This is a genomic window from Bacillus sp. SCT118, assembly GCF_058566435.1.
The window spans coordinates 2189701-2420386 of sequence record NZ_CP191225.1; the positions used below are offsets into that span (position 1 = coordinate 2189701).

Annotated in this window: 173 protein-coding genes and 2 pseudogenes (2 of these 175 running past the window's edge); 13 read left to right on the forward strand and 162 right to left on the reverse strand. The window is 43.8% G+C overall.

Going from position 1 to position 230686, the window contains the following annotated elements:
• Positions 1–137 carry the 3' end of a contact-dependent growth inhibition system immunity protein gene (locus ACQVGT_RS11405; protein ID WP_015483256.1) on the forward strand. The gene continues 163 nt to the left of window position 1, outside the view, so only the last 137 of its 300 coding nucleotides appear in the window; its start codon lies beyond the left edge, outside the window; its stop codon occupies positions 135–137.
• Positions 138–175: 38 nt separating this feature from the next.
• On the opposite strand, the pseudogene ACQVGT_RS11410 reads toward ACQVGT_RS11405, so the two are convergent.
• The 6 genes and pseudogenes from ACQVGT_RS11410 to spoVK form a co-directional block, all read right to left on the reverse strand.
• Positions 176–328 (reverse strand): annotated as a pseudogene (locus ACQVGT_RS11410) (peptidoglycan-binding domain-containing protein); the annotation flags it as partial.
• Between the two features lie 76 nt (positions 329–404).
• The gene (gene glnA / locus ACQVGT_RS11415) at positions 405–1739 is read right to left on the reverse strand and encodes a type I glutamate--ammonia ligase (RefSeq protein ID WP_003231737.1); all 1335 of its coding nucleotides are present in this window, start codon (positions 1737–1739) and stop codon (positions 405–407) included.
• A 58-nt stretch (positions 1740–1797) separates the two neighbouring features.
• Positions 1798–2205, reverse strand: a complete 408-nt coding sequence (gene glnR, locus ACQVGT_RS11420; protein WP_014476884.1) for a transcriptional repressor GlnR — start codon at positions 2203–2205, stop codon at positions 1798–1800.
• Between the two features lie 109 nt (positions 2206–2314).
• Complete coding sequence (locus tag ACQVGT_RS11425; protein WP_003231742.1) at positions 2315–3580, reverse strand: methionine gamma-lyase family protein; 1266 nt, start codon at positions 3578–3580, stop codon at positions 2315–2317.
• A 17-nt stretch (positions 3581–3597) separates the two neighbouring features.
• Positions 3598–4860, reverse strand: a complete 1263-nt coding sequence (gene hflX, locus ACQVGT_RS11430) for a GTPase HflX (RefSeq protein WP_015483254.1) — start codon at positions 4858–4860, stop codon at positions 3598–3600.
• Between the two features lie 132 nt (positions 4861–4992).
• Complete coding sequence (gene spoVK / locus ACQVGT_RS11435) at positions 4993–5961, reverse strand: stage V sporulation protein K (protein ID WP_003231746.1); 969 nt, start codon at positions 5959–5961, stop codon at positions 4993–4995.
• A gap of 637 nt (positions 5962–6598) precedes the next feature.
• Here spoVK and cwlC point away from each other — a divergent pair.
• Positions 6599–7366 (forward strand): sporulation-specific N-acetylmuramoyl-L-alanine amidase, encoded by a 768-nt coding sequence (gene cwlC / locus ACQVGT_RS11440; RefSeq protein ID WP_015383726.1) that lies wholly within the window; start codon positions 6599–6601, stop codon positions 7364–7366.
• A gap of 63 nt (positions 7367–7429) precedes the next feature.
• On the opposite strand, the gene ACQVGT_RS11445 is transcribed toward cwlC, so the two are convergent.
• The 9 genes from ACQVGT_RS11445 to ACQVGT_RS11485 all read right to left on the reverse strand — a co-directional run bounded on the left by ACQVGT_RS11445 (position 7430) and on the right by ACQVGT_RS11485 (position 14306).
• Positions 7430–8050: an enzyme involved in deoxyribonucleotide synthesis gene (locus tag ACQVGT_RS11445; RefSeq protein WP_015383725.1), complete on the reverse strand. Its 621-nt coding sequence runs from the start codon at positions 8048–8050 to the stop codon at positions 7430–7432.
• A gap of 49 nt (positions 8051–8099) precedes the next feature.
• Positions 8100–9089 carry a class 1b ribonucleoside-diphosphate reductase subunit beta gene (nrdF, locus tag ACQVGT_RS11450; RefSeq protein ID WP_003231754.1) on the reverse strand — a complete coding sequence of 330 codons (990 nt, stop codon included), beginning with the start codon at positions 9087–9089 and terminating at the stop codon, positions 8100–8102.
• A 17-nt stretch (positions 9090–9106) separates the two neighbouring features.
• Positions 9107–11209, reverse strand: coding sequence for a class 1b ribonucleoside-diphosphate reductase subunit alpha (gene nrdE, locus ACQVGT_RS11455; protein ID WP_014476877.1), 2103 nt, complete (start codon positions 11207–11209; stop codon positions 9107–9109).
• Positions 11169–11561: a class Ib ribonucleoside-diphosphate reductase assembly flavoprotein NrdI gene (gene nrdI / locus ACQVGT_RS11460; RefSeq protein ID WP_003231758.1), complete on the reverse strand. Its 393-nt coding sequence runs from the start codon at positions 11559–11561 to the stop codon at positions 11169–11171. The genes nrdE and nrdI overlap by 41 nt, the downstream gene beginning before the upstream one ends.
• Positions 11562–11804: 243 nt before the next feature.
• Positions 11805–12035, reverse strand: coding sequence for a hypothetical protein (locus tag ACQVGT_RS11465; protein ID WP_003245262.1), 231 nt, complete (start codon positions 12033–12035; stop codon positions 11805–11807).
• 81 nt (positions 12036–12116) lie between these two features.
• Entirely contained in the window at positions 12117–12392 is a 276-nt protein-coding gene (locus ACQVGT_RS11470; protein WP_015383723.1) for a YmzC family protein, read from the reverse strand.
• A 195-nt stretch (positions 12393–12587) separates the two neighbouring features.
• Complete coding sequence (gene hfq / locus ACQVGT_RS11475; RefSeq protein ID WP_003221097.1) at positions 12588–12809, reverse strand: RNA chaperone Hfq; 222 nt, start codon at positions 12807–12809, stop codon at positions 12588–12590.
• A gap of 39 nt (positions 12810–12848) precedes the next feature.
• Positions 12849–13793 carry a tRNA (adenosine(37)-N6)-dimethylallyltransferase MiaA gene (miaA, locus tag ACQVGT_RS11480; protein ID WP_015383722.1) on the reverse strand — a complete coding sequence of 315 codons (945 nt, stop codon included), beginning with the start codon at positions 13791–13793 and terminating at the stop codon, positions 12849–12851.
• A gap of 99 nt (positions 13794–13892) precedes the next feature.
• On the reverse strand, positions 13893–14306 hold the full coding sequence (locus ACQVGT_RS11485) for a YmaF family protein (protein ID WP_003231769.1): 414 nt from the start codon (positions 14304–14306) through the stop codon (positions 13893–13895).
• Between the two features lie 88 nt (positions 14307–14394).
• Between ACQVGT_RS11485 and ymaG the strand changes: the two genes are divergently transcribed.
• The 3 genes from ymaG to ebrB all read left to right on the forward strand — a co-directional run bounded on the left by ymaG (position 14395) and on the right by ebrB (position 15496).
• Positions 14395–14676, forward strand: coding sequence for an inner spore coat protein YmaG (gene ymaG / locus ACQVGT_RS11490; protein WP_014664059.1), 282 nt, complete (start codon positions 14395–14397; stop codon positions 14674–14676).
• A 135-nt stretch (positions 14677–14811) separates the two neighbouring features.
• Positions 14812–15129: a multidrug efflux SMR transporter subunit EbrA gene (gene ebrA / locus ACQVGT_RS11495; protein WP_015483253.1), complete on the forward strand. Its 318-nt coding sequence runs from the start codon at positions 14812–14814 to the stop codon at positions 15127–15129.
• Between the two features lie 13 nt (positions 15130–15142).
• A complete protein-coding gene (gene ebrB / locus ACQVGT_RS11500) occupies positions 15143–15496 on the forward strand; it encodes a multidrug efflux SMR transporter subunit EbrB (RefSeq protein ID WP_014476870.1) in 354 nt (117 codons plus the stop codon).
• A 13-nt stretch (positions 15497–15509) separates the two neighbouring features.
• Here the strand turns inward: ebrB and ACQVGT_RS11505 are convergent, their stop codons facing one another.
• The 3 genes from ACQVGT_RS11505 to ACQVGT_RS11515 form a co-directional block, all read right to left on the reverse strand.
• Positions 15510–15962, reverse strand: coding sequence for an OsmC family protein (locus ACQVGT_RS11505; RefSeq protein WP_015383720.1), 453 nt, complete (start codon positions 15960–15962; stop codon positions 15510–15512).
• Between the two features lie 69 nt (positions 15963–16031).
• Positions 16032–16739: a poly-gamma-glutamate hydrolase family protein gene (locus tag ACQVGT_RS11510; RefSeq protein ID WP_003245758.1), complete on the reverse strand. Its 708-nt coding sequence runs from the start codon at positions 16737–16739 to the stop codon at positions 16032–16034.
• Positions 16740–17018: 279 nt separating this feature from the next.
• A complete protein-coding gene (locus ACQVGT_RS11515; RefSeq protein ID WP_014476869.1) occupies positions 17019–17252 on the reverse strand; it encodes a hypothetical protein in 234 nt (77 codons plus the stop codon).
• A gap of 224 nt (positions 17253–17476) precedes the next feature.
• Here ACQVGT_RS11515 and aprX point away from each other — a divergent pair, with 224 nt between their 5' ends.
• From aprX to ACQVGT_RS11535, 4 genes are all read left to right on the forward strand, one after another.
• Positions 17477–18805, forward strand: coding sequence for a serine protease AprX (aprX, locus tag ACQVGT_RS11520; protein ID WP_015483252.1), 1329 nt, complete (start codon positions 17477–17479; stop codon positions 18803–18805).
• Between the two features lie 112 nt (positions 18806–18917).
• Positions 18918–19742, forward strand: a complete 825-nt coding sequence (locus ACQVGT_RS11525; RefSeq protein WP_015483251.1) for an MBL fold metallo-hydrolase — start codon at positions 18918–18920, stop codon at positions 19740–19742.
• A gap of 78 nt (positions 19743–19820) precedes the next feature.
• Positions 19821–20177 carry a protein YmzB gene (ymzB, locus tag ACQVGT_RS11530; protein ID WP_015383717.1) on the forward strand — a complete coding sequence of 119 codons (357 nt, stop codon included), beginning with the start codon at positions 19821–19823 and terminating at the stop codon, positions 20175–20177.
• Positions 20178–20395: 218 nt separating this feature from the next.
• Complete coding sequence (locus tag ACQVGT_RS11535; protein WP_015483250.1) at positions 20396–21613, forward strand: cytochrome P450 family protein; 1218 nt, start codon at positions 20396–20398, stop codon at positions 21611–21613.
• A gap of 44 nt (positions 21614–21657) precedes the next feature.
• Here the strand turns inward: ACQVGT_RS11535 and ACQVGT_RS11540 are convergent, their stop codons facing one another.
• The 16 genes from ACQVGT_RS11540 to ACQVGT_RS11615 all read right to left on the reverse strand — a co-directional run bounded on the left by ACQVGT_RS11540 (position 21658) and on the right by ACQVGT_RS11615 (position 98290).
• Positions 21658–29292 (reverse strand): beta-ketoacyl synthase N-terminal-like domain-containing protein, encoded by a 7635-nt coding sequence (locus ACQVGT_RS11540; RefSeq protein WP_015383715.1) that lies wholly within the window; start codon positions 29290–29292, stop codon positions 21658–21660.
• A gap of 14 nt (positions 29293–29306) precedes the next feature.
• Positions 29307–45776, reverse strand: coding sequence for a non-ribosomal peptide synthetase (locus tag ACQVGT_RS11545; protein ID WP_080030729.1), 16470 nt, complete (start codon positions 45774–45776; stop codon positions 29307–29309).
• Positions 45777–45843: 67 nt separating this feature from the next.
• Entirely contained in the window at positions 45844–58632 is a 12789-nt protein-coding gene (pksM, locus tag ACQVGT_RS11550) for a polyketide synthase PksM (protein WP_015483248.1), read from the reverse strand.
• A gap of 15 nt (positions 58633–58647) precedes the next feature.
• Entirely contained in the window at positions 58648–72273 is a 13626-nt protein-coding gene (gene pksL / locus ACQVGT_RS11555) for a polyketide synthase PksL (protein WP_080341610.1), read from the reverse strand.
• A complete protein-coding gene (pksJ, locus tag ACQVGT_RS11560) occupies positions 72257–87388 on the reverse strand; it encodes a polyketide synthase PksJ (RefSeq protein WP_046340234.1) in 15132 nt (5043 codons plus the stop codon). The genes pksL and pksJ overlap by 17 nt, the downstream gene beginning before the upstream one ends.
• 44 nt (positions 87389–87432) lie before the next feature.
• Complete coding sequence (locus ACQVGT_RS11565) at positions 87433–88182, reverse strand: polyketide synthase (protein WP_015383709.1); 750 nt, start codon at positions 88180–88182, stop codon at positions 87433–87435.
• A gap of 39 nt (positions 88183–88221) precedes the next feature.
• Positions 88222–89001 carry an enoyl-CoA hydratase/isomerase gene (locus ACQVGT_RS11570; protein ID WP_015383708.1) on the reverse strand — a complete coding sequence of 260 codons (780 nt, stop codon included), beginning with the start codon at positions 88999–89001 and terminating at the stop codon, positions 88222–88224.
• On the reverse strand, positions 88989–90251 hold the full coding sequence (gene pksG, locus ACQVGT_RS11575) for a polyketide biosynthesis 3-hydroxy-3-methylglutaryl-ACP synthase PksG (RefSeq protein ID WP_015383707.1): 1263 nt from the start codon (positions 90249–90251) through the stop codon (positions 88989–88991). The genes ACQVGT_RS11570 and pksG overlap by 13 nt, the downstream gene beginning before the upstream one ends.
• Positions 90252–91499, reverse strand: a complete 1248-nt coding sequence (pksF, locus tag ACQVGT_RS11580; RefSeq protein WP_015483245.1) for a polyketide biosynthesis malonyl-ACP decarboxylase PksF — start codon at positions 91497–91499, stop codon at positions 90252–90254.
• On the reverse strand, positions 91477–91725 hold the full coding sequence (locus tag ACQVGT_RS11585; RefSeq protein ID WP_003231809.1) for an acyl carrier protein: 249 nt from the start codon (positions 91723–91725) through the stop codon (positions 91477–91479). The genes pksF and ACQVGT_RS11585 overlap by 23 nt, the downstream gene beginning before the upstream one ends.
• A 61-nt stretch (positions 91726–91786) precedes the next feature.
• Positions 91787–94090 carry an ACP S-malonyltransferase gene (fabD, locus tag ACQVGT_RS11590; RefSeq protein WP_015383704.1) on the reverse strand — a complete coding sequence of 768 codons (2304 nt, stop codon included), beginning with the start codon at positions 94088–94090 and terminating at the stop codon, positions 91787–91789.
• A complete protein-coding gene (locus tag ACQVGT_RS11595; protein ID WP_015383703.1) occupies positions 94087–95061 on the reverse strand; it encodes an acyltransferase domain-containing protein in 975 nt (324 codons plus the stop codon). Before ACQVGT_RS11595 ends, fabD (ACQVGT_RS11590) begins: the two co-directional genes overlap by 4 nt.
• Positions 95062–95565: 504 nt before the next feature.
• The gene (fabD, locus tag ACQVGT_RS11600; protein ID WP_015483244.1) at positions 95566–96432 is read right to left on the reverse strand and encodes an ACP S-malonyltransferase; all 867 of its coding nucleotides are present in this window, start codon (positions 96430–96432) and stop codon (positions 95566–95568) included.
• Positions 96429–96695: a hypothetical protein gene (locus ACQVGT_RS11605; RefSeq protein WP_120363368.1), complete on the reverse strand. Its 267-nt coding sequence runs from the start codon at positions 96693–96695 to the stop codon at positions 96429–96431. The genes fabD (ACQVGT_RS11600) and ACQVGT_RS11605 overlap by 4 nt, the downstream gene beginning before the upstream one ends.
• 110 nt (positions 96696–96805) lie before the next feature.
• Positions 96806–97483, reverse strand: a complete 678-nt coding sequence (locus ACQVGT_RS11610) for an MBL fold metallo-hydrolase (protein WP_015383701.1) — start codon at positions 97481–97483, stop codon at positions 96806–96808.
• Between the two features lie 189 nt (positions 97484–97672).
• Entirely contained in the window at positions 97673–98290 is a 618-nt protein-coding gene (locus tag ACQVGT_RS11615; protein ID WP_015383700.1) for a TetR/AcrR family transcriptional regulator, read from the reverse strand.
• Positions 98291–98410: 120 nt separating this feature from the next.
• Here ACQVGT_RS11615 and ACQVGT_RS11620 point away from each other — a divergent pair, with 120 nt between their 5' ends.
• Positions 98411–98968, forward strand: a complete 558-nt coding sequence (locus tag ACQVGT_RS11620) for a hypothetical protein (protein ID WP_015483242.1) — start codon at positions 98411–98413, stop codon at positions 98966–98968.
• 154 nt (positions 98969–99122) lie between these two features.
• Entirely contained in the window at positions 99123–99578 is a 456-nt protein-coding gene (locus tag ACQVGT_RS11625; RefSeq protein WP_015483241.1) for a regulatory YrvL family protein, read from the forward strand.
• A 399-nt stretch (positions 99579–99977) separates the two neighbouring features.
• Here the strand turns inward: ACQVGT_RS11625 and mutL are convergent, their stop codons facing one another.
• From mutL to ACQVGT_RS12165, 108 genes and pseudogenes are all read right to left on the reverse strand, one after another.
• Positions 99978–101861, reverse strand: a complete 1884-nt coding sequence (gene mutL / locus ACQVGT_RS11630) for a DNA mismatch repair endonuclease MutL (RefSeq protein WP_015483240.1) — start codon at positions 101859–101861, stop codon at positions 99978–99980.
• 15 nt (positions 101862–101876) lie between these two features.
• Positions 101877–104453 (reverse strand): DNA mismatch repair protein MutS, encoded by a 2577-nt coding sequence (gene mutS / locus ACQVGT_RS11635; protein ID WP_015483239.1) that lies wholly within the window; start codon positions 104451–104453, stop codon positions 101877–101879.
• 132 nt (positions 104454–104585) lie between these two features.
• Positions 104586–105131, reverse strand: a complete 546-nt coding sequence (gene cotE, locus ACQVGT_RS11640) for an outer spore coat protein CotE (protein ID WP_003231833.1) — start codon at positions 105129–105131, stop codon at positions 104586–104588.
• A 261-nt stretch (positions 105132–105392) separates the two neighbouring features.
• Positions 105393–105824, reverse strand: coding sequence for a regulatory iron-sulfur-containing complex subunit RicA (gene ricA / locus ACQVGT_RS11645; RefSeq protein WP_003231834.1), 432 nt, complete (start codon positions 105822–105824; stop codon positions 105393–105395).
• 1 nt (position 105825) lies between these two features.
• The gene (gene miaB / locus ACQVGT_RS11650; RefSeq protein ID WP_015483238.1) at positions 105826–107355 is read right to left on the reverse strand and encodes a tRNA (N6-isopentenyl adenosine(37)-C2)-methylthiotransferase MiaB; all 1530 of its coding nucleotides are present in this window, start codon (positions 107353–107355) and stop codon (positions 105826–105828) included.
• A 147-nt stretch (positions 107356–107502) separates the two neighbouring features.
• Positions 107503–108681, reverse strand: coding sequence for a glycine C-acetyltransferase (locus tag ACQVGT_RS11655; RefSeq protein ID WP_015383694.1), 1179 nt, complete (start codon positions 108679–108681; stop codon positions 107503–107505).
• A gap of 12 nt (positions 108682–108693) precedes the next feature.
• Positions 108694–109737: an L-threonine 3-dehydrogenase gene (gene tdh, locus ACQVGT_RS11660; protein ID WP_015483237.1), complete on the reverse strand. Its 1044-nt coding sequence runs from the start codon at positions 109735–109737 to the stop codon at positions 108694–108696.
• A gap of 264 nt (positions 109738–110001) precedes the next feature.
• Positions 110002–110262: a stage V sporulation protein SpoVS gene (gene spoVS / locus ACQVGT_RS11665; protein ID WP_003154135.1), complete on the reverse strand. Its 261-nt coding sequence runs from the start codon at positions 110260–110262 to the stop codon at positions 110002–110004.
• Positions 110263–110461: 199 nt separating this feature from the next.
• Positions 110462–111256, reverse strand: a complete 795-nt coding sequence (gene ymdB / locus ACQVGT_RS11670) for a 2',3'-cyclic-nucleotide 2'-phosphodiesterase (protein WP_003245138.1) — start codon at positions 111254–111256, stop codon at positions 110462–110464.
• 68 nt (positions 111257–111324) lie between these two features.
• Complete coding sequence (rny, locus tag ACQVGT_RS11675; protein WP_003221010.1) at positions 111325–112887, reverse strand: ribonuclease Y; 1563 nt, start codon at positions 112885–112887, stop codon at positions 111325–111327.
• 275 nt (positions 112888–113162) lie between these two features.
• Positions 113163–114338, reverse strand: coding sequence for a serine hydrolase domain-containing protein (locus tag ACQVGT_RS11680; RefSeq protein WP_015383692.1), 1176 nt, complete (start codon positions 114336–114338; stop codon positions 113163–113165).
• A 167-nt stretch (positions 114339–114505) separates the two neighbouring features.
• Positions 114506–115552, reverse strand: a complete 1047-nt coding sequence (gene recA / locus ACQVGT_RS11685) for a recombinase RecA (RefSeq protein ID WP_003245789.1) — start codon at positions 115550–115552, stop codon at positions 114506–114508.
• Between the two features lie 172 nt (positions 115553–115724).
• Positions 115725–116975, reverse strand: a complete 1251-nt coding sequence (locus ACQVGT_RS11690) for a competence/damage-inducible protein A (RefSeq protein ID WP_003231847.1) — start codon at positions 116973–116975, stop codon at positions 115725–115727.
• Between the two features lie 17 nt (positions 116976–116992).
• Positions 116993–117574, reverse strand: coding sequence for a CDP-diacylglycerol--glycerol-3-phosphate 3-phosphatidyltransferase (pgsA, locus tag ACQVGT_RS11695; protein WP_003244753.1), 582 nt, complete (start codon positions 117572–117574; stop codon positions 116993–116995).
• A 50-nt stretch (positions 117575–117624) separates the two neighbouring features.
• Positions 117625–118539 carry a cell shape determination protein RodZ gene (gene rodZ / locus ACQVGT_RS11700; RefSeq protein WP_003244699.1) on the reverse strand — a complete coding sequence of 305 codons (915 nt, stop codon included), beginning with the start codon at positions 118537–118539 and terminating at the stop codon, positions 117625–117627.
• An 18-nt stretch (positions 118540–118557) separates the two neighbouring features.
• Positions 118558–119349 carry a DUF3388 domain-containing protein gene (locus tag ACQVGT_RS11705; protein WP_003220998.1) on the reverse strand — a complete coding sequence of 264 codons (792 nt, stop codon included), beginning with the start codon at positions 119347–119349 and terminating at the stop codon, positions 118558–118560.
• A gap of 129 nt (positions 119350–119478) precedes the next feature.
• Positions 119479–119736, reverse strand: coding sequence for a DUF3243 domain-containing protein (locus ACQVGT_RS11710; RefSeq protein WP_003245199.1), 258 nt, complete (start codon positions 119734–119736; stop codon positions 119479–119481).
• Between the two features lie 80 nt (positions 119737–119816).
• Positions 119817–120545, reverse strand: a complete 729-nt coding sequence (gene ymfI, locus ACQVGT_RS11715; RefSeq protein WP_015483236.1) for an elongation factor P 5-aminopentanone reductase — start codon at positions 120543–120545, stop codon at positions 119817–119819.
• Between the two features lie 54 nt (positions 120546–120599).
• Positions 120600–121886 (reverse strand): EF-P 5-aminopentanol modification-associated protein YfmH, encoded by a 1287-nt coding sequence (gene yfmH, locus ACQVGT_RS11720; RefSeq protein ID WP_015383690.1) that lies wholly within the window; start codon positions 121884–121886, stop codon positions 120600–120602.
• Positions 121883–123163: an EF-P 5-aminopentanol modification-associated protein YfmF gene (gene yfmF / locus ACQVGT_RS11725; RefSeq protein WP_015383689.1), complete on the reverse strand. Its 1281-nt coding sequence runs from the start codon at positions 123161–123163 to the stop codon at positions 121883–121885. The genes yfmH and yfmF overlap by 4 nt, the downstream gene beginning before the upstream one ends.
• A 167-nt stretch (positions 123164–123330) precedes the next feature.
• Positions 123331–124542 carry a bacillibactin exporter BcbE gene (gene bcbE / locus ACQVGT_RS11730; protein WP_080109055.1) on the reverse strand — a complete coding sequence of 404 codons (1212 nt, stop codon included), beginning with the start codon at positions 124540–124542 and terminating at the stop codon, positions 123331–123333.
• A 138-nt stretch (positions 124543–124680) separates the two neighbouring features.
• On the reverse strand, positions 124681–125406 hold the full coding sequence (locus ACQVGT_RS11735; RefSeq protein WP_003245732.1) for a GntR family transcriptional regulator: 726 nt from the start codon (positions 125404–125406) through the stop codon (positions 124681–124683).
• Between the two features lie 143 nt (positions 125407–125549).
• Entirely contained in the window at positions 125550–127913 is a 2364-nt protein-coding gene (gene spoIIIE / locus ACQVGT_RS11740; RefSeq protein WP_015483234.1) for a DNA translocase SpoIIIE, read from the reverse strand.
• A gap of 130 nt (positions 127914–128043) precedes the next feature.
• Positions 128044–128256, reverse strand: coding sequence for a YlzJ-like family protein (locus tag ACQVGT_RS11745; protein ID WP_003231871.1), 213 nt, complete (start codon positions 128254–128256; stop codon positions 128044–128046).
• The gene (gene tepA, locus ACQVGT_RS11750) at positions 128253–128990 is read right to left on the reverse strand and encodes a translocation-enhancing protein TepA (protein WP_003245712.1); all 738 of its coding nucleotides are present in this window, start codon (positions 128988–128990) and stop codon (positions 128253–128255) included. Before tepA ends, ACQVGT_RS11745 begins: the two co-directional genes overlap by 4 nt.
• A 115-nt stretch (positions 128991–129105) precedes the next feature.
• On the reverse strand, positions 129106–130773 hold the full coding sequence (gene rnjB / locus ACQVGT_RS11755) for a ribonuclease J2 (RefSeq protein WP_003231875.1): 1668 nt from the start codon (positions 130771–130773) through the stop codon (positions 129106–129108).
• A gap of 177 nt (positions 130774–130950) precedes the next feature.
• Positions 130951–131823 (reverse strand): 4-hydroxy-tetrahydrodipicolinate synthase, encoded by an 873-nt coding sequence (gene dapA / locus ACQVGT_RS11760; RefSeq protein WP_014476832.1) that lies wholly within the window; start codon positions 131821–131823, stop codon positions 130951–130953.
• Positions 131824–131853: 30 nt separating this feature from the next.
• Positions 131854–133068, reverse strand: coding sequence for an aspartate kinase (gene dapG / locus ACQVGT_RS11765; RefSeq protein ID WP_015483233.1), 1215 nt, complete (start codon positions 133066–133068; stop codon positions 131854–131856).
• 91 nt (positions 133069–133159) lie between these two features.
• Positions 133160–134200 carry an aspartate-semialdehyde dehydrogenase gene (asd, locus tag ACQVGT_RS11770; protein ID WP_015383686.1) on the reverse strand — a complete coding sequence of 347 codons (1041 nt, stop codon included), beginning with the start codon at positions 134198–134200 and terminating at the stop codon, positions 133160–133162.
• Between the two features lie 125 nt (positions 134201–134325).
• The gene (dpaB, locus tag ACQVGT_RS11775; RefSeq protein ID WP_015383685.1) at positions 134326–134928 is read right to left on the reverse strand and encodes a dipicolinate synthase subunit B; all 603 of its coding nucleotides are present in this window, start codon (positions 134926–134928) and stop codon (positions 134326–134328) included.
• 2 nt (positions 134929–134930) lie between these two features.
• A complete protein-coding gene (dpaA, locus tag ACQVGT_RS11780) occupies positions 134931–135824 on the reverse strand; it encodes a dipicolinic acid synthetase subunit A (protein ID WP_003231888.1) in 894 nt (297 codons plus the stop codon).
• A gap of 185 nt (positions 135825–136009) precedes the next feature.
• A complete protein-coding gene (locus ACQVGT_RS11785; RefSeq protein WP_003231890.1) occupies positions 136010–136267 on the reverse strand; it encodes a YlmC/YmxH family sporulation protein in 258 nt (85 codons plus the stop codon).
• A gap of 77 nt (positions 136268–136344) precedes the next feature.
• Positions 136345–137574 carry a M16 family metallopeptidase gene (locus tag ACQVGT_RS11790; RefSeq protein WP_003245717.1) on the reverse strand — a complete coding sequence of 410 codons (1230 nt, stop codon included), beginning with the start codon at positions 137572–137574 and terminating at the stop codon, positions 136345–136347.
• Positions 137575–137613: 39 nt separating this feature from the next.
• Positions 137614–138573 carry a polysaccharide deacetylase family protein gene (locus ACQVGT_RS11795; RefSeq protein ID WP_015383683.1) on the reverse strand — a complete coding sequence of 320 codons (960 nt, stop codon included), beginning with the start codon at positions 138571–138573 and terminating at the stop codon, positions 137614–137616.
• A 117-nt stretch (positions 138574–138690) separates the two neighbouring features.
• Positions 138691–140808: a polyribonucleotide nucleotidyltransferase gene (gene pnp, locus ACQVGT_RS11800; RefSeq protein WP_003231897.1), complete on the reverse strand. Its 2118-nt coding sequence runs from the start codon at positions 140806–140808 to the stop codon at positions 138691–138693.
• A gap of 172 nt (positions 140809–140980) precedes the next feature.
• Positions 140981–141250: a 30S ribosomal protein S15 gene (gene rpsO / locus ACQVGT_RS11805; RefSeq protein WP_003220957.1), complete on the reverse strand. Its 270-nt coding sequence runs from the start codon at positions 141248–141250 to the stop codon at positions 140981–140983.
• 156 nt (positions 141251–141406) lie between these two features.
• On the reverse strand, positions 141407–142357 hold the full coding sequence (gene ribF, locus ACQVGT_RS11810) for a bifunctional riboflavin kinase/FAD synthetase (RefSeq protein ID WP_015383682.1): 951 nt from the start codon (positions 142355–142357) through the stop codon (positions 141407–141409).
• An 18-nt stretch (positions 142358–142375) separates the two neighbouring features.
• The gene (gene truB / locus ACQVGT_RS11815; protein WP_015252083.1) at positions 142376–143305 is read right to left on the reverse strand and encodes a tRNA pseudouridine(55) synthase TruB; all 930 of its coding nucleotides are present in this window, start codon (positions 143303–143305) and stop codon (positions 142376–142378) included.
• 75 nt (positions 143306–143380) lie between these two features.
• The gene (gene rbfA / locus ACQVGT_RS11820) at positions 143381–143734 is read right to left on the reverse strand and encodes a 30S ribosome-binding factor RbfA (RefSeq protein WP_009967251.1); all 354 of its coding nucleotides are present in this window, start codon (positions 143732–143734) and stop codon (positions 143381–143383) included.
• Positions 143735–143750: 16 nt separating this feature from the next.
• Complete coding sequence (locus ACQVGT_RS11825; RefSeq protein ID WP_003231905.1) at positions 143751–144029, reverse strand: DUF503 domain-containing protein; 279 nt, start codon at positions 144027–144029, stop codon at positions 143751–143753.
• Positions 144026–146176: a translation initiation factor IF-2 gene (gene infB, locus ACQVGT_RS11830; RefSeq protein WP_014479801.1), complete on the reverse strand. Its 2151-nt coding sequence runs from the start codon at positions 146174–146176 to the stop codon at positions 144026–144028. The genes ACQVGT_RS11825 and infB overlap by 4 nt, the downstream gene beginning before the upstream one ends.
• A gap of 19 nt (positions 146177–146195) precedes the next feature.
• The gene (locus ACQVGT_RS11835) at positions 146196–146498 is read right to left on the reverse strand and encodes a YlxQ family RNA-binding protein (RefSeq protein WP_003220946.1); all 303 of its coding nucleotides are present in this window, start codon (positions 146496–146498) and stop codon (positions 146196–146198) included.
• A gap of 1 nt (position 146499) precedes the next feature.
• Positions 146500–146775 carry an RNase P modulator RnpM gene (gene rnpM / locus ACQVGT_RS11840; RefSeq protein WP_009967250.1) on the reverse strand — a complete coding sequence of 92 codons (276 nt, stop codon included), beginning with the start codon at positions 146773–146775 and terminating at the stop codon, positions 146500–146502.
• Positions 146776–146788: 13 nt separating this feature from the next.
• Complete coding sequence (nusA, locus tag ACQVGT_RS11845) at positions 146789–147904, reverse strand: transcription termination factor NusA (RefSeq protein WP_003231912.1); 1116 nt, start codon at positions 147902–147904, stop codon at positions 146789–146791.
• Positions 147905–147938: 34 nt separating this feature from the next.
• Complete coding sequence (rimP, locus tag ACQVGT_RS11850; protein WP_003231915.1) at positions 147939–148409, reverse strand: ribosome maturation factor RimP; 471 nt, start codon at positions 148407–148409, stop codon at positions 147939–147941.
• A 329-nt stretch (positions 148410–148738) separates the two neighbouring features.
• Positions 148739–153052 carry a PolC-type DNA polymerase III gene (locus ACQVGT_RS11855; protein WP_015483232.1) on the reverse strand — a complete coding sequence of 1438 codons (4314 nt, stop codon included), beginning with the start codon at positions 153050–153052 and terminating at the stop codon, positions 148739–148741.
• 108 nt (positions 153053–153160) lie between these two features.
• Positions 153161–154855 (reverse strand): proline--tRNA ligase, encoded by a 1695-nt coding sequence (gene proS / locus ACQVGT_RS11860; RefSeq protein ID WP_015383678.1) that lies wholly within the window; start codon positions 154853–154855, stop codon positions 153161–153163.
• A 32-nt stretch (positions 154856–154887) separates the two neighbouring features.
• Complete coding sequence (rseP, locus tag ACQVGT_RS11865; RefSeq protein WP_080109038.1) at positions 154888–156156, reverse strand: RIP metalloprotease RseP; 1269 nt, start codon at positions 156154–156156, stop codon at positions 154888–154890.
• Positions 156157–156162: 6 nt separating this feature from the next.
• Positions 156163–157314, reverse strand: a complete 1152-nt coding sequence (gene dxr / locus ACQVGT_RS11870) for a 1-deoxy-D-xylulose-5-phosphate reductoisomerase (RefSeq protein ID WP_003245155.1) — start codon at positions 157312–157314, stop codon at positions 156163–156165.
• A gap of 61 nt (positions 157315–157375) precedes the next feature.
• Positions 157376–158185: a phosphatidate cytidylyltransferase gene (cdsA, locus tag ACQVGT_RS11875; protein WP_003231924.1), complete on the reverse strand. Its 810-nt coding sequence runs from the start codon at positions 158183–158185 to the stop codon at positions 157376–157378.
• A gap of 3 nt (positions 158186–158188) precedes the next feature.
• On the reverse strand, positions 158189–158971 hold the full coding sequence (uppS, locus tag ACQVGT_RS11880) for an undecaprenyl pyrophosphate synthase (RefSeq protein WP_015383676.1): 783 nt from the start codon (positions 158969–158971) through the stop codon (positions 158189–158191).
• Positions 158972–159101: 130 nt separating this feature from the next.
• Positions 159102–159659 carry a ribosome recycling factor gene (frr, locus tag ACQVGT_RS11885; protein ID WP_003231927.1) on the reverse strand — a complete coding sequence of 186 codons (558 nt, stop codon included), beginning with the start codon at positions 159657–159659 and terminating at the stop codon, positions 159102–159104.
• Position 159660: 1 nt separating this feature from the next.
• Positions 159661–160383: a UMP kinase gene (pyrH, locus tag ACQVGT_RS11890; RefSeq protein ID WP_003220923.1), complete on the reverse strand. Its 723-nt coding sequence runs from the start codon at positions 160381–160383 to the stop codon at positions 159661–159663.
• 145 nt (positions 160384–160528) lie between these two features.
• Positions 160529–161410, reverse strand: coding sequence for a translation elongation factor Ts (gene tsf, locus ACQVGT_RS11895; protein WP_003231929.1), 882 nt, complete (start codon positions 161408–161410; stop codon positions 160529–160531).
• A gap of 101 nt (positions 161411–161511) precedes the next feature.
• Complete coding sequence (rpsB, locus tag ACQVGT_RS11900; RefSeq protein ID WP_003220918.1) at positions 161512–162252, reverse strand: 30S ribosomal protein S2; 741 nt, start codon at positions 162250–162252, stop codon at positions 161512–161514.
• Positions 162253–162395: 143 nt separating this feature from the next.
• Positions 162396–162899, reverse strand: a complete 504-nt coding sequence (gene swrB / locus ACQVGT_RS11905) for a swarming motility protein SwrB (protein ID WP_014476819.1) — start codon at positions 162897–162899, stop codon at positions 162396–162398.
• A gap of 28 nt (positions 162900–162927) precedes the next feature.
• Positions 162928–163692, reverse strand: coding sequence for an RNA polymerase sigma-28 factor SigD (sigD, locus tag ACQVGT_RS11910; protein WP_003220911.1), 765 nt, complete (start codon positions 163690–163692; stop codon positions 162928–162930).
• A gap of 22 nt (positions 163693–163714) precedes the next feature.
• The gene (gene cheD / locus ACQVGT_RS11915; protein ID WP_003244852.1) at positions 163715–164215 is read right to left on the reverse strand and encodes a chemoreceptor glutamine deamidase CheD; all 501 of its coding nucleotides are present in this window, start codon (positions 164213–164215) and stop codon (positions 163715–163717) included.
• On the reverse strand, positions 164212–164841 hold the full coding sequence (gene cheC / locus ACQVGT_RS11920; RefSeq protein ID WP_003231935.1) for a CheY-P phosphatase CheC: 630 nt from the start codon (positions 164839–164841) through the stop codon (positions 164212–164214). The genes cheD and cheC overlap by 4 nt, the downstream gene beginning before the upstream one ends.
• 18 nt (positions 164842–164859) lie before the next feature.
• Entirely contained in the window at positions 164860–165330 is a 471-nt protein-coding gene (cheW, locus tag ACQVGT_RS11925) for a chemotaxis protein CheW (protein ID WP_003231938.1), read from the reverse strand.
• Positions 165331–165351: 21 nt separating this feature from the next.
• Positions 165352–167370, reverse strand: coding sequence for a chemotaxis protein CheA (cheA, locus tag ACQVGT_RS11930; RefSeq protein ID WP_015483230.1), 2019 nt, complete (start codon positions 167368–167370; stop codon positions 165352–165354).
• A 5-nt stretch (positions 167371–167375) separates the two neighbouring features.
• Positions 167376–168449 carry a protein-glutamate O-methylesterase CheB gene (gene cheB, locus ACQVGT_RS11935; RefSeq protein WP_041517856.1) on the reverse strand — a complete coding sequence of 358 codons (1074 nt, stop codon included), beginning with the start codon at positions 168447–168449 and terminating at the stop codon, positions 167376–167378.
• A gap of 1 nt (position 168450) precedes the next feature.
• Positions 168451–169347, reverse strand: a complete 897-nt coding sequence (gene flhG / locus ACQVGT_RS11940) for a flagellum location/number ATPase FlhG (RefSeq protein ID WP_080030667.1) — start codon at positions 169345–169347, stop codon at positions 168451–168453.
• Positions 169338–170438, reverse strand: coding sequence for a flagellar biosynthesis GTPase FlhF (gene flhF / locus ACQVGT_RS11945; RefSeq protein ID WP_015383670.1), 1101 nt, complete (start codon positions 170436–170438; stop codon positions 169338–169340). The genes flhG and flhF overlap by 10 nt, the downstream gene beginning before the upstream one ends.
• Positions 170438–172471, reverse strand: coding sequence for a flagellar biosynthesis protein FlhA (gene flhA / locus ACQVGT_RS11950; protein ID WP_003231947.1), 2034 nt, complete (start codon positions 172469–172471; stop codon positions 170438–170440). Before flhA ends, flhF begins: the two co-directional genes overlap by 1 nt.
• Positions 172472–172503: 32 nt before the next feature.
• Complete coding sequence (gene flhB / locus ACQVGT_RS11955; RefSeq protein WP_015483227.1) at positions 172504–173586, reverse strand: flagellar biosynthesis protein FlhB; 1083 nt, start codon at positions 173584–173586, stop codon at positions 172504–172506.
• Positions 173586–174365, reverse strand: a complete 780-nt coding sequence (gene fliR / locus ACQVGT_RS11960; RefSeq protein WP_015383669.1) for a flagellar biosynthetic protein FliR — start codon at positions 174363–174365, stop codon at positions 173586–173588. Before fliR ends, flhB begins: the two co-directional genes overlap by 1 nt.
• A 7-nt stretch (positions 174366–174372) precedes the next feature.
• The gene (gene fliQ, locus ACQVGT_RS11965; RefSeq protein ID WP_003220888.1) at positions 174373–174642 is read right to left on the reverse strand and encodes a flagellar biosynthesis protein FliQ; all 270 of its coding nucleotides are present in this window, start codon (positions 174640–174642) and stop codon (positions 174373–174375) included.
• Between the two features lie 14 nt (positions 174643–174656).
• The gene (gene fliP / locus ACQVGT_RS11970) at positions 174657–175322 is read right to left on the reverse strand and encodes a flagellar type III secretion system pore protein FliP (RefSeq protein ID WP_003245692.1); all 666 of its coding nucleotides are present in this window, start codon (positions 175320–175322) and stop codon (positions 174657–174659) included.
• The gene (gene fliZ / locus ACQVGT_RS11975) at positions 175315–175974 is read right to left on the reverse strand and encodes a flagella biosynthesis regulatory protein FliZ (protein WP_015383667.1); all 660 of its coding nucleotides are present in this window, start codon (positions 175972–175974) and stop codon (positions 175315–175317) included. The genes fliP and fliZ overlap by 8 nt, the downstream gene beginning before the upstream one ends.
• 14 nt (positions 175975–175988) lie before the next feature.
• Positions 175989–176351 (reverse strand): chemotaxis protein CheY, encoded by a 363-nt coding sequence (gene cheY / locus ACQVGT_RS11980; protein ID WP_014476812.1) that lies wholly within the window; start codon positions 176349–176351, stop codon positions 175989–175991.
• Between the two features lie 25 nt (positions 176352–176376).
• Positions 176377–177513: a flagellar motor switch phosphatase FliY gene (gene fliY / locus ACQVGT_RS11985; RefSeq protein ID WP_014479788.1), complete on the reverse strand. Its 1137-nt coding sequence runs from the start codon at positions 177511–177513 to the stop codon at positions 176377–176379.
• Entirely contained in the window at positions 177503–178501 is a 999-nt protein-coding gene (gene fliM, locus ACQVGT_RS11990; RefSeq protein ID WP_003220879.1) for a flagellar motor switch protein FliM, read from the reverse strand. The genes fliY and fliM overlap by 11 nt, the downstream gene beginning before the upstream one ends.
• 33 nt (positions 178502–178534) lie before the next feature.
• Complete coding sequence (fliL, locus tag ACQVGT_RS11995) at positions 178535–178957, reverse strand: flagellar basal body-associated protein FliL (protein ID WP_015383666.1); 423 nt, start codon at positions 178955–178957, stop codon at positions 178535–178537.
• Complete coding sequence (gene swrD / locus ACQVGT_RS12000; protein ID WP_015383665.1) at positions 178954–179169, reverse strand: swarming motility protein SwrD; 216 nt, start codon at positions 179167–179169, stop codon at positions 178954–178956. Before swrD ends, fliL begins: the two co-directional genes overlap by 4 nt.
• A gap of 39 nt (positions 179170–179208) precedes the next feature.
• Positions 179209–180003: a flagellar basal body rod protein FlgG gene (gene flgG, locus ACQVGT_RS12005; RefSeq protein WP_015383664.1), complete on the reverse strand. Its 795-nt coding sequence runs from the start codon at positions 180001–180003 to the stop codon at positions 179209–179211.
• A gap of 21 nt (positions 180004–180024) precedes the next feature.
• Positions 180025–180447: a flagellar hook assembly protein FlgD gene (flgD, locus tag ACQVGT_RS12010; protein WP_015383663.1), complete on the reverse strand. Its 423-nt coding sequence runs from the start codon at positions 180445–180447 to the stop codon at positions 180025–180027.
• The gene (locus ACQVGT_RS12015; RefSeq protein WP_015383662.1) at positions 180444–181907 is read right to left on the reverse strand and encodes a flagellar hook-length control protein FliK; all 1464 of its coding nucleotides are present in this window, start codon (positions 181905–181907) and stop codon (positions 180444–180446) included. The genes flgD and ACQVGT_RS12015 overlap by 4 nt, the downstream gene beginning before the upstream one ends.
• A 12-nt stretch (positions 181908–181919) precedes the next feature.
• Positions 181920–182534: a MotE family protein gene (locus ACQVGT_RS12020; RefSeq protein WP_015483226.1), complete on the reverse strand. Its 615-nt coding sequence runs from the start codon at positions 182532–182534 to the stop codon at positions 181920–181922.
• 11 nt (positions 182535–182545) lie between these two features.
• Positions 182546–182989, reverse strand: a complete 444-nt coding sequence (gene fliJ, locus ACQVGT_RS12025) for a flagellar export protein FliJ (protein ID WP_003231977.1) — start codon at positions 182987–182989, stop codon at positions 182546–182548.
• 2 nt (positions 182990–182991) lie between these two features.
• On the reverse strand, positions 182992–184308 hold the full coding sequence (gene fliI, locus ACQVGT_RS12030; RefSeq protein ID WP_015483225.1) for a flagellar protein export ATPase FliI: 1317 nt from the start codon (positions 184306–184308) through the stop codon (positions 182992–182994).
• Positions 184305–185057, reverse strand: a complete 753-nt coding sequence (fliH, locus tag ACQVGT_RS12035) for a flagellar assembly protein FliH (protein WP_015383659.1) — start codon at positions 185055–185057, stop codon at positions 184305–184307. The genes fliI and fliH overlap by 4 nt, the downstream gene beginning before the upstream one ends.
• Positions 185050–186066 (reverse strand): flagellar motor switch protein FliG, encoded by a 1017-nt coding sequence (gene fliG, locus ACQVGT_RS12040; protein ID WP_003231981.1) that lies wholly within the window; start codon positions 186064–186066, stop codon positions 185050–185052. The genes fliH and fliG overlap by 8 nt, the downstream gene beginning before the upstream one ends.
• Before the next feature lie 12 nt (positions 186067–186078).
• A complete protein-coding gene (gene fliF / locus ACQVGT_RS12045) occupies positions 186079–187689 on the reverse strand; it encodes a flagellar basal-body MS-ring/collar protein FliF (RefSeq protein ID WP_015483223.1) in 1611 nt (536 codons plus the stop codon).
• Positions 187690–187734: 45 nt separating this feature from the next.
• Positions 187735–188055 (reverse strand): flagellar hook-basal body complex protein FliE, encoded by a 321-nt coding sequence (gene fliE, locus ACQVGT_RS12050; RefSeq protein WP_003238544.1) that lies wholly within the window; start codon positions 188053–188055, stop codon positions 187735–187737.
• Positions 188056–188065: 10 nt separating this feature from the next.
• Positions 188066–188518 carry a flagellar basal body rod protein FlgC gene (flgC, locus tag ACQVGT_RS12055; RefSeq protein WP_014479779.1) on the reverse strand — a complete coding sequence of 151 codons (453 nt, stop codon included), beginning with the start codon at positions 188516–188518 and terminating at the stop codon, positions 188066–188068.
• The gene (gene flgB, locus ACQVGT_RS12060; protein ID WP_003245656.1) at positions 188518–188907 is read right to left on the reverse strand and encodes a flagellar basal body rod protein FlgB; all 390 of its coding nucleotides are present in this window, start codon (positions 188905–188907) and stop codon (positions 188518–188520) included. Before flgB ends, flgC begins: the two co-directional genes overlap by 1 nt.
• 379 nt (positions 188908–189286) lie before the next feature.
• Entirely contained in the window at positions 189287–190066 is a 780-nt protein-coding gene (codY, locus tag ACQVGT_RS12065; RefSeq protein ID WP_003220850.1) for a GTP-sensing pleiotropic transcriptional regulator CodY, read from the reverse strand.
• Positions 190067–190105: 39 nt separating this feature from the next.
• Positions 190106–191509, reverse strand: coding sequence for an ATP-dependent protease ATPase subunit HslU (hslU, locus tag ACQVGT_RS12070; RefSeq protein ID WP_014476801.1), 1404 nt, complete (start codon positions 191507–191509; stop codon positions 190106–190108).
• A 16-nt stretch (positions 191510–191525) separates the two neighbouring features.
• Entirely contained in the window at positions 191526–192071 is a 546-nt protein-coding gene (gene clpQ / locus ACQVGT_RS12075) for an ATP-dependent protease subunit ClpQ (protein WP_003238555.1), read from the reverse strand.
• A gap of 12 nt (positions 192072–192083) precedes the next feature.
• The gene (gene xerC / locus ACQVGT_RS12080) at positions 192084–192998 is read right to left on the reverse strand and encodes a tyrosine recombinase XerC (RefSeq protein ID WP_015383656.1); all 915 of its coding nucleotides are present in this window, start codon (positions 192996–192998) and stop codon (positions 192084–192086) included.
• A gap of 67 nt (positions 192999–193065) precedes the next feature.
• Positions 193066–194373 (reverse strand): FADH(2)-oxidizing methylenetetrahydrofolate--tRNA-(uracil(54)-C(5))-methyltransferase TrmFO, encoded by a 1308-nt coding sequence (trmFO, locus tag ACQVGT_RS12085; protein ID WP_003244725.1) that lies wholly within the window; start codon positions 194371–194373, stop codon positions 193066–193068.
• A gap of 75 nt (positions 194374–194448) precedes the next feature.
• Positions 194449–196524 (reverse strand): type I DNA topoisomerase, encoded by a 2076-nt coding sequence (topA, locus tag ACQVGT_RS12090; RefSeq protein ID WP_003245599.1) that lies wholly within the window; start codon positions 196522–196524, stop codon positions 194449–194451.
• A gap of 187 nt (positions 196525–196711) precedes the next feature.
• A pseudogene (dprA, locus tag ACQVGT_RS12095) lies at positions 196712–197553 on the reverse strand (DNA-processing protein DprA).
• Positions 197554–197613: 60 nt separating this feature from the next.
• Positions 197614–198516, reverse strand: a complete 903-nt coding sequence (gene sucD, locus ACQVGT_RS12100) for a succinate--CoA ligase subunit alpha (protein ID WP_003238566.1) — start codon at positions 198514–198516, stop codon at positions 197614–197616.
• Positions 198517–198544: 28 nt separating this feature from the next.
• Complete coding sequence (gene sucC / locus ACQVGT_RS12105; RefSeq protein WP_003244732.1) at positions 198545–199702, reverse strand: ADP-forming succinate--CoA ligase subunit beta; 1158 nt, start codon at positions 199700–199702, stop codon at positions 198545–198547.
• Positions 199703–199874: 172 nt separating this feature from the next.
• On the reverse strand, positions 199875–200156 hold the full coding sequence (locus tag ACQVGT_RS12110) for a FlhB-like flagellar biosynthesis protein (RefSeq protein WP_003232001.1): 282 nt from the start codon (positions 200154–200156) through the stop codon (positions 199875–199877).
• Positions 200153–201883: a hypothetical protein gene (locus ACQVGT_RS12115; protein WP_015383652.1), complete on the reverse strand. Its 1731-nt coding sequence runs from the start codon at positions 201881–201883 to the stop codon at positions 200153–200155. Before ACQVGT_RS12115 ends, ACQVGT_RS12110 begins: the two co-directional genes overlap by 4 nt.
• A 31-nt stretch (positions 201884–201914) precedes the next feature.
• A complete protein-coding gene (rnhB, locus tag ACQVGT_RS12120) occupies positions 201915–202682 on the reverse strand; it encodes a ribonuclease HII (RefSeq protein ID WP_003245658.1) in 768 nt (255 codons plus the stop codon).
• Positions 202683–202752: 70 nt separating this feature from the next.
• A complete protein-coding gene (ylqF, locus tag ACQVGT_RS12125) occupies positions 202753–203601 on the reverse strand; it encodes a ribosome biogenesis GTPase YlqF (protein ID WP_015383651.1) in 849 nt (282 codons plus the stop codon).
• A 142-nt stretch (positions 203602–203743) separates the two neighbouring features.
• On the reverse strand, positions 203744–204091 hold the full coding sequence (rplS, locus tag ACQVGT_RS12130) for a 50S ribosomal protein L19 (RefSeq protein ID WP_003220825.1): 348 nt from the start codon (positions 204089–204091) through the stop codon (positions 203744–203746).
• A gap of 139 nt (positions 204092–204230) precedes the next feature.
• Positions 204231–204962, reverse strand: a complete 732-nt coding sequence (gene trmD, locus ACQVGT_RS12135) for a tRNA (guanosine(37)-N1)-methyltransferase TrmD (protein ID WP_015383650.1) — start codon at positions 204960–204962, stop codon at positions 204231–204233.
• Positions 204959–205483, reverse strand: a complete 525-nt coding sequence (gene rimM, locus ACQVGT_RS12140; protein WP_003232013.1) for a ribosome maturation factor RimM — start codon at positions 205481–205483, stop codon at positions 204959–204961. The genes trmD and rimM overlap by 4 nt, the downstream gene beginning before the upstream one ends.
• Before the next feature lie 4 nt (positions 205484–205487).
• Entirely contained in the window at positions 205488–205874 is a 387-nt protein-coding gene (locus ACQVGT_RS12145; protein ID WP_015383649.1) for a YlqD family protein, read from the reverse strand.
• Positions 205875–205995: 121 nt separating this feature from the next.
• Positions 205996–206241, reverse strand: coding sequence for a KH domain-containing protein (locus ACQVGT_RS12150; protein WP_014476792.1), 246 nt, complete (start codon positions 206239–206241; stop codon positions 205996–205998).
• A complete protein-coding gene (rpsP, locus tag ACQVGT_RS12155) occupies positions 206241–206513 on the reverse strand; it encodes a 30S ribosomal protein S16 (protein ID WP_003220815.1) in 273 nt (90 codons plus the stop codon). Before rpsP ends, ACQVGT_RS12150 begins: the two co-directional genes overlap by 1 nt.
• A 105-nt stretch (positions 206514–206618) precedes the next feature.
• Positions 206619–207959 (reverse strand): signal recognition particle protein, encoded by a 1341-nt coding sequence (ffh, locus tag ACQVGT_RS12160; RefSeq protein WP_014113771.1) that lies wholly within the window; start codon positions 207957–207959, stop codon positions 206619–206621.
• Positions 207960–207972: 13 nt separating this feature from the next.
• Positions 207973–208305 carry a putative DNA-binding protein gene (locus tag ACQVGT_RS12165; protein ID WP_003238590.1) on the reverse strand — a complete coding sequence of 111 codons (333 nt, stop codon included), beginning with the start codon at positions 208303–208305 and terminating at the stop codon, positions 207973–207975.
• A 177-nt stretch (positions 208306–208482) separates the two neighbouring features.
• Here ACQVGT_RS12165 and ACQVGT_RS12170 point away from each other — a divergent pair, with 177 nt between their 5' ends.
• Entirely contained in the window at positions 208483–208968 is a 486-nt protein-coding gene (locus ACQVGT_RS12170) for an Ig-like domain-containing protein (RefSeq protein WP_003245834.1), read from the forward strand.
• Positions 208969–209003: 35 nt separating this feature from the next.
• On the opposite strand, the gene ftsY is transcribed toward ACQVGT_RS12170, so the two are convergent.
• The 13 genes from ftsY to ACQVGT_RS12235 all read right to left on the reverse strand — a co-directional run bounded on the left by ftsY (position 209004) and on the right by ACQVGT_RS12235 (position 224068).
• Positions 209004–209993 (reverse strand): signal recognition particle-docking protein FtsY, encoded by a 990-nt coding sequence (ftsY, locus tag ACQVGT_RS12175; RefSeq protein ID WP_015383647.1) that lies wholly within the window; start codon positions 209991–209993, stop codon positions 209004–209006.
• 19 nt (positions 209994–210012) lie between these two features.
• Entirely contained in the window at positions 210013–213573 is a 3561-nt protein-coding gene (gene smc, locus ACQVGT_RS12180) for a chromosome segregation protein SMC (RefSeq protein ID WP_015383646.1), read from the reverse strand.
• A gap of 100 nt (positions 213574–213673) precedes the next feature.
• Complete coding sequence (gene rncS, locus ACQVGT_RS12185) at positions 213674–214423, reverse strand: ribonuclease III (RefSeq protein WP_003232030.1); 750 nt, start codon at positions 214421–214423, stop codon at positions 213674–213676.
• A 139-nt stretch (positions 214424–214562) separates the two neighbouring features.
• Positions 214563–214796: an acyl carrier protein gene (gene acpP, locus ACQVGT_RS12190; protein ID WP_003154310.1), complete on the reverse strand. Its 234-nt coding sequence runs from the start codon at positions 214794–214796 to the stop codon at positions 214563–214565.
• Between the two features lie 83 nt (positions 214797–214879).
• A complete protein-coding gene (gene fabG / locus ACQVGT_RS12195) occupies positions 214880–215620 on the reverse strand; it encodes a 3-oxoacyl-[acyl-carrier-protein] reductase (protein WP_015383645.1) in 741 nt (246 codons plus the stop codon).
• The gene (fabD, locus tag ACQVGT_RS12200; RefSeq protein ID WP_015383644.1) at positions 215613–216566 is read right to left on the reverse strand and encodes an ACP S-malonyltransferase; all 954 of its coding nucleotides are present in this window, start codon (positions 216564–216566) and stop codon (positions 215613–215615) included. Before fabD (ACQVGT_RS12200) ends, fabG begins: the two co-directional genes overlap by 8 nt.
• Before the next feature lie 18 nt (positions 216567–216584).
• The gene (gene plsX / locus ACQVGT_RS12205) at positions 216585–217586 is read right to left on the reverse strand and encodes a phosphate acyltransferase PlsX (RefSeq protein WP_003232041.1); all 1002 of its coding nucleotides are present in this window, start codon (positions 217584–217586) and stop codon (positions 216585–216587) included.
• Positions 217587–217599: 13 nt separating this feature from the next.
• Positions 217600–218166, reverse strand: a complete 567-nt coding sequence (gene fapR, locus ACQVGT_RS12210; RefSeq protein ID WP_003232044.1) for a transcription factor FapR — start codon at positions 218164–218166, stop codon at positions 217600–217602.
• A gap of 108 nt (positions 218167–218274) precedes the next feature.
• The gene (gene recG, locus ACQVGT_RS12215) at positions 218275–220323 is read right to left on the reverse strand and encodes an ATP-dependent DNA helicase RecG (RefSeq protein WP_015383642.1); all 2049 of its coding nucleotides are present in this window, start codon (positions 220321–220323) and stop codon (positions 218275–218277) included.
• Positions 220301–221203 carry an L-serine ammonia-lyase, iron-sulfur-dependent, subunit alpha gene (gene sdaAA / locus ACQVGT_RS12220; protein WP_003232049.1) on the reverse strand — a complete coding sequence of 301 codons (903 nt, stop codon included), beginning with the start codon at positions 221201–221203 and terminating at the stop codon, positions 220301–220303. Before sdaAA ends, recG begins: the two co-directional genes overlap by 23 nt.
• Positions 221204–221227: 24 nt before the next feature.
• On the reverse strand, positions 221228–221890 hold the full coding sequence (sdaAB, locus tag ACQVGT_RS12225; RefSeq protein ID WP_003232050.1) for an L-serine ammonia-lyase, iron-sulfur-dependent subunit beta: 663 nt from the start codon (positions 221888–221890) through the stop codon (positions 221228–221230).
• Between the two features lie 138 nt (positions 221891–222028).
• The gene (locus tag ACQVGT_RS12230) at positions 222029–223690 is read right to left on the reverse strand and encodes a DAK2 domain-containing protein (RefSeq protein ID WP_015483218.1); all 1662 of its coding nucleotides are present in this window, start codon (positions 223688–223690) and stop codon (positions 222029–222031) included.
• Between the two features lie 15 nt (positions 223691–223705).
• A complete protein-coding gene (locus ACQVGT_RS12235; protein WP_003232054.1) occupies positions 223706–224068 on the reverse strand; it encodes an Asp23/Gls24 family envelope stress response protein in 363 nt (120 codons plus the stop codon).
• Between the two features lie 276 nt (positions 224069–224344).
• On the opposite strand from ACQVGT_RS12235, the gene rpmB reads away from it, so the two are divergent.
• A complete protein-coding gene (gene rpmB / locus ACQVGT_RS12240; protein WP_003221548.1) occupies positions 224345–224533 on the forward strand; it encodes a 50S ribosomal protein L28 in 189 nt (62 codons plus the stop codon).
• 72 nt (positions 224534–224605) lie between these two features.
• On the opposite strand, the gene spoVM is transcribed toward rpmB, so the two are convergent.
• From spoVM to rlmN, 7 genes are all read right to left on the reverse strand, one after another.
• Entirely contained in the window at positions 224606–224686 is an 81-nt protein-coding gene (gene spoVM, locus ACQVGT_RS12245; RefSeq protein ID WP_003221545.1) for a stage V sporulation protein SpoVM, read from the reverse strand.
• A 72-nt stretch (positions 224687–224758) separates the two neighbouring features.
• Positions 224759–225403 (reverse strand): thiamine diphosphokinase, encoded by a 645-nt coding sequence (locus ACQVGT_RS12250; protein WP_015483217.1) that lies wholly within the window; start codon positions 225401–225403, stop codon positions 224759–224761.
• Positions 225404–225475: 72 nt separating this feature from the next.
• Positions 225476–226129 carry a ribulose-phosphate 3-epimerase gene (gene rpe / locus ACQVGT_RS12255; protein ID WP_015383636.1) on the reverse strand — a complete coding sequence of 218 codons (654 nt, stop codon included), beginning with the start codon at positions 226127–226129 and terminating at the stop codon, positions 225476–225478.
• 4 nt (positions 226130–226133) lie between these two features.
• Positions 226134–227030, reverse strand: a complete 897-nt coding sequence (gene rsgA, locus ACQVGT_RS12260; RefSeq protein ID WP_015383635.1) for a ribosome small subunit-dependent GTPase A — start codon at positions 227028–227030, stop codon at positions 226134–226136.
• A 14-nt stretch (positions 227031–227044) separates the two neighbouring features.
• On the reverse strand, positions 227045–228991 hold the full coding sequence (gene prkC / locus ACQVGT_RS12265) for a serine/threonine protein kinase PrkC (protein WP_015383634.1): 1947 nt from the start codon (positions 228989–228991) through the stop codon (positions 227045–227047).
• Entirely contained in the window at positions 228985–229749 is a 765-nt protein-coding gene (gene prpC / locus ACQVGT_RS12270; RefSeq protein ID WP_015383633.1) for a protein-serine/threonine phosphatase PrpC, read from the reverse strand. The genes prkC and prpC overlap by 7 nt, the downstream gene beginning before the upstream one ends.
• A gap of 6 nt (positions 229750–229755) precedes the next feature.
• Positions 229756–230686, reverse strand: partial view of a dual-specificity RNA methyltransferase RlmN gene (rlmN, locus tag ACQVGT_RS12275; protein ID WP_014476780.1) — the 3' portion only. Its footprint extends 161 nt past the window's final position; 931 of the gene's 1092 nt are visible here — the last part of the coding sequence; its start codon lies off the right edge, out of view; its stop codon occupies positions 229756–229758.

A 230686-nucleotide genomic window follows, 5' to 3' on the forward strand; every position in this document is an offset into this window, starting at 1 on the left:
ATTATTCAGAAGAAGACAAGAATGAATTTATAGAGGAAGCAGCGGATGGTATATACTTTCCTGAAGATGATATAACACCCTTAGAATGGCTTAAGCAAGTCACTGAACAAATTAGAAAACACCTTAAAACAACATAGTTAGAAAAAGAGCCCTCTTTTAAGAAGGGCTTCTTTTATTAATTCAATTTCGCTTCAAGTTTTACTTTTGTCTTAGGTCCATAAATGCCCTCAGCAGAAAGGCCACTTACTGACTGGGACTGTTTGACCGTATTTGCTGTTTTTGGTCCATACACGCCGTCAATGCCGTTATTCTTCGCCCCTTTGTCTGGTGTTACAGGATCTTTATTAAATTGTTTAACAAATCAAAAAATCCCTTGGCACTATTGGTGTCAAGGGATTGAAAGATTAATACTGAGACATATACTGTTCGCGTTCCCAAGGATGTACTTGCGTGCGGAACATATCCCATTCGATTTCTTTTGCTTCGATGAAGTGTTCGAATAGGTGCTCGCCCAGCGCTTTGACCATGACTTCGTTTGATTTGAATTCTTCTAGTGCTTCCGCAAGTGTTGCTGGAAGGTCAACGATTCCGTTTTCCATGCGCTCTTCTTTGCTCATCACATAGATGTTGCGGTCGATTGGAGCCGGCGCTTCCAGTTTGTTTTTGATTCCGTCTAATCCTGCAGCAAGCAATACGCTAAGTGCAAGGTATGGGTTTGCAGCTGGGTCTACGCTGCGTACTTCAACACGTGTGCTGATGCCGCGAGAAGCCGGGATACGGATAAGCGGGCTTCTGTTTTGCGCGCTCCATGCTACATAGCAAGGTGCTTCATAGCCAGGAACAAGACGTTTGTATGAGTTTACTGTCGGGTTTGTTACTGCTGTAAAGCTTGTTGCGTGCTTCACGATACCTGCAATGAAGTGTTTCGCTGTTTCACTTAACTGAAGATCTGCGTTTTCGTCAAAGAATGCGTTAACACCATTTTTGAAGAGTGATAGATTGCAGTGCATACCTGAACCGTTCACACCGAACAATGGTTTTGGCATAAATGTCGCATGCAGGCCGTGTTTGCGGGCAATTGTTTTGACAACTAGTTTAAATGTTTGGATGTCATCACAAGAGCGGACTGCTCCAGCATATTTAAAGTCGATTTCGTGCTGACCAGGTGCTACTTCGTGGTGAGACGCTTCGATTTCAAAGCCCATCTCTTCAAGCTCAAGTACGATATCGCGGCGGCAGTTTTCTCCTAAATCAGTTGGAGCTAAGTCGAAATATCCGCCTTTGTCGTTTAGTTCAAGCGTTGGCTCGCCTTTTTCGTCCAATTTGAATAAGAAGAATTCAGGCTCAGGTCCAAGGTTAAAATCACTGAAGCCGAGGTCTTCCATTTCTTTCAGAATCCGTTTTAAGTTGTTTCGCGGGTCACCTTCGAAAGGTGTGCCATCCGGATTATAAATATCACAGATGAAACGTGCTACTTTACCTTTTTCAGCTGTCCATGGGAAGATAACAAATGTATTTAGATCTGGATACAGGTACATGTCTGACTCTTCGATACGAACGAATCCCTCAATAGAAGAACCGTCAAACATGACTTTATTATCAAGCGCTTTTCCAAGCTGGCTTACAGGAATCTCAACATTCTTGATTGTTCCAAGAATGTCAGTAAATTGAAGACGGATATACTTCACGTTTTCTTCTTTTACTAATTTTTCGATATCTTCTCTAGTGTACTTTGCCATTTGGTAAAATTCCTCCTCTTAAAAGGTAAATGTATATAGCAAAACAGTTGCTAACGGATTAATGAAAGAAGCGGGACATGTCGCCTTGACGGAATGTATTCCCTCTTTGAAAACGGCCGGCTTGCATGAGCTCGTTTTTCAGGAGCTGTCTCAGTTCGTCATCGGACAGATCATGTTTCATTGGTTTTTTCGTCTTCTCGCTTTGTTTTTGCTCTGGCTCGGCTTCGGCTTTCGCCAGAATCTGTTTAATTCCTGCCATGTTTACACCTTGTTCTATCAGGTGCTTGATTTCTAACAGTTTATCTACATCATGAAATGAAAATAATCGTCTATTCCCTTCACTTCTGGCTGGAAATATCAGTCCATTTTCCTCATAATATCGAATTTGTCTTGCTGATAACTCAGTTAACTGCATGACAATTCCTATTGGAAATAAAGGCATTGAGCGGCGAATATTATCACTCATCTCAATTTCCTCCTTTTCTTAACTTAGTTTCATTATAGGTGATGTTATATTTTGTGTCAATACGATGTAAGGATTCTTAACATCAAATCCAGAGAAATTTTTAAAAAATTTAAATTAATTGCTTTTCCATCAATGAATCCACTGCACTGCATATGGCATTCTTCACATGCGAATAGGTTAATCCTCCCTGAACATACGCTACATACGGCGGGCGGATAGGGCCATCAGCTGATAATTCGATGCTTGCTCCTTGAATAAACGTCCCTGCTGCCATAATGACATCATCCTCGTATCCCGGCATGTAGGCTGGATAAGGCGTCACATGAGCATTGATTGGCGATGCATATTGAATAGCCTGGCAAAAAGCAATCATCTTTTCTCTGTCTGAAAACTCAACGGATTGTATTAAATCCGTTCTTTTCGCATCCCATTTCGGGTTTGAAGTGAAGCCGAGTTTTTCAAGGAATCTCGCTGTAAATACCGCTCCCTTTAAGCTTTGAGACACAACGTGAGGAGCCAAAAAGAAGCCTTGGTACATTTCTTGAAGCGAGTAAAGAGATGCCCCTGCTTCTCTGCCGATACCGGGTGACGTCATACGGTATGAGCAAGCTTCAATCCATTTCGCTTTTCCGACGAGGTAGCCGCCTGTTTTCGCAAGGCCGCCGCCCGGATTTTTTATGAGAGATCCCGCCATCAGATCGGCTCCGACATGGCAAGGCTCAAGCTCTTCCACAAATTCTCCGTAACAGTTGTCCACAAAGACGATCAGGTTTTCATTGATTTCTTTTACAAAACGGATCATTTCTTTTATTTCACTAATTAAGAAAGAAGGGCGATTCGCATATCCTTTTGAGCGCTGAATGCCGATTACTTTGGTCTTCGGATTGATCGCAGCTGCGACTGCATCATAGTCTATCTTTCCGTCTTTCGTCAGATCAACCGCATTATAGCCGATTTGAAAATCCTTTAACGATCCAGCGTTTTCTCCACCCCTGACGCCCACAATTTCCTCTAGCGTATCATACGGCTTGCCCGTGATATAAAGGAGCTCGTCCCCCGGTCTGAGGACACCGAACAAAGCAATTGAGATGGCATGTGTGCCTGAAATGATTTGCGGCCTTACAAGCCCCGCTTCTCCGCCAAACACATCCGCATATATGCTTTCAAGCGTGTCTCTTCCGATATCATCATAGCCGTATCCAGTAGACGGCGTGAAATGAGTGTCGCTTACTTTGTGTTTTCTATAGCTTTGAAGCACTCTCCACTCATTTCGCTCGCTGATTTCTTCTATTTGTTTATGAATGCCGGCAATGTCCGCTTCCACTTCCATTGCCGTTTTCTTCAATAATTCTCCGTGTGTTAATGTGTCAAACATGTCTTTATATTTCCTTCCTACATATACTTCTTTAATTCACCGATGATACTTTGCTCTTCTTGGACATAGCCGGATATGTCATACTGTTCATTTTCTTCATTAAAATAGAAGCGGTCTACCATCGTTTCCGATTTGATTCTGGAAAGGAGCTTCCCTTCACTTGCCGGCACGTGTGCTTCAAAAGACGTTAACAGTTCTTGGCGCAAATAGCGCTGAATCGCTTCTTTAAAGGCTGCAGCGTCGTCCTCAAATTTCGCACTGACCATAATGTGATCCCTTCCGGCGGACGGTATAAAATCAGGCAGTTTTTGATCACGTTTATTGTAAGCCGTCAGCATCGGGATATCATCTGCTTCAAGCTCCTCAAGCAGCCGAAGCACTGTTTTTTCATGTCCCGCATAATCCTCATTTGAAGAATCAATTAAATGCAGAATTAAATCCGCTTCTTTTACTTCCTCAAGCGTTGAGCGGAATGCAGCAATCAATGTCGTTGGAAGATCCTGAATAAATCCTACTGTATCTGAAAGAAGAACACTGTAGCCGCTTGGCAGGACCATTTTTCTGGTCATCGGGTCCAGCGTGGCAAACAGGAGGTCTTCTTCATAGCTGTCAGCACTCGTCAGGCGGTTGAACCATGTTGATTTCCCTGCGTTTGTATAGCCGACAAGCGCAATTTGAAGCACACCGTTTTTCTTTCTTCTTTCACGGTATCGGCTTCTATGGCGAATGACAGTGGAAAGCTGTGTGTTGATTTCATGAATGCGATTTCTGATATGGCGGCGGTCGGTTTCCAGTTTCGTTTCCCCGGGACCTCTTGCCCCAATTCCTCCGCCTTGCCGGGAAAGGTTGATCCCTTGTCCCGTCAGACGCGGCAGTGCATATTGCAGCTGAGCCAGCTCAATTTGAAGTTTGCCTTCTCTCGTTCTCGCCCGCTTTGCAAAAATATCTAATATCAATTGCGTGCGGTCAATCATCTTCACTTCAATTGCTGTTGCCAATGACTTCAGCTGACTTGGCGACAGTTCATCATTAAAGATGAGGAGATCAGCTTCAAGCTCTTCCACCAGTGCCTTCAGCTCTTCTACCTTCCCTTTTCCTATATATGTAGCGGCGTCAGCCCTGTTCCGTTTTTGTGTGACGCTGGTCAGTACTTTTCCGTCTGCTGTTTTCGTCAGAGATGCTAGCTCTTCCATAGAATTTTCAAAATGCTCATCCGTGATATGCGGCAGCTGACATCCGACTAAAATGGCTTTCTCCTGAATCGTTTCTTGTTCGTTCAAATGGATGTTCCTTTCTTTTGCATATTGGGCAGTAGTATTATCATACCAAACCCTGCATGTGTATACCACAAATCGATTGCTTTGAAAAGCGGAAATACGAGCAAAAAACAGACCTCTCACAAACTGAGAGGTCTATGCAGATCCAGATGCTTCTTCTTTAATGGAAAGATCTTGGCTTTTGATGGTCATCAAGTCGCTTTTTAAGTATTGGTCTCCCATTAAAAGCCTCATGGCTTGTGCTCTGATCGATTTTTCGATCACATTTCTGACAAAACGTCCATTGCTGAATTTAATGGGACTTGTCGTGCTTTTCACTGTCATTAAGTAATCTTTCAATTTCCATTCAGCTTCTTGACTGAGCTGGTATTCCCTTTCATCGATCATTCGTTTCGCAATCTCCATGAGCTGGGTCACAGAATAATCCGGAAAATCAATGGAGATGGGAAATCTTGATTGGAGTCCGGGATTTAACGAGAGAAAATGATCCATTTCCCGTGAATATCCGGCGAGTATCAAAATAAACTCATGCTGTTTGTCTTCCATATGCTTGACAAGTGTGTCGATCGCTTCTTTCCCAAAGTCCTTTTCGCCGCCTCTTGCCAGCGAGTAGGCTTCGTCTATAAACAAAATGCCACCTAATGACTTTTTGATTAAATCTCTCGTCTTTTGGGCGGTGTGTCCGATATACTCCCCGACCAGGTCAGCCCGCTCCGCTTCTATTAAGTGACCTTTTGACAGGACATTCATTTCAAAGAACAGCTTGCCGATGAGCCGTGCAACCGTCGTTTTTCCCGTTCCCGGATTTCCTTTAAACATCATGTGCAGCGCTTGCTTTCCAACCTTCAAGCCTTGCTCCGCGCGTTTTTGATTCACAAAAATCCAGGCGTATATTTCCTTGATGTTGCGTTTCATTTCCTCCATCCCAACTAATGCGCTCATCTCTTTTTCGATTTCCTTCAAAATGCCGTGCTTTGCTTCGTTTTTTTGCAATGCAGCCTGATATTCCGCCTCTGCCTCAGCATTCGTCAGCACCTGCTTTTGCCCGTTCAGAATAATGTTGATCTGTCCGTTGTTTTTATAAGTCACAGCGCGCTCCAACATCTTCACCTCTCTGTTCTCTCTATATGATATTCAAGCGGATGCCGATTGTGACAAACGCCTATCATGTGTCGAAACAATTGCTTTTTTCGGGAACAATAAGGAATCCTGCGCTTTCCCGAGAAATACTTTATTTCTTATTGTATTCACGGACATGGAGTGGACAAACCATGAGATTTTGTTTTTAATCATTTTGTCAGAGTATTATGGTGAACTTCTTTCTCATTATTTTCTCCATTCGCCAATCCATTTTTCATGCAACGGGCTGTTTTTTGTACGAAGCGTATTACCCGCCTTAAGATACCTGAAGTGTTTTTCTTTTTTTATTTATAAGTGGTGTCTTTAATGAAAGGAGCTTTTCTCATCAATTTACGTTTCAAATGCTTGATTTAATATGAACGCAAAGCTTAAAACCAGCAGGACTCAGTGCAGATTAACCGAACCCATAGTACATACAAACATATGGCATATGCACATATTTCATGTCGGACCGTATCTGTTGTCGCTTCATGTTGGATTGTGCGCTTTCCCGAGAAATAATTTCCGTATTTGAAAGGGTTATTTCCTCATTTTTCAGTTGAATGATAATCGTACAAGCAGAAGCCGTGTTTTTTCATATCCTGTAATGAGGTGATGAAAAATGGTTAAAATTTTTATTGATCCTGGCCATGGCGGGTCTGATCCAGGCGCAACAGGTAATGGCCTTCAGGAAAAAACGTTAACCCTGCAAATCGCTTTAGCCTTACGTACGATATTAACTAATGAATATGAAGGCGTTTCTTTGCTGCTGAGCCGGACAAGCGACCAATTTGTCAGCTTAAACGACCGGACAAATGCCGCAAATAACTGGGGAGCAGATTTCTTTTTGTCCATTCACGTTAATTCCGGGGGAGGCACAGGTTTTGAAAGCTATATTTATCCAGGTGTAGGAGCCCCGACGACGACTTATCAATCGACAATTCACTCTGAAGTGATACAAGCTGTCGACTTTGCCGATCGCGGCAAAAAAACAGCGAACTTCCACGTCCTAAGGGAGTCGGCAATGCCTGCCCTCTTGACCGAGAACGGCTTCATTGATACCGTTGCCGATGCAAATAAGCTGAAAACGAGCAGTTTTATTCAAAGCTTAGCGAGAGGACATGCAAACGGGCTGGAGCAAGCCTTTAACCTTAAAAAGACTTCCAGCTCAGGGTTATATAAGGTTCAAATCGGCGCATTTAAAGTCAAAGCGAATGCCGACTCGCTCGCAAGTAAAGCCGAAGCCAAAGGTTTTGACTCGATTGTCCTTTTAAAGGACGGATTATACAAAGTGCAGATTGGCGCATTTTCATCCAAAGACAATGCAGACACCCTCGCTGCCAGAGCGAAAAATGCCGGCTTTGACGCTATTGTGATCCTAGAATCATAGCCGAGACGGGGACGAGCGTCTCATAAAAAAACCCGGCTCCTCATCGCGAGAAACCGGGTTTTTTTATTCAAGAATATCAACAACAAACTGTGACCATGTTTCCAGACGGTTATAGATGTCATCCTGTTTTAATTCAGAGACTTTCATCCATTTACCCGCAATTTGTTCTTTTTCCTTCACTTCCACTTGTGCGCCAGGCTTTAATTGAAGCGCAGAAAGAATACCGATATGTACTTTGCCAACACTGTTTTCATCATCATTGATTAATCCCAGTGTGACTATCGCCTGTTTATCTTCTTCATTTATTTGCAGTTCTTCCTCAAGCTCACGGTCTGTGTTCAGCTTTAAGACTTCAGCAAATGAAGCTGTCCCATCGATGGCGTTCATATGGCCGCCAAAGCCGAGAGAAAGCTTGTTGTGCAGTCGTGATTCACCGCCGCCAGCCAGCCGCTCGTAAAGAAAAACTTCATCTTCACGCTTAATGACGACATAAGGTATCGGCTGCTTGAAACGCGGATCTTCTTCTGCGTCCCCTCTTCTCATTTCACGATAAGCCGCTTCAATCTGAGCCATGATTTCTGCTACTCTGCTATCTTCACTGTACACGCCCTGGAAGGTTAAGCTTTCTTTCTTAAACACATCATCGCGCGGGGCAACTAAAATCATTTCGTCCATTTTTCCCATGGGTACTGCGTCCTCCTCATTTGAACCTTCAAGCCGAAAAGAGCAGATATTATATCTGCTCTTTTTCATCTTCAAAATAAAAGTCATCATCTTTGAGCGGCTCAACTGTCGCTTTTTTATAACCATTCCCCTTCATAGAGAAGAAGTCATGTGATTTTGTTTTTGTGTTTAATCCGTTTAAAACGATCGGATTAATGTCTTCCTCTTCGAAGTATGGATCAAATCCAAGGTTCATCAGCGCTTTATTCGCATTATAGCGGATGAATTTCTTTACATCGTGTGAGAGTCCGACTTGATCGTACAAGTCCTCTGTATATTCAAGCTCATTTTCATATAACTGATTCAGAAGGTCGATCGCAAATTCACGAAGCTCTGCTTTTTTCTCTTCTGTCTGTTTATTATAAATTTCCTGAGCAAGGAGACCGACATACACGCCGTGAATCGCTTCGTCACGAAGGATCAGGTTAATGATCTCACCGCTTTGCATCAGTTTTCCTTGTCCGTAGAAATATAACGGATAATAGAAACCGCTGTAGAAAAGGAAGCTTTCCAGATAGACGGAAGCAACCATCGCTTTGAACAGTGAAATTTCATCATCTTTTTGAATGGCTTTGTAAAGCCCGACAATCATTTGCGCTTTTTTCTGCAAATATTTATTTTGTTTAACCCATTCAAATACTTCATTGATCGTTTCAGTTGGTGCAAGGGTCATGAAAATATTAGAGTACGACTTCGCATGGACAGCGTTCTCCATCATCGCCATAAAGTTCAGCACCGCTTTCCGCTGATGGCCATCTACGTGTTCAGCCACGATCGGCATTCCCGTATTCCCCTGCTCTGTATCAAGAAGCGTAAGTCCGGCCAGTACCTTCATATAAGTGTCCTGCTCGTTTTTCCCGAGGTACTTCCATGTGAGGAGATCGCCGTTTAAAGCAATCTCTTCCGGAAGCCAGAACTGTTTCACGTTTTGGTTATAGAACATTTGGGTAAAATCGTCTTCATGCTTTGACCAGTTTGCTGCGTCATAAATTTTTGTCACTATAAACTCTCCTTTAATCAAACAACACAAGAAAGGCAGCTGTCTTGCCCAGTATCTTTCGTTCTTGCATAGTAAATGGTTTTAATTCCTCTATGATGTGCATACAGATCGATTCGGTTTAAATCACGGGTCGTCATTGTGTCTTTTAAGAACAATGTAAAGCTGATTCCCTGATCAATGTGCTGCTGGATAGTGGCGATCATATCCACAACCTTGAACATGTCCATATCGTAGGCTTCTTTATAGAAGAACCAGTTATTAGATGCAAGCCCAGGCATTGGGTAGTACGTTTTTGAGTTGCCGTATGTTCGTTCTTCAATGCGTTCCATAATCGGCATAACAGACGCCGTACTTGATTGGACGTATGAGATAGAGCCTGTTGGCGCAATGCATAATCTGTAGCTGTGATACATACCGTGTTCAGCCACAAATGCTTTTAGCTTTTTCCAGTCCTCTGTCGTCGGGATATGCATACCTTCAAACAGATTAGCGATTTTTTCATATTTCGGTGAGAAATCAGTAGAAACGTATTTGTCAAAGTATTCACCTGTCGCATAGGTTGAGCCTTCATATTGATCAAACGTTTCGCCCTTCTCTTTTGCGATTTCCGCAGAACGCTGGATGGAGTAGAAGTTCACCATCATAAAGAACGTGTTTGCAAAGTCACGCGCTTCCGGACTTTCATACGCAATGCCGTTTTGCGCAAGGTAGCCGTGAAGGTTCATAGCACCGAGGCCGATTGATTTCATCGCTTTGTTTGCCCGTCTTACAGCAGGCGCATTACGGATGTCAGTTGTTTCCGACACGTGTGTTAAAGAGTCTGTCGCAAGCTTGACTGTCTTTTCGATTGATTTATGCTCCATGACATTGAGAATGTTAAGCGAGCCCAGGTTGCAGGAAATATCCAGACCGATTTCATCTTCTTCATCATAGTCTGTGTATGAAGAAACTTGAGATGCCTGCAGCACTTCAGAGCAAAGGTTAGAAAATTTGACCTTCGAAATATGGTTATTCGCATGCACTTTATTGACGTTATCTTGGAACATGATGTATGGATAGCCTGATTCAGAACGAAGCATCGCCAATTTTTCAAGCAGTTTCCGCGGGTTGATTTTTTCCTTTTTCACCCGAGGGTTGTCGACAAACTTGTCGTACATTTCGTTCATGTCCATCTCATCCATGTGCTGGCCGTACTCTTTATAAATCGTGTGCGGGTAGAATACATAAGCCGCTTTGTCCTCGCGTGCAAGCTCAACGAACTTATCCGGAATGACAACACCGATCGAAAGCGTTTTGACACGTACATCTTCATCCGCAGAAATCTTTTTCGTATCAAGAAAATCATTGATATCGCGGTGGAAAATGTTTAAATACGCCGCGCCGGACCCTTGTCTTTGTCCCATTTGGTCAGCATAACGGAACGCGTTATCAAGAAGCTTCATGACGCCTACAACGCCTTTTGTCGCATTCTCAACATCTTTAATGGCTTCACCTTTCGCGCGAAGCTTGGACAGGTTAAGAGAAACCCCTCCGCCCAGTTTAGAAAGCTGCATGGAGATATCGATCGCTCTTGAAATGTCATTTAAAGAATCATTAACTTCGAGCAAGAAGCAGCTCACAAGTTCACCGCGGCGTTTTCTGCCGGCGTTCAAAAATGTCGGTGTGCTCGGCTGATATTCCTGATTGATCATCAGGTGCACATATTCCTTTGCTTTCTCAGTGTCGCCGTTTGCGAAGAACAGCGCAACAATTGAGATCCGGTCCTCATAACGCTCGAGGATTCTTTTCTTGTCATTCGTTTTCAAAGCATAGTCATTATAAAATTTAAACGCACTCATGAAGGAAGGAAAACGAAACTTCTTTGCGTAAGCTGTCTTAAACACTTCTTTAATGTCTTCAAAAGAATAAAGGCTTAAGAACTCCTCTTCGTAGTATTGGTTTTCAATCAAATAATCCAGCTTCTCTTTTAAATCGTGAAAGTACACTGTGTTTTGATTGATATAGTCTACAAAATAGCTATGTACAGCCTCTTTATCCTTATCAAACTGGAATTTTCCATCTTTTTGGATCATGATTTCGTTATTTAACTGGATCCATTTTGGCACTTGATTTTGTGACAACTCTTTCTACCTCCTGAGTAAACAATTCAACGTCTTTAGATGTGCCGCTGAGTTCAAATTTGTGCAAGATCGGCACCTGATATTGTCTTGAAATGGTATCGGCGCTTTTTGCAAAGTTATCGCCCCATACTTTGTTGCCGCTCGCAGCGACACCTAATAAGAGATGGGCGTATTTTTCGAGAAATGATTGTGTTGATGCCGGTACCTGACCGAAGTTTGTCGTGTAGGTGACCAAAACAAACGGAGTGTCCACGTGGTCCATTTCGTCCACCTTGCGTATCTGCTGAAAGCCTGTTTTATTTACAAACCGCTGAACATTCCCTGTTTTCGAATCAAATATGATTTGTACCACGTTTTATCACGACCTATCAAAAAATATGAATCTCTCATCACTAACACTATATATAGTATACTACCCTCTAGCAAAAACACAATATATAGATTCGTTTTTATGAAAAATTCATATTTTGATCAAATCAGGCAAATGGGCAGACTCATTAGGGCCCAAAAAAGAGAGCAGAACGAGAATCATCTCTCGTCCTACTCGGGGTGTCGTTTTTTAGCCGATGTATATCATAACATGAAAAAAAACTGCTTAGTAGTCTAGATTTTTTTTTCTTAAGCTATCACAGCATTTTTCGCTCTCTACTGTTTCTTCTATTTCAACATCCGCGCCGATCTCTTCTAAAACCGCCTTCAAAGCAGTGATAATTGACGCTTCTCTGATTAATTCTTTTCCGTTCACAATGATACTTGTTCCGTATTCATAGCAAGAATCATCTTCGCAAATTTCTTCCCAATGATTCACGATCACTTTATGCTTCATATTTTCACCCTCTGTTTGATCTGTGTCTGTATTTAGTTTAGCGGCTGGCATCCGCTTTGTAAATTCGGATGCTTGTGAATTTTATTCAAGTTCATCATCCGTGTCGTATTCTTTCTTCAGCTTTACCTCATTGCTGGACTCATTATACTCATAAATTTTAATATAGCCGTCCTCCATAACGCCAAAATGATTATGTTCAAGCGGAAACGAGGTGGGCTGAGGCGTTTCATAGTCTGAATTGCCGCTGTCTGTTTCAATAATGGTTTCTTGATTCCCGCACGCCCCGAACAGTAAAAAAACAGCTATCCATACAAGTGCAATCCTAATTCGTCTCAGTTCTGCTTCACTTTCAAACAAGGTCGATCACTCCCAAATTCATTTTATACATAATATACCATTTTTACTTCCGTATGTTGTTCTCATAAAAAAAGACCGTGCCTTGGCATGGTCAGCTTACACAAAAAGCTTGTAGCAAAAGTGGATTCATGTTAAAAATGGCCGCCGGGAACCCCCGGCAGCCTTTCCTCATGTCTTGACATGGCATTTTTTGATCTATTCGAGTTCAAGCTGGACGTTTTTTTGCGGCGCAAACGTTGAGATCGCATGTTTATATATAAGCTGCTGCTTACCTTCCGATTCCAACAATACGGTAAAGTTATCAAAGCCTTTCACCTGGCCCCGCAACTGAAAGCCGTTCAGCAAAAAAACAGTGACATACGTATTTTCTTTCCGGATTTGATTCAAAAACTGATCCTGAATATTAATCGGTTTCATGTTTCGTCCTCCTTGATTCTCTATATCATACAGTTTCGATTAAAGTTCGAGTTTTCCTGCTATATGTGTGAAAATTTCCTTTTTTTTCAGCTCCATATCAACAGGCGGTGTCATATCGAACCATGTGACCTGCATTTTGTTGCGAAACCACGTCAGCTGGCGTTTCGCATACCGCCTCGAGTTCTGCTTTAGCTGTTCGACAGCATCGGAAAGTGTCACAAAACCGTCAAAATATGCATACAGCTCTTTATAGCCTATCGCCTGTATTGATTGACAGTCTCTCACGTTCTTGTCGTATAAGCGTTTCACTTCCGGGAGAAGGCCTGACTGCATCATCATATCGACCCGCTCATTAATTCTTTCGTAAAGTGTGTCTCTATCCATTGTCAGGCCGATTAACACTGCATTGTACAGAAGTTCTCGTTTTTGTTCCTTCAAATGCTGGGACATCGTTTTTCCGGACGTATGTAAAATTTCCAGTGCGCGAATGACTCTTCTTGTATTATTCGGATGAATCGCAGCTGCTGCCTCGGGATCTGCTGCAGCAAGTTTGGCATGAAGAAAGTCAGCGCCTTCCCGCTCAGCAGCCATTTGCATGCTCTCTCGAAACACGGGATCATTTGCCTCTTCCGTAAATGTATAATCGTAAAGCACAGATTGTATATAAAGCCCTGTACCGCCGACAATCATCGGAAGCTTTCCTCTATTTGCAATCTCGCTGATTTTATTTCTTACTAAGCTTTGATAATCGGCAGTAGAGAAAGAGTCTTGGGGATCTAAAATGTCAATCAGATGGTGGGGCACTCCCTCCATCTCCTGTTCGGTAATTTTAGCTGTTCCAATATCCATCCCTTTATAAATCTGCATCGAATCTCCGCTGATAATTTCCGCGTTTAAGGATTTGGCTAGCTGAATACTTAAATTGGTTTTCCCCACTGCCGTCGGTCCGACTAAAATGACAACGGGCTGCTTCGTATTATTCAATATGTATCACTCTCTTTTATAAATCTCCCCCCATTATAGCATTCAACATGGATAACCACCTATCCATTTTGCCCTTTTTTTGCATCGGTAAACATCCTTCTACCAGCCGAGCGGCTCATTGCCGACAATTTCCCTTGTCTTTCCTTTCAGGGTATGACGATGCGTTTTTCTTCTGTCATCTCCGGGATCGTACACAACCCCTCCGTACTGGATCTCAATCGGCTCGTTATAGGCCAGATACGTCGTTTCTTCGATTTCATGATAATGTGTGCCATCTGCTAAGGGAATCGCCGGCCCTGAGATTCCGTAATACCGATGAAAATGGCCGTTTTCAAATGAAGTGATCCCTGTATAGTAATGTGTATGCTGATCGGTATTTGATCCGTTTGCCGGCTGAGTAAACCCTTCAATGAGATGATAATGGCCCTGTTCTCTCGTTGTTTTGACATGATAAGCATGTGCGTGGGGCGGTGCTTTTGACCAGTCAGACTGATACAGGCCCAATGTGTTCACATCCTCCTTTTCCTCGATTCGCCCAATCAAATCCGGGCAGGCTGAATACACTGCATCATCTACACTTTATTACAGGAGGAAAGAAAACATGAACGAGTTAGAAAATTTCAGCCCTGAAGATACAAGAATATTTGGAAGACCGTTCGGATTCGGGAGACCATTTGGGTTTGGAAGACCGTTCGGGTTCGGTTACGGGTTTGGAAGACCCGGATTTGGTTATGGATTTGGTTTTGGCCGGCCATTCGGATTTTTTGGAGGACCGTTTATCGGCGGCCTTGCAGGCGGGCTTATAGGAAGCGCTTTATTTAATCCTTATTTGTATGGCGGATACCCCTATTATCCGTATGCCCCGTTCCCTTATTATTATTAAACGCAAAAGACCCCTTAAAAAGGGGTCTTTTTAAGTGTGTGAAAATGAATCTCTTGACTCATACATAGGCATACACTAATATTTTTCTAGCTGAAGTTTTTTTCTAATCTAAAAATATAGTGAGGAGAATTCATGATGTTGATAGGATATATATTCCTCACGATTGCCATATGTTCAGAATCGATAGGAGCAGCCATGCTGAAAGTATCTGATGGCTTCAAAAAGTGGAAGCCAAGTGCTTTGGTCGTTATTGGCTATTCCCTCGCCTTTTATATGCTGTCCCTGACTTTAAACCATATTCCCCTGAGCCTCTCCTATGCGACTTGGAGCGGGGCGGGCACGGTGCTGACGACAGTGATCGGAGTAAAATGGTTCAAGGAAGATCTGAATGCCAAAGGGCTTATCGGGATTCTTTTATTACTATCAGGGGTCGTGTTACTTAATTGGCAGTAAAGGAGTGATGAAGATGAGAGGATTGCTTTATTTGGCTCTCGCCATTGTATCTGAAGTGTTTGGGAGCACGATGCTGAAGCTTTCAGAAGGATTTACACAAGCCTGGCCCATTGCCGGAGTCATAGTCGGATTTCTTTCTGCTTTTACGTTTCTAAGCTTTTCTTTAAAAACAATTGACTTATCAAGCGCGTATGCAACATGGTCGGGCGTTGGTACCGCGCTTACAGCAATTGTCGGTTTTTTGCTTTTTGGCGAAACCATCAGTTTAAAAGGTGTATTCGGTCTCACGCTTGTCATTGCAGGCGTGGTCGTGCTAAATCAATCGAAAGCCCACGCTGAAGATAAAAAACAGACGGTCTGTGAGTGACCGTCTGTTTTCTTTATTCTCCACCCAGTTTCACAGAGGCTTCAAGCTGCAGCTCGACATTTCCTTGAATTGCACGCGAAATCATGCATGACGCCTCCGCTTTTTTACAAAGCTTGTGAGCCAATGCGACGTCATCTTGTGAAGCATCATGTTTAAGCACGACAGAGGGACGGTGAATGATCTTTTTGTATGTAAAGACTCCTTTTGTGACGTCGACAATGCCTTCTGACTCCATCTGTAAGTCTTCTTTTTCCAGCCCGCTTCTCTCCATCATCGCTGCAAGTGTAATAATGTAACAGGTCGCTGCCGCCCCGAGAAGCATTTCATCTGGGTTGGTCCCTTCTCCCGGGCCATCCATTTCTTTAGGAATGGAAATCGATGTGATCAGGTTTCCGCTTTCAATCGTACCGACATCATTGCGGTTACCCGGCCAATTCGCTTTTAAATAAAAATGATGATCTGCCATTGTTTCGCCTCCTTTTTTATCCTATTTCAGTCTACTGATCTTCTCTTATTTTGTCTTCTGATCTGCTTGTTACGAATACTCTTTTTCCAGGACACCTTTGATCGCACTGACATAAGCATAAAATTCACTATTCTTTGTGTATTTTCTATTTTTATAATAAAAATCATCAAAAAATGCTTCTCTCTGCTCACGGCTGATTTCCAGCTGGATACTTAGCCCCGTTTCCCCTTGGTTATTAATGTTTTCGGCATTCAATCCAGCAAGACCGCTTTTAGACGACGCTAACTCAGCGGAAAACCCTCTCCGCTCAAGGGCTCTCACAATCATTTTCGCCCGCTTTCGGTCTGTTCCCCCTACAAGCGTATTCTTGTTCTCTCCTTTATATCCGTGAAAAGCCACCACATATTGATGCTCCTTGATTTTCTTTTTTGCCAATGGCTCATCAAAGTTGGTGCTTGTAATGTGCAGCGTTTGGTTATCGTGGGACTTCAACCCTTCAAACAGGTATGTAGAGTATTCATTATTGAAATAACGAACAAGCTCACTTACTCCGCCTTCAATTCTTCCGCCATGCGGAGACATAATTAAGACTTTGCTTCCTTTTTTCTCATTATATGAAATATCGTAATCGGCTGGGCTCTCATTCTCTGCCAAGCTGCTGAAATTTGAATATGTATCTGGCTGATTTGATGGTTCAGGTTCCAATGAGTAATGAACATATCTCAAGAACAAGACAATGGCTAAGACTAATATGACATTTAGTAAAAATCTTCTCATGTTTAACTCCTTTCATAAGAATGGCGCGGTTCATTATATGAGGTTTAGCCAATAGGTTTTATCTTACCATTGTATACACAATATCATCAGTGAAAAAGTTCCCGGTTTCAAAAAATCAATTGATTGTCACGGTTATTAGCGGTTCATTTCAAATAAGAGTGAAAAAAGGTTGAGAGGAAAGACAAAAAAGGTAGGAACAACCTCACTTGGCAAATAAATGTATATAGGTTTAAGGAGGGTTTTAGTAACAGGCTGCCCGGTTGCTGAGACGGACAGCTGTTACCGGCCTGCAGAATAGAGATTTTGCTTATTTGTTCTCACAAAGTCACAGGAGAGGATAGAGTCCAATAAAAATGTTCTGATCTGTTGTTTCGAAAAACAAAATGCTTTGATTTTCGTTTTGCTTTTCTGTCTTACAATAATCGTTCTTTTACTAATCGTTCCGTCTTTCTTCATATATATAATGCTGATTGGCATTTGGCTTTCCAATGATCGGTGCAAGTAGAAATTCATACGGTTGCTCTCCCCTTCCCAGTTTGATATGATCACATTATAATACGAACAAATGTTCTTTTTCAATCCCCAATGATTTCCTCAACTTCTGAATCTATCGTATCTAATGCGAAAGATTCAGAAAAACAAACTCTTGTCTGTCTCTTACAGAGGACAAACAAACTTACCAAACCTATCATCTGTTCATAGAGTATACAGAGAACCTTATAATAGGAGGAAAATACATGTTTGGGTACTCTATGGTACAAATGGTGAGAGCAAATGCTCACAAGCTAGATTGGCCGTTACGGGAAACCGTATTGCAGCTTTACAAGCCCTTCAAATGGACTCCTTGCTTCTTGCATAAATTTTTCGAAACCAAATTGCAAAACAGAAAAAAAATGTCAGTCATTATCGAATTTGAGGAAGGCTGTCACGAGACCGGCTTTCAAATGGCTGGAGAGGTGCTGCAAAAAGAAAAACGCAGCAAGCTAAAAAGCCGCTTCAACAAAATCAACTGCTGCAGCGCCGAGGTTACTCCTTCAGCATTACATTCCCTTCTCTCTGAATGCAGCAATATCCGTAAAGTGTATTTAAACCGCGAAGTCAAAGCGCTTTTAGACACGGCAACCGAAGCAAGCCATGCGAAGGAAGTCGTCAGAAACGGGCAAACCCTGACAGGAAAAGGCGTTACTGTCGCTGTTGTCGATACAGGAATCTACCCGCATCCTGATCTAGAAGGCAGAATTATCGGATTCGCGGACATGGTCAATCAAAAAACAGAGCCGTACGATGATAATGGTCATGGCACACACTGTGCAGGTGATGTCGCAAGCAGCGGCGCATCCTCTTCCGGTCAATACCGCGGACCTGCACCGGAAGCCAATCTCATCGGCGTAAAGGTATTAAACAAGCAGGGTTCAGGAACGTTAGCAGATATTATAGAGGGTGTTGAGTGGTGTATTCAATACAATGAGGACAACCCCGATGAACCGATTGATATTATTAGTATGTCGCTTGGGGGCGATGCCCTTAGATATGATAATGAACAGGAAGATCCGTTAGTCAGAGCGGTTGAAGAAGCGTGGAACACAGGGATTGTCGTCTGTGTCGCTGCCGGAAACTCAGGCCCTGATTCGCAGACCATTGCAAGCCCGGGCGTGAGCGAAAAGGTGATTACAGTAGGTGCGCTTGATGATAACAATACTGCAAGCAGCGATGATGATACTGTCGCTTCCTTCTCAAGCCGCGGCCCGACAGTATACGGGAAAGAAAAGCCCGATATTTTAGCGCCGGGTGTTAATATTATTTCCCTTCGCTCTCCCAATTCTTATATTGATAAGCTTCAAAAGTCAAGCCGTGTAGGGTCTCAGTACTTTACAATGTCAGGAACCTCGATGGCAACACCGATTTGCGCAGGAATCGCAGCTTTAATTCTTCAGCAAAACCCGGATCTTACCCCTGATGAAGTAAAAGAGCTTTTGAAAAACGGCACGGACAAATGGAAAGATGAAGATCCGAATATCTACGGAGCGGGCGCTGTCAACGCAGAAAATTCCGTTCCCGGCCAATAAAAAGCACCAAAAAGCCGGCAATTCTCTCTCAGCAGAAACTGCCGGTTTTTTCGTTTGAATATTCATAATCATAAGGTAAAATAATGGAAAATAGATGAAGGAAGTGAAGAAAGTGCCATATTATATCTGCAATACATGCGGTGTGCAACATGCACAGACTGTAGATCCGCCCAACTCGTGTCTGATTTGCGAGGATGAAAGACAGTATATTCATCCCGATGGACAAACTTGGACAACCCTTGAAGACATGCGTGAGAAAGGAAACCTTCAAAACATCCTCCAAAAAGAAGAAGAGCATCTTTACAGCATCAAAACTGAACCAGAGTTTGCGATCGGACAAACAGCCCATCTTATCCAGCATAAGGGCTTCAATGTGCTGTGGGATTGTATGACATATCTTGACCAAAAGACAATTGACCAAATCAACGAATTAGGCGGTATTCAAGCCATCGCCTTGTCTCATCCACATTATTACTCTACTCAGGTTGAGTGGGCTGAAGCATTTCAGGCCCCGATCTATATCCATGAGGATGATAAAGAATGGGTGACAAGGCCAAGCAATCACATTCACTTCTGGTCAGGGGAAACGCTCAATATGAAGCCGGGACTGGACCTTTACCGACTGGGCGGACATTTTAAAGGCGGTGCTGTTTTGCATTGGAGCAAGGGCAATGAAGGGAAAGGCTGTCTATTGACCGGAGATATCATTACGGTTGCGGCGGACCGAAACTGGGTCAGCTTTATGTACAGCTACCCAAACCTCATTCCCCTTCCCGCCTCCAAAGTTGAAGAAATGGCAGCCAAAGTAAAACCGCTTCAATTCAACCGGCTTTACAATGCTTTTTCTAAAGTTGTCAAAGAAAATGCCGGCGAAGCGGTCCAGCGTTCTGCCGTACGCTATATCAAGGCTCTCAACAGCGAATTGTTTCATACATAAAGAGTGAGGCGGCTCTTTTCCGTGTAAAAGATGCAGCAATTGGGAATAGTATCGTGTAGATCAAAAGGAGGAATATTGATGGCACACACGAATACACAGCTTTCTCAATGGCTGGAATCAAAAGTCGGCCAGACGCTTGATATTAGAAAAGGTGAATTGACCCATGATGAAGAGATATCAGACTTGGATCAGATAGTTCTCCACCTTCAAAAAGTGGCTATACGCAGTACGAATCATCCTGATGATTATGTTGCGAAAGAAGAGCTGGTTTTAGAAGGCGAAGGAACAACATTCACTGAGGACGGAAACGTACCGCTTCCGCAAAATGCCTATGAGATTCCTTTATTAGGTGAAATACATATTCACCAAGAAAACGAAGGATTGAAGGTCATAACAGATCGTGCAGTATATACAATTGATATCCAGCACAGCTGACAATCACTTTCATCAAAATAATACAGCGTAGCGCCTTTGAGCTTTCGTTCAAAGGCGCTGCGTTTTTTCACTTTTTTCGTTCTTCACCCTATTGAATGACTCCTAAAATAGATATATAGTTTTAGAGACAGGATTACATTTCAAATCATTCTGTTTTTTGTAAACTAGTTCAGCAATTTGATTCATCCTATTTACCCTATTAGGCGAGGAGAATGCAAATGGAAAAATTGATGTTTCATCCGCATGGTAAAGAGTTTCATCACAATCCTTTTTCAGTTTTAGGACGATTTAGAGAGGAAGAGCCCATTCACCGATTTGAATTAAAACGGTTCGGAGCCACATATCCGGCCTGGTTAATTACCCGATACGATGATTGTATGGCCTTTTTAAAAGACAATCGAATTACAAGAGACGTAAAAAATGTGATGGACCAAGAACAAATCAAAATGCTCAACGTTAGTGAAGATATCGATTTTGTATCCGATCATATGCTGGCAAAAGACACACCTGACCATACCCGCCTGAAATCACTTGTTCATCAAGCATTTACTCCCCGAACCATTGAAAATCTGCGCGGCAGCATTGAACAAATTGCTGAACAGCTTTTAGATGAAATGGAAAAAGAAAATAAAGCGGATATCATGAAATCCTTCGCTTCCCCTTTGCCTTTTATTGTTATATCTGAATTGATGGGAATCCCAAAAGAAGATCGGTCACAGTTTCAAATCTGGACCAATGCGATGGTTGATACCTCTGAAGGTAATAGAGAGCTGACAAATCAGGCCCTTCGTGAATTTAAAGATTATATCGCCAAGCTGATCCATGACAGAAGGATAAAGCCAAAAGACGATTTAATCAGCAAACTTGTGCATGCTGAGGAAAACGGCAGCAAGTTAAGCGAAAAAGAGCTCTATTCGATGCTGTTCTTGCTCGTTGTAGCCGGCCTTGAGACAACTGTTAACTTACTCGGCTCAGGCACACTCGCATTGCTGCAGCACAAGAAGGAATGTGAGAAGCTCAAGCAGCATCCTGAAATGATCGCTACAGCGGTTGAAGAATTGCTGCGATACACCTCACCTGTCGTTATGATGGCAAATCGGTGGGCCATTGAAGACTTTACATATAAGGGGCATTCGATCAAAAGAGGAGACATGATTTTTATAGGCATTGGATCTGCCAATCGCGACCCGAATTTTTTTGAAAACCCCGAAATATTAAATATAAATCGGTCGCCTAACAGACATATTTCTTTCGGTTTTGGCATTCATTTCTGCTTAGGAGCGCCTCTTGCCAGGCTGGAAGGCCACATTGCATTTAACGCACTTCTGAAGAGATTTCCTGATATTGAACTTGCGGTTGCACCTGAAGACATTCAATGGAGAAAAAATGTCTTTTTAAGAGGATTAGAAAGTCTCCCTGTTTCACTTTCAAAATAACATTCAAAACGCCCCCTTTTAAAAGAGGGGGCGTTTGTGTTTTCTCAGCGCTTCACCAATTCATCTGTTTCTTTTTCTTCCCTCGCTTCATGTTTCTTCCGGAAAGCCTTAAGGAAATTCGCATTCACTACTCCCCTGTTTGAATAGAGCTTTTCGCAAAATTCTAACATGGCTGTTGACGCTTTCGGTTCGGTTAATATCATGAAGTGGTTGCTTGAATCGACATCCACCAGGTGGAAATGGGGAATTTGCCGCTCCCATTCCTCCCAATAGGTAGCTTGATCAAACGGTTCTTTTTCATTTGATAGAGTGAAATAAGTGTCTAAATCACCAAAGAAAGACCTGCTTTTGTTGCGGAAATAATAACATTTTACCGTCTCAGGATCAGGGAGAGGCTTAACAGTGTACGACTCCAAATCATAGGCGCGCTGTGTTTTCATCATTTGCTGAGCCTGCGTACGTATTTGCTTATCTGGTTTGTTTAGCCCTCGTTCTTTTGCCAAGTCAATCAACTCAGACAGGAATTCTTCATCCTCTAAGCTTATGTCCACCTCTTCACGGCTGATGAGAACATCCGTAAGCTTTTCCCGTTTCGCAATCGATGCCAGCATCGTATTAATTGTTTGCAGCATTGACGTTTTCATAGATGCCTCATTCTCTTTTGTCTCAGAACGATATGGGGAGTCAACCATCACCATGCTTTTGACAGCAAGGCCTTGGCTTTGCAGCTGGCGAGTGACTTCATATGCAATCATCCCGCCTAAGGAATATCCGCCTACATCATAAGGACCTTCAGGCTGTATGGATTGAATGATCTCTATATAATAGGAAGCCATTTGTTCAATTCCATGCAAAGGCGCAGAATCAGTCATGAATCCTCTGGCTTGAATGCCGTAAAAAGGGCGCTGGCTCTTTTGTGCAAATTGCTGATAGATTTCAACTCCTCCTACTCCGCCATGGAACCAAAAGACAGGGCGCCCCCGCTTGCCGTCATTTAACGGTATCAATTCCGGAAACGTGCGAGCTTGATCATTTTGTAAGGATGTATCCTCCTGTTTCTTTGCGATCAAGTCCATCATGTCCTGAACAGTATGGCATGCTTGAAGCTCCGTCAAGGCAATGAGAGGGTCCACCTTTGATTGCAATTGCTGTAATAACTGTATGCAAGAAATTGAATCAAATCCATACTGCTGCAATGGCTTATGAGGCTGCAGTTCATCTGGATCCATCCCTAGTACAGTTGCTAATATGTGATGATCACTGTTGTTGTTGATAAGCTCATCCTGTGAAACAGAAGGCGTACTCTCTACTGCTTGAAAGCCGTTCCAGCAGCTTCTCTTTTCAAATGGATAGGTTGGCAACGGTATTCTGCGGGCACCTTTTCCTTTATAAAGCTTCTCCCACGGGATTTGCACCCCTTTTGTCCAGCAAAACGCGATCTTTTCAAGGTTGTTTTCAGACAACAAAGTCTCTATCACCATTTCTCTTAATGGACCATCCAGCAAGGCTTCGAGATCTGACGAGCCATTTTCTGCATTTCCGCTAAAGACAGGTACAGAACTTTTCGGCTTATCGCCTTTTTCCGCAGCTAAGCAGTCTTGCAAGCCGATTACCAGTTCTTCTTTACTGCGGACGACGAGCGCCAGGCGGTCTTCCATTTCCTCTCGGCCGGTTTGGAGTGTATAAACATAATCTTGTAATGACAGTGCTTGTTGTTTATTCACATAGTCAAGCTGCTGTTGAACAATTGCTTTTAGCCTGTCTTGATTCTTTGCAGAAAGAACCACAATGTGGGCACCATTCTCACTCATACTAACAGGTGGTTTTGGTAAAGGAATATATTCTTCTAAAATGACGTGCGCATTTACGCCTCCAAAGCTATAGCTGTTGATACTCGCTCTGCGCGGAATTTTTTTGCCTGCATCGTCACTTAAATTCCCCCATTGCTGATTCTCGGCAGTCACTCGGAAACGGGTGCCCTTTAATGACACCTGGTCATTCAAAGACGAAAATCCGGATATGCCTGGTATTGTTTGATGCTTCATCGCCATGCTGACCTTCATAAGAGCAGCCATGCCTGAGACGAGTTCACCGTGACCGATGCTCGGCTTTAAGCTGCTGATATAACATGGCGCTTCCTCCCGTACTTCCTGTGGAAGTTCCAATTCGAGCTGACTGCAGCCTGACTTTAACGCCTCTATTTCTATCGCGTCTGCCAATGGAGAGGCGATCCCATGCGCTTCTATATAGGTCACCGTTTTGGGATCAATTTGCGCTCCTTGATAAGCCTTCAGCATTGCATCCTTCATGCCGGCCGGATTTGGCGCGTGAAGTGACATTCCCCTGCCGCCATGCGATACACCTGAACCTTTAATAACCGAATAAATATGATCAGAATCTTCAATGGCTTTTTGCAATGGTTTAATGATGAGAACTCCTGCTCCTTCACTTCTGACAAAGCCATTTGCATCTGCTTGAAAGGATTTGGCCTGCCCTTTCTCACTCAAATAGCCCATTGAGTCGAAGCCAATAAAGCCTTTTGGTGAAAGCAGCAAATTCACAGCCCCGACAATGGCTTGCTCACATTCGCCGTTTCGAATGGACTGTATAGCTCTGTGCAAAGCCACTAGAGCTGAGGAACAGGCAGCTTCATAATATTCACTTGGCCCTTTTACATCAAGCGCATAGGATATACGGTTTGGAATTAGGGAAGGAACCACAGCTGTATCCGTATTGCCGGCTGCGACAAATACTCCTGTCGGGCGGCTGGATACACTCTGCCCTGTTAAGCCTGCATCTTCCATCGCCTTCCATGCATGTATCAAGAGCAGAAACTCCTGTGGGTCCATATTCGCCGCTTCTTTAGGCGATATGCCAAAAAACAGGGGATCAAACTCACCTATTCCTTCTATAAAACCGCCCCATTGAAGGCTTGATTGCCCTTCCTTATCAGCTGCGGCATGTTTGCGCCAGTCCCAGCGTTCTTTCGGCACTTCAGAGACACAGTTCTTTCCTTGGATAAGGTTATCCCAAAATTCTGTTACGCTGTTTGCTTTCGGAAACTGTCCCGACATACCGATAATGGCTATGCCGTCTGCCGCGTGTTCAATTGTTTTATCCGTGTTCGTCTCGTATGCCGGAATCTGTTTCATTTGGTTTTCGATTTGAGCTGGGCGTTCTTCCTGCTGATGAGCTTCACCAAACAGCTGAGCAAAAGATGCTTCATGTTTGTCCGCAAAAAAGTCGATTAGCTCTTGAATAGTCGGATATTCAAAAAACAGAGTCGGATTTAATTCGATCTTTGTCTCTGCTTCCATCTCCCTTGTCAGTGCAACCAATTGAGAAGAATCGATTCCAAAATCCATGATATGCGCTTTTGCAAGAGTCAATTTTGACGGATCGGCCATGTTTACTGCCAGTTTATCTGTTACATAGCTTCTAATACGATCTTTCAGATTGCTGGCTTTGATGGCCTTATTTTGATTTCCTCTTTGATTCGAAATACGAAGCTGTTTAAGCGAGTAGCCCGAGTAGTGCAGCACTGTTTCTGACGACTCATTGATCACATCTACATCAAACAGCAGCATGTCACCTGTATTCTTAACCAATGTAATCAAAAGCCAGCAATCCCCTTTTATCGTTTGCTTTGTAAACTGGATATCATTGATTCCAAACGGCAGGAAGCCGCCTGTCATGTCAAACTGCTCTAAGAAACTGAGGATAGCCAAGTACGCGCTGTTTGTCATCAATGGGCTTACAGTGTAATGGTGCCCGTTTGCCAGCCCGCTTTGGGGCAGGCGAATTTTTGCCAGTATAGACTTGTGATCTCTGTAGAGATGAGTAATTGTCTTAAATAACTCTCCCCATTCAGGACCGTTTCCGGTTTTATACATCTGATCGATGTGATGAAGCTTAGTTAATGAATGCTTAACGTTCTCGATATTGACTTTTTTGGGCTCAAAAGAACCGATTCCGCATTGTCCGATTGCGGCAGGCTTCCACAAACCAGAGGACGGCTCGCGATACATGATTTGCAGTTCTATGACTTGATCTTTTTGCAGCGGCTTTGCCTGAAGTTCAACGGTCTCGCCTTGTTTGATGACAATTGGACTGATATAACTTAATTTGCTGATACGGCCGCTGTTTTCCTCAGGGAACAGGTTAAAAAATGCTTCAATGGCCAGACTGCCATATGTGGCACCGACAAGCACCCGTTCATTGTTGAAGACGTGTCCTTGAACGTAAGGCTCATCATAAGTGAATTGATCTTGAATGACCGGCTGATTGATATTGTCTTCAACATCTGACGATTTCTCATTGATAGACGATACATCGAAATGAAATGGTGTATTATGGTCAAATGCATAGTGAGGCAGATGAACCCAGCCTGATCGGTTCCCTATATCAGCTTCTTTAAAAGCAATCGAGGCCCCTTGTGCCCATTGCTCTGCTGCGTTTATTTCTCTATCCCTAGATGCTGATTCCGCACATGGCTGTAAATCGAATGATGTATAGATGCCTTGCTGGAGTGAGCTTTCTCTTGATGTTCGGAACACCTTTAGTTTTTCGATCAGCTCTTGAGTCGATGTCACTGTAAATGCAGCCCTATGCTCTAAATTATGGTTTCTCCTGTGTAAAGCCTGTACAACGGGTTCAATATCCAGAGAAGCTTCCTTCTCTAAAAACAATTGCATATTTTCTAGATATCTAAGCAGGCTCCATTTTGTTTTGGCTGAAAAAACGGCAGTGAATTCCTGCTGGCGGGGAGCGATATGTTCTTTCTCAGGGGCCGTCTCCATATATTCTTCTATAATAAGATTGGCATAGGCTCCCCCCGCTCCGAAGGAATTGATCATGCTTCTGCGTGGCAATTGTTTTCCAGTTTCAGGATCATTCAAGCGATGCCATGGCTCTGTTTCTTCCTGAAGATAGAAAGCCGTGTGTTCCAGCTTAATATTTGGATTGACAGGCATCGCATTAATTGTCGGCACCAGCGTCCCTTTCTTCATCTGCAGCAGCACTTTTGTCAGCTGAGAAATACCGGAAGCCGCCTCTAAATGCCCCAGATTGGATTTGACAGAGCCTATCGCACAAAACTGTTTCTTGTTTGTATATTGTTGAAACGCGTTTGTTAAGGCAATTACTTCAATAGGATCGCCCAGCGCCGAACCATTTGCCGCCGATTCAATATAGCCGATAGTCTCTGGATCAATGCCCGACTGCTGAATCGACTTGACAATTAACTTTGCTTGCTGTTTCGGGTCCGGAGCTGTATACATCTGTCTTCCGCCGCTATGGTTGGCAAAACTGCTTTTGATCACAGCGTAAATATGATCCTGATCTTCCATTGCCTTCGAAAGCGGTTTTAACAGGACAGCTCCGATGCCTTCCCCGGGAATAAGCCCGTTTCCTGTGCCAAAACTTTTGCTTTGATTGCCGCTTCCCAGCAGATTGGCACGTTCCAAAGAATCATATTTAGAGAGATCGAGTGTTAAATTGACACCCCCAGCAATCGCCATTGAGCAGTTTTTCAATTTCAGGCTTTCACACGCAAGATGTATGGCGTTTAATGAACTAGAGCATGCTGAGCTGACAGCGATACTCGGTCCGGTCAGGTTAAAAAAGTGGGAAACGCGATTTGCAATGTGCCAGTCTCCCCCATTTGAGCTGAGGACTGCCTGCTCTAAAGATGGGATATTCCAAAAATACTGGTTATACATATTCCCTATAAAAACACCTACTCCGTCATCATCCCGCAATTTATCCAGCCGGGTTAGCGTATAGCCGCCGTCCTCAAACGTTTCCCAGACGGTTTCTAAACATAAACGGAGTTCCGGTGTCATTTCCATCACCCGGTTTTGCTCCACCTCAAAAAGCTGATGGTCAAATGCCTCTATATCTTGTAAAAATCCGCCATAGCGTTTCTTATTTGCCGGCTTTTTTGGATCTTTTGATAATGTTTTCAATAAAGATGTGCGCCATCTGGATTCCGGTGCCTCTGTAATACAATTGTCTCCGGCGATTAAATGCCCCCAAAGCTCTTCTAAACTGTTAGACATCGGATAGCGCCCGCTTACCCCGATTATTGCGATATCTTCTGTACTAGAATCATTAAAATGTGTTCCTTGCAAATCACTTGTCTTTTCTATTTTTGGTGGTTCAGTATTTGCTAGCTGAGTTTCCGTGACTTCCTGCTCTGTAACAAAGCGGCGTGTATGAAAAGTAAATGGCTTATTAGGATCTGTACGCTCTGTTTGAAGTGGAGCTTCATTTTTTGCAGGCTTCGTTTTTTCCTTTAACAATGCTGTCCGGAGCTTATTTTCATGCCCCTTTACTAAATATTCGACGAGTTCTTTTGTGTTGTTATGTTCAAATAAAATGGTTTTTGGAAGCTCTCCCGTCACTTTTTCTAATTCACGAATGAAATTCACCTGCAAAATCGAATCAATTCCATACTTCTCAAATGTCGTATCTTCGTGAATACGTTCTGGTGATAGTTTGATTGATTTTGCCAGCGTATGCTTCACAAATTGTGCCGTTTGTTCGATGAGAGAATCGCTTTCCTGTGAATGATCGATTTCAGCATTCATTTGTATATGGCTTGGATCTTCTTCTGCCTCCGTTCTCTTCTTTTGACGGACGACTCCGTTACTTTCAGCGGCAATGATCTGCTGGCCGAGCTGATGCGATTGTTCAGCCATAAAGGAAACATAGCGAAATCCCTCACTCTCAAGCACCATTTTCCAAGTGTCTGGATACAGGCCCGGGCAGCCCGGTATGCGGAGATCAGAGTCCTCATACAGCCACCAGCCTTCCAAAAGGCCGAACGTCAAATGCGAATATATATTATGATCACTTATTTCATTTAAAAGGAGCAGCCCGTTTTTTTTCAAAACTGCTTTTGCATTTCGCAATGTCTGCCGGATATTTTTTGTGGCATGAAGCACATTTGCCGCGATGACCGCGTCGTAGCCTCCCGCATCAATATGCTGTTCAGACGCCGGCTCCTCGACATTAAATCGTTTATATGTCAAATATGGATTGTCAGGACCATACTTATTTTCTGCATGCATTAAAAAAGCTTTAGACAGATCTGTATAGCAATATTCTTTTATATGTGTCTGCCATGCTTTCAATTTTTGAAAAACAGCCGCGCTTGTCCCGCCGGTCCCGGCTCCGATTTCTAATATTCGAATCTTCGCCTCAGGCTCTTGCTTCAGACGTTCTTGCAGATAGGCTGTTAACGTATCTGCAAGCACATCATTAAAATAGTCTGCGACTTGATTGTTTTTATAGACCCCTTCTACTAAATCCATAGATGAATTCGGAAACAGGATATTGGTGGCTGACGCCTTGCCGGTCAGAATCTCCGGCAAGGCTTTAAGTGCTGTCTCCACCAATGTCACCATGGCTTTCATATTATTGTCTTGAAGCAGGTCAGATTTTTGTTCATTCCATTCTTTCCACAGCTCGCTCATGGTGCCTATTGAGCGTGTTGGAACATGTCCGTTCTCCGTTCGCTTCAAAAATTGATGCCGTTCTAAAATCGATTGGCTTTCTTCAAACCATCTGCCATAGAAATTCTCCAATACCGGCTGGGATTTACTTTCTGTGAAAAACCCTATGGACTGTAATTGTGCGAAAAGCATTTTACAGAGAATGTCTTCTGTGTTCAGCATTGGCGCTTCCCCTCCTATAACAGTTGTTGAATCTTTGTGCTGTCACCCGGGTGATAGCTTCGCAGCTTTTGAATGGCGGAGCCGTGAGTTTCCGAGTACACTTCAATCGTTTCTTCTGTCTGTTCCGCTTCATCATTCGTTTCGTTTGCCATTTTCATCATCACTAGCTGCTTTAGCGGTCCCCCAAGCAGCAATTCCAAAGCTTCCATTGCTTCAGGGGCTTCAATAGAGCCAATGCCTGCCTGAGCCATTCTCTTCTGGTAATCCGGTGATGAAACAACACCAATGCTCCCCCAATAACTCCAATTCATCACAGCCACTGTACAAGGCCATACTTGAGACAGCCGCTGTGCAAAAGCATCCTTAAAACTGCAGCCCGCAGCGTAATTGCTTTGTCCGGAAGCTCTTGCAAACGATTGTACGGAAGAGAAAAACAAAACAAAATCCAGTGGTTCATGCCGGAAAACTTGTGCCATTCGCACGCTTACATCAACTTTTGCAGCAAGAACGTTTCTGAAACATTCCTCACTCATATTCATCAGGCTTCGGTCTTGTAAGACAATCGCAGAATGAATGACACCGTTGATTTCTCGATGCGTTTGTTTCATTGTTTCATACGCGCGTTCTAATTCCTCTCGGTTAGCCGCATCTGCTTGAATGTAATACGGGGCTGGCCCTAGACGTGCAAGTCTGTCCAGCTTGCTTTGAATGGCTGCATCCTTTTTCCTTCTGCCAATCCAAACGATCTGCGCCTGATATGTTCTGATCATATATTCACTCCACGCCTCACCAATACCGCCAGCTCCGCCTATGACAACATAAACGCCTCCGTGCTTATACTTCGTGTGCACCGGTTGATTGTTGTGTACTGGAATCAAACGAAGCTTATGCCAGACCTTGTCTCGATAGGCCCACGTATTCCCTTCTTGATCGGCAAGCAAGGAAAGGAGTTGAGATAACGGCAGGTCTTCGTATTTTTTAACATCGATCAGCTTTGTCTGCCAATTTGGATATTCTTTTGACATTGAACCGATCAGGCCGTGCACCCCGGCATCGACCGGATCGACAATATCATGCTGATCAACATATTGTGTGTTCACCGTCACGACCGTCCAGCTTATCTCCTTCTGTCCATAGCCTAAAGAAAGCATTGCCTTAATGAGCCTATACATTTGAATGACGCCTTGATCTTGGGCTTCAATCATTTCATCGCCGACTTCGCACTCAGTCACACGAGAAGGAGACATCCACACGATGTGGTCAAACGATCCGAGTGCTTCAAGCTGTCCTGCAATTCTATGAATTGATGCGTTCGGCTCAATGTACAGCTCCTTGGCAAATGGGATCTGCCTTTGAACAGCTTTTCTGCTGTTGTCATCCCCTCCGAGGATGACAACACGCTCATCAGCAGGCGAAATGATCCTCTTCTCCAGCTGCACTCGATCCCATATCGGCGCCATAAGAAGCGCTCCGTTAAGAGTTGCTTTGGAGTTTCCTAGTGATGTCGGCCCGTCTGGCGGTTGTATGCCTTCTTCCAGCAGCCTTGAGGTAATCCCCTTGATTCTTACACACACTCGGCCTTGTTCATCACACAAATCAATATCCAGTCTCTGTATTTTGTCCTCATTAGGACGAGATGTCACAGACACCCACATTTTATTTGTACACGGGCTGAATATTTCTAGCTCTTGCAGCGCAAAAGGCAGAGAAAGCTGCTCGTCACCGGAATTCAGCTTTAGCCCGATCGACGCTTGTAAAGCAGAATCGGCCATACTTGGATGAAGAACGAATTCATTCAGTGTGTGAGTTACACCAGCAGGCAGAGAAAGCTCTGCCAAGGCTTGATCGCGGCCGATGTAAAGCCGATCTATCCCTTGAAAACCAGGTCCGTAGTCAATGCCGATCGCCTTAAACAATTCATAACACTGGTCGTGTGAGAGTGTGCTTAAACTGCATTGATCTTGAAGCACGCTGATATCCTGGACTGGAATGTCTCCTTCCCCGCGGATTGAAGCACTGCCTTGACAATGTATCTTTCGATCATTATGTGCAGCCTCTGTATAGACGTTAAAAGCAATCTCGCCGTCCTGCTGGGGATTTAGACTGATATCCACTTGCACAGGCTGGCCGTCCGCCACAATCGGCTGCACCCACACAACATTTTTGATGTGAATAACAGATTGTTGATCTTCGGTTCTTCTCACTGCTCTTGTAACGGCAGCATGAACCATCTCAAGATATGCCACGCCCGGCATAACCGGTTTTCCCTTCACCTTATGATCGGCGAAAAAGAACTCAGCACCTGTAAAGGCCGAGCTGAAACGCTGCTCTGACAAATCAGATGTGTTGACATGTATCAATGGATGCAAAGCTGCTGATTCGACTGTTTTTAAAGCTGTTTGATGGGCGGCTGCCTCCTCTTTCGTATCCGTTATCCAGTAGCGTTCTTTCGCAAATGGATAGGTAGGGAGGCTGATGCGTTTCGGCTGTTTGCCGTCATACAGTTTACTCCAGCCTATTTCCATGCCTTTTACCCATAAATCAAGCAGTCTTTCATATATGTGAGGCTCCCAGCTATTGTTGAGCGTTTTCTGTACTTCGTCATCTGATCTCAATGTTTGTGCGATACCTTTTTCTGCTCTGCCTCTGTACATGTACTTCGCATTGGTGCCCCCTTCTATAAAGAGGTTCAGTTTTTCCAGCAAGTCCCCAGTCGAGACAGCGATGATCCCTAATCTCTCCTCCATTGCATCACGCCCCTCTTGGAGTGTATAAGCAATATCAGTGAGGTCACGAGCAGTGATAGATCGCTTGCTGATAAAGTCTGCTAATTGCCGGGCTTGGTCTTTCAGACGATCTTCATCCTTTGCCGACAAAATAAAGATGCCCGGGTGCTGTGCTGTCACAGCTGGTGCTGTTGCAGGATGGGTTGTTTCTTTCGGAATGTATTCCTCAATGACCACGTGGGCATTGACGCCGCCTATCCCGAACGAACTGATACCTGCGCGGCGCGGCAGCTCTCGGCCGGCTTCATCCCGAAGCGCCTGCCATTCTCTCGATTCCTGCACAATATAAAACGGGCTGTCATCCAGTCTGATATATGGATTTACAGTTTCACTGTACAGACTTTTGACAAGCGTTTTATGCTTGAGCTGCAATAACACTTTAATGACACCCGCCACACCGGCCGCCAGCGATAAGTGACCGATGTTTGTTTTCGCTGACCCAAGTCCGCAATGGCTGCCATGAACAGCCGGGTCCCCCGTTTTTTCATACAGCTCTTTAAATGCCGCTTTTAAGCCGTTGATTTCTACTGGATCGCCCAGCTCGGTTCCAGTCCCATGCGCTTCAATATAAGTTACGGTTCTTGGATCAATTCCCGCTTTTTCATATGCTGTTTTTACGACATCCGCCTGAGCTTTCGGATTAGGAGTCGTTAGAGAATTTGCGCGGCCACCGTGGTTTACCGCACTTCCTTTAATGACACCGTAAATATGATCACCGTCTCGTTCAGCCGCTGTCAGCTTTTTCAGAAAGAGAATGCCGGCACCTTCACTGACTGCGAATCCATCGGCTTTGTCAGAAAATGTTTTGCATCTTCCTTCTTTGCTCAGCGCCCCGGCCTTATCATAGGCGATATGGCCTTGCGGAGTTACGACCGTGTTGACCCCTCCCGCAATCGCCATTTCACAGTTTCCATTTTCAATGGCGCAAACCGCATGATGAATGGCGACCAAAGAGCTTGAGCACGCAGTGTCGATCGGTTCACTCGGTCCATGAATGTTCAGGAAATAACTGACTCTATTCGGTCCTGCAGAAGGACTCATATTCGCAGCCGCTGAGCCTTCGATGTCTACATTTGACAAAAGTGAACTGTACCCTGTGTTTCCTGTCCCGATGAAGATGCCCGTTTTGGTTCCTGCCAGGCTTCTCGCTGAGTGTCCCGCTTCTTCTACCGCCTTCCACGCATAGGTCATTAACAGGCGCTGCTGAGGCTCCATCTGCTCAGCCTCCAGCGGAGATATGCCGAAGAACAATGGATCAAAGTCAGCTACTTCATCAATAAAACCGCCCCATTTGACGTTTGTTTTATTCGCTTCTTTCAGAGGGTCTCCGTAATACTCCTGCCAATCCCAGCGGTCTTTTGGAACCTCTGTAATACAATCTGTGCCCGAAGACAGGTTCTTCCAATATTCCTCAACGTCTTTTGCCTTTGGGAAAACGCCGCTCATCCCCACAATCGCAATAGGCTCAGGCTTGTGATCAGCTTCCTTTTGCATTGGTGTTACCGAAGGTTTTACAAAGCGGTTTTCAGTCGAAAACGTCATATTTTTTATATTCTGTTCGACAGGCTGCATCAGCACCCCAGCTTTGGCAGGCGTTTGAGCTGTAAAAGCATTTGGATATTCTTCTGACAGATACCCTGCAAATGCATAAACAGTTGCGTGCTCAAAGAAGATCGTAGGCGTAAGATCCAGCTTGTACTTCTCATTCAGTGTATTTGCGAATTCAGTTAACGTAATCGAATCAAATCCATATTGATTAAACTCCATGTCCGGGTCAATCTCTTCAGGTTTGATTTTGAGCAATTGAGAGATTGTTTGCTTTAAAACTTCTTGAATGTGGTCAAACATATTCCCTTGATCCATTCTCGCTTCAGATGTCACCGGTACTTGCACTGTTTTCATTGGTACATCATCAGAAGACGGCTTTTGAGTCAGCTTTTCCCTCATCATGTCTTTGATTCCTTCCATGACGATAACTTGATCTTTGCGAAATGCCAAACCTTTATACAGCGCTTGAATGCCGGTCTCGGTCCGCATTGGAGTCACACCTGTGTTTTTCAACGTCATGTTTTCAATTTCTTTATTCGCGCGCATGCCGCCTTCTTTCCAGAGCGGCCAATTGATTGACAACGTTTGTCCGTGCCTGTACATGGCGGTTACAAGCGCATTTCGATAAGCAGCATAACTGTCCATAAATGCATTAGCCATTGCATAATCGGCCTGTCCCGCGCTGCCGGCAACACTTGATATTGAAGAAAAGAGGATAAAGAAATCTAACGCAAGATGCTCGGTTGCCTCATCCACATTCACAAGCCCTTTCACCTTAGGAGCGAGAACTTGTGTCAGCTCTTCATTGGTTTTGCTCATAAGATAGTTATCTTTAATCAGCCCAGCGCTGTGAATGACACCATTCAAGTCTTCGTAATCAGACGTAATGCTTGTGATAAGCTCGGAGGCTGCTTCCGTTTGTGTCACGTCAACCTGCCTGTATTCTGCGCGTGCCCCTAATTGCTGAAGTTCGTTAAGCTCCGCCTGCTGATCCGCATTCAACGCGGATCTGCCTGTCAGAATGAGCACAGGCTGTTCGGCTTGACGAGCAATCTCTTTTGCAAAAATAAACCCAAGTCCTCCTGCGCCACCCGTGATGAGATATACACCTTTATCTCTCCACGGCATGCTTATTTCCCGATCATCTATTTGCATTTCATCCAGATCATTGATGTACCGTTTGCCTTTTTCATATTTGATGTGCTGATCTTCTGTGTGCCTTTTATTCTCTTTCAGTTTTTCTATTACACTTTCAACATTTTCATGTGAATCGATTTCAATCGTCTGGCCGATTAGTTTTTTATTCTCCAGGCCGGCGGTTTTAAGGAGCGCCGATAGCCCTGAGAATGAGTACTGCTTTCTTTGTGCAGAGGTAAGCAGCTGGATCAGAACATTGCCCTGAGGTCTGCTTTTGAGAAGACCCTGGACCGTCTCAAGCGCTTGTTCGGCATAATCTTGGAACCTCTCTGCAAGTCCTTCGCGGAATGACTCCAAAACGATGCATTCCGCTCCTGTCATTCTTGATTCAATGCGATCTTTTGAGAGGCCATTCATGTCGCAAAGCATGACAATGTGCCGTTCGTAATGAGGCTCAGGACTTTCTTTTTTAAAATCCTTAGGCACCCATTTTTCTTCAAACATCAGGGTTTCCAGCGTTTGATCAGATTCCGCCGATCCAGAGCCGCCTTCTGCTGCTCTGAAAGATAATCCTTTCATCCGTACGCAAACATTGCCGCTCTCATCTAAAATATCAATATCGCGCTTTTGCACCTTATCAGTTGCCTTGCTGCCTTGGCTGTATCTTGCGTATACCCACATTTCTGAAGAACATGCTCCGAAGACTTCAAGCTCCTGCACCGCAAAAGGCAGTGTCAGCTGGTTATCCCCGGCGCCTGTCAAAATGCTTGACGCCTGCAAAGCAGAATCCATCAGCCCAGGGTGCATGTTGTACTGGCTGAGCGTATCTGCAGCTGACGGATGCAATGACAATTTTGCCAAAACAAATTGTTCAGCTGTATAGATTTTTTTCACTCCGCGATAAGCAGGACCATATTCAAATCCAATCATTCGATAGGTGTCGTATACTTCGTTTACGCTGAAATGACTTTCCTGACACTGCTCCCGCAGAGATTGCAAATCAACCGCCGGCAGATTTTCAGCAGGATTCAATACCGCGCTGCCTTGACTGTAGACGATTGACTGTTCGCCAGTAACGTCTGAATGACCATAGATTTCATAAGAGATCTCACCATTTTCTCCCGGTAAAAGCCTAATGTGTACTTGCTGCGGCTGATCCTCTACAACAATAGGCCGCACCCACACCGCATTCTTTAGCTTCATGATGCGCGGTACATCTTGTACCTCTGCGGCCTGCTCAACAGCTGCCCGCGCCAATTCAAGATGAGCCACTCCCGGCAAAATCCGTTGGCCTTTCACAACATGATCAGCAAAGAAAAACTCTTCTCCCGTATAAATAGAGCTAAACCTTTGTTCCGAGAGATTCGATGTGTTTTGATGCATTAATGGATGCAGCATGGCTCCGCCAAGGCGGGAGGCTGCTTGATTTGCATCAATGCTGCCGCTTTTTTCAATATGATCAGAGATCCAATAACGGTCTTTTGCGAAAGGATACGTCGGCAAGCTGATGCGCTTTGGCAGATTCTCGCCATACAATTTCGTCCAGTCTACATCAAGCCCCTTTACCCATAATTCAAGCAATTTTGCATACTTTCCCCGTTCCATCCATTTCTCGACGGCTTCTTGAATCTCTTCGTCCTCTGTCAGCATTTGGAGTGTGCCTTTATCAATCCTGCCTTTAAATACATCCTCCACACCGCTTTTGCCTGCTGCAAAGTCTTTTAACTTTTGCTGTACATCCTCAATGGAACCGGAAATAATCCCGAGACGTTCTTCCATCGCATCCCGTCCGGCTTGCAGTGTATAAGCGATTCGGGCGAGATTTACGTCACTATATGTTTGCTTATCAAGCGCATCTGCCAGCTGCTGTGCATGTTCTTTTAGCCGCGCTTCATTTTTAGCCGATAAAACGAAGATACCCGGATGTTCCGGCGTGATGGATGGTATATTCTCATCGGATGCTTCCGGAATATATTCCTCGATAATCACGTGGGCGTTTACCCCGCCGATTCCAAATGAACTGACACCTGCCCGGCGAGGAAGCTCTTCTCCCCGTTCATTTTTCAGCGCTTTCCATTCTTCCGTTTCCCGTACGATATAGAACGGACTGTTTTTCAGCTGAATGTATGGATTCACGTTTTCGCAATGCAGACTTTTCACTAAGGTTTTATACTTAAGCTGCAATAATATTTTAATAACTCCTGCTGCACCGGCTGCCAGCGATAAGTGGCCGATGTTTGTCTTTACAGACCCTAATCCGCAGTAAGGATTGGCTGATGTGTCTCCTTCATTTACACCCAATGCTTTAAAAGCTGATTTCAAACCGTTAATTTCAACCGGGTCTCCAAGCTCCGTCCCGGTTCCGTGGGCTTCAATGTAGGTCACGGTTTTCGGATCGATTCCCGCTTTTTGATATGCCGACTGAATAACATCTGCCTGCGCCTTCGGATTGGGAGTCGTTAAAGAGGCTGCACGGCCGCCGTGATTGATTGCACTGCCTTTTATGACTCCGTAAATGTGGTCTCCCGCTTCTTCAGCCGCTTTTAATTTTTTCAGGAACAGTATGCCGGCACCTTCCCCATGCGCAAAACCATCGGCTTGATTTGAAAACGTCTTGCATTTTCCTTCTTTGCTCAGTGCTCCCGCCTTATCAAAGCTGATATACACCTCAGGAAGGATAATCGTATTTACACCGCCGGCTAATGCCATGTCACAAGTGCCTTCCTCAATTGAAGAGATGGCATGGTGGATCGCCACTAGTGAACTTGAGCACGCTGTATCAATCGGTTCGCTCGGCCCATGCAGATTAAGGAAATAACTGACCCGATTCGGACCGACCGATGGGCTCGTATTGGCTGCCGCTGATCCTTCTATTGCCGAGTTCGCTTTAGATAGAAGAGAGCTGTATCCTGTATTTCCCGTTCCGATGAAGACGCCGGTTTTTGTGCCTGACAACCTTTTCGCCGAATATCCTGCATCTTCGATCGCTTTCCAGGCGTAAGTCAACAGTAAGCGCTGCTGAGGTTCCATTTGTTCAGCTTCACGCGGGGAAATGCCAAAGAATAATGGATCAAAATCTGCAATACCGTCAATAAAACCGCCCCATTTCACGTTCGTTTTATTGACTTCCTTCGCCGGATCACCTTCATATTCACGCCAATCCCAGCGATCTTTCGGGATTTCCGTCATGCAGTCTTTGCCTTCTTTTAAGATGTTCCAGTACGCCTCAACGTCTTTCGCCATAGGGAAAATCCCGCTTATGCCCACAATGGCAATTGGCTCAGGCCCAGCATCACTCTGTATGGCGTTTGGCAGCATGACTTGCTGCTTTCTGCGTCTTTTAGCTTTGGCACGCACGGCTTGTTCCTGTTTCGCAGCAGGCTGAAGCTGAGCCGATGCAGCGCGCACAGCAAATGTCTTCGCAAATACCGATTGATATTCTTCTGACAAATGCTTGCCAAACGCATGAATCGTCGGGTGGTCAAAAAATACGGTTGGCGTCAGCTCTAACTGATAGGCGCGATTGATATGGTTGGTGAATTCAGTCATGGAGATAGAATCAAAACCATACACCGTCATCTCGGCATGATCATCAATTGTTTCAAGCTTGACCTTTAACAGCTTGGCGATCTCTCGCTTTAACATCGCCTTTACTTTATCCAGCAAACTGTCTGTATCAATGCTATTTATTTGTTCAGTCATGTGTTCTGCTTCCTTCTTTTCCATAGGTGCTGAGGCGTTTTTGGCCAGCATGTTTTGTTTTATTTTCTGCACATCGCCTTCGATCACCATTACTTGGTTTGCCTCTGAATGAAGTGCTTGATATAATGCCTGAATTCCTTTTTCCGCCCTCATAGGAACAATACCGGCCAGTTGCACAAGCCTTTTCTCAATTTCTTGATCGACCTGCATGCCTCCATCTCTCCATAAAGGCCAGTTTACAGAAAGCGTCTTCCCATGCCGCTGGCTGAGGCCGGCAAGCCTATTTCGATAGCCTGCATACATATCCATAAATACATTGGCTGCCGCATAGTCAGACTGGCCAATGCTCCCTAAACTTCCTGAAAGAGATGAAAAGAGAATAAAGAAGTCTAAAGGCAAATCCTTGCTCGCTTCGTCTAGATAAACAAGCCCTTTTACTTTAGGCGCCAGTACATCGTGCAGATCTTTTGCCTGTTTATTAACCAGGTAGCTGTCCTTGATGATTCCGGCACTATGAAGAATACCGTTCAGACGGCCATATCTTTTTTGAATGTCGTCAATAAGCTGATAGACTTCAATTTTATTGGTAACATCTGTTTGCCGGTAGGTGATGTCAGCCCCCTTGCTATGAAGCTCTTCCAGCTTTTTGCTTTTGCTTTCGCTAAGAGGTGAGCGGCCTGCCAGAATGACTGTCGCATTTTTCGTTTGTTCCGCAATTTCCTTTGCAAAAATATGACCTAGTCCGCCGGCACCTCCTGTAATGAGATAAACGCCATTGTCTTTCCACGGTTTGCTGGCGTCTCCTTTTGCCTGTTTGATTTCACGCCAATCAGCAATATACCGTGTCCCGTTTTGATATTTGACATATGAATCGCTGCTCATTTGATTTTCTAACAGTTTGCCAGCAATGCTTTCTCCACTTTCTTCACTGCTGACTTCAATCATTTGGCCGGTTAGTTTGGCATTTTCCTGACAAGCTGTTTTCAGCAGTCCTGTCAACCCTGAAAACAATTGCTGTTCTCCCTCTGCAGAGGTTACGATCTGAACGAGAATGCCGTCTTTCGGTTTCGTACGAATGATCTCTTGTACCTTTTTAAACACTTGTTCTGTATAAGAATGGAAACGCCCATCTACTGAAGAAGGCCTTGCTTCCAGGCTGTATACACGGACACCCTCGATGGCTGCTTCAATTTGTTTTCTCGTCTCATGATCATATTCACAGAGGAACACGAGATGCTCTGCATATTTTTTTGCTGCCGCGCCTTCAGCTGCCTTTTGTTCTTGCCAAACGGGCTGAAGCAATAAAGTTTCAGTGTTGACTTTTGATGGTTCGGTTTGTATATCAGCCTCCATCACTCTCGTCGAAAATCCTTTCAGCCGCACGCAGATCATGCCATGCTCATCGCATAGGTGAATATCGACTTTCTGTATCAAATCCCCGGGTTTGTTTTTCGAGTTGAATTGAACATAAACCCACATGTCAGAAACGCACTGACGAAAGACCTCAAGTTCCTCCAGGGCAAATGGCAGTGCTGCCTTAAAGTCTTCACTGTCTGAAAGTTCCGCTCTGACGACATTTTGCAAATATTCAGCAGCCTGTAACGCCCCGTCCATTACACTTGGATGAAGAACATAATTGTCCAACGTATGTGAAACAGATTCCGGCAGTGATAATTTGGCAAGCAGCTGGCCGTCGCCTTTATATACGGCCTCTACACTCTTGTAACCTGGACCGTAATCGGCGCCGATCATCCCTTCATAAAACGAGGCAGCATCCATTCTGCTTTGATCACATTGTTTCTTGATCTTAGAAAGATCCAGTGCTTTTTCTTGCTTTAACTGAATCAATTCCGCTTTACCTTGGTTATATACAACTGGTTCTGCATCAGCGGATTCCGGATCACCATACATCCGATAAGCAATGTGTCCGCCATCTTCATCGTAAAGTCCGATATTTACCTGAACCGGCTCACTTCCTGCTACAACCGGGCGAACCCACACGACATTTTTCAGCCTGATTCCAGTTTCATGATCTTCCAATCCGCCAATTCCTTGTTCTATAGCGGCTCTTGCCATTTCAAGCGTGACCGCCGCCGGCAATATCGCCATGCCTTTAATGATATGCTCGGCAATAAAATACTCTTGTCCTGTGAAAATGGAGCTGAAACGCTGCTCTGACAGAACCGATGTATTATGGTGCACCAAAGGATGCAAACGAGATGGTTCAATTGTTGTGATAGCGCCGATGCTGCTTTCAGGCCAGTATCGTTCTTCGGCAAAAGGGTATGTCGGCAAGCTGATGCGGCGTGGCTTTGTATTTGGATAGAGCCTGCGCCATTCAACGTGAAAGCCATTTGCCCACATCTCGGCAAGCTTTCTCAATTCTTCTTTTGATATCCGTGATGAAGCCATATCATCTGCTTCAGCATTTCCAAGCAGCTGTTCAGCGGATGTCATTCTCGTTTTTTCTCCTTGAATACAGCCTTCTGTGAGCGGCTTTCCAGTCACAAAAGCTTCCAGCTGATGTTTCCATTCTTCCAGATCGTTCACTATAAAAACGATCCTGTTATCCATTGCTTCACGGCCGACTTGGAAGGTATATGCAATATCTCTTAAAGAGAAATACCTTTGCTCGTCTTGATTGATATAGGACAGCATTTCCTTCACGTATACTTGGAGCCGTTCACTATTTTTAGCTGATATAGGAATGATGTAAGGCTGATTGCCTTCGTTTTCGGTATCTGCATCAGAAATGTTTTCATATTGCTCAAATATAGCATGGGCGTTAGTTCCGCCAAGGCCGAATGAGCTCAGAGCCGCCCGATGGATACCTGAGTGTTTCTCTAACGATTTTCGTTCACGGACAACATAAAAAGGAGAGCTTTCAAACTTTATATCCGGATTCGGCTCCGTACAGTTGATAGTCGGTGCAAGTTCATTATGGTATAAACTCATCGCAACTTTAATGCATCCGGCTAACCCCGCAGCTGTATCCAAATGGCCAATATTCGTTTTCACTGAACCGATTCCGCAAAATTGTGTTTTGTCGGTGTATTGCTTGTACACTTTATTTAGAGCAGACATTTCAATAGGATCGCCTAATTTCGTTCCCGTCCCGTGTGCTTCAATATAACTGACCGTTTCAGGATGGATCTTGGTTGTATCCAATACATGCTGTATCACTTCTGTTTGGCCTTTTACACTTGGCGCATAGAAGCCTGCCTTCTCTGCCCCATCATTATTGATGCCTATTCCGCGCATAATGGCATAAATATGGTCACCGTCTTTTACGGCATCCACAGCTTTTTTCAGCAGGATGACTGCTACGCCTTCACCTCCGGCCATTCCGTCTGCCGAAGCATCGAACGCCTTCACATGCCCGTCGCTTGAAAAATTCAACCCGTTTTGGTGCACGTAGCCGATCGCTGATTGTGCGTGCAATGTTGCGCCTCCGACAAGCGCATATTGTGATTCGCCCGATGTCAGGCTTTTGTATGCTTGATATAAACCGACTAGTGATGAAGAGCAGTTAGAATGAACAAAATAGCTTGGCCCTTTTAATCCGAGCTTATGTGAGATCATGGTCGGAATGGTTCCGCTTTGGGCTAAAACCCATGAGACATAGCCATCCGGTGATTCATGTTCTTCTGTTGTCTCCTTCGGCAATAACGTTCTATATGAATTGCTGCTTGCAGACATATATACACTTGTTGCCGGAATCTCCTTAGCCACATATCCTGCATCTTCAATCGCTTTCCAGGAGTGCAGCAATAAGAGGCGGAGCTGAGGGTCCATATACTCAGCATCTTTTGGCGAAATTTGAAAGAAACTGGGATCGAATAAGTCTTTCCCTTCGATCACTGATTGCACCGGCACATAGTCAGGATGCTGTATCAATTCTTCGGGAACTCCATTTGCGCGAAGCTCTTCTTCAGAAAAGAATCGTATGCTTTCTTTGCCTTCTTTGATGTTGTTCCAGAAGTCATGATGATTTTGCGCACCCGGGAACTGGCAAGATATCCCCACAATCGCAACACTGTCGTCAAAATAAGGAGGAATCGTCTGTTCTAGGTGTTTTCTATCTTTTTTGACATCCTGATGATCTTCATTTTGTGTCCCGGCTAGATCTGAGTTTTTCATCTCCAAAATGTATTCACTGATTGCACGGATCGTGGAATACTCAAACAGCTCAGTAACATGAAACTCACAATCGAATTCTTTTTTGATTCGTTCAGCCACAGCTACAGCCAGAAGCGAATCGCCGCCCGCATCGAAAAATCCGTCTTCCGGCCCAAATCCGCTGACCTTGAGCGTTTCCTCCCAAATGCGCAGCACCTGATCCTCTATTTCCGTTAATTGCAAGTGATTTGGTTTCCTTCTGTTGAACACGATCTCACGTTTTTCTAATTCTTTACGGTTCACTTTTCCGCTGGGCGATAATGGAAGCTCATCTAAGCGGATAAAGTGTGAAGGTATCATATATTCCGGCAGACTCGATTTTAGATGAAGGCGCAAATCTTTTGGATTGGCAGAGGCATGTCCGCTTTCCTCTGTATAATAAGCAGCGAGCTGTTGATGGCCCTCCAGCTGCTTCACCACTACCGCCTGATCTAAAATGCCCGGAAATTCACTCAGCTTTGTTTCTATTGCGCCCAGCTCGACGCGAAAACCGCGTATTTTGACTTGGCTGTCAATCCGTTCCAAGTATTCTATGTTGCCGTCAGGAAGCCACCTTGCTGAATCACCCGATTTATATAGCTTCGTCCCTGGTTCAAAGGGATTATCAATAAATTTTTCAGCCGTAAGCTCCGGCTTTTTAAAGTAGCCTCTTGCCAAACCCGCTCCAGCGATGCAAAGCTCACCAGGCTTTCCGATCGGGACAGGCTTCAAATGCTGGTCCACAATATAAATTTTCGTGTTGGAGACAGGCTTTCCAATCGGTGTATGGTGACTTGCGATATCTCCTTTTCCGCATCCGAAATACGCAGCGTAAATGGAGGCTTCCGTCGGTCCGTATATATTTTCAACACGGCAGTTTGTAAAGAGTGATACCGCCTTTTTCACTAATTCTTTAGGGAAGGCTTCACCTGCAACCATCATATACTTCAGCGGTCCGTCCTCTGTGAATCGCTTGTTGTCTTTCGCCATTTCTAAAAAAACATGCAGCATGGCCGGCACAAAATTAATGTGAGTCACTTTATATGTTTCAATATAATCCATGCAAAGCTGCGGTGATTTCTCCCCATTAGGCGGAAGAATCACAAGACGGCCGTCTCCAATAAACCATCCGAATAATTCTGAGATCGATACATCAAACACATAGTTCGTCTTCAATAAATATGCATCCTCAGCCGTTACAGGATAGTGAGATTCAAGAAAATTCAGGGTATTCATAATGCTCCGATGCTCTACCATAACCCCTTTAGGCTCTCCGGTGCTTCCCGATGTATAAATAATATAAGCGAGGTGTTCCGGTTTTACTTCCCGCTTTAAACCGCTGCTTTGCTGGTCTGTATAACCGTTTCGGCAAGCTAACTCGATATTGATCGCTTTTACATGGCTGCCAGTTAATCCGCTGATCCTCTCATGAACGTTAGGTTGGGTGAGGACAATGGATGCCTGACTGTCTTTGAGCATGTACTCTAATCGTTCTTGCGGAAAACTTGAATCTAACGGCATATACGCTCCGCCAGCTTTCAGTATTCCTAAAATTCCGATGATCATATCAAACGAACGCTCTGCACAAATGCCAACGGGCTGTTCAGGTCCAACACCCTGATGTTGAAGGTAGACTGCCACAGATGTGCTTTTTTCATCTACTTCTTTATATGTAAGTGATCTGTCTTCAAACATCACAGCAACCGCATTGGGGGTTTGTTTCGCTTTTTCCTCAAACACCTCATGTATACACTTGTCATTTGCGATGTTTGTCCCTGTCGCATTCCATTGTTCCAGCAAACTAGTTTGTTCTTGATTTAATTGCAAAGAGTAAGCTTCAAGCGGCAAAGACGGTTCCTCCATCATGTGCTGCGCGAGCTTCATATAGTTCTCCATCATGCTTTCAATGGAGGACAGTTCATACAAATCAGGGTTGTACAGAAGATGAAGCACTGTTTCATTTTGTTGCTCATATATTTCGAGTGCCAGCTCAAATTCACCCTCTTGCCGAATGTCTTCAATATATTCGATGCCAAGCGTTTGATACGGTTCGAGCACTTTTTGCAAGCCTGTTGCCTGAAAAAAGTTTTGGTACAGAAAGGCTGTTTGAAAAACCGGAGAATCCGTGGCCGAGCGGTCTACATTCAGCTCTCTTACCAATGCAGGGAACGGAAACGCCGCATGATCCAGACCGTCAGCCATTGTCAGCTGCAGCTCCCGAATAAATGCTGTTAATGGCTGAGCTCCGATATTCTTGCTCCGAACAGCCATCATATTGATAAAATAACCGATTAGGGTTTCAAATCTGTCTTCTTGCCGACCCATTGTCGGAACGCCGACAATGATATCCTTTTGTTTTGTATAATGGTGCAGCAGTACTTTGTAAATGGAGAGAAACACAACCGATTCATTCACATGATTGGTGCGGGCAAACGATTTAATTTGATTTCTCAGGTGATGGGGGAGCAAGCTTTTATAAGCTTGCCCCTTGAATTTTCGTGCTGAAGACCGCGGACGGTCAGCAGGCAAATCAAGAACTGGCAGACTCCCAGACAACTGTTCTTTCCAGTAAGCGAGATGCTCTTCCCCTTCTCTGCCAGTCAGCATCCGTTTTTCCCAATCGACAAAATCGTAATAATCAGCTGTTAATGGCTGCTGCAAGGGCTCAATTCCATTCAGCAATTGTTGATACGCTTTGAATAGCGTCGATATCAATGTCAGCATCGACACACCATCAAATATGATATGGTGAATTGTTATAAGAACAATGCATTCTTCTTCTAACCGTTGAAAAAGATGTGTGCGCCATAACGGACCAGCTTCCAACTGGAAAGGTTCTTTTGCTTTTTCTTTTAGAAAAGGAAAGATATCTGCTGATTTCATTGCTGATATATCCTCTTCCACAAAACAAAGATCCTTTGATAACTGAACCGATTGAAATGGAATGCCATTCTCTTCTTGAATCACACTGGCTAAGACCGGATATTGTCTCTGTACAAACAGAAGGGCTTTCTTGAACGTCTCTGCATGTATTGGTTTGCTGAAGCGAAAGCATAAAGGAATGTTATATGCACTCATCCCAGGAGACATTTTTTGAAGCATCCACAGCCCTTTTTGCCCTTCTGAAAGCGGGCTTTTCAACTGCCGCTTCATGCCTTTAAGATGTTCTTCCACCTCAGAAATGGTTAATTCTCCTGATCTGAAGGCATCGAGAATTTCTTTATGATTCATACGATTTACTCCCTTCTATGATGTTTTGCACACTCTTAAAATCCAATTTCCCTAGCGCCACCTCTTGCATTAATCCGATGATTTGCTCGTCTGTATACGTGTCCTTTATTTGATGTGCTGCTGCGCTATGATTTTGTTTTTCCGCTTTTAAGGCCAAATGGTCAGATAGAGCTTGGACTGTCTGACATTCAAGGATTTCCCGACCGGCCATCTTCAGCTGCGTGGTTTTTTCGATATGCCGCATCAATTTTCGGCCAAGAATTGAATCCATCCCATAATCCAAAAAGTTTCTTTTGAAATTGATTCGATCCTCAGATATGCCCAATTCTCGTGCTAAAAATTGAACAATGATCTTTTGAATATGGGTTTTGCCATTCGGCTCGTCAATCTCTGTTTTCATATCTTGTGAATGCTGTTCAACGGCCACTGATTGCTGGGTGCCTGACGAAACCCAATACCGCTCCCTTGCAAATGGATAACCAGGTAAAGAAACCATTCGAACGTGATCGCCATCATGAAGGAGTTCCCAAGGAATCTGATATCCTTTCACCCAGCATTCCGCGATGTTTTCCAAATTTCTTTCTTTTGCGAGAGCCTGCAGAACTGCTTCATCTTGTTCTTCTAATATCCCTTCTGTATATCCTGTATAAAGGGATCTCTGTTGGCCCGATATCCCACCATTCTTCATTGCTTCCACATATTCCTTCAATTTTCGCACCAATTGCTCCTGATTGTTTGCAACGATCGCTAGCCTTGCTTCCATGGCTTTTCTCCCAACCTGAAGCGTATATGCCACATCAGGTAAAGAAAAGTTATGATTCTGCTCCAGATACGCAATCATGCGGCAGGCAGCATCCTGAAGCCGATCGTCATTTTGGGCTGAAAGCACGATGACCTGCGGTGACCCTTGATGCCGCTGTGTGGACGGCTGATCATCCGGAATGTATTCTTCAATGACTGCATGTGCATTGGTGCCGCTGATTCCAGTCGTGCTGATCGTTCCCATCCTCGGCTTCTGATTTTTCCTGATCCACGAACGGTTTTCTTTGCAAAGTACAAATGGGCTTTCTTTAAACGGAATATACGGGTTTTCCGATTCACAGTGATGAGTGGCCGGAATGATCTGGTTTTTCATAGCCATCAGCATACTGATTAAAGCAACCGTTCCTGACGCTGCAAATGTGTGTCCGATTAAAGGTTTAATTGAGCTGATCATACAGAATTGCTTCTGCTTCGTATACTTGCTGAACACGCTCGTTAACGCTTGGACCTCAAGCGGATCACCAAGATTCGAGCCGGTACTGTGCGCCATCACATATTGAATATCGAGCGGATTGATTTCATTTTTTTCATAAATGTTTTCGATCAATTCTGCCTGGCTAAAAGGATTTGGCGCAGTAATGCCGTTGGTTTTGCCATCGTAATTCACGCCGCTGGCCTTGATGCAGCCATAAATATGATCTTTATCTTCAATTGCCTTTGATAATGGTTTCAAGAGAACAGCAGCCACCGCTTCACCTGGCACAAGACCATTGGCATCCTGGTCAAACACTTTGCATTGTCCGTTCGGAGACAGCATTTCGGCCCTTGTCAGCGCCTCAAAAGACATGTGAGAAATATTCAAGCTGACGCCGCCGGCTAAAGCCATTTCACAATCCCCCTGACGCAGAGCTGAACATGCCTGGTGAATCGCTACCAGTCCAGATGAACATGCTGCTGTCAAAGCCATATTAGGCCCTTTTAAATCCAATGCGTATGCGATTCTCGCAGACAATGTGGCGTTTTGTGTTCCGTTAATGTAATCCGAATCTCCGGTTAGGTGCGCATATTCCCCTTCTTCCACACCTACATAAACACCGCAGGATTTTCCTTTTATCCGATCTCCCATATAGCCGGCGTCTTCAAACGTGTGCCATGCTTCCTCTAGAAAAATGCGCTGGCGCGGATCCATGCTTTCAGCTTCTTTAGGCGATATTTGAAAAAACAGCGGATCAAACCGGTCTATGTCCTTCAAAAATGCACCCCACCTTGGCACTGCTTTTTCTGGATCTCTGTTAGCTCTCCCCCAGTCCCGGCGTTCGCCCGGGATGTCAGAGATACACGATTTACCGTTTTTCAGATTATCCCACAGCTCATGGACCGAATCAGCTTGAGGGAACCTGCCGCTCATGCCGATAATGGCAATAGGCTCATCGTGAACCTGCCGAATGCTTTTTTTACTGGTTTCTGGTTCTAAAGCTACAGGAATTGCTGCATAAGCTTCAGGGGGCTTTTGCGCCTCTGATGCATCATCCCGGTAAAATGCTTCAATCAGCTCTTTGTGATCGGTTAAGAAAAAGCCGATCAATTCTTGTAAAGTCGAATAGCCGAAAAATAAAGCCGGTGTCACTTCGATGTTGAAATGCTTTGATAACACATTCGAGAATTTAGCCAAGTAGATTGAATCAAATCCGAAGTCGGCCCAATTTTTGTTCAAATTCAGCTTGTCCTTTGAAATCTTAAGCAATGTGTGAATATGCTCTTTCAAGTCGTGTTCTAAACGCTTTTCAACGCTTAACGTTTTTACCTCATCCTTGTTTTCTTGTGCTAGAGGGGCTTGAGTGGCCGGTTCTGGAATAGCTGGTTCAGTCATTCCTAAAAATCGGCTGACACGGCTGAGCTGACCGGCTATGACGAGATGCTGAGCATCCTGCTGAGCTAGGATGTGCTCAAACATACGGATGCCTTCCTCGGCTTCTAGGAAGCGTTGGCCGCTTGATTTTAGGTACATATCCGTTGTTTCTTCATCACCGATCTTCATTCCGCCATCCTTCCATACAGGCCAGTTGATGACAAACGTTTTACCGTTATGCAGCTCATTTCTGTATTGTGCGTAAGCCATCTGAAACCTGTTGCCAATCGCATAATCACAACATCCAAAATCCCCTAAAACCGCAGAAGAAGAAGAAAAATAACACATAAAATCAAGGACTTCATTTTTAAGCCATTCATCAAGCGCTATCGTGCCGTTGATTTTCGGTTCAATGATGCGCTGGAAGCTTTCGATCTTTTTGTCAAAAATAGCAGAGTCGCTTTCGATTCCGGCTGCATGAATGACACCGTTGATGGCACCGAATCGGTCTTTCCCTCTTTTTACGCAGTCTCCCATTGCGATAGGATCAGACACATCGGCTTCTGCATACATCGCTTCGCCGCCTAGATCATTTAATTCTTTTATTTGCTTTTGCTTCTCATCATTAAAAGGCGACCGCCCTGTCAAAATCAGGTTTGCGGCATAGTTTTTGGCCAAATGCTTGGCAAATAAATAACCAAGCCCTCCTACACCGCCTGTAATCAGGTAAGTACCGCCAGACTTCAATTTGCTGTCGTCCGGTTGTATCGTTGTCTGTTCAATGTGATTTACATATCGTTTCGCATTCTGATACAAAACCGTTTGTTCAGCTGAAGCCTGTAATTCTGCCCATATTTTACGTGTCCAATCATCCATCGATACTTGTTCCGCCGGCTGAAAGATTCCAGTCACTTTTGTGTGCGGAAGGACAAGCCCGAGTGAACGTTCGAAGCCAATCCATGATTCCAGATAGCTTCGGTCAAGACCATCTTCAAAACATCCTGCCAGCAGCAGCCGTGAAGGATGAAGCTTTGCTGCGGACATACCTTGTAATAGGTAAACAATACAGGAATGGTCCTTTATACAGCGCTTGTCTTCCATAGGCCACATATAGAGGATTGCATCTGGTTCTCCAAGTTCTTCTTTAATGCTCTGGAAGGCCTTTTCAAAAGTAACTGGTTCTTGCCGCACAATCTGGTAGCTATATTCAGACTGTTTGCTGTACACTTCGCCCTGTGATATAAAAATGACCTTAGTGTCTTGATCAACGTTTTTCAAGACTGAAGCAAATGCGTTTTGCTTTTCTCTTTCAGTCAGAAAACAGATGAGCGTTTTGATACGTTTCGATGTGAGAGTCGCCGGCTCTTCTTTCCACACTTCTTGAAACGTCATAACCTTGAAAGGTTCTTCTGTTGGCTGATCATGATCCTGTTCTATAGACGCCGGAGCCTTTGCCGCGCCTGGTGCCCAGTAACGTTCTTTTGCAAATGGATATGCCGGAAGACTGATCCGGACAGGCGTTTGGGTGCCGTACAGCATGCCCCAGTCGAAAGACAAGCCTTTCACCCAAAGATCCAGCAGTTTCGTGTATTTCCCTTTGCTCATCCATGCTTCTATGATTTTTTCCGTATCCTCATCCGCTGATAAGACTGCTAACGCTTTTTTGTTATCATCGATGCGATCCAGATACAGGCTGTCTGCTTTGTTTTCGATAAAATCGTTCAGCTTACTCTCAAGATCCTCTAGTGATTCCGCTATAAAGGCCAGCCGTTCCTCCATTGCTTCACGGCCTGTTTGCAAGGTATAGGCAATCCTGATCAGGTCTGTTTCGCGGTACCTTTTTTGTTTGATGGCTGTAAGCAGCTGTTTCGCTTTTTCTTGCAAGCGTTCCATGTTTTTGGCCGATAGCACAATCAGCGCTGGAGGATGGTCTTTCGGCGTTTGCGCCCCCGTTCTTGGAATATATTCTTCCAGGATGATATGGGCATTGGACCCTCCGGCGCCAAAACTGCTCAAGCCAGCGCGCCTAGGCACCTCTTGCCCGCCAATCACCGGGCGTTTCCATTCACCAAGTTGCTGCTGAACGACAAATGGCGTATGGCTGAACTCGATGTTCGGATTCAACCGCTGAGCATGCAATGATGGTGCAATTTGGCCATATTTAAACTGAAAAAGTATTTTTGTCAGCCCTGTAATTCCGGCTGCACTTTCACAATGACCGATATTTGATTTGCTGGAGCCGATCGCACAAAACTGTTTCTCCTGCGTATCTTTCTCGAATGCTTTTGTTAATCCCGCTATCTCAATCGGATCTCCTAAAGCAGTGCCTGTTCCATGCGCCTCTAAATAACTGATGGTTCGGGCAGGAATGTCGGCGCGCTCCATTGCTTCTTTAATTACCTGTGCCTGTGCATGAGGATTTGGAACCGTGTATCCATTTGTTTTTCCTCCGCTATTAATGGCACTTGCCTTTATCACACCGTAAATATGGTCACCGTCCGCTATTGCTTGCTGCAGCGGCTTTAACACAATGGCGCCTACGCCTTCACCGTCGACAAAACCATCTGCATCATCGCCGAATGATTTACATGTATCACTAGCAGAGAGCATATTCATGACAGATAAATTCTGATAGTGAACCGGGTCGACAACTAAATTGACACCGCCGGCAATGGCACAATCACTCGATCCGCTATAGATGCTTTCCAGCGCTAAATGAATCGCTGTCAGGGAGGATGAGCAGGCTGTATCGACTGCAAGACTCGGGCCTTGGAAATTCAGTAAATAGGATATTCTGTTGGCGATAGACCAATAGCCATAGCCGGTCGGATAATTTTTGTTCATGACTCCGGCAAAGACGCCGATTTTTCTGCTTGAACAGAGCGAGTCAGGCGTGTATCCCGCGTCTTCAATACTTGCATAAGCGGTTTGCAGAAATAATCGCTCCTGAGGGTCCATTCTTTCTGCCTCAAGCGGAGAAATCTGAAAGAATAATGGGTCAAACTTGTCCATATCCTTGATAAATCCGCCCCATTTCGTATAAATTGATCCTTCTTTTCCTTTTTCTTTATCGTAATAAGCTTTCCAATCCCAGCGATCTTTCGGAATTTCCTCAATACAATTTCTTCCTTCTTTTAGGTTGTTCCAAAAGTCTTCTGCTGTTTCCGCCTGAGGATAGCGTCCAGAAATGCCGATAATGGCAACGTCACGGCTTGCAAGAGTGTTTGTCGGAGTTTCTTTCTCCCCGCTGAAGCCAAGCTTGCGATAGCGCCGTGTTTTTTTAGCGGCCTGATCAGGTTTCTGTGAAGATTGGATTCTGCTTTCGGCCGGGGTCTGTTGTTGAACTTGACGGTCAAGACCTGTTAATTTCATCAGCGCTTCTGTTTTTGTTTTGATGAAATGCTCCACTAATGCGTCAATGGTCTGGTACTCGAAAAATAAAGTGCTGCTTACATGGTCAAATTCTTTACGCAATGTATTCGTCAGCTGGACAACAACGATAGAATCAATACCGTACTTTTCAAGCGGTTCAGATGACTCAATCTTTCCTGCAGGAATTTTCAACGTTTCCCCGATTAGTTTTTTCATATATTCTGTGCTTTTTTCTCTTAGGAGAGCATGTTTTGATTGTCCAGCTTCCTCTGAATCTATGGTATGAATGTAGGCTGGCTCCTGATTAGACGCTTGTGAAACAACCTTCTCCGGCAAGATCACATTTTTCTTCATACGTCGAACCAGCCCGTTGCTTGAGGCTGCGACGATTTGGTGACTCAGATCATGTGCCGCCTCGGCCGGGAAAAAGACAGATTCAAAGCCTTCGCTTTCAAGTGCCGCTTTCCAGCTGTCAGGATGTAAGCCTGGACAGCCGGGAATCCGCACTGCAGGATCTTCATACAGCCACCAGCCTTCCAAAAGACCAAAGGTGATGTGAGGGAACAGGCTGTTTCCCGCCATTTCATTCAGCAGCAGCATTCCGTTGTTTTTCATTACCGCTTTTGTATGCCGCAGTGTTTGACGGATATTTTTTGTTGCGTGAAGGACATTAGCGGCAATGACGACATCATAGCCTCCCGCTTCAAATTCCTGCTGATCAATCGGTTTTTCCACATCAAAAAGCTGATATGTCAGGTACGGATTTTCCGCCCCATATTCCTTTTCTGCATGCAGCAAAAATGCTTTAGACAGATCTGTATAGCAATATTCGTTGATGTGCTTTTGATATGGTTTCAGTTTTTCAAAGATTCCGGCACTCGTGCCGCCTGTGCCTGCGCCTATTTCCATAATGCGAATCGATGCCTCAGGGTCGTGCTTCAGACGTTCATCCAGATAAGCTAATAATGTATCGGCAAGCACTTTATTAAAATAGTCTGCCACTTGGTTATGCTTATAAATGCCTTCCACCAGTTCCATCGAGGAATGCGGGAACATGATATCTGTTGCAGGGACTTTCCCTGTCAAAATATCCGGTAATGCTTTCAGCATGGCCTCTGCTAATACAACCATCGCCTTTGTCTCGCTGTCTTTAAGCCACTTTTCTTTTTTCGCATTCCATTCTTGCCAAAGCAGCTCGATATCCTCTGCTTGGTCCTTCCTCACCAATGAATCTCCAACTTTCTTAAGATAGCCATGCTGCAAGAGAAATTCGCTGCTTTGCCGAATCCATTTTCCATAAAATTCATGAGTCTTATATTGTTGAAGACGTTCAACCGATAATGTATAACCATCAAACAGCCCGGCCGTTTGCAGCTGTCCTAACAACAGCCTGTAAAGAAGATCATCAAGCTCTTCATGTGTCACTCTTTGAACTCGTCCCGTAGTCGGCAGACGCTCCATCAGGCTCTCTGTATCTGCTGAAGGTTGCTCTGGATAAAGAGTGATGAATTCATTCTGATTCACGCCTTCGACTGCTACAGGCTTTGTCGTATGAATGAAAGCTGTTTGGCTGACTGGCCCAGAAAGCAGTGCTTCCAGCGCCTTCATAGCCTCCGCAGGCTCAATTAAACCTAAGCCGATTTGATTCATGAGCTGTACATAATGTTCATCCTCAGCCGCTTCACTATTCCCCCAATATCCCCAGTTCATGACTTTTACAGGGCATGCCCAGCTCTGAGAAAGCTGGTGGGCAAAAGCATCTGCAAATGTACAGCCAGAGGCATAATGGCTTTGCTTCACATTTTTGATATGGGCTACAAGCGAAGAGAAGAATAATACAAAATCTACATTCTCCTGGCGGAACACTTGGGCCATCCGAATACTGACATCGATCTTCGCCGCCAGTCCAGCGGTGAATTCTTCCGGCTTCATTTTTTCCAGGCTTTGCTCAAATAAAACCATCGCAGAGTGAACAATCCCGTGAATATGAGGATGGCGTTTTTTCACTTGATCATAAGCCTGCTGCAATGAATGTTTATCGGCTGCATCGGCTGCAATGTAGAAAGGCTCAGGGCCAAGCGCCGAAAGTCGGTCTATTTTTGACTGGATGGCAGCATTAAGTTGACTTCGCCCAATCCAAACGATTTGCGCTTGGTAGCGGCGGATCATGTACTCACTCCACGCCTCTCCGATATACCCGGCTCCTCCGATGACCACATAGACTCCGCCTTTCCGATATAGCGTGTCGCCTGACAGTGAGTGCCGATATGGGATCAATTGCTGCTGATGCCATTGCTGATTACGATAGGCCCAAGCATGGCCAAGGCGGTCAGCTGGGAGCGCAAACATGTGATTTACCGGCCATGTGCAGCCTTTTTCAAGATCGAGAAGACGGATTTTCCAGTGTGGATATTCCTTTGCCATTGTGCCGGCAAGCCCATGAATGCTTGCATGGGCGGGTTGTACTGCCTCATGTTGCATAACCGGCTGCGCTTGGACGGTCACAAGAGACCATTCAAGTTGTTTCTCGCCATAGCCTAATTGCAGGCATGCTTTCACAAGCTTAAATAGGTGAAGAACAGCTTCTCCTTGTCCATCACTACCTATAGACGGGGCAATCCACAATACATGGTCAATGCTTCCGTACGCTTGCAGTTTGTCCGCTATTCCCTCAATGTCATCTGCAGGCCGGATATCGATAAAGGAAACTTGCGGATAATGATGCTTTATTAATGCGCGATCAGCTTCAGCAGCACCGCATAAAACAACTCGTGTACCAGCAAACGAAGCATTATCCTTCGTATCTGAAGAGACTGGTTCCCAGACAGGGATCATCATCGTATGCCCGGTCATCTGAGAATCAGTTAAAAGTTGCGGCATTGAATGCTGCTCTCCATCAAGTGCCCGCATCGAGGCACCCTTCATTCGCACACAAACGTGTCCGTTCTCATCACATAAATCAATATCATACTTTCTGACTTTGTCCTCCGCTTTACTGTCTGAACTGTATCGAATATAAGACCATATCTTCTCTGGACATGGGCTGAAAATATCAACCTCCTGCAACGCAAATGGAAGAGACAGCGTCTGAGCTTGTCCAGCGGCATTGACTGAGCTAACGATAAAACCGACTGTGGCATGGAACGCGGAATCCATCAAACTCGGGTGGAGCGCAAAATGCTGCCTGTCGTTTTTTAGAAAAGCGGGTAACGAGATTTTTGCAAGCAATTGATCTTTGCCGACATAGACTTTTTCAATCCCTTGATAGCCCTCTCCATAGTCAAGCCCAATCTTTCGAAACGCTGCATAGCATTGTTCTGACGTCACTGTGTCCAAACTGCATTCTGTCTGTATTGATGAAAGGTTTAAAATGGAAGTGTCCGTTTCATCTGAAATGACAGCGCGACCTTGGCAGTGTATCATCAGGGCTTCTTCTTTATGTTCAGAGCTGCTATAAATGTCAAAGGAAATGTCCCCGTTATCCTCAGGAAAAAGGCCAATATGTATTTCTTTTGGTTCACTTTCTATCGTGATAGGACGCACCCACACAATGTCTTTAAGCGACACCACTCTTTGTTCGCCGTCCAGATCGCCTGCAGCTTTTTCCGCTGCTTCTCTTGCCATTTCTAAATAGGCAACGCCCGGCAAAATCTTCTGTCCCTGTACAACATGATCAGAAAGGAAAAATTCCGTGCCTGTAAATACAGAGCTAAAGCGCTGCTCAGTAAAGTCTGATGTATTGCGGTGCACCAGCGGATGTAAGATATGATTCACAGTGCTGGTTTTCATTTCAGGAACCGGGATCCAGTAGCGCTCCCTTGCAAACGGATAGGTCGGAACACTGATTTTAAGCGGCTTGCGATCGCCGTATAGGCCGTCCCAGGTGACCCGCTTTCCTTGAACCCATGCTTTCGCCATTTCCATCATTTCACTATCTCTTATCAAATTGTTATTCAGCGCATTTACCGAAGTTGGCCCAGCAGCCTCCTGATTCTCCTTGGCTTGTCCCGTCCAGCAGCCCTCGATCTCTTCTTCGCCATTGGCAAACGCTCGAAGTTTAGCCGTTAAATCTTTTATGTCTTTTACAATGAAGGCCGCACGCTCCTCCATTTCAACCCGTCCTGCCTGCATGGTATAAGCTAACGCTAAAAGATTGACGTCCTCGCTAAGAAAATCAAGAAGTTTAAGAGCGTAAGCCTGCAGACGATCTTTGTTTCTCGCAGACAAAGGTATCACTATTTCTTTATTTTTCGTTAAAATCGTCTCTGAATGGCTCTCTGCCGGAATATATTCTTCCAAAATAAGATGCGCATTTGATCCTGAAGCGCCAAACGAACTTAAACCGGCGCGGCGGGGATATGTGACGTCCACCCCGTTTTCTGTAAAAGATGGCTGCTCCCATTCCTTTGTTTCATGCTGGACAAAAAATGGGGTTTGATCAAGCTTCAAATAAGGATTCAGCTCTTCTGAATGTAATGACGGCACCAAGGTTTTATGATGCAACTGCAGGACAGTCTTTGTTAAGCCGCTAATGCCGGCTGCAGCTTCAGCATGGCCAATATTCGATTTAACAGAACCGATTGAACAGAATTGCTTGTCCTGCGTATTGCGGCTGAAAGCTTTTACTAACCCCTGTATTTCAATCGGATCTCCCAATGAGGTGCCAGTGCCATGGGCTTCAACATAACTGATGGTGCGCGGATCAATTCCTGTTTTTTCTAGACACGCTTCGATAACATCAGCTTGAGCTACCGGGCTTGGTACTGTAATTCCGCTTACTTTCCCTACATGATTTATCGCACTGCCTTTGATGACAGCATAGATTCGGTCACCGTCCTGTTCAGCTTTTCGCAGCGGTTTTAGCAATACTGTGCCGACACCTTCTCCAGATACGTAGCCATCCCCGCCTTTACCGAAAGTATGGCAATAGCCGTCACTTGAGTGCATCCCTACACTGCCATAGCTGATATATTTAGCCGGATGCAGTGACAAATTGACGCCTCCGGCAAGCGCGGCCTCGCATTCTCCATTCCGGATGCTCTCTATTGCCAGATGAACCGCAGTTAATGAGGAAGAGCAGACCGTGTCCACCGCCATGCTTGGGCCGTGGAAATTACAATAGTAAGAGACCCTGTTGGCGATTTGCGCATAATTCAGCGATAAAGGAAATGGATTGTGTTCTGATAGAGCTTCAGCTCCTATAAGGGAATAGTCCTTATGCATAACGCCGGCAAACACACCGACATGCTGTCTTTTATTTTCTCCCTGCGGTGAAGCAATTGTCTCTGGTGTATAACCCGCATCTTCAATAGCTTCCCAGCACGTCTCTAAAAATAACCGTTCCTGAGGGTCCATCATTTCCGCTTCACGCGGAGAGATTCTGAAAAATTGAGGATCAAAACAATCAGCATCCTCGATAAACCCGCCCCATTTTGACAATGGCTTGCCCGAAGGTGAATCCAGTCCATTGTTTTCTTTCCATTCCCAGCGTGAGTTTGGAATCTCTGTGATGCAGTCGGTACCCGCTTTAAGCTGTTCCCAAAATTCCTGTATATTTTTCGCCTTAGGATAGCGTCCCGCCATTCCGATAATGGCTATGTCCTCCCCGATCTCTGGTGAAGAGGTAACACCCTCAGGACAATCCTTCATTGGTGAAGGAGATTGGCGGACAGCATTGTCCGCCTCTCCAATTGAATAGTGATCAGCAAGATGAGCAGCTAGTTCTGCAATTGTTGTAAATTCAAACAGCAGTGTCGGAGCAAGATCCGCTCCAACCTTATCTCCAATTTCCTGAACCACGGTTAGCAATGACGGAGAATCCAGACCAAGCTCATAGTACCCAGCGTGGATATCCATTTGTTCTGCCGGCCTTTCAAGCTGCTTAGCAAGCAACTGACGTAAATACATTTCAAATACGGGATAGTCCCGACTGATGTTCTGAGAGACAGCAGCTCTTTCTTCTTGAATTTCTTTTGCAGAATGAAAGGCTGACATATTCCGTACAGACTTGCCTGCAAATTGTTTCAGCTCGGCCACTTTTTGTCCTGCTGAATTAAAATATTCAATCGTCATATAAGTGAGTTCTTTCTTTTGGCGCACAGATGAGGAGAGGATCCGTGCTGTACATCCTTTTTGCAATCGTTCTGAAGCAGAAAACGATTCATAACACAATGGCAGATACATCGTTTGATCTGAGAGCAGGCAGCTTGACCCTATGCCGCTGCCGTCAATAAGCGTCGGATGAAACAGAAAAGCTTCAGAATGGCGCAGGGCGTCCTGTCCAACTGCTAAATCAATTAAAGCACCCTCTTTGGTTTCATAAATCTGTCCTTCCGCCTTCATCATGCCGGTATGGACTAACTCCTGAGAACGGCATTGTTCATAGATTTCATCTAAATTCAGAATTCTGTCAGCTGTATTTTTCCACTGATTAAGGTCTATTGATTCGGCAAAAGAAGTTTGCTCTTTACGATGCATGTCAGCAGTCACATATTGTCTCTTGTCAGATAGTGATTCTCCATGCTGTTTTTGTCCGTCGATGATGATGGACCATGTCCCTTCCTTTCTTTCAGACACGTGAATGGTCAGGGCAATGTCATATGACTCATCTGCGATCAAAGGGTAAAAAATGGTCAGGTTTTTTAATTCAAGCTCTTGGTATGCATAACCATGTTCCTGGAATACTTGGTAGATTAAATCTATATAAGCAAGGCCGGGTAATAACGCTTGTCCATATACCTTGTGGTTGGACATGATTGGATTATTTAATGAAATGTGCAGTTGTTCAGTTATCATTTTCCCACTCCTCTCTTATTTGAAAGTTTTCCAAAACATATCTTTAGAAGCCCCTGAGTCTGAATGCACTTTTTCCTGCACGTTTTGAGCTGATGGTTTGATTAAAACGGGCTGCCTATTTAATTCCGGCAAAGGCAGAGGTTTTCTTCTAATTGGACGAGCAACCGATTCATTCCAGGCTTCTATAATGAGATGGGCGTTCGTTCCGCCATCTGCAAAACAATTAATTGCCGCAGCCGGCGTTGTCTCCTTCCACTCGGCTTGCGATCTGCTGAAATACAAATCGGTTTTTTCTATATCAAAATACGGCATATTTTCATTACCTGACAGGAACGGAACCAATTGTCTATGCTTCAGCATTAAAGCTACTTTAATCAGGCTCGCAATCCCCTCTGCACATAATGGATGGCCAATGTTAGGTTTCACCGATCCCAGTCCTAACGGAGCCTTTGATTCAGAACGGTAAATGGACTGGATTGCCTTTAATTCAAGTAAATCTGTTACTGCCGATCCCGAGCCGTTCGCTTCGAGATAGCTGATCTCTTCAGTCTTTTTGCCGCTTTTTTCAAGCGCTGACAGCATGACGTCCTTTTGTGCCTCGAGATTCGGAGATGATGGGCCAGCCGTTCTTCCATCATTATTAATCGCAGCAGCCTTAATGACTGCATATATGGAATCTCCGTCTTCAAGCGCTTGGCTGACGGTTTTGACGAGAACCATGCCCACGCCTTCTCCTAAAATGACACCGTCTGCCCGCTTATCAAAAATATGGAATGACGGTTTGTCACATAAAAGTCCGCGCTCATAAAACATTCGATGCGCATCAGCATCAAGCAAACTGACGCCGCCTACAACCGCTGCCTCAATATCTCCGCTTCGCAGAGCCTGAATGGCCATATTCAGTCCCACCAGCGCAGAGGAACAAGCGGTATCCAGGACAATACTCGGTCCCTTCAAGTCAAAAAATTGTGAGATGTTAGCTGCTAAATAGTTTTGTCCGCCAGCGACTATCGGATTTCTTGCTTTTGAAAGACTGGCCGGATCAGGCTTGTGCTGGCTGCGGCCACCTATATAAACGCCAGCCCTCATGCCTTTCACTTCTTTCTCTGTATAACCGGCGTGATACCACAGCTTCAAGCTTTCCTCTAATACAGCCAAAGCTTGAGGGTCCATCGCTCTGACATCGTTTTCGGACATCATGAAGAAATCATGATCAAACCGGTTCATTTCATCAATGAGGCCCGCGTAATTTGAGCTGGAGTTCCCGAATCGTTCAGGCGGAACAGGCGCAATCGCAGACCGTCCATCACGTATTAGTTCCCAGTATTCCTCTAGGGTTTCCGCTCCTGGGAACCTGCAACTAAGACCGATGATAGCGATGTCCTCAGCAAGAAGTGCCGTTTTTTCATGGCTTATCTGTTGCGGCCGCTGTTCTGGCACCGGCTTCTGTTTCATTGCTGATTGCGGCTTGAAAGGTGTCTGTTTCTCAGGAACAGATGGCTGTAAAACAGCTGATATGTCATATTTCGAAATGAGCCAGTGTGCAAAGGATTCTATTGTCGGGTATTCAAACAAAATTGACGGATCAATATCTCCATTTAATTGTTGGTTCATCTGCTGTACCAGCTGGGCCAATATAATCGAGTCGATTCCGTATTCTTGGAAAGGTTCATCCGTTTCAAAGTCTTCTGCAGCTATTTTCAGTTCATCTGAAAAAAGAGTTACGAGCCAGTCGACTGTTTCAGGGAACAGGTTGCGAGTGCCGGTTTGCTCTTTCGTCTCAGGATGCGAGAGAGCTTCGACAGGCAGTGACGGCTGCATCAGCTTATCCGGCTTCCAAACGTTTGTATCTGGTACTGCCGGCAGCACGACAGCATACTGTCTGTCTGATAGAATCTGGTCAAGCAGCTGTAATCCCTCGTCGTTTGTCAAACTGATCAATCCAGTTTGTTCTAAAGCTTTGCTTCGAACCTCGCCTAAACCGGTCTCCTTCCAGTTAGGCCACTGAATGCTTACAATGGGACATTTATCTTGATGAGCCTCCGCAAAATAATCCATAAAAGCATTTGCCATCGCGTAATCAGCTTGTCCTGCTGCTAGTGCAGGGATGGCCGCTGATACTGATGAAAACAAGGTGAAAAACGCCAATGGTTCATCCTGAAGCAGGTCAAACAACGTTTGCAGACCTTCGACTTTCGGTTCAAGCACCTGTCCGATCTCTTCTAGTGATTTTCTGATAAAAGCCGGGTTTTGTTTGTTCACCAGCCCGGCACAATGGATGACTCCGCCAATCGCCCCCATTGTTTCGTGTATTGTCTTCAGGCTCTGTTCGACAGCAACCCTGTCTGTGAGATCCAGAGACAGCACCTGAACTTGCGCACCCATGTCTTCTAGCTCTTGAACGGCTTTTATTTTCTCGGCAAGCGAGGCGATTTTTACCAAATTCCACTGGTCACGCGACGGAAGCTCTTCACGGCCGATAAGGACCAGCCGCTTAACGCCGTATGTTTTCACAAAATGCCGCGCACACAGCAAGCCGAGACCTCTTGTCCCGCCTGTAATAAGCAGGACTTTGTCTGTTGAAAACGATACTTGCTTATGACTAAGAGCGGCTTCTGCTGGCTGCTCTGCCAAATATGCGCGATATCGCTGTCCGTTTCGATAACAGACTTCTGATTCTGTGCTCTTGGCATAATATTCAACTGCAATCAGTCTGGCCAGCTCCTCAAAAGAGGCTTCGCACCCCATATCTGCATGTCTTGAAGTAAGATGGCTGTACTCACTTTGAAGCATGCGGTATAAACCGGCCCGTGAAGCACCAGACAAAAGGACACCCTCATTTGCGTAGGCCTCCAGCCCCTTTGTTACACCCAAGATCGTCAATTGATGCTTGCTTGTACGTCCTTGCTCGATCAGCTTTTGGAGCCAGTTTATCCAGCCCATAGAATGCTCATGGCTCGTTCCGCACCCGATCAGATCGATTACTCCAGCAACGTGTTCATAGTCCGCAGCAGACACACGCTCCAGCTCTTGACTGTCAAATATACGGTATGTCGAGAAATACGTTGAAAGCTCTTCCGCTAATGCCATTGTCTCCTCATTTGCCAAAATGGCGACGGTTTGATTCGTCATTTCTGCCGGTTCAATCGGACAAGGCTGCCACTGTTTACGCAGAAAGCAGCGCTTTGGCATCAGTTCGGAATGAGGCAGAGCTGTAGCAATGGTTTTGGGTTCACCTTCTTGAGTTGGCAGCCAGTAATACTCTTCCGCGAACGGATAAGCAGGCAGGCTGATTCGACGAGGCGTGTATTCCCGATAAAGCTTGTTCCAATCTATCTGCAGCCCTTTCACCCATAGTTCCGCTACTTTCTCCAGCCTTTTTTTCTCTATCCATGTTTGCAGCAACGCTTTGGCATCTTGATCCGTTTCAAACAGCTTGATTTCGCTCTTTTTCGTTTTCACGTGAGCAGCAAATATGCTGCTGTTCGGCATTTCAGCCAAATAATCATCTAAAGTTTTGATCAGCATTTCTCTCGAATCCGCCAAAAACGCCATGCGATAATCCATTGCTTCTCGGCCCGTCTGAAGTGTGTATGCCATATCCTCCAGATCGATATCTTCATTGGAAGTTACGAAATCTTTCATTGCTTCCGCATAGGCCTTCAATTGCTTCTCTTTTTTCGCTGAAAGTACAAATAATGCTGAGCGGTGCTGCTTTGTTAATGGATCGTTCCTCTTGTCAGGCTGATATTCCTCTATCACAATATGAGCATTCGTTCCGCTATATCCGAAGGAGCTCACACATGCTCTCCGCGGTTTTCCATCAGCCGTTTCCCAAGGCTTAAGCTCCGTATTTACGTATAAAGGAGAATGCTCAAATTCAAAATGCTCATTCGGTGTCGTGAAGTTCAATGTCGGCACAAGTGTTTTATGATTCATGCACAATAACACTTTTTGAACCCCGGCTACTCCTGCCGCCGCGGATGTATGGCCAATATTGCTTTTGACGGAACCGATTGCGCAAAACTGCTTTTTGTCTGTTTTTTCTTGAAATACGGTGGACAGAGCTTCTAATTCAATTGGATCGCCTTGTTTTGTTCCTGTGCCGTGCATCTCGACATAACTGATACTCTCAGGATGTATGCCGTATGTTTCATATATGTCTCTTTCCAGATCCATTTGGCTTTTCGCACTCGGTGCCGTGATTCCGTTTGTTTTCCCGTCCTGATTAATACCCGAGCCAATGATAATGCCATAAATATGGTCACGGTCCGCTTCTGCATCTTTCAGCCTTTTCAGAACCAGCGCACCCGCACCCTCGCCGGGCACAAAACCATTCGCGCTATTGTCAAATGCTTTACATTGTCCATCAGGTGAAAGCATGCCAGCTTCACACATACTCATGTAAGATTCCGGCGTCAGGTATAAGCTGACCCCGCCGACCAGCGCCATATCAATTTCTTTGTTTATAAGTGCCTGCCGCGCTAAATGTGTGCCGACCAATGAAGATGAACAAGCGGTGTCAATAGGAATCGCAGGCCCTTTTAAATTAAGAAAATACGGAATACGCGCCGCAGCGATCGCAAAGCTGTTCCCCGTGGCATTTGCGCTTGCCTGCCGATTCAGCATGACCCCGTATTCACTGCTCATAATGCCGAGATATACACCGCATTTTTTCTCATTTAAAGTTCGAGCGTTGTACCCAGCGTCCTCAAAGGCTTTATAGCCTTCCTGCAAAAAGATTCGATGCTGCGGGTCCATCAGTTCAGCTTCTGACGGCGGAATATTAAAAAACAACGGATCAAAATGTTCAATATCATCAAGCATCCCCATTGATTTGCAGTAGACTTTCCCTTTTTTGTTGAGGACAGGATCATAGTATTTGTCTACATCCCACCGTGATGTTGGAATGTCCCGAATGGCATTTCTCCCATGAACCAGGTTATCCCAGTACTCTCTTACATTACGAGCGCCCGGGTATCTTCCCGACATCCCGACAATCGCTATCGCATCCTCCGGGCGGTCTTGATGAACAGGAACCGTTTTCTCCTCATGTTCTTTCTTTATAGGATGTTGAACAGACTGTAGCGGTCGCTCTGCCGGCTTTGGATTAGATGCTGCTGCTGGGGCTGCTTCGAAAGAGTCAGTATGCTCTATCTTTCTATCATGATGAGTTCCAAGCTCGGACTTTAGCATTTCGGCAAAATCACGTATCGTTGGATAATCATATACTCTGGTTACCGTAAAAGACGTTCCGTATTGCTTGTTCACCGCTTTTATCCATTCGAGTCCGGTAATCGAGTCCATTCCGATATCTATGAACGCTTCGTCAATATCCACCTCGTATGGCTCCATGTATAACACGTCTGCTATGCTTTCCCTCAATTTTTCATGCAGCGTTTCAATTGCTACAGTATATTGTCTTGATGCAGATATTTCTGCCGCTGCATATTGAATCGTTTCTTCAGCCTCCTCTTGCACTGGCTGATGATGTTCTAACGGCTGCAGAGATATATTAGCCGGTTTAGCAGCAGGTACCGCTGTTCTTTGTCTTATCGGCGTGTACGTCTCCGTTTGTTTTTTCTCCCCAGCTTGTGTGCTTAACTCATGTGCTAAGTAAACAGCGAAATCACGTGTTGTCGGATAATCATATACCTTTGTGACATTTAGTGATGTGCCATACTGTTTATTTATTGCTTTTATCCATTCGAGCCCGGTAATCGAGTCCATACCGATATCTATGAATGCTTCGTCTGGATCAATCTCGTTTTGGTCCATGTACAGCACTTCCGCTAAGCCCGCTGTCAGTTCATCGCACAAGGCTTCCGCCGTGATCGTCTCTGTTTCTGTATCTGATGGAACCAGAGGTGCTGTCCGCTCCAAACGATCCTGATTGGTCATTAAAGGCTGTAACGTAATATTGGCAGGCTTGCCGCTGGCTTCTCTGGCTACAGACGGCTTTGGAATGACGGGCTGTACTGGAGCGAATGGCTCCTCCGTTCTTTTTTCCTCAGCCTTTGCATGTACGTCTATCCAATAGCGATCTCTTGCGAAAGGATAGGCAGGTAAACTGATGCGCCGCGGTTTTTGATCCTGATATAGCGTGCTCCAGTCGATTCGCAAACCTCTTACCCACAGGTCTAAAACCTTCGCATATTTTCCTTTTTGCAGCCATGCCTCAATTGTTTTTGACATATCCTCATCAGCAGCAAAAGCAGCAATGGCTTCCTTGTTGCGCTTTACTTGTCCGCGATAGACATATTCACGATTTTCTGTTCCAGAGATACATTCATTGAGCTTTTCTTCAAGCTCCCGCATCGATTCCGCAACGAACGCCAGCCGTTCGTTCATCGCTTCCCGTCCGACTTGCAGCGTATAGGCAATTCGGTGTAAATCTGCTTCAACATATGTTTGTTCACGAATGGCATGCAGCAATCGCTCCGCGCGTTTCTGAAGTCTTTCCTCATTTTTTGCTGAGAGCACAATGACAGCCGGCTGTTTCCTCGTTGGTAAACGTTCCTCCACAGGTTCCGGAGCATACTCTTCTATTAAAATATGGGCGTTCACACCCCCGGCACCAAATGAAGAGACTCCTGCGATTCTCGGTAATTCGATGTCTTTGCCATTGACACTGATGATCGGCCTCTTCCACTCTTCTAGCTCTTGCTGTACTTTAAACGGCGAGTTAAGGAAATCAATATTCGGGTTCAGCACGTTTGAATGCAAGGAAGGCGCAAGCTGCCTGTATTTCATTTGGAGCAATACCTTCGTTACTCCTGCGATACCTGCCGCACTCTCACAGTGCCCGATATTTGATTTGGCTGACCCTATTGCACAAAATTGTTTGTCATCGGCTTCTTGCGTAAACACTTTGGACAGCCCTGTGATTTCAATAGGATCACCGAGAGAGGTTCCCGTGCCGTGGGCTTCGATGTAACTGACTGTCCGCGGATCAACCTTCGCTTCCACAAACGCCTTTTTGATGACATCTGCTTGGGCATTCGGATTGGGAACTGAGTACCCGTTTGTTTTTCCCCCGTGGTTGATGGCTGTCCCTTTAATGATTCCATAAATGTGATCACCATCTTCAACTGCTTTAGACAATGGCTTCAGAAGCACTGCTCCAACGCCTTCCCCCGGCACATAGCCGTCTCCGCCCTGTCCGAAGCTTTCACACCGGCCTTTGCTGGACATAAATTTGTTCTGCCCGAGCATCAAATATTTATTTGGATGGATTGACACATTCACGCCGCCCGCGAATGCCGCCTCACACTCTCCGCGCTGCAGGCTTTGGCAGGCCAAGTGGATAGCCGTTAAAGAAGAAGAACACATGGTGTCTAATGCAATACTCGGTCCGTGAAAATCAAAATAATAAGATACCCGGTTCGCGATGGATGATGGATTTCCCGTTAAAGCCAGAGACCTTCCCCGCACCTGCTCTTGTGCCCCGTACAGCTGATATTCTTCGTACATGACACCGACGTAAACACCGACGCTTCCGCCAAGCTCAGCATCACGCTTACGGCCGAGGTGCTCTCTTGTATAGCCTGCGTCTTCCATCGTTTCATACACGCACTGCAAAAATAAACGCTCTTGCGGGTCCATTAATTTTGCCTCGCGCGGCGATATATGGAAAAACTGCGGATCAAACTTGTCTACATCCTTCAAGAAGCCTCCCCACTTGCTGTAGGTTTTTCCAGGCTTGTCTTTATCTTCGTCATAATAAAGACTGTGATCCCAGCGATCTGCAGGAATTTCAGTAATACAGTCTCGACCGTCTCTCAGGTTTTCCCACAATTCATCAATGTTGTCTGCCTGCGGATAGCGACCTGAGATACCGATGATCGCGATTTCTTCCGTTTCCTTCTCTCTTAACTGCTTCTGCTCTTTATCTTGCAAAGGAAGAAATCCAGACTTTCTTGGGGTAACTGGGATTTCTTGTTTTTCAGGCTCTGATTTTCTTTCAACAGAAGGTTTTCCTGTTTCAATTCCCAAGATGTCCAGCAGTTTTTCTCTGCGGGAATCAATAAAATACCGTGTTAATGAGCGAATATCCTGATATTCAAAGAACAACGTCTTGGACAAAGAACCGAATACTTTTTCTAATTGACCCGTTACATGCATGATCATGATAGAATCGATCCCGTAATCCTCGAGAGGAGCTTCAGCATCAATCTGGCCGGCTGGCAGCTTAATCACCGAAGAAAGCACCTGTTTAAAATAGTTCTCCGCTTTTTCTCTTAGTATCTCTTCATCAATTTCCCCGATCATGTCTGCTTTTTCTGCCTCCTGATTGAGACTGCTTTTTTTGATATTGTGAGATTGGCCTTTGCCATGTCCCGTTTCATGTAAAAATGCACGAATCCGATCAGTAACACCGGAAGCAACTAACACTTGCGGCTTTCCTGACGTCCAGCCATGATATAGCGCCTGAATCCCACGATCTGTTTCCATGGCCACCATGCCTGTTTCTCTTTTCAGCACCCTTGCAGTTTCCGCATCTATTTGCATGCCCCCGTCTTTCCACAGCGGCCAGCACACTGAAAGAGTTTTTCCGTAACGCTTGTGCAGCTCTGCTTGGCCATTTCGATATTCGCTGAATGCATTCATAAATGCATTGGCCATTGCGTAATCAGCCTGTCCCGCGCTTCCTACTGCTCCGGCACCTGAGGAAAAAAGGATAAAGAAATCGAGCGGAATATCTTTCGTTGCTTTGTCAAGGTGAATCAGTCCTGCTACCTTTGGAGCAAGAACGGTTTGAACCTCTTCTTTCTTTTTCTTCATAATGAAATTATCTTTTATTAAACCGGCGCTGTGAATGATGCCATCTAAGTCTCCGTAAACGTTTTGGGTTTCTTTTAATAAGGCATCAACCGTTTGTTTGTCAGCCAGATCAGCTTGTCTGTAAATCGCTTGGATGCCAAGTTTCTGTAAGGCTTGAAGCTTCTTCTTCTTCCTTTCATCAAGCGGAGAGCGTCCTGTCAGAATCACAACCGCGTCATTCGTTTGGTTTGCAATTTCAGTTGCAAAGATGAATCCAAGACCGCCTGCACCGCCTGTGATCAGATACACGCCTTTATCCTTCCATGGCATGTCAGCACTTAGGTGCTCATCAGACACTTCTTTCCACTTGCTTACAAATCGCTTCCCTTGCCAGTGGCGGATATGTGTGTCACGCGGATAGCGTCTGTTTTCCTCCAATATTTCAAATAGGTCACCAGCTGACATCCCGGTTTCTATTTCGATCAACTGTCCTGTCAGTTTTGGATTTTCCAGTTCAGCCGTTTTGAGCAATCCAGTTAAGCCGCTTAATAGCTGAGGCTCGTCCAACGCAGGCACCGCCACTTGAATGAATGTATGTCCCCCTGTTTTTGAGTGCATTAGCTGTTTGATTTCTTCAAATAACTGTATGGCATAACCTTCAAACCGTTCATCAATTGTCTCTGTATCATGCTGCAGAACTGTACAGTCAAGATGATTTTGGAGGCTTTCCATTTGTTCTCCAACATCACAGACAACGACTTTATGCGTGTCGTACTCTATGAGCTCTTGCCTCTCTGCAGCACGTTCTTCCCAAATATGTTCGAACAATAGCGTGTCAGTCGCTTCAGAAGGACCTTCTTGATCTGTTTCTAACACTCTTGCAGAATAGCCCGTCAATCGCACGCAAACCTGCCCCTCTTCATTGCATAAATCGATATCAAGCTTCTGCATACGATCCCCAGCTGTACTGCCCTCGCTATATGTGATCCGCGCCCACATAGATGCCTCGCAGCCTTTGAAGATTTGGACATCCTGTATGGCAAAAGGCAGCATTGCCTTTCTGTCTTCTAAACTCGTAGCTCCTCCCAGCCTCAAACCGATAGATGCTTGAAATGCCGAATCTATCATGCTCGGATGCAGAATATAATGGTCTTCTGTATCAGAGATTACAGGAGGCATCGTCAATTTCACTAGAACTCCGTTTTCGCCGGCATATAGGCTGTCGATCGCTCTGTGGCTGTCACCATAATGAATACCCATTTCTGTATAAGCCTCGTAGCAATCAAAAGGTGACAGCGTCCGGCCATTATAGCTTGCCTTCATTTCTTCAATGTTGATAACCGGATTTTCACCAGCCTCACAAAGCACTGCACTCCCTTGCCCATATATAATCGGCGACTCCTCTGCGCTTTCAGGGTCCCGGCAGATTTCAAATGTAATCTCACCATTCTCCTCAGGATATAGACGTACATCTATATCTTTCTGCTGTTCCGTGACGGCGAACGGCCGGACCCAGACGATATTCCGGAGTCGGAATCCTGTCGGGAACTGATCCGCAGCTGCCCTTTCCACAGCTGCCCGAACCATCTCCAATAAAGCTGCGCCAGGTAAAACGTGTTCGCCCTTTATGACATGATCCTTCAAGAAAAATTCACGTCCTGTAAACACTGAACGGAAGCGGACACCTGATATGTCGGACACATTTTGATGCAGAAGAGGATGCAGGATGTGCCGCTCCTGTTTTGAACGATCAGTCTTTTTCTCCGCTTTCGGCACCCAATAACGCACCCTCTCAAATGGGTAAGTCGGCAGGCTGATCCGCTTTGGTTTGTTTCCCTCGTAAAGCAGCTTCCAGTCAACACCAGATCCGTTCGCCCACTGCTCCGCAATTTGATCGAGTTTTCTTTGCTCCAGCAATTTATGTACCGATTCGGCGGGACGCGATGGTTCGCTTCCTCTTGACACGCGGCCCTTCCAGCAATGCTGAATGGCTTTTCGTCCTTCTATAAAAGCCTTCAACTGGTCACTCAATTCTTGAATTCCGGATGCTAAGAAAGAAACCCGTTCTTCCATCGGTTCACGGCCTACCTGCAATGTATACGCCAAATCTCTAATCTGAATCCCATTATGAAGAAAATCCAAGAGACGTTTTGCATATACACGGAGACGTTCTTGATTACGGGCAGAAAGCGGAATAACTGCGGATATGTCAGAATCTGAGGACAAAGAAACGTCCTGCTCCGCTGCTTGAGGAATATATTCCTCAAGGATAATATGTGCGTTTGAACCAGTTGCTCCGAAGGAACTGATACCCGCCCGCCGCGGATAAGGGACCTCTTCCCCATTCTCCTTGATAACAGGCTGCTTCCACGTTTCTGTTTCGTGCTGTACATAAAATGGAGACTTTTCAAAATCAACGTACGGATTCAGTTCTTCCGAATGCAAAGAAGGCACAAGTTTTTGATGGTGAAGCTGAAGGGCAACCTTGCTTAAACCGCTGATCCCCGCGGCGGATTCGGCGTGCCCAATGTTTGACTTTACAGAACCGATTGAACAGAACTGCCGATCCTGTGTATATTGGCGGAACGCTTTCACTAATCCCTGTATTTCGATCGGATCTCCTAAGGACGTGCCGGTTCCATGGGCTTCCACATAACTGATCGTCCGCGGGTCGATTCCCGTTTTCTCCAAGCATGTCTCAATCAGATCAGCTTGAGAAACAGGGCTCGGCACTGAAATGCCGCTTACAGTGCCCACATGATTCACAGCACTTCCTTTAATAACTGCATAAATGCGATCTCCGTCTTCCTCTGCCTGGCGCAAAGGCTTTAATAAAACCGCGCCTATACCCTCGGCAGGCACATAACCGTCTCCATCCTTTCCAAACGTACGGCAGTGTCCGTCAGTGGAAAACATATCCCAGACCCCGTATGTCATATATTTATTCGGGTGCAAAGACAGGTTCACGCCGCCTGCTAACGCAACATCGCACTCACCGTGACGTATGCTTTCCAACGCCAAGTGCACTGCGGTCAAAGAGGATGAACATACCGTATCGACAGCCATACTCGGACCGTGGAAATTACAAAAGTAAGAAACACGGTTGGCGATTTGCGCATAGTTAAGCGAGAGAGGAAACACATTTTCTGCTGATGCTTCTTCAGCTCCGACTAATGTATAATCCTTGTGCATGACGCCGGCAAAAACTCCTACATGCTGCCTTTTATTTCGTCCTTTAGGCTTGGTCAACGTCTTTGGCGTATAGCCCGCATCCTCAATCGTTTCCCAGCATGTTTCTAAAAACAGCCGCTCTTGTGGGTCCATTGTCTCCGCTTCTCTTGGCGTGATTCTGAAAAATTGGGGATCGAAGCAGTCGGGATCATCAATAAATCCTCCCCATTTGGAAATGTCCTTACCCGAAGGAGATGTGATTCCTTCAAGTCGCTGCCAATCCCAGCGCGACTCAGGAATCTCGCTAACGCAGTCCTTCCCCTCTTTCAGATTGTTCCAAAATTCATGAATATTGGCTGCCTTCGGATACCTGCCCGCCAAGCCGATAATCGCAATATCGCCTGCTGCCTCAATAGGTGCAGGACGAGAAGCTTCAACAGTCTTACGATCGTTTATTGTGTCGGAAACGCGTTCTCTTTCATTCTGGCCAAGGCCAAGGGAACCAGCGGCACTAAAATGCTCAGCATATTCCTCGGCAAGAAACGCTGACAGCTCCGCTATGGTGGTATGCTCAAACAGAAGAGTCGGCGAAAGGCTCTCACCGATCTTATCACTGATCGTTTCTACCACCTCAAGCAAGCCCGATGAATTCAGTCCCATTTGGTAATAACCGACCTGTTTTTCAACTTGTTCTACCGGCTTATTGATTTTCTCTGCGATTAATTGGCTTACGAACTGTTCAGCCCCGCTGTAGGAATTAACGGGAGAAGATACCATGTCAGCAGGTTTCTCACGCTCAGCAGTGTCCGCTCTTGTCATCTGTGTCTCCTGTGCACCTTGATGTTTTCCGCTAATCAGCTCCGCTTCTCGCACCAATTTGCTTGTAAAGTTTTTCAACTCAGCCACTTTTTCTCCCAACGCATTAAAAAATTCAAGTGTTACATAAATCAGCTCTTTTTCCCGCCGGACGGAGGAGCGCTTAATTCTCGTCATGCAATCCGACTGCAAAAGTGCAGAAGCGGAAAAGGATTCATAGAACAGAGGCAAATACAGCCTCTGTTCTCCTTTAAGCAAAGATGTGAGCAAATGATTGGCACCCACCCCGCTCCCGTCTATGAGAGTCGGGTGAAACATAAAGCCTTCTGCGTGAAGCATGGCTTCCGAACCGAGAGAAAGCTCAAGAAGGACGCCGTCTTCCTCTTCATAGATGCAGCCTTTTGCTTTCATATATTCGCTGTGCACCAATTCCTGACGTCTGCATTGTTCATATACATCATCAAGCTGAACAACGTTCTGTGCAGATGCTTTGATTTGACTGAGATCCAGTGTTTCTTCAAATATGGCTGGGGAGTCTGCGTACATATCAGCCTTCATATAGAGCTTTTCTTCTGAAGCTTCTTTCTCATCACGTTTTTCAATTCCCTTGGCTGTGATTTGCCACTGTCCTTCTTTTTTCTCCGCACATTGGATATTCAGAACAATTACTGCATCCTGTTCCGCCGTCAATGGCTGATAGATGGATAAATTCCGCAGCTGAAGCTCTGAGCAGGAGAAGCCGTGTTCTCTGAATATCTGGTAGATTATATCGATATAAGCCAATCCCGGCAGGACATTTTGTCCGTAAACCACATGGTGATAAATAAACGGATTTTTTAACGATAATGTGAGTTGTTTCGTTATCTTTTTCACGTTAGACCTCCACCTCATAAGTATCCCATATGTTTGCCGCAGTCATTTTCGAAGTCTCCGCTTCCAGCTTAGGCTCGCTTGGCGAAAGCATTCGTTTCTTTAATTGAGGAGGCGATATTGGACTGCGCTTGATGGCGTGTTTTTCATCTTTTTCCCACGCCTCTACGATGACATGGGCATTCGTCCCCCCATCGGCAAAGCAGTTAATAGCCGCAGTAGGCTGCGAATCTGTCCATTTTTCCAGGGCTCGGCTGAACGTGATGTTCGCTTTCTGTTGATCGAAATGCGCCATCTCTTTTTCACCTGATAAAAATGGGACAAAGCGGCGCTCTTTCAGCATCAGCACAACCTTAATGAAGCTGGCGATCCCTTCAGCACATAGCGGATGCCCGATGTTCGGCTTGATTGAGCCAAGAGAAAGAGGCGATGAGTGCCCAGAACGGTACACTGATTGGATCGCTTTTAGCTCAAGGAGATCGGTTACGATTGAACCTGACCCGTTTGCCTCAAGGTAGCTGATGTCCTCTGGTTTTTTTCCGCTTTTGAAAAGCGCATCTTTCATGACTTCCTTTTGCGCCTCAAGGTTAGGTGTTGCAGGCCCCGCTGTTCTTCCGTCGTTATTGACCGAGGCCGCTTTTACGACAGCATATATGGTATCTCCGTCTTCCAGTGCCTGTTTTACGGTTTTTAGCATGACCATTCCGACTCCTTCACCTAACACAACTCCGTCAGCACGCTCATCAAACACATGGAAGGATGAATGCTTGCTTAAAATGCCGCGCCGGTCAAACAGCCTGTGAGAGGCATCTGAGCTCAGCAAGCTGACACCGCCGACTATGGCGGATTGAATATCTCCGCCACGCAGCGCCTGAATGGCCATATTCATGCCGACCAAAGCTGACGAGCATGCAGTGTCAACTACAACACTCGGGCCGCGGACATCAAAAAATTGTGAAAGATTAGCCGCTAAATAATTTTGGCCGACTGTCACGATCGGATTCTTGGCATGATCAAGGCTCTCTTCATCAGGTTTGTGCTGGCTTCTGCCTCCAATATAAACACCGACAGGCTTGCCCTTTATTTCCTCAGGCGTATAACCGGCGTGATACAAGAGTTTCAGACACTCTTCCAACACGAGCAGTGCTTGCGGGTCCATCGCCCTTACGTCTTCTTCGTGAAGCAAAAAGAAATCAGGATCAAAATAGCTGACGCCATCAATCACGCCGGCATAATAGGGCGTTTTACAGCCCCAACGCTCTGCCGGAATCGGGCCGATTGACGAACACCCCTCGGATAGTAACGACCAATATGACTCCAATGTCTCTGCCCCAGGGAATCGGCAAGAGAGTCCGACAACGGCAATACCTTCTGCATGAGAGTCCGGTGACAAAATCGCTGGCGCCTGAATCTGAGGTGTAAGAGCTCGATCCTCCGCAGGAACAGATGCCTCCGCCTCTATTTTGTTCTCCAAAGGTGCTGATGCATCCGATATCCTGCCTCCGAATAAAGCGGACAGCCTTTCGGAATAAGAACCGATCAGCCAATCTGCGAACCTTTGAATTGTCGGGTATTCATATAGAATCGATGGATCGAGCGCTGCCTCTAATTTGCGGTTTATACGCTGGAGCACCTGTGCCAAAATGATCGAATCCACGCCATAATCCTGAAACGCCCCGTCAATCTCGAAGTCTTCACGATCTATTCTCAGCTCTTCGGTAAACAGATCAACAAGCCAGGACTGTGTTTCAGATAATAATCCATCACATTTGGAAACTTCATCGGCCTCTTCAATGTCTCTGGCTGGCGGGCTCTGTAAAGCAGCTTCCTGCAAACCGCCCTCACGCGGTTTCCTCCTCTTCATCAGCAGTTCCGGCTCCCAGTTTGTTTGATTCGCCATTGCAGGGAGAACAACCGGTCCGAACATTTTCGATACAATTTGATCTAGAAAACGTAAGCCTTCTGAATTCGTAATGCTCAACAAGCCGCTTTCCCGATACGCTTGATTTGCCACTTCACCCATACCGGTTTCTTTCCAGTTCGGCCACTGAACACTGATGATAGGCGCATGTTTCTGATGTGCTTCTGCAAAATAATCCATATAGCTATTGGCCATCGCATAGTCAGCTTGTCCCGCCGAAAGCTCCGGAATAATGGCTGAAACAGAAGAAAATAAGACAAAAAACTGTAAAGGCTCGTTACACACATGGCGATATAACGTTGTAAGACCTGACACCTTAGGTTCCAGCACCCGCTGGATATCATCTGAAGTTTTTCGGATAAATGCCAGCGTATCCATATCCGTCAGACCTGCACAATGAATGACACCGCCAATCGGTCCTAATGTTCGCTTGATATGTTGCAGCGTTTGCTCAACCTGAGCATCATCAGATAACGTTAGCGACAGCATCTCCACCTGTACACCCTTCGCTTCCAGCTCCCGCACTGCCTGGATTTTCTGGACAACTGATGTGTTCGAGGTGTCAAAACGAGTCCATTCCTCTCGCGGAGGAAGCTGTTCTCGTCCGGTCAGCACCAGTTTTTTCACTCCATAGCACTCTGCAAAATGACGGGCGCATAATAGTCCGATGCCGCGTGTGCCGCCTGTAATGAGAAGCACATGATCTTTCGGGAAGACCGCGCTCTGTTCCGTGGCCTTACCTGTTTCCGGATGAGCTTTTAGAAAAGCTTGATACCGTAAACCATCTCTGTAGCAAACCTCGGCATCATGAGAATCGGAATAAAACTCATCAGCGATCAACTTCGCGAGACGGCGATGATCAGTAACCTCCTCAGCATCCATATGCCTTGATATAAGATGGCTGTACTCGCATTGGAGCATTCGATACAACCCAGCCCGTGAGGCGCCAGCCATCCGGACAGATGTGTTTTGAAACGATTCGAGCCCCTTCGTCACACAAAGCAGCCTGAGCCCCTCTTTATGCCCGAATTCAACCAGTCTTTGCACCCATTCAATCCAATCCAGCCGGCCCTCATCATCCTTACCGCATCCGATGACATCCACTAGGCCGTCAAACTCTTTCCAATCAATGTCTGACTGATCATTTTCTATCCGGCTCACATCTAATAAGAGATGATTCGGAAAATACGAAGACACTTCTGCTGCTAAATATGCTGTCTCTTGATTGCTCAGGATGGCAACAGTTCTTGTCCCCGGCACTGCTGAGCCAATTGGACTCAAACTCCATTGTTTCGTCAAAAAGCATGCGGCGCGATCTTCAATCGCATTAACCAGTTCTTTTTTGTCTCTTTCTGAATGTTCCTTTGCCGGCACCCAATAGTGATCCTTCGCAAACGGATATGAAGGGAGGCTGATCAGGCGCGGTTTGGTCTCTCCGTATAATGTGTTCCACTGGATTGAGACCCCTTTGACCCATAAATCAGCAAGTTTGGCGTATTTTCTTTTTCTGATCCAAGCATCAAGTGCCAACGCCATATCTTCATCTGCTGTAAAAATAGTCTGGGTCTCTTTATTTCGATGAGACTGTCCCCGGAAAAATTCGTCTGTTTCTTCCTTACCGTCAACAAACGCCTGCAGTTTCTCTTCAAGTTCCTGCATCGTCCCCGCAACACACGCCAGACGCTCATCCATTTCTTCGCGCCCGACCTGCAGGGTGTAAGCGATGCGGTGCAACTCCTGATCTGTATATTTTTTATTGCGAATCGCCTCAAGCAATTGCGAAGCACGATCTATCAGCCTGCTTTTATTTTTAGCCGACAGCACAATCACGTTTGGCTGTTCTGTAGCCGTGTGTTCTGAATTGGCTTTTGGCATATATTCTTCAACCACAATATGCGCGTTTACTCCGCCAATCCCAAACGAACTGATTCCGGCACGGCGCGGAAGCTCGTTTCCGTCACGATCTGTGACAGACTTCCATTCCTGTTTTTCCTGAACGATGTAAAACGGACTGTCAGTCAGCTGAAGATAAGGATTAAGCGTCTCGCAATGCAGGCTTTTCACTAATGTTTTATGCTTCATTTGCAAAAGCACTTTGATCAAACCGGAAATACCTGCTGCTAGCTCTAAATGACCGATATTGCTTTTAACTGAGCCGATGCCGCAACGGTGATCCGGAACATCCGGCTGGCTCTCGCCTCTTATATTGGATAGTTCCTTAAACGCGGCTTTCAGCCCATTTATTTCAATCGGATCGCCCAATTCCGTCCCTGTTCCATGTGCTTCGATATATGTGACAGTGCTTGGATCTATGCCTGCTTGGCGATATGCACGCACCAACAAATCAGCTTGTGCTTTCGGATTAGGCGATGTCAGGGTATTGGCTCTTCCGCCGTGATTTTCCGCTGTCCCCCGAATAACGCCGTAAATATGATTTCCGTCACGCTCGGCATCTTCCAGCTTTTTCAACATGACCATTCCGACCCCTTCGCCTCTGACATAGCCATCCGCATCGGCGGAGAAGGTTTTACACCTGCCGTCTTTGCTGAGCATACCCGCCTTGCTGTAGCTAATATGCGCCTCCTCGGTTAAGATCGTATTCACGCCTCCAGCGATCGCCATCTCACAATCACCGTTTTGCATCGCAGTCACAGCACGGTGAATGGCTACAAGAGAACTGGAACAAGCCGTCTCTACTGGTTCGCTCGGACCATGAATATTTAAAAAATAACTCATTCTATTCGGGCCTACCGAAGGAATCATATGACCTGTAGCAGCATGGCCTTCAATTGGAAGATTCGCTCTATGGAATAGATCTTTATAACCGGTGTTTCCCGTACCGATAAAGATACCGGTCCCTGTACCCGAAAGGCGTTGCGGCGAGCAACCCGCATCTTCCAGTGCCTTCCACACGTATGTCATTAACAAGCGCTGCTGAGGGTCTACATAATCAGCTTCTCGCGGCGAAATACCAAAAAACAACGGATCAAACTCTGCGACACCATCAATAAACCCGCCCCATTTGATGTCGGTTTTATTGACGTCAGTGTCTGGGTTTCCATAATGCTCCCGCCAATCCCATCGATCTTTTGGAACTTCTGTGATGCTGTCTTTTCCTCCTTCTAGGTTTTTCCAAAATTCATCTATATCCATAGCGCCAGGGAATCGGCCGCTGATGCCGACAATTGCAACCGGCTCAAAATCGGCAGCCTGCTTTTTGTTTCTTTCTGCTTTTGCAATAACAGGCTGTGTAAAGCGGCGCTTTCTACGTGATGTGATTTTCGGCGCTTCATGAGATATTGTCTGTAACTCTTCCTGCCGCTCTGGTTTTTCACGCTCCTGAACCAGGGTGTCCTCATGTTCAGCGGTCAAATATTCAGCCAGGCTTTGGATGCTTCCATATTCAAAGAAAATGGTCGGCGTTAGCTCCAACTGAAATTCTTCGTTGATCTTGTTTGTAAAGACCGTAAATGTAACGGAATCAAATCCGTATTCACTCAGCTCTGTATTGACATCAATATCTTCACTATTTACTTTTAAAATTGCACTGACCATGTTGCTTAATGATGCCTCCAGGCTGCTTAAACTGTGCACTAAGTTTGTTCTTTCATCTATGCCTTTAGCAGTAGCATCTTGATTCCATTCGCCCTGATACGCAGCAACTACATATTCAGCCAGGCTTTGGACGCTGCCATATTCAAAGAAAATGGTCGGCGTTAGCTCCAACTGAAATTCTTCGTTGATCTTGTTTGTAAAGACAGTGAATGTAACTGAGTCGAATCCGTACTCACTCAGCTCTGTGTTGACATCGATATCGTCAGTGTTTACTTTCAAAATTGCGCCAACCATTTGGATTAAGGCTGCTTCCAATTTTCTAGTTTGTCCTTGATCCTGATCCGCCTTTCTCTGATCGTTCCGCTTGGCTTTCGATCCTGCGGAAAGCAGTTTTTGTTTCATTTTCTGAAGCTGTCCTTCCATCACAAAAACTTGCGGCTTATCAGATGCTATCCCTTGATAAAATGCTTTCAAGCCACTATCTGTCGGCATCGGGACCATTCCCGTCGTTTTCAGCATTCTCTTTTCATCTTCAGCGCCGACTTGCATACCGCCTTCTTCCCATAACGGCCAATTGAAGGAAATGGTGGAGCCGAATCTTTTTTTTGATGCCGCAAGAGAACGGCGGTATTCAGCAAATGCATCCATAAACGAATTGGCTGCCGCATAATCGGCTTGTCCAGCGTTTCCTAAACATCCCGAAACAGATGAGAAGAAAATGAAAAAGTCCAATGGGAAATCCTTGCTGCATTCGTCTACATGTAACAACCCGCTCACTTTTGGCTGCAACACTTCTTGAAACTCTTCATTCGTTTTATGAATGATGAAGTGATCTTTAATGCTGCCTGCACCGTGAATAATTCCATTGAGAGTGCCATATCTTTCTTTGATTTCCTCAAAAAGATGACGAACCGCATGCTGATCACTTACATCAGCCTCTCGATAGACAACCTCCGCTCCGATGCTTCGAAGAGCCTCCAGCTCGTTTTCCTTATCCTCACTTAAAACAGATCGTCCTGTCAGCACAATAGTAGATCGACCAGTTCGATCGGCAATTTCCTTTGCAAACAGAAGGCCTAAGCTTCCTGCTCCGCCTGTGATTAGATAAACACCCTCGTCTCTCCACGGCATGTGAAGCGTATCAGCTGAAGGAAGCACCATTTCCCTCCAGCCTTTCACAAAACGGTGTCCAGCCTCATATCGAATCTGTTTGTCAAATGGTCTCCGGCTGTCGTCTTTCAGCTTGAGGTGAAGGTCTATCATCTCTTCAGGTTTCTCAATTTCGATGACCTGAGCAGTCAGTTTGCTGAACTCTATTTCTGCTGTTTTAAGCAGACCGGAAACGCCGGCAAACAATTGCTTCTCTTTTTCCAGCGGAACAATCGCTTGAATGATGATACGGCCTGCAGAAAGCTCACGGACCTTGCTTTGCAGGAGTTCAAAAATGTTCTGCGTGTAACATTGATAACGTTCAGCAATATGTCCTACAGCTTCGTTCAGAGTAATCACACGGGCATCTTTCATGTGGGAGGCAATGCTGTCTGTAACACTTCGTTCAGTTTCGAAGAGAACAATGATATGCTCCGTGTACGAAGAATCTTCGTCCTCTCGTTCTTCATTCTGTTTTTCCCACACCGGTTCAAGCATTAAGCGTTCGTGCCGTGATGAAGGCTTTGAAGTATGAACCTCCCCTTCTAATACTCTCGTTGAGAATCCTTTGATCCTGACACATACGCTTCCACTCTCGTCAATGACATCAATATCCGCTTTCTGAACAACCCCTCCGGAGTGATCGCTGTCACTTAAGCGAGCATAAGCCCACATAGAAGAAGAACACCCTTTGATCACCTCAAGCTCCTCAAGCGCAAATGGCAAAATCAGCTTTTGATCCATCAATTCCTGCATGATGCATATTGTTGCTGTCTGCAAGGCGGAGTCCATGATACTTGGGTGCAGCACAAACTGTTCATTCGTTCCAGAAACGATTTCTGGAAGCTGCAGCTGCGCCAAAACCTCTCTGTTTCCTATATTCACATTCTTAATTCCTTGAAAGGCCGGACCATGGAACATTCCTCTGCTTCTGCCTTCTTCGTAAAATTGATCAGGCGACATCTTTCCTTTGCCGCAGCGGCGTGACATTTCAGTGAGATCTGCGACTGGCGTTTCGGCGGCAGATGCCAGCTCCGCACTGCCTTGACTATGAATAACAGGGTCGTCCCCGTCTTCCTGTGTACTGTAAATGTCAAAGGTGATTTTTCCATCTTCCTCAGGAAAGAGACTGATATCCACTTGAGCTGAATGTCTGTCAACCACAACAGGCTGAACCCAGACTGTATGATTCAATCTGATTCTGACATCTTGGCCAATTTCACTTCCTGCCGCCTGGTTTATAGCCGCGTACGCCATTTCAAGGTACGCAACACCAGGAAGCACAGGCTTTCCTCTTACCACATGGTCTCTCAGGAAAAATTCGTCACCAGTGAAAACTGAACTGAATTTCTGTTCAGAAAAATCAGATGTATTCTGATGAAGCAATGGATGAATAGAGCCGATCCCTGTCTGATTTCCGGATATCTGCGCCACCAGTTTGCGGTCATCCTGCGCCGGCCAGTATCGTTCCTTTGCAAATGGATAAGTCGGCAGACTCATTCTGTTTGGGCGCTCACCCTTGTAAAGCTGCATCCAATCTATATGCGCTCCCTTGCTCCACATTTCTGCAAGCTTGTTTACTTTTCCTTTGGCCATCCACTTACGTATGAGTTCAGCGCTGTCCTCATCCTCCGTCAGCCATGAAACCTCTCTGGCATTGTGCTTACTTCCTTGAAAACAGCCTTCAATCGCTGTATTTCCATTGATAAAATCTGTGAGCCTCTGTTTTAACTCATTTACATGATCGGCAATAAAGACAACGCGATGCTCCATCGCTTCGCGCCCCACCTGAAGGGTATACGCAAAATCAGGCAGCTGGCTGTTCTCAAGCCCTCTTCTTTCTAAATAGGCCAGAATGTCTTCTGCATACTCTTGCAGCCTCTCTTTATTTTTCGCCGAGATCGGGACGATGCAGGTTCCGTCTATCTTTCCCTTATCTGAATCCCTTTTGAATTGTTCAAAAATGGCATGGGTATTTGTCCCGCCAAGCCCGAACGAGCTAAGTGCAGCCCTGTGCGTTTTGATCTCACGGCTTAACGTTTTCTTTTGATCGACGACGTAAAAAGGAGAGCTGGCTAAGTCTGTATTTGGATTCGGCTCCTTATAATTGATACTCGGTGCAAGCTCTTGATGATAAAGACTCATCACGACCTTAATGCAGCCCGCAAGACCGGCGGCTGTATCTAAATGTCCGATATTGGTTTTCACCGACCCAATGCCGCAAAATTGCGTTTTATTTGTATATTGCCTGTAAACGTTTGTTAAAGCCGCCAGCTCGATCGGGTCCCCCAGCTTCGTTCCGGTTCCGTGTGCTTCTACATAGCAGATGGATTCAGGCTGTATCTTCGTTTGATTCATGACCTGTTGGACCACGTCAGCCTGGCCTTTAACGCTTGGAGCATAAAAGCCGACTTTGTCAGCGCCGTCGTTATTTACACCAATGCCTCTCAGCAAGGCATAGATATGATCCCCGTCCTTTACTGCATCAGCTGCTTTTTTCAGCAATACAACAGCAACGCCCTCACCGCCTATCATTCCGTCAGCTGAAGCGTCAAAAGCTTTAATATGTCCATCACTCGAAAAGTTCAGCCCCGGCTGATGCACATATCCGATATTTGACTCGGTATGCAGCGTTGCACCGCCAACTAAAGCATAATCAGATTCACCCGACAGCAGGCTTTTATAGGCAGAATGCAATCCAATCAGAGATGATGAGCAGTTGGCATGGACGAAATAGCTTGGCCCTCTCAGCCCGAGCTTATGAGAAATCATTGTCGGAATCGTCCCGCTCTGTGCAAGCACCCACGAAACATAGCCGTCCGGCGTCTCCAAGCTCTCTGTTGTATCTGACGGCAGCAGCGCGCGATAAGAATTATTGCTTGCCGACATAAAAACACTGGTTTGCGGAATCTGCCTCGCAGCATAACCGGCATCTTCTATTGCTTTCCATGAATGAGTCAGCAGCATCCGAAGCTGAGGGTCCATAAATTCAGCGTCTTTAGGAGAGATTTGAAAGAAGCTTGGATCAAATCTGTCTTTCCCCTCAATTGAAGCTTTAGCCGGGACATAGTCGGCATTCTCCGCTATCTCCTTTGAAATGTCAAAGCGCTGAAGCTCTTTTTTACTGAAAAACGTAATGCTCTCCTTGCCGTCTCTGAGGTTCTCCCAAAATTCATTATGATTTTTTGCCCCTGGAAATTCACACGATATGCCAATAATCGCCACACTATCCTCATAATAGTCCGGGAGATCACTCATCTCGGTAGACTGATCTTCTATATAAGCTGGCGGTTCTGTCGGCACATGGTCACTTGCATCGCCCATTCGTTGTTCAGTGATGTACTGGCTGATATTTTTAATCGTTGAATACTCAAACAGGTCTGTGACAGAAAACTCACAGGATAGTTCATGTTTGATACGATCAGCCACAGTGACCGCGAGAAGCGAATCCCCGCCCACATCGAAAAATCCGTCATCCCATTCAATGTCACTCGTTTTCAGCACTTCCTGCCAAATGGTAAAAACAGTATCCTGAATGTTCTTAGGAGAGGTCTGCCTTTGCTTTAGCTGCTCCCCTGATAAATCGATATTCTTAAGGCTGTTTCTATCTATCTTTCCGTTCGGAGTTAACGGCATATGATCAAGCTGAATAAAATAAGAAGGCACCATATAGGCAGGCAAAGCGTTTTTCACAAAATGACGCAGCTCTCTCGCTGTGAGAGAAGCATTTGCATGTTTAGCTGTATAATAGGCAGCTAGGTTATCCATATCTGCGACCACAACGCATTCCAGAATGCCGGGATGCTCACTAAGCCTGCTTTCAATATCACCAAGTTCAATACGGAATCCGCGGATTTTTACTTGATTATCGATGCGGCCTATATATTCAATTCGCCCTCCCGGAAGCCAGCGGGCCATGTCTCCCGTTCTATAAAGCTTAGACCCAGGCTCAAAAGGGTTGTCAATGAATCTCGAGTCCGTTAATTCTTCCTTTTTGTAGTAGCCCTTCGCCACACCGTCTCCTGCAATGCACAGCTCACCCGGGACACCTGCCGGCACTGGCGCGAGCTGAGAATCCGTAATATAGATTTGTGTATTGGCGATTGGCCTTCCTATCGTGGCATGAGAGCATTCATCGTTAATGCGCTGAACCGCTGACCAGATAGTTGTTTCGGTTGGCCCGAACATATTCCAGGCTTCGCTGCCCGTATGCAGAAAATATTGTTTTAATGTCTCAGGCAATGCTTCGCCTCCGCATAAAATTTTCACGTTCTCTTCATTTTCCCAGCCTGAATAAAAGAGCATCTTCCACGTAGCGGGGGTTGCCTGCATCACTGTCGGTTTGATCGTGCGGATGTCCCGTTTCAGTTTTTCAACGTCTTTTGTATGCTCCGTTTGACAAATATAGCAGTGTGCGCCCTTTATTAAAGGCAAAAATAATTCCAGAGCTGCGATATCAAAACAGTAGGTTGTGACAGCAAGCATTTTATCCTCTGCCGTAAGACCTGGTGTTTCCCCCATCGAAACGAGAAAGTTTGTCAAAGCTTTATGCGGTATCATGACACCTTTTGGCTTTCCTGTGCTGCCGGATGTATAAATGACATACGCCAAGTTTTCCGGCGTGACAGTGCGTGTAAGCACTTTTCGATCAGAGGCTGTTTGAGCAATATCATCCCAATCTTGATCTAAAAGAGCTGTTGTGACACCGTTCCAACTCAACGTATTTACTAATTCCGATGTCGTCAGTGTAATGAAAACTTCACTGTCCTCAAGCATGTATTCCAATCGTTCAGCCGGATAGGACGGGTCTAGCGGCACATACGCTCCCCCAGCCTTGAGGATCGCTAATAAACCCACTAGCATGTTTAGCGATCGATCCACATAGATCCCCGCCAGACGGTCAGGACCCACTCCATGCGCCTGCAAATAAATGGCCAGCTGTGTGCTTTTTTCATCCAGCTCCCGATACGTCAATGTTTGACCTTCATAGCTGACAGCCGCTCTATCAGGCGTCTTTTTCGCCTGCTGCTCAAACAACTCATGAAAAGTTATATATGGATACGTTTTTCCTGTGGCGTTCCATGTTTTGAGAATCATCTGCTTCTCTGCCTCAGGTAATAAAGAATACTCTTTTAAAGGCTGAGAAGGATTCAACATCGCCTGCTCTGTTACATAAACAAAATGGTCGAACATGGCGGATATAGAAGCCGCATCAAACAGCCCAGTATTGTACTTGATGTTCAGCTCCATTTTTTCTTCTGTTTCCCATAGTTCAAATACTAATTCGTATTCGCCCTCTTGGTGAATACACTCAACGAAATCGACAGAAAAGAAGTCAGCATAGCGGTTCAGCAAACTTTGATAGCTTCCGGATTGAAGAAAATTCTGATAGAAAAAAGCGGTTTGAAATACCGATGAACCTGCTTGACTGCGAGGAATATTCAGATCCCTCACCATTTTTGGAAAAGGATATGCTGCATGATCAAGCCCATCCAATATCGTTAATTGCAATTTTGAAATAAAGCTAGAAAAAGTGTCTGCCGGGTTCAGCTCACTCCGAATCGGGAGCATATTGAGAAAATGTCCAATGGCATCATCAAATCTTTCTTCCGGCCTCACCATGGCCGGCATGCCGACGATCTGTTCCTTTTGGCCGGTGTAACGGCCAAGCAGCATCATATAGCAGCTTAAGAATACCGTCGTGACATTTACAGAATGCTCTTTCGCAAACGTTCTGACCTGATTCATGAAGCCGCTGGACAGCCGCCTGGTGTATGTATCCTCTCTAAACTCAGAATCGATTGAACTTGCGCTGACCTTATGCAGCTGAAGATTCGGCAAAGTTCCCGATAGCTGTTTTTGCCAATATGTACGATGCTTCACACCATCTTTGCCGGCAAGCATGTTTTTCTCCCATCCCGCAAAATCATGATAAATGGCAGGAGAAACAGCTTTTTCCGGATGCTGTCCTTTTAAAAGAAGCTGATAGGTATCAAACAGACTGCGTATAAATGTGACAGACGAAACTCCGTCAAAAATCAAATGGTGAATGACAACTAATAAAAAATGCTCTTGTTCAGATCTGGAAAAGCTCATGACACGCACTAACGGGCTGTTTTCCTTTACATACGGTTCCTTTACTTTCTTTCTAAGAAAAGCAGGAATATCAGACTCTTTCATACTTGAGATGTTTTCTGTCTTGATTTCAATTGAAAGTGCTGGCTCATTTTTAAGAAATGGCACTCCGTCTTTCTCTTGGATGACGTGCTTTAAGATTGGGTGCTGATTCAATACAAGGCCGAAAGCCTGCTGTAATGTTTCAAGGTGGAGCCCTGACGAAAATTTAAAACAGAGAGGTACGTGATATGCACTTTTTTCGGGTGACATTTTTTGCAATGTCCATAATCCTTTTTGAACCTCAGAAAGAGGCTGAAAAGTTGCCTGCCTCCTTTCCGGTCCGGTTTTATATGTGTCCGTGCCCTTTTTGTCAGCAGACGAGCTGCTGAGGTCTTCATGTTCTGATAGATAGCTGGCTAAGCGTTCAATTGTAGGATATTGATGTATCTCTCTGGCTGTTAGTTTGATATGGTAGTTTTTCTCGATCGATCGAATGAGCTTCATCATCTTGATAGAATTCACACCAAGACTTTGGATATTTGCATTTGGCTCCACCCAATCGCGGGAAACGTGCAGCTCCTCAGTCAAACAGGTGAGCAGATGCTTCTGTATTTCTTCCCTTACTCTTTTCACCTGGTCTGCTTGCTGTATATCCTCATCCTGGACCGCATCGTTCATCCGATTGGGTTTATGTAGCAAGTGGTCGAACTCTCCATTTTCAAATGAAGTTTTTAGCTGGGTGCGCTGGATCTTTCCGATAGCCGTTTTTGGAATCTCTTCTTTTTGTACAGGCAGCAAATATTCCGGGGTGACTCCGATCACCTGTGAGACATGGGATTGTATGTTTCTAAGAAGCTGAGACATCTGCTCATCATTTAATTTTGCAGAAGTAACAAAGAAGATAGCCAGCTGATCTGTTGAATTCTGGCCCAGACGGACAGCGCAGGCAGCAGTATAAGAAGTTTCAATTTCAGATAATTCTTCAACTGCAGACTCAATTGCATGACTGTAATAATTAATGCCGTTAATGATAATTGCATCTTTCGTACGGCCTGTTATGGTTAAGCGCCCGTTTCGCAAAAAGCCAAGATCTCCGGTTTCAAACCAGCCGTCTTCTGTAAACACACTCTCATTCAAATCAGGCCGCTGGTAATAACCGCTAGTAACAGAAAGACCCGAGACTTGAAAACGGCCGATCTCGCCCTCTTCAACCAATTCATTATGGTCATTCACAATTCTCATAGAGAAGCCGGGGATTGGAGAGCCTATTTCAACAAAATGATCATCATCACTTGTTCCAGCCCGGGTAAATTCATGAGAAAAAATAACGCCCGATGAAGTTTCGGACATTCCCCATGCAGGTCGGATGGCGTCAGCAGGCAGTCCATGTGGTTCTAAAAGCTCAAGTATTCTGCGCCCTACCTTGGCTACCATTGCTTCACCGCCATTGAGCATGTATCGCATTGAAGACAGATCCCATTTCCTACCTTTTATTTCTTCTGCAAAATCAGTGACCAGACCAAACGCAAAATTCGGCGCCCACGTAACAGAAGCTCGGTAATGATCAATCCAATCCAGCCATTTCAACGGCTCCATTAAGATTGTTTCGCTTGAGACGTTAATTTCCTGACAGCCAAGATAAACATCCCGCAAATGCAGCATTCCGATCCCTCCGACATGGTCAAACGGCATCCAGTTAAACGTAATATCCTCTCTGGTGAAGCCTTGCATTTGAATAATCCCTTTCACCATGCTCATAATGTTACGATGATTAAGCATAACTGCTTTGGGCGTTCCCGTACTGCCTGAAGTCAGCAATAAAAGCGCTAAGTCTTCGGGACTGGATTGATGCCAATCTGTGTCCGCTTCAGCGCTGAGCAGATCCTCTACAGCAATTGCCCTGAACCCTTCAAGCCCTTGTTCTTTTGCCCAATCGAGCATTTTTTGGTGCATCCCCCGGTCCGTAATCACCGCTGGCTTGTCAAGAAGCGTCCATGCGTCTTTCAGCTTTTGGGTGCCGCTGCTCGATTCAGCATACGTTGGCGGAACGGCTAATGGAGCCGGAACAATCCCTGTTAACACACACCCCCAGAACGCAGGGAGAAGCTGTGAATTGTCACCAAGCTGCAAAATCACGTTTTGTTTTGCTTTCAGGCCTGATTGGCGAAGCCCCTTCGCAATGCGCAGTCCATCATCCCATAATCGTCTGTATGATTGGTAAACTTCAGTCCCATCCGGCTGCAAATAAATGATTCCCTTTGTATCCCCAAGCTCCGCCGCCGTTCTGTATAAAACTTCAGGTATTGTTGCCGGCTGCTTTTCAGATATATGTAAAGGCTCCCCATGACTGACAGAAGGATTAGCTAATATGCGGATATTATCATTATTTCTCATCACGCTGCCTCCATTTCACCTGCAAAATTTATATATATTTTCAGTTAATTACCATATAAACCTTTGATTCTACTTTTGACTTCTTCATGATGAAATGTTTTCTCATGCATCATCAATTCCTGTTCAATGACGCGCGGCAGCTGATCGCGAAGCGGGGCAACCAAATGATCTTTCAGTGTGACCAGTGAGTTTCTCGGCTTTTCCGCCAGTTCTTGCGCCAGCTCCACTGCATAATCTAACACTTCTGCACGGGGCAGCACCTTAAAAGGAACCCCTCTTTTTTCAAGATCAGCTCCGCGGTAGCTGCCCGCATTCAATAATATTTCCTGGGACAGGCTGAAACCCAGTTTTTTAGGAACGATAAAGGTAGCGCCCATTCCAGGCGTAAATCCGTATTTCATAAAATTAGCCGTATACACGCTTTCTCTGCTCAGAATGACTATGTCAGCAAAGAGCCCCATGACAAAGCCGCCTCCAATTCCATGGCCCTGCATTGCCGCAATAACTGGAATCTCACAATCCAGCGCCAGAGAATAAAGATTGTCATCAGTGAACTTGGTCAATCCCTGCTGAATTCGAAGCAGTCCTTCTTGCGTTCCTCCTGAAGCAAAATAATTATCATATCCTGTCAAAATAACCGCTTTGTATTTGGGGTTCTGCCGTATGTATTCAAACGCTTGAATTAAACCGTCTGTAAGTTCTTGTGAAAACGCGTTTTTATGAGTGCGATCTTGCATCTTTACCTGAATAATGGCGGATTCAATTTCGATAAGCTCTACAACAGAATGCGTCATGATGTCCTCCTAACGGTTCTGATTGTCATTTTTAAACGGTTACTGATCCTCCCATGGGAATTGCCCTGTTTCAACATACCTGATGATTCCCATTTGGTTTTGAGGATCAGAAAACATGTTTTGATTTGCAGTTAAAGCGGTGGCTTTCGCACGACTGACTTGATGATCAAGTGAGCTCATAAACTGTTTATAATGTGCGATTCCTTTTTTATTCAGCCTCCGCAAACGCAATAAATGCTTTCTCAGCAGCACGTCACTTTCAGCATCAAAAGCATCTATTAACCCCCATTCACTGGCTTCCTGAACGGAAATCGGCTTTGTCATAAGCGTCATATAATGCGCTTTCTGCCAGCCGATACGGCGGATCAGAAACGGTAAAACACAAGCAGGGTACAGGCCGAATAGCAGCTCAGAGAGACTGAATGACGCCGTCTGATCAGCAATGGCAATATCTGTGGCAGATACGAATCCAAGACCGCCTGCATTCACTTTTCCCCTGACATGAGATATCGTGACGTAAGGACCGGTCTGCAATTTCAGCCACAAATCATAGAGAAGCTCTTGGGAGCTTGCCTGTTTTCTGCCCCTTTTCATTTCCTGATAGATTTCTTGAAAATCAGCTCCGAAACAAAACACCTCGGGAAGCCCCTCTAAAACGACAACCGTCACCGTTGATGTTTCACATTGGTTTAACACTTGCAAGCATTCTTCTATCAGCGTGTCATTAATCGTATTATTCGCTTCAGGACGGTGAAAGGTAATATAGCAAACCGACGCTTGAAAGCGGACCTTTATCGTTTGATAGGTCACGAGATCCACCTGTACTTCCGATGAAACTCAGAAATTTCTTCTAAAAACAAGCGCGGTTTCTCTTGAGTGGACTGCATGATGCCCGGTATCATCTCAAAGTCCAGCTTTACATTGCGCGTCCCAAACCGCACCATCCCGCTCCCCTTAAACAGCAGCTCATACTCTTCCATGGAGAGCTGATAGCGGCGGTCCAAATGCTTCTCAATACCAAATGTTCGCTGACGCTCCTGGCCTTGCGGAGTTGTAATTCCGCTGTAAAATTCAGAACAGCAGCCGGATCCGTAGGAAAAACAGCCAATTCGTTTAGGCGTATCAAATCTCCCTTGGTCTATCGTGCTGGCCAATGCCAGAAACAAGGCTGCCCCCATAATATTTCCAACCCGTTGACAGTAGTTTAAACCTGGTTTTACACGAGTTAAAAAATCCGGCTCGATCCCAGATGTTTTCACCTTCGCCACCTTACGCATCATTGTCCGGTGCGCACCTTTCACCATCCCGCCAAAGGGCGTATGGTAAGCAAGATATTGAAACGTGTCCTGATAATTGGCACCCGGTACACGCTTTTGATATTCCAGAAAAGTCTGTTCGCAGCAATCCAAATATGACATTAAAGACAGATCAGAATCTCCCGCTTCACTGTCGGGAATGGGGCGGCACGTGTCCATCACTTCATAGCCGTAATAACCATTTGCTCCGGGATCTATTTGAAACACCTCGGGATTTTCGCCAACTAAAACGGCCACCGCTCCCGCTCCGGCGCTCGGTTCCGCATAAGACCAATCTTCGCTTAAAGCGTCTCCGCCCTCAGCGATTAAAAAACGTGAAATATCACTGGCGATAACCAGTGCTTTGGCACCCGGAGAGGTCTGGGATAATATAAAATTCACCGCCATCTGAAATCCCGCTGTCCCTGAATAACACGCCTGTTTAACCTCAAACAAACGGCAGTTGCGGTTGAGACCTAAATATTCATGGATATATGTACTTAACGATTTCCCAAAGTCGATCCCGGATTCAGAGCAAGTGATCAGCAATTCAATCCGGTCCTTCTCTGCTTCAGATAAAGCATCAATAATCGGCTTAGCTGCATTGACTCCGAAGGTCACGGGATCTTCATAAGGCAGTGCTACCGCTTTTTCTTTCATTAATAAGTTTTCAAATCTCGCAGTATCCAAGTGTCTGTATTTGGCCAGCTCCATGACATCAAGGTATGCCGTTCCGCCAAAGACATTCATCGCTTCTATTCCGGCTGAAACCATTTATGATTCGCCTCCACATTTCTCAATGTTTTGTATACAAACCGCGGTGTTCATTCCGCCAAACCCCATGCTTAAGCTCAGCGCATTTTTGATGCGGTATGAAATCGATTTCTCATTTACCCAATGAAAAGAATCATCGATTGGATGATCCAAATTCCGGCTCGGATGCAGGGCAGATTTTTTCATTTGCAGCAAAACAGAAATAATCTCTACGATGCCCGCCGCACTAAGCCCGTGTCCGGTTATCGATTTTGTTGCATTGATATAAGCATGGGAAAGCCGGCATGCACGGAGCGCCTTTAATTCTATTTCATCTCCAATAAAAGAGCCTGTTCCATGAGGGTTAATATAATCAATATCTTCTGGTAAAAGCCTGGCACGCTCCAGTGCCTTCTGGATGACATGAATCTCTCCTTCTAATGAAGGATCAGGATTCCGGTTTCCGTCCAGTTTGATTGACCAGCCAGACAATGCTGCATAAGGTTTGAGACCTCTTCGTAAAGCCGTCTCCTTTCGTTCTATTACCAATGCACCGCACGATTCTCCATAGATAAACCCGTCTCTGTTTTGATCGAAGGGACGGCACGCTTTTTCAGGTTCATCAGCATATTTGTCCGTCCCCATAGCGCCTAAAGCCCTTAGCGCCTCGCATTCCATATAAGAAAGATCCATTAAAGCACCAAGTGCTATGCAAGTATCAACTTCGCCTGACAGGACTTGCTGAATTGCATGAATGACTGCTAACTGGCCGCTGGCCGAGGCTCCTCCCACCGTATATGCTAATCCCGTGATGCCAAACTGATCTGTACATATCCCGCAAAGATCGCTGTCCATGAAAGACAGGCCATACGCCGGAGAAATAAAACCGGAGCGGTCTTGATACCTTTCATAAACTTCAAAGTTTTCTCTCTGCTGAAAATTTGACCCGCCAACAACCAGTCCGATACGTGAGGAATCTGAATCGTCCAATTCAGCCTCCTCCCAAGCCTCTGTGAGAGTTACCAATGCAGCGCGGCTGGAAAATGATGCTTTTCGCAACATTTTTTTAGAGAGTCGGTCAGGATAAGACAATGACGCAATTTCGGCTCCGATAAACCGGCTGTCTTTTTGTCTGCCTGAACGCTTCATGACATCAAAGGCATGTCTGCCGGACAAGAGCGAGGAAGCAAAGTCCTCTTTCCCTTGACCGATAGAGGCCGTGACGCCTACACCGGTCACCACCACCTCAGGCAGATTGCACTTTGTCATAAAGCACCTCAGCTAATTCACCGATGTTTTTCACCCCGGATAGCTCAATGCGAGGGATTTTTAACGATAAATCCTCTAGCACCATCGTGATAATTTCAGCTCTGTCTACAGAGTCAGCTCCTAACTCAACTAACTGATCTTCAGGCTCAAATCTGTGTCCGTCTAATTCAGGAAGCACCTCGCAAATATTGGTGATTAGTACTTCAAAGATTCTCTGCTTATCCATAATGCGCTCTCTCCTTCAAGGGATTATTTTAATGATTTTTATAGGTATATTTTCATAATATTCAAACTTTTATTTTTATGTTGTCTGTTTCATGCGACGGCTGATACATCGATTGCATCCGTTCATGAAGCAATACTGCCGTTTCTGTCATTAATTTTTTCCCGATTTCATCCACATGGCGGTTTCGCCAATTTTCTAATTGCGATCCTTTGACCCATTGATTAAAGGCTCCCAGCGCGGGACCGCAGTGAATTTGATAATCGACCTTCGAATGTTCGCTTCCGCTGATTGCCAATTTTGAGCTGTATCTGAAATACCATCGAAAAATCAAAGCCATTTTATGCTTCGGATTTTGTTCAGCCTTCTCAATGTCTGCAGCGGGATAATGCAATGCAATATCTTTATATATGTCTTCTATACTGCGTTTAAAGTATTTCTCCTCAAGCTGGGCCAGCATCTTTGCATCCAGCTCACGTATAGACCCATACCGCTGATACAGTTCATATAACTTGTTTGCCCGTGCGGGAAAGAACACGCCTTTCTTTAGCACCTGCACTTTACTGCCCGATTCAAACATATCACCTGCAGGCGCATAGGCTGTATCTTGTACATTCATCTGCTGAAGCAAATCCTTTACTTTATCACTTGTTGCCGCCTCAACCGTACATTGATTGATTGAGCCTGTTAGAATAAAATCAGCTCCTAGCATAAAAGCCGCCATCGCTGCCTCAGGTGTTCCAATTCCTCCAGCTGCACCAACTCTTATTTTTTTCCGGTATTGATATTTTTTCATCATTTCATCTCTTAAAGATGTCATCGCCGGCATCAGGCTGTATGCTACACCGCCATCTGTATGACCGCCTGAATCAGCTTCTACACAAATATCGTCGGCCATCGGAATGCACCGCAACAACTCAGCTTCGTTCATAGTGATTTTATTTTCTCCTAAAAGCTTTTGCAGCATATTCTCAGGCGCAGGACTCAGAAATGATTCTGCAACTTCCGGCCGTGATATTTTTGCTATGAGACGATTTGAGCATATAACGTCACCATTTTGATTTCGTTTCACTCCTTTTGCGCGGTACCTTACTAATGCGGGAGTGACACTTAAAAATGCTGAAGCTTCCACAATGCTCACTTGATTCCTCAATAAAAGATCGATCATTTTTTCTTCTGATTCAGTATGTTTCATATTGTGGACCAGATTGATGCCGTAGGCTTGTCCTTTCCCTAATTCACCTTGTATAGCATGGATCGCATCTTCAACCTCTTTCAGGCTCAGACCTCCTGTGCCAAAGAACCCCATCATTCCCGCTCTTGACAGCTTTACTACCATTTCTTTCGAAGCAATGCCGCGGTACATTCCGCCTGCAAGATAAGCATATGTAAGATGATAATCTTGTTTAAATTCAGCACTTCCTAAAGATTCTGCCGTAATCCCAGCTTGAACATTGCGTTGCTCCTTTAGATGCGCACTGATCGCGGGGTTCTTTTTCGGTATATATGTCAATGGTTCAGCTTCATTTTTAATCCGATGAATGAGACCGGTTAAAACAGCTCCAGGCCCAATCTCTGCAAACTCCATTTCTCCTCTCCCCATCAGGAAACGAATGCTGTCCGTCCATTTCACTGTGTTGTCCATTTGTTCAGATAATGTATCTTTTAATCTGTCTTGATGGTATGGCTCTGCGTAGACATTGGAGATAACCGGGATCGCCAAAGGTGCAAACTGGAATGAGTCAATATATTGCTTAAATACCTGTTTGGCTTCATTCATATATCTGGAATGAAAAGCTCCGCTCACATTTAATGGATGAAACAGCTTTACATCCTTGGTGTTTTCAAAAATAGCCCGAGCTTTTTCAATCTCTTTTTTCGGGCCAGAAATCACAATTTGCCGGGGCGTATTTTCATTTGCCACATCAATGTCATGAAGACGGTGCTCTTCTAAAACGGCTGTAACTTGTTCCTTACTCAGGCCGATCACAGCAGCCATTCCGCCCCCTGTAATTCGTCCCATCAATTCTCCTCTTTTTTTGACGAGCCTTAATCCGGTTTCAAAATCAAATGCACCGGCTGCCATCAGCGCATTGTATTCTCCTAAGCTATGTCCTGCCGCAAAATCAGGTTCTCTGCCGGTCTCCTCCACTTTCTTCAAGTAACTGAGTGCATTAACAACGTACAAAGCCGGCTGCGTGTATTCAGTATGATTTACATCCAGATATGATTTTTCGGTACATAGCTTCTCTATTGAATAGCCCAATATTTGATCTGCTTGATCAGTCAAATGCTGATATTGTTCAAATAGCCCTTGTCCCATCCCCTTTTGCTGGGAGCCTTGCCCCGGAAAGACATATGTAATCATCTTGTAAACTTCCTTTCTGGTGTACGGAAATACTCAACCGTATTCAGATTTTTCAGCTCCTGATGAAATGGTGTTATGATTGAGCAGCAACGGTCAGCTGAATCACTCGGAATCAGCTGTTTCACAAAAGCAGCTAAGGTGCCGGATGGCCCTAAATCGATAAACTTGCATGTACGCTGGCTTTCCAAATATCGAATCGCTTCACGAAACATCATTGGCTTTCTGACCGCATTCCAAAAGAAATTCTCGTCCATTACGTGAAGGCAGCTTCCCGTTAAGCTCGATACAATCGGTATTGACGGTTTTTTAAAAGATTTTGATCTTAAAAATTCTGCATAGGCACTCTCTGCCGGATCAATAAGCGAAGAATGAAAGGCATAGGATACAGGAAGCAGCTGGCAAAGAATCTGCTTCTCCTTTAAATCCTCCATAATCTTCCTTATATGATCTTCTTCACCAGAAATGACGAAGTGCGAATCATAATTGATAGAAATGAGTTCACTATTTCCAAACAGTTGCGGATAATCATTCAGCAATTGCGGTTTGTCCAGAATGGCCACCATTTTTCCTTTATCGCAGGAATTTTGAATGATAATAGCCTGTTCAAGTATACAATCCAGTATATCCTCTGCGTCTGACACACCAGAAACTGCCGCTGCTGCGAATTCTCCCAGACTTGATCCCAATACGTAATCAGGATAAATTCCCCTGTCTTTCAAAACCTGATATAAGGAATACTCAATCATAAAAATGGCGGGGTGGGAAAAAAGAATACTGTCAAACGGATCTGACATACGTTTACCTGGATGGTAGATTTCTTCAACAATGGATGTACCGATTCGCCGTGCTACAATGGCATCCATTTCAAGCATTGATTGGCGAAACACGGCATTTTCCTTAAATAGTTCTTTCCCCATGTGATAGTATTGGGAACCTTGCCCGGAAAACATAAAAACAAGCGGTTCATTCATGTGTATAACCTTCTTTTTTTATATTTATAACGGCTATTGGATTTCTCATTTCCATGTATGTTGTAAAGGCACATAGCAGCGATTGAAATGAAATTAATAAATGGAAAAGTCTTATATGAAAAAAGTAAAGGAGATTCAACTTGGAAGGATTGCTATTGGTGCTCTGGATGCGGTTCATTTATGACGTGATCGTAGATGTATGTTGATATCTCAAAATTGATGTAACATGATAACAGGATCAGCAAAGAACATCGACTCTATGATTGGTGGGTGCGGTTAAAAAATGGACCATCTAGATGTGGGAGCGATGGTTTGACAGACCGGCTGACATAGTTCAAATGTCTAACTTAATTTATCAGCCTCTTTATGTAACAGTATATAAAGTTATTCAATTAGAAACAGTGTCAATCGAACGATTGAATCTTTAAAACTTTATACCTTAAATGAAAGGAAATCTGTGTTTAGACCTGATTGATGAGATACATGGCCATAGGGGCAAATGCTTTAGCGTGGCATTGCTTCCGCATCTTTCTTTATGCGATGAATTAACCCAGTTAAAACATTTCCAGGCCCTACCTCCTCAAACTCCATATGGCCTTTTTTCATTAAGTAGCTTATGCTGTCAGTCCATTTCACTGAATGATTAATTTGATCAGCCAGCGTCTGTTTCATGAATTCGTATGTATACGGTTTGGCATACACATTAGAAATAACCGGGATAGACGGAGGCGAAAAATAAAAGGCATGAAGGAACTCCTCAAATTCTTCTTTTGCCTTATTCATGTATCTGGAATGAAACGCGCCGCTTACGTTTAAGGGGAGAACCATTGTAACTTCAGTCATCGCTTCAAAAAGAGATGCGGCTTTTTCAATCTCATCTTTTATTCCTGAAATTACAATTTGATATGGGGCATTCACATTAGCGATATCAACATCATGTAAATGATATTCTTTCAGAGCCTTTGCAACCTGCTCTTCATTTAGTCCCATAACAGCTGCCATACCGCCGTTGCTTATCAGACTCATCAGTTCGCCTCTTTTTCTGACAAGCTGTAAACCTGTCTTAAAATCAAAGGCGTCAGCTGCAAATAACGCATTGTATTCACCCAAGCTGTGCCCGGCGACAAAGTCAGGTTTAACTTCTTCATCCTTGATTTTTTTCAGATAGCTTAGTGCGTTTACCACATATAACGCCGGCTGAGTAAATTGCGTTTTGTTTAAATTGGAATAAGGATTTTCCAGGCAAAGACGTTTGATTGAATATCCTAAGATCTCATCTGCCTGATCCGTCAGTTCTTTAAATTCATCGAATAGGCCGCTGCCCATTCCCTGTTTCTGTGAACCCTGACCTGGAAAAACATATGTGATCATTCTCTCAAAGCCACCCTTCCGATTAGTAGATGTGTTTCACTTCTGTATGACTTTATAATAGTGATGACCGGATAAATAGTAGCATGTTCATGTTGATGGTAACCTCTGTAAATATTATCCGTCAAGTTAATTTTTCCTACAGTTTGCTCGATTGTTTTTCTGCTTTTTTCCATTGAGGAATAAAGGATCAGGAGATATAACAGAACATAAGAAAAAAGACCCGGATTACGTATAGGGCGCCATATCATGATAATGCGCTTCATTTTCTTTCAAATGAGTTTTCAAAATAAATAACACCCATCTATGTAATCATTTTCGAAAATAAAAATCATTTAGATATTCGAAGAAAAATAGGATAATAGATTCAGAAGGATTATTTAAAATCAAAAATACCTTTTTGGTTTTTACGAGTGCGAAATTTCACAAAATATTCTTTCTTATCAATTTGAAAGTAAATATTATGCTGATAAAGATCCTTTATCGAATGGCCGGGCAATTTGCCAAATGAGTGACCAGGATACACCCGTACATGGGGTGAAACCTCCGACTTTATTCTTTGAATACTATCAAACATCTCTTCCGCAGAGCTGCCATCATCCTCACATATGCCGCACCCTTCTGTAAACACCGTATCTCCGGTAAAAATACTCTCAGAAAACAAATAACACATTCCGCCGGCTGTATGCCCCGGTGTGAGAAGGCATTGTGCTCTTGTGTTTCCTATGCTGATTGTCTGATGATCATCTAGGCTAATTAAATTTCTGCATCGGAATTGATAACAATCAATTTCTTTTTTTGACATATAAACTTGAGCGTTAAACATCTTCGTCAGCGGGTCTACCAGATTTACATGATCATAATGAGAGTGTGTCAATGCGACTGCCTTTAATTCCGCTTCGAGTTCAGAAAGTGTAGTGGTTATCTTACTCAATTCCCATGAGGGATCAACAACAATTGCAGATCTGCTTACAATATCTTCAATGATATAGCAATAATTCGTCCAGCCCTGATACCTTGTTTTAATTGGATGCACCTTGTAAGTAAGATTCATTTATACCATCCCTATCATGTAAAGTTCTTAAACGATGGACCAGTGTTCACCCCTCAGTCCGTCTTTCATTCCACTTTACCAAACAGCATGATTGTTTTCCATTTTTTTCAGAGATCCTTGTTCTTTGAAAATAAAAAAGCGACTCTTTTGGACGCATGCCCAACAAGAATCGCTTTTCGCACTAGTGCCTTAAGGATGTCGTTTTTGTGTCTCACGTGTATCTTCCACGCAAATTGACTCTACATGCTGCATAATGACCCGCTTAATTCGGTCTTTATTCACTCGCACAGGGTCAAGCATGGCATGTAAAGCCAAGCCGTCAACAAGCGCGTAAAGTCTCTCAGCTTCAATGTCTTTATCAGCATTCTGCTTCAGTAAATCGGATTCATCTAAATAGGCAATCAGATTCCGCATGCCGCTGAAAATCCCGTCATGATTCGCATCAAACATATCCTTTTTATGTCTGGCGTAAGCAGTAAAAGCAAACCAAACCTCCATCTCTCTAATCGTTTCTTCATTCGTTGGGACCATTTCAAGCAAAATTTGCAACACTTTTTCCTTAGGGAGCAAATCCCTCACTGCAATGTCCTTAATTCGGTCCGTCACCTTTTCTTGGACAAGTTTCATTGCAAAAGCAAGCAATTCATCCTGTGTAGAGAAATAATGGCGCAGTGCACCTAATGACAATCCTGCTTCCTTTGCAATGTTCCTGGCTGATGCTCCCTCCATCCCTCGTTCTAAAATGACGCGCCACGTTGCTTCTGCAATTTGTTTTCTTCTTTTCTCATGGTCAATTTGTTTTGGCATAGCTTTATTGTAACAAGAAAAAAATGAGAGAGCAATTTTTATAATACAGTTGTGTTACAAAAACAAAGATGGTAACATATTATTTAAATAATACAACTGTATTGAAAAGAGGGGAATGGATTGAACGGTATCGCATGGATGATTGTTTTCTGTGAAATTGCGTTTTGGGTTGTCATTGTTTTGGGGCTTGCTGTACGCTACGTATTCAAACGACATACATTAGGACTGCTATTCCTTGCCTTAACTCCAGTTATCGATTTGATCTTGTTAGCGGCAACTGGTGTGGACCTTTACCGCGGAGCCTCAGCGACCGCAGCCCATGGGATTGCAGCTGTTTACATCGGTATATCGATCGCTTATGGAAAACAAATGATTCAATGGGCAGATGAAAAATTTCAATATTATGTGACAAAAAAAGGCACAAAACCGCTGAAACGTTTTGGAATGGACCATGCCAAGCACGGTGCGAAAGGCTGGCTAAGACATGTGCTGGCCTACTTAATTGGTGCGGGACTATTGGCAGGGATGATCTATTTTATCAATGACTCTGCCCGAACCGAGGCATTGAGAGGCATTCTTAAACTGTGGACTGTCATTATAGGCATTGACTTTCTCATTACTGCCAGCTATTTTATTTGGCCAAAAAAAGAGAAAGCTTCGGCGAATCTCAGGAGTTAACATGATGAAAAGGCCCTTCCCCAGTGGAAGGAGCCTTTTTTGGTTTTGTTAAAATATGCTATACTATTTTCGTTAGAAAACAGACTTATAGATATTTTGGGCTGATTCAAGGGTAACTGTTTGTATGAGTAAGCAGGTGAAGGGAGTGTCATACTTGAACCAAAAAGAACAGAACGAGCACTCTAAAGATTTTAACCTGAGATCAAAATTAATCGGAATTGTATCTATCACTTTTATCGCGGCCATTGCGCTTGCAGTCATTTTCGGCGGCTTTTTCTTCGGAATGAAAGGCTTATTCTCTATACTGGGCATCACATACGCTTCCAATCAAACATTAGCTTTATTTATTTTAGCCTGCTTTGCTGCAGGTTTAATTATAGACCCACTCACAAAGATTATCTCTATCATTTTGGCAAAATCACTTTCATTGAAAAAGACTGCACTTTTTGCTTTTATACTGTATTTTATCAGCAATCTTATAACGATCTGTTTTGCAGATTACTTTATGCAGTCTATTTATATTCCAGATATCTTGCTTGTTGTGATATCAGCAGTGATGGCTTTCACTGAACTTGCTTTTGATGACCAGCCTAATGGAGAAGCAGCTTAAAATGCCGATGGCAGATATGGAGAATTCATAACACCTTATATTTGGACATCACCAGTTATATAAACGAAAAAAACTCCCTGTTCACACGAACAGGAAGCAAAACACAATGTTGTAATTTAAATTCTGCATTCTAAAATGATTCTTACATTCGGATCATCAAGTTCATCCAAAAAGATAATGATCTTCGGACCACATGCCATATGTTTCCACCTCCTCACTCAAAATATACATTAATCCCAATTGACTGTAAATGGAAATTTTGTTATACGGAGGAACCATGAAGTATAATGCGTTAACACTGCTCACACGTTTACAACCGTTTCTTATAATCTGACACTCGAAGGAGTACAAAAAAAGCATTGATCCATTCAGAGAATGGATCAATGCTTACCACCCCCGCTACATCACGCGTTTGAACATCTTTTCCATCTCATAAGTGGAATGGTGTATGATGATCGGGCGGCCGTGCGGGCATGTAAATGGGTCTGATGTGCTTCGGAGGTCGTCCAGAAGCGCTTTGATTTCGTCGTTTCTGAGGTGGCGATTTGCTTTGATGGAGCCTTTGCAGCTCATCATAATCGCCGCTTCCTCGCGGAGTTTTTTAATATCTATATTTTTGGAGTCGAGCACCTGCTGAATGATTTCTTCTATGAGCTCTGCTTCTTCTCCCTTTGGAAACCAGGCCGGGTGGCAGCGGACGATGTAACTGTTAGAGCCGAATGACTCTAAAAAGACACCCACGCTTTCGAGCTCTTGTTTGTGCTGTTCAATAATCAAAGCCTCATTTGTGGAGTAGTGGAACGTCAGCGGTACAATCATATCCTGCACCTCAGGCTCAACCTCCCCCACCTTTTCACGGAAGTACTCATATTTAATACGTTCTTGGGCGGCGTGCTGGTCGATAATATACAGGCCGTTTTCGTTTTGTGCCAATATATAAGTCCCGTGCATCTGGCCGATCGGGTACATAATCGGAACCCGCTCAGACGCTGGCTGCTGCTGTTCCTCATGGCATTCCTGCTCAAATGTTTCAGGCTCTTCTGCTGAAACATCGGACACCTCAAGGGTTTGTTCCTGATCAACGATAGGAGGAGCATCAAATTGGAGAGGAGGCAATTCTTCCTCCGCATCAAGCGGCTCTTTTACGACTGAACTGAGCTTCATTGGTGAATAAGATGACGCAGTCGATTTTTCCGGAACTTTTTTTTCCGCAGGCTTTTCATCAAAGGTTATGAACTGCTGCTCATTTTTGATTACAGGTGCCGATTTTTTCGGGAGCTGGGCACTCGGAATCAGCTGCTGCTGTTTAAACACATCTTTAATTCCGTCACGTATTAAGTCATGAAGCTCTGTTTCCTTGCTGAGCCGGACCTCAAGCTTCGATGGATGCACGTTGACATCGACTAAAATCGGGTCCATCGTAATTTCTATAAAAGTAATCGGATGGCGTCCGATCGGCAGAAGCGTATGATAGCCTTCATGAACCGCTTTGACGAGCGGGAAATTTTTAATGTAACGGCCATTGACCACAGACGACATATAGTTTCTCGACGCCCGTGTAATCTCTGGGAGGGCGATATATCCCTTTACTTCAAAATCCAAGGAGCTCACATGCAGCGGGAGCATTTTTTTGGCGACAGCCGTGCCGTAAATCGCTGCCAGTACATGGCGCACATCTCCGTTTCCGTTCGTTTGAAGCAGGTTTTTCCCATGATGGCGCAGGCGGATCGATACCTCTGGATGCGCCAGAGCAATACGGTTCACCACATCTGTAATGTTTCCAAGCTCTGTATGAACGGTTTTCATATATTTCAAGCGGGCCGGTGTGTTAAAAAACAGGTTGGAAACGACAATTTCAGTTCCCTTCCTGCTTGAGGAACGCGATTCGGAAATGATGTTTCCTCCTTGGAGGACGAGCTTCGTCCCAGCTCCTTCACCAGTGCTTGTTGTAATCTCCAGATGAGAGACTGACGCGATACTCGGCAGGGCTTCTCCCCTGAAACCGAGCGTTCTCACCCTGAATAAATCATTTTCATCTTTTATTTTACTCGTTGCGTGGCGGCGGAAAGCACGCTTGCAATCTTCATTCTCCATTCCTTCGCCGTTATCCAAAACCCGAATGGATGCAAGGCCTGCTTCTTCAATATCGATTTCAATGACTGTGCTGTCAGCGTCGATCGCATTTTCCACCAATTCTTTGACGACTGAGGCGGGCCGTTCCACAACCTCGCCCGCCGCTATTTTATTTGAAAGCTCATCTGACAGCTGGATGACTTTTGCCACATTCATCACCCCGTTTTAATGTAATTTCTTTTGCAGCTTGTACATTTCATTCATCGCTTCAAGCGGTGTCATATCCAGTATATTAAGTGATTTGAAAGCATCGATCACTTGCTTTTCTTTTTTTGAAAGCTTTGGTGTTTCAGCCGGCTTTTCCGCTTCGTCAAAAAAGGACAGCTGTGCCGGCTCTTCTTTCACCTGAGGCTTCTGCATCGGCACTTCCGGTTTGTTTCCTGAATGCTCAAGCTCTTTTAAAATATCTTGAGCGCGTGCAATCAGATCTCCCGGCAGTTCGGCAAGCTGAGCTACATGGATACCATAGCTTTTATCAGCGGCACCTTCTTTAATTTGATGAAGAAAGACAACCGTTCCGTTATATTCTTCAGCGCGAACATGAACGTTTTTCAGCTGGGGCAGCTTGTCCTCAAGAACGGTCAGCTCGTGATAGTGTGTGCTGAACAGCGTCTTGGCGCCGATATGATCGTGAACATATTCAATAATCGCCTGTGCCAGCGCCATGCCGTCATAAGTGGACGTTCCCCGCCCGATTTCATCAAACAGAATGAGGCTGTTTTTCGTCGCGTTGACAATCGCATTTTTCGCTTCAAGCATTTCTACCATAAATGTACTTTGTCCGGAAATCAAATCATCTGCAGCACCGATTCGCGTAAAAATTTGATCGAAAATCGGAAGCACCGCTTTTTTTGCGGGTACAAAGCAGCCGATTTGCGCCATAATGGAAATGAGCGCGATTTGTCTCATATACGTGCTTTTCCCTGACATGTTTGGACCTGTAATGAGAAGCATTTGTCTGTTATCGCCCATCATACAGTTGTTCGGGACATATTCCTGGCTGTCCATGACTTTTTCAACAACCGGGTGTCTGCCTTCAATCACTTCGACTTCATCTTTAGAGAACTCCGGTTTCGTGTAGTGACGATTTTCACTGATTGTCGCAAAGCATTGCAGTGCGTCCAGCTCGCTCATCTGTTTTGCAAGCTGCTGTAGCCGCGGAATATACTGCTTCACTTTCTCGCGCAGCTCGGTAAACAGCTCGTACTCCAGCTCACAGATGTTATTTTCCGCCTCTAAAATGAGCGCTTCTTTTTCTTTTAATTCAGGTGTAATGTAGCGCTCTGCATTGGTTAACGTCTGCTTCCGCTCATAACGCCCTTCCTCAAGCAAGTGCAAATTTGCTTTTGTCACTTCAATGTAATAACCGAAAACTTTATTAAAGCCGACCTTTAAAGAACGAATGCCTGTGTATTCCCGCTCCTGCTGTTCCAGACGGGCAATCCAGTCTTTTCCGTTTCTGCTTGCATCACGATATTCATCAAGCTTTTGATTATAACCATCTTTAATCAGGTTCCCTTCTTTTACCGATAAAGGAGGGTTTTCGTACAGCGCTTCTTCCAGCAGTTCAAGTACGTCCCCGCAAGGGTCAATGCGCTCTGCACGTTCCTTGGCCTTGTCATGAGCCAGTGAAGCAACCAGCTGTTTGATGCCAGGAACTTGCTTTAACGATTCCTTCAGCTGAATCAAATCCCGGGCATTGACATTTCCAAATGCAACGCGGCCGGCAAGGCGTTCTAAGTCATATACTTCTTTTAAACGTTCACGCAGATCTTCCCGTTCAAAGAAATGGGACATCAATGTTTCCACCATTTCTTGGCGCTCTTCGATTTGATTGACTCTTATAAGCGGCCGGTCAATCCACTGTTTAAGCAGCCGGCCTCCCATTGCCGTTTTTGTTTCATCCAGCAGCCACAAAAGGGAGCCTTTTTTATTTTTCGAACGGATCGTTTCGGTCAGCTCCAGATTACGCTTTGAGTATAAGTCAATTTTCATCGCTTCCTCAAGCTCATACACCTGCACGGGCTGAAGATGATCAAGGCTGCGCTTTTGGGTTCTTTTCAAATACGTATATAAGCGCATAAATGTTTTTGTTATATCTTCATTATTTAAGTGCTCAATGATCGTTACGTGTTCGTCTGTTTCTCCGTCTTCAATTGAAATCGTTGCACCGCACCGCTCTCTCAGCTGTGCCACTGTATCGGCATCCAAGCTTCCTGAAACCACGATTTCCCGTGCGCCGACTGAATAAATTTCTGATATGACGTCTTCAAGCCGTTCAATCAAAACAGCCAAATTTTCTCCCGTTGTTAAATCAGACAGCGCAAGTCCGTATCCGTTCGAGCAAGCTGAAACAGATGCGATAAAGTTATTTTCCGATTCATGGATGCCTTTGCCGTCCATAACAGTTCCAGGCGTAATCAGCTGAACCACTTCTCTTTTCACAACGCCCTTTGCGGCTTTCGGATCTTCCGTTTGTTCACAGATTGCCACTTTGTACCCTTTTTTAATAAGCTGTTCGATATACGCGGAAGCAGAATGATACGGCACACCGCACATCGGTATTTTTTCAGCCGCACCGCCATCTCTGCTCGTTAACGTAATTTCCAGCTCTTGTGACGCTTTTTTGGCGTCCTCAAAAAACATTTCATAAAAATCACCCAGGCGAAAAAATAAAAAGGCATCCTGGTGCTCTGCCTTTATTTTTAAATATTGCTGTATCATAGGCGTATAACCGGCCATTGTTTAATCCCTCACTATGTATCAACGTTTCTATTTTCCAACCTTCATTATAACATAAACAAAAAGTGATAAAAGAATGATATATCAATATAAAAAAGAGACTTGGGGGTACTGTCTCCCCTAGTCCCTTTTTTATTCTTCAGGATCTCCCACTAAAAACTCCGGGTTGATGTCTTCAAGCTCTTCATCAAGCTCATCTTCCCAATCTTCCTCGTCGTCCTCTTCCCAGTCAGGATTGACCTCAACAACTACCTTTGTTTCCCCTACCACTTCCGCCAAAAATTCTCTTTCTGCCTGCACAACGATTTTATTTCCATTCGGCGAAATGGTCACTTCAAGGCAGTTTGGCTGCTGAAGCACTTTGGCAATTACTTCATGCTCATCATCTAAGTAATTATTGTCTCTGTATCTGAGTTTAATGACATCTACGTATTTTACCCGTTCTGTGACAACCTCTGTCTTTGTGTTGTCCGCGTAAGAGTACCATACGTTTATATCATAATACCCTTCAATTTCTACCGTTTTTCCAATTTTTTCAGCGTCATACTTGTGGTTAATAATCCAACCACCCAAAATGCTGCTCGGTTTTTTCTCAGGCGAGATGGTGTTGGTGCATTGGGTGAATTTTCGGCCTTTCGCTACTACTGCCTTCGTAATAATTTCCCTGTATTCAGACATTCCGGCATGCCTCCTTGTTCTTCTTCGTGTTATCTTATGCTGGGCATTTGTCTAGTGTGCATTTTTATAAATAAAATATAAAAATACAAAGTTTCTGTTCCATTGTATGCAGGTGTGCCTAGAAACTTTACTTATAAGTGCGATAAAGTTTACACGCGGCTGCGCACAGAAAAACCAATTGAACATTTGGTACATAGATTATTTAGTTCATTTATAACCGCACAAATGATAAAAAAACACGGGCCTGTAAAGGCACCGTGTTTAGAGAGAACAGCTGTTATTTGAATGCTTCACCTTTGAACCGGTTTCCCCTTTCAGCAGGTCGCCTCCGGTTGATGTGATGATTTCATTTGTGACTTGGTTGGAAATGGTGTGTGCAACGAGCTGCAGTAGGTCATTTACTTCCATCTGCGAGTCTCTGAATTCCTGGATAACAGGAATCTCTTCAAGCTCTTCTTGCAGCGCGTCAATTTTTGCTTCTACTTGTTTGAGCGCTTCATGCTTTTCATAATGCTTCAGATTGACAGCCTGCTTTTGCAGGGCTTTAATCTGATTAACGATTGTGGACACTTTGTCATTCTCATTGATTTGCGCTTCAGCCCGTTTGAAAAAATCAACCTCTTCTGTTTCAGAAATCATTTTTGCAAGGTTTCGTGCCTGCTGCACAATGTCTTTTTTTGAGTAGAGCGTCATCTTATTTCACCTCGATTGCTTCTCCTACCATTTCTCCGTCAAGCGACCATGTTTTCGCTTGCTGGATTTTCACGCGGACGATTTTGCCGATGGCTTCCTTCGGCCCTTTAAAATTGACAAGCTTGCTTTTTTCAGTATAGCCGGCAAGAATATCAGGGTTATTTTTGCTTTCACCTTCAACTAATACTTCGACAACCTTGCCTTCGTATTCCTTCATTTTTTTAGCAGAAATTTCATTCACCAGTGCGTTCAGACGCTGCAGGCGTTCTTTTTTCACACGCATCGGTACATTATCTTTCATCTTAGCAGCCGGAGTGCCCTCACGCGGAGAGTAAATGAACGTATAAGCGCTGTCAAACTCCACTTCACGATATAGAGAAAGCGTTTCTTCAAACTGCTCGTCCGTTTCGTTCGGAAATCCGACAATAATGTCCGTCGTCAAAGAAGCGTTTGGCATCGCTGCCTTAATTTTTCGCACCAGCTCCATGTAACGCTCTCTGTCATATTTGCGTGCCATCAACTTCAGAACTTCTGAGCTTCCTGATTGAACCGGAAGATGAATATGATCAAGCAGATTTCCGCCTTTTGCCAGCACTTCAATGAGGCGGTCGTCAAAGTCGCGCGGATGACTCGTTGTAAAACGGATTCTCGGGATATCGATTTTTCTCAGTTCATCCATCAAATCACCAAGTCCGTACGTCATATCTTCAAAGTCTTTTCCATACGCGTTTACGTTTTGGCCTAACAGTGTAATTTCCTTATAGCCTTCACTTGCGAGCCTTCTCACTTCCTGAATGATATCCTCAGGGCGGCGGCTTCTTTCTTTTCCGCGTGTGTAAGGCACAATGCAATACGTACAGAATTTGTCACAGCCGTACATGATATTGACCCAGCCCTTAATTTTTCCATTTCGGACTTTCGGAAGGTTTTCAATAACGTCCCCTTCCTTAGACCAAACTTCTACAACCATTTCTTTTGAAAGGTATGCTTCTGACAAAAGCTCCGGCAGGCGATGAATGTTATGCGTTCCGAAAATCATATCGACAAACGGATGTTTTTTCAAAATACGGTTCACGACTGATTCCTCTTGGGACATACAGCCGCACACGCCTAAAATCAGATCGGGATTGTTTTTTTTCAGTGCTTTTAAGTGTCCGAGCTCACCAAACACCTTGTTTTCAGCATTTTCACGGATTGCACATGTGTTTAACAAAATGACATTGGCGTCGTCAACAGAGTTTGTCGCTTCGTAACCGAGCGCCATAAAGATCCCTGCCATAACCTCTGTATCGTGTTCATTCATTTGGCAGCCGTACGTACGGATATAGAACTTTCTTCCGTCTCCCAATCCTTTAAATTGTTCAGAAATTTTAAAGTCATTATGATAAGTAACGGCTTCCTTGCCTCGTTTTTTCGCGTCTTTTAAAGAAGGCGGAATGTAAACAGCTTCAAAGTACTTGCTGTAATCCTTCTCGGATTTTTTGTCCGATGGATTAACTTGTCCGCTCTCTAATTTTTGTTTTTCATTCATGTCATATTTTCTCCTTTCAAACCAAACTTCCACCCTTCAGTATAAAGGTTATTGAAGCTCTGCACAACCGGCAACCTATCATTGTACACTCATTGAGAATAATAATCAATAAGGAATCAAAAGAGGAAGAGTAAACTCTTCCTCTTGTTACAATAGCTGGAGCTCCTTTGCCGTCTTTTCGATGACATCAAGCGCCTGATCCAATTCATCTTTGGTGTGCTCTGCTGTTATAATCGTGCGAATTCTGGCTTTTCCCTTTGCTACAGTCGGGAAAACGATACTTTGGGCAAAAACACCGTGAGAAAGGAGCTGATCTGAAAATTGCTTTGCCACACCTTCATCACCTATTAAAATAGGAAGAATCGGCGTTTGACTCTCTGTGAGAGTCAAACCCATTTTCATAAGCATTGCTTTAAAATAGGCAGTATTCTCCCACAAGCGCTCCATATGCTCCGGCTCTTCAAGCAAGACATCAATCGCTTCCATACAAGCTGCAGTGACAGCCGGCGGATGAGATGTGCTGAATAAAAATGGACGGCCTTTATGGCGCAAATAATCGATCAGCACCTTTGAACCTGCAGCGTAGCCGCCGAGCACTCCGATTGCCTTGCTTAATGTCCCGACCTGAATATGAACTCTGCCGTCAAGACCGAAGTGATTCACCGTTCCCCTGCCGTTTTCGCCAAGTACTCCGGATGCATGGGCGTCATCCACCATCACAAATGCGTCATATTTCTCAGCGAGCTCTACAATATCAGGCAGAGGAGCTATGTTGCCATCCATGGAAAATACGCCGTCTGTCACAATCAGACGCATTCGATAATTCATTGACTTTCTCAGCACCCGCTCTAAATCACTCATATTGACGTGCTGATACACCTTTTTATCCGCCTTTGTCAGTCGAATTCCGTCAATAATAGAGGCATGGTTCAATTCATCGGAGATGACAATATCCTCTTTTGATAGAATACTTGAAAGTACGCCTTGGTTTGTTGTGAAGCCTGATTGGAATACAAGTGCCGCCTCCGTTTTTTTAAAGGCTGCCAGCTTTTTCTCAAGCTCTTGATGTATTGTAAATGTACCGGCAATCGTTCTCACTGATCCGGTGCCGGCTCCATACTGCTGAACGGCCTCCTGTGCGGCGTTGATGAGTCTAGGATGTGAAGTGAAACCGAGGTAATTATTAGAAGATAGCTGAATGACTTTTTGGTGATTCACTGTGACAGATGGGCCCTGCATAGATTCAAGCTGTTTTATGTCTTGCCAAGTATGGTTTTCTTTCATTCTATCAAGCTCTGCTTTTAAAAACTCAAATTCCTTCGTCATGTTTATCCCCCTTTATGGAATTAAAATTACTTTTCCGCACTGGCCGCTTCTCATCAGTTCGAAACCTTTTTCAAACTCCTCTAACGGAAACTGATGGGTAATAACAGGTGCAAGATCGATCACGTTTGAACTGATCAACTGAGACACCTGGCGCCATGTTGAAAACATTTTTCTTCCTGTTATTCCTTGGATGGTAAGCCCTTTAAATACCACTTTATTCGTCAAATCAATTGTCACCGGATGTTCCGGCAAGCTGAGAATATGAAATCTTCCGCCATTCGCAGCCATCGCAAGACCTTGGGCAATCGCTGAGGGATGACCCGACATCTCACAAACAAGATCTGCACCTTCCCCACCTGTTAAAGCGCTTACAATTTTGAGCGGGTCTTCTTTTTCAATAGAAACAGTACAAGTCGCTCCCATTTGTTTTGCAAGCCTCAGCCTGTATTCATTCTTATCAATCGCTATCACCTGAGAAGCTCCTGCTGCTTTTGCAACCGCAACAGCCATAAGACCAATCGGTCCGCATCCAATGACTGCAGTCGTTCCTCCTGCAGGCTGGCTCTCGAGTACGGTATGAACTGCATTTCCTAAAGGCTCTTGAATGGAAGCAATCGACGGGTCCATATCAGCGGGATTTCTCCAAATGTTATCAGCTGGAACTTTTACATACTCCGCAAAACAGCCTGCCGTGTCCACTCCGATTATAGCAGTATTGGTACACACATGAGATTTTCCTGTTACGCAAGGGACACATTCACCACAGACAATGTGTGTTTCCGCAGACACATACTCTCCCACTTTTACACTGCTGACATTCTCTCCCACACCCTCTACGATGCCGCTGAACTCATGGCCGAAAACATAGGGTGTTTTAATTCTCTGACGTGCCCATTGATCCCAATTATAAATGTGGACATCCGTGCCGCATATGGAAGCGGCTTTCACTTTTATGAGGACTTCATGTTTATCAATCTCAGGAATGGGAACTTCAGTCAGCACAGCACCGAACGCCCCGTCCTTTTTCATTAGAGCTTTCATCTTTCCACTCTGCATGTACAATCCTCCTTGAAAAATTCTTGTTATATTCGGATTGTACCATGATATGGAATAAGCGTAAACAGTACTGTCTTTTCCAGAAGGACAAAAGTATCTGTCTTGAAAAAAGGGCGAATTTTTTTTTGAAACGTTTTATCTCATTTCTGATTTTGTATATTCGCTCATTTATGTGCTAAAAATACTATCGGGAGAAAATATCACAATAAATGAAAAACAACCTGTTTGCATTACGCAAACAGGTTGAGAATGCTTTATTTGTTTTTAGCGAGGCTCCACGATTAATTTAATCGCTGTTCTTTCTTCCCCATCGATTTGAATATCTGTAAAAGCCGGAATACAAATCAAATCAACGCCGCTTGGCGCCACAAATCCCCTGGCAATCGCCACAGCTTTTACAGCCTGGTTTAATGCACCCGCTCCGATCGCTTGAATCTCGGCGGCTCCTCGCTCTCTCAACACGCCTGCAAGCGCACCTGCCACTGAATTTGGACTCGATTTTGCTGAAACTTTTAAGATTTCCATTTCTGCTCCCCCTTAGTTTTACAATGGATAAGTGAGTGTTCATTAGAACAATCATTATTAGATGTTGCTATCCAAAAAGCCATCCCCACAATGCTTTTCAAAAATAGCGGGCTACCTTCCATTTTTACTATATTCACTAAGGAGTTGCTATATTCCTGCTTTTCTTTTTAATATTTTTATAAAATAACCATATGTTCAACTATTCAAAGAACATGTGATCATCGTTGATTAAAATACGCTCAATTTTCACGGCTTTTTTCGTTTGATCGTCAATGTCAATCACAACTCCGCTGAGCGTTGTTTTTCCTTCAGCGACAGTAAACCGGACTGGAAGGTTCGTTTTGAATCGCTTAATAATCGTCTCTCTGTCCATCCCCAGTATACCGTCATACGGGCCAGTCATTCCCACATCAGTAATATATGCCGTTCCCTTCGGCAAAATGCGGTTATCCGCTGTTTGCACGTGTGTATGAGTTCCTACTACAGCCGACGCCCTCCCATCCGTGTACCAGCCAAGTGCGAGCTTTTCACTTGTCGCTTCGGCATGAAAGTCGATAAAAATGTACGGTGTTCTTTTCGCAGCCTCTGCGATCAATTCATCCGCTTTTAAAAACGGGTCATCAAGCGGCGGCAAAAACGTACGTCCCTGCAAATTAATGACTGCTAGTTCTTTGCCGTTTGCTTTCACATATGTGATCCCTTTCCCCGGTGTTCCTTCAGGAAAGTTTGCCGGGCGAACCAAGTTCGGAACGTCATCTATAAAATCAAATATTTCTTTTTTGTCCCATGTGTGGTTCCCCATTGTGATTGCATCTGCGCCGGACTGGATTAAGCTGTGATAAATTTTTTCCGTCAGGCCTTTTCCATGTGCGGCGTTTTCACCATTAATAATGGTAAAGTGAGGCTTATATTTTGTTTTTAGCTTTGGTACATATTCTTTGACCATGTCACGGCCCGGTGAACCGACAACATCTCCGATAAATAAAATTCTCATTTTGTAAATCCTTTCTTCTTGAAAATTCCTTGCCGTCAAAAAAATAAAGTGATGCTTAGCGCATCACTTTATTTTGCATACTCTACGGCTCGAGTTTCTCTGATTACTGTCACCTTAATATGACCTGGATAATCGAGCTCGTCCTCAATTCGCTTGCGGATATCTCGCGCCAGTCGATGAGCCTCAAGATCATTAATTGAATCCGGCTTCACCATAATACGCACTTCGCGTCCAGCCTGAATGGCAAATGATTTTTCAACACCTTCGTAGGACTCAGAAATTTCTTCGAGTTTTTCAAGTCTTCGAATATAATTCTCGAGCGTCTCACTTCTTGCGCCAGGTCTTGCAGCGGAAAGCGCATCTGCTGCAGCTACCAGCACAGCGATAATGGAAGTCGGCTCCTCATCCCCGTGGTGTGATGCAATACTGTTAATCACGACTGGGTGCTCTTTATATTTGGTCGCAAGCTCTACCCCGATTTCAACGTGGCTTCCTTCTACTTCATGGTCAATTGCTTTCCCGATGTCGTGAAGAAGACCCGCACGTTTAGCAAGCTTTGCGTCTTCACCAAGCTCCGATGCCATTAGACCGGCCAAGAATGCGACTTCCATGGAATGCTTAAGCACATTTTGACCGTAGCTTGTACGGAACTTTAAGCGGCCGAGGATCTTGATGAGATCTGGGTGGAGGCCGTGAACACCAACCTCAAATGTCGTTTGCTCACCCATCTCACGAATATAGTCATCGACCTCGCGGCGAGATTTTTCAACCATTTCTTCAATCCGTGCCGGATGAATACGGCCATCCTGAACGAGTTTATCAAGAGCAATTCTGGCTGTCTCACGTCTGATCGGATCAAATCCGGAAAGAATGACAGCTTCAGGCGTATCATCAATAATCAGGTCAATTCCTGTCAGCGTTTCAAGCGTACGAATGTTACGCCCTTCCCGTCCGATGATACGTCCTTTCATCTCATCATTTGGTAGATTGACAACTGATACCGTTGTTTCGGCAACGTGGTCCGCTGCGCAGCGCTGTAAGGCGAGTGAAAGAATGTTTTTCGCTTTCTTATCCGCCTCTTCTTTCGCACGGTTTTCAGTTTCTTTTGTCATGATGGCGATGTCATGTGAAAGCTCGTTTTCAACCCGCTCAAGAATGATTTGTTTCGCTTCATCACGAGTCAGACTCGAAATTCGTTCCAACTCTGACTGCTGCATACGAATCATCTCATCCACTTTGCTTTCCATCTCTTCAATATGTTGTTGTCGTTCATTCAGAGAATGATCTTTCTTCTCCAACATCGCTTCCCGTTTATCAATTCCCTCATGTTTGCGATCAAGGTTTTCCTCCTTTTGGAGTAAACGGTTTTCTTGTTTTTGAAGCTCATTTCGTCTTTCACGAACTTCCTGTTCAGCATCTATTCGAAGTTTGTGGATTTCATCCTTTGCTTCAAGCAGAGCTTCTTTTTTCAGTGCTTCAGCATCACGCTTCGCATCTTCAAGAATTTGCTCGGCTGCACCGCGTGCGCCCGCAATTTTCGCTTCGGCAATGGTTTTACGAACAAAGTAGCCAACAACTAAACCGAGTAGAATCAGCAAAATGGAGATGAGAACCATCATAATTGGGGTCATACTTTCACCTCCTCTTGCTATGAACTTGGTTGTTGCTTAAAAAGTGTCGGCATGTACATTGTCTAGTTTTCTCAACATACAGAACCTTCACAGGGAATGAGTGTGTTCATCGCCCTTGTCAAGTTTAAATGGTTTAACAATCATGTTAAAAAAACAAATGTTACAACTTCATTGTAAATGTGTCGGAAATACTTGTCAAGCTTGCCATCTTAACGTTTGCAGGCCAGTCGTCTTTTCACGTGCCGAATGCAATTCATCCAAAAGAAGATCGCCAATCATTCTTGATTTAGAAGCTGGTATATTTTATTGTTCACTTGGCCCAATTTAGCATTATTTTGAATGTTTGAGAACAAAACAACAATGGTTTGCCCAGATTTGCTAAAGCTGTTCAAGATATTGAAGCCCGGCATAACACCATGGTTTGAATAGCTGCCGGGAGCAACATAAAATCCCATGCCGTATGTGGAGCTGCTCCCTGGCGTAAACATCTTTTCATAGCTTTTTTGCGAATACAGTTTTCCGTCTATCAGCGCTTGGTCAAATTTGTACATATCTATAGCGCTCATATAAATATCCCCCGCTCCATACAGCTGGGATAGATCAGGTATATACGGTGTAACTGTTTTGCTGCCCTCCATCTTATACCCGATGGCAGGATAAGGTTCTTTTTTATATGTTTTGTAAAAGCCTGCATGCGTCATTCCCGCAGGTTTAAAAATATGATTCTTTATGTACTGTTCATAGGGCTCACCGCTTACTTCAGCAATAATATAAGCAAGAACAGAATAGTTGGAATCCTTGTAGTCCCATACGCCCGGCTGACGTTTGATTCCCTGCAGTTCTATGTCTTTTATTAAATCGTCCGGAGTAATGGCGCCGTTTCCTTCAATATGTCCGTTTATCCCCGATGTATGTGTAAGCAGATTCTTCAAAGTAATCGTTTGTCCGTTGGGAAAATGAGGTAAATACGTACTTACCGGATCACTTGTCTGAAGTCTCCCCTTTTCCTCAAGCTGCAAAATAGCAGTTGCAATCAGCGCTTTTTGTGATGAACCGACATAAAAAGATGTCAATGGATTATTTTGAATGTAGTGTTTACGGTCAGCATAGCCAAAACCTTTATTTGTTACGATTTCTCCATTTCTGACAATCATGGCTGTTCCGCTGAAACCGATCTCTTCTAAATAATTGCTGATTTTTTGATTTCGATCCACTGTTTTGATTTGTTCCTCTGATTTTTTGGCAGTTTTCTTTTTGATCTCTTTTTTCTGATCGGTATTTGAAACCGCTGCAATTTCTTGAGATGGCTCGTTTTCTTCACTATTTCGATGAATAGCATTCCAAATCGTAATGCAAACCATCACTGCTAAAAGACCAAGCAACAGTTTTCCTCTTTTATTTAGTTTTCTCCGTCTGCGTTTCGCAGTTCTTCTGCGGGTTGGGCTTGTCATTCATTTTTTCCTCCCAAAATAAATTCCATTTTGCACACGTTTTGTTAGACGAATAAAGCCCTAAAAAAGTTGTCAAAAAAAGCAATATTTTTATCATTTTTTTGCAATATACAAAAAAGCTGAGTTTTTCACTCAGCCTTTTGTATCATTTGAAACTTATTTTATTTTTATTCTTCAAATTCGAGTTCTTCTTGTGTCTCTTCAGCTTGCTGCTGCACTACTCCGTTATTATCCAAGCCGTAATGTTCGCGAATTTGCTCCTGGATCATCAGCATGATATCTTTATTTTCTTTCAGGAATTGTTTTGCATTTTCACGGCCTTGGCCAAGGCGCTCTTCTTCATAAGAGTACCATGAACCGCTTTTTTGCACGATATCAAGTTCAGTTCCTAGGTCAATGATTTCGCCTTCTTTTGAAATGCCTTCTCCGTACATAATGTCAACCTCGGCTGTACGGAACGGCGGAGCCACCTTGTTTTTCACGACTTTGATTTTCGTTTTGTTCCCCATTACGTCGTTGCCTTGTTTCAGCTGTTCAGCACGGCGCACTTCAAGACGCACGGAAGAGTAGAATTTCAACGCACGGCCGCCAGGAGTTGTTTCCGGATTCCCGAACATAACACCGACTTTTTCACGAATTTGGTTAATGAAAATCGCGATTGTCTTCGATTTGTTAATGGCCCCTGAAAGCTTACGAAGCGCTTGAGACATTAAGCGTGCTTGTAAACCGACATGAGAATCTCCCATGTCGCCTTCAATTTCCGCTTTCGGAACGAGAGCGGCTACAGAGTCGACAACGACAATGTCAACTGCCCCGCTTCGAACCAATGCTTCCGCAATTTCAAGCGCCTGCTCGCCTGTGTCAGGCTGAGACAGTAAAAGCTCTTCGATGTTAACACCGAGCTTTTGCGCGTATACCGGATCTAACGCATGCTCCGCATCGATAAACGCGGCTTGTCCGCCCTGTTGCTGAACTTCAGCAATCGCATGAAGCGCCACAGTTGTTTTACCTGAGCTTTCAGGACCGTATACTTCAATAATCCGTCCGCGAGGATATCCGCCAATTCCCAGTGCTGTATCAAGAGCGAGGGAGCCGCTTGGGACAGTAGAAATTCTTGTATCTGTCTTTTCTCCCAGTTTCATAATGGAACCTTTGCCGAACTGTTTTTCTATTTGTTTAAGAGCCATATCTAAGGCTGCCTGACGATCACTCATTCTATTTTTTCCTCCTTTATGTTACCACTACATATACTATACCCTGTTTGAAGGGATTTGCCAAGAAAAAAGCGAACGCATATTCGGATTTTTTCTTGGCGTGATTCCTATCAAAATATCATAATGTATCAGAGAAATCATGTTTTCTTAGGAGGATAATGTGCTGAAAATATTATTTTTGCTCTAAAAGCTTTAAGATTAAATGGCAGCCGTATTTAGCGCCGCGTTTTCTGATCCCCGTTCTGGAGCCCGCAAAGTGAAACTCGTGAACCTCTTCTTTACCATTTGCGGAAATGCCGATAAACACATGCCCAGGCTCATGCCCTTCTTGAGCATCAGGTCCTGCTACACCAGTAAAGCTAATGCCGATATCGCTGCCAGTGAGTTTTTGAACACCCTTAGCCAGTTCGGATGCGCACTCCTTGCTGACCGCCCCAAAACGATCTAATGTTTCCTTCTTGACACCAAGCACATTCTGCTTCACGTCGTTTGTATAGCAAACAACGCCCCCGGCAAATAATTTTGAGGCACCGCTATGATCCGTCAGCCATTCAGAAAACAGCCCTCCGGTAAAGCTTTCTGCCGCAGAAATTGTAATGCCTTTTTCCTTACACGCTATAGATAGCTCTTTTACAAGAGAAGTATCATCGTAACCATAGAAAAATTCACCGACACGCTCTAAGATAACGGCCTCTGTTTCTTTTAACAGACGCTCTGTTTCCTTTTCATCGGCGTGTTTGGCTGTCAGACGCAGCGTCACCTCTCCATCAGCCGCCAAAGGCGCAATTGTCGGATTGGTTTGCGCATCAATAATATCTTCCAAATCGGCTTCAAGCTGAGATTCACCGATACCGAAAAAACGAAGAACGGTTGACACAATTTTTTCATTTGAACCCATCTTTTTCAGCAGAAGAGGTTTTGCCTCGTTTTCAAACATTGGACGCAATTCGCTCGGCGGTCCAGGAAGAAGCATATAATAGCGCGATTCATGCTCTGTGAGCATTCCCGGGGCCATTCCAAAGTGATTCGCCAGCACGTCAGAGCCTTCGATCACAAGCGCCTGTTTTCGGTTATTAGGTGACATCGTGCGTTTTGTTCGTTTGAAATAGTCCTCAATGGATTGGAATGCCTCATCATTTAACACAAGCGGACGTCCCAGCGTATTTGCAATCGTTTCTTTCGTCAGATCATCTTTTGTGGGTCCAAGACCTCCTGAAAAAATAATGAAGTCAGAGCGTTCTTCAGCAATGCGGATGACCTGCTTCAGCCGCTCCGGGTTATCGCCGACCGCTGTATGATAAAATACGTTGACCCCGATTTCAGCGAGCTGTTTGCTGATAAATTGAGCATTTGTATTGGCGATTTGGCCAAGCAGCAGCTCTGAACCGACTGCAATTATTTCTGCTTTTTTTGGAAATTCCATGACGAAGTCCTTCTTTCTTAGTTAGATGTTTTTAACGCTTCCCAGTTTTTAGAGAAGTATTCCCAGCCTGAGACGACAGTAAAGAAGACGGCTACCCACAGCGCCAAGTCAGCAAACGGGAATGACACAAGTTCAAATGGAAGATTATGAAGAAGCAATGCGGATACCGCAATAATCTGTGCCCAGGTTTTGATTTTACCAAGCATGTTAGCAGCTACGACTTCCCCTGTTCCGGCTAAGACAAGCCTTAAACCTGTCACGGCAAACTCCCTGCTGATAATCACAATGACCATCCAAGCTGGAGCGAGATCAAATTGAACAAGGATAATTAACGCTGCGGATACGAGCAGTTTGTCCGCAAGCGGATCAAGAAATTTCCCGAAGTTTGTTACGAGATTCAGTTTTCGGGCATAATACCCGTCCACCCAGTCTGTTGTAGATGCAATAATAAATAGAATAGCCCCCGCCAAATGTGCGACCGGGATTGATTCGTCTCCAACTTCGAGCCTGCCCCAGTCAAACGGCGCCAGCATGATAATCATGAAGATTGGGATTAATGCGATTCTAGCTAGTGTGATTTTATTTGGTAAGTTAAACATAAAGCCCCTCCAATTTCATACTCAGACGTGAAGAAAAGTCATCTGATAATTTAAGATGACTTTTCTTCCTTTTTATTTACAATCTTTATGGTTTGTGCCATCACTTTTTTCGGATCAAGTTCATATGAAAGAACCTTACCGTTGATTTTTATTTTCAGATTAGGTGCATATCCGGTGCGGATATCAACTTGTTTCTGATCAGTTATGTCTTTTTTATAGGTTTCGTCTTTTTTCAGCGTTCCTTCTTTTAAAGAGCTGCTGTTTTCATCACGCACTCGAATCCAGGAGCTGTCTGATGCCTTCAGTTCCAGCTCGATTTTATCAGCGCCGGACACTTCATAAGTCGTTAACGATCCTTCAGTGCCAGCAGCTTTAATCTCCAGCTTCTCACTGTCATTTTCTTTTTTCTTATCTTCGTTTTCTTTCGTTTCTTTTTTAGTGTCTGTCTCTTTTTCAGAGCTGTTATTTTGATTCTCTTTCAGCGTTGAATCTTTAGGGATTTCGTACTTGCTCTCACTTTGCGTAATTGCTTTTTCTGATGCCGCATTATGATCATCACTGTTTTTGTGATTGGCAAATTGAATGATCGCGTACACAATGGCAATCACGACAATCACGCCGAGAATAACAAGTATCGTTGGCAGCAGCTCCAGCGCCTTAGATGCTGGCTTTGGCATTTCCTTTTGAAGATTCATGCCGGAGATCTTTTCAGACACATCGTCATGATACGTATTAGGGATATCTTTTTTATGCTCCTCAAACAGCTGATCCGCATCAAGCCCAACGGCTTCTGCATATTGCTTGATGAATGCCCGAACATAAAACTTCCCCGGAATAATGTCATAGTTCCCTTCCTCCAAGGCGGTTAAATACCTTTTTTGAATCTTTGTTGCCGCTTGGAGATCATCCAATGACATTGCTTTTTCCTCTCTGGCTTCTTTGAGCCGGATTCCTAGTTCAGTCACAACAAACACCTTCCAATTTTAAAAATCAAAGCTTGAAAACCCGGATTGATCAAACATTTGGGGTTCCTCGGCATGTTCATATGTAATAACCTCATCAGGGTCATTTCTCAGTTCAATAATATAATCAAAGTCATCTAGTGTATACTCTGTATTTTGAACGAATATGTCCGGATGCTCCACCACTTTTGTTGCCGGAAGCCGCATGATTTCACGGACCAGCTGGAGATGGCGTTCCGATCCCCTTCGTGTTGACACAATTCCGTCAACGATAAAAACATTTTCAGTGCTGTATTCATCGGCAATCAGCTGGCTTCTTATCGTCTGCTTCAGCAAGGTTGATGACACAAACAGCCACCTTTTGCTTGCACACACACTAGAGGCTACAATCGATTCCGTTTTCCCGACACGCGGCATACCTCTGATTCCAATTAATTTATGGCCTTCTTTTTTGAACAATTCGGCCATAAAATCGACTAATAAGCCAAGCTCGTCCCGTTCAAAGCGGAACGTTTTCTTGTCATCGGCATCCCGTTGAATATAACGGCCGTGGCGTACGGCAAGACGGTCGCGAAGCCTCGGTTCTCTAAGCTTCGTTACTTTAATTGTTTCCATCGTTTTTAAGATTGATTCTAATCGTTTAATTTGATCTATATGGCGGCACCTGAGGAGCATTCCCCTTCTGGAAAGATCGACGCCGTTTATCGTTACGATGTTGATAGAAAGCATCCCAAGAAGAGATGAAATATCCCCGAGCAGTCCGGGGCGGTTCACTTGAATTTCATATTCAAAATACCATTCGAGCTTTGCCAAATGATATACCCCCTTCATTGTGGCAAAATTTTACCTTCCTTTATCATAAAGCATTTTTCTCTAATTAGAAAGAAGAATGTTGCTGTGATGAGGAAAACATAAAAAAGAGAGGAAAAATCCCCTCTCTTCCTAGTGAGTGCTGTTATTTTCAACAAGCTTAACCATCATATTGGCAATGGCGTGCTGTTCATCTTTTGATGCTACACTCCAAAGATCTGCCAGCACTTTTTCCTGCTCGTTCTTAGATTCCACTTCATTAGCCAAGTAGCTGCCGATTTCTGTCGCAAGATCTGTAATCGTATCCTGGCTCATACCTTTATCTTGCGCATAGTTCAGACGGTCGCCAAGGAAGTTTTTCCAGCTATCCCAGTTTTCTAATACTGACATGCTTGTTTCCTCCATTTCATGTGAAGTTACAAGATTATTGTATCCTTCGCAAAAGAAACTATACACCGAATATTTTCGGATCAGCAGTGCCAGCCGCCATTCACCGACAGAATTTGGCCGGTAATATATGACGCTTTTTCAGACAGGAGAAAAGCTGTTGCATCCGCAATTTCTTGCGGCCGGGCCAGCCGGCCGATCGGAATCTCATCAGCGATCTCTTCTTTTTCAGCCGGGGTAAATTGATTCATCATATTTGTATCAACTGCGCCCGGCGCTACGGCGTTTACCCTGATTCCGCTTGGCGCCAGCTCCTTAGCCAATCCTTTTACAAACGAATGCTGAGCTCCTTTTGCCATGCTGTACAGCACTTCACAGGATGCCCCAGTCTCTCCCCAAATCGAGCTGACAGCCACAATCGCTCCCGATTTATTCCGAATCATGCCTGGCAGAAGGTTTCTCGTCAGCATATACGGACTCGCTACATGAAGCTGAACCATTTCCTGGACCGTTGCGTTATCTACATCCGTAATCAGCCCAAAATGGCTTCGTCCGCTGTTTAAAACAATCGCATCAATCGGCTGAACAATTGAACTTGTCAGCTTATCTGCTCCATCTTGCGCGGACAGATCAGCTTGTAATATCTCCGCATTTACGCCAAACATCTGACTTAGTTTTTCAGCAAGCTCCGCTGCCGCGTATTGATTTGTATTGTAATGCAGCAACAGATTGTATCCCTTAGCCGCAAGGGTTTCGCTGATGCTTTTGCCAATGCCGCCGCTTGCTCCGGTGATTAGTGCTGTTTTGTTCATCCTCTTTCCTTCTTTCCGCAGAAAAACACCCCTCACACTGGAGGGATGTTTTGTTTATGATTTAGGAACAACCTTGCAGACAGTCAGTCTGTCTGCAGCAATTTCCTCTTGTATTACGTTCTGGACATCCTCGAGGGTAATCTGCTCGAGTACCGTTACAACGTCAAACAGGCTCATATCCAAGAACGCATAACGGGTAAATTGATTGGCGATGTATTCAGGGGAATTCAGCGCTTTTAAGAATGTACCGATCTTTTTCTTTCTGGCAAGTTCAATCTTTTCAGCAGTAATCAGTTCACCGGCGCGCAAAAGCATGCTTGAAATGTCTTCAGCCAATTGATCCGGCTCAGGCGTATCTCCGCCGATCGCCGCAAAACCAAACCCATATTCAGCAGTAAAATCAAAGCTGAACGTTTCGTCAATATATCCTTTTTCATAAAGTGATTCATACTGGGCAGAGCTTTTGCCGAAAAGCGCTTCAAGCAATAAGTTCATTGAAAGTTCATGCTTTAAGAGCTCTTTGCCTAATTTAAACGGCTTTTTGGATTTCAGCCCGACAAGGCATTTCGGTCCCTGCACGTTCATTTTGATCTCTTTTTCTTTTCTGAAAACCGCTTCTTGCTCTTTCACTTCTTCCCGTTTGATCTCCGGCTGATCAGTATACGGCTTTTTCCCCTGGTTTTCTCTTACCTGAGAAATAATCGCTTCAGGATCTACAGGTCCGACAATGAAAAGGAGCATGTTACTCGGGTGATAAAACGTTTCATAGCATTCATAAAGAAGGTCTTTTGTAATATGTGAAATGCTTTCCACTGTTCCCGCTATGTCGATTCTGACAGGATGCTCTTTGTACATGTTTTCAATGACCCCGAAGTAAAGCCTCCAATCAGGGTTATCGTCGTACATATTAATCTCCTGCCCAATAATCCCTTTTTCCTTTTCAACCGTTTTTTCAGTAAAATATGGGTCCTGTACGAAATCGATAAGCGTCTCTAAATTGCGTTCAACATTTGATGTGCTTGAGAAAAGGTAAGCTGTTCTTGTAAATGACGTAAACGCATTGGCAGAAGCCCCCTGTTTGCTGAAATCTTGAAAAACGTCTCCGTCCGCTTTCTCAAACAGCTTGTGCTCAAGAAAGTGAGCAATCCCGTCCGGCACGTGAACCATCTCGTTTTTACCTAAAGGGACAAACCGGTTATCTATCGAGCCGTACTTTGTTGTAAAGACCGCATACGTCTTGTTAAAGCCTTTTTTTGGCAAAACGTAAACATCAAGGCCGTTGGACATTTTTTCATGATACAGCGTCTCCTGAAGCTGTTCATATTCGATTGGTTTGATCAAGATGCACCCTCCGTCCCTTTTAAGAAATAAGTCGTATCAAGCTGAATCTTTTCGCCGGCTTTAATGATATCCTCTTTTGTGACATTCTCAATATTGGCAAGAAAGTCTTCGATAGGAATCTCGACTTGAGCAGCGGCCTGCTGATATAAAAATTCAGATAAACCGTATGCTGTATCAATCGTTTCCAGCACTTGATTTCGAATGACGGCCTTTGTCTGTGCTATATCCTGCTCACTGAAATCGCCGTTTTTCATTGCCTGGAATTGCTCAGCAATAATCGAAACCGCCTGTTCAAAATTTTTCACTTCAATGCCTGACATCACCATTAACAAGCCTTTAAAACTTTCTATACGCGAAGCCGCGTAGTAAGCAAGACTGGCTTTTTCCCGAACATTAATGAAAAGTTTAGAATGAGAGAATCCGCCGAACAATCCGTTAAACACTTGTAAAGCAGGATAATCCTGATCTGTATAAGTGATGCTGGTGCGGTAGCCGATATTCAGCTTTCCTTGCTTAACATCCTCTTCATCAATTACTTCTTTTGGCTGCACTTTTTCATCAGCGTGATTGTTTTCAATCGTGCCAAGAGTGCGCTCTTCTGTTTTGAAATACTTATCAATTGCCGAATGTACCTGGTTACTGTCCACATCACCAACAACATATAGATCAAGCTGGTCTTTTTGGATAGCGCTTTGGTATGTTTCGTATAATTGCTCTGCCGTAATGTCATCGACATCGTCGATTTCACCATTGACATGAAGCGCGTAAGGCTCATTTTTGCACATTTCCTGTATCAGCCTTAAATTCGAATAGCGCATTTTATCATCATAGACGGCTTGGATTCTTTGCTTAAGCGTCCGTTTTTCTTGAGCCACATATTGTGACTGAAAAGCGTCTCCCTCCAAAGCAGGTGAAAAGACGATTTCTGCGAGAAGCTGGAGCCCTTTCTCAAGTAGCGGCGTTTGGTCTTTTAAATATTTTTCATTCGGGATTTCAAGCCTGAACGTAATGACGTGCCGCTCTCCTTTTTTCGTAAGGTCAGCCGATACTGAAGTGCCGTACAGCTCATCCAGGTATGAACGCAATTCTGCGGTTTTCGGATGGCTTTTCGTTCCGCGAAGAAGCACATGCGGGAGCAGCGCTCTTTTGGTGACTTGATCCTTTGTCAGCGGCGCAAGCATCTTAAAAATAAGCGAGACGGTTTTGAATTTTTCTGTTTCTACTATGTGTGCGGTTAAACCGCCGTGCTTTGATTTGAGTTCATTAACATATGACATATGGAACCTCCTTCGTTCATTTCTTAATTAGTATGTATTATGACCAATTTTCAGCATTCGCAGAAACACTCTTTCATGTAATTATAGCAACTGTAGGATTTATAAGGAAACAATAACCTCCGCATGCTGTATAGGTACTGCAAGGAAGCGCAAAAAAAGACGGCTGGCTAGACCGTCCCTAAGTTTTTTTCTTCTTCTTCACTTTTTTTAGCATCTACAGTAAAGAGCACTAAAAATAAAGAAACGATGCTGCAAAACGCCGAGAGTATGAAAATAATCCAGTTTGCATTAGACATTAATGCAGCAAAAACAGGTGGACCGAGAGCTACTCCTATAAAGCGCATGCTATTGTAGAAGGAGGAAATGGTTCCGCATTGTTCACTTTCAATCCCTTCGGTTATCAATGCATCTAAAGCAGGAAGAGCCATTCCAATCCCAATCCCGCCAAAGCTTAAAAAGACAAATAAAAAATAAAAACTGTGGTTCCACCACAAGGCAATAAACGAAAGGGTTAACAGAATCATCCCTGTAACAACGCAAAATTTCATCCGGCCTTTATCTTTACCGATCTTTTTGCCAGCTATAAAAGAACTGGTTGACAAAAACAAAAGTGGGATTGCCAGTAATCCGCCTTTAGCTACTCCGTCAATGGCATACTTGTTCTCCAGCGTATCTGATAAATAAAATAATACGCCAAATAACAAAAACATAATGACACACCCGATAATGAAGACCGTATAAAGCCAGCGACCATCCTGTTTAAAGATTTTCTTCACACTCTTAATAAACTCAGAAACAGCAGGCGCATCTTCATCTTCTTCAGGCTTAGCCACCAAAAACAATACGAGTAAAAAGCTGATCAAACAGAAAAACGGAATAAACCAAAATGGGACAAACCAGTACCAGGAAGCCAGTAAGGCCCCAAGTATCGGGCTTAATACCTTCCCTGACGTGTTGGCAGTTTCAATATCACCAAGGCCGGCGCTGACCTTTTCATCGTCTCCTTGAAACAAATCGCCGATAAACGGCATAACGATAGGAGCTGCACCTGCAGAACCGATGCCTTGAAGAACCCGCCCCGCCAAGATCATAGCATAAGGATTTTTCATATAGGTCGAGGCAAAAGCAGCTACCGCTCCCCCCAATCCTGCAATGAGGAGGCATGGAAGCAATATTTTTTTTCTTCCGAAACGATCCGACAAATATCCGGCAATCGGAATGCAAATAATTGCTACTACTGAATATACAGTAATGATTAAAGATACTTGAAATGAAGTCACCGACAACTTTTTCTCCATCATCGGAAGAACAGGAATCAGCATGGAGTTCCCGAGTGTCATCACAAGCGGGACGGAAGACAATGCAATAATATTTTTCATTCCATTTTTCTCTCTCAACATTTTCACCCATTCACTTTCTTGTCATCCCTTATATATTGCGTTAACCGGAATGAAAGTATGTACAAAGAAACATGAATCAGTGCAAATAAAAAAACAGACACATACAGGCGTCCGTTTTTAGAATCGTTTACGCAAAACATGAAATCTGAATTTATCCGCTCTAAAATAATTTAAAGAATAAAGCACCGGTTTATCGTGCTGATCGTAATGGGTTTGTTTTAACAGCAAAAGAGCTGTTTCCGGATCGCATTCAAGTACTGGAGAAATGGTATCGTGATAGCCGATCGGTTCTATATCAGTTACTGCATAGCTGATTACGGAGCCTGAATTTTTCTCAAGCAGGTCAAACATAGATTCTTGCTGATGAGAAAAAGAATTCGGCAAAATATTCATCGGAATTTTGTCTATACAATACACAATCGGCTGTCCGTCAGCTGTCCTGACTCGTTCAAGGTAAAAAAGTTCTTGCCCTTCTGCCAAATGAAATCTCTTTGTATCATCTTCAGACGGCATAAGCACTTGTGATGATAGAAAAATCGTGCCAGGGGTCATATTCGCCTGTTCTATCATCTTGGTTACACTGTTCAGCTGTTCAATGCCCGAAAGAAATAACGGCTTAGAATGGACAAAAGTGCCTACACCATGCCTTCTGATAATCACATGCTCTTCTTCCAGTATCCGCAAGGCTTCTCTTAGCGTCGCTCTGCTGACACCAAGCTTTTTGGAAAGCTCAAATTCAGAAGGCAGCTTTTCCTTCTCAGTGTAGATCCCATTTTTTATATCCTCTTTAATTCGTTCAATTACTTTCAAATACAAGTGCCGATTATCAGCTTTTGTAGACATGTTTCCCCTCCGTAAACCACTTTCGATAAAAATTATTGAACAATTGGGACAACTATATCATGTTTTGTCGAAAAAATAAATAGAAAGGTGATCAGTTTACATAATGTTATTATTGCCAACTATAGAAAGCGGAACTCCCTTCATTAAGAAGAGAGCTCATCATATTTCTCTTTTGATAATAATACTTCCCTAGGTTTGCTGCCTTCATACGGTCCGACAACACCGCGTTCCTCCATTGCGTCAATCAGGCGCGCAGCTCTCGTATAGCCGATTCTGAATCTTCTTTGCAGCATTGAAACAGATGCCGTCTGCATGCCGACAATTAATTCAACAGCTTCATCATAAAGTTCATCAGTAACCTCGGAATGAGTTTCTGTTGTCTCCTCAGGAATCATTTCTTCTTGATATTGCGCTTTCTGCTGCGTAATCACATGGTCGACGATCTTCTCCACTTCGTCATCCGACAAAAATGCTCCCTGCACACGGACAGGTTTGTTAGCCCCCACAGGTAAAAACAGCATATCGCCGCGGCCAAGAAGCTTCTCAGCGCCACCCATGTCAAGAATGGTCCTTGAATCCGTCTGTGAAGATACGCTGAACGCGATTCGTGACGGAATGTTCGCTTTGATCACCCCTGTGATAACATCCACCGATGGCCGCTGTGTCGCAATAATAAGATGGATGCCGGCAGCCCGCGCCATTTGGGACAATCTCGTAATCGAATCTTCCACATCAGATGAAGCGACCATCATGAGATCGGCAAGCTCGTCCACAATGACAACAATATAGGGCAACTCTGGCTGTTTCGCTCCTTCTTCATTGTTGGCGCGTTTTATATAATCATTGTATCCTTCAATATTTCTTGTACCCGTATGAGAAAATAATTCGTACCGCCGCTCCATTTCATTGACAACCTTTTTCAAAGCCTGCGACGCTTTTTTCGGATCGGTTACAACCGGAGCAAGCAAATGCGGAATCCCGTTGTAGACATTTAGCTCTACCATTTTAGGATCGATCATCATCATTTTCACTTCATGCGGTTTCGCGCGCATTAAAATACTTGTAATAATGCCGTTGACACAGACACTTTTCCCGCTACCGGTTGCGCCTGCGACCAAAAGGTGGGGCATCTTGTTTAACTCAGCCAATACAGCTTCACCTGAAATATTGCGGCCGAGTCCAATTAACAGCTTCGCATCCGGTCTGTCATTCAATTTAGACTCCAGCACTTCCTTCAGCGAAACCATTGCCACTTCTGCGTTTGGAACTTCAATTCCGATTGCTGATTTTCCTGGTATAGGCGCTTCGATCCTGATATCCTTCGCAGCAAGCGCAAGCGCTAAATCATCGCTTAAATTGACAATTTTGCTAACCTTCACTCCGACATCAGGATATACTTCATATTTTGTTACGGCCGGTCCGAGATGAACCTGTGTGACTTTCGCCTTTACGCCAAAGCTTTGGAATGTGCGTTCAAGCTTTCTCGCATTTTCATAAATATTCTTTTTATCAGCCTGCTGGCCGGTATGCTTCGGATCTGCCAGCAAATCCAGTGACGGCATCTCGTAATCCTTATTTTCGAGCTCTGTAAAGGTCATAGGAGGAGCAGAAACAGTTTCCTGATCACCTGTCTCCGGTTGGATGTCCTGAAGCGGCTTCGACACAGGTTCGGCGCGCTTTTCTATAACTGGAGACTCTTCCTCTTCATTACGATCAGAAAAGCTTGAGATAATCGGCTCTGAATGAATAAGAGGCGATACTGTTTCATAATCCCCCTCTTCATCAGGAGGCTCCGGTTCCATTTGCTGTTTTTTGCGGGCCGGTTTTTGTTTTTTGCTTGGCGCTTTCGTTTTTTTCGATGACTGCATATTTGATTTGAAGGATTTCATATCATCAATAAATGCTAACCATTGTTCTTTTATAAAACGTCCAATCGGGCTCATCCACTTTTTTAGCGTTTCTTGCAGTGAGCGCCCTGTTACTAAAATCATTCCGATCAAAATCATGACAATTGCCATGATCTGAGAACCAGTCGACGCAAACAAAAAGTGTGAAGCCGCAAACAGCAGCGCACCGATCATTCCTCCGCCTAAATCAGGTGAAGCAGAGCTGCCATTCATGTCCATTAAAAACAATTCCCACGTATTGCGCACCACGCTTGCAGACTCAATAGACCCTTTGTGCGTCAAATTTTTAAATAGCTGCACGTGAGAAAGCAGCAATATGCTTGCGATGATACAGTACAACCCGGCCTTTCGTCTCGTTAAAAGGCTTGGGGTTTTTTTCTTCCAAAACAGTGAGACTCCTAACACCAATAAACCTAACAAGCATAAAATAAACCACTCTCCAGCAAAAAAGCGGAACAAATAGATAAACGTTTGCCCGACTACCCCCAGCTGCAAGATTGCGATAATTGAAATGGCTATACACAGCAATCCGTTGAGCTCGTATTTTATATTGAGCTGTTTCGCCTGTTTTTTTCTTGATTTTCGTTTTTTCTTTGCCACACTCATCACCTTACTGCGTTAAAAAATGTAAGTTCATACATAATGAAGAAAGCAGCCGTTTACAGGCTGCGTTTTTTCTGTAGGATTCCCCTATTATAGCATATTTTGCCCTTAAAAAAGGGTTGGATTCTTATACGTTTAATTTCAGCTTTTGTCCCGGTGAAATGTCCGGATGCAGAAAATGCATTGGATTGGTGCTCATGATTTGAATGACTTCCGCTTCATTCCCTTTCATTTCGACTAGAAGCGGTACACCTTTATATTCAATTTGCTCATGTGCGCTTGTCTCTTGGTTCTGTTCTGCAAACACAATTTCCTGCGGCATCACGGTATAAAGAATCATTGAATCATCCGTCCTTCTTCTTTCCTTGCTTCATCGATGAGCTCATTCAGTTTATTGATTGCCTGTCCGACACCGCCTGCGTGATCGATCAATCCATATTTAACTGCATCCTTACCGACTACATTTGTTCCGATATCGCGTGTTAAGTTTCCTTTTGAAAACATTAGCTCTTTAAACTTCTCTTCGGTTATATTGGAATGGCTTGTCACAAATTTAACAACTCTTTCTTGCATCTTATCCAGGTATTCAAACGTTTGCGGCACCCCGATGACCAGCCCGGTGAGCCTAACTGGATGAATCGTCATCGTTGCTGTTTCGGCGATATAGCTGTAATCACAGGATACAGCAATCGGAACGCCGATGGAATGCCCCCCGCCAAGCACGATAGAAACGGTCGGTTTCGATAAAGATGCAAGCATTTCCGCTATGGCAAGACCAGCTTCAACATCTCCTCCGACAGTATTTAATATGATCAGCAAGCCTTCAATTTTGGGATTTTGTTCAATTGCCACAATCTGCGGGATGACATGTTCATATTTTGTTGTTTTGTTTTGCGGAGGAAGCTGAACATGGCCTTCAATTTGTCCGATAATGGTCAGACAATGAATATTTGTATCTTGGGGCAGCTGCGGAAGCGTCGTTTCACCAAGCTGCTGTATTTTATTCATAATGCTGTCCTTCGCATCATTTTTTTCAGGACGCTCTTCTTCTGTGTTTTCCATACGATGATCCATCTCGCTTTCATCCTTTCCGAGTTTCTCTTTGTATTATGAACAAAGATACTTCATTCAATCCCGGCTTGAAGGACAAAAAATAAAGACCGGAGCAGCTCCGGTCTTTAGTCAGTCATTATACTTCCATAATAATTGGGATGATCATCGGTTTACGTTTCGTTTTTTCATAAAGGAATTGGTTCAAAGCATCCCGCATTGCCTGCTTCAGCGTTGACCATTCGACATTTGATGTTTCAGTCGCTTCTGTCACGATGGACCGGACAAGCTCAGTAGCCTGTACGATAAGACCTTCAGACTCTCTTACATAAACAAAGCCGCGAGTGATAATTTCTGGTCCTGATACAAGATGTTTCTTTTGTTTATCAAGTGTAATGACAACGATTAAAATTCCGTCCTGTGAAAGCAAGCGGCGGTCTCTCAATACGATATTGCCGATATCACCGACACCTAAACCATCAATTAAAATATTGCCGTAAGGAACTTTATCCCCAATTTTTACGTTTTGGCCGCGGAATTCAACGACGTCTCCTTTTTCAATTAAGAAGATGTCACTGCGCTTCATGCCTGTTTCTTCAGCGATTTTTGAATGAGCTTTTTGCATTCTGTATTCGCCGTTTACAGGAATCAAATATTTTGGTTTAAGCAGGTTGATCATCAGCTTTAACTCTTCTTGTGAGCCGTGTCCTGATACATGAACACGCTTTTGGGCAAAGATGACTTGTGCACCGGCTCTCGCAAGAAGATCTACTGTTTTAGAGTAAATGAGTTCCTGCCCGGGAATCGGAGTTGACGCAATGACCACCGTATCCCCTTCTTCAATGTTCAGCTGTTTGTGAGCTTTGTTTGCCATTCTTGTCAAAGCAGCTAATGGTTCACCTTGGCTTCCGGCTGTAATAATGGCCACTTCGCGCTTCGGATATTTTTTGACATCCTGTACAGAAATAAACAATTCATCATCTGCTTCAATGTATCCTAACTTTCTCGCCAGCTGCAGGACAGATTGAAGATTTTTTCCGGCTACGGCAATCTTTCTGCCATTTTGAGCCGCTGCATGAATGACTTGCTGAATCCGGTTAATATTGGATGCGAAAACAGCAATAATCACCCGGTTCTGTGAATTATACAGCGCATCCGAAATTTCTCCGCTGACTGCCGCTTCCGAAGGGGTGTAACCCGGCCGTTCCGCATTTGCACTGTCAGAAAGCAGAGCGAGCACGCCGCTATTGCCAATCTTGGCGATCTCGCCAATGTCGCACGTCTGATTAAGTGCAGGTGTTTGGTCAAATTTGAAGTCTCCCGTGCATACAATAGATCCAAGTGATGTTTTAAAGCTCACACCTACAGAATCAGGAATGCTGTGAATCGTTCTAAAGAACGATACTTTTGTTGATTCAAATGTAATGACAGATTTTGAGTGAATTTCTCTTAAATCAGTTTTTCGGTTATGTCCGTATTGTTTTAATTTCTCTCTTAACAGTGCAAGCGTCAGTTTTGTTCCGTACACTGGAACGGACAGCTTGTTTAATAAGTAAAAAACGCCGCCGATATTTTCATCGTGCCCGTGCGTTAAAAAGATTGCCTTGACGCGGTCAGCCCGTTCAATCAAATATGATATGTCAGGAATCACTACATCAATACCGAGCATTTCGTTTTCTGGATGCATAAGGCCGGCATCAACGACAAATATGTCTGAGTCAATTTCAATGACATAAAGGTTCTTCCCAATCTCTCCGACACCGCCAAGGGCGATAATTCTAACGTTTTCTGTATTTTTCTTTTTCAAAATCTATATCCTCCTAGTCTCATACCCGTCCATCATCACTTGTTCCTATTATAACTGAAAGTAAATTTAGAAAACAAGATAAAGCAGAAGGTTTAGGGAAAACCAATATGTAAAAGAAACGGTCAAACTCAGCTGAATGTGAGAATGACCGCGTTTGTTTCACTGTATGAAATTTTCTTACAGTTCGCTGATCGTGCTGCTTAAGCTCAGACGTTCATCCTCAGTTAACGGGACTAGAGGCAGACGCACAGAACCGACATCAAGACCTCTCAGCTGAAGCGCTGTTTTGACTGGAGCAGGATTAGGCGCTTTAAACAGTTCCTTCATAATCGGCAGCAGTTTCTGATGGATCAGTGCCGCATTAGCTGTTTGCCCATTCGTATAATTTTTAATCATTTGCTGCATATCAGAGCCTGCAATATGGCTCGCCACTGATACAACTCCTCTTCCTCCAACTGAAAGAATAGGAAGCGTCAGAGCGTCATCCCCTGAATAGACATAGAAGTCTTCCGGTGTTTCAGCAATAATTTTTGTAATCGCTTCTAGGTCTCCGCTCGCTTCTTTAATCGCAACCACATTCGGAATGTCCGCCGCCAAACGGATCGTCGTTTCAGGAGCAAGAGAAGCAACCGTACGGCCAGGAACATTATAGAGCATAACCGGAAGAGATGTCTCTGCCGCAATTGCTTTAAAATGCTGGTACATTCCTTCTTGAGAAGGTTTATTGTAATACGGGGTAACAAGCATAACAGCGTCCACGCCCGCTTCCTCAGCTTTTTTTGTCAGCTTAATGGAATCTTTCGTGTTGTTGCTTCCAGTACCAGCGATAACGGGCACCCGTCCGTTTACTTCTTTTACCGTATATTCAAAAAGCGCAATTTTTTCTTCAGTTGAAAGGGTCGGAGATTCTCCAGTTGTTCCCGCTACTACTAAAGAATCCGTTCCGTTTTTCAACAAGTAATCAATCAGTGTAGACAGTTTTTGAAAGTCTACGTTCCCTTTATTGTCAAAGGGTGTAATCATCGCTGTAGACACATTTCCGAAATTCATTTTATTCACCTCATCATGATTCAATCACATTTACTTCGAAAGTTCAAACACTTCATGCAAAGCGTTTACAGCAGGAACCATATCCGCTTCATGGACGAGCACCCATATCGTCGTATGGCTGTCAGCCGACTGAAGGATCGGAATTTCTTTTTCTGAAAGAGCCGATACAATTTTGGACGTAACACCGGGAACACCCATAATGCCCGCGCCGACCGCCGATACCTTCGCGCAGTTTCTCGTCACCATTGGATCATAGCCCATATCCATTAAAATACGCTGAGCTGTTTCTGTTTTATTTCCGGCTACCGTATAGACGATTTCACTAGGTGTAATGTTAAAGAAATCGACACTGATTCCAGCGTTTGCCATAGCCTTGAACACTTCAGTCTGAACGTTATACTGGCCGATTTTCGCAGGCACTTTGAACTGCGTGACATCTTTGACATGGGCGATTCCCGTGATCAGCCTTTCAAAAACATCACTGCCGACCTTGGAAGAGTGATGTGATGTCACCAATGTACCTTTATCATTCGAATAAGTCGAACGGACGCGGATCGGAACCTTGGCCTGCATTGCGATTTCCACAGCACGCGGATGAATGACCTTGGCCCCCTGATACGCCAGGTTGCAGATTTCCGTATACGTCACAACAGGAAGCGGTTTTGCATTTTCCACCACTCTTGGGTCAGCAGTCATTACGCCTTCTACATCGGTGAAAATATCGATGTATTCCGCATCAACAGCTGCTCCGAGTGCGGCTGCAGACGTATCGCTGCCCCCTCTGCCGATTGTTGTTGTATCACCCTTTTCGGTTGCGCCCTGGAAGCCTGCGACGACTACCGCATCATGATTGGCGAGCACACTGAATAAACGCTCCGGTTTCATTTCAATGATTTTCGCATTGGTATGCTGATCATTCGTTAAAAAGCCAGCCTGAGCCCCTGTCAGCGCAGCTGCTTTCACACCGTTATCAAGCAGCATGCTTGTAAAGACGACAGAGGAAATAGTCTCTCCGCAAGATAAAAGCAAATCCTGCTCCCTAGGAGAAATCGCTGACTGATCGCCGTAAAGCAGCCCGAGCAAAGAATCTGTTGCATACGGGTCTCCTTTTCGGCCCATCGCTGAAACGACAACGACAACCTTATATCCTTCACTGATTGCTTCTTTAATATGCCCTAAAGCCAGTTTGCGGCCTTTATCATCTTTTACTGATGTTCCGCCGAACTTTTGAACAATTATCTTCACTGTTTTCACTCCAAATTATTCGGACGTAACAGAAGAGAGCAGGCTGATAGCGCCTTACTCTCTTCTATTCGTCTTTAGAAAATTCTCTCTTTTATACGAGGTTTAGTTTTTTCAGGCTTTCTGCAATTTGAACAGAGTTCCATGCCGCGCCTTTTAATAGGTTATCAGAAACAACCCATAAATGAAAACCGTTTGCTCTGTCCAAGTCTTTGCGGATGCGGCCTACAAACACATCGTTTTTGCCGACAGCATCAGCAGGCATCGGATAAAGCTGTTGGCTTGGATCATCTTGAAGTGTCACGCCCGGAGCTTCTTTCAATAGATTTTTAATATCTTCAACTGTAGCGTCATCACGGTCTATTTCGATGTAGACGGACTCTGAGTGCCCAGTTTGGATTGGCAGTCTCACACATGTAGCCGCTACTTGAAGGTCAGGCATGTGCATGATTTTTTTCGTTTCATTTATCATTTTCATTTCCTCAAACGTATAGCCGTTATCTTGGAATTTATCGATTTGCGGAATCGCGTTGAAGGCGATTTGATAGTGTTTTTTGTCACCTTTTACCGGCATGATCTCAGGCTCTATTTCTTCTTTATTTAAAATCGCCTGTGTTTGGCTGTAAAGCTCTTTTACAGCTTCATTACCCGCTCCTGATACTGCCTGGTAAGTTGATACGATGACCTTGTTTAAGCCATATGCTTTGCGGATCGGTTCAAGTGCCGCAACCATTTGGATTGTAGAGCAGTTTGGATTGGCAATAATGCCGTTGTGTTCATGCAAGTCTGCCTCATTCACTTCTGGCACAACAAGCGGTGTATTTTCATCCATGCGGAACGCGCTCGTATTATCTATAACAATAGCGCCGCGTTTTACAGCTTCTGGTGCCAATGCTTGTGATACGCTTCCGCCGGCGCTGAACAAAGCAATATTTACCCCTTCAAAGCTCTCAGAAGAAGCTTCCTGAACAGTCAGCTCTTGGCCTTTAAACGTGACTTTTGTCCCCGCAGAGCGTTTTGAAGATAGCAATGTAAGTGTGTCCATTTCAAAGTTTCTGTCTTCAAGTGTTTTAAGCATTTGTTGTCCCACAGCCCCTGTCGCTCCGACAACAGCTACGTGTAAACCTCTTCCCATCTGTAAAACTCCTTCCGCCAATCAGCTTCATTGAATTGATTTGACTATGATTTTACGTTTTATTTTACCATAGAATATGCGGGTGATGACCGAATTTTTTAGTTTGGGAAAGATTTTCTGTAAATTTAGTCATTTCCCTGATAATTCTCAACTAGAATCGGCTGAAGCTGCTGGTGCATGAGTGCCTTTTCAATCGTTTGCGGAAGCAGATCCATTTTGGCTACCATTGAATTCGGTTTTTTAAATGGATCATCTTGCCCGAATGGAATAAAAAAGATATTTTTTGTTGACATGAGCCTCATTAAATTTGTTCCGTTTAAACCAAGAGCATCATTTGTCGAGATACCCAGAACGACAGGCCGATTGTTTCGGATTGTCGCTTTTGCCGCCATCAGCACCGGGCTGTCCGTCATGGCATTTGCCAGCTTGCTCATTGAATTGCCTGTTAAAGGCGCAATGACCATGCAGTCAAGGGGCAGCTTCGGCCCAAGAGGTTCTGCCTTTACAATCGAATCAATGGCCTCATATCCAGTCAGGTCTTCAATTTTTTTAACCCATTCTGCTCCCTCTCCAAATCGGGTATTTGTGGATTTTACATTAAATGTGACAACCGGACGGACTTCAGCTCCTTCGTTGACCAACACCTCAATTTGCGGGAAAACCGCTTCATATGTGCAATGTGACCCGGTCAGCCCAAACCCGATTCTTTTTCCTTTTAATGACGACATCCTTATTTCCCCTCCTCAGCTTGTATTTCAGCCAAAAGCTTGCTCAAGACGTTTGCAAGGATTTGCCCAGCTGTTTTAGGAGCGACAATCCCTGGAAGCCCGGGAGCAAGAAGTGCTTTAATCCCTTGTTTCTCGGCATATTTAAAATCCGTTCCCCCGGGACGTGAGGCCAGATCCAATATTAAGGTTTTTGGTGTCATGCTAGAAAGTACCGTTTGATTTAAAATCATACTCGGTATGGTATTAATGCAAATATCTATATCTTTTACATGCTCTTTCAGCTCATCGGTATGAAAAGGAACGAGCCCCATTTCAGTGATACGTGCCAGATGCGCTGAACTTCTTGCCCCCACTTTTACATTCGCCCCGAGCGCGGCAAATGTACGGGCAATCGTCATCCCGGTGCGCCCCAGACCGAGAACGGCCACCTGTGATCCGTGTATCGTATAATCCGTGTGCTGAATAGCCAGCATGATCGTTCCTTCTACTGTCGGAATAGAGTTGTATATCGCAATGTCATCCCGCTCAAACAGTTTAACAAGTTTTCTTTTTGCCTGAGCTGCAATGTTTTCTAAATAGGCGTTAGAAATTCCTGAGAAAATGACACAATGTGCAGGCGTTCTGTCGAGATGGTCCTGTTTTAACACAACTTCTTCATTCGAAAATACAGTCGATACGACACCTTCTCCTGTTGTCGCGGATACTGGAAGAATGATGCTGTCTATTTGCTGAAAAGGAATTTCATCAATATTGCATTTTACTGCCCCGGTAAAACCGTGATCCAATTGGTCAAAACCGACAAGATAGATGTCAGCCTGCTGTTCAGTGAGCTTTCTTATAATTTCGAGCTGTCTTGCGTCACCGCCGATAACTGCAATTTTCAATCCGGTTAACATTCTAAACGTTCACCTTCTTTGTATATACTGGATCTCTAGTTGTTAAGCTCCCCTTCATCTTATGATTAAAAGGAAATACCGGTGAATATAAAAGATGCGCTTTTTCCATATAAAAAAACATCGGCTCCGGCAGCCGATGTTTCAGATGTTTTCTTTAGAGCCCGCTTCACAGTCAATTGGGCTATTTACTCTTGTCGAGGAGGCATTTCCTCAGGTACATCTAATATAATCATATCTGAACCGATCTTTTGAATATGGTGCCATGGGACACGAATGTCATGACCTTGCTTTCTCAAACCAAACCACTTAACTGTGGGAATGAGGAGTGCTGTAATCTGTCCATCCTGTTCATTGATTTCCAAATCGGTCTGGCCGAGCACTCCGAGCCGTTCAGCTCTTTTGATGTCTACAATTTCCTTTCCTGATAATTCACTGAGCCGCATGTCTGTCACCCCCTTGTACTATGTATGATGAAAGGGATTAAAAAATGCCTGCTCCATTATGGGGCAGGCTTTCCTTTTTAAGACGGCATATTGCCGGAAGGGCTGATAAGTGCTAATGCATAGTCTTCGGTAAACAATTGTCTGGCAAGGCCGTTAACACGCTCTAAGTTCACGGCGTTTAATTCATTGATGATTTCATCTAATGTTTTATGTTTGCCGAGCAGCAGTTCATTTTTTCCGTTTCGGCTCATTTTGCTGTTTGTGCTTTCTAAGCTCAGCATTAAGCTTCCCTTCATTTGCTCTTTGCTGTTTTCCAGTTCTTTCGAGGTAATGCCGTCACGTTTTAATGTGGCAAGGGTTTCTTGAATTGTTTCCGACAGCTGCTGAAGCTGATTTGCACCCGTTCCGCCGTAAATAGTGAGCATTCCGCTGTCCTCATATGAGCTGTGATAGCTGTAAACAGAATAAGCAAGTCCTTTATCTTCACGCACATCTTGGAACAGCCGGCTGCTCATGCTGCCTCCGAGCACATTGTTGAGGACGATTAAATCATAAATACGTTCATGGCCAACCTCTAAGCCTTTAAATCCAAGGCACAAATGAGCCTGCTCTGTTTCTTTTTTTCTCGTCAGTTTTTCCGTGTGGAACTCAGGCTTCTCAAGGCCTGTCGCTTTGCCTTTCGCCTCGTATGACCCGAACCATTTTTCTACATCTTTGATAAAACTGTCAGATATATTGCCCGCTACCGAAATCACCACTCGGTCCGGCGTATAATAATCATGCATGTATTGTCTGAGAGAGTCACCGTTAAAGGAAGCAAGCGTTTCTTCCGTGCCTAGAATTGGGTAGCCTAAAGAATGATTGCCGTAAGTGGCTTTGCTCAATAAATCATGTACAATGTCGTCCGGCGCATCTTCGTACATTTTAATTTCTTCATATACTACATTTTTCTCTTTTTTCAGCTCGTTTTCATCAAACGTTGAATGAAAGAACATATCTGCTAATACGTCCAGCGCGTAATTCGCATGCTCGTCAAGCACCTTTGCATAGTAGCAGGTATATTCCTTTGAAGTAAACGCATTGACCTGTCCGCCAATACGATCAAAAGATTCTGCTATCTCGCGTGCAGATTTTGTGCTCGTCCCTTTAAAGAACATGTGCTCTAAAAAGTGAGAAATTCCGTTTATCTCCGGCGTTTCATGTCTCGAACCTGTGCCGATCCATACGCCGATCGCAACAGAACGGACTGTCGGATTATTTTCCAGCACAATTCTTACACCATTTTGACACGTATATCGTTTAATCAAATTTGTTCCTCCTATTCAAAGACAAGCTGCCTTCATCTGTTACTTCAATAGTCTTGTTTCATCCATTAGTTCAGTGACTGTTCCAAGCGCATATCCTTTGTCTTTTATCTGTGTAATCAGCGCTTCAAGACTTTCCGCCGTAGGGTCAGTCGGATGCATTAAAATCATGGCACCATTATGTATCTTGCTTAACACTCTCGTCTGAAGTACAGACGGAGCCGGCTTTTGCCAATCGATTGTATCAACTGTCCACATGACTGTTCCCATCTGTTTCTCAGCTGCAATGTCGATAACCGCTTTTCTGAAACTTCCGCTCGGCGGAGCGAACCACTTTGGCTTAACACCGATCGTTTGTTCTATTTGTTCATTAGTCTTATCGAGCTGCTCGGAAATTCTTCCTGTAGTCAGTTTGCTCATATCCGGATGATTGTATGAATGATTTCCGATTTCATGTCCGTCTTTTGCAATCTTCTTAGCGAGCTGTACATTGTTTCTCACCCAATTGCCTTCTAAAAAGAACGTAGCTTTAACCTGGTGCTTTTGCAGAATAGGAAGCATTTTTTCCAAATACTCATTTCCCCATGCCACATTGATTAAAAAAGCCACCATCGGTTTGTCAGGATTTCCTTTATAAATAGGCTCAGGCTGAAGTGACTCAAGATGAACACTTGGTTTTACTTGACTGTACACCAAATCTTTTTCCCGAAACTCACCATGCTGTTTCATTTTTTTATATGATTGTTCAATATTGACCTTTAATCCATTATAGCCTGGAATGCTTTTCCACACTTTATCAATTCTTGCATTCTGGGGCTTAACTTCATACTCCGGCGCTTTTTGAAGCAATTCTTCATATAACGGATCTTTTGACGCCGTGACAGTCACCGTATCTTTTTTCATTGCCCCTATATAATCAAGTGCATGCGGATTTTCCATCATCTCAAATGAGACAAAAAAAAGAAATAAAAAAACGGCAAACGGTACAAATTTTTTGTACATGTTCTGTCCCCCCCTCACCTCACATTATGAAGGAGAAGGACAAGGTAGAACCCGCCTGCTTTTGAAAAGCTTCAAAATAAAGAAGCCGGGTCTCCCAGGCTCCTTTTATGTTTTCATTTAAGATTGTTGTTCTTCTTTTTCTTTCTCTTCACGGAGCACCGCTTTGCGGGATAAATTCACTCGTCCTTGTTTATCAATTTCAGTGACTTTGACAAGAATCTCGTCTCCGATTTTTACAACATCTTCAACTTTCCCTACGCGTTCAAGCGCAAGCTCTGAAATGTGCACCAAACCGTCTTTTCCGCTGAAAATTTCAACGAAAGCCCCGAATTTTTCAATCCGTTTCACTTTACCTAGGTAAAGTTGGCCGACTTCAACCTCTCTAACAAGGTCTTCGATGATTTTTTTCGCTTTTTGGTTGCCGCTTTCATCTGTAGAGGAAATAAAGATTGTGCCGTCCTGCTCAATATCAATTTTAACACCGGTTTCTTCGATGATCTTATTGATTTGTTTTCCGCTTGGTCCGATGACATCGCGGATTTTATCAGGATTAATGGTCATTGTTAAGATCTTAGGCGCATATCGAGAAAGCTCTTTTCTTGATTCGCTTAATGTTGCAAGCATGCTGTTGAGGATTTCCATTCTGCCCTTTTTCGCCTGCTGAAGCGCTTCTTCAAGAATCTCTCTGGAAAGGCCTTCAATTTTAATGTCCATTTGCAGGGCCGTTACGCCTTTTTCAGTTCCCGCTACTTTAAAGTCCATATCCCCGAGCGCGTCTTCCATGCCTTGGATGTCAGTCAAGACAGTGTAATGTTCGCCTGATTTGACAAGACCCATCGCAATACCAGCAACTGGCGCTTTAATCGGTACACCGGCATCCATCATTGCAAGTGTGCTTGCGCAAATGCTTGCTTGAGATGTAGAACCGTTTGATTCAAGCACTTCTGAAACAAGACGGACAGTATAAGGGAAGTCTTTTTCAGACGGAATAACTGGCTCAAGCGCACGCTCACCCAGTGCTCCGTGTCCGATTTCACGACGTCCCGGTCCTCGCATCGGTCCTGTTTCCCCAACGCTGAATTGCGGGAAGTTGTAATGATGCATAAAACGTTTCGACTCTTCGACACCTAAGCCGTCAAGGATTTGCACATCTCCCAGAGCACCTAGCGTACATACGCTGAGGGCCTGAGTTTGTCCCCTTGTAAATAGGCCTGAACCGTGCGTTCTTGGCAAGAGGCCAACCTCTGAAGAGAGCGGGCGGATTTGATCGACACCGCGGCCGTCCGGTCTTACTTTCTCTTCAGTAATCAAGCGGCGAACTTCATTTTTCACCAGCTTGGATAAAATCTGCTTCACTTGCTTGATTGTGTCTTCATCATGTTCTTCATCCTCGAATTTTGCCACAACTGCGTTCTTCACTTCGTTAATGGCATCTTCACGGGCATGCTTTTCATGAACTTGGATGGCTTTCAGCAGATCCTCTTCTGCCAAAGCTTTTACTTTTTCATTAAGCTCTTCATCAATTTCAAAGAGCTTAATTTCAGATTTCTCTTTGCCGACTGCTGCAACAATTTCTTCTTGGAATGCAATCAGGCGTTTAATCTCTTCATGGCCAAACATAATGGCTTCAAGCATGATTTCCTCAGGAACTTCGTCCGCTCCCGCTTCTACCATGTTAATCGCATCTTTCGTGCCGGCAACGACAAGATTGATGTCGCTTTTTTCAAGCTGATCGACTGTCGGGTTAATGATAAATTGATCATCAATGCGTCCGACAGTAACCCCTGCAATCGGTCCTTCAAACGGAATATCCGATACAGAAAGTGCAAGAGATGAACCGAACATGGCAGCCATTTCTGAAGAGCAGTTTTGGTCAACACTCATGACAATGCTGATGACTTGAACTTCATTACGGAATCCATCGGCAAACAAAGGACGGATCGGACGGTCAATTAAACGGCTGGCAAGAACCGCTTTTTCACTTGGACGTCCTTCTCTTTTAATAAATCCGCCCGGAATTTTCCCTACCGCATATAATCTTTCTTCATAGTTTACAGTAAGAGGGAAGAAATCAAGCGGTTTAGGTTCTTTTGAAGCGGTTGCTGTACTAAGTACTGCTGTATCACCGTAGCGGATCATCACAGCACCATTTGCCTGTTTGGCAAGCTGGCCGGTTTCAACAGTTAGCGTTCTTCCGGCCCAATCTATGGTAAAGACATGTTTTTCTTGTCCCATACAATTACGAACTCCTCTCTTCGTTGTGTGAAATAATCAATTACTCCTATTATGAACGAAATGAATTGAACATATCAATGTCAAAGTAGTATGTAAAAGGATTTCAATGATTTGTTATAAGAAATTTCGCTTTAATACGATAAAAAAGCGGGAATCCTCCCGCTTTTTACGATTATCGACGTAAGCCTAGTTTGTTAATTAACTCACGGTAACGAGTTACGTCTTTATTACGCAGATACGTAAGAAGATTACGACGCTTACCTACCATTTTAAGAAGACCGCGACGTGAGTGGTGGTCTTTCTTGTGAGTACGTAAATGCTCGTTCAAGTTGTTAATTGAGTCAGTTAGGATAGCGATCTGAACTTCTGGAGATCCAGTATCAGATTCGTGTGTTTTGAACTCATTGATGAGTTGGTTTTTACGCTCTTGAGTAATTGCCATCCTGTTTCACCTCCAAATCATATTTAGCCCCAGTTACCTAGCAACCGTCGGTGACTTCGGATTGCCAAGCAATGGTTTTAAGACTACGAAAACTATCATACTAAAAATCGCGCCTATATGCAAATATTTTAGAATAAAATTTGTGTGCGTTGCAAGTTATTTCCGCAAATTGCTGAAATAACGGATGGCTTCCTGCTTATCTTTCTCAATTTGCTCAGTTAATTCTTTGATGCCATTGAATTTCCGCTCGCTCCGGATCCGTTTATACCATTCGATTTTTATAGCGGCTCCATATACTTCCTGATCGAAATCAAACAGATTGACCTCGATGGAAGGCTGCTCAGGGCGCTTTTCATAAAATGTCGGCTTATAGCCGATATTGCAAACGCCATTGTAAACTTCGCCGTTCACTTCCGCTTTTACGGCATATACACCTGTGGGCGGAACGATATAGCTGTTATTTAAACCGACATTTGCTGTCGGAAACCCGATGGTCCGCCCTCTTTTATCACCATGAATGACAATTCCTTTAATAAAATAAGGCTGTCCAAGCAAGACATTCGCCAATTCAACATCTCCGTTTTGAAGCGCGGTACGGATATACGAAGAACTGATTTTTTTATCTTGCTCCGTCAATTTTTCTACCATTGTGCACCCAGCTTTTCCGTCTAAATCATCCGGCATGGTCCCCATTGTTCCCTTGCCGTATTTGCCGTACGTAAAGTCAAAGCCTGCCACTGCATGCTGCACATTAAGGCCGATAATATACTGGTCTATAAACTGCTTAGGAGAAAGAGAAGCAAACACTTCATTAAATTTAACGACATACAGAACTTCTGTGCCTAATTGTTCAATTTGGTTTATTTTGTCTTCAAGAGGCGTAATCAGATCCTTTGGTTCCTTATCTCTGCCCAACACGTGAGAAGGATGGGGATGAAAGGTCATCACAGCTAATGTCAGGCCTTTTTCTTCGGCTATTTGCTTCGCTGTGCCGATTACCTTTTGATGCCCGAGATGAACGCCGTCAAAATAACCTAACGCCATCACTGATTTTGCCTGCTCCTCTTTTATTAAATGATGAGGATGTGTCATATGTATCGTCTTCACAGAACGGTCACCTTTTTTCTATTGTTCGCTTTTTTGCATCAATACTTTTGCCGGCTTTAACAGCCCTTTTTTTGCAGGATGAGGGAAATAGATCGCCAAGCAGGTTCCGGATTCAGTAAAGACGGCAATACGGTCTTCACTTGTCATTTCAGAAAACTGCTCGGGCGTCTCAAGCAAAGCCCCATTTTCTACTTTCTTAGCTAATGTATCACTTATGATCCATTTCGGCAAATGATTGAGCGCACGTTCAATAGGAACTGTATGCTCTTCCACGGTTCCGGATTGGGCCTGTGCTTCGAGCTCATCAAAAGTAAAGCATTCGTCGAGAGAAAAATCTCCGGATGCCGTACGGATTAAATGAGACATATGAGCCGGATATCCGAGCTTTTCTCCGATCATGACCGCCAGCGTCCTTACATAGGTCCCTTTGGAGCAAGTCACTGTAAACCGGAAGCTTGCAGTTTCTCCATGATGTTTAATCTCTGTCGTCAGGGCAATGTCTTCAATGGTTATCATACGTTTCGGACGTTCTACTTCAATCCCTGCTCTTGCGTATTCGTATAATTTTTTGCCGTTTACTTTTACAGCGGAATACATGGGCGGAATTTGTTCTTGTTTCCCCTTTAAACTGTTTAAAACCTTTTCTACATCCGCTTTATCAATGTCGTGATTGACAGGCTTTGTTTCCACCGTTTCTCCGGTTTGATCCTCTGTTGTGGTTGAAAAGCCAAGCGTTATTTCTGCATCATACGTTTTAGATTTTTCAGTTAAGTATTCGACTATTTTTGTCGCTCTTCCTACACAAATCGGAAGCACGCCTGACACTTCCGGATCGAGCGTTCCTGTATGTCCTACTTTTTTTGTTTTTAACAGCTTTCGGATCTTCATGACACAGTCGTGCGATGTCATGCCAACAGGTTTATGTAAAAGGAGAACTCCGTTAACCATTTGCCTTTCACTCCTTCTGTTTTTTCTTTTAAACGAAGAAAGAGGACAGACGATATACGCCTATCCTCTCATTTTTTATTCAGATGGTTTCTCTGAATGTAATTCGTGAATCAGTGTTTCGATCCGATTTCCGTAATCGATTGATTCATCGAACTCAAATTCAATTTCAGGCGTTTTTCGAAGTCTGATGCGGCTGCCGATTTCGGATCGGATAAATCCTTTCGCTTTTGCCAGCCCTTTCAGCGCTTCTTCCCGTTTTTTCTCGTCACCGAGAACCGAGATATACACCTTTGCAATTTGCAAATCACCTGATACACGTACATCCGTTACTGTCAGAAAACCAATTCTCGGGTCTTTCAGCTTGCGGCTGATAATATCACCGAGTTCTTTTTTCATTTGCTCGCCGACACGGTTTGCTCTCATACTCAATTCAATCACCTCTAAGTTAAAACCACTCTGTCCTAGTGATCGTCCGTTCAATTTCAGGAAAAGAATCGATAAACGCTAGGACGCGCTGCAGTTCTTTTTCTGTTTGAACGCGAGAGGAAGAAACAGCGGCGATTCCGAAGCTGGTTCTTTGCCAGGTGTCCTGATAGCCAATCTCCGAAATCGAAACATTGAACTTGTTTTGAACCCTGGTTAAAACCCGCTTCAGAACGGCACGCTTTTCTTTTAGCGATCCTGCATCATAAATGATGCATTCACACTCCGCAAATCCGATCACGTTCTTTCAATTTCTTGCATGACAAACGCTTCAAGGATGTCACCTTCACGAATGTCATTGTATTTCTTAATTGTAATACCACATTCATAGCCTTGTGAAACTTCTTTCACATCGTCTTTAAAGCGTTTCAGAACATCTACTTCGCCTTCAAAGATGACGACGCCGTCACGAATTAAACGGAGGCCGCTGTCGCGCGTAATGGTTCCTTCAGTAACATATCCGCCGGCAATTGTACCGATTTTAGATACTTTGAATGTTTGGCGTACTTCTACTTGACCAATTACTTTTTCTTCATATTCAGGATCAAGCATACCTTTCATGGCAGCTTCAATCTCGTCGATTACTTTGTAAATGATACGGTGAAGTCGAATATCTACATTTTCAGCTTCAGCCGTACTCTTAGCATTTCCGTCCGGTCTCACATTAAACCCAATAACAATTGCATTGGAAGCAGATGCCAAGATAATGTCAGATTCAGTAATCGCACCAACGCCTGTATGGATGATTTTCACTTTAACGCCTTCTACTTCAATTTTTTGAAGCGCAGCCGTTAAAGCTTCAGCAGATCCTTGAACGTCAGCTTTTACGATGAGGTTGATGTCTTTTACATCACCTTGCTTAATTTGCTCGAATAAATCATCAAGACTGAGCTTCGCTTTATCGCTGCGCTGCTCTTCAAGCTGTTTCGAAGCACGGGCTTCACCGACAGAACGAGCTGTTTTTTCATCCTTAAAGACAAGGAATTGGTCTCCCGCTTGAGGGACATCATTCAAACCGGTAATTTCAACCGGAGTTGACGGGCCGGCAGTTTTCACACGGCGGCCAATGTCGTTGACCATTGCACGGACACGGCCAAATGTATTGCCGACTACGATCGGATCACCGACATGCAGTGTTCCAGTCTGTACGAGCAACGTCGCAACTGACCCTCTGCCTTTATCGAGTTCAGCTTCAATAACCGTTCCTTTTGCCTGACGGTTCGGATTCGCTTTCAGTTCCTCTACCTCACTGACAAGCAAAATCATTTCAACGAGCTCATCAATGCCTTTTCCAGTTAAAGCAGAAAGCGGCACAAAAATGGTTTCTCCGCCCCAAGCTTCAGGGACAAGTCCGTATTCCGTCAGTTCTTGCATCACACGGTCAGGGTTTGCGGATTCTTTATCTATTTTATTCACAGCTACGATGATTGGAACCTCTGCTGCTTTTGCATGGTTAATCGCTTCAACTGTTTGCGGCATGACACCGTCATCGGCAGCTACGACAAGAATCGTAATATCAGTTACTTCTGCACCGCGTGCACGCATTGTTGTAAATGCGGCGTGGCCCGGTGTATCCAAGAACGTGATTTTCTTGCCGTTCTCTTCAATTTGATAAGCGCCGATATGCTGAGTGATTCCGCCTGCTTCTCCTTCAACAACCTTTGTTTTACGGATGCTGTCAAGAAGCGTTGTTTTCCCATGGTCAACGTGACCCATGATTGTCACGACAGGAGGACGAATTTCAAGATCCTCTTCATTATCAGGCTCTTCGTATTTTTCCAGCTCTGTTTCTTCAAGCACAATGACCTCTTCTGTTTCAACACCATATTCTGATGCAATGAGTTCGATTGTGTCTTTATCAAGCTCTTGGTTAATGGTTGCCATTACGCCAAGAAGCATCAGCTTTTTAATGATTTCTGAAGGCTCTTTGCCAAGCTCTTCAGCAAGTGCGCCAACTGTTAAAGTGCCAGAGAATGTAATTTTCTCAGGAAGCTCTTTTTTCGGCTTTACAGGCTTTTGCTGATGTTGGTTTTTATTGTTGTTGTTGTTGCGTTTATTTTTTTTGTTGTTGTTATTCTTCTTGTTTTTGTTAAATTGATTATTCTGCACGTCATTCTTCTTTCCGTCTCGAATTTTATTTGGTTGATTTCCAGCTGATTGCTGATTAACCCCTTGTGGCTGTTTGTTTTTGTTCGTTTCTGCTGGCTTTTGAGATTTAGCAGCTGCGCCGCCTTTTTTATATTTGGCATCAAGCTTTTTAATGGCCTTTTCTTCAAGCATGGCCATGTGATTATTCACTTCTAAATCCATGTTCTTCAGTGCGGTCAAAATTTCCTTACTTGAAACATTTAACGCTTTTGCATATTCGTATACTCTCATTTTAGCCATTCGTTCACCCCCAAAAATATTAATCGAGCAAGCTGATCAGCTTATTCGCAAAACCTTGGTCAGTGACGGCGACAACGACACGGGCTTCTTTACCGATAGAACGTCCAAGAACCGCGCGACTCTCGACTTTTTTATAAGGGACTTTATAATAATTGCACTTGTCAGTTACTTTTTTTGCTGTGTTAGATGATGCATCCTCTGTAAGCAGGACAAGCTTTGCACGCGCATTCCTGATTTCTTTTATTACCAAGTCTTCGCCTGACACGACCTTACGAGCTCGATTGGCCAGACCCAGCAAGGGAAACCATTCCATTCCAGACATTTTATTTTTTCACCTTTTCCGCCAGTTCCAGCAATTCATCGAAAATCTGGTCATCGATTTGTGATTGAAATTGATTTTGCAAAGTGTTTTTCTTTTTTGCTGCTAAGATGCACTCTTTATCCAGCGTTAAATAAGCACCCCGCCCATTCTTTTTTCCGGTCGGGTCTACTGAGATTTCGCCTTCTTTCGACCGTACAACTCGGATCAGTTCCTTTTTAGGCTTCATTTCACCAGTCACTACACATTTGCGTAATGGGATCTTTTTGTGTTTATTCACCTAAAGTCACCTCTTATTCATCCGATTCAGCAGTTTCAGGCTCCGTAAAGAGCGGCTCATCATCTTCTTCAAGTTCTCTCGGATAGATTCCAAGTTCTCTTGCGTCCGTTTCGCTCTTAATATCAATCTTCCAGCCTGTCAGTTTAGCAGCTAAGCGTGCGTTTTGTCCTCTTTTGCCAATTGCCAGAGACAGCTGGTAATCAGGAACAATAACAGTTGTCGCTTTTTCTTCTTCATTAACAATGACATCAAGCACTTTGGAAGGGCTGAGCGCATTCGCGACAAATTCTACAGGATCACTGGACCAGTTGACAATGTCAATTTTTTCACCTTTTAATTCATTGACGATTGCTTGCACACGCTGGCCTTTAGGCCCTACGCATGAACCGACAGGATCCACGTCAGGATCATCTGTGCGAACAGAAATTTTTGAACGGTCGCCGGCTTCTCTGGCAACAGATTTTAGTTCGACAGTTCCATCATAAATTTCAGGCACTTCAATTTCAAACAAACGCTTTAACAGGCCTGGATGTGTTCTTGACACATAAATCTGCGGGCCCTTCGTTGTTTTTTCTACTTTTGTGATATATACCTTAATGCGGTCATGGGGCTTGTAGCTTTCATTCGGCATTTGCTCATTAACCGGCAGCAAGGCTTCTATTTTGCCTAAAGACACGTAGATAAATTTATTGTCCAGACGCTGGACGATCCCTGTCATGATGTCTTCTTCACGGTCGATAAATTCAGAATAAATCACACCGCGCTCAGCTTCGCGCACACGCTGTGTGACGACCTGCTTCGCTGTTTGAGCAGCTATGCGCCCGAAATCCTTAGGTGTAACTTCGATTTCGACGACATCGCCGACCATATATTCCGGATGGATGCCCTGTGCCTCTTCAATTGAGATCTCTAATCTCTGGTCGTATACTTCGTCAACGACATCTTTTCTTGCAAATACACGGATGGAGCCAGTTTCACGGTTTAGATCCACCCGTACATTTTGCGCTTGATTAAAATTCCGCTTATAAGCAGAAATTAACGCAGCTTCGATTGCTTCGATGATAATTTCTTTACTGATGCCTTTTTCTTTTTCAAGAATCGTGAGAGCATCTAATAATTCACTGCTCATTTAACGGTCTCCCCCCTTAAAACATTTGTATTCATTAGAATGTAACAGCTAATCTTGCATTAGCTATCTTTTCATACGGAATATTGATCCGTTTCTTTCTTGTTTTGATCGTGATCTCAACTGTCACTGTTTGTCCATCAAATTCAGCCAGTTCACCTTCAAACACTTTTACGCCGTCAATAGGCTCATACGTCTTAATGTATACGTTTTTTCCTAGTGATTTTTCGAAATCGGCTTTTTTCTTTAGCGGACGCTCAGCTCCTGGAGATGAGACTTCAAGAAAGTAATTTTGGCTGATTGGGTCTGCCTCATCAAGCTTTTCGCTTAAAGCTTCGCTTACTTTGGCACATTCCTCAATATCCACACCGTCATCGGAATCAATAAACACGCGAAGGAACCAGCTTTGGCCCTCTTTGACAAATTCAATGTCAACGAGTTCCAGCTGAAGGCTGTCTACGATTGGCTGAGCCATTTCTTGAACGGTGTCAGTCACTTTTTTGCTCATGTTCTTCCTCCTTGTGCTGTCGATCTCATATTCGTCTCGTCACTCTGCATAAAAACCCTGCTTCAAAAGAGCAGGGGCTAAAAAGTAAACGATGAACATGTCGAGACAAAATTCTCCTGTTCAATACAAAAGAGCGGGTTTCCCCACTCTTTGCCTCGGTAATCGTTAGCATTTCCAATAAAACTATACCATAACCATATTTTTATTGCAAATGGATATACGCTTACCTTCATACCTAAGCAAGTGACAGAAACTCTAATATTACGATGGCACTTTTTGCGCTTATGTATGCATAGAAGCAGAATTTCTGAGAAATTCTGCTTTCCATATTAGAACAGTGACAATTGGTTTTGATCAGGCAGTGACTCCAGACAGCCATGGCGATCTAAGTACTCTAAAATCGTTTTTGATACTTTCCCTCTCTTTTGCAAATCTTCTTTTGAGAGGAATTCGCCTTCTTCACGAGCTTTTACAATGTTCAAAGCAGCGTTCGTCCCTAACCCTGGAATAGAGTTAAACGGCGGAATAAGACTGTTGCCGTCAATAATAAACTCTGTGGCGCTGGAGCGATATAAATCGACTTTTTGGAATGAATAGCCTCTCTCACACATCTCAAGCGCTAATTCTAAAACAGTCAGAAGGTTCTTTTCCTTCGGTGAAGCGTCAAGTCCTTTAGCGTTTATATCCTCCATTACCGCTCTGATTGCTGTAGAGCCCTTGATCATTGTATCAATATCAAAGTCATCTGCACGAACGGTAAAATAAGCCGCATAATACAAAAGAGCATGATGCACTTTAAAGTAAGCAATGCGGACTGCCATTAAGACATATGCCGCGGCGTGGGCTTTCGGGAACATGTATTTAATCTTTTTACAAGAATCAATATACCAGTCTGGGACATTGTTATTTTTCATTTCTTCTTCCCATTCAGGCGTTAATCCTTTTCCTTTACGCACGAATTCCATGATTTTAAAGGCAAGGGACGGCTCAAGGCCTTGATAGATTAAATAAACCATAATGTCATCACGGCAGCCGATAACCTCACTCAGCTCACAAATATTATTGTGGATGAGCTCCTGTGCATTGCCAAGCCATACATCAGTTCCGTGAGACAAGCCTGAAATCTGAACGAGCTCAGAAAAAGTGGTCGGCTTTGTATCTTCAAGCATCTGCCGGACAAATCGGGTTCCGAATTCAGGAATTCCAAGAGTGCCCGTTTTACAGCCAATCTGTTCTTCAGTCACACCGAGTGATTCGGTTCCCTGGAAGATCTTCATCACTTCAGGATCATCCGTCGGAATTGTTTTCGGATCTATTCCGCTTAAGTCTTGAAGCATCCGAATAACAGTCGGGTCATCGTGTCCGAGAATATCAAGTTTTAACAGGTTGTCATGGATGGAGTGGAAATCAAAATGAGTCGTTTTCCACTCTGAACCTGTGGCATCTGCCGGGAACTGGATCGGTGAAAAATCATAAATATCCATATAATCCGGAACTACGATAATACCGCCAGGGTGCTGTCCAGTTGTACGTTTTACACCCGTGCATCCCTGCACGAGCCGATCTATTTCGGCACCGCGCATATGAAGATTGTTGTCTCCGGCATAGCCTTTTACATAACCGTAGGCTGTTTTTTCTGCCACCGTGCCTATTGTTCCCGCACGATATACATTGTCTTCTCCGAACAATACTTTTGTGTAATTGTGTGCTTGCGGCTGATATTCCCCTGAGAAGTTCAAATCGATATCAGGTACTTTGTCCCCTTTAAATCCTAAGAACGTTTCAAATGGAATATCATGGCCGTCTTTTTTCAAAGGCGTTCCGCAATGAGGGCATGTCTTGTCAGGCAGGTCAAAACCGGAACCGACAGAACCGTCATTAAAGAACTCAGAATGCTGGCACTCAGGACAAACATAGTGCGGCGGCAGCGGGTTTACCTCAGTAATCTCAGTAAGTGTCGCAACTAATGAAGATCCTACGGAACCACGGGAACCAACGAGATACCCGTCATCTAGTGAACGTTTTACAAGTTTGTGAGAGATCAAGTAAATAACAGCAAATCCGTGGCCAATAATACTCTTTAACTCTTTTTCAATCCGCGCTTCGACAATTTCAGGCAGCTCTTCCCCGTAAATGCTTCTTGCACGCTGATAGCTCATTTCTCTGATCTCTTCATCAGCGCCTTCGATTTTCGGCGTATATAAATCATCTTTAATCGGCTTGATGTCATCAACTAAAGAAGCAACCTTTTGGGTATTGGTGACTACGATCTCCTTCGCTTTTTCTTCACCTAAGAAAGAAAAAGCTTCAAGCATTTCGTCTGTCGTTCTGAAATGCACTTTCGGCAGTTCATGCCTGTTCAGCGGATTTGCCCCGCCTTGTGAGGATATTAAAATCTTTCTGTAGATTTTATCCTCATCATTCAAGTAATGAACATTTCCCGTAGCAACAACCGGTTTATTAAGCTTTTCCCCCAGCTTCGTGATATTCGCAATAATTTCTTTCAGCGCTTTTTCATCACGGACCAGTTCAAGCTCCAGCAAGTGACGATACACTTCAGGCGGCTGAACCTCAAGGTAATCATAGAATGACGCGATATCTTCCACCTCTTCAGGCGATTTTTGCATCATTCCCTCAAAAACCTCTCCCCTGTCACAGGCAGAACCGATCAGAAGCCCTTCCCTGTATTTTTCAAGCTGAGATCTTGGAATACGCGGCACTCTGTAAAAATAATGAATATGAGAAAGTGACACAAGCTTAAATAAATTTTTAAGTCCCGTGCTGTTCACGGCAAGTAATGTTGCATGATACGGTCTTGATCTTTGATAAGCATTGGACTGACCCATATTTTCATTCAACTCATCATGGTACTGAATGCCTTTTTCAGCTGCGTCTTTCAGCATTTTCAGAAGCAAATAAGCGGTTGCCTCAGTATCATAGATCGCACGGTGATGCTGTGTGAGTTCGATATCAAACTTTTTACAAAGTGTGTTCAACCGGTGATTTTTAAATTCCGGATAGAGAAAACGTCCAAGTTCAAGCGTATCAATGACTGGGTTTTTAGCTTTATCGACTTCAAGAAGCTTTTTATAGGCTACATTTAAGAATCCCATATCAAAACTTGCATTATGAGCGACAAGGATATCATCGCCAATCCATTCTCTGAAATCTCTTATTACATCTACGACATCCGGAGCGTCTTGTAGCATATCATCAGTGATCCCTGTCAGCTCTATGATTGTGGCGGAAAGCGGACGATGCGGGTTCGCAAACGCCTCAAATTTATCAATAATTTCTCCGCCTTTTACTTTTACTGCAGCCAGCTCAATAATGGTATCGTATACAGCAGACAATCCTGTCGTCTCAACGTCAAAAACAACATATGTTTCTTCTTCGAGCAGACGATGTGCGGCATTATAAGCAATTGGCACGCCATCATCCACGAGATTCGCTTCCATCCCGTAAATCATTTTAATTCCATGCTTTTTGGCCGCAGAATACGCATCAGGGAAGGATTGAACGACAGCATGGTCAGTCAAAGCGATGGCCTCATGTCCCCATTTTTTCGCCTGTTCGACAAGCTTTCCGATACCCGTAACAGCATCCATTTGGCTCATTGGGGAATGAAGATGCAATTCCACTCTTTTTTCTCCTTCAGGTGCTGAATCTTCACGGATTTTTGCTTTTATTTCGTTTACGTCATTTGCGATCATGACAAGGTCTCTGACAAATGTATCATTTTGAATGCTTCCGCGTGCTTTTACCCACATTCCTTTTTTCAGAGACTTCATCAGTGCCGCATCTTCTTTTTCACGTGCAAACATTTTGATCAAAATACTATTTGTATAGTCTGTAATTTTGAAGATACACAGCGTGCGCCCGCTCTTCAGCTCGCGCGTCTCCACATCAAACACATAACCTTGGACCGTAATTCTCCGTTCTTCGTCCATGATGCTGTCAAGTGTCCGGATTTCTTCGTTATCTTTAATTTGATAACCGATAACAAGAGGACCAGATGGTGCTTGGTCTTCATCACTTTCTTTATCTTTCTTCTCCATTTCAATCAAGGCCTGCATAGCCCGCTCTTGGTCTTCTGCAAGCTTTTGCTCCCGAAACTTTTGAACTTCCTGCTCGGATACAAATATTTCAGCATCAAGCTGAAGATCCGGAAAGCCAAATTGACGGTAGCCTGCTTGTATCATGGAACTGTATTTATTCTTTAGCGCAGCCGCTTCTGTATCCGTTTTGGTTTTGACAATCAGTTTATTGCCCTTCAGCTTCGGTTTTTGCTGGTTTAAAAGACTGATAATCGGCGGCGAAATGCCCTGCAGTTCTTCAATGCAGCGTGACCAGTAGTCTTGAACAATACTTTCACTGACCTCGGCATCCTGAACTTCAATTGAAGATGTCACTTTTGCTATGTGGGCAAACGATTGCGTCAGCCTCGTTGTTAATGTGTCATATATTTGAAAAGGCAGCAAAGATTTAAATTGAAAATGAAAATGCCAAGACTTAGAAGCTTTGTGAATTGTCAGCTTTTTAATCTCGCCATGTTCAAAGTAGGTCATGAAGGTATCATCTGTCATATTAATCTGCTGCAGAAGAATTTGAAACTGCCTTCTGTTTACTGATAACTGTTCCATTAAGACAGTATCCCTCCCTAAAAACATCATAAGTGAAGGTACCTCAGGCAATGAGGTACCTTCTATTATTTCTATTTTAACATGTTTTTTGATAAATCGTTATGGTGATTACTGCTTGCTGATAAACGCAGATAATTCGTCTACTGAAATCTCAGTTGACTCACCTGTTTGACGAATTTTCACTTCGACAATTCCTTCGTCAGCCCGTTTTCCGACAGTGATGCGGATTGGAAGGCCGATTAGATCTGAATCAGCGAATTTTACGCCGGCACGCTCAGCACGGTCGTCATAGAGCACTTCATAGCCTTCTGCTTTTAAATCGGCATACAGCTTTTCAGCAAGCTCTCTTTGCCCATCGTTTTTCATGTTCAATGCAAGAATATGAAGATCGTACGGCGCAACGCTTTTTGGCCATATTAATCCTTTTTCGTCGTGATGCTGTTCAGCAATAGCAGAAAGCGTTCTTGACACACCGATTCCGTAACAGCCCATCAGCATTGGCTGCGCGCGTCCGTTTTCATCTAAATATGTCGCATTCATCGCTTCTGAATAGCGTGTTCCGAGTTTAAAGACTTGTCCGACTTCGATTCCCTCAGCAAAACGGATCGTTCCCTTGCCGTCTGGTGAAGGATCACCTTCTTTAATAAAACGAAGATCAGCAAATTCTTTAATTTGCGCGTCACGATTCACATTGACATTTTTATAATGATAATCTCCTTCATTTGCCCCGGCAACAGCATTGACCATTGCTTTCACAGCTTGATCAGCATATACTTCCACATCCTGATGAATACCGACAGGGCCTACAAAGCCTGGCTCTGTTCCGAGCTGCTGAATGACCTCTTCATGTGTGGCAAGCTCTACAACTTCTGCATGAAGCAAGTTTTTCACTTTAATATCGTTAACTTCATGATCCCCTCTTACAAGCACTAAGACAAAACGGTCATCAGCTTTAAACAATACTGACTTAATGCACGCTTCAGCCGAAACCTGCAAGAACGCAGTCAGTTCTTCGATTGTTTTCACGTTAGGCGTATGAACCTTCTCTAGAGCTTTAGGCTCTTCATCTGAAGGAACTTCCTGGTGAAGAACTTCAGCCATCTCGATATTAGCCGCGTACTGTGATTCATCAGAATACGCAATCGTATCCTCTCCGATCGCAGAAAGTGCCATAAATTCGTGCGTATCCTTTCCTCCCATTGCGCCTGAATCAGCGATAACAGGTCTTACATTAATGCCGCAGCGGGCAAAAATATTAGAATAGGCCTCGTACATTTTTTGATACGTTTCATCCAGGCTCTCTGCAGATGCATGGAAAGAGTACGCATCCTTCATAATAAATTCGCGGCCTCTTAACAAACCGAAGCGAGGACGTTTTTCATCTCTGAACTTAGACTGAATTTGATAAAGAGTCAGAGGGAGACGCTTATAAGATTTAACCTCATCGCGAACAAGCGAAGTGATAACCTCTTCATGCGTTGCCCCTAAAGCAAATTCACGGCCATGACGGTCTTTTAGTCTCATCAGTTCGGGACCATACGTATACCATCTGCCTGATTCCTGCCATGTCTCTGCCTGCTGCAATGCGGGCATAAGCATTTCTACGGCATCAATTTTCTCCATTTCCTCTCGAACAATCTGCTGAATGTTTTGAATCACCTTATACGCAAGAGGCATATAGCTGTATACCCCGCTCGTATTCTGTCTGATAAATCCTGCTCTCAGAAGAAGCTGATGACTTTTTGCTTCGGCATCAGCTGGAACTTCACGGAGCGTAGGAATAAGCGTCAAGCTTTGTCTCATTTCTTCGCACCTCTGATTGATTTACTTTTCGTTTACAAAAACAGCCGCTGGATATCGTTCCATGTGACAACCAGCATAAGAAGCATTAGAAAAGCTACTCCGATAAACACAACAAATGCTTCTTTTTCCCTGTTAATCGGTTTGCCCCGAATCGCTTCAATAAATAGAAACAACAGTCTTCCTCCGTCAAGTGCCGGAATCGGAAGCAGGTTGACAATCCCAAGGTTAATGCTTAAAAACGCCGCAAACTGAAATAAGTTCACGATCCCTGTTTTCGCCACTTGGTCTGTCATGTCATATATGCCGACAGGACCTGACAGCATATCGAGTTTAAATTGGCCTGTTACTAATTTGCTCAGATTGGTTAAAATGGCTTTGGTAACATCAACTGTTGATGTCGCGCCGTAAGCAACCGCTGAGAGTACGCCTTTTTCAGTCGGCGCATAGGAACCGAAACGTCCGATTGTTTTTTTGTTCTCATCTTTAACAGCTTCCGGAGTCACTGAAATATGAAGCGTTTTGTTATCTCTTTTTACTGCAACGTCCATTTCTTTCTCCGGGTTTTCTTTTACAGCGGAGACAATGTCAGGCCAAGACCTCATTTTCTCTCCGTTAATGCTTTGGATATAATCCCCTTCTTTTAGCCCTGCTTCAGCCGCCCGTCCATTGTCTGTCAGCTGCCCGAGCATAGGTTCATTTGACGGTACGCCTTGAATCAGCCCAAGCATCACTAAAATGACGTAAGCTAAAATAAAGTTCATAATCGGCCCTGCAGCAATTGCTTTAATCCGCTGCCACACAGGTTTGGAACCAAATTGGCGATTATACGGCGCAATCTGCACTTCTTCTCCATCTACAATAAAAAAGGATGTTTCGCTGACAGTAAAGCTGGAAAGTTCGTCCTCTTTCCCCTGTTCATAACCGGTGATCTTCATGTCATGCTCTAGATCAGCTGTTTCCACTTCAATGACTAAAGCATCCGGATATTTTTCCTTTTGATTGATGATGACTTTCTCAACTTGATCTTCTTTATTAAACAGAAGCCCGACCGTGTATCCGGGTTTCACCTCAATCATTTCCGGATCTTCGCCGGCCATACGAACAAATCCGCCGACCGGAAGCAGCCTGATCGTATAAACTGTTTCATTTTTTTTGAAAGAAAAAATCTTTGGACCGAAGCCGATCGCAAATTCACGGCAGAGAATTCCCGCTCTTTGGGCTAGCAATAAATGGCCCAGTTCATGGAAGAAAACGAGCGTTCCGAAAATAATGATAAACGCTATAACTGTATTCACGAACATACCACCTTATGTGAGTATTGAATTGACGTATCCCCGGGTATCTTTGTCCACTTCTTGAATGTCCGCCAGGCTCGGTTTTTTCAGTAATTGATGGCGGGTTAGTGCCTTTTCGATACAGTCTTCAATAGCCAAAAACGGTATCTTGCCAGCTAAAAAGGCAGCGACAGCTACTTCATTTGCTGCATTTAGCACTGTCGGCATTGTTCCTCCTATTTTACCTGATTCAAAAGCAAATTGTAAGCATCGGAACCTGTCAAAATCAGCTTTCTCAAAATGAAGGCTGCCGATTTCCCATAATTCAAGCCTTTTCGCATCTGGTAATGGCAATCGGTCAGGATAAGTGAGCGCATATTGAATGGGGACTCTCATATCCGGAGTTCCGAGCTGTGCGATCACACTTTTATCATGGAACTCAACCATTGAATGGATGATGCTCTCCTTATGTAAAACCACATCAATTTGTTCATAAGGTATATCGAAAAGCCAGTGTGCCTCGATCACCTCTAATCCCTTATTCATCATTGTAGCCGAATCAATTGTAATTTTTGCACCCATTGACCAGTTTGGATGTTTTAATGCATCTTCAACTGTTACTGATTCGAGCTCCTCCCGTGTCTTGTCCCGAAAACTTCCGCCGGATGCCGTAATGATGAGGCGTTCAATGTTTTTAGCCTGTTCGCCTTGAAGAGCTTGAAAAATGGCTGAATGCTCACTGTCAACAGGCAGCAGCGGAACATCATATTTCTTAGCATGTTCTTTTACTATATGCCCTGCAGTGACAAGAGTTTCCTTATTTGCAAGCGCAATTGTTTTTTTCTGTTCAATTGCCTTTAACGTCGGGATAAGACCGACGCTTCCAAGCAAAGCGTTGACAACAATGTCAACCTCCTCCATCACTGCTGCTTCTATCAGTCCTTCTTCTCCCAGCCCAATTTGGCATTCAAAAGAAAAAGACATTTGTTTTAATTTATGATATGTATCCAGATCACCGACAGAGACAAACTTCGGCTGAAAGACCTCAATCATTGGAACGGCCTTATCAATATTTCTGCCAAACGACATAGATACCAGCTGAAATTGATCTTGATGTGCACGCAGTACATCAAGAGTCTGTTCGCCGATTGATCCTGTTGCTCCTAAAAGACAAATATTTTTCAAAGTTGCCACTACTCCTATTCTTATTGCTGCGTGATCAGTCTCATATTCATATTAGACTTTTTTATGAAAAAAGGGCAAGCAGAAAGTACAAGAAAGGCATGACAAACAAGAAACTGTCAAAACGGTCTAATATACCGCCATGCCCGGGAAGAATATTCCCAGAATCCTTTACATCGTAATGTCTTTTCAACGCGGATTCCACTAAATCTCCCAGTTGTCCAAAAACAGACAAAAACAGCGTGATCAACAGCAGATAGATATACGGGATCGGAAGTTGTGCAACAAGCTGAAAAATCGTCGCCAATACAAGTGCGATGACAATTCCGCCTGCAAACCCTTCCACTGTTTTATTCGGACTGATTTCAGGCCACAGTTTCCGCTTCCCAAGCGATTTACCGACAAAATAGGCACCGGAATCGGTGGACCAAATGACAACACACGCATAAAAAATGTATGTTAATCCGTATTGGTCAAGATTTCTGATTTCGATAAAATAATGAAAACACATTCCGATGTAAATTGCTGCAAGCGTAATAAACCCGACTTCATCAAAAGTAAAGGTGTTCTTGACCAACACTGTGTAAGTCAGCAATAGCAGTACCGCAAATAAAGCGATTTCCATTTTGGAAATTCCGTCCGCTTCAAAAAACGAATACTGGCTTGGCAATAAGAACATCCACAATAATAAAAGGCCGATCAAACCCGGCAGTGAAACCAGCTTCAGCTTTTTCATCCGTAAAAGTTCAAAAAGCGCCACACTGCCCATAGCATAAATTAATATGGTGAACGGCAATTTCCCGACAATAACCAAAAACAAAAATACAATTGCTGCCAGAACACCTGTCAAAATTCTTTGTTTCATGTCCACCATCCTCTAAATTCCGCCAAACCTCCGGCCTCTCTGCTGATACTCTCCTAACGCCTGCAAGAAGTGATCTTCTTTAAAGTCAGGCCACAAGACGTCAGTAAAGACAAATTCACTGTAGGCAACCTGCCATAGCATAAAATTACTCAGCCTTATCTCGCCGCTCGTTCGAATTAAAAGTTCAGGATCCTGCAAAGATTCAGTCATCAAATAAGTAGAAAAAAGCGATTCATCAATGTCTTCAATATTCAAAGAGCCTTCCTTCACTTTTTCCGCGAGTGATTTTGCAGCACTGACAATTTCAGTACGGCCTCCATAGTTAAGAGCAAAATTAAGGATCATTCCGTCGTTTTGCGCCGTGTCCTGTACAGCTTTTTCAATTGCACGTAATGTGTGCGCCGGCAAAGCCGTTTCATCCCCAATGATCCGAACCTGTACATTTTCCTCAACAAGCTCTGGAAGATACGTATTCAAAAATTCTTCCGGAAGCTTCATTAAAAAATCGACTTCCATTTTCGGTCTTTTCCAGTTTTCTGTTGAAAATGCATACAATGTCAGTACTTTGACACCTAATTCGTTTGCGAGCTTTGTGGTCCTTTTTACCACCTTCATCCCTTCATGGTGGCCTGCAATTCTGGGAAGAGAGCGTTTTTTAGCCCAACGGCCATTTCCATCCATGATAATGGCGATGTGTTCGGGAATTTCTCCCTTAAGTATGTCTTCTTTTGTATAACGTTCTAAGTTGGAAGCCGCAGTTTGCTGATTCTTCCAATTTTTGAGTATGTTGAGCATGAGATTCCTCCGTCACCCAAAAAGGTTACATTCCCTGCTGATAATCAATGTAATCAACAGTATTAACAAAAAAACCCCCTGTAAACATGAGAGGGTCTTTTCACTATTATCTATTGTACATAGTTTTTCATTAAACTTCCATGATTTCTTTTTCTTTGTCTTTTGTGACACTGTCAATTTTTGACACATATTCATCTGTCAGTTTTTGAACGTCTTCAGTGGAAGCACGCAGTTCATCCTCAGTAATGTCTCCGTTTTTCTCAAGTTTTTTGAGATCATCGTTAGCATCACGGCGAACGTTACGAACAGCTACTTTTGCTTCTTCAGCATATTTTTTTACAACTTTCACTAATTCTTTCCGTCTCTCTTCTGTTAGTGCCGGAATTGCAATTCGAATCATATTGCCATCACTTGTTGGTGTAAGACCTAAATCAGCTTTTAAAATCGCTTTTTCGATATCGCCGATTGCTGTTTTGTCGTATGGCGTAATAACGAGCATACGAGCTTCAGGCACGTTAATAGAAGACAACTGATTTAAAGGTGTCTGCGCTCCGTAATATTCAACCGTTACTTTATCTAATAATGATGGATTTGCACGGCCTGCGCGTACAGTAGCCAATTCGCGCTGATAAGCAGCAATTGCTTTTTCCATTTTTTCTTTTGTTTGAGTTAATACTTCTTTTGACACGTTATTTCCCCCTCACGATCGTTCCGATTGATTCACCGATAACGGCACGTTTGATATTTCCTTCTTCCATAATAGAAAAGACGATAAGCGGAATGTCATTGTCCATGCATAAAGAGGAAGCTGTTGAATCCATGACTTCCAGGCCGTCTTTAAGAACGTCAAGATAAGAAAGTGATTCATACTTAACAGCTGATTCATCTTTTCTAGGATCAGCATTATACACACCGTCAACGTTATTTTTAGCCATTAAAATAACGTCTGCCTCAATTTCAGCAGCCCGCAGTGCAGCTGTCGTATCAGTTGAGAAATATGGGTTTCCTGTGCCCGCAGCGAAAATAACGACACGTTTTTTCTCTAAGTGGCGTATCGCTTTTCTTCTTATGTACGGTTCAGCAACTTGTCTCATTTCAATGGATGTTTGCACTCTGGACTGGATTCCGAGTGTTTCCAAGCTGTCTTGAAGAGCAAGCGAATTCATTACTGTCGCCAGCATTCCCATATAGTCAGCAGTCGCGCGGTCCATGCCCAGGTCACTTCCTGTTTTTCCGCGCCATAAGTTGCCGCCGCCTACTACAACAGCCACTTCGACTTCAAGCTCAGCGATTTCCTTCACTTGCTTTGCAATGGATTGAATGACAGTCGGGTTAATTCCATTTCCCTGTTCTCCTGCCAATGCTTCTCCGCTAAGCTTTAATACGATACGTTTGTATTTTGGTTTTTCCATGATAACCTCCAAGTGTAAACATTGCCGTTTTCTATTATGCAAGAGAAAAAAAGGTTTGTAAATATAGTTTTAAAAATAGGGAACACAAAATGTGTCCCCTATACTGCCTGAAAAGACGCGACTTAGCCGCGAAATCTTTTCACCATTATTTTTTCACTTGGTTCATTACTTCTTCAGCAAAGTTTTCTTGACGTTTTTCGATGCCTTCTCCAACTTCATAGCGGACAAAAGTTTGAACAGTAGCGTTTTTCGCTGCAATAACTTGCTTCACTTTTTCATCTGGGTTTTTAACGAACGCTTGGTCTAATAGACAAATTTCTTCGAAGAATTTGTTCAGACGGCCTTCAACCATTTTCGCTACGATGTTTTCAGGTTTGCCTTCTTGGAGGGCTTGCTGAGTTAAGATTTGACGCTCATGATTTGTTTCTTCTTCAGATACTTGATCACGAGAAATGTAACGAGGGTTAACTGCAGCAACGTGCATTGCGATATCTTTCGCAGTTTCTTCATCAGTTGTACCGTTGAGAACAGTTAATACACCGATGCGGCCGCCCATGTGAAGGTACGCACCGAATGCAGAGCTGTCGTCTTTTGTAAGAACTGTAAAGCGGCGAAGAGTGATTTTCTCACCGATTTTAGCAACTGCGCTTGTGATGTACTCTTCAACAGTTGAGCCATTTTCCATTTTTTGACCCATTGCTTCTTCAACATCTGCTGGCGTGTTTGCAAGAAGGTGGTCAGCTAAAGTGTTAAGAAGCTCTTTGAAGCCTTCGTTTTTCGCAACGAAATCAGTTTCAGAGTTTACTTCTAGGATAACGCCTTTGTTGCCGTCAGTTTTAATAAGAGTAGAACCTTCTGCTGCGATACGGTCAGCTTTTTTCGCTGCTTTTGCAATCCCTTTTTCTCTTAAAAGGTCAATTGCTTTGTCCATATCTCCGTCAGTTTCAGTTAACGCTTTTTTACAATCCATCATGCCCGCGCCAGTTTTTTCACGCAGTTCTTTTACTTGCTGTGCAGTAATTGCCATTTGTATTCCTCCTTATATGTTTAAACAAGAGTATGTATATTACACATTTTTCTTGAAAAAAGGTGATAAAAGGCAGTCCCTCTTATCACCTTTTGAATAGGTTACGCAGTTGTTGTTTCTGTTTCTGGTGCAGTTTCTTCAGCAACTTCCGCTTCTTCTTCGCCTTGCTTCGCTTCTAAGATTGCATCTGCCATTTTAGAAGTTAGAAGTTTAACAGCGCGGATAGCGTCATCGTTCGCTGGGATAACAACATCGATTTCATCTGGATCACAGTTAGTATCTACGATACCGATGATAGGGATGTTTAATTTGCGAGCTTCCGCAACAGCGATGCGCTCTTTGCGAGGATCGATGATGAATAATGCATCAGGAAGATCCTTCATATCTTTAATTCCGCCTAGGAATTTTTCAAGACGCTCTAATTCTTTTTTCAATTGAACGACTTCTTTTTTAGGAAGTACATCAAACGTACCGTTTTCTTGCATTTTTTCAATGTCTTTAAGACGTTTAATACGTTTTTGGATTGTTTCAAAGTTTGTTAATGTACCGCCCAACCAGCGTTGGTTGACATAGTACATGCCAGAGCGTTGAGCTTCTTCTTTAACAGAATCTTGAGCTTGTTTTTTTGTTCCGACGAAAAGGATTTTTCCGCCTTCAGCAGCAAGATTTTTAGTGAAGTTGTAAGCTTCCTCTACTTTTTTGACTGTTTTTTGAAGGTCAATGATGTAGATTCCGTTACGCTCCGTGAAAATGTAACGCTTCATTTTTGGGTTCCAACGGCGTGTTTGGTGACCGAAGTGAACACCAGCTTCAAGCAATTGCTTCATAGAAATGACTGACATGTTATTTCCTCCTAATATAATGGTTTTTTTCCTCCGCTTAGGTCATTTTTGTGCAGAACTGCCGCCTGCAGCACCCTCTGCATAAATCGTTAAGCGTGTGTATTTAACACCAAGACATAATATAACACAGCTTTATCCGACAATCAAGAATCCTTTACACCTTTGGAGCGAAATTTTAAAAATAGCTCGATTTCTGTCTTTCCGCTCTTCATTTTCTGGGCAATTTGACTTGCCGAATATCCCTGTTCATATAATTCTATGACCTGGTCTTCAAATGATTGGACCTCACTGTTTACGATCTCTTCCCGACGGTCAACCTCTGTAATCAGACCTTCAATATGTTCAGGAAGATTCTCTGCCTCTTGGACTGGATCCCGCTCTTGATATGTTTCAGAGGGCTGAAGGCCTGGCTTTTGGGATTCTTCATCTGATTGACTTGCAGATGAAGCTTTATTTTCTATCAGTTTCTCATTTTCTTCTTTTAATTCAAGCAGAAATGCCGCCAAGGTGTTTTCCGTCTCTTCAAGTATCTGTTTTTGCTGTTTTTCTGTTTCTTTCACTGCAGCGAGCCTCGTATACAGGATAATGACAGCGTACAGAAGAACGCCGTGGAGCGTAAAGCTTAAAAGCCATAATAGTGTTGACATGTTTTTCACTCGCTAACCATGAAATTCATTATTGTATCACTTTTTCCAGCAGATTCTTTAATTTAAATAATGCCTTTGAATGGATCTGAGATATGCGGGACGTAGAAAGATTTAATACTTGTCCGATTTCTGTCAGTGTCAACTCCTCTTTGTAGAACAAACTGACAACCAGCTGTTCTTTTTCAGAGAGTTCGTGAATTTTTTCCGCAAGCTGTGCAATCAGTTCATCCTTCATAATCTTTTCTTCAGGCGGAACATTTTTGTCATCTCTGATCATGACTTGAATGTTTTCCCCGTCATCTTGATCATGGAGCTTTTCATCAATTGACAGCAGATTTGCAAAAAAACCTTCATTCATTGTTGACACGACATCCTGTACCGTCATTCCGAGTTCCTCTGCAATTTCCGCGGGCGATACATTCCGAAGATACCGCTGTTCAAGCTTTTCAATTGCCGCTTCAACCTTCTTTGTTTTTTCGCGTGAGGTTCTGGGCAGCCAATCTTCTTTACGAAGCCCGTCTATGATTGCGCCGCGAATTCTAAACGAGGCGTAGGTATCAAATTTTAAGTCCCGGCTGGGGTCAAATTTTTCAAGGGCATCATATAAACCAAGCATACCAAGGCTCATAAGATCGTCTTTATGCACTGATTTCGGCAGCCCGACAGAAATTCTGCCTACATGATATGTGACAAGCGGCATGTAACGGCGCATTAAGTCGTCACCGGCTTTAGGATCTTTCCACTCTTTCCAGCGCGTCCAAAGCACCTGATCTTCATAATTCAAGGATTGCATTGTTATCCCCCTAATACCTTAATTAAATCGTTTTTTCACCTTGTTTAACAGTTCGAATATGCAGCATGCAGGACTTCGGTTCAAATTCTATCGTCCGGCCGCTTGAGCCGCCCGTATCTTCACTAATAATAGGAATATTAAATAAAGACAGCTGTTCTTTTATCGCTAATACATTTCTCGGTCCGATCTTCATCAAATCATTTGTCGATTTAAATTTAAACATCTCTGATCCGCCGGCCAGCTTTGCTTTTAATGCAAATTTCCGGCATCCCGCTTCTATCAACATATCAATCGTGGTCTGTACGGCGGTGTCAGCGTACTTAGCCCGGTTGAGCTCGGCAGTTTTCGATAACGTCGAATCCGGAAGCATGACATGAACAAGACCCGCCGTTTGCTTTTCTTTATCATAAAGCACCAGCCCCACACATGAGCCCAACCCAGAGGTCCGAATGGTGTCCGGGAAGCGGGCGATCTTCACGTCAGCAATCCCAACCTTTATAACAACAGCCTCAGTTGTACTCATAATGATGCACCTAAGGCGACAAAGAGCTTTTCAAATGAATCATAGTCCGGCAGCATAAACATATGCGCTTTCAGCTCTTGCTGATGGCTTTGGTCAAAAATTGACGTGTCGACAACAATGGCGTGTTCTCCAACCTGACTGAGCTCCATCAGCCCTTCGCTGATCACAGCTCCGAACATGTCCAATGAGACTTCAGGAACACTTGGATAGAGCTGGAGTTTCGTCAAATCCGCCAAAGCTGTTAAATATGACCCCGCTAAAATATTGCCCAGTTCATGCAAAGCGGATGAGCTCATGTGGTCTTCACCTAAGTCCTCTATGTCAAAATCGGGGTTTCCAATCAGCTCTCTGATAAACTGCTCCGCCTGAAAAAAAGGCATTATAAAGAACATTGAACCCGTTAAATCGCCTTCCATTCTTAAAAAGATGCTGGCAACCGGGACATCGGCGCCGCCGAAAAAATCAACAAGCTCATCAAAAGACAGCAGCTTTGCAAATGGGACTTCCATATCTATCTTTCTATTTAACAGCTGGGCCATTGCAGAGGCGGAGTGGCCGGCGCCTATATTGCCGACTTCCCGCAAAATGTCCATCTGCTCTTCTTTGATTCCATTAAAAATACTCATGTCATAACCCCTTTAAGATTAAGCTTGATCGGGCACAGCGGACTGAGATGATTCTTTATCCAAAACCGCGTTCGCATCAATAATATTTAAGAGTCTGTTCTCTTGTTTCACAATCTGTTCGATCGACACATCCGTATCTTTCTGAACGCCTTCTGGAGCAGATTCTATTTCACTTTCGTGTACGGTAATCACATCATTCGCTTCATCCACAATCCAGCCGACTTCAATATCACGATAAGCAATAATGATAATTCGTGTTTCATCGGTAATTTCATACTCTGGCAAATTCAGGCGTTTTCTTAAATCAATAACCGGAGTCACCACCCCGCGTAAATTGATTACCCCGCAAATATATGGTTCGACGCCAGGTACCCTCGTTGGCTTTTGCCATTTTTCAATTGATTTCACCTGAGTGACGGAAATGGCATATTCTTTGCCATTTACCATAAAGACTATCATTTTTTCGCCTGTTTTAATTTCTGCAGTCATGTGAGACACCTCCTCGAATGGTTAAATAATCAGTGCATTACAATCAATAATGAGCGCTACTTCTCCGTCTCCTAAAATAGTAGCTCCGGAAATTGCAAAGACGTTTGTTAAATAATCTCCGAGTGATTTCAGCACAACTTCCTGCTGGCCAATAAAGGAGTCCACCACAAATGCAGTAGGTTTGTCGCCTTTTTTCACGACAATGATATGGAGCTGTTCCGCATCTTTTCTTGTATCTTCTATTTTAAACTCTTCTTTTAAATAAACGACAGGGACAATATGCCCTCTAAAGTCAATCACTTCACGGTCATGCGTTTGCAAAATGTCTTTTCTGTCAATAACTGCTGTCTCAATGATTGAAGAAATCGGAATGGCAAATGTCTCTTCTTCCAACTTAATCAGCAGAACTGAAATAATAGATAAGGTAAGCGGCAGCTGGATGCTGAATAGAGAGCCTTGACCCTCGGCTGATTTCACACTGACTGAACCGCCAAGAGACTCCAGTTTGTTTTTTACAACGTCAAGTCCTACACCGCGGCCGGAAATATCAGAAATTTGGTCAGCAGTTGAGAACCCCGGGGCAAAAATCAATTCGTAAATTTGGTTGTCTTCTAAGGTTTCAGCTTCTTTTTCCGTTATGACCCCGCGCTCAAGCGCTTTTTCCAGAATTTTTTTGCGATTAAGGCCTGCGCCGTCATCCTCTACTTCGATAAAGACATGGTTGCCGCTGTGATAAGCTTTAAGCACAACTTTTCCTGATTCCGGTTTTCCCTTTTGCAAACGTGTTTCTGGCGCCTCGATACCATGGTCAATACTGTTCCTGATCAAGTGAACGAGTGGATCTCCGATTTCATCAATTACTGTACGATCCAGTTCAGTTTCCGCACCGATGATCGAGAGTTCAATTTTTTTATTCAGCTCTTTCTGAAGCTGGCGAATCATTCTCGGGAATCTGTTAAAAACAGTTTCAACCGGGACCATCCTCATATTCAGAATAATCGATTGCAAATCTCCGGAAATTCTCGTCATTCGTTCAACCGTTTCAGTCAGTTCATTGTGCTCAAGCTCTTTCGCAATCTGCTCGAGACGCCCACGGTCAATGACAAGCTCTTCAAATAAGTTCATTAAAGAATCAAGCCTGTCAATGTTGACACGAATTGTTTTAGATCCGCCGGCTGAATGCTTCGCCTGTTCATCGTTTTTAGCAGGCTGTTTTTGTTTCTCCTGCTTCGCAGGTACAGCTGCTGCTGGTGAATCTTCTTGCTTAGATTCTTCAGGCTTTTCAGCTGATGTTAAAGGAGCCCCTTGAATGACTTCAACATGCTCAATTTCCGACACGCCATTGATTAATTGTTCAATGTCTTCCGCTGATTGATGTGTTAAGAAACAAACTTGAAAATCAGTTCCAAAATCTTCTGTTTCAAGCACTTCAGCACTTGGAATTGTTTTGGCTACTTCTCCGACTTCATTTAGTTTTTCAAACACCATATAGACACGAACTGCTTTTAACATACAGTTTTCGTTCAGAGAAATCTTGATTTCATATCGTTTGAAGCCTTGCTCCTCTGCTTCTTGTATAACTGTGCGTTCAAATTCATCATATTCCCAATCAGATGCTGAACTCTGTGCTTCTGCAGGTTCTGCGGAGGCGGCGGATTCAGCGTGCGCACCATTCACATCAAGCTTGGCACTCACTTCTGAGATATCTCTTTTACCATCCCCGCCATCAATAATAGACTGAACCATTGCTTCCAGGTGATCCAGAGCTTCAAACAAAATATCCAGCCAGTCTGAGGTGACTGCCATGTCTCCGTTTCGGATTGCATCCAGCACGTTTTCAAGCAGATGGGTTAGATGTGCTAAATCCGTGTAGCCCATCGTTGCGCTCATTCCTTTTAATGTATGGGCAGCCCTGAATATATCATGTACGAGCTGAAGATCAGTCGGGTCTTTCTCTAAAAGAAGAAGCTTTTCATTACATGTTTGTAAATGTTCTTTACTCTCATCAATAAAGACATCTAAATACTGATTCATATCCATTTGAATCACACCCTCTCTTTTTTCACACAGCTTGTGATCGATGCTGCGATATCTTCCACATGTTTAATCTCATGAATGAGACCCGCTTTAACAGCAGCTTTTGGCATCCCGTATACAACACAAGATTCTTCAGACTCCGCAATGGCTTTCACATTGCCGGCTGTTAGCATGTCCTTTAGCCCAGCAGTGCCGTCACTGCCCATTCCGGTCATGATAACCGCTACTTTTTCATAATCTGTCAGTTTCCCGACAGAACGGAATAAATAATCAGCAGATGGTTTATGACGGCTTGGTGTGTCATGGTTATCAAGCACAATCTGGAGTCCTTCGCTGTTTTTAATAACGGATATGTTTTTTCCGCCCGGTGCTATGTAAACACAGCCGTTAAGAGCTGCTTCACCATCTTTTGCTTCTTTTACCTGAATGTCAGATAAATGATTCAGCCGATCAGCCAAAGAAGCAGTAAACCCTTCAGGCATGTGCTGAACGACAACCACTGGTGCGTTCAAATCCTTAGGGAGCTTCGGGATCACCTTTTGTAACGCCCGTGGACCGCCTGTTGATGTGCCGATACACACAATTTGTCTGCCCGTGCCAGGTTTCGGTTTGCTTAATTCAGGCTTAACGACAGCACGCACAATAGGTTCGGGCCGAACTGTCTGGGAAACAGGACGTTTCCGCTTGCCGGAAAGTCCTGCCGCGACGACACGCTCAACTAATTGTTCTTTAATTTTGTATAGATCCAGAGATATTGAGCCTGATGGCTTTGTGATAAAGTCAAAGGCACCGATCTCCAAACAATTAATTGTGCATTCTTTACCTTTCTCGGTCTGGCTCGACACCATAATGACCGGCAAGTTATAAATCTCAATAATTTTGTGGAGCGTATCTGTCCCATTCATGACCGGCATTTCAACATCAAGAGTAATAACATCCGGTTTTAATAATTCAATCTTCTTAAGCGCTTCTTCTCCGTTTCTCGCAGTTCCGATTACTTCTATCTGCTTTTCCTCGGTCAGAAAATCACTTATCATTTTTCTCATAAAAGCTGAATCATCAACTACAAGCACACGAATCAAATTAAGCCCTCCTCATTAAAAAAGAAGATAATTTCTCAATAAATGTCTGTTTGTCTTCTTTGTGTCTCGTTTCTTCTCTTTCAAACAAGGCGTCCGCTAAAATACGGACTGACCGGCTGGCTTTTGCCTGAGGGCTTTTTATGAAAAAAGGAACCTGTTCGACAACCGCTTTGCTCACGATCACATCGTCAGAAACGGAACCGGCAAACTGAACCTGAACATCCAAAAACATATGAATTGTACGGGAGAGGCGGGCAAAAGCGTCAAGCCCTTCCTTTTGGTCACGGCACCGATTGACAGCCACCTTCATTGAAAGCTTATTTTCTGTCAAAACCAAGTGCTTGACAGCGCTGTATGCGTCCATAATGGCCGTCGGCTCGGGAGTTGTTATAATCAAAATATCTTCTGCTGATAAAATAAAAGGCAGTTGATCTTTTGATAAGCCCGCTCCCATATCAAACAGCACATAATCGAACTGGCTTAATGCATGAGAAAGTTCATTGGCAAAAAACGTCCATTTTCTCTGATCGAGCTGAAACATCACATCAAGACCGGTTCCCCCTGATATATACCGCAAACCCTTTGGGCCAATGGATAATGACTGGAGCAAAGGCTTACGATCGGTTAAAACATCAATTATCGTGGCAGACGATGAATTTCCTATTAATATATCAATGTTCCCCATCCCGATATCAAGGTCGATTAGCAGCACCTTCTTACCTTTATCCTGCAGCGCAAGTGCCATATTTAAGGTAATATTGGATTTTCCGACACCGCCCTTGCCGCTGATGACAGCAAGTGTCTTCGCTTTTTGTGAATAAACCATTGGCAGAACGCGCTCACGTTTTTCCATTTTCGCCCGTAAAGTTGCTGCTTGGTCATATCTGTTCATCTGCACAGCATCCTCACAAAACCAAGTGGAGATACAGTTTGTATATCCTCAGGCACATTCTGTCCGTTTGTCATAAACCCGACACCTATTTTTGATTCTGCCAGTATATTAAATACAGAACCTAAGGAAGTCGTTTCATCTATTTTCGTAAAAATATACTGATTGACAGGGACGGATGAAAACCGTTTGACAATATGCTTCATATCTTCATATTTTGCAGTCGCGGATAAAACAAGAAATGACTGAATGCTGCTCTCAAAAGGAATCGTTTCTTTCAGTTCATCAATGTATTGCGGGTCCTTGAAGTTTCTTCCGGCTGTATCAACAAACACATGATCATACTCAGAAAATAACTCCTTCGCCTGCTGAAATTCTTCTTTTGTATAGCAAACTTCCAGAGGAGCCTGCAGCAGTTCAGCGTATGTTTTCAACTGTTCAACAGCTGCAATACGATACGTATCTGTTGTAATAAAAGCGATTTTTTTATGTTTTTCAAGCATAGATATGGCTGCGAGTTTAGCCAGTGTAGTTGTTTTACCAGCCCCAGTTGAACCAAAGAGAACGATATATTTTGAATGAATTGGCTCCTGCCACTTGTCTGCTGAGGGCAGCATATCGCATAGTATTTCCTGAAGTTTGCCGACAACATTTTCTTCAGTCAAGCCGCCTGCTTCAACAGAGAAGCGAAGCAATTTTTTCAGAGTGTTCGTTTTCGTAGACTCTTTGATCCCTGTTTCTTGCAAAAGCTTTTCTGCTTTTCGCAGCGGCTCAGGAAGTACAGATTGATATGCTGAAAAATCACCTAGCCCCTGTTGCGCCGGAATTTGAGGGGGATATGTTCTCTCCTCTATTTTCGGACTGCTGACCGGAGTTTTTAATGTTTGTTTCGGTTCAGCTGCCTTCTGAGGCGTTTTTTTCTCAAGAAAGTCCTGATCCAATACGGCGATTACTTCAACAGCAGGCTTGTTGACGAGGCCAAACCATTTTCGCTTTTTAATTTTTTTTGAATTTAATATGACCGCTTCATTACCTAACTCTTTTCTGATGAGAAGTGCCGCTTCTTGCATTGAAGCAGCAGTAAATTTTTTTATTTTCATTAAATATCCACCACTCCAATGCTTTGTACCTCAACATTCGCCTCAAGTTCGTTATAAGAGAGTACCGGAAGATCAGGGAAGTACCGTTCCAGAAGCTGCTTCACATACATTCTGACAGGCGGCGAGCAAAGAAGAATCGCGGTTTCCTGACGTAATGAGAGCTGTTCAGCTTCTTTAGCGACAGAGCGCACTATACTTTCTGAAATATCTGGTTCAAGTGATAAATAGTTCCCGTGTTCCGTCTGCTGCACACCGTCTGCTATTGCTTTTTCTACACGGCCGGAACAAGTAACAACCTTCAACACTTCATTTTCTTTGGCAAACTGGGCTGTAATTTGTTTAGCAAGCGCTTGTCTTGTATACTCTGTCAAGAGATCAGAATCTGTTGTTAATTTCCCATAGTCAGCAAGTGTTTCAAAAATCGTTACTAAGTTTCGAATTGAAACTTTTTCTTTTAAAAGCTTAGCAAGCACTTTCTGAATATCACCGACAGACAATGGATTCGGCGTAACCTCTTCAACCAGGACTGGATACGATTCTTTCAAGTGATCGATCAGCTGTTTTGTCTCCTGCCTTCCGATCAATTCGTGGGCATGCTGCTTAATTTTCTCCGTAATATGCGTTGAAACGACTGATGCAGGATCAACTACTGTATAACCAAGCATATCGGCTTCATCCTTTACCGCTTCGCTAATCCATTTAGCCGGCAGCCCGAATGAAGGCTCCACTGTTTCAATCCCTTCAATGAGATCGTCCTCAGGAGTAGGCGACATCGCTAAATAATGATCAAGCAACAGCTCGCCTTTTGCTACTTCGTTTCCTTTAATTTTCAATCGGTATTCATTAGGCTGCAACGCTATATTATCTCTGATTCGCACGACAGGAATGACAAGCCCGAGTTCCAAAGCCAACTGACGGCGTATCATAACAATTCGGTCTAATAAATCACCGCCTTGATTGGCATCAGCAAGCGGTATCAGGCCATATCCAAACTCAAATTCTATCGGATCTATATGCAGAAGCTGAACAACACTTTCAGGGCTTTTAAGCTCGTCCACCTCAGCCTCTTCCTCAAGAATCTCATCCACTTCTTCTTTTTCCTTACCTGATTTAGATAGTGTATATGCGCCAAAAGCAAGCAATCCCGCAAGCGGCCCCGTCAGAAGGATGCCGATCGGAGTGAAAATACCTAAAAGCATGATCGTAGCTGCTGCGACGTATAAAAGCTTTGGATACGCAAACAGCTGGCCTGTAATGTCATGCCCTAAGTTTCCTTCAGAGGCAGCTCTTGTGACCACAATACCCGTAGCTGTAGAAATTAACAGTGCCGGGATTTGCGAAACAATTCCATCCCCTACAGTCAGCATCGTAAAGTGTGAAGCAGCTTCTTGAATGGACATGCCCTGCTGAAGCATTCCGATCACGATTCCGAAAATAATATTGATCATCACAATGATGATTCCGGCAATGGCGTCACCTTTTACAAATTTACTGGCACCGTCCATTGCTCCATAAAAGTCTGCTTCTCTTGCCACTTTTTCGCGGCGATGCTTCGCTTCCTGTTCGGTAATCATCCCTGCGTTTAAATCAGCATCAATACTCATCTGCTTCCCTGGCATTGCGTCCAGCGTAAACCTTGCTGCAACCTCGGAAACACGTTCAGCACCTTTTGTAATGACGATAAACTGAATAATAATAAGGATGATAAATACAACGAGTCCAACTAATACATTTCCGCCGACAACGAAATTTCCGAAAGTCTCGACGACTTTCCCTCCTTCACCGTGTGAAAGAATTGAACGGGTAGTTGAGACGTTCAAGCCCAAACGAAATAGGGTCAAAAGCAGCAACAGTGACGGAAAAATCGAAAACTGAAGCGCTTCCTGCATATTCATTGTGGTGAGAAGCACGATCAACGCAAGAGAAATATTAATAATGATCAAAATACTTAACAGCCATGGAGGAAATGGAATCACCAGCATCGCCACAATGAGGACAACACTTATTAAAACGGATAAATCTCTTGTTGACATGCTGTTTTTTCTCTCCTTTTAAATCGAAAAATTCAATATACTTTTTGTTTTGTTTTATATACGTAAGCCAGAATTTCTGCTAAAACTTTAAAAAATTCTTCCGGCACTGCCTGGTCAATTTCTACCTGATCATATAACGCACGGGCAAGCGGTCTGTTTTCTACCATCATGACATCATGCTCTTTAGCAATTTTCCTGATTTTTAACGCAAGGTGATCGACGCCTTTTGCAACAATATAAGGAGCGTCCATTTTTTCTTCATCATATTTCAGAGCAATCGCATAGTGAGTCGGGTTTGTGATAATGACATCTGCTTTTGGAACTTCCTGCATCATCCGCCTCATCGCCATTTCCCGCTGTCTTTGTTTAATTTTAGACTTGATAATCGGGTCTCCTTCAGATTTTTTGTACTCATCTTTTATATCTTGTTTTGACATTTTGATATTTTTCTCATAGTCAAATCTCTGATATAAATAGTCGAGACCAGCAAGAATCAATAATGCACCTGCACCGCTTAGTCCCATCCACAAAGTGAGTTTTGAAACGAAAGAAAGTGCCTCTTCGGGTGTCAGGAGAGGAAGCCGGAGAATTTCTCCATAATGCAGCCAAAGCACAGCAAAAGCCGCAAAACCGACGACTACGATTTTCAAAATTGATTTAATCAGCTCTACAATCGCCCTCATACTGTATATTCGTTTAAAGCCTTTGATCGGATCCAGTTTTTCAAGCTTAGGCTGTATCACTTCAGCAGAAAATAAGAACCCAACCTGCATATAGTTGCTTACGACTCCTGCAACAAGAGCAACAAGCAAGATCGGTGCGAGTATCATGCCCATATCCTTTAATAAGCTGACAAACAATGTATGCACATTTGATTCTGAGAGCTTCATTGTGAGCGATTCGGTATAAAATGTTTCTATGAATGACAGCAGCCTGTCTCTCATATACGGACCAATTGCAATAAGCGAAAGGAATATTACCAGTAAAGAAATGGCGGTATTGACATCCGAGCTTTTGGCTACTTGCCCTTTTTTTCGCGTATCCTTCCGTTTTTTCGGAGTGGCTTTTTCTGTCTTCTCTCCCGCAAAAAACTGCAGGTCAACTCTAAGCTTCATTAAGAAACACCGACCAATGCTAAAAGATTCCGCATCGTTTCAATCGTTAAACTGAAAACATTCCGGACAACGACGAAGATAACGGACATACATACAATGAGCATGATGAAACTGACAGCGATCTTTAAAGGCAGACCGACCACAAATACATTTAACTGCGGAACAGCTCGAGCCACGATACCTAATGCTAAATCAACTAGAAACAAACTGGCCACAACCGGCGCTGACATTTGAAAAGCGATAATAAACATTGCATTAAAGCTTTTCGCGATAAAATAGGCAAACTTTTCATCGCCGAAATTCGGAAATGCCTGATCAACTGAAATATACTGAAAGCTGTAGTAAATACCGTCCAGCAGCAAATGGTGGGCATTGACACTCAGCATAAACAAAAGTGCCATCGTATAGATAAACTGGCCAATCAACGGACTTTGTGCACCGGTTTGCGGATCAATAACGTTTGCTATTGAAAATCCCATTTGAAAATCAATAAACGAGCCGGCAATCTGCACTGCGGCAATCATCATATAAGCAATTAAACCCAGACATAGGCCGACCAAAGCTTCTTTAAACGCCAAGAGCATATAGTGCTCATCTATCTCCAAAGAGGGCGGTTTATCAATGGTGCTGAAACAAATGACCGCAAGAAAAAAAGCAAACCCTATGCGATGAACAGCTGGCACATTTCGATGTCCAAATAGCGGAATCGTTACAAAAAAAGCAGATATTCTAATAAAAACCAATAAAAAAGCAGGAAATAAGTCAATAATTGAATTCATCTCTACATTACCCTGCAAAACGATTTAAATTAGAAAACAGCTCTGTTGTAAATGAAAGAATCGTCGACAGCATCCACGGACCAAAAAAAATGAGAGCCAGGAGAACCGCCACGATTTTCGGAATAAACGCCAAAGTCTGTTCCTGGATTTGAGTTGTCGCCTGAAATATGCTGACAATTAAACCGACCAGTAAAGCAATAGCCAATAATGGCCCGCTGATCATCAGCGTTACGTATACGGCTTTTTCCGCCATAGAAATTACAAATTCTGAACTCACGTTTAGCACCTACCCTAAAAGCTCTGAAGCAAAGATTTCACAATTAAATACCAGCCGTCTACCAAAACAAAAAGTAATATTTTAAAGGGCAGAGAAATCATAACTGGAGGCAGCATCATCATTCCCATTGACATCAAGACGCTCGCCACTACCATATCTATAATTAAAAAAGGGATAAAAATCATAAAACCTATTTGAAATGCTGTTTTAAGCTCCGATATGGCAAAAGCCGGAACCATTGTTGTTAGCGGAATATCCTTTAATGATTCAGGTTTATCCATTTTTGCGTAATTCATAAACAGCGCCAGATCCTTCTGCCTTGTGTGTTTACTCATAAATTCTTTAATCGGTTCCTCAGCTTTCGTATACGCTTCATCCAAGCTGATTTTGTTGTCCATTAATGGGGTCAGCGCTTCTTTATTAATTTCTGAAAAAGTAGGAGCCATAATAAAAAATGTTAAAAACAGCGCAAGCCCGATAAGAACCTGGTTTGGGGGCATAGATTGCGTCGCAAGTGAAGTTCTGACAAATGACAGAACAATGACGATGCGAGTAAAACAAGTCATAAGAATCAATATTCCAGGCGCCACTGAAAATACAGTTAACAATAATAGTAATTTAACAGTTGAACTTACGTTTTCCGGATCGCTTGAACTGAAAATATTTATAAACTCATTCATGATGACGTGGGCCTTTCTTCTTTCCTTCAGAACGGTTTTGTTTTAACTCTTCAAGTTGCTCTTTTAATGCTTTTGAAAATGAAGGCAGTTTTTGCTGCGGCTGATGTTCAGAACTCTTAAGCGGCTTCACAAACTTTTGCCACTCTATTTTGCTTGACATTGCCTCTTCATGCTGACTGAGAATGACTTCAATCTCTTTTTCATCCTCAATTTCTTTCAGCAGCTGGATCGTCTCTCCTACACCGACGACGAGCACACTTTTCCCGACCTTGATCAATTGTATGGATCTGTTCTGGCCGACCGATGTGCCGCCAATATTTTCAACATATTGAAAAGGCTTTAGGAGCCGATTTCTTTTGTTCATGAGTTTAACCAGCCCGTAAATCAGCACGATAACAAACAGTAAAGCGAAAATCATCTTTACAAAATCAAAAGCTGAGACAGAAGGAGCAGCCGCTCCCTCCGTCTCATCAGCAGTTTTTGTTGTTTTTTCTTTCTTTTGCTCTGACTTATCTGCAGTTTTTTCATCTTTCTTTTGAAACCATTCGTTTACAGTTGAATTATCAGAGTCTGCCGCGGCAGCAGCAATCGGATGTACACTGAATAAAACGAAAAAACAAATAAAAACGATAAAACATTGACTCTTTTTCAACAGTCGTACACCCTTTAACTTAATGTTTTGTTGATTGCTTCAAGCACACGGTCAGCCTGGAAAGGTTTCACAATGAAATCCTTAGCGCCGGCCTGAATGGCATCAATAACCATTGATTGCTGTCCCATAGCAGAACACATGATGATTCTTGCCTGCGCATCAATTTGTTTAATTTCTTTTAATGCTGTAATACCATCCATTTCTGGCATCGTGATATCCATAGTAACAAGGTCAGGTGAATGCTCTTTATATTTCTCTACCGCTTGTGCTCCATTTTCAGCTTCAGCTACAACTTCAAAACCATTTTTAACCAAAATATCTTTAATCATCATTCGCATAAATGCTGCGTCATCTACAATTAAAATTCTATGTGCCATAATCTATCTCTCTCCTTGTGTTTCGTTATTTTAAATTATTAATGCGCTCTGCCTGGCTTAAAATGTCAGTGACTCTCACTCCGAAGTTTTCTTCAATGACAACGACCTCGCCTTTGGCAACGATACGCTGATTAACTAAAATATCTACAGGCTCACCGGCTAATTTATCAAGCTCGATAATACTTCCGGCAGAAAGCTCTAAAATCTCTTTTACGCTTCTCTTCGTTCTGCCAAGCTCAACAGTAATCGAAAGCGGGATATCCAAAAGCATATCCAGATTATGAATAGGGGCTTGTACAGCTTCGTTTGGATCAAACGCTGAAAATTCCACCGGTGAAACCTGAACTGGCGCTGCTTTTTTTGCTGTTCCCTGCCTTTTTGGCGGCTGCTGCTGTTGCTTCGGTTCAATACGCGGCTCTGGCGTCACAGGCTCTTTCGGCTGTTCGTATGTAACTTCAGGCTGCACCGTTTCTTCTTCCTCTGCACTTTCTGAGTTCATAAGGCTTGAAATTAAATCTTTCGCAAATGTCAATGGGTAAAGCTGCATAATGCTGGAGTCTATTAATTCTCCCACCTTTAAGTTGAAAGAAACTTTCACCAGCATTTCATCATCAGGAATACGGTCTGTACCCTTTTCTTCAGTAACATCCAGCAATTCAACCCGAGGAGGTGAAATATCAATTTTTTTACTGAATACAGTAGACATTGATGTGGCAGCCGATCCCATCATTTGGTTCATTGCTTCTTGAACCGCACTTAGATGGATTTCACCCAGTGAAGGGTCCGCACCTTTTCCGTCTCCCCCGATCATTAAGTCAGCAATGATCGCCGCGTCACTTTGTTCCACGACTAACAGGTTGCTTCCGCTGAAGCCCTCCGTATAATTCACTTCAATCGCTACATACGGTTCAGGAAACGCATCGCTGATTTTACTTCTTGGAATGACCGTTACGCTTGGAGTCGTAATATCGACCTTTTGATTTAAAAGCGTTGACAGTGCTGTCGCAGAACTGCCGAATGAAATGTTACCGATTTCACCGATCGCATCACGCTCCATTTCCGATAAATCATCTACTTCCGGAACCTCTGGCTCATCAAGCGTGCTGCCAGTACCGTTAAGAAGCGCGTCAATCTCATCTTGAGATAATCTATTATTCTCCATCTTGTTCACCTCTTATGTCGTGATCTAAAATTTGCACTGCCTGTTTTCGATTCACCCGGCCGGCTTGTCCTAAAAATTTCGGCTTATCTCCGACCAATACAGTAAGAGGATCCGTGACTGATTTGTCCAAAGTTATGCAGTCTCCGACTTCTAAACTTAAAAACTCTTCTATCGTCAGTTCAGATGTGCCGAGCTCGGCCACGACAGGTATTTGTGCTGTCATGATACGTTTTTCAAGCGACTTTGTTTCCTCAGGCTTTGGCTCATTTCGGTCTGATTGCATCCAATAGTGGACTGAAAGCTTCGGTATGAGCGGCTCGAGTACAATATGCGGGATACAGAGATTAATGACACCGCTGATTTCACCAATTTGAGTATTGAGCGAGATCACCACGACTGTTTCATTAGGAGATACCATCTGAACAAATTGCGGATTCACTTCAAACTCAGTCATTTCCGGTTCAATATCAGCAATTGACTGCCAAGCTTCTTTATAATTACCCAGTGCATTTTCAAATAAATTAGAAATGATTTTTGTTTCAATTTCTGTCAAACTGTCAACCTTGTTATGACTGATTCCAATCCCGCCCATGACTCGATCCATCATCGTATAAGCTATCGTGGGGTTGACCTCCATCATAATTCTGCCTTCCATCGGATGAACATCAAATAGATTTAGAATCGTCATGTTTGGAATCGATCTGATAAATTCCTCATACGGAACCTGATCAACAGAACTGACAGATATGTGAATATAGGTTCTGAGCTGAGCAGAAAAATGAGTGGTAAGAAGTCTTGCAAAATTGTCATGAATTCTCGTTAAACTGCGGATCTGATCCTTAGAAAACCGCAGCGCACGTTTGAAATCATAAACCTTGACTTTCTTCTCTTTTTCTTCTTTTTTCAGCTCTTCAGCGTCCATTTCACCAGTTGATATTGCAGAAAGCAGTGCATCTATTTCATTTTGGGAGAGAACTTCTCCTGACATTTTCCTCACCTCCGTATACTGTCAAATTATGCTTTATTGCAGATTAAAGGAGGTAATATACACTTTTTCTACTTTTCCTTTTTGGAGGTAGCTATTTATTTTATCTTTTAGTTCCTTCTTAAAGGTTTCTTTTCCCTTGTCTCCCTCAATCTGATCAGCATTCGTATCAGCCAGCAGTGATATAACAGCGTCTTTCACTTGGAAATCACGTTTCTCAAGTTCTTCTTTTGATTTATCAGAATCAGTTTCAAGTTTAATAGCAAGACGGATAATGTTATCAGACTTTAAATTTGTTGTGATCTCTTCTACATCAACAGAAGACGCAACGATTTCATCAATACTTTTTTTCGCTTCACTTTTTTCGGACTTTCCGCCTAAAACAAAATAAGCCGCCGCCCCGAGAGCACCAATTACGATAAGAATAATTAGTAAGATGATCATTAACTTTTTCTTCATTCCGGTTCCTCTATTCCTTGATCCATTGCAAATATTTGTATTTTTCGGTAGAAAGATGCGATCTTTTCCAGAACAGCTTCTTCATCTTCTTTTACTACAAACTTCTTACCATTTGACAGAGTGATTGTAGTATCCGGAAAGCATTCAATCTGTTCAATAAACAGCGCATTCAGTGTAAAGGGCTGCCCATTCAAACGGGTTACTTTAATCATAAAACAGCGGAGAAGCGATTACTCGCCTCCCCTCCCTCCTTAACGTTTAAGGTTAACCAGTTCTTGAAGGATTTCATCAGATGTTGTAATAATTTTCGAGTTTGATTGGAATCCACGCTGGGCAACAATCATTTCAGTAAATTCGTCAGTTAAATCAACGTTAGACATTTCGAGAAAACCTGATTTAAGGGAACCTGTACCGCCATCACCAGGCTGGTTGGCTGCACTGGCAGTCCCAGAGTTTAAAGACTCACGGTATAAGTTGCTTCCGATTTTATCCAAACCGTCACTGTTGGCAAAAGTAACAATCCCGATTTGTCCCCCGTCTTGTGTTTTCCCGTCAGCATCAACAATTGAGACCTTTCCATCAGAACCAATGCTGAAGCTTTGTGCATCAAGAGGGATTTTAATTGTTCCACCAGTCATATTTAACACATGATAGCCATCACCGGTAACCAGTGTTCCGGTATTATCTAAATAGAAGTTCCCTGCTCTTGTATAAGCTGTCCCGTCACCTGTATCAATTCGGAAGTAACCGTCGCCGTCAATTGCTAAATCAAGTGTTCTTCCTGTACTTTGTGTCGCGCTTGTTGAATGAATTGTATCAATTGTGCCAGATGATGAACCTAAACCGATCTGCTTAGAGTTCGTACCGCCGATAGTTGCACCAGCCGCAGAACCGCCGGCAATCGTTTGGCTTACCATATCTTTAAAGGTCACACGGCTTTTTTTGAATCCTACTGTATTCACGTTGGCAATGTTGTTACCGATTACGTCAAGCTTTGTTTGAAAGTTTTTCATACCGCTGATTCCAGAATAAAGTGAACGTAACATAATATATTCCCCCAGATGTTTTTATTTAGATGATTGTCCCACAGACATGACATTCGCAGGACTGATCTCGGTCCCATCATCAAGAACGAGATAATAATTTCCTTTAAAATGTTTAACAGAGCTTACTGTGCCTGTTTTATCTGTTGCACTTTTACCATCAGTCCAAGATACTTCTTTTCCCATCCAATCAACATACGTTGTAAACGGATCTTGTTTTTCGACAAATTGAGTCATTGTCGTATTCAGATTCATCATTTGCTCCAAACTTGAAAAAGTTGCCATCTGGCTGATAAATTCTTTATCATCAACCGGATTGAGCGGATCTTGGTTTTGGACTTGAGTCATTAATATTTTTAAAAACTCATCTTTCCCCAAGCTGCTGTTGTTCGTCGACACAGTATTCGTTTTTTCAGGCAGTTTATATTCTGAACTTATAGAAGTCATTCTTCTTCCTCCATTTCAACCATCGACACTTCATCGAGCAGATCGCCAAAATCATTTGATTGCTTTTTCTGCCTTTGCTGTCTCTGCCCCTCTTGCTGCTGTTTCTGTTCATCAGCAAGCTGGCCGTATACCGGCTGATCCCCGCTTTGGACTGGAAGAGTAAAACGGTCAATTTGGACGGCCATATTCGGCAATGATTGCTTCAGCTGAGGAAGGTGCTGTTCAAGCAATTCTTTTGCTGATTGACTAGATGCAATGATTTTACTCTGAAACATTCCATTTTCATTTGTCAGCTTGATTGTGACAAATCCTAAATGTTCAGGGTTCAGCCGAATAGTGAAGCTTCCCGTCGATCTGCCGAAAGGCGTATATTTCATCTGCTTCCACGCATTAATCACTTGATCAGCCACCGTTTTTGTTTCGGCATTTGGTATATCAGATGACATCTGCTGTAGATCAAGTGTTTGAACTCCTCCTATGCCCCGATACCCCGAAAACAGCATTTGGAGTCCTGATTTACTATCTACAGGCTGAATACTTCCAGAAACATCCGATGCATTTTTGCTGGATGAACTCTGCGAGAGCGGTGTGAGAACACGCTTCCCAAAGTCTTGTGATGATTCGGATGATTTCGATAACAAGAAGGCTTTCAGCTGGCTTTCAGCTAAACTCCATTCTTTAGTCCCTTTTTGAGGAAGCATAGACATTTGATCCATTAAGCTTTGAAAACTTTTCAGCTCTGACGCTGTCATGGAGTAAAGTTTTGAACTTGACTCAGCTTTAGTGAATATTTGCTGTTTAAGATCCTGAATTAGTTGTTGAGATACACCCTTCTTTTCTAATGCAGAAAGGAATTGATCTCCATTTTGGTAAATGGCATGAGCTTCATTGCCATTCCCGCGATCAGTCAGCTTATTCCCTTCTACGAGCTGGCTAATGAACATCTGGATATAGATAAGCTCTTTAGCAGGCTCGGATACTTCATTTTCCTGATTTGATTGCTCTGTATCAGACTTCAGTGCTCCATTAATGTCAGTAGCAGAATCATTGGCACTCAGAGCCGTTTTAGCTTCTGAAAAGATTTTCTCCGTTTCTGTGAGCAATTGATCCGTCCCGCCTGACATTTTTGATTCAACTGCTTGCAAAAGATTTTGCAACATTTGCAGAGCATTCGCATCCAATTGCTTCCCTGTCAGTTTGCTTAATGTTTGCAAAAGATCCGCATTTTGTTTGTCTTGGTCTTCAGGATTTGCATTTAGCCATTCACCGATCTTTTTAAGCGCATCTGCTAAAAGCTGATCTTCGGAATTAGGAGTACCCTTTCCTTGTTCTGAAAGTTCCTTCAATCCAGCCTCAGACATAAGCCAGTTTTGAAAAACTCCCTGGCTACTTTTCATGTTTTTAGCGGCAGAACCCGTTGTGGTTTGCAGCAAAGGTCCGGCTAATTCAAGCAGCTTCACCTTTCATTCCCCCTATTCTTGGCTGGCAGCAATTTTTTCTGTATAGGTTGCTGCTTGCTCAGGAGTCATTTTCGCCAATATGTCAGCAAGCTGCTTTTTGCTTAGGCCATTCAATATTTTCAGTGCTTCTTGCTCCTTTAATTGGGCAATAATTTTAGCAGCCTTTCCGCTGTCCATGCTTTTGTATACACTGATCACTTTGTCATTTTTTGAAGAAGCTTTCGAGTCTGCTGATCCTTCAGTATGATCTTCTGATGACTTTTTTTGATCCTCAGCCGTCTTTTCAAGTGAACGGATCTTTTGATTGAGCCTATCGATTTCTGATTTACTTGTTTCTAAATCTTTATTCAATATACTGATTTCACTTTTTTGATCCTTAATGGTCTTTTCCAGAGCTGCCGTATTACTGCTATCCTTACTTGATGCTGCACCTTTTTTATTTTCGGTTTCAGGGACCAATTCTTTAAGAACCGGCGTTTTTGCCGCAGCATCCTGTATCGGCTTTAAGACATCGATACCAGCAGCCCAAAGAACAATCCCCCCTGCGATTAATAGAAACATCAGCGGGAGGATAATGATAAGCAAAACCGAACGGAACTTACCTGATTCTTTCTTTTTGCCGGACATTACATTCGCTCCTAATGGCCTTGAATCATAAACTGCTTAATCGAAATATCGTCCATTTCTTTCATTTCTGCAGCTTTATCTTCAAGAGCAAACATTTTAAACTGTTTTTCACGCATTTTTTCAAACTTTTTCACTTCAATGTTTTTCTCTGTCAAAATTTCTTGTTTTTGATTCATTTGATTTCTTTTCATAATGACAAGCTTTTGATAGTGATAGATCGTATTATCAAGATTTGAGACAAATTGTTGGTAGTGCCTCATTTCTTGTACACTCATGCCGCTTTTTAATTTCTTTTCCTTATTTTGTTCCAGCAATTCTTTTTTGCTCATATTCTCATATAATTTTTCAGCAACGTTTTCAAATTCAGAAACTGATTGCTGATACTCGGATAAGGATTGGTCTTTTTCATTTTCTTTTAGTTCCAGCAGCTTTTGGAATCTAAATTGATAAGCCACGTTTATTCCTCATTTCCTGTCAAACTAGTTAATGCAGCAATGCTTTCTTCCAATAAAGCCGATTCGTCTGTTTCCTGCTTTAAAAATTGAATAAGCTGCGGATAAAATTGTATCGCTTCATCAATTTCTCTTGAGGATCCTCTTTTATAAGCTCCGATATTAATGAGATCTTCCGAATTTTGATATGTTGATAAAAGTTCACGGAATTTATTTGCCGCATCCATGTGCTGTTTTGTTGATATGTTTGACATCACCCTGCTGATGCTTTTTAGTACGTTAACTGCAGGAAACTGGCCTTTATTGGCAAGCGCCCTGTCCAACACAATATGTCCGTCTAAAATTCCGCGTACAGTATCGGCAATCGGCTCATTCATATCATCCCCGTCTACCAACACTGTATAAAATGCCGTAATGGTTCCATGCTCGTTTGCACCTGTTCGTTCTAGTAAACGAGGTAAAATAGCGAACACTGAAGGTGTATAGCCTTTTGTCGTCGGAGGCTCTCCGGCAGCCAGTCCAATCTCTCGCTGCGCCATTGCCACCCTTGTAACAGAATCCATCATAAACATGACATTTTGGCCTTTATCTCGGAAATACTCGGCAATTGCAGTCGCTGTATATGCCGCTTTCAATCTCATTAATGCTGGCTGGTCTGAGGTGGCAACGACTACAATCGATCGTTTCAGCCCCTCTTTCCCAAGATCTTTTTCAATAAACTCCCGAACCTCTCGTCCGCGTTCTCCGACAAGTGCAATGACGTTTAAGTCAGCCTCTGTCTGCTTGGCGATCATCCCCATTAAGGTGCTTTTTCCGACACCGCTTCCTGCAAAAATTCCAATCCGCTGGCCTTTACCGACTGTCAGCAAGCTGTCAATTGATCTGACTCCAACACCCATCTTTTCACGGATAGGCGGCCGTTTCATCGGGTTGGGCGGTGATTGCTCAGTCGATACAGGCGAAAGCCCTTTCGGCAGAAGTTTTCCGTCAAGCGGTTCTCCAAAAGCATCGATGACTTGTCCGATCAGTCCGGCTCCAACTTTAACCCGAAGTGATTCCCCAGTAGCTTCTACAATGCTGCCAGGTGCAATGCTCGCAGCCTCTAAATAAGGCATAAGCAAAATATTTTCTTCCTGGAAGCCGACTACCTCAGCTTTAATGACTTTCCCAGATTGTCCTTTTGCATAAATCAGGCACACGTCGCCAATTGAGCTTGCAGGCCCTTTTGATTCAATCATCAGGCCGATTACCCGCTTGACTTTTCCGTACCGTTTATACGAGTCTGTCATTTCTATACAATCTATCAGACTCTGTGTCTTCATTCAGCTGCACCCGCTTCCAGCGCTGTCAGAAGTTTATCTTTCAATTGCATCAATTGTGTGTCAACACTCGCATCTACCCTGCCAAAAGGAGTTTCAATATAACAGGTTCCTTTTTGAGCTTTTTCATCAGCATATATGCCAAGCCGGCATTCTTTATAAAGAAGCTGCTGGATTTCATCTTTTTGCTGAAAGATTGTCTCATAGTAATATGGATCAACATAAATTGATATATCGTCATATTCCTTCACTTCGTTTATAACCTGTTGTACAAGCAGGAGGAAAGCCTCTTTATCATCAGACTTTTGCTGCCAAACTTTTTTTGCTAGGGCAACGGCAAGCTCAACGATTTCTTCATTAGCGTCTTCAAGCTTGTCCTCAACAGCTTTTCTGGACATTTCAGTAATTCTGTTCGCTTGGCCGATCAGTTCGGCATACTGTTGCATTGCCTCAGCTTTGCCCAATGCTACTCCTTGTTCAAACCCCTCGGCTTTAGCTTCCTCAATAAGCTTCTGTTTTTCAGCCGCCCAATCGTTTTTCTCCTGCTCAATTTGACGGCGAATATTTTCTATATGACTGTTTGCCTGCTCAGAAATCCGGTCAGCTTCCTCTTTCACTCGGGCCATAAGCGCCTCCGGGTTCTCTTCAGCCTGCAAAAGGTGAGAATGATCAATACGCACCTCTTGTATAGAAAGTTTTCTTTTTTCCTTTTGTGGAGAAATAGATGATTCTTGTTTAATGATATTAGACAATAATATCATCCCCTCCGCCTCTTGCTATCACAATTTCACCGGCTTCTTCAAGCTTTCTGACGATGCTTACAATTCTCGATTGAGCTTCTTCTACATCTTTCAAGCGTACAGGGCCCATAAATTCCATTTCTTCTTTGAAGGTTTCAACCATACGCTGTGACATATTGTTGAATACAATTTCTTTGACTTCCTCGCTTGCAACCTTTAATGAAAGGAGCAAATCGTCGTTCTCAACATCGCGAATGACTCTCTGAATGGCACGGTTATCAAGTGTGACAATATCTTCGAAGACAAACATCCGCTTTTTAATCTCTTCAGCAAGATCGGGATCCTGAATTTCCAATGAATCCAAGATCGTCTTCTCTGTCCCTCTGTCTACCCCGTTTAACACTTCCACAACAGCTTCAATTCCGCCTGTTTGTGTATAATCCTGAGTAAATGCAGAAGATAATTTTTGTTCCAGAATCCGTTCTACCTCATTAATTATTTCTGGAGACGTTCTATCCATGACCGCGATTCTTCTCGCAACCTCAGCCTGTACTTCAGGATTCAGCTCGGATAAAATTTGCCCGGCCTGCACAGGATCTAAATAAGACAAGATTAACGCCATCGTCTGCGGATGCTCTTGCTGGATAAAATTCAAAATTTGTTCAGGCTCCGCTTTTCTGGCAAAATCAAATGGTTTAACCTGCAAAGAAGAAGTCAGCCTGTTTAGAATGTTCTCCGCCTTATCCTCTCCAAGCGCCTTTTCCAGAACTTGTCTTGCATAGCTTAAACCGCCTTGAGAAATATAATCTTGCGCAATGGCTATATTATGAAATTCTTCTATGATTTCATCCTTTTTTTGATGATCGACGCTTCGAACACCTGATATTTCCAGAGTAAGCCTTTCAATTTCTTCATCGGTTAAGTGCTTATAGACAGAAGCTGACACATCTAACCCCAAGGAAATCATGAGAATGGCTGCTTTTTGTTTTCCTGTAAGCTTATCTTGATCACGTCTCGCCATTTCTAATTCCTCCTAATCCTCGGCCAGCCAGCTTCTCAGCAGTTTTGCAAAATCTTCCGGCTTGTCTTTCGCCATCTTTTCAAGCTGTTTTCGTCTGACTGATTCCGCTGTTTCATTTTCCTCTTCGTTGATATCAGGCAAATTGATTGGTTCTTGAGGAACCTCATACTCATATTCCTCAAATTCATCCTCTTGCGCCCGTTTCTTTCTGATAAGCATAATGATTAGAACAATGATCGCTGCGATTAAAACACCGCCTACAATATATGCCCACAGCGGGATACCTGAGGAATTTTCCGTATTTGTATCCAAATTGACTTTTCCGTCGAATGGCTGAACGGAGACAACAATCTTATTATTGATATCAGCATCAGATAAATTCTGGTTTTGCGTTTCATCTTTATCCAAAGATGTTCTGACTACAGTTGAAAGGATTTTTTGTATATCATCCTGTCTTTCAGTTGATAGCGACGCTGTGTTTTTGGCATCAGGCGGCTCTACCATTACTTGAATCCCTAAATCTCTGACCTTATAAGGACTTTCGGCGATTTCTTTATGAATTCGGTTAACCTCGTAATTGATTTTGTTGCTGTTTTTTTCGTAGTTCCCGCTATCGGTATTTTCACCGTCAGCCTTATAATTTGTTACATCTTCCTCACCGGTTCCGGCAGTTCCGCCGTTGGCTGCACCGTCGCCCTGATATGTTTCAGATACCTTTTCAGCGCTGACTGCAATGCCTTCCATGTTTTCTTTATCCACAGGTTCGACAATGTCTTCTGTCCGATTTTCTTTTGTGAAATCAATGTCTGCTGTAACGGAGACAACGACTTTATCTTGGCCCATCATCGTACCAAGAAGTGACTGTACATGTTTTTGAATGTCTTTTTCAACTTGAGACTTAATTCCTTGCTGAGAAGAATAACTATCCGCGTAGGACCCTGCATCGCTGTCTGATTTGTCGTAGTATGTAGAATTTTGATCCATGATGACGATGTTATCTTCTTTTAGGTTCGGCACGCTTTTAGATACCAGATGATATAATCCGTTGATCTGGCTTTGATCAAGTGTATAACCCGGTTGAATCTGCAAAACGATTGATGCAGATGCTGCAGATTGCTCTTCACCGACAAACACCGCGTCTTTCGGGAGATTAATCATTACTTTTGAGCTTTTAATACCGTCCATTTCATTGATCAAGTTTGACAGTTCTGTCTGTGTAGCTTTTACTTTCACCATATCAAACTCATTGTCTGTCAAACCAAAGCCGGCATTCTGTCCAAAAAATGAATAATCAATTGATCCCGTTTTAGGAAGTCCTTCTGCAGCCATCTGCACTTTCAAAGAATCAACCTGATCCTCCGGAACACTAATCACTGTACCGCCATTCGAAAGTTCGTTTGGCACTTTTTTTGCATCCAATTCTTCTTTGATTTGTCCTGCTTCTTCGGCAGACAAATCTTTGTACAGCGGCGCCATTTTAGAATTTGAAGCAAAAACACTAATAATAATTCCAATAATAATAATTGCCGCTAAAGCACTAACCATTAAAATCTTTTGTAATTTAGATCTATTTTTCCAAAACTCACTCGTTTTGTTTTTCATTTGCATTAGAGTACGATTCATGTTAACCCCCGGTCATTCCACTCTTTCTCTAAATCGTCAGACCCCCTACATTTGCATTCTCATAATCTCCTGATAAGCTTCCACAGCTTTATTGCGGAACTCTGTTGCTGCAGTTAGAGAGATGCTAGCTTTTTGAGCAGCGATCATGACCTCATCAAGATTTACATCTTTTCCTGCAGCCAAGGCATTAGTCATGTTGTCAGAAGCTACTTGGGACTCATTTAACGAACTAATAGAGTTTTTTAAAAGCTCCGAAAAGCTTGTTTGATTTGAAGAATCTGTTTTTTGGCTATTGTTTACTTGATTTGTTGCATTTTGAGTGTTTTGAGTATTTTGAACCTGAAAAGGAGAAATTGCATTAATCACATTCATTCACCTACTTTCCGATTTCTAACGCCTTCATCAGCATTCCCTTTGTGGCATTCATCGCCGTGACATTCGCCTCATATGATCTGGTGCTGCTGACAAGATCAACCATTTCCTTTAATGGATCAACATTAGGCTTTTGTACATATCCATCAGCGTTTGCATCAGGGTCTGTCGGATCATAGACAAGATTAAAATCCGAATCATCCTCTGTAATTTTTGAAACCTTCACACCGTTTCCAGCATTCCCGCTTCCGCTCATTTGAGAATTGAGAATGGAAGAGAACGATTCACCTTTTGACTGAAGGGAGACCATTTTTCTTCTGTAAGGCACCCACTCTCCATTCACCTGCTTAGCTCTTGTCGTATCCATATTTGCTAAGTTAGATGATACAACGTCCATTCTGACTCGCTGAGCTGTTAAAGCCGATGCTGAAACATTTAAGCTATGAAAAGCTGTCATTATTTCCCTCCTGTTAATACGGTCTTCAGCGAATTAAATTTACCGTTCATTCTTTCAACCAAAGCTTGATAGTTGATTTGATTTTGCGCCAATTCTGTCATCTCTTTGTCAACATCAACATTGTTTCCGTTTTGCTGATACGATGTATCTCCGCTCGCAACAATTGAATAATTCGAATCAGTATCAGAAAAATCAACATGACGATAGTCTGTTTTTATCGCTTCAAGACGCGAGGATTCTTGATCTAATAAATTTTGGAAAGAGACTTTTTTTGCCTTATAGTTCGGTGTATCTATATTGGCGATATTATTAGTTATGACTTTTTGCTTAATATCCGCTCTGCTCAAGGCATTTTCAAGATTTTGTATCGTTCCAGAAAATAAGCTCAAATCCACTTACCTCCATTTCAGTTTTTTTCACCCTCAATATCCTTGTCGAGAATTGTAAAACTATATGCTTATTGTAAGAAATAACAGGCATAAAGTCTATGAAGTTCGTGTAAAAAAATGTCCTCACAATTATCTATTTTGTAACTAGGTATAAAGTCCTAGATTGTTAGAACTACATTTCTCGCCTTGATATAAGCCTGAAAATAGCAGAATTTCTGTTTTTTCTCCTTTCTTTTCGGCATTTTTGAAACTTTTTGAAGAAAAATGCAAAATTTATTAAAATTATTACATAGAAAGACTTTCAACCCAGGAAATAAAGCTTATTGATTTCCTTTATTTGAAATAAAAAAAGAACCCTCAAAAAGGGTTCTTTTTGTGATTAATGAGATTTTAGATTTTCTAATTCAATTAGGAATTTGTTGTTTAGCACCTTGATATAAGTACCTTTCATTCCTAATGATCTAGACTCGATAACACCGGCGCTCTCCAGCTTTCTGAGTGCGTTCACAATAACAGAACGGGTAATGCCGACACGGTCAGCGATTTTACTTGCAACAAGAAGACCTTCGTTTCCGTCAAGCTCCTCAAAAATGTGCTCAATTGCTTCAAGCTCACTGTAAGAAAGCGAGCTGATAGCCATTTGTACGACAGCTTTGCTTCTTGCTTCCTCTTCAATTTCTTCTGCTTTTTCTCTTAGGATTTCCATTCCGACAACTGTTGCGCCGTATTCAGCTAGAATTAAGTCATCGTCATTGAATTGATCTTGTAAACGTGAAAGAATAAGTGTTCCTAATCTTTCCCCGCCTCCGATGATCGGCACAATTGTTGTTAAACCAGCTTGGAACAGGTCTCTGTTCTCAACAGGAAAAGCAGTATATTCACTATTAATATCCAAGTTAGAAGATGTTTCAGGGACATTAAACAGATTTTTCGTATATTCTTCAGGGAATTGACGATCCTCAAGCATTTTTTTCATACGATCATTTTCAATTTGCTGGTTAATAGAATACCCAAGGAGTTTCCCTCTGCGGCTTACAACGAAAATATTGGAATCAATTACATCCCGCAGCGTCTCCGCCATTTCCTTGAAGTTAACCGGTTTCCCTGCCGCAGCTTGCAGCATGGAGTTAATAATTCTTGTTTTTTGTAATAAAGCCATGATAAATAATCCTCCTAAACATTCCTCATATTAAATTTTTCACAATATAAATTGACTTAAATCTTTGTTTTTGGCTATCGTTCCGAGCTTTTCTTCGACATACTGTGGTGTAATCGTTATTTTCTCCATCGTTACATCTGGAGCTTCAAACGACAAATCTTCTAATAGGCGTTCAAGTATTGTATGAAGGCGTCTCGCACCGATATTATCTGTGTCCTGGTTCACATGATAAGCAACTTCAGCAATCTTATGAATAGCTTCGTCAGAAAATTCAAGAGATATACCTTCTGTCTGCAATAATGCCTGATATTGTTTCAGCAGCGCATTATCCGGCTCAACCAAAATTCTCACGAAGTCGTCTACCGTGAGTTTGTTCAGTTCTACACGAATCGGGAAACGCCCCTGCAGCTCGGGAATCAAATCAGACGGTTTGGCCATATGAAACGCTCCTGCTGCAATAAATAATACATGGTCTGTTTTTACAGAACCATATTTTGTGACAACAGTAGAACCCTCAACAATCGGCAGGATATCCCGCTGAACGCCTTCTCTTGAAACATCGGCAGAAGAAGATGCACCGCCGTTCTTTGCGATTTTATCAATCTCATCGATAAAGATAATCCCGCTCTCTTCTGCTCTCTGAACAGCTTCCTGGCTGACTTCATCCATATCGATGAGTTTGCTTGCTTCTTCATTCGTCAGGACTTTTCTGGCTTCTCTGACTGTCATTTTGCGCCGTTTCTTTTTCTTTGGCATTAATCCGCTCAGCGCATCCTGCATGTTCATACCCATCTGCTCCATACCCGAGCCCTGCAGCATGTCAAACATAGAAGGCTGCTGTTCTTCGACTTCTACTGTTACATAGTAGTCTTCGAGCTCTCCTAAAGCCAGCTGATGCGCCATTCGTTTTCTTTTTTCTTCGATGTTTGCTTCTTCCTGGCTCTCCGCCTCATCTTCACCATTCGGCTGGCTGCCTCCAAAAAACATTTCAAACGGATTTTTAACGCCAGATTGTTTTTTCTTCCCAGGAACTAACAGACGAACAATGCGTTTGTTTGCATTTTCTTCTGCCTGTTCCTTTACTTCATTCATTTTCTCTTCTTTGATAAGCCGAACAGAAGTCTCCACAAGATCTCTGACCATTGATTCAACATCTCTGCCTACATAGCCGACTTCGGTAAATTTAGTAGCTTCAATTTTGATAAATGGCGCACCTGAAAGCTTGGCAATTCGTCTGGCAATTTCAGTTTTCCCGACGCCGGTAGGACCCATCATTAAAATGTTTTTCGGAACGACCTCGTCCTTCAGCTTTTCATCCAGAAGACTTCTTCTATAGCGGTTTCTTAATGCCACGGCGACAGCTTTTTTCGCATTTTGCTGACCGACAATATATTGGTCTAACCGATCTACAATCTGTCTAGGAGTTAACGGTTTTTTTTCCATGCGCCTCAAGTCCTTTCTATTCAAGCTCTTCCAGTATGATTTGATCGTTCGTGTAAACACAAATTTCGCCTGCTGTTTCTAACGCGGCTCTGGCAATCTCACTTGCGGACATGCTTTCACCGGCATGCTTTTTCAATGCTCTTCCCGCTGCCAAAGCGTAATTGCCTCCTGATCCAATCGCGAGAATGCCGTCATCTGGTTCGATCACCTCGCCTGTTCCCGATACGAGAAGCAAAGTATCCTGATTCATAACAATCAGCATGGCTTCGAGCTTTCTTAGCACTTTATCGCTGCGCCATTCCTTCGCAAGCTCAACAGCCGCACGTTTTAAGTTGCCGTTATATTCTTCAAGCTTAGCTTCAAACTTTTCGAATAAAGTGAAAGCGTCTGCAACAGATCCCGCAAAGCCAGCAAGAACTTTGCCGTTAAACAGTTTTCTCACTTTCCGTGCCGTGTGTTTCATGACAACAGCCTGACCAAATGTTACTTGGCCGTCTCCGGACATAGCGCTTCGTCCTTTATGCTGTACGGCAAATATTGTGGTCGCATGAAAAGATGACATAAAGGGCCTCCTTTAATTTTTCTTAAATGCTCTTGGATGGTGAGACATATATGTGTTTCTCAACATTTCCTTCGAAACATGCGTGTATATCTGTGTAGAAGACAGATTGGAATGCCCGAGCAGTTCTTGAACGCTTCTCAAATCCGCTCCTTCATTTAACAGATGCGTGGCGAACGTATGTCGAAGCATATGCGGATGGATATGTAAAGTGCTTGACGCTTTTTGAACAAGCCCGCTTAAAATATGTCTGATGCCACGGGCTGTAAGCGGTCCGCCTCTTTGATTTACGAATAATAGATCATGAGGTTCTTTTGCCTTCATCAGCAAGCACTGTCTTCCGCTATTCATGTATACCTTCAACGCTTCGCGGGCATAAGACCCAAAGGGGATATAGCGCTGCTTCTTGCCTTTACCGTGAACAAGCACAGTGTCCATAAATAAATCAACGTCGTTAATAGTTATGGAACAGCATTCACTGACCCTCATTCCGGTGGCATAGAGCAGCTCTAACAGCGCTTGATCCCTCATTCCGGCCGGCTGGCTTATATCTGAAACTTCAAACAGCTTCTCAAGCTCTTTTTGATATAGAAACTTCGGTATCCGTTTCTCCTGTTTTGGCAGATGAACAAGCTGAAACGGATTTTCTTCAATAAGCTTTTCCCGCATCAGAAACTTATAAAAGCTTCTTAATGCAGATATCTTTTTGCTTATTGTTCTTCTCGATAAACCTTTTTCATAGGCTTCTGTCAAAAAAATCCTAGTATCTTGATATGCAGCTTCTTCAAATCCATTTATACCTTGAACGCGCAGGAAAGTCTCGAATTCTTCAATTGAATCCACATAATTCACAATAGTATATTGTGAATAATTTTTTTCAATTTGTAAATATTCAACGAATAACTTTACGAAATTCTTAACATTCTCCATGCCTAAAACCTCCCTAGGAAGGGCTTTTAAATGGTATCACAAATCGCGCTCAGGTTGCAATCAATACCTATATTGTTTTCGAAATTGTTTGAATTGTTTCAATCGCACGGTTCGCGTATTGTTCATTTCGTTCTTTTTTATTTTTAATTTTAACTGGCAATTCTTTTAAAAGCCCAAAGTTTGCATTCATCGGCTGGAAGTTCTTCTGGTTTGTTGTTGTAATATAATGTGCCATACTGCCAATTGCTGTTTCCTGAGGGAAAATAACAAGCTCTTCTCCCAATACAAGCTTCGCCGCATTAATGCCTGCTACAAGTCCTGAGGCAGCTGATTCCACATATCCTTCTACTCCCGTCATTTGGCCTGCAAAGAACAGATCACTGCGGTTTTTAAATTGATAAGTCGGCTTTAACAGGCTTGGAGAGTTAATAAATGTGTTTCTGTGCATCACGCCATATCTGACGATTTCTACATTTTCAAGTCCTGGAATCAACTTGAGAACTTCCTTTTGGTCTCCCCATTTTAAATGAGTCTGGAATCCTACAATATTATAAAGTGTTCCCGCAGCATCATCCTGTCTGAGCTGAACGACGGCATAAGGGCGTTTTCCTGTAACAGGATGCTCTAGACCAACCGGTTTCATCGGACCGAAAAGCATTGTTTTCTTACCCCGTTTTGCCATGACTTCAATCGGCATGCAGCCTTCAAAGAAAATCTCTTTTTCAAATTCTTTTAACGGCACTGTTTCTGCTGATGTTAATGCTTCATGAAAACGGTCAAACTCTTCTTCTGTCATCGGGCAGTTCAAATATGCTGCTTCACCTTTATCATAACGGGATTTCAGGTACACTTTATCCATATCAAGGCTGTCTTTTTCTACAATTGGCGCCGCTGCGTCATAAAAATATAAATAGTCCTCTCCAGTCAGCTCCTTCAGCTGGGCGGACAGCGATTCAGATGTTAACGGACCCGTTGCGATGATAGTAGGGCCTTCAGGAATTTCAGTCACTTCTTCATTAATAACGGTTACGTTTGGATGATTTTTCACCCGATTTGTCACACTTGCGGCAAATTCATGACGGTCTACTGCAAGAGCGCCCCCGGCAGGCACCGAACATTCGTCAGCCGCCGCGATAATGGCTGAATCAAGCGCACGCATTTCTTCCTTTAATACACCGACAGCGTTAGCAAGTGTATTAGAGCGAAGAGAGTTGCTGCAGACAAGCTCTGCAAATTTATCTGTATGGTGCGCAGGCGTTTGTTTAACTGGCCGCATTTCATACAATTTGACTTGAATCCCCCGTTTGGCAAGCTGCCATGCCGCTTCACTTCCTGCGAGTCCGGCTCCGATTACATTCACTGTTTGTTGGTTCATCTTTCACATCTCCTAGTTTATTATTCAAGGCCTTCTTTTAACACACAAAGAAGGTGAGCAAGACCCTGCTCACCGCTACTTCTGTGGTTCTTCCTTATAATCGCATTCCACGCATTGGACTTGTATGCCTTTTTTGAGTTTTTTCTCGACGAGCATTTTTCCGCATTTCGGGCATTTTCGTTCAATTGGTTTGTCCCATGATACGAATTCACAGTCCGGATAACGGTCACAGCCGTAAAACACCCGTTTCTTTTTCGATTTTCGCTCAACAATGTTTCCTTCTCCGCAGCTCGGGCACTTCACACCGATTTGTTTCACAATCGGTTTCGTGTTCCGGCAGTCAGGGAAGTTGGAGCAAGCTAAGAATTTACCGTACCGTCCCATTTTATATACCATTGGAGAACTGCACAATTCACAATCCTCTCCAGCATACTCTGGTTCAATCTCAACTTCCTTCATTTCCGATTCGGCTTTTTTCACGCGTTTTTCAAAATCGGTGTAGAAATTATCGATAATCTTGACCCATTCGGTATTTCCTTCTTCAACATGATCAAGATCTCTCTCCATTTTAGCTGTAAACTCAACGTTAATGATCTCGGGGAAAAACTCCATGATCAAGTCAAGAACGATCTGACCTAATTCAGTCGGAACGAAACGTTTATTATCCAATGCCACGTAGCCGCGCCGCTGAATAGTATCAAGTGTCGGAGCATATGTGGATGGACGGCCGATACCGCGTTCTTCAAGGGTTTTAACGAGCCGGGCCTCAGTATATCGCGGAGGCGGCTGGGTAAAATGCTGCTCAGGTTCTATATCTTTTGATAATACCGTGTCGCCTTCTTGTAAGTCAGGCAGCATCCGGTCTTTTTCTTCCATTTGATCGTCTTTTCCTTCAACATACACCTTCATAAACCCGGAAAACTTGACTTTACTTCCATTTGCACGAAATGTCAAACCGTTGTTTGTCAGGTCGACACTCATTGTATCGAGAACAGCCGGTGCCATTTGGCTGGCAACAAAACGCTCCCAAATTAATTTATACAGTCTCATTTGGTCTCTGCCGAGGACTGCTTTTAATTCACTTGGTTTTCTAAGAACTGATGTCGGTCGAATTGCTTCGTGGGCATCCTGGGCATTTTCATTCTTTTTCGCAGGCTTCCGTTTTCCGCCTAGGAACTCTTTTCCATATGTCTGATCAATAAATGCAGCTGCTTCATCAACAGCCGTATTTGAAATACGGGTTGAATCCGTTCTCATATACGTGATCAGACCAACCGTTCCTTCTCTTCCTAAATCAATTCCTTCATATAATTGCTGTGCAATCATCATCGTTTTCTTCGCTCTGAAATTGAGCTTGCGAGCCGCTTCCTGCTGCAGGGTAGAAGTGGTAAAAGGCAAAGCAGGATTACGTTTGCGTTCCTTTTTAGTTACTTTTTCAACTGTATATTGATTCCCTTTGAGCTGAGAAAGAATCTCTTTTACATCAGCTTCACTATTTAAAGGAAGTTTTTTGCCGTTTTTCCCGAAAAAGCTCGCTTCAAAGGTTTCTTGACCTTTTAAGAACGTACCGTCAATTGTCCAATATTCCTCAGGCTTAAAGTCGTTAATCTCTTTTTCACGGTCAATAATCAAACGGAGGGCAACGGATTGCACGCGTCCTGCGCTAAGCCCTTTTTTGACTTTTTTCCATAAGATTGGACTGATTTTATATCCGACAAGCCTGTCTAAAATACGTCGCGCTTGCTGTGCATCCACTAAATCCATATTGATCATGCGGGGATGCTTAAACGATTCCTTAATAGCGTCTTTTGTAATTTCGTTAAACACCACACGGCAGTCAGAGTTGAGATCTAAATCAAGACTGTGTGCCAAATGCCATGCAATCGCTTCCCCTTCTCTGTCGGGGTCGGCTGCGAGATACACTTTTTTGGCTTTTTTCGCAGCCGTTTTCAGCTCTTTTAATACCGGGCCTTTACCTCGAATGGTAATATATTTCGGTTCAAAATTCTGTTCTATGTCAACTCCCATTTGACTTTTTGGAAGATCCCGGACATGTCCCATTGATGCTTTTACTTTATATTTTTTACCTAAGTAACGTTCAATCGTTTTCGCCTTAGCGGGCGATTCCACGATGACTAGATAATCAGACATTTTCATCCCCCTCAAGAGGTGTTCTCTCTCTTTTCAAGATATTTCAATTTTATTTTTGCAGCTGTCTTTATTTGGCTTTCAACATTTCATTCTTTATCATGAACGTCATTAATTAAATAGAAAACAATATGCAACTTTAAATCCTCACTATTATTAAATATTACAATACCGTTTGTCAAACGATAATTCAAAAGGGTTCCGTATATTGAACGTTTCTCTCAGGAAGTTCCTCGAAAATATCCTCTGCTGACCATATGGCTTTAGCCCCCTGCTGGATCAGTTTTATAGGACCTCCGGCGTAAGGGTCAAATAATGAACCGGGTACGGCAAATACCTCTCTCCCTTGTTCCAATGCTTGATAGGCAGTAATCAGCGAACCGCTTTTTTCTTTGCCCTGAACGACAATAACGCCTTCACTCAGTCCGCTGATAATACGGTTTCTCATAGGGAAATGCCATTTTTGAGGTTTAGTTTCAGGTGGGTGCTCTGACAGCAGGATATGGTGTTTAGCCATGTGATCTGCTAACTGAAGGTTTTCTCGGGGATAAATGTGTTGAAATCCGCCTGCAATGACGCCAATTGTCCGCCCCTTCGCCTTAATACTTGCAGCATGGGACATTCCGTCTATCCCAGACGCCAGTCCGCTGACAATCACCCAACCTTTACGACAGATCTCTTTTGTAAGATGATTGACAACTTGTTTCCCATAAGCTGTTGGATTTCTTGTCCCTACAATTCCAATTTTTCTCCCTTTCGAAAGAAGAGTCATATCACCTTTTGCAAACAGTACGGCGGGGGGATCATAAATGCTTTTAAGCCAGAAAGGATATTGCTTTGAAGAAATAGGGATGGTGTTAATGCCTTGCTCACGATAAGCAGCAAGTACACGCTGGAGCTTTGAGTAACCGTTTGTAACACGGGTGATGTCAGCGACATAGACGGATCGGCTTTCCACCATTTTAATAGAAGGGATGGGGATAATAATTGATTGATTCTGCAAATCGTTAAGCAGGCAGCGGCCTGATCCAATAGATTGACCTCCTTTTGTTAGAAAAAGCAGGAACAGCCTTGACGGCTGTCCCTTTTTTATTAATGCGTTTTACAAGTTTCGAACAAGTTCTTCTCTTTCAGCACCTTGATTAAGGTTTCACCCATGACAGAAGGTGTCTCTGCAACTTCGATTCCGCATGCATTAAGGGTTTTGATTTTTTCATCAGCTGTCCCTTTTCCGCCGGAAATAATGGCGCCTGCATGCCCCATGCGCTTCCCAGGAGGTGCTGTTTTACCGCCGATAAAACCGACTACCGGTTTTGTCATGTTGGCTTTTACCCACTCTGCCGCTTCCTCTTCGGCAGTACCGCCGATTTCGCCAATCATGATGACTGCGTGTGTGTCAGGATCTTCGTTAAACGCTTTTAAAACGTCAATAAAGTTTGTTCCATTTACAGGGTCGCCGCCGATTCCAACAGCTGTAGATTGCCCTACACCCGCTTCTGAGAGCTGGTGCACCGCTTCGTATGTTAATGTTCCTGAACGTGATACAACGCCTACATGACCCTTTTTATGGATGTATCCGGGCATAATGCCGATTTTACATTCTTCAGGCGTAATGACACCAGGACAGTTCGGCCCTATCAGTCTCGTTTTCTTGCCTTCCATGAAGCGTTTGACCTTCACCATATCCAAAACCGGGATATGTTCTGTGATACAAATCACGAGATCAAGCTCCGCATCTACCGCTTCCATAATCGCATCAGCTGCAAACGGTGCGGGCACATATATAACAGACGCGTTAGCACCGGTCGTTTGAACTGCTTCAGCCACTGTATTAAATACAGGAACACCTTCCGCTTCAGTTCCGCCTTTTCCAGGTGTTACACCGCCAACGATATTTGTGCCGTATTCGAGCATCTGCTTCGTATGAAATAAAGCGGTAGAACCTGTAATCCCTTGCACAATAACTCTTGTATCTTTATTAATGAAAACACTCATTATTTGGTCCCCTGCCTTTCATTCTTTCTTAAACTAAGGATACGATTTTCTGCGCGCCGTCAGCCATTGATTCCGCAGATGTAATGTTTAATCCTGATTCACTAAGGATTTTCTTCCCTAGATCCACGTTTGTGCCTTCAAGACGGACGACAAGCGGCAATGTCAAACCAACTTGTCTAGTCGCTTCAACAACCCCTTCTGCGATGACATCACATTTCATAATGCCGCCGAAAATGTTGACAAAAATCCCTTTAACGTTTTGATCAGAAAGAATGATTTTAAATGCTTCCGTGACTTTTTCCGCGGTTGCACCGCCGCCCACATCAAGGAAGTTGGCCGGTTCTCCTCCATAATGCTTGATAATATCCATCGTGGACATTGCAAGTCCCGCGCCGTTTACCATACAGCCGATATTTCCATCAAGGGAAATGTAGCTTAGATCATATTTGGACGCTTCAATTTCTTTCGGATCTTCTTCATCCAAATCTCTGTATTCCATAATGTCCTTTTGTCGGTACAACGCATTGCTGTCAAAATTCAATTTTGCATCAAGCGCCATCACATTTCCGTCGCCGGTCACAACAAGCGGATTGATTTCGGCGATTGAGCAGTCTTTCTCAACAAACGCTTTATATAGTCCAAGCATAAATTTAGCAGCTTTTCCCACGAGCTCTTTTGGAATATTAATAGCGAATGCAATTTCTCTGGCTTGATAGCCTTGAAGGCCAACAGCCGGATCAATGACAGCTTTTTTGATTTTTTCCGGTGTTTTCTCCGCAACCTCTTCAATTTCCGTTCCGCCTTCTTCAGAAGCCATCAAAACGATTCTTGAAGTGGCGCGGTCAAGCACTAGACCGATGTAATATTCTTTTTTAATATCGCAGCCTTCTTCAATAAGTAAGCGTTTTATTACTTGGCCGTCCGGACCCGTCTGATGTGTAACTAGGGTCTTCCCTAATAGTTCTTCGGCATACGCTTTTACTTCGTCTAATGATTTTGCTATTTTTACCCCACCAGCTTTGCCTCGACCGCCAGCATGAATTTGAGCCTTTACGACATAAACCGAGCTGGATAAGCTCTTTGCACTCTCAACTGCTTCTTCTGCTGTAAAAGCCACTTTACCTTCAGGAACAGATACCCCATATTTTCTGAGGACTTCTTTTCCCTGGTACTCATGGATATTCATTTCCCATCCTCCTAACTTATGTAACAAAACTAAAATAGACTGCGCTTTCATTCTATAATAATACTGGAAGAATTGTCTACAGTTCGATGCAAAATCTTTTAATCCTTCTAAACATTCAAACTTTTACTTTATTAAAAACATAAATTTCAAAGGAGGGTGGGGAATATTTTAGCTATTTTTTGTTTTTTACGCTTTCGTCCAATTTGTAAATGAATGAAAAAATCTCGGCTACCGTTTCATAAAGAGCTTCAGGAATTTGATCATCTACCGTCAAATGGCGCATTAATTCGACAAGGGTCCGATCTTCTTGAATCGGGACCCCTGCTTTTTTCGCTTCTTTGATAATGTTGTCGGCTACATGGCCCTTCCCTGTGGCAATCACTCTCGGCGCCTTGTCTTTTTGTTCGTCATAATGGAGAGCAACAGCTTTTCTGATCGGTGTCTGCTCTTTCATATTTTCACATCCACTTCCTGATCACTGATACTTGTTATATATTGATCGATTGAAGCCTTTTCTTCGGTGTGATCCCTTTTTTTAGCGTTTACCCCTGAAAGGCTGTACCCCATTTCCTTTAGCCCCTGTTTAAGCGCGGGCACCATCGGATCGATCGCAGCCTGCAGCTCGAAATCAGTCTCTATTGTAATCGTCATGACTTTTTGCTGTACCAAGCAATCAACGACGGTTTCTTTTAGTGTATCAAGCTGCAGCAAAAACAAAAGGCGGCAATGGGAAGGATCAAGCTTTCCATCTGCTTCCTTCTTTCCTTTAAACAGAACAGTCATGTCCTGAACCCCTGACTTCGAAAACATCGGAAATGACATTACAATTTGGCTGTATGACGGATGGTCCTGCTGCATGAAAAGCTGGCCATTTAATTTATGAAAAAGCTGATCGGCTTCTTGTTTGACTGGTTCGGCTACCTCATGCGATGCTCTTAAAGCAGAAAGAGCCAGCTTGATGGATTGCATTTCGCCAGATGTGACTGCGCTTCCTTGTTCAAACGCTTTAATGAACGCAACCTCGTCCCTTGCGCCGATTGCCGTTTTCACTTTGGATAAGAAAGAAAGAACATCTGCCTTATCCGCCAAATGGGGTGCTGTCTGCTGAACAGCCTTTAAAAAGACTTCGGCTTCCTGGTCTGTGACTTGTGCCGCCTGTAAAACAGCTGAAGCTGCAAGTGACTTACTATCACCCGATGAAGCAGCCGCTTTAATCCAATTTGCTGCCTCTTTCACAATTTGGAGACTGTTTTTTTCAGCAGATTCCGTCAGCTTCACCAGCAGCTGGCGGGCTTCTTTAATTGGAATGTCTGCTGCTGTTTTAACAGGCTCTTCTTGTATGCTTCTCTGTTCTGCTGTGTGATTTGCAATCGGCAGGCTGGCTTTTCCGGGGGAGCCAGCTGGTGTGCTAAGCTCCCTGCTTCCAGCTGTATTCGCCGGAGAAGGTGCTTTCGTATTGTCGGTTAAAGAAATAAGCTTATCAATCAGCCGTTCTGCATGGACATCGATTTCACTATTTAAAAGCACCGTAACTGCTTCCTTTAGCTTTGATATCATTTGGCTCTGCTGAGGGTTTTGGTCGATTGCCCGAAGCAGCTGGGATACGTGCTGATGCAACGGAACAGGCGATTTCACAGCATGAACACCATTCAAAATCTCGGAGTGAATGGGAAGATCACGCTTTAAAGCGAAGAGAACCGTTTCAACTGCTTTTTTTGTGTCTTGCGAAGGCAGCGTGTCCATCCAGCGGACAGCTGTTTTGATATCATTTTCTGTTACGGGTGTTTTGCTTTTCAGCATCGCTCCTGTCATCATGAGAGCTGCGTTTGACGTCTTCACTGAAATGGCATTTAAAAGTTTGCCAGCTGCATCCTGAATGGTTTTAGGATTTTGATCAAAGCTTTGAACGACCTGAAGACGGCCTGTTTGTTCTGCCGTTTTTTTTTCGTAGGAAAACCAATAGTATGCCTGAGGACGAAGCTGGGTTTCAAGTTTTCCCTGAACAGTTTGATTGCCGACTTGGATCAGGGCATGCTGATCTCCTAGTAAACGAAGCACTTTTCCTAAGAGGAGACGCTTCTCCCCGTTTAGCGCTTCGTTTACTTTTGATGTTTCCTGCGGGACGGCTGTACGCCCGAAAAGGTGCTGCAGCGCCTTTTGCACATCATTTCGTATGTTCATTTTAAAAAGGTGCCTCCTTGTCCATGGTGATTTATCTGAAAGATTGAACAGGAGCGAAAGTTTTGCGGTGCAATTCAGTTGGGCCGTATGCAGCAAGAGCTTCCAAATGTTCTTTTGTCCCATAGCCTTTATTTTTTTCAAAGCCGTACATGGGATACGTTTCGGCATAAGCGCTCATCATTCGGTCCCTCGTCACTTTTGCGATACACGCACCTGCCGCAATAGACACGCTTTTGGCATCTCCTTTTATAATTGACGCCTGAGCCGTGTCGAGCGGAAGTGTCATTGCGTCAACAAGCAAATAATCAGGTGTATCCGACAAATCCTGTATCGCTTTCACCATTGCCATTTTTGAAGCTTCATATATATTGATCTCATCAATCACAGTAGCTTCTACAATTCCTATCCCGACCGCCAGTGCTTCCTTCATAATAAGCTCGTAATATTCCTCGCGTTTTTTCTCTGAAAGCTTTTTGGAGTCTGTCAGCCCAAGTATTTCACATTCCTCTGGAAGGATGACTGCGCTGGCGACAACTGGTCCTGCCAATGGCCCCCGGCCGACCTCGTCAACACCTGCAATCAAGCGAAATCCTTTGTTTCTTGCCAGCCTTTCATAGGAAGTCATATTCACCCATTGTTCTTTCAGCGCTTTTTCTTTCGCTTGCTTTTTAAGCCATTGCTCTACAAGCGTTTGAACGCTTTTTCTCGGGTCGTTTTCGCATTGGGCAATAAATGGGTCTTGTGCATCCTTCACTTCCTGCAAACGGTCTTTAATGTCCTTTACGGTTAATGTATTCACTTTCTCTTCTCCCTTACTGTATGTATCGGTTCAGCCAAGAAAAAATAAAGACCCGCATTTCTGCGCGCCTTTACATCGTCGGCTGTTCAAATGACAGCCTGCCGAACTTTTCAGTGCGAATATCGCGAATGATGACTTCAGTCGTCTTATCGTAGTTAATGAGCCCACCGCTCATGAGACAGCCCCGCTTTTCACCTATTGCATCAAACAGCTCGGCAATGTCCTCTGGGATCTCCTCAAGGCCATAACGCTCTTTAAGCCGTTCTGGGTAATGTTCTTCGAGAAAACGAAGACCAAACACGGCCACATCCTGCAAATTGATAATCGAGTCTTTAATAGCCCCGGTGACTGCCAGTCTCAAACCGACAAGTTCATCCTCAAATTTAGGCCACAAAATTCCCGGTGTATCTAATAGCTCTAATTCTTTCCCAACTTTGACCCACTGTTGAGAAGTCGTAATACCAGGTCTGTCTCCCGTTTTTGCTATGTTTTTCTTTGCAAGCCGGTTGATGAGCGTTGATTTTCCGACGTTTGGAATGCCGATAATCAAAGCGCGAATCGCTCTCGGCTTCACACCTTTCGCACGCATCCGGTCAAATTTTTCTTGGAGGATCTCTCTTGATGCAGGCACAATTTGATTTAACCCTTGTCCATTTACAGAATTAATAGACAGAGAGCGGATCCCCTGCTTCTCAAAGTGCTCTTTCCACTGCTGTGTAACTGCCGCATCTGCTTTGTCAGCCTTGTTTAACAGCATAATTCGCGGCTTGTTTTTTAGAATATCTTCAATCATTGGGTTTCTTGATGACATTGGAATTCTGGCATCTACCAATTCATATACGATATCGATTAATTTTAATTTTTCGGTTACTTCCCTTCTTGCTTTTGCCATATGGCCCGGGAACCATTGAATTGTCATGTGACACGAACACCGCCTTTATCTTCAGTATGCATGATTCATTGTTGTCCTTTATGTATTTTACGATGCCTGTCCGGCATTTTCAAATTCTGTATAAAAAAAGAGCTTGTTACAGGTAACAAGCTCTTTTCGTTCGTTATCATTATCGTCTGATCTCTTTAATACGAGCCGCTTTTCCGCGAAGTTCACGCAGATAGTAAAGTTTAGCACGGCGTACTTTACCGTAACGTACAACTTCGATTTTCGCGATTTTTGGTGTGTGTACAGGGAAAGTACGTTCAACGCCAACACCGTAAGAAATCTTACGAACTGTGAACGTTTCGCTAATTCCACCACCACGACGCTTAATCACAACACCTTCAAAGATCTGGATACGCTCACGGTTACCCTCAACAACTTTAACGTGTACACGTAAAGTGTCACCAGGACGGAACGCAGGAAGATCAGTACGAAGCTGTTCTTTTGTGATATCTTCAATTAGTTTTTGCATCGTTTTCAACTCCTTCCAACAGATGCTCTTGGCCACAAAAACCGGCACAGCGGAACATCGTTTTCAAGCTTGCAGCGGATAAGCCCGCTTAAGCCACAAGTAGTATCTTATCACAATTTCATAGCCTATGCAATAAAATCTATTCTTTTTCCCATTCAGAAATCCACTTTCTTTGCTGCTCTGTAAGCGGGTAGTCTTTCAACAGATCCGGACGTCTTAGGTAGGTCCTTCTGATCGATTCTTTATTTCGCCATTCTTCAATTTTTGCATGGTTTCCTGACAAGAGTGTTTCAGGCACTTTTAAACCTTTGTAATCTGCCGGTCTTGTATAATGCGGGTGCTCTAAAAGTCCGGTGCTGAAGGAATCCTCAATATGGGAAGCCTCTTTACCCAGTACACCCGGAAGCAGTCTGACTACACTGTCTGCGATCATCATTGCAGGGAGCTCACCGCCCGTCAGAACAAAGTCGCCAATTGATATTTCATCCGTTACCAAGTGCTCGCGAATGCGTTCATCATAGCCTTCATAGTGGCCGCAAATGAACAGCAAATGTTCTTCCTTTGCTAATTGTTCGGCTTTTTTTTGAGTAAAGCGCTCACCTTGCGGGCATACGAGGATAATACGCGGAGCAGCGGCTGCCTTTGATGTCAGGTCCTCGACCGCGTCAAAAACAGGCTGAGGCTTGAGAACCATGCCTGCCCCGCCGCCATAAGGATAATCATCAACAGTATTGTGCTTGTTATCAGAGTACTTCCGGAAATTTACGACTTGAAACTGCACCGCATCTTTTTCCTGGGCTTTTTGAAGAATCGATGAGCCGAGCACGCCTTCAAACATTTCGGGAAACAGCGTCAAAAAGTCGATTTTCATTCGTCTATTAACCCTTCCATGAGTTCAATCTCAATTTTCTTTTCCCTGACATCGATATGTTTGACCACTGATTCAATGTAAGGAATGAGTGCGTCTTTTTTTCCTTTTCTTCCGATGACCCAAACGTCATTGGCTCCAGGCGTCAAAATTTCTTTGACCTTTCCGATGAGTTCGCCTTCTTCAGTAAATACTTCACACCCAATAATTTCGTGGAAATAAAATTCACCCTCATTCAGCTCTCCTAATTCTTCTTCAGGAACTTTAATGATTGCGTTTTTCAGCTCTTCTACTTCATTTAGGTTTTGTCTTTCTTTAAACTGCAGGAGATGAAATTGCTTATGCAGTCTATGTGTGTTTACCGTTACCTCCACTGGTTCGTTACGGCCGTCCATAAACAAATACAGCGTGTTTCCCGGCTTGTATCGTTCTTCGGCAAAGTCTGTTTTTGAAATCACCCGCACTTCGCCTTTGATTCCGTGGGTATTTACGATTTTGCCTACATTAAACCATCGCTTTGTCATATGATCACCTCTGGCGAATTTCAATTACTTTTCCGTCTTTTATGACGATGGTGTTCGCTGCTGTTTTCTCATGCCAGTCATCCCCGGCTTCAATCGTCAGCAGCGCATCGACTTCCTTTTCTTTCAACTCACTGCCAAGCGGCAATGTATGTACTTGAGCAATTTGAAAATCAATGATTTTTATATCATCTTTTCGCTTTCCTATTGCCTTTTTAAATTGTTCAATCATATCAGGGTTTTGCTGTTCTTTCTCATGTTTTCTAAGCTGAAAATAGAGCTGGCTGCATTCTCGTTCAAGCATTTGTTTCTTCTCGGCAAAAGAAGCTAAAAGCTTTTCTTTACTGCGCTCGGTTAAGACTTGCATAACGGCTACACGGTGAATAATTTGCATCGCACCAAGCTCCCCGCTTTTAAAACTTTTTCTCGCCCAGGCTTTTCTATTTTGCCTAAGCTTCTATCAGTTTACCCTTTTTTTGCGTGTAAAAAAAGGGGAGGTGCCGGCCCTCTCCCTTTTAGTCAAATATTTCAAATTGAACTTTCTTAGAAGACTGTGCGCCAGCTGCAAATACAGCTGTTCGAATCGCTTTTGCAGTCCGGCCTTGCTTTCCGATAACTTTACCGGTATCTGACTTATGGACAGATAAGCGCAGCGCAATCTTTTGATCGGTTTCTTCTCTTATGACGCGAATGTCATCTGGATGATCAACAAGCGGCGTCACAATGTGGACAATCAAATCTTCCAAGTGTTGATCAGTCATTACTTGCCTTGTTTAGCGTTGTGGAATTTTTCCATGATTCCTTGGCTAGAGAACAAGTTGCGAACTGTATCAGATGGTTTCGCTCCAGTTTGAAGCCATTTAAGAGCAAGCTCTTCGTCAATTTTTACTTCCGCTGGTTTTGCAACCGGGTTGTAAGTTCCGACTGTTTCGATGAAACGGCCGTCACGTGGTGAACGAGAATCTGCTACAACAATACGATAGAAAGGAGATTTTTTTGCTCCCATACGTTTTAAACGAATTTTTACTGCCATTTTACTAGCACCTCCGAAAATATTTCAACAAGATAGTATATTAACAATGATAAAAGTGTTTGTAAAGTGTTTTTTCTTAACAACGGTTTTATCATGTATAACCGATTACATAAAAGGTAGCTTAAACCCTTTTTTCTTGCCTTTTGACATGTTTGTCATCTGCTTCATCATTTTTTTCATTTCATCAAACTGCTTAAGCAGACGGTTGACTTCCTGTACGGATGTCCCGCTTCCTTTTGCAATCCGCTTCCGCCGGCTGGCATTGATGATATCCGGCTGTTCTTTTTCAAGAACAGTCATTGATTTAATGATTGCTTCCACATGATTCAGCTGTTTTTCATCAACTTGGATGTTTTTCAGGCCTTTCATTTTACCTGCACCCGGCATCATTTGCAGAAGCTCATCAAGCGGCCCCATGTTTCTGACTTGCCCGAGCTGCTCCAGAAAATCGTCCAATGTGAAGCTCATCGTTCTCATTTTTTGTTCCAGCTCTTTGGCTTTGTCTTCATCAACGCTGGCCTGTGCTTTTTCAATCAATGTCAGCACGTCGCCCATGCCGAGAATCCTTGATGCCATGCGTTCAGGATGGAACGGCTCTAACGCATCAAGCTTTTCGCCCAAACCTGCGAACTTAATTGGCGTGTTTGTGACAGCGCGAATAGAAAGCGCAGCCCCGCCGCGTGTGTCTCCATCCAGCTTAGTTAACACAACACCGGTTAAACCGAGCTGTTCATTAAAGCTTTTGGCAACATTCACAGCGTCCTGACCGGTCATTGAATCGACAACCAGGAAAATTTCTTCCGGATTCGCGATTTCTTTGACGTTGGTCAGTTCATCCATCAGTTCATGGTCGATATGCAAGCGGCCTGCCGTATCCAAAATGACATAGTCATAATGTTCTTCCTTGGCTTTCTCAATAGCCTGTTTAGCTATTTCTACAGGACTGACCTGATCGCCAAGAGAGAAAACAGGCATATCAAGCTGTTTGCCGAGTGTTTCCAGCTGCTTAATTGCGGCTGGGCGGTAAATATCGGCAGCAACCAGCATCGGTTTGCGATTATGCTTTTTGCGCAGCAGATTCGCAAGCTTACCGCTTGTTGTCGTTTTACCGGCACCTTGGAGACCGACCATCATAATAACAGTCGGCGGCCTTTTTGCGACGGCGATTTTGCTCTCTTCGCCGCCCATCAGCTCAGTCAGTTCCTCTTTAACAACTTTAATGACCTGCTGGCCGGGCGTCAGACTTTTCATGACGTCTTGGCCTACAGCGCGTTCACTTACTTTTTTGACAAAATCTTTGACTACTTTAAAGTTAACGTCAGCCTCAAGCAGCGCAAGACGAACCTCACGCATCATATCTTTTACATCTTGTTCGCTGACTTTCCCTTTTCCGCGGATTTTAGAAATCGTCTGCTGCAGTCGGTCGGCTAATCCTTCAAATGCCATAGTTTGCCGCCTCCTAATCTAATTTCTCAAGCGCTTCAATCAGAGCTGTAATTTCTTCCTCTTCTTTTGAACCGGAAGCAAGCTCCTTCAGCTTATTAAACATCTCTTTACGCTCCTGAAACTTTTTCAAAAGGAGCAGCTTTTCTTCATATTGTTCAAGCATCGCTTCTGTTCGTTTGATGTTATCATAAACAGCTTGTCTTGAAACCTCATATTCTTCGGCTATTTCGCCTAGGGAGAAATCGTCCAAATAATAAAGCGACATATAGCTCTTCTGTTTTGACGTCAACAACGACTGATAAAAATCAAACAGATAATTCATTCTCGTTGTCTTTTCGAGTGACATTTGAGCTCTCCCCTTTGTTAAGTCAAATCCCTTTACGATAACTTAGTTTACACGGTTTTATTGACACTGTCAAGTTTTTATCTTGTCAAAGCGGCGATTAACTTTTTCCAAAATACGCTAAATATCATCCAATTTATTCCGATATTGTATATGAACCCTATTTTAAGGAGGATTTTTATGAAAAAAATCGGTTTATTGTTTATGTTATGTCTGGCAGCCCTGTTTACAATAGGTTTCCCGGCACAGCAAGCAGACGCTGCTGAGGCACCTTATAAGGCCTCAATCACAAATATCAGCACAGATGGAGGGGTATACGGTAAAATCAATTACGGACAAGGTCAATATTGGCGAGTCAAGTACAATATTACAGTAAGCGGCAAATTACTCGACCAAAACGGACAGCCAGTGCCAAACGCGCCCGTAAGATTTGAAGCGGACACGAAGGTCGGAAACACAACACAAACTGCTTCAGGAACGACTGATGCAAACGGAACATTTGAGGTTCCAATGTATTTGGGGCCAGCTGCTGGGTATTACACGTATTACACATCTGTTTCTGTTCATTACTATGACATCATCCCATTCAGAGTATTTTCTGGTGAGTCAAGACTGGTATCCACTGATAACAGTCTTTATCATTTCGCCTATCAAGTAAGAAGATAAAAAAGAAAAGGCCCCAAGATGTAGGGGCCTTTTTCTTAATCGTCGGCTTTTTCCACTAAATCTGAAAAGAGTCCGTACACATAGGATTCTGGATCAAATTCCTGAAGATCATCAACTTTTTCTCCTAAACCGACTAGTTTAACCGGGATGTGAAGCTCGTTGCGAATCGCAAGGACGATACCGCCCTTTGCCGTACCGTCAAGCTTCGTTAAAGCAATGCCGGTAACATTTGTTGCTTTAGAGAACTCTTTTGCCTGAGCCATTGCATTTTGGCCGGTCGTGGCATCAAGGGCAAGCAGCACCTCATGCGGAGCTTCAGGAACTTCTCTTTCGATAACACGTTTTACTTTTTCAAGCTCTTTCATGAGATTTACTTTGTTTTGGAGACGACCTGCCGTATCACAAATTAATATATCGGCATTTCTTGCTTTCGCAGCATGAACAGCATCGTAGATGACAGCCGCCGGATCGCTTCCTGCCGTCTGCTTAATGACAGGCACTCCTGTACGCTCTCCCCATACTTCCAGCTGTTCAATGGCTCCCGCTCTAAAAGTGTCTCCGGCGGCAAGTACGACAGATTTTCCTTCTTGTTTCATTTTATGAGCAAGCTTTCCGATCGTTGTTGTTTTCCCGACGCCGTTTACACCTACCAGAAGGATTACGTTTAAACGCCCATCTTGGATGTTCAGTTCTGAAATTTGCTCATCTCCGCTGTTATAAATCTCGACCAGTTTCTCAGAAATCACTGACTGGACTTCCTTTGGATCTTGAATATTTCTGCGTTTGACTTCTTTTTTCAGCTCATCTATTAATTCCATAACGGTTGTAAAACCGACATCCGCGCTGATAAGAACCTCTTCAAGCTCTTCAAAGAAATCCTCATCCACTTTACGGTAACGGGATACAAGATCATTCACTTTGTTTTGAAAGGAGTTTCTTGTTTTTTCAAGGCCATCCTTAAACTTTTCAGATACGGAATCTGTCTGTTTTGTGATTTTCTCTTTTAATTTTTTAAAAAAGCTCATCTTTTAACCTCTTTCCTCGTTACTGAACGAATTCTTTTGTTTCTTCCAGCTTAACGGAGATTACCTTGGAAACACCGGATTCCTGCATGGTTACGCCATAAAGCACATCCGCTTCCTCCATCGTTCCTTTTCTGTGGGTAATCACAATAAACTGGGTATCACTGCTGTATTTTTTTAAATACTGCGCAAACCGGAACACATTCGCTTCGTCGAGCGCAGCCTCTACTTCGTCAAGGACGCAAAACGGCACTGGACGAACCTTTAGGATTGAGAATAAGAGCGCTATAGCAGTAAGCGCACGCTCTCCGCCTGACAGGAGGTTTAAGTTTTGCAGCTTTTTCCCCGGCGGCTGAGCGATAATCTCGACTCCTGAATGAAGCAGATCGTTAGGATCGGTGAGCCTCAGTTCAGCTCGCCCTCCTCCGAATAAGGAGCGGAAAACTTGATCAAAGTGTGAGCGGATTTGGACGAATGTGTCGTTAAAGCGCTTCGTCATTTCTTCATCCATTTCTTCAATCACTTGGAACAAGGTATTTTTCGCTTCTGTTAAATCTTCTTTTTGTTCCGACAGAAACTTGTACCGTTCGTTGACCCTCTCAAACTCATCTATGCTTCCGAGGTTCACGGTACCCAGCTCTTCAATTGCGAGTTTAATCAGCTTCACGCGCTTTCTGGCTTCCTCTGGATCAGTTTCAAGCTGATATTTCTCTTTTGCCCCCTCAAAGGACAAGCTGTATTCCTCCCGTAAGTATTGAAGTAAATTATCAAGCTCGACTTCCATCCGTCCGAGTTTGACTTCTTCGTCTTTTAAGAGCGTTGTTTTTTGTTTATACAGGCGTTTCATTTCTTTCAGCTCACGCTCATACGTATCAAGCCCATGCTGAAGCTTGATGCGCTGATCGCGCCTTAATGCAATCAGTTCGATCGTTTTCGTTTTGTCATTCAATTTATGTTTTGCTGCTTCTTCCAGCTTTTCTTCGCCGCTGGTGCTAGATGACATCTCTGACGTTAAGAAGCTTAAGTCTTCTTTTGCTTCTTTTAACGCAAGCTCTGTTTCAGTGAGCTCTTTCTTTAATCTGGCAAGGTTGTCCTCTTCCCCCTTGCATGCCTGCTCTTTTTTGGCCGCAGCGATCTTCAGCTCAGTCAGCTCGTTGGAGAGAGACTCTTTCGTTGAGGATTGCGTTTGTTTTTGTTTTGTCAGTTTGTCTATGTCCTCTTCAAGCTGTTTCATCTTTTCAGAAACGGCAGAGAGCTCTTCTTCAAGCTTGCGTTTGCGCGCTTTTTTCTCTTCATCGCTTTCTGACAGAGCAGATTTTTCTTGGTCATAGAGCTCTAAATGGGTATTGATATTTTTCTCGGCAACTTGAAGTTCGTACAGCTGGCCTTTCACATCCTGCTGCTTTAACCTTAAGCCTTCCCCGGTTTCTCTTAAGTCAGCCAGTTTTTTCTCCATATCCTGAATGGATTGCTTAAGGGTTTTGACCTCTTGTTCAAGCAGTGCTGTTTTCTCTTCCATTTCAGCGAGCCGTTTCGTCACATCTTCTAGCTCCCGGCTTCTTCCAAGGAGGGAGTTATTTTTCTTTTTAACCGCGCCGCCCGTCATTGAACCACCGGGGTTCACAACATCTCCCTCAAGGGTTACGATGCGGTACCGGTGCCCGAGAAGCTTCGCAAGCTCGTTTGCACCCTTTAAGTCCTCTGTGATCAGAACGGTTCCAAGAAGATTCTGGATGACGCTTCGATACGCAGGATCAAATGTGACAAGTTCACTGGCAACCCCGAGAAATGATGAATGCCGGGCGGCTGTTTCCGCGTCACGGCTTTGAAGCTGGCGGTCTCTAATAACAGAAAGAGGCAGAAACGTCGCCCGGCCGAAGGAATTCTGCTTTAAATATTGAATCGCTTTTCGGGCAGATTGTTCATCGTCGGTCACGACATGCTGAGCAGAAGCGCCGAGCGCTATTTCAATGGCCGTTTCATACTTCTGTTCTGTAGAAATCAGCTCAAGAACCGCTCCGCGAATTCCACCAAGGCGCTTTTTCGCTTTCAGCACTTCTTTAACACCTTGATAAAAGCCGGAGAAATCTCCCTGCATCGTCTCAAGCATGTCCTTTTTTGATCTCGCTTGCTGAACGTATTGGTATGCCTGATACAGAGCGGATTCATTTTTTTCGTATTGGCGCTTTTTCTGCTCATATTTTGTCTGCATATCACGATATGCACCGACTTGACTGTGAATCTCCTGCTCAATTCGAGCAAATTCCGTTTCACATGCGGCTTTACGCGCAGAAATATCACGCCGTTCCTGCAGGTGCTTTTCATTGTTGTCCGCGAGTCTCTGCAATGTGACAGCGGATTGGGACATCTGGTCATCAAGAAGCTGGAGTTCGTTGCGTATCGAAGCCTGGCTGTTTAACAGCTCAAAATAATCACTTTTCAGCTGCTCGATTTTCTCTTCGACATTTTCATTGTGAAGACTGAGAGCCTGCTGTTTTTCTTTTACTTGCGCCCTTAACTGCTTCACCTCAGCCTGAAGCGTTTCGAAGACAGCTTCCTGCTTCGAAAGCTCTTCTTTCAGAACCGTTTCTTTTTGCTGGAACTGAACGATGGCTTCTTCAAGCTGTTCTTGGTTTTGCACAGCGTTTTTCTTTCGTTCTTTCAGGACTTCTTTACGGCCTTCAAGCTTTTCCAGCTCTTCACTAGTTACCAGTAAAACTTGCTGGAGCTCATCTACTGACTCATCAAGCGCTTGTATTTTGTCCCTTGTATCCTCAATCTTTGCTTCTTTCGCAGAAATAGCAGACGATTCAGCAAGCTCTTCTTCTTTTGCCATCTGCACTTTCTCTTTAAGAGTCGACCATTTACCATGCAGCTCTTCGATATCATAGGCAGTCAGCGCAATTTCAACATGCTCCAGCTCTTTCTTTTTCTCAAGGTAGTCTTTCGCTATTGAAGCTTGAATTTTAAGAGGTTCAACCTGTCCTTCAAGCTCATGTAATATATCTTCTACCCGATTTAGATTGTCCTGTGTCTCAAACAGTTTATTTTCTGCTTTTTTCTTTCTCGTTTTATATTTAAGCACCCCGGCCGCTTCTTCAAAGATACTGCGGCGATCCTCCGCTTTGCTGCTCAGGATCTCTTCCACTTTCCCTTGGCTGATAATAGAAAATGCTTCTTTACCAAGGCCAGAGTCCATAAATAAATCAATAATATCTTTCAACCGGCACGGCTGATTGTTAATCAGAAACTCACTCTCACCTGATCTGTACACACGTCTTGTGACACTCACTTCGTGGAAGTCAATTGGCAAGAAATGATCATCATTATCAAGAGTAAGCGTAACTTCAGCTAGATTTAATCGCTTTCTTGAATCACTCCCGGCAAAAATAATGTCCTCCATTTTTCCGCCGCGAAGAGAGCGTGCCGATTGTTCGCCGAGAACCCAGCGAATGGCATCCGTGATGTTGCTTTTTCCGCTTCCGTTCGGCCCGACAACCGCTGTCACGCCTTTAACGAAGTCTACGGAAATCCGTTCTGCAAATGATTTAAATCCTATAACGTCTAAACGTTTGAGGAACATAGCGATCCTCCTTATGTAATAAGTATTTCAATTCTATCATAAACATTGGTGAAATAAGACGGCATACATACTGAAATCCCCCTGAGTCATAAGGGGGATTTTATTGTTTCGTATGGTGTTTTTGCAATTTAGCTAAAGCTTCCTGAGCAGCGTGCTGTTCGGCTTCTTTCTTTGAACGGCCGTTTCCGACTCCGAGTGGTTCACCTTTTAGAGATACGATGGCTTCAAATTCACGGTTGTGCGCAGGTCCTTTTTCGTTGGAGATTTTATACTCCAGAGAGCCTTTGCCGTCCCGCTGCACGTATTCCTGCAGCTGGCTTTTGAAATCCATCACATGAGAAAAAGCACCATCGTTAATTTTAGGGAACACATAAACTTTTAAGAAACTTTCGACCGGCTCTAATCCCTGGTCAAGATACAAGGCTCCGATAAATGCCTCAAAAACATCCGCCAATAGAGCAGGACGCTTTCTTCCGCCTGTCATTTCCTCGCCTTTACCCAACAGGACAAGATCGCCGAATGACAGCTCGTGAGCCAATGAAACGAGAGACGGTTCGCAAACAATTGCGGCTCTCAATTTCGTCAAATCTCCTTCACTCATAGCCGGGTATTTGGCAAATAAGAATCTGGAGATCGTCAGTTCCAAAACAGCGTCACCTAAAAATTCAAGCCTTTCATTATCTTCATACGGCTTTTTCCGATGCTCATTCACATAAGATGAATGTGTAAATGCTTGATACAAAAGCTTTTCATTTTGAAAGTGAACCGAAATCCGTTCTTGAAACTCTTTAAATTGTTCTACTTTTTTATAGAACTTTTTTTTATCTTTATAATGTGAGTGTTTTGACATAGTAACCTCCATAGGCACATCAGGTTCACCGCGCTTCTCTGACTAAACCGGATACAGCGCGCGTAAAAGCGGCATGCTGTAATAACTGCACGAATAAAGGGCTAAAGCCCCGCGTTTCGGCGGGACTTTTAGCATCAGCTTATTGCTGGTTTTGTATGTAGTTCACAGCGTCGCCGACTGTTGCAATCTTTTCAGCATCTTCGTCAGAAATCTCCATATCAAACTCGTCTTCAAGTTCCATAACAAGCTCAACTACATCTAGGGAATCAGCACCTAAGTCTTCCTTGAAAGAAGCTTCAAGTTTGACGTCTGCTTCATCAACGCCAAGGCGATCTACGATGATTTTCGTTACACGCTCTAATGTGTCTGCCATAGCAATTCACCTCCCCTCAAGTATTATAGTGGATTCGTTTTTAAAAAACTAGAGAAACTATGATGAAATTTTCGAGAAAAAACTTACATCACCATTCCGCCGTCAATATGAAGCGTTTGGCCTGTCATATAACGAGCTCCCTCTGAAGCTAGGAATGTGACAACACTGCTGACATCGCTAGGATCACCAAAGCGCGCGAGCGGAATTTGTTTCAGCATTTCGTCTTGAACGTCTTTTGCAAGTTTATCTGTCATATCAGTTGAGATAAATCCTGGCGCTATTGCGTTTACCGTAATATTTCGGCTGGCGAGCTCTTTAGCAGAAGACTTGGTTAAACCGATGACGCCGGCTTTTGCAGCCACATAGTTGGCTTGTCCAGGGTTTCCGCTGACGCCGACGATAGACGATACGTTAATAATGCGGCCTGAACGCTGTTTCATCATTTGTCTTGTAACAGCTTTTGTGCAGTTGAAAACACCCTTCAGGTTAATGTTAATAACGTCATCCCATTCGTCTTCTTTCATTCTCATGATGAGATTGTCTCTTGTAATCCCGGCATTATTAACCAGAATGTCAATTGTAGAAAAAACAGACAGCGTTTCTTTTATCATGTTTTGTACATCTTCGGGATTTGATACATCCGCTTTGACAGCAATTGCGTTTCTGCCCATAGATTTGATTTCATCTACCACTTCATTTGCTTTCGCTTCATTGCCGGAGTAATTCACGACAACATTTGCTCCGCTTTTTGCCAGATCAAGGGCGATTGAGCGGCCGATTCCGCGGGATGCGCCAGTGACAATAGCCGTTTTATCATTAAGCATTATCATTCTCCTCCTTAAGCGTTTGAATTGCCAGCTCAATCGTTTCCGGATCTGATACAGCAATTGTTTTTAACCGTCTATTTACTTTTTTCACAAGGCCTGAAAGCACTTTTCCGGGACCGATTTCGATAAAAGTCGTAACACCCTCTGCGATCAGCTTGTTAATGCTTTCCTCAAAACGAACCGGAGAATAAAGCTGCTCAATAAGTTTTTCTTTGATATCTGCTTTTTCAGTCATCACGTCAGCAGAAACATTTGAGATGACCGGAACGTCAGCGTCTTTTATGTCACAGGCGTCCAATACCTCTTTCAGCTTTTCAGCAGCCGGTTTCATCAGTTCAGAATGGAACGGACCGCTTACTTCAAGCGGAATTGCGCGTTTTGCTCCGTTCTCTTTTGCCAGTTCAGATGCAAGCTCAACCCCTTTAGCTGTTCCGGAAATGACGATTTGGCCAGGACAGTTGAGATTCGCAAGCTGTACAAGGTTGCCTTCCTCTGTGACTTTATCGGTTACTTGCTTTAATGCTTCAGCATCCATGCCGAGAATCGCAGCCATTGCTCCTTCGCCAGCCGGCACCGCTTCATTCATAAACTCTCCGCGCTTTCTGACGGTATAAACAGCATCTTTGAAAGACAGAGCGCCAGCCGCAACCAGTGCAGAATATTCACCAAGGCTGTGTCCTGCTGTGAAATCAGGTGTAATGCCAGATTCTTTAAATTTCTCAAGAACAGCGATGCTTGTCGTAAGCAAAGCAGGCTGCGCATTGTATGTAAGTGTTAATTCTTCAGCAGCACCCTCAAAAATAAGCGAGCTGAGTTTTGTTTCCAACGTTTCATCGGCTTCATCAAACAGACGCTTTGCAGCAGGCACCTGCTCATAAAGCTCTTTCCCCATGCCGATAAATTGTGATCCCTGACCCGGGAATAAAAATGCAATCTTACTCATGATGTAAAAACCTCCAGACTACTCATCTGTTTTTTCTTCTTTCACTTCTTCCTGAATGAGCGCAGCCACATTTTGGCTGACCATCTCTCTTGCTTGCCGAATCGCATGGAATACAGCATTTGAATCTGAAGAGCCGTGCGCCTTGATCACAGGGGCTTTTAAGCCAAAAAGACTTGCTCCGCCATAATTCGAATACTCCATTTTCATTTTCATTTCTTTCAATTTTGGCTTCAGCACAGCTGCTGCAAGCTTTGATGTCAAAGTAGACGTCATTACGTCTCTCATCATTTTAAAAATAGACAACGCAGAGCCTTCCAGCGTTTTGAGTGTAACATTCCCGGTAAAGCCGTCTGTTACTACAACATCAGCCACATCATCTAAAAGGTCTCGCGCTTCCACGTTTCCGATAAAATTGATGTTTGCTGTTTCTTTTAAAATTTGAAACGTCTGCTTCGTCAGTTCGTTTCCTTTTTTATCTTCTGTTCCGACATTTAAAAGTCCGACTCTCGGTGAAGTGACACCGCGCACTTGCTGAGAATAAACAGAACCCATGATGGCATATTGAACGAGGTGCTCCGGTTTGGCATCGACATTGGCGCCGACATCAAGGAGAAGAAATCCGTCTCCCGAAACAGTCGGAAGTGTCGGAGCAAGCGCCGGACGGTCAATTCCTTTAATTCTTCCGACAATAAAGAGACCGGCTGTCATTAATGCACCGGTATTTCCTGCTGAAATGCAGGCGTCAGCTCTGTTTTCCGCAACCTCCTGCGCCATAAGAACCATAGATGAGTTCTTTTTTCTTCGCACGGCACGGACCGGTTCATCCGTAGGCTCAATCACTTCATCTGCGTGCAGCACCGTGATGCGATCTGATGTAGTTGTTAAATGTGATTCTATCGTTGTTTTGTCACCGACAAGTGTGATATGGAGATCATCAAATGCCTCTATACCTTTTATAACTCCGTCAATAACAGCTTTGGGAGCGTGGTCTCCTCCCATTGCATCTACAGCTATTCTCATGCATGCTCCACCTTTATGAATGTTTTGAACGATACATGTCAAAGCGTCCAGAAAAAACAATTTCTTCGCCAACGTAGCTGTTCACTTCGACAACCGTTCTTCCTTTTTCTTTTTCGACAGCCGTCACTTTCGCTTTTGCTACGACACGTTCTCCCTGCTTTACCTGTCTTGTAAAGCGGATGTCTGCACTTGCAGTCAGCGCCAGCTCGTCATCAATGACTGCAACGGCCAAAGAATTCGCCTGTGCAAATAAATGGTGTCCTCTCGCAATCTGATTCCGGCTGAACACGTGCTCCTGTTTTATTTCTAAAATAGATATCGCCTGATCATCCAGCTCAAGGTCAATAATTTCTCCGATAACTTCATCAAGTGACAGGGACTTCACTTCGTCCTCAAGTGTTTTCTCTGCCACGTTCTTAATTCTTTCTCTCAGTTCAGGTATGGAAAGCTCTAAGCGGTCCAAACGTATCGTCTGGATGCTCACCCCAAATTTACCCGCTAATTCTTCATCTGTAATAAAGGGGGTTGCTTGAATCGTCTGCTGAAGTAATTCCTGGCGTTCTCTCTTATTTCTTCTCATATCTAAACACCATCCGGACAATTAAGACTAGGTACTAATAGTAGTATATAATTTCATAGATTGGAATGCAACGATTGTTTCTGGCTGAACACCAAAAACTTCTGATACTCAGCTTAATTTTTCCCCGTCCATTACTCCGCTCTTCAGCAATTCATCTCTTAACACAGCGTATTCCGGCTCCTTCCAGAACGCGTCAGAAGCCACAAGATTCGCAGCATCCTGCCTTGCCGTTTCAAGCGCTCTGTAATCATGAACCATGTCCGCCACTTTAAATTCCGGCATTCCGCTTTGTTTTTTTCCGAAGAAATCACCGGGACCTCTCAGTTCCAGATCCTTTTCAGACAGCTCGAAACCGTCATTGGTCTCCGACATGATCCTCATCCGTTCTTTCCCTGTTTCTGATTTTGGATCAGCCATCAGAATACAGAAAGATTGATGCTCACCCCGTCCAACACGGCCGCGCAGCTGGTGAAGCTGTGATAGTCCGAAACGGTCGGCGTCATAAATCACCATAATCGTTGCATTCGGAACATTCACGCCAACCTCAACAACAGTAGTTGATACGAGAATTTGACAGTGATTTGCGCTGAATTCTCTCATGACCTGGTCTTTTTCATCGGAATGCAGCTTCCCATGCATAAGGCCGACATTCCATTTTCCCCGAAAAATATCAGAAAGCATATTGTACACGTCAATGGCGTTTTGCACATCAAGCTTGTCTGATTCTTCAATCAGCGGACAGATGATATAAGCCTGCCTGCCTTGCTTTAATTCTTTTTCGACAAATGCCAAAATACGATCCAGCATGTCATGTTTTACCCAATAGGTTTCAATTCGCTTTCGTCCAGCCGGCATCTCATCAATGACAGATACATCCATTTCACCGAACACTGTGATCGCTAATGTTCTTGGGATTGGAGTGGCTGTCATAAAGAGAACATCGGGATCCTGCCCTTTGTTCCGAAGCTTTTTGCGTTGCTCAACTCCAAATCTGTGCTGTTCATCAGTAATAACGAGACTCAGCGCCTTAAACTCCACCTCGTCTTGGATTAAAGCGTGGGTTCCTACAAGAATATCAATCTCACCCGCCGCAAGACGTTCAAGCAGTTCTTTTCGCCGCTTCCCTTTAACAGAGCTTGTCAAAAGAGCAACGCTGACGTCCCATTTTTCAAATAGCGAAACGAGCGAATCAGCATGCTGCTCGGCCAGAATTTCTGTCGGCACCATGAGCGCTCCTTGGTATCCGGATAGGATCGCGGCATACAGTGCAATGGCGGCGACTGCCGTTTTTCCTGATCCAACGTCCCCTTGAAGAAGACGGTTCATTCTGTATGGAGAAGACATGTCTGCTGTTATTTCGCGAAGAACGCGTGACTGGGCGTTTGTGAGGGGAAACGGGAGGCTTTTGATAAATCTCATGAGTTCTTCGTTTGAAAAACGCTGCCGTATCCCTTGTGTCTGCTCTCTTTCCGCCTTTCGGAACGCCTGCATTTTCAACTGAAACAACAAAAATTCTTCATAAACAAACCGCCGTCTGGCAAGCTTTAATGCTTCCCTTGTTTCAGGCTGGTGCATTGCTTTTAACGCCTGATAATAGTCAGGCAGTTTATAGCTTTTTCTTAGCTTTTCCGGAAGAGGATCAGGAAGTGAGTCTGCATATTGGGTCAGCGCCTGCTGAATAAAGCGCCTCATCATTTTGACGGTAACATTTTCTTTCACAGAATACACTGGTTCAATGCTTTTGTCTTCTTGATGCGGCCCGTTTTTCAACTCCTGAACAGAGATGGTTTGGCGGTGCTTGTCCCATTTACCTGAAACCGTCACCACAGAGCCGAGCGAAAGCTGCTTCTTCAAATAAGGCCGGTTAAAACATACGGCTGTGATTAAATAGTGGCCGACCAGAAGCCTGAATGTCAGCCTGTTTCGTTTTTTTCCGTAATAGGTAAGAGAAGGCTCTGAATGAACCTTCCCTTCGACTGTGACTCTTTCATCATGCTTTACTTCTTCTAAATCCCTCAGCTCGTAGTCATCATAGCGATAAGGGAAATAATTCAGAAGATCAGAAATGTCATAAATACCGATTTCGTGTAACGTTTTTTCTGTTTCCGGCCCAATACCCTTAATGTTAGCTATACTAGTTTGCTGATGTTGTTTCACGTGAACCTAGCGCTCCTCCGAAAATTTTTTTCTCTAATTCTCTTCCTGTCGGTGTTGCCGCTAAACCGCCCTGGCCTGTTTCTCTAAGTGCAGTTGGCATCGTTTGGCCTATTTTATACATGGCATCGATAACCTCATCACATGGAATACGGCTTGTAATGCCCGCCAATGCCATATCAGCGGCAATCATCGCATTTGACGCGCCCATCGCATTCCGTTTCACGCAAGGCACCTCAACAAGCCCTGCAACAGGGTCGCACACGAGGCCTAGCATATTTTTTAATGTAATGGCCATGGCCTCCGCGCTTTGTTCGGGTGTTCCTCCTGCCATTTCAACAATGGCCGCAGCCGCCATGCCTGAAGCTGATCCAACCTCTGCCTGACATCCTCCGGCGGCGCCGGAAATACTTGCGTTATTAGCCACGACAAATCCGAAAGCCCCGGCTGTAAACAAAAAGCGGATCATTTGTTCTCTTGTTGGATTCAGCTTTTCTTTTACAGCAAATAACGTACCGGGCACCACACCGGCAGAACCTGCAGTCGGTGTCGCACAGATGGTTCCCATTGCTGCATTTACTTCATTTGTTGCAACGGCTTTCGATACAGCATCTAAAATCAGCGGGCCAGACAGGCTTTTTCCTGATCGAATATAGGCCTGCAATTTAACGGCATCTCCGCCTGTTAAGCCCGTTTGGCTCGTAACCCCCTCGAGTCCTTTCTGAACCGCCGCTTCCATAACAGACAGGTTATGATCCATCTGCTGAAAAATGTCCTCTTTTGTTTTTTCTGTTACTTCCATTTCTTGAGCTATCATCACATCAGAGATCAATATTTGTTTTTCTTTAGTAATCTCAATTAATTCTTTTACATTACGAAACATAACTGGCTCCTCCTGACCCTTTCGCTAGTCAGCAATCTTTGTCACTTGAATAATATTCGGCAGCTTCGACAGCTCGTCGAGAATGTGGTCGTCAATATTTTGATCGACCTCTATTGTCATCAGCGCAAGCTGGCCGATATCTTTCCGGGCTACTTCCATATGTCCTACGTTGATTGAAAATTTCGCCAGAACATTGGCAACACCGGCAATTGTGCCAAATTTGTCATTATGAACAACTAATATGGCCGGATGATTTCCTGACAGCCGGAGCTCAAAACCATTCAATTCTGTGATTTCAATCTTTCCTCCGCCAATCGAAATACCCGTCAGTTCCAGCTCACCCTTTTCATCAGAAATGGTGATTTTTGCTGTGTTCGGATGGACCGGGACTGCGTCTTCTACCCGAAACTCTATATCAATTCCTTTAGCTTCTGCAATTTGTATAGCGGTTTTAATCCGTTCGTCGAATGTATCAAAATCAAGCAATCCGCCGATAATCGCGACATCTGTCCCGTGGCCCTTATACGTTTCCGCAAACGACCCGTAAAAAGATACAATGATGCGCTCAGGCTCTCTGCCAAATAAACTTCTGGCCACTCTCCCGATTCTAGCAGCTCCCGCTGTATGAGAGCTGGACGGACCGATCATAACCGGGCCGATAATATCAAAAACGCTTCTGTATTTCATGCTATTCCTCCTTATGAACCAGAGCTTATTAGCGCTTTGCTTCTAGACTAATTGATCAGATATAAAATGGCAAGCGGGCGCGTTACAGCGCTGCCGCACTTAAAAGCAGACATAAGAATAGAAGGGCAAATTGCCCTTCTATTCTGCAGAAACTATATACGAATACAGAGGCTGTTTCCCATTGTGGATCTCAACCTCAATCTCCTCGTACTTTTCACTGAGAAACGCTTCAAGCTGCTCAGCTTCTTCCTGAGACGCATCCTCACCATATAGAATGGTCACGATTTCATCATCTTCTCCGATCATTTCTGACAGCAGCATTTTCGCGGCTGACAGCTGATTTTCAGAAGTGCCGATAATCGTTCCATTCAGAATGCCCATAAAGTCGCCTTTTTTAATATCTTTACCGTCAATATGAGTATCTCTGACTGAGAACGTCACCTGTCCGCTTTTTACTTGCTGAATGGCGCTTAGCATATTGGCCTCGTTCGCTTCAGCTTCTTGATCCGGGTTAAAAGCCAGCAGAGCTGACATCCCTTGCGGAACCGTTTTAGCAGGAATGACAAAAACCTTTTCATCCACTACGCTGGCCGCTTGGTTAGCAGCCATGATAATGTTGGAGTTGTTAGGCAGGATAAATACCGTATCTGCATTTACAGACTTCACGGCATCAACAATATCCTCAGTGCTTGGGTTCATGGTCTGGCCGCCTTCAATCACAACAGAAGCTCCAATGCTTTTGAATAGGTCTGAAATTCCTTCTCCCATCGCTACAGTCACAATGCCATACGGCTGTTTTGCCGGCGGTGTTTCGTTGTCTGCAGGTTTGCTTTCTTGACTGATGATAGAGGTATGCTGTTCTCTCATATTTTCTATTTTTATTTTGATCAATTCACCGTAATGCTGGGCGTAGTTTAACACGTTTCCCGGCTCTTCAGCATGAATATGAACCTTCGCCAGCGATTCATCCGCAATCACAAGCAGAGAATCTCCGAACTGGCTGAGGTCTTGCCTGAAAGTGCCTTCGTCGAACTCTCTTTTTGTCTGATCAAGCCTAACCATCACTTCGGTACAGAATCCAAATTCAATATCTTCGGTATTCATCATGCTTTGCGCGCTCTTGTGATGCTCTGCGCTGACCATGTCGTCAAGTGACGGAAGAACTGCTTTCTGAGGTACAGTTTCACCTTTTAATGAAGCAAGGAAACCTTCATACACACAGAGCAGGCCTTTGCCCCCGCTATCGACAACTCCTACTTCCTTTAGGACAGGTAGCAATTCAGGGGTGCGGTTTAAAGACGCCTCTGCTTCTTCTGTCACTGCAGTCATCAGCGCAGTGATATCGGTTTCTTTTTCTGCTAAGATCATCGCTTTTTTTGCAGCGTCTTTTGCAACTGTTAAAATGGTGCCCTCTACAGGTTTCATGACAGCTTTATACGCCATGTCTACACCTGCTTGCAGCGCAGCGGCAAACTCAAGTGCATTAATTTCTTTTTTCGTTTCAATGCTTTTGCTAAATCCGCGGAACAATTGGGATAGGATAACTCCTGAATTTCCGCGTGCTCCCATGAGCAGCCCTTTAGATAACGCGGAGCCCACCTTCCCGATATCATCCGTATCCATTTGTTCAACTTCTCTTGCTCCGGAAGTCATCGACAGGTTCATATTAGTTCCCGTATCACCGTCCGGCACCGGAAACACGTTCAGTGCATCAACTGCACTGGCGTTTTGAGACAGATTCTGCGCTCCCGCAAGAATCATCTCGGCAAAGGTTCTGCCGTCTAATGTTCTGATAGACAATCCTACTCCTCCTAACTACGGGTTCGTCACTCGTACGCCTTGGACATAAATATTGACAGAATCCACTGCCAGTCCGATGGTTTGATTTACTGTGTACTTTACTTTTGTTTGGACATTATGTGCCACTTCAGAAATTTTCGTGCCGTAGCTGACAATGATATACATGTCGATATGTATCTGTTCTCCTTCTTGGCGAACTTGGACACCCCTGCTGAAATTCTCTTTCCGAAGGATTTCAGTCAGTCCGTCTTTAATCTGGTTTTTAGAAGCCATGCCGACAATGCCGTAACAGTCAACCGCCGCGCCTCCTGCAACCATCGCAATGACTTCATTAGATATATCAATCTGTCCGTACTTCGTTCTTAATTCAATGGACACACTAGTTCCTCCTTCGAATGCATAGAGTTACAGCTATTCTACTATATGGTTTCCATTATGAGAAGACCAGGCAATAATCGCTGGCCGTACCTCTACATATACTATAGCGCTGCTGTTTCCGCAAGATGTCAAGTGAATTTTCTTGAAAGATGATGAAACAATAGTTGCAAACGTTTTTTAGCTGTGGTAAATTATTTAAAGTATCCATATCGAAAGCATCTAAGATTATATGAATGTTAAAAAGTAGATGTTTTGTGCAAGTGAGGAGGGAAACAAATGGCACGTAAATGCGTTATCACAGGTAAAAAAACAACAGCTGGGAATAACCGTTCTCACGCAATGAACGCTTCTAAGCGCACTTGGGGCGCGAATCTTCAAAAGGTTCGTATCCTTGTGAACGGAAAACCTAAAAAAGTATATGTATCTGCTCGAGCTTTGAAATCCGGTAAAGTTGAGCGTGTATAACAAAATGAACGCCTGCCCCGATATGTGGCAGGCGTTTTTATGTGGTGAAAGAGGGCTTTGAACCCCTGGGCATTAATCTTTTCTAAATGAGCCCAGCATCGCCCGGACAATTCCTCCTAAAAACTTCGGCAATTTAATGGTGTAAAATTTCATTTTTTGTCCCCTCCTATAACGTCCCGTAACCGCCTTGTTCATTGTTTTCAGCAATTGAATGAAAGCACATGCTTAATCCGTGCTTCTTATCATTATTAATATGCCTTTTACAAACGAAAAAGTACCTCGTGAATGAATGAGTTCGTTACTAATACATAGTGTTGAACCGAGCGTAATATGACAATTATTTAGAGGATATTTAAAACCGGTCAGGGTCAGCTCATGTATGTCTTCGGAAAACGGTATGAAGGAGATATATCGCTTATTTTCATCCTTCTCAATATCATATTCACCAGGAGGGAACATTTGAATATGATTTTGTTTGTCTATCAGCCTAATTTTTATGTTCGTTTTTACACCTCTATACAGAAGCTGAATGTTTCCTAAAAAATGATCAGCTCTGCCGCCTGTAATGCCGAAAATCTGAATAATATCCGGCTGCTTTTCCAGCGCCCAATCAAGGGCGAGGTCTAAATCTGTTTGATCTTTTTCTGCTTGATACACATGAAGGGCGGGAGCGGCTTTTTCTATTCGCCGGCGTTCTTGCTCTGTTATGCTGTCAAAATCTCCGAAGGCTTCAACAGGAATGATCCCGGCATCTAAGAGAGTGACGGTGCCTTTGTCAACACCGATCCAAAGCGTGTGTTCATCCGTATAGCCGGTTAGATCGGGAATGAGATTTTTCGGGCCTCCCGCAACGATATTAATTGTTTTCATCTCTGATTCCTTTCTCTGCATACAGGAAAAAGAGCTTAGGCTATTGTATGCCCAGCTCTTTTCTAAAGCTGCTTATTTACTTCCTTTGATTTCAGAAATTGCTTTTTTGCGGTCAGACTGGCCATAAACAGCTGAACCGGCAACGAGTAAATTTGCGCCCGCTTCAATGACGAGCGGAGCGGTTTCTTTGTTGACGCCGCCGTCTACTTCAATTAACAGATCTTTTTTTCCTTTTTCATCCGCCATTCGCTTAACCTCTTTTATTTTAGGAAGGACTGAATGAATAAATTTCTGCCCGCCGAAGCCCGGGTTCACCGTCATTAAAAGAACAAGATCGAGATCGTCGAAAACATGCTCGATGACTTGTACAGGGGTATGCGGGTTTAGAACTACTCCGGCCTTCACTCCTTGCTCTTTAATGAGCTGGATGGTACGGTGCAGGTGCGGACATGCCTCAGCATGCACAGACAGGATATCTGCGCCTGCTTTCGCAAAAGCTGGGATATAACGATCCGGCTCTTCTATCATTAAATGGACATCGAGCGGCAGATCCGTTACCGGCCGGACTGCTTCTACAATCAGCGGACCGATTGTGATATTCGGGACAAAATGGCCGTCCATAACATCAATATGAATACAATCGGCTCCGCCTTTTTCTACATCTTTAATCTCATTGCCTAAAGCGGCAAAATCAGCGGAAAGAATAGATGGTGCAACCTTTATCATTATGCTAATACCTCGGCTTTCTGTCTTTTATCTCCGTCATAAATTCAACATAATGGTCATAGCGATACTGCTTTAATTCCCCGTCTTCAACAGCTTGTTTCACCGCACACTTCGGCTCTTTCAGATGTAAACAGCCTCTAAATTTGCATGAAGAGCTTTTTTCTCTGATATCAGGGAAGGTATAGCCCAGCTCTTCTTCCTCAATGTCTGTAAATTCAAGCGAGCTGAATCCCGGTGTATCTGCAACCAAGCCTCCGGACGTGTGAATCAGCTCCACGTGGCGGGTTGTGTGTTTCCCGCGGCCCAAATGCTCGGAAATCTCGTTTGTTCTCAATCCGAGCTCCGGACTGATCGCGTTGAGAAGCGAGGATTTTCCAACACCGGACTGACCGGCAAATACCGTTGTTTTATCCTGAAAATGTGGGATGATGTCCGCTAAACTGTCTTGGTCCTTAGAGGAGGTAAGGTATACGTCATAACCAATATTCCGATAGTCTTCTGCATAAGCTTGTATCCTATCTTCTGTATCTTGATCTTCAATCAAATCCATTTTAGTAATGCATATAATCGGCTGAATATCATTGGCCTCAACGAGAACCAGGAAGCGGTCGAGCAATGCCGTGCTGAAAGAAGGCTGAACCGCTGAGAAAACCAGGACCGCTTGATCAACGTTGCAAATTGGCGGCCTGATAAGCTCGTTGGTTCTTTCTTTAATTTCCATTAGATATCCTTCTTTGTCATTTTCAGCTTGATACACAACGTAATCACCGACAAGAGGGGTAATTTTGTTTTTTCTGAAAATGCCTCTTCCTCTGCATTGTATTACTTTATCTGAATCCTCTGATTCATCCAGTACATAGTAAAAGCCGCTTAGCGCCTTAATAATTTTGCCCTCAGGCATATTTTCCCTCCTTGTTATTCATCTTTCGGATACTCAATGGTTTTGTAGCTGACAACTTTATTGTTTACCATTACTTGATAGTACCCTTTTTGGCCGGGTTCAATCTTTAGTTCGATCGTTCGTTCAGTCGGCTCTTTTATCTTAAATTCTTCGTAAGTGTCAGAGATGCTGTGATCCGCATCGTCAACCGCGATTTGCACTTGAAGCTCGTCCCCTTCATTTTCTGGTTCGTAGGGGATCTTGACCTTTTCTTTCACTGTTTTCGCAGGTTTTTTCTCTGGTCCGAGAGAGAATGTCACTTCAACTTCGTTTCCCGGCTTTACTGCCGTACCTGCTGCTGGTTTTTGTTTGACAACCTGTCCTTCTGGAACATCATCTGAGTATGCTTCTTTTTCTACAAGCTTCAATCCGTTGTCTTCCAGATATCCAGACGCTGCTTCTTTACTGTAGGTTTTCAAGTCTCTAAGCGTAATGTCTTCGGGTCCGATACTGACTGTAAGTTTGACTTGATCTTCACTCGGGACAAGCTCAGTCCCTGCTGAAGGGTTTTGGTCAATGACAGTGCCCGCATTTTTCTCGTCATTCACTTCATTTACCGTTACATGTTTAAACCCTTGGTCCTTCAACGCTTTTTTTGCCTGGTCGACCGTTTGGCCTGTCACATCACCGATCTCCGTTTTTGCTTTTCCGGTGCTCTTATAAAGGGTGACCGTGGCGCCTTCTTTGACTGTGGTATCCGCTTTAGGGTCCGTTTTTACCATCAGGCCCTCTTCAATTTTTTCATCTGAGATTTCCAACACCTCGGAATCAACCTGTAAACCTTCTTTTTCCAAGAGCCCTGCGGCTTTTTCGTATTCCATTCCGGAGACATCAGGTATTTTGACATCCTTAGGCATGAAAAGCGATGGAAAAACAGTGACCGCAAGAATTCCAGCTGTGATAAAAACGAGGCATATCGTGAGCAAAACCCACGGCCACTTTTTTCTTTTGCCGTTCTTCTTTGTTTTGTTTTCTTGTGCGTTTGTCACTTCAGCTTCTTTTTCGCCAGCAGCTTTAGCGAGTTCTTCATCTTTAATGATAGGTATCGCTTTTGTCATTTCTTCATCTTCTTGAATCGTAAATCTCTTTTCATTGAGTCTGTCGGCATCAAAAGCTGTTTTTATGTCTGCTTCCATGTCTTCAGCCGTTTCGTAGCGATGAAAAGGATCTTTGGCAGTTGCCTTGAGTATGATGTTTTCAACGCTTTGGGGGACCGATGGATTCCACCTTTTTGTCGAAGGAGTTTCCGCTTGAAGATGCTTCAAGGCGATGCTGACTGCTGACTCTCCATCAAACGGAATACGGCCGGTTAAAAGCTCAAATAGAACGATTCCAAGCGCATAAATATCCGATTTTTTTGTGGCTAAGCCGCCCCGGGCCTGTTCAGGTGATAAGTAATGGACCGAGCCCAGAACTGAATTGGTATGGGTGATTGTGGTCGAACTTAGTGCCGTCGCAATTCCAAAATCCGTTACTTTGATATTTCCCATATGATCAATCAAAATGTTATGCGGCTTGATGTCTCTGTGAACAATCTGGTTTTGATGGGCATGAGCGATGGCTGAGACAATTTGCTCCATGATGTTCAGCGCTTCTTTAGGGTGAAGCGGCCCATTTGCTGTTATGTATTCTTTAAGCGTCATGCCTTCAACGTATTCCATGACAATATAATAAATATCATCTTCATCGCCCAAATCGTAAATGCTGACAATATTCGGGTGATCGAGGCTTGATGCGGATTGGGCTTCTCTGCGGAAACGTCTGATAAATTCATTGTCATTTGCATAGTCAAACCGCAGGATTTTAATTGCGACTTCACGGTCTAGAATGATATCCTCAGCTAAATACACGTTGGCCATTCCCCCGCCGCCTATAACGCGGAGAATCTGGTAACGCCCGCTGATCCGCTTGCCGATTAGCACTGATCTTCACCCTCTTCAACATGTAAAGCAAGCTCAAGCAAAACTGCTGTTATGTTGTCTTCTCCGCCATTCTGGTTGGCTTTGTCCACAAGCAGGTTTACTTTTTCTTGAGGAGCTGAATCGCTTTGCAGGATGTCTTTTAATTCAGTGCCTTCCACTTTATTCGTCAGTCCGTCAGAACATAGAAGCAGTTTGTCTCCGGGTTCTATATCAAAAGAACGGGTGTCAATGCTGACTGACTGGTCTGTTCCAAGCGCCTTCGTCAACACATTTTTTCGCGGATGATGTTCAGCGTCTTCTCTGGAAATCTCTCCAGTGCGAACCAGTTCATTTACAAGCGAATGGTCTTCTGTCACTTGAACGAAATCATCGTCCTGAAGCAAATAGCATCTGCTGTCTCCGATATGGGCAACAGAAACCGTTTTTCCCGTAAAAAGCGCACATACAATCGTCGTCCCCATGCCTTGGCATTCTTCGTGGGCTTGAGCGTGATCGTATATTTTGCTGTTTACCGAAAGAATCTGTTCAATGAGCCATTTTTCACAATCCGAGGGCGCAGTTGGAATCGTTTCTGCTTCATTCCATTTCTCCCCCATGGCTTTCACAGCCATCTTGCTCGCAACATCTCCAGCAAGATGGCCGCCCATACCATCAGCGACAACCGCTAATACAAATTCATCTTTCCCCTTGAATATCCCCGCATCATCTTCATTATGCTGGCGGATTTTTCCTGTATCTGTTTTTAAGGCTGTTAACAACCCTCATCACCTCGTCTCGTCTTGACGCTCCTTCGCGCGAAGCTGACCGCAGGCTGCGTCAATGTCATGTCCTTGCTCTCTTCGGATTGTGACATTTACTCCGCGGGATTTCAGCGTTTTTTCAAAAGCAAAAATCTGATCACGCGGTGTGCGCACATAGTCCCGTTCAGGCACGTAGTTTACCGGAATCAAGTTCACGTGGCATTTGACTCCTTCCAGCAAGTCGGCAAGCTCTTCGGCGTGTTCCACCTGGTCGTTTACGCCTCCGAACAGCCCGTATTCAAAGCTGATACGGCGTCCTGTTTTATTAATATAATATTTAACGGCTTCCATTAGATCAGGCAGTTTATATGCTCTGTTAATCGGCATCAAACGGCTTCTGATTTCTGTGTTCGGCGCGTGCAGAGAAATTGCAAAGTTAATCTGCATTTGCTGATCAGCAAATTCGTAAATTTTCGGGATGATTCCACTCGTAGAGACCGTAATATGGCGAGCACCGATATTCAGGCCCTTGTCATGGTTAATGATTTTCAAGAAAGCGAGCATTTCGTTAAAGTTATCAAAAGGTTCACCGATTCCCATGATCACGACAGAGCTGACGCGTTCATCCGTTTCATCAAGAGCTTTTTGCACTTTGACTACTTGAGCGACAATTTCCCCCGCTTCAAGGTTTCGTTTTAAGCCTCCAAGCGTTGACGCGCAGAATGTACAGCCAATACGGCAGCCGACTTGTGTCGTTACACATACAGAATTGCCATACTCGTGTCTCATTAAAACGGTTTCGATGGTATAACCGTCATGAAGCTCAAACAAAAACTTCATCGTACCGTCTTGAGAGGTTTGTTTAACAGCCGTTTTCAGCGTTGTTAACACAAAGTGAGTGTTTAATTTCTCACGCAGATCCTTTGAGAGGTTTGTCATTTCTTCAAAAGAAGAT

Bases quoted from the DNA above. Each gene is read 5' to 3' on its own strand.
- glnA (WP_003231737.1), bottom strand. From the start codon at position 1,739: ATGGCAAAGTACACTAGAGAAGATATCGAAAAATTAGTAAAAGAAGAA.
- glnR (WP_014476884.1), bottom strand. From the start codon at position 2,205: ATGAGTGATAATATTCGCCGCTCAATGCCTTTATTTCCAATAGGAATT.
- ACQVGT_RS11425 (WP_003231742.1), bottom strand. From the start codon at position 3,580: ATGTTTGACACATTAACACACGGAGAATTATTGAAGAAAACGGCAATG.
- spoVK (WP_003231746.1), bottom strand. From the start codon at position 5,961: ATGTTGGAGCGCGCTGTGACTTATAAAAACAACGGACAGATCAACATT.
- cwlC (WP_015383726.1), top strand. From the start codon at position 6,599: ATGGTTAAAATTTTTATTGATCCTGGCCATGGCGGGTCTGATCCAGGC.
- ACQVGT_RS11445 (WP_015383725.1), bottom strand. From the start codon at position 8,050: ATGGGAAAAATGGACGAAATGATTTTAGTTGCCCCGCGCGATGATGTG.
- ACQVGT_RS11465 (WP_003245262.1), bottom strand. From the start codon at position 12,035: ATGAAGCATAAAGTGATCGTGAATCATTGGGAAGAAATTTGCGAAGAT.
- hfq (WP_003221097.1), bottom strand. From the start codon at position 12,809: ATGAAACCGATTAATATTCAGGATCAGTTTTTGAATCAAATCCGGAAA.
- ymaG (WP_014664059.1), top strand. From the start codon at position 14,395: ATGAACGAGTTAGAAAATTTCAGCCCTGAAGATACAAGAATATTTGGA.
- ebrA (WP_015483253.1), top strand. From the start codon at position 14,812: ATGTTGATAGGATATATATTCCTCACGATTGCCATATGTTCAGAATCG.
- ebrB (WP_014476870.1), top strand. From the start codon at position 15,143: ATGAGAGGATTGCTTTATTTGGCTCTCGCCATTGTATCTGAAGTGTTT.
- ACQVGT_RS11505 (WP_015383720.1), bottom strand. From the start codon at position 15,962: ATGGCAGATCATCATTTTTATTTAAAAGCGAATTGGCCGGGTAACCGC.
- ACQVGT_RS11510 (WP_003245758.1), bottom strand. From the start codon at position 16,739: ATGAGAAGATTTTTACTAAATGTCATATTAGTCTTAGCCATTGTCTTG.
- ACQVGT_RS11515 (WP_014476869.1), bottom strand. From the start codon at position 17,252: ATGAATTTCTACTTGCACCGATCATTGGAAAGCCAAATGCCAATCAGC.
- aprX (WP_015483252.1), top strand. From the start codon at position 17,477: ATGTTTGGGTACTCTATGGTACAAATGGTGAGAGCAAATGCTCACAAG.
- ymzB (WP_015383717.1), top strand. From the start codon at position 19,821: ATGGCACACACGAATACACAGCTTTCTCAATGGCTGGAATCAAAAGTC.
- ACQVGT_RS11535 (WP_015483250.1), top strand. From the start codon at position 20,396: ATGGAAAAATTGATGTTTCATCCGCATGGTAAAGAGTTTCATCACAAT.
- ACQVGT_RS11540 (WP_015383715.1), bottom strand. From the start codon at position 29,292: ATGCTGAACACAGAAGACATTCTCTGTAAAATGCTTTTCGCACAATTA.
- ACQVGT_RS11545 (WP_080030729.1), bottom strand. From the start codon at position 45,776: ATGAAGCGGCAGTTGAAAAGCCCGCTTTCAGAAGGGCAAAAAGGGCTG.
- pksM (WP_015483248.1), bottom strand. From the start codon at position 58,632: ATGATAACTGAACAACTGCACATTTCATTAAATAATCCAATCATGTCC.
- pksL (WP_080341610.1), bottom strand. From the start codon at position 72,273: ATGAGGTGGAGGTCTAACGTGAAAAAGATAACGAAACAACTCACATTA.
- pksJ (WP_046340234.1), bottom strand. From the start codon at position 87,388: ATGAGAAATAATGATAATATCCGCATATTAGCTAATCCTTCTGTCAGT.
- ACQVGT_RS11565 (WP_015383709.1), bottom strand. From the start codon at position 88,182: ATGACGCATTCTGTTGTAGAGCTTATCGAAATTGAATCCGCCATTATT.
- pksG (WP_015383707.1), bottom strand. From the start codon at position 90,251: ATGGTTTCAGCCGGAATAGAAGCGATGAATGTCTTTGGCGGAACGGCA.
- pksF (WP_015483245.1), bottom strand. From the start codon at position 91,499: ATGACAAAGTGCAATCTGCCTGAGGTGGTGGTGACCGGTGTAGGCGTC.
- ACQVGT_RS11585 (WP_003231809.1), bottom strand. From the start codon at position 91,725: ATGGATAAGCAGAGAATCTTTGAAGTACTAATCACCAATATTTGCGAG.
- fabD (WP_015383704.1), bottom strand. From the start codon at position 94,090: ATGATTACATATGTCTTTCCGGGGCAAGGCTCCCAGCAAAAGGGGATG.
- ACQVGT_RS11595 (WP_015383703.1), bottom strand. From the start codon at position 95,061: ATGAATGAACCGCTTGTTTTTATGTTTTCCGGGCAAGGTTCCCAATAC.
- fabD (WP_015483244.1), bottom strand. From the start codon at position 96,432: ATGATCACATATGTTTTTCCAGGTCAGGGTTCACAGAAACAGGGAATG.
- ACQVGT_RS11605 (WP_120363368.1), bottom strand. From the start codon at position 96,695: ATGAAGCGCATTATCATGATATGGCGCCCTATACGTAATCCGGGTCTT.
- ACQVGT_RS11610 (WP_015383701.1), bottom strand. From the start codon at position 97,483: ATGAATCTTACTTACAAGGTGCATCCAATTAAAACAAGGTATCAGGGC.
- ACQVGT_RS11615 (WP_015383700.1), bottom strand. From the start codon at position 98,290: ATGCCAAAACAAATTGACCATGAGAAAAGAAGAAAACAAATTGCAGAA.
- mutS (WP_015483239.1), bottom strand. From the start codon at position 104,453: ATGGCCGGTTATACGCCTATGATACAGCAATATTTAAAAATAAAGGCA.
- cotE (WP_003231833.1), bottom strand. From the start codon at position 105,131: ATGTCTGAATACAGGGAAATTATTACGAAGGCAGTAGTAGCGAAAGGC.
- ricA (WP_003231834.1), bottom strand. From the start codon at position 105,824: ATGACGCTCTACTCAAAAAAAGACATTGTGCAGCAGGCACGAAACCTT.
- miaB (WP_015483238.1), bottom strand. From the start codon at position 107,355: ATGAATGAAAAACAAAAATTAGAGAGCGGACAAGTTAATCCATCGGAC.
- ACQVGT_RS11655 (WP_015383694.1), bottom strand. From the start codon at position 108,681: ATGACGAAGGAATTTGAGTTTTTAAAAGCAGAGCTTGATAGAATGAAA.
- tdh (WP_015483237.1), bottom strand. From the start codon at position 109,737: ATGCAGAGTGGAAAGATGAAAGCTCTAATGAAAAAGGACGGGGCGTTC.
- spoVS (WP_003154135.1), bottom strand. From the start codon at position 110,262: ATGGAAATCTTAAAAGTTTCAGCAAAATCGAGTCCAAATTCAGTGGCA.
- ymdB (WP_003245138.1), bottom strand. From the start codon at position 111,256: ATGAGAATTTTATTTATCGGAGATGTTGTCGGTTCACCGGGCCGTGAC.
- rny (WP_003221010.1), bottom strand. From the start codon at position 112,887: ATGACCCCAATTATGATGGTTCTCATCTCCATTTTGCTGATTCTACTC.
- ACQVGT_RS11680 (WP_015383692.1), bottom strand. From the start codon at position 114,338: ATGACAAGCCCAACCCGCAGAAGAACTGCGAAACGCAGACGGAGAAAA.
- recA (WP_003245789.1), bottom strand. From the start codon at position 115,552: ATGAGTGATCGTCAGGCAGCCTTAGATATGGCTCTTAAACAAATAGAA.
- ACQVGT_RS11690 (WP_003231847.1), bottom strand. From the start codon at position 116,975: ATGGAATTTCCAAAAAAAGCAGAAATAATTGCAGTCGGTTCAGAGCTG.
- pgsA (WP_003244753.1), bottom strand. From the start codon at position 117,574: ATGTTTAACTTACCAAATAAAATCACACTAGCTAGAATCGCATTAATC.
- ACQVGT_RS11710 (WP_003245199.1), bottom strand. From the start codon at position 119,736: ATGTCAGTATTAGAAAACTGGGATAGCTGGAAAAACTTCCTTGGCGAC.
- ymfI (WP_015483236.1), bottom strand. From the start codon at position 120,545: ATGAACAAAACAGCACTAATCACCGGAGCAAGCGGCGGCATTGGCAAA.
- yfmF (WP_015383689.1), bottom strand. From the start codon at position 123,163: ATGTCATATGTTAATGAACTCAAATCAAAGCACGGCGGTTTAACCGCA.
- bcbE (WP_080109055.1), bottom strand. From the start codon at position 124,542: ATGAAAAATATTATTGCATTGTCTTCCGTCCCGCTTGTGATGACACTC.
- ACQVGT_RS11735 (WP_003245732.1), bottom strand. From the start codon at position 125,406: ATGTCTACAAAAGCTGATAATCGGCACTTGTATTTGAAAGTAATTGAA.
- ACQVGT_RS11745 (WP_003231871.1), bottom strand. From the start codon at position 128,256: ATGATTCTTTATACCGTGATGCCGCAGGAAATTGTGTTTGCAGAACAG.
- tepA (WP_003245712.1), bottom strand. From the start codon at position 128,990: ATGGATCATCGTATGGAAAACACAGAAGAAGAGCGTCCTGAAAAAAAT.
- dapA (WP_014476832.1), bottom strand. From the start codon at position 131,823: ATGAATTTCGGAAATGTGTCTACAGCGATGATTACACCCTTTGACAAT.
- asd (WP_015383686.1), bottom strand. From the start codon at position 134,200: ATGGGAAGAGGTTTACACGTAGCTGTTGTCGGAGCGACAGGGGCTGTG.
- dpaB (WP_015383685.1), bottom strand. From the start codon at position 134,928: ATGTCGTCATTAAAAGGAAAAAGAATCGGGTTTGGGCTGACCGGGTCA.
- dpaA (WP_003231888.1), bottom strand. From the start codon at position 135,824: ATGTTAACCGGATTGAAAATTGCAGTTATCGGCGGTGACGCAAGACAG.
- ACQVGT_RS11785 (WP_003231890.1), bottom strand. From the start codon at position 136,267: ATGCGGCTCAGTGAATTATCAGGAAAGGAAATTGTAGACATCAAAAGA.
- ACQVGT_RS11795 (WP_015383683.1), bottom strand. From the start codon at position 138,573: ATGTACAAAAAATTTGTACCGTTTGCCGTTTTTTTATTTCTTTTTTTT.
- pnp (WP_003231897.1), bottom strand. From the start codon at position 140,808: ATGGGACAAGAAAAACATGTCTTTACCATAGATTGGGCCGGAAGAACG.
- rpsO (WP_003220957.1), bottom strand. From the start codon at position 141,250: ATGGCAATTACTCAAGAGCGTAAAAACCAACTCATCAATGAGTTCAAA.
- truB (WP_015252083.1), bottom strand. From the start codon at position 143,305: ATGGTTAACGGAGTTCTCCTTTTACATAAACCTGTTGGCATGACATCG.
- infB (WP_014479801.1), bottom strand. From the start codon at position 146,176: ATGGCTAAAATGAGAGTATACGAATATGCAAAAGCGTTAAATGTTTCA.
- ACQVGT_RS11835 (WP_003220946.1), bottom strand. From the start codon at position 146,498: ATGTCTGGAATGGAATGGTTTCCCTTGCTGGGTCTGGCCAATCGAGCT.
- nusA (WP_003231912.1), bottom strand. From the start codon at position 147,904: ATGAGCAGTGAATTATTAGATGCTCTCACGATTCTTGAAAAAGAAAAA.
- rimP (WP_003231915.1), bottom strand. From the start codon at position 148,409: ATGAGCAAAAAAGTGACTGACACCGTTCAAGAAATGGCTCAGCCAATC.
- ACQVGT_RS11855 (WP_015483232.1), bottom strand. From the start codon at position 153,052: ATGGAACAGTTATCAGTAAACAGAAGGCAGTTTCAAATTCTTCTGCAG.
- proS (WP_015383678.1), bottom strand. From the start codon at position 154,855: ATGAGACAAAGCTTGACGCTTATTCCTACGCTCCGTGAAGTTCCAGCT.
- rseP (WP_080109038.1), bottom strand. From the start codon at position 156,156: ATGTTCGTGAATACAGTTATAGCGTTTATCATTATTTTCGGAACGCTC.
- cdsA (WP_003231924.1), bottom strand. From the start codon at position 158,185: ATGGTGGACATGAAACAAAGAATTTTGACAGGTGTTCTGGCAGCAATT.
- uppS (WP_015383676.1), bottom strand. From the start codon at position 158,971: ATGCTCAACATACTCAAAAATTGGAAGAATCAGCAAACTGCGGCTTCC.
- pyrH (WP_003220923.1), bottom strand. From the start codon at position 160,383: ATGGAAAAACCAAAATACAAACGTATCGTATTAAAGCTTAGCGGAGAA.
- tsf (WP_003231929.1), bottom strand. From the start codon at position 161,410: ATGGCAATTACTGCACAGCAAGTAAAAGAACTGCGTGAAAAAACTGGC.
- rpsB (WP_003220918.1), bottom strand. From the start codon at position 162,252: ATGTCAGTCATTTCTATGAAGCAATTGCTTGAAGCTGGTGTTCACTTC.
- swrB (WP_014476819.1), bottom strand. From the start codon at position 162,899: ATGTCAACACTATTATGGCTTTTAAGCTTTACGCTCCACGGCGTTCTT.
- sigD (WP_003220911.1), bottom strand. From the start codon at position 163,692: ATGCAATCCTTGAATTATGAAGATCAGGTGCTTTGGACGCGCTGGAAA.
- cheD (WP_003244852.1), bottom strand. From the start codon at position 164,215: ATGAGTACAACTGAGGCTGTTGTTATAAAGGTTGGGATTGCTGACGTG.
- cheC (WP_003231935.1), bottom strand. From the start codon at position 164,841: ATGAGTATTTTTAATGGAATCAAAGAAGAGCAGATGGACATTTTGCGG.
- cheW (WP_003231938.1), bottom strand. From the start codon at position 165,330: ATGACTGCAGAAATTAAAACAGGCGAAAAAATGATAGTCTTTATGGTA.
- cheA (WP_015483230.1), bottom strand. From the start codon at position 167,370: ATGGATATGAATCAGTATTTAGATGTCTTTATTGATGAGAGTAAAGAA.
- flhF (WP_015383670.1), bottom strand. From the start codon at position 170,438: ATGAAAATAAAAAAATTTACTGCTGCTTCAATGCAAGAAGCGGCACTT.
- flhA (WP_003231947.1), bottom strand. From the start codon at position 172,471: ATGTCAACAAGAGATTTATCCGTTTTAATAAGTGTTGTCCTCATTGTG.
- flhB (WP_015483227.1), bottom strand. From the start codon at position 173,586: ATGAAGCTTAGAGTTGACCTGCAGTTTTTTGCGGGAGAGAAGACAGAA.
- fliR (WP_015383669.1), bottom strand. From the start codon at position 174,365: ATGAATTCAATTATTGACTTATTTCCTGCTTTTTTATTGGTTTTTATT.
- fliP (WP_003245692.1), bottom strand. From the start codon at position 175,322: ATGAATGAGTTTATAAATATTTTCAGTTCAAGCGATCCGGAAAACGTA.
- cheY (WP_014476812.1), bottom strand. From the start codon at position 176,351: ATGGCACATAGAATTTTAATTGTAGATGACGCAGCATTTATGCGAATG.
- fliY (WP_014479788.1), bottom strand. From the start codon at position 177,513: ATGGAGAATAATAGATTATCTCAAGATGAGATTGACGCGCTTCTTAAC.
- fliM (WP_003220879.1), bottom strand. From the start codon at position 178,501: ATGTCAGGAGAAGTTCTCTCCCAAAATGAAATAGATGCACTGCTTTCT.
- fliL (WP_015383666.1), bottom strand. From the start codon at position 178,957: ATGAAGAAAAAGTTAATGATCATCTTACTAATTATTCTTATCGTAATT.
- swrD (WP_015383665.1), bottom strand. From the start codon at position 179,169: ATGATTAAAGTAACCCGTTTGAATGGGCAGCCCTTTACACTGAATGCG.
- flgG (WP_015383664.1), bottom strand. From the start codon at position 180,003: ATGTTACGTTCACTTTATTCTGGAATCAGCGGTATGAAAAACTTTCAA.
- flgD (WP_015383663.1), bottom strand. From the start codon at position 180,447: ATGACTTCTATAAGTTCAGAATATAAACTGCCTGAAAAAACGAATACT.
- ACQVGT_RS12020 (WP_015483226.1), bottom strand. From the start codon at position 182,534: ATGTCCGGCAAAAAGAAAGAATCAGGTAAGTTCCGTTCGGTTTTGCTT.
- fliI (WP_015483225.1), bottom strand. From the start codon at position 184,308: ATGAAGACACAGAGTCTGATAGATTGTATAGAAATGACAGACTCGTAT.
- fliG (WP_003231981.1), bottom strand. From the start codon at position 186,066: ATGGCGAGACGTGATCAAGATAAGCTTACAGGAAAACAAAAAGCAGCC.
- fliF (WP_015483223.1), bottom strand. From the start codon at position 187,689: ATGAATCGTACTCTAATGCAAATGAAAAACAAAACGAGTGAGTTTTGG.
- flgC (WP_014479779.1), bottom strand. From the start codon at position 188,518: ATGACAGCTTTTCATAGCTTAAATGTTTCAGCATCGGCTTTAACAGCT.
- codY (WP_003220850.1), bottom strand. From the start codon at position 190,066: ATGGCTTTATTACAAAAAACAAGAATTATTAACTCCATGCTGCAAGCT.
- hslU (WP_014476801.1), bottom strand. From the start codon at position 191,509: ATGGAAAAAAAACCGTTAACTCCTAGACAGATTGTAGATCGGTTAGAC.
- clpQ (WP_003238555.1), bottom strand. From the start codon at position 192,071: ATGTCATCTTTTCATGCGACCACAATATTTGCCGTACAGCATAAAGGA.
- xerC (WP_015383656.1), bottom strand. From the start codon at position 192,998: ATGGAGAATGTTAAGAATTTCGTAAAGTTATTCGTTGAATATTTACAA.
- trmFO (WP_003244725.1), bottom strand. From the start codon at position 194,373: ATGAACCAACAAACAGTGAATGTAATCGGAGCCGGACTCGCAGGAAGT.
- topA (WP_003245599.1), bottom strand. From the start codon at position 196,524: ATGTCTGATTATCTAGTCATCGTGGAATCGCCCGCTAAGGCGAAAACG.
- sucD (WP_003238566.1), bottom strand. From the start codon at position 198,516: ATGAGTGTTTTCATTAATAAAGATACAAGAGTTATTGTGCAAGGGATT.
- sucC (WP_003244732.1), bottom strand. From the start codon at position 199,702: ATGAATATCCATGAGTACCAGGGAAAAGAAGTCCTCAGAAAATATGGG.
- ACQVGT_RS12110 (WP_003232001.1), bottom strand. From the start codon at position 200,156: ATGAAAGAGCAGACACCGATCAGAAAAGCTGTTGCTCTCCATTATGAC.
- ACQVGT_RS12115 (WP_015383652.1), bottom strand. From the start codon at position 201,883: ATGAACATACGAAATGATGTGCAAAAGGCGCTGCAGCACCTTTTCGGG.
- ylqF (WP_015383651.1), bottom strand. From the start codon at position 203,601: ATGACAATTCAATGGTTCCCGGGCCATATGGCAAAAGCAAGAAGGGAA.
- rplS (WP_003220825.1), bottom strand. From the start codon at position 204,091: ATGCAAAAACTAATTGAAGATATCACAAAAGAACAGCTTCGTACTGAT.
- trmD (WP_015383650.1), bottom strand. From the start codon at position 204,962: ATGAAAATCGACTTTTTGACGCTGTTTCCCGAAATGTTTGAAGGCGTG.
- rimM (WP_003232013.1), bottom strand. From the start codon at position 205,483: ATGACAAAGCGATGGTTTAATGTAGGCAAAATCGTAAATACCCACGGA.
- ACQVGT_RS12145 (WP_015383649.1), bottom strand. From the start codon at position 205,874: ATGCAAATTATTCACCGTGTAGCCGTTATGCAAGTCTTAACCGAGCGC.
- ACQVGT_RS12150 (WP_014476792.1), bottom strand. From the start codon at position 206,241: ATGACTGATCAACACTTGGAAGATTTGATTGTCCACATTGTGACGCCG.
- rpsP (WP_003220815.1), bottom strand. From the start codon at position 206,513: ATGGCAGTAAAAATTCGTTTAAAACGTATGGGAGCAAAAAAATCTCCT.
- ffh (WP_014113771.1), bottom strand. From the start codon at position 207,959: ATGGCATTTGAAGGATTAGCCGACCGACTGCAGCAGACGATTTCTAAA.
- ACQVGT_RS12165 (WP_003238590.1), bottom strand. From the start codon at position 208,305: ATGTCACTCGAAAAGACAACGAGAATGAATTATCTGTTTGATTTTTAT.
- ACQVGT_RS12170 (WP_003245834.1), top strand. From the start codon at position 208,483: ATGAAAAAAATCGGTTTATTGTTTATGTTATGTCTGGCAGCCCTGTTT.
- ftsY (WP_015383647.1), bottom strand. From the start codon at position 209,993: ATGAGCTTTTTTAAAAAATTAAAAGAGAAAATCACAAAACAGACAGAT.
- smc (WP_015383646.1), bottom strand. From the start codon at position 213,573: ATGTTCCTCAAACGTTTAGACGTTATAGGATTTAAATCATTTGCAGAA.
- rncS (WP_003232030.1), bottom strand. From the start codon at position 214,423: ATGTCAAAACACTCACATTATAAAGATAAAAAAAAGTTCTATAAAAAA.
- acpP (WP_003154310.1), bottom strand. From the start codon at position 214,796: ATGGCAGACACATTAGAGCGTGTAACGAAAATCATCGTAGATCGCCTT.
- fabG (WP_015383645.1), bottom strand. From the start codon at position 215,620: ATGCTTAATGATAAAACGGCTATTGTCACTGGCGCATCCCGCGGAATC.
- fabD (WP_015383644.1), bottom strand. From the start codon at position 216,566: ATGAGTAAGATTGCATTTTTATTCCCGGGTCAGGGATCACAATTTATC.
- plsX (WP_003232041.1), bottom strand. From the start codon at position 217,586: ATGAGAATAGCTGTAGATGCAATGGGAGGAGACCACGCTCCCAAAGCT.
- fapR (WP_003232044.1), bottom strand. From the start codon at position 218,166: ATGAGAAGAAATAAGAGAGAACGCCAGGAATTACTTCAGCAGACGATT.
- sdaAA (WP_003232049.1), bottom strand. From the start codon at position 221,203: ATGTTTCGTAATGTAAAAGAATTAATTGAGATTACTAAAGAAAAACAA.
- sdaAB (WP_003232050.1), bottom strand. From the start codon at position 221,890: ATGAAATACAGAAGCGTTTTTGATATTATCGGCCCGGTTATGATCGGT.
- rpmB (WP_003221548.1), top strand. From the start codon at position 224,345: ATGGCACGTAAATGCGTTATCACAGGTAAAAAAACAACAGCTGGGAAT.
- spoVM (WP_003221545.1), bottom strand. From the start codon at position 224,686: ATGAAATTTTACACCATTAAATTGCCGAAGTTTTTAGGAGGAATTGTC.
- ACQVGT_RS12250 (WP_015483217.1), bottom strand. From the start codon at position 225,403: ATGAAAACAATTAATATCGTTGCGGGAGGCCCGAAAAATCTCATTCCC.
- rpe (WP_015383636.1), bottom strand. From the start codon at position 226,129: ATGATAAAGGTTGCACCATCTATTCTTTCCGCTGATTTTGCCGCTTTA.
- rsgA (WP_015383635.1), bottom strand. From the start codon at position 227,030: ATGCCTGAGGGCAAAATTATTAAGGCGCTAAGCGGCTTTTACTATGTA.